The following is a 183,038-nucleotide window of genomic DNA, read 5'->3' on the forward strand; positions in this document are numbered from 1 at the left end:
CATAGTGTTTCGGTGGTCATAGCGTGAGGGAAACGCCCGGTTACATTCCGAACCCGGAAGCTAAGCCTTACAGCGCCGATGGTACTGCAGGGGGGACCCTGTGGGAGAGTAGGACGCCGCCGAACAATCATTCAAAGGGTTGGGCCCGGAACTTCGGTTCCGGGCCCAACCCTTTTCTTTTTTCCGTCACTTGACGTTCACGTTGCGCACGCAGCATCAGCGCCATGGGTGCTGCTGCAATACTCAGGGCCGCCGGAGTCGGCATCGGTGACGAGGTCGTGGTGCCGGCCTTCGGCAACCAGGACGTCGCCGAAGCGGTGACCCTGGTCGGAGCGCTACCGGTGTTCGCCGACATAGACCCGGTGACGTACTGCCTCGATCCGTTCGCGGTCGAGGCGGCCGTAACTCCGCGCACCGCGGCCGTCGTTGCCGTCCATCGCTTCGGGCGGCCGGCGGACACCGGGCGGCTGCGTGGCGTGGGACGGCGGCACGGGCTGCTGGTCCTGGAACAGGCCGACTCCGAGGCGCCGTACACCGAGGTCGCGCAGCGGCGGCAGCGGGCGGCCTACCTCGACGGCAGACTGCGGGGCGTGCGGACACCGGACGGGGGCGACGGCCACACCTACCAGCAGTACGTCGTACGCGTGCCCGGAAACGGCAGGCCGGACCGGGACGCCTTCGCACTGGCCGTACGGGCCAGGGGAGTCGACTGCAGGGTGCCCGTCAAGACGCCCGTGCATCGCCTGCCGGAGTTCCGCCGCTGCGTGTCCCTGCCCGAGACGGAGCGCGCCGCGGACGAGACCCTCGCACTGCCCGTGGATTCGGCACTGACGAAGCGGGACATGCAGCGGATCGTGGCCGCCTGCAACTCCCTGGGCGGACTGCTCCGGCCGGCCGTCTGAGCCTCCCCCAACAAGCCCCGAACGGGCGCCGGAACGCATTTGGGAACTCGGCTCCGGTCGGGGTACGATCTAATTCGTTGCCGCGAGGGAAGCCTCGAAAAGCGACAAGCCCCTATAGCTCAGTCGGCAGAGCGTCTCCATGGTAAGGAGAAGGTCAACGGTTCGATTCCGTTTGGGGGCTCCATCAGAAAGGCCCCTCGCCCAACGGGCGGGGGGCCTTTCGTGTTCCGGCCTTCGCCGTCTCAGTCCTTGTGCAGCTCGGGCACCCGCATGGCCAGGATCGCCATGTCGTCGGACGGCGCGTCGGAGGCGAAGCGCTCGACCGCGCGCATGATGCGCGCCGCCACGGCACCCGCCGTCAGGCCCGTGCAGGTGGTCAGGACGTCGGCCAGACCGTCGTCGCCGAGCATGCGGGTGCCCTCCCGGCGCTCCGTGACACCGTCCGTCACGCACAGCAGGACATCCCCCGGATCCAGGGTGACCGTCTGCTCGTACAACTCCAGGTCCTCCATGACACCGAGCAGCGGCTGCGGCTCGGCCGCGGCCTCGACCGTGCCGTCCTGACGCAGACGGAGCGGCAGCGGATGACCGGCGCAGACCACCTTCAGCTCCGCACCGCCGTCCTCCTGCGGGCGCATCTCCCCGTACAGGAGCGTCAGGAAGCGGCTGCGGGCGCCCTCGTCGAGAATGGCCGAGTTCAGCCGCTCCAGGACGGCCGGACCGCTCAGACCCTCGCGGGCGAGCAGACGCAGGGCATGCCGGGCCAGGCCCGTCACCGCCGCCGCGTTCGGGCCCGTACCGCAGACGTCGCCGATGGCGAAGCCGTATGCCCCGTCGCTGATGGGGAAGAGGTCGTAGAAGTCACCGCCGACCTCGTTGCCCTCGCCCGCGGCGCGGTAGATGACCTCGACCTCGACGCCGTCGATCTCGGGCAGTTCGGGCGGGAGGAGACTGCGCTGGAGGGACTGGCTGATGGCCGTGCGCTCCGAGTACAGCCGGGCGTTGTCCAGGGCCAGGGCGGCCCGTCGGCTGAGGTCCTCGGCCAGCTCCAGGATCTCCTGGCGGAAGTGCTCCTCCGTCGGCTTGCCCAGCGTGAGCATGCCGATGACGCGGTTGCGGGCGACCAGGGGCAGCACCACCGTCTCCCCGCCCACCGCCGAGGCCACGGCGAGGGTCGGACCCATGGCGGAGGCGACCTGATGGGTCGGTCCGCCGCTGAGGCCCAGGCTCCGCATCGAGCTGCGCAGCGCGGACTGGTGGGCCGTTTCGCCGGGAAGACCCCACACACGGGCACCGGGAGTGGGCACCGGGTCCGGCGGGGGGATCTTCGACAGCAACGACTTGATGCCGTCGATGAGTTCCTCGTCCTCGTGCAGGACGTACGAGAGATAGGGATCGGAGGCCTGGTCGGCGATCGTGTAGACGGCGCACCACGTCGCCAGCGTGGGGACCGTCATCTGGGCCATGAGAGCGAGGGTCTGATCCCGGTCGAGGGTTCCGGCCAGCAGGTCGGAGGCCTCGACGAGGAAGCTCAGCGATCCGCGGCGCAGTCGCTCCAGCTCGCCGAGGCGGGCCGACTCCACGGCGAGCGCGATGCGGTCTGCGGCGAACTGCAGGCGCAGCGCCTCCTCGTTGGAGTACCGGCCCGGTGCCTCGGCGGCGACGCCGAGGGAGCCGGTGAGGCGTCCCTCGACCTTGAGCGGAACGGTGACCACCGAGCGCATGCCGGTGGTGTTGAGCAGCGGCACGGCACCGGGGACGGCGGACAGGTCCTCGTGGACGGCTGGCATGCGGGCCGAGCCGTAGCGGCCGGGGCCCGCCTCGACGGGCACGCGCGCGAAGCGCTGGCGTGCGGAGGGCAGACCGGTGGAGGCACGGACCTCCAGCTCCGTCTCGTCGTCGGTGGCGAGGAGCAGGAAGGCGGAGTCGCCGTCGAGCATGTCGCGGGCGCGTTCGACGGTGCGCTGGAGGAGCCCGTCGAGGTCGTCGGGGGCCGGCGAGCCGATGAACGTCTCGAACGGGTCGGAGTTCTGGCCGTCGCCCGAACCGGCCGCGTCGCCGGCGGGCGCGCGCAGGGGTGTCTGGAGCACGGCGCGTTCGTGCTCGCGCACCAGGAGGCAGACCGTGGACGGTTCGCCGCCGGTGTCGCGGACGCGCAGGTGGGAGGCGTACACGGGAGTCACGCGGCCGTTCGCGTCGCGGATGCCGTAACTGCCCTCCCAGCGGGAGAGCCGGAGTGCCTCCGCGATGCCGGTGCCGGTGCCCGGCGTGTGCGGCCAGGCGGCGAGATCGGTGAGCGGCTTGCCGGTGACCTGGTCGGCGGCGTAGCCGAAGAGCTCCTCCGCGTCCTCGTTCCAGGCGCTGATGGCGGCGGTGCGGTCGATCTGGACGACGGCGACGCGGACCCTGCCGTCGGCCAGCGGCAGCAGTTCCGCGGGCAGGGCCGGGCCGGCGGCGCGCGTGCCCACCGGGCGTTCGGGGAGAGCCAGTTGGAACCACACGTTCTTGTGGGTCGGCGTGTACTCCACACCCCAGCGACCGGCCAGTGCCGCGCACAGCTGGAGGCCGCGTCCGCCCTCGCGGTCCGGGCTGCCCATGTTCACGGCGGCGCCCTGGAGGGGGACCTCGCGCTCCGGGTAGCGGTCCGAGACCTCGATGCGGACGCCGTCGTCGGAGCGCAGGCACAGCAGGTCGGCCTGGGTGCCGGCGTGCACCACGGCGTTGGTGACCAGCTCACTGGTCAGCACCACGGCGTCGTCGACGATGTCGGCGAAGCCCCAGCCCTGCAGGGTGTCGCGGACGAAGGAGCGGGCGGTGGCGACCGAGCGCCCCACGGGCTCGAAGCTGGCAGCCGCGCGCGCGGTGATCACAGAACTCCTCGGCCGGTCGTCGACGTGCTGGGCTGCCCGGTCGCCGGGCCCGCGCCGCTGGTGCGGCGGGCGGGCGCCCGTCGGCCGGGGGTCCGGGGGCTGTCCCCCGGGGATCAGTCCGGTGGTCATGTGTGCGGCCGCCCCTCCGATGCCCGCTCGTACTCGTGCCTCCGCCCATGCCGGACGGACCGGTGCGGCTGGACAGCCGCATGCAAGGTTACTTACCTTCCCCGTCCATGCGGATGCCGGTCACCAGTGTTTCCGCCCGGAGGGCGTGCGGACGATGTGCGAAGCTGCCGAACTGTTATGGCCTGGTTCGGCAAGGGTGAAACACTGGGCAGGCTTCTGGTGAAGGTCCGGGCAGGCCGAGTGTCATCCGCGCACGGAGGGCGGCAACCCTTTCGTGTGACCCGGTGGCGTCGGGCGGACATGGACGACGATGTCTGATACGCCGGGCGAGCGGTACCCGGTACGGCACCACGAGCACAGCAGTGACGGTCGACCCTTGCGGGAGGGACACAGTGGAGTCTGGCGCAGCGGCGCGGGATACGAAGACGCGCGCGAAAGGCGGACACTCCCCAAGCAACCAGCGCAATCCACGCAATGGGACCACGACGGTGGACACGGCCGCGCTGAACCGGCTGCTGGCTGCGCTCGCGGCCATGCGGGACGGAAACTTCCGCAAGCGGCTGACGGTGTCCGGCGACGGCGTGATGTCGGAGATCGCGGCGGTCTTCAACGAGGTGGCCGACCGCAATCTGCACCTGACGGGCGAGCTGTCACGGGTACGGCGCATGGTGGGGCGTGAGGGAAAACTCACGGAACGGCTGGAGACGGGGGCCTGCGAGGGCTCCTGGGCGGCGGCCATCGACCATTCCAACGCCCTGGTCGACGACCTCGTGCGGCCGGTCTCCGAGGTCAGCCGGGTCCTGTCGGCCGTCGCGGAGGGCGAGCTGTCGCCGCGCATGGAGCTGCGGACGCTCGCCCCGGAGGGGTCGGGGCACCCGCTGCGCGGCGAGTTCCTCAAGGTCGCCCGGACGGTCAACAACCTCGTCGACCAGCTGTCGACCTTCACCGACGAGGTCACCCGCGTGGCCAGCGAGGTGGGTACCGAGGGCAAGCTGGGCGGGCAGGCACGCGTGCGTGGCCTGTCGGGCTCGTGGAAGGACCTGACGGACTCCGTCAACACGATGGCGTCCCGGCTCACCGCCCAGGTGCGCGACATCGCGCTGGTGACCACGGCGGTCGCCAAGGGCGATCTGTCACGCAAGGTGACCGTGCATGTCGCCGGCGAGATGCTGGAGCTGAAGAACACCGTCAACACGATGGTCGACCAGCTCTCGGCGTTCTCCTCGGAGGTGACCCGTGTCGCCCGCGAGGTGGGCACCGAGGGCATCCTGGGCGGCCAGGCGCAGGTGCCGGGGGTGGACGGGGTCTGGAAGGAGCTGACCGACTCCGTCAACACCATGGCGGGGAACCTGACGGCCCAGGTGCGGGGGATCTCCGAGGTGACGACGGCGGTCGCCAACGGTGACCTGTCGCGCAAGGTGACCGTCCCGGCGCGCGGCGAGGTCGCGCAGCTCGCCGACACGATCAACCAGATGACCGAGACGCTGCGGATCTTCGCCGACGAGGTCACCCGCGTGGCCAACGAGGTCGGTGCCGAGGGCCGGCTCGGCGGGCAGGCGAACGTGCCGGGCGCGGCGGGGACGTGGAAGGACCTGACGGACTCCGTCAACACGGTCTTCCGGAACCTGACGACCCAGGTGCGGGACATCGCCGCGGTGACGACGGCGGTGGCCAACGGCGACCTGTCGCAGAAGGTCACCGTGGACGTCGCGGGCGAGATGCTGGAGCTGAAGAACACCGTCAACGGGATGGTGGACCAGCTGTCGGCGTTCGGTGCCGAGGTCACGCGCGTGGCGCGGGAGGTCGGGGTCGAGGGCGAGCTGGGCGGCCAGGCCCAGGTGTCCGGCGCGGCGGGGACGTGGAAGGACCTGACGGACTCCGTCAACACGGCGTTCCGCAACCTGACCGGCCAGGTGAGGAACATCGCGCAGGTGACGACGGCGGTGGCCAACGGCGACCTGTCGCAGAAGGTCACCGTGGACGTCTCCGGCGAGATGCTCCAGCTGAAGAACACCGTGAACACGATGGTGGACCAGCTGTCGTCCTTCGCCGACCAGGTCACGCGGATGGCCCGGGACGTGGGGACGGAGGGCCGGCTGGGCGGCCAGGCCCGTGTGGACGGGGTGTCGGGCACCTGGAAGGAGCTCACCGACTCCGTCAACTTCATGGCCGGCAACCTCACCTCCCAGGTGCGGCAGATCGCCCAGGTGACGACCGCGGTGGCCCGCGGCGACCTCTCGCAGAAGATCGACGTCGACGCGCGCGGCGAGATCCTCGAACTGAAGAACACCATCAACACGATGGTCGACCAGCTCTCCGCCTTCGCCGACCAGGTGACCCGTGTGGCCCGCGAGGTGGGCACCGACGGACGCCTCGGCGGCCAGGCCCAGGTGCCCGGCGTGGCGGGCGTGTGGCGTGACCTGACCGACTCCGTGAACGGGATGGCGGGAAACCTCACCGCGCAGGTCCGCAACATCGCGCAGGTCGCCACCGCGGTGGCACGCGGCGACCTGTCCCAGAAGATCACCGTGGACGCGCGCGGGGAGATCCTGGAGCTGAAGAACACGCTGAACACGATGGTGGACCAGCTGTCGTCGTTCGCCCAGGAGGTCACGCGCGTGGCCCGTGAGGTGGGCACCGAGGGCATCCTGGGCGGTCAGGCCGAGGTGCAGGGGGTCTCCGGCACCTGGAAGGACCTCACGCAGTCCGTGAACGGCATGGCCAACAACCTGACCCTCCAGGTGCGCTCCATCGCCGAGGTCACCACCGCGGTCGCCAAGGGCGACCTGTCGAAGAAGATCACCGTCGACGCCAAGGGCGAGATCCTCGAACTCGTCACCACGGTGAACACGATGGTGGACCAGCTCTCGTCGTTCGCCGAGCAGGTCACGCGTGTGGCCCGTGAGGTGGGCACCGAGGGCATCCTGGGTGGCCAGGCGCACGTGCCGGGCGTCACCGGCATCTGGAAGGACCTCAGCGACAACGTCAACCTGATGGCCAAGAACCTGACCACGCAGGTGCGCAACATCTCCCAGGTGTCGGCCGCGGTCGCCAACGGTGACCTGACCCGCCAGGTCACCATCGAGGCGCGCGGCGAGGTCGCGCAGCTCGCCGACACCATCAACACGATGGTCAAGACGCTGAGCTCGTTCGCCGAGCAGGTCACCAAGGTGGCCCGCGAGGTGGGCACGGACGGCATTCTCGGCGGTCAGGCCCAGGTCCCGGGCGTGGCAGGCACGTGGAAGGACCTCACCGAGTCGGTGAACCAGATGGCGTCCAACCTGACCGGTCAGGTGCGCAACATCGCCATGGTCACCACGGCCATCGCCAAGGGCGACCTGACGAAGAAGATCGACATCGATGCCCGGGGCGAGATCCTGGAACTGAAGACGACGATCAACACGATGGTCGACCAGCTGTCGTCGTTCGCCGAGGAGGTCACGCGCGTCGCCCGCGAGGTGGGCACGGAGGGCCAGCTCGGCGGCCAGGCACGCGTGCGTGACGTCGACGGAACGTGGCGCGACCTCACCGAGTCGGTGAACGAGATGGCGGGGAACCTGACGCGTCAGGTGCGTGCCATCGCGCGCGTGGCGACCGCGGTGACCCGCGGCGACCTGAACCTGAAGATCGACGTCGACGCCTCCGGCGAGATCCAGGAGCTTCAGGACTACATCAACAAGATGATCGCCAACCTGCGCGACACCACGGTCGCCAACCAGGAGCAGGACTGGCTGAAGGGCAACCTGGCCCGCATCTCGGGTCTCATGCAGGGTCGCCGGGACCTCCAGGACGTGGCCTCGCTGATCATGAGTGAACTGACGCCGGTGGTCTCCGCCCAGCACGGCGCGTTCTTCGTGGCCGTGCCGCGCGTCGACGGGTCTGAGGTGGCCGAGGACCAGGACGACCTCTACGAGCTGCGGATGCTGGGCTCCTACGGCTACTCGATGGGCTCGATGCCGACGTCGTTCCGGCCCGGCGAGGCGCTCGTCGGCACGGCCGCCCAGGAGAAGCGCACGATCCTGGTCGAGAACGCGCCCAGCGGCTACCTGAAGATCTCCTCCGGGCTGGGCGAGGCGCCGCCCGCGCAGGTGATCGTGCTGCCGGTGCTGTTCGAGGGCAAGGTGCTCGGGGTGATCGAGCTGGCCTCCTTCACCCCGTTCACGCAGATCCAGAAGGACTTCCTCAACCAGCTCGCGGAGATGATCGCGACCAGCGTCAACACCATCTCCGTCAACACCAAGACCGAGCAGTTGCTGAAGCAGTCGCAGGAGCTGACCGAGCAGCTGCGCGAGCGGTCGGAGGAGTTGGAGCAGCGGCAGAAGGCACTGCAGGCCTCCAACGCCGAACTGGAGGAGAAGGCCGAGCTGCTGGCCCAGCAGAACCGGGACATCGAGGTGAAGAACACCGAGATCGAGGAGGCGCGGCAGGTTCTGGAGGAGCGTGCCGAGCAGCTCGCGGTGTCCATGCGCTACAAGAGCGAGTTCCTCGCCAACATGTCGCACGAGCTGCGCACTCCGCTGAACTCGCTGCTGATCCTGGCCAAGTTGCTCGCCGACAACGCGGAGGGCAACCTGTCCCCGAAGCAGGTCGAGTTCGCCGAGACCATCCACGGAGCCGGCTCGGACCTGCTGCAGCTGATCAACGACATCCTCGACCTGTCGAAGGTCGAGGCGGGCAAGATGGACGTCTCCCCGACGCGTATCGCGCTGGTCCAGCTCGTGGACTACGTGGAGGCCACCTTCCGGCCGCTGACCGCGGAGAAGGGGCTGGACCTGGCGGTCCGCATCTCCCCGGAGCTGCCCGCCACGCTCCACACCGACGAGCAGCGGCTGCTGCAGGTGCTGCGCAACCTGCTGTCCAACGCGGTGAAGTTCACCGACTCCGGTTCGGTGGAGCTGGTGATCCGCCCGGCCGGTGCTGACGTGCCGCCGTCGATCCGGGAGCAGTTGCTGGAGGCGGGCTCGCTCGGGGACCCGGCGGAGCCGCTGATCGCCTTCTCGGTGACCGACACCGGGATCGGTATCGCGGCGAGCAAGATGCGGGTCATCTTCGAGGCGTTCAAGCAGGCCGACGGCACCACCAGCCGCAAGTACGGCGGCACCGGCCTGGGCCTGTCGATCTCGCGGGAGATCGCGCAGTTGCTGGGCGGCGAGATCCATGCGCAGAGCGAGCCGGGCCGCGGCTCGACCTTCACGCTCTACCTGCCGCTGCATCCCAACGAACTGCCCCCGCACGGCTACCAGCAGCCCGTGCCCGTGTTGGAGGCGGGCGACCTGGTGGCGTCCCAGGAGCACCTGTCGGAGCTGGCCGGGGTCGAGATCGAGACACCGGCCGAGGTGAAGTCGTACCGGGAGACGCAGAACGGGCCGGCCGCCCTGTTCCGGCGGCGCCGCCGGGCCATGGGCGCCCTGGAGGCCGGACCCGCCCAGGGGGAGCGCTGGCCGGGGCCGGAGCAGGAGACGGCACCGGAGCTGTACCGCGGGATCCGCTTCGGCGGGCAGAAGGTGCTGATCGTCGACGACGACATCCGCAACGTGTTCGCGCTCACCAGCGTCCTGGAGCAGCACGGGCTGTCCGTGCTCTACGCGGAGAACGGCCGCGAGGGCATCGAGGTGCTGGAGCAGCACGACGACGTGGCGGTCGTCCTGATGGACATCATGATGCCCGAGATGGACGGGTACGCGACGACGACCGCGATCCGCAGAATGCCGCAGTTCTCCGGTCTGCCGATCATCGCGCTGACCGCGAAGGCGATGAAGGGCGACCGGGAGAAGGCGATCGAGTCGGGCGCCTCCGACTACGTGACCAAGCCGGTGGACCCCGATCACCTGCTGTCGGTGATGGAGCAGTGGATGAGGGGGGAGTGAACGGAGGATGTTCACGCGGAGTCGCTGACACAGGGTGCTCGTAGCCGTGTAGAAGTGCGGGAATCGGGGAACCTTCTGGTCTCCTGCTGCGTTTTTGCTACGTGCACAGTGACATCGCGGTGACAGGGTGTGGCGACAGGCGGGGTGCGGCTACGATGACCGGCACGAGGACGGGCGGCGCAAGGGAGTCGTCCCCGGGGGCGGCACCCGCCGGTGCCACCCCCGGTCCTGTGGACAGGGGAGGCCCCATGCCGGGGCGAGGAGGGCGGGCCATGGTGCAGAAGGCCAAGATCCTCCTGGTCGATGACCGGCCGGAGAATCTGCTGGCGCTGGAGGCGATCCTCTCTGCGCTCGATCAGACGCTGGTGCGGGCATCGTCCGGGGAGGAAGCACTCAAAGCACTGCTCACGGACGATTTCGCGGTCATTCTGCTGGACGTCCAGATGCCGGGGATGGACGGATTCGAGACGGCCGCGCACATCAAGCGGCGGGAACGGACCCGGGACATCCCGATCATCTTCCTCACCGCGATCAACCATGGCCCTCACCACACCTTCCGCGGATACGCGGCCGGCGCGGTGGACTACATCTCCAAGCCGTTCGACCCGTGGGTGCTGCGCGCCAAGGTCTCGGTCTTCGTCGAGCTGTACATGAAGAACTGCCAGCTGCGGGAGCAGGCCGCGCTGCTGCGGCTCCAGCTGGAGGGCGGCGGCAAGAGCGGCAGCGTCGCGACCAAGGAGCCTGCCGGGCTGCTGGCCGAGCTGTCCGCCCGGCTCGCGGCCGTCGAGGAGCAGGCCGAGGCGCTGTCGAAGCAGCTCGACGACGAGTCCGCGGATGCAGCGGCGGTGGCCACCGCCGCCCACCTGGAGCGGAAACTCACCGGCCTGCGCCGTGCGCTGGACGCCCTGGAGCCGGGATCGGGGAACGGCAGCGCCTCGGTGCCCTCGCAGAACTGACCCGTGCCGCCCCGTCCGTTGCGGGTGAGCGCGCGTCAGGTCCGCCTGCCCCCAAGGGCGACACGAACGGGTGAAGCCGTGGGCACGCGTGTCCGCTGTCGTCTCCACCGGTAACCTCACACCCATGGCCTCACGTCCCTCCGCAGCCAAGAAGCAGCCCGCGAAGAAGCCGGCCGCTCCCGCGAAGGCTCCGGCGAAGAAGGCCGCTGCGAAAAAGGCCCCCGCGAAGAAGGCGCCCGCCAAGAAGGCCGCGGCGAAGAAGCCGGCGCCCAAGCCTGCGCCCAGTCCCACGGGGGGCGTCTACCGGCTGGTGCGGGCGGTGTGGCTGGGCCTGGCCCACGCCGTCGGTGCGATGTTCCGCGGGATAGGGCGGGGCGCGAAGAACCTCGACCCGGCGCACCGCAAGGACGGCGTCGCCCTGCTGCTCCTCGGTCTCGCCCTCGTCGTCGCGGCCGGCACCTGGGCCGATCTGAGGGGCCCCGTCGGCGGGCTGGTCGAGATCCTGGTGACCGGTGCCTTCGGCCGGCTGGACCTGCTCGTCCCGATCGTCCTCGCGGCCATCGCCGCGCGCTTCATCCGGCACCCCGAGAAACCCGAGGCCAACGGCCGGATCGTGATCGGTCTGTCCGCCCTGCTCATCGGAGTGCTCGGGCAGGTCCACATCGCCTGCGGCTCGCCGGCCCGGAGCGACGGCATGCAGGCCATACGGGATGCCGGCGGACTCATCGGCTGGGCCGCGGCGACCCCGCTGACCTTCGCCACGACCGAGGTCCTCGCCGTCCCGCTGCTGGTGCTGCTGACGGTCTTCGGTCTGCTCGTCGTCACGGCCACGCCCGTCAACGCCGTCCCGCAGCGTCTCCGGGCGCTGGGCGTGCGGCTCGGCATCGTGCACGACCCGGAGACCGACGCGTTCGGCGACGACGAGGAGCGCTACGACAACCAGTGGCGCGAGGCCCTGCCCGATCGGCCCCGCAGGCGTTCGGCCGCGCCCGCGGAGTACGACCCCGAGACCGCCGAGCAGGAGGCCCTCGCCCGGCGCCGCGGCCGCTCCCGCCGCCCGGCCGTCCCGCAGCCCGCGACGGACCGGGAGCCCGACGCCGTGGACATCGCCGCAGCCGCCGCGGCCGACCTCGACGGCGCCGTGCTGCACGGCATGCCGCCCTCGCCGATCGTCGCCGACCTCACCCACGGGGTGCGTGCCGGTGACCGGGAGCAGACCACGCCGACGCCGGTGCCGGCCGCGCGGCCGAAGCAGGAGGACCCGAAGGTCCAGTCGGTCCCCGACCTCACCAAGTCGTCCCCCCAGGAGATGCGCGACCTGCCGCCGCGCGCCGAGCAGCTCCAGCTCTCCGGCGACATCACCTATTCGCTGCCCGCCCTGGACCTCCTCACCCGCGGCGGCCCCGGCAAGGCCCGCAGCGCCGCCAACGACGCGATCGTCGACGCCCTGCGCAACGTCTTCACCGAGTTCAAGGTGGACGCCGACGTCACCGGCTTCACCCGGGGTCCCACGGTCACCCGCTACGAGGTGCAACTGGGCCCGGCCGTCAAGGTCGAGCGCATCACGGCGCTGACGAAGAACATCGCCTACGCCGTCGCCAGCCCCGACGTGCGGATCATCAGCCCGATCCCCGGAAAGTCGGCGGTCGGCATCGAGATCCCGAACACCGACCGGGAGATGGTCAACCTCGGCGACGTGCTCCGCCTCGCGGAGTCGGCCGAGGACGACGAGCCGATGCTCGTCGCCTTCGGCAAGGACGTCGAGGGAGGCTACGTCATGCACTCGCTGGCGAAGATGCCGCACATGCTGGTCGCCGGCGCGACCGGGTCCGGCAAGTCGTCCTGCATCAACTGCCTGATCACGTCGATCATGATGCGGGCGACCCCGGAGGACGTCCGGATGATCCTCGTCGACCCCAAGCGGGTCGAGCTGACGGCCTATGAGGGCATCCCGCACCTGATCACCCCGATCATCACCAACCCCAAGCGGGCCGCCGAGGCGCTCCAGTGGGTCGTGCGCGAGATGGACCTGCGCTACGACGACCTCGCCGCGTACGGCTACCGGCACATCGACGACTTCAACCGCGCGGTGCGCGAGGGCAAGGTCAAGCCGCCCGAGGGCAGCGAGCGCGAGCTCCAGCCGTACCCGTACCTGCTGGTGATCGTCGACGAGCTGGCGGACCTGATGATGGTCGCGCCGCGCGACGTGGAGGACGCCATCGTCCGCATCACCCAGCTCGCGCGGGCCGCCGGTATCCACCTGGTGCTCGCCACCCAGCGGCCCTCGGTCGACGTGGTCACCGGCCTGATCAAGGCGAACGTGCCCTCGCGGCTGGCCTTCGCCACCTCCTCCCTCGCCGACTCCCGGGTCATCCTCGACCAGCCCGGCGCCGAGAAACTGATCGGCAAGGGCGACGGCCTGTTCCTGCCGATGGGGGCGAACAAGCCGGTCCGCATGCAGGGCGCGTTCGTGACGGAGGAGGAGGTCGCCGTCGTCGTCCAGCACTGCAAGGACCAGATGGCGCCGGTCTTCCGGGACGACGTGGTCGTGGGGACCAAGCAGAAGAAGGAGATCGACGAGGACATCGGCGACGACCTCGACCTGCTGTGCCAGGCCGCCGAACTGGTCGTCTCCACCCAGTTCGGGTCCACCTCGATGCTCCAGCGCAAGCTGCGGGTCGGTTTCGCCAAGGCCGGACGGCTGATGGACCTGATGGAGTCACGGAACATCGTCGGCCCCAGCGAGGGCTCCAAGGCCCGCGACGTCCTGGTGAAGCCCGACGAACTGGACGGCGCGCTCGCGCTGATCCGGGGGGAGTCCCACGAGTGAAGGCCGTCCCGTGGTCCCTGGTGGATCACGCGCGGTGTCGGATGCGCTGCATCGCACGGCGGAGGGGCGTCGCGTCCTCGTACGGGGCGTGTGCGGGCGCCCCGGCGAGGCGCCGTGGCCGTCGTCGTGCGCTCGCCGGGGATCACGGGACAGCCCACAGGCGTTCGGGAGGCCGACTCGGGGTACCAGGGCAGGACGGAGCGCGGCACGAGACCCGGGAGGGGGGAGCGTTTCGTGACTCACCCGTTAGGGAACCCTGGGCAACCGTTTCCCCTCGGCGCACGTCAAGTTGAGCGAGAGAACAGGTACGAGCCCCACCACGGGGTCCGTACCTGTCCCGTCATCGGCGTGTCCGGCCATTCCGATGGCGTAAAGAGGTCCACCGCCCGGTTGCCCCACCCTTTCGCACCACCCCTAAACTGAACCTCCAGCACAGGTGGCTACACGCTCGAAAGGCGCCCCCGTGTCCATCGGCAACTCCCCTGAAGACGAGCGTCCGTTCGAAGACGATCGCGAGGAATCCCACCTCTCCGTCGGCCGTGCACTCCAGCAGGCACGCATAGCCGCCGGTCTGACCGTCGACGACGTCAGCAACGCCACCCGGGTCCGTATCGCGATCGTGCATGCGATCGAGGCGGACAACTTCGCCCCCTGCGGCGGAGACGTCTACGCCCGCGGTCACATCCGGACCCTGGCCAAGGCCGTCCACGTCGATCCCGCACCCCTCATCACCCGGTTCGACGCCGAGCACGGCGGGCGCCCGGCGCCCACGCCGGCGGCGCCGCTGTTCGAGGCGGAACGTATCCGCCCCGAGCGGCGGGGTCCGAACTGGACGGCCGCCATGGTCGCCGCGATCGTCGCCGTCGTCGGCTTCGTCGGGTTCACCGCCGTCAAGGGCGGCGACGACGGCGGTACGAAGGACCAGGTCGCCGGCGGGTCCACGCCCACGACCAGCACCTCCGCCTCGCCCACGCCCTCCGGCCGGAAGAACGCCGACCAGAAGCCCGAGCCCTCCGACAGCGCGATCGCCGCGGCGCCCCAGGACAAGGTCACGGTCCAGGTCAGCGCCACCGACGGGCGCAGCTGGATCTCGGCCAAGGATCACAACGGCCGCCTGCTCTTCGACGGGCTCCTCAAGCAGGGCCAGTCCAAGACCTTCCAGGACAGCTCCAAGATCAACCTCGTGCTCGGCGACGCCGGCGCGATCCAGCTCTACGTCAACGGCAAGAAGATCGAGGACGACTTCCAGCCGGGCGCCGTCGAACGGCTGACCTACACCAAGGGCGACCCGCAGATCGGGTAGCCGAGGCATACGAACGGACGGGGTTGGCCAAGATCGCCAACCCCGTCGACGTTCGGGGCCGGTGGGACAAAGTACTCTTGAGCCCATGCCTGAACGCCGTACCGTCGCACTCGTCACCCTTGGCTGCGCCCGTAACGAGGTGGACTCGGAGGAGCTCGCAGGCCGTTTGGAGGCGGACGGCTGGCAGCTCGTCGAGGACGCCGGGGACGCCGAGGTCGCCGTCGTCAACACCTGTGGCTTCGTCGACGCCGCCAAGAAGGACTCCGTCGACGCACTCCTGGAGGCGAACGACCTCAAGGGGCACGGCAGAACCCAGGCCGTCGTGGCCGTGGGCTGCATGGCCGAGCGGTACGGCAAGGAGCTCGCGGAGGCCCTTCCCGAGGCCGACGGCGTGCTCGGCTTCGACGACTACGCGAACATCTCCGACCGCCTGCAGACCATTCTGTCCGGCGGCGTCCACGCCTCCCACACCCCGCGCGACCGGCGCAAGCTGCTCCCGATCAGCCCCGCCGAGCGTCAGGAGTCGGCGACCGCGGTCGCGCTGCCGGGGCACGCCCCGGCCGACCTCCCGCAGGGACTCGCCCCGGCCTCCGGCCCGCGTGCGCCCCTGCGTCGCCGGCTGGACGGGGCCCCCGTCGCCTCGGTGAAGCTCGCTTCCGGCTGCGACCGGCGCTGCACGTTCTGCGCCATCCCCTCCTTCCGCGGCTCGTTCATCTCGCGCCGCCCGAGCGACGTCCTGAACGAGACGCGATGGCTGGCCGAGCAGGGGGTGAAGGAGATCATGCTGGTCTCCGAGAACAACACCTCCTACGGCAAGGACCTCGGCGACATCCGCCTGCTGGAGTCCCTGCTGCCCGAGCTGGCCGAGGTCGACGGCATCGAGCGGGTGCGGGTGAGCTACCTCCAGCCCGCCGAGATGCGCCCCGGCCTGATCGATGTGCTGACGTCGACGCCGAACGTCGCGCCCTACTTCGATCTGTCCTTCCAGCACTCCGCTCCCGACGTACTGCGGGCGATGCGCCGTTTCGGCGACACCGACCGCTTCCTGGAACTGCTCGACACCATCCGGAACAAGGCCCCCGAGGCGGGCGTCCGTTCCAACTTCATCGTCGGCTTCCCCGGCGAGAGCGAGGCCGACCTGGCCGAGCTGGAGCGTTTCCTCAACGGTGCGCGGCTGGATGCGATCGGTGTCTTCGGCTACTCCGACGAGGAGGGCACGGAAGCGGCGACCTACGACGACAAGCTCGACGAGGACGTCGTCGCCGAGCGGCTGGCGCGCGTGTCCCGCCTTGCCGAGGAACTCGTCTCGCAGCGCGCCGAGGAGCGCGTGGGCGAGACGGTCCGCGTGCTGGTGGAGTCCGTGGACACCGAGGAGGGCGTATACGGCCGTGCCGCCCATCAGGCGCCGGAGACGGACGGCCAGGTGCTGCTCACGAGCGGCGCGGGCCTGAGGGTCGGCCGCGTGGTGGAGGCGAAGGTGGTCGGCACCGAGGGCGTCGACCTGGTCGCCGAGCCCCTGCAGGTCGGGTTCCGGACCGGCGAGGAGGCAGGCAGATGACCGGCGTACCGGCGTCCGCGGCGGGCGGTTCCTCCCAGGCGCAGGGAGCCGGGCGGGCCCCGGGCGGTGCGACGGCCCACAGCGCGACGGGTGCTTCCGCGGACACTCCGGACGCCGCGGGCACGCCCGGACCGACGGGGCGCATGGTTGCGGCGGAGGGCGCGAAGCCCGCGCGCGGCGGGAAGATCGCTGCCGCCGCCGTGAACCAGGCCAGCGTGTGGAACATCGCCAACCTGCTCACCATGCTCCGGCTCGTCCTCGTGCCGGGCTTCGTGGCGCTGATGCTGGCCGACGGCGGATACGACCCCGCGTGGCGCTCGCTCGCCTGGGCGGCGTTCGCCATCGCCATGATCACCGACCTGTTCGACGGGCACCTGGCCCGCACGTACAACCTCGTCACCGACTTCGGGAAGATCGCCGACCCCATCGCCGACAAGGCGATCATGGGGGCGGCGCTGATCTGCCTGTCGGCGCTCGGCGACCTGCCGTGGTGGGTGACGATCGTGATCCTCGGCCGGGAACTCGGGATCACGCTGATGCGTTTCCTCGTCATCCGGTACGGCGTGATCCCGGCGAGCCGCGGCGGCAAGCTCAAGACGCTCACGCAGGGCGTGGCCGTGGGGATGTACGTCCTGGCACTGACGGGGTGGTTGGCCACCCTGAGGTTCTGGGTGATGGCCGCAGCCGTCGTCCTGACCGTGGTGACCGGGCTCGACTACGTGAGACAGGCCATTGTGCTGCGCAGGCAGGGAAGGGCCGAGCGAGGGGAAACGTTGGAGGAGACCGAAGAGTGACGTCCCCCGCCGCCGACGTGGTGCGACTACTGAGCGTGAGAGGCGAGACGGTCGCCGTCGCCGAGTCGCTGACCGGCGGACTGGTCGCCGCGGAGATCACCGCGGTTCCGGGTGCCTCCAGGGTGTTCCGGGGCTCGGTGACCGCGTACGCCACCGCGCTCAAGCACGAGCTGCTCGGGGTCGACGCCGGTCTGCTCGCCGCACGCGGAGCGGTGGACGCGCAGGTCGCGGCGGAGATGGCGGCCGGGGTGCGCACGGCACTCGGCGCCGACTGGGGCGTCGCGACGACCGGCGTGGCCGGCCCCGAGCCGCAGGACGGGCAACCCGTCGGGACGGTCTTCGTGGCCGTGGACGGGCCTTTCCCGCCGGATTCCGGTTCCGCCGGTGGCGGAAAAGTGCAGCCGCTGCGGTTGAACGGCGACCGTGCGGAAATCCGTATGGAGAGTGTACGGAGCGTACTCGCACTGCTCCTCCAGGAGCTTGCGGGCGAACAGACCGGGAATGAGCGGGCACAGGATACGGAACAGAACGGGGGGTTTTGATGTTTGCAGCCCTGAGTGAACACGACATCGCTCCCCGCACGGCCGCGGCGCAAGGCGGTACGGTGGGGCGAGAAGGATGCGGCTACTCGGTCCGAGGAGGGAGCCACCGATGATTCTGCTCCGTCGCCTGCTGGGTGACGTGCTGCGTCGGCAGCGCCAGCGCCAGGGCCGTACTCTGCGCGAAGTCTCCTCGTCCGCCCGAGTGTCACTCGGCTATCTCTCCGAGGTGGAGCGGGGGCAGAAGGAGGCTTCCTCCGAGCTGCTCTCCGCCATCTGCGACGCGCTGGACGTACGGATGTCCGAGCTCATGCGGGAAGTGAGTGACGAACTCGCCCTCGCCGAGCTGGCCCGGTCTGCTGCGGCGACCCCGAGCGAGCCTGTGTCCGCACCGGTTCGCCCGATGCTGGGCTCCGTGTCGGTGACGGGTGTGCCACCGGAACGGGTGACCATCAAGGCGCCCGCCGAAGCGGTGGACGTCGTCGCTGCCTGAGGCACGTCTGTGAGGCCCCGGCCAAGGCTTCTCCGGAACACCGGAGGGGTACGGTCGGGGTTTTCGCGTTTCCGGGGGCACCGCGGTCCTGGGCACCCTTCGCGTCCTTCGGCGGCCCCGGTGCCGGCGCGGCCTCCGCTTCCGGATGTTCAAGCGTCGGCGGGTGGCGTCGTCGGGTGCTTCTCGGCGCGTTTGCCGGAGTTCTGTTCGGCGGTCATCGTGGAACGGCACGACCGGTGACCGATGGAGGCGTGGATGTACGTCGTGAAGAGTCCCCTGTCCGACGCGGACCTGAAGACCGTCGCCGAGGCGCTGCAGGGCGCGCTCGTCGACCTGATCGATCTCGCGCTCGTCGCGAAGCAGGTGCACTGGAACGTCGTCGGACCGCGGTTCAGGTCCGTCCACCTCCAACTCGACGAGGTCGTGGACACCGCCCGCACGCACTCCGACACCGTCGCGGAGCGCGCCTCCGCGCTCGGCGTCTCGCCCGACGGGCGGGCGGCGACCGTGGCGGCGGGCAGCGGCATCGCCACGGTGGACGAGGGCTGGGTCAAGGACTCCGCCGCGGTGGGCGCGCTCGTGGACGCGCTGGGTGCCGTCATCACCCGGATGCGGGAACGCGTGGCGGCGACCGGTGACGCGGACCCGGTCAGCCAGGACCTCTTCATCGGCATCACGGCCGATCTGGAGAAGCACCACTGGATGTTCCAGGCCGAGAACAGCTGACAGTGCGAGGCGGGGCCGTTCGCCCTGCGGGGTGTGTACGTGGCCTCGTCACCGCTGTGCACCCTTGCCGTCTGCAAGGGTGGAGTCCTGGCGTCCGGCTGGAGGTGACCGCCATGGCGGGTCGGGCAGCGCGCCGGGTGGCCGTTCTGGGGCTCGGGGCGGTGTGGTGGTGGGCTGTGCTGCGACTCGCCCTGGTGCCGGGAGCGGGCGCCCTGGAGGGGGCAGTCGCGATCGGTGGCTGGGGGTTGAGCGTGCTGCCCGTGCACTGCGTGCCTCGGGCGTGCGCCGCGGGAGCCCTGCGCGAGGGACGGTGGCGGGACGCCTGGCGAGCGGGTGCGCGGGGCGGGGACGCCGACGCGGGCGGCAACCCGGCACCGCAGCCGCACCGTTCGGACGGAGGGCCCGACCCGCTGTGAACGAGACATTCGGCTCACCGGCGGGACGCGGTGGGGATACACCAGGCCGCACCGTCGAGAGGGGTTCGGCGCCTGCGCGCCCGCATGCCGACCGGGACCCGCACGCCACGGCGCCGGGAGGCACGGCGCGGGGACCGTCAGCGGGACCCGAGGCGTGCTGACCGTCCGGTGCCGGCACCGGGGGCGGGTGCCGGTCCCGTCTGGCAGCTCGGGCACCAGTACGTCGGGCGCTCGCGCGAACCGTCCCCCTGGTTGGCGAGCCGGATGGGGGTGGTGCAGCGCAGGCAAGGGCGCGGCGCGCGGCCGTACACGAACAGGTCCTGGCCGCGGCGGCCCGTCGTGCTGCGGACCGGACGGTCCCGGTTGGCTTCCAGCATCCGCTGGGCGAGCGTCGGCAGATGCGCGACGCGGTCGGCCGGCAGGGCGCCGATCGGGAGCCAGGGTGTCGCGCCCAGCACGAAGCACAGCTCACTCTTGTAGATGTTGCCGATGCCGGCCAGGTTGCGCTGGTCCAGCAAGGCCTCGCCCAGGGAGCGGGCGGGGTCCTGCAGAAGACGGGCGAGGGCGCGTTCGGCGTCCCAGTCCGGACCCAGCAGGTCCGGTCCCAGATGGCCCACGACGCGGTCCTCGTCGGCCGTGCGCAGCAGGTCGAGCACGGTGAGGCGGTAGCCGACGGCCGTGCGGTCGCCGGTGCCGAGGACGGCGCGGATCTGGTGGGCCGGGCCGCCCCTGAAGCGCTGGCCGGGGGCGTACACCTTCCACGCCCCGTCCATCATCAGGTGCGAGTGCAGGGTCAGGCCGCCCTCGACGCGGGTCAGCAGGTGCTTCCCGCGCGGGACGACGCCCAGGACGGTGCGGCCGCTGAGGTCGGCCGTCGCGTACCGGGGCACCCGCAGGTCGCTGCGGATCAGCACCTTGCCTGCCAGGGCCTCGTGCAGCCGCCTCGCGGCCTGCCAGACGGTGTCTCCTTCGGGCATGGGTCAAGGGTGGCACGCGAGCGGGGCGGGCGGGGTGCCGGAGGCGCTTCCCGGTCACGCCCGCAGTCGCAGGCCCCTCGGCGTGGCGATGAAGCCGGCCTCCTCCAGCAGGGTGCCGAGGGGGGACGTCAGGGCCGGGGCGCCGTTGACCCGCTCGACGGTGACCGTCCCGAGCACCCCGGCGCGGGCGGCCGCGGCGAGGGCCTCCGCGGCGGCCGGCAGACGCGGATCGTCCGTGACCGTGGCGTCCGGATCCTCGGGCCAGGCCAGCAGGGTCTTGCCACCGCGTTCCATGTACAGCGCGGGCTCGCCGTCCACCAGCACCACGAGGGCGCCCGCCTTGCGGCCCGGCTTGTGCCCGGCACCGGTCGGGGGCTCCGGCCAGGGCAGGGCGGCGCCGTAGGCGTTGGCGGGGTCGGCGGCGGCCAGCACGACGGCCCGGGACGCGGCGGACGGGGAGCGCCGGAGACGGTCCGCGAAACCCGCGCCGTACGGGAAGCCGGAGCCGCCGCCCCGGGGGCCTCCCGCACCCGGCGCGACCCGGTCGCGTGGAGAGACGTACTCGTCGCGGGCGGTGCGCCGCCCGGCATCCGGACCATCGGGGAGGTCCGGCAGGTCGGGGAATGCGGGGAAGCCGGACTCTGCGTCCACGTCGCCGAAGGGTGAGCCGAAAACGTCCGCGGCGGGGGTGCCGCCGTCTGCGGCGGTGCCCGGGAACGCCGTTGCCGGACCCCCGTCGCCGCGTTCACGGGCGTTGGCGACCGCGCGCAGGCGGTCCACCGCGCCGTCCATCGCGAACTGGGCGGCCCCCAGGCCTTCCACGACGTAGCCGCGCCGGGCCTGACCGCTCTCCTCGAAGGCGGACAGGATGCGGTACGTCGCCGAGAACCCACCCTCGACGCCCTCGGCGGCCACGGCGCCCCGGGTCACCACGCCGTGCCGGTCGAGGAGGGCTCGGGCCAGGGCGTGGGCGCGCACGGTCGGGTCCTGCTCGCGTGCCGGGAGCAGGGACCAGCGGCCGGCGACCGTGGGCGGGCCGCTGCGGGACGCGGTGCGGGCGGCGGCGGTGAGCGCACCGTAACGTCCGCGCGGGACGGCGCGCCTGGCGCGATGGGCCGTGGAACCGGCGGTGCGGCCGGAGCCGAGCAGGGCCCGCATCGGCGCGAGTGTGTCGTTGGTGAGCCGGCCGGACCAGGCCAGGTCCCACAGGACGTCGGCCAGTTGCGGGTCGGTCGCCTCGGGGTGGGTGGTCGCGCGGACCTGGTCGGCGATCTGCCGGAAGAACAGGCCGTAGCCGCCGGACAGGGCGTCCAGGACGGACTGGTGCAGGGCCGTCGGCTCCAGCGGGTGCGGCGGCGGGAGGAGCAGCGGGGCCGCGTCCGCGAGATACAGCGACACCCAGCCGTCCTTGCCGGGCAGTGAGCCCGCGCCGGCCCACACCAACTCGCCGGCGGCGGTGAGTTCGTCGAGCATCGCCGGGGTGTAGTCCCTCACCCGGGACGGCAGGACGAGCTTCTCCAAGGCGGAGGCCGGCACGGACGCTCCCTGCAACTGCTCCACGGCGCGCACCAGTCCGTCGATGCCCCGCAGCGAGTGGCCCGTGCCGATGTGCTGCCACTGGGGGAGGAACTGGGCCAGCGCGGGCGGCGGTACGGGCTCCAGCTCGTGCCGCAACGCGGCGAGGGACCGCCGGCGCAGACGCCGCAGCACCGCCGCGTCGCACCACTCCTGCCCGATGCCGGCCGGGTGGAACTCGCCCTGGACGACCCGGCCCGCCGCGGCGAGCCGTTGCAGGGCGCCCTCGGTGACGGCCACGCCCAGACCGAACCGGGCGGCGGCCGTCGCGGAGGTGAACGGGCCGTGCGAGCGGGCGTGCCGGGCGAGAAGGTCGCCCAGGGGGTCCTTGACGGGTTCGGTGAAGGCCTCCGGCACGCCGACCGGCAGAGCCGTGCCGAGCGCGTCGCGCAGGCGGCCCGCGTCCTCGATCGCCGCCCAGTGGTCGGCGCCGGCGATCCGCACCCGGATGGCGCGCCGGGCAGCGGCCAGTTCCCCCGCCCAGTGCGGGTCGGCTCCCCGCTCGGCGAGTTCGGCGTCGGTGAGGGGGCCGAGCAGGCGCAGCACGTCGGCGACACCCTCGGCGTCCTTGACGCGGCGGTCCTCGGTGAGCCACTGCAACTCCCGCTCCAGTTCGGCGAGCACGTCCGCGTCGAGCAGTTCGCGCAGTTCGGCCTGGCCCAGCAGTTCGGCCAGAAGCCGGGAGTCCAGCGACAGCGCGGCGGCGCGGCGTTCGGCGAGCGGCGAGTCGCCCTCGTACAGGAACTGGGCGACGTAGCCGAAGAGCAGCGAGCGGGCGAAGGGGGAGGGCTCCGGCGTGGTGACCTCCACCAGGCGCACCCTGCGGGCCTCCAGATCCCCCATCAGCTCGACCAGCCCGGGGACGTCGAAGACGTCCTGGAGACATTCGCGGACCGCCTCCAGGACGATCGGGAACGAACCGAACTCGCTCGCCACCTCCAGCAGCTGGGCGGCACGCTGGCGCTGCTGCCACAGCGGGGTGCGCCGGCCGGGGTTGCGGCGCGGCAGCAGCAGCGCGCGGGCGGCGCACTCGCGGAACCGGGAGGCGAACAGCGCCGAGCCGCCGACCTGGTCGGTGACGATCCCGTCGACCTCGCCCTTGTCGAAGACGACGTCCGCCGCGCCGACGGGCGCCTGTTCGGCGTCGTACTCGGTGCCGGTGCGCGTCGGTTCCTGGTCCAGCAGGTCAAGGCCCATCAGGTCGGCGTCCGGCAGGCGCAGCACGATGCCGTCGTCGGCGTGCATGACCTGGGCGTCCATGCCGTACCGCTCGGACAGGCGCGCGCCGAGCGCGAGCGCCCAGGGCGCGTGGACCTGGGCGCCGAAGGGTGAGTGGACCACGACCCGCCAGTCGCCGAGCTCGTCGCGGAAACGCTCCACGACGATGGTGCGGTCGTCCGGGACGTGGCCGCAGGCCGTGCGCTGCTCCTCCAGGTAGGACAGCACGTTGTCCGCGGCCCAGGCGTCGAGGCCCGCGGTCAGCAGGCGCAGCCGTGCGTCCTCCCGGGGCAGCGAGCCGACCTCGCGCAGGAACGCGCCCACCGCGCGGCCCAGTTCGAGAGGGCGGCCCAGCTGGTCGCCCTTCCAGAAGGGCAGGCGGCCCGGGACGCCGGGGGCGGGGGAGACCAGGACGCGGTCGCGGGTGATGTCCTCGATGCGCCACGAGCTGGTGCCGAGCGTGAAGACGTCGCCCACGCGGGACTCGTAGACCATCTCCTCGTCCAGCTCGCCGACTCGGCCGCCGCCCTTCTTCGGGTCGGCGCCTGCCAGGAACACCCCGAACAGGCCCCGGTCGGGGATCGTGCCACCGGAGGTGACGGCCAGGCGCTGGGCGCCGGGGCGGCCGGTGATCGCGCCGGTCACCCGGTCCCACACCACGCGTGGACGCAGCTCGGCGAAGGCATCGGACGGATACCGGCCGGCGAGCATGTCCACGACGGCCGTGAAGGCCGACTCGGGCAGGGAGGCGAACGGTGCCGCGCGGCGTACCGCCGCCAGCAGGTCGTCGAACTGCCAGCTGTCCATGGACGTCATCGCGACGAGCTGCTGGGCGAGCACGTCGAGCGGGTTGGCGGGCACCCTCAGGGACTCGATGGAGCCCGTGCGCATCCGTTCGGTGACGACGGCGGCCTGCACCAGGTCTCCGCGGTACTTCGGGAAGACGACACCCGTGGAGACCGCGCCCACCTGGTGGCCGGCGCGGCCCACGCGCTGGAGGCCGGAGGCCACGGAGGGCGGGGACTCGACCTGGACGACGAGGTCGACGGCCCCCATGTCGATGCCGAGTTCGAGGCTGGAGGTGGCGACGACAGCGGGCAGGCGGCCGGCCTTGAGGTCCTCCTCGACCAGGGCGCGCTGCTCCTTGGAGACCGAGCCGTGGTGGGCGCGCGCGACGACGGCGGGCGCCCCCTGTGCCGCGCCCGAACCGCCCATGAGCTCGGCCGGCGCGTGGTGCTCGTCCAGGGACTCCCCGGTGGCCCGTTCGTACGCGATCTCGTTGAGCCGGTTGCACAGGCGCTCGGCGAGTCGGCGGGAGTTGGCGAACACGATGGTCGAGCGGTGCGCCTGGACCAGATCGGTGATCCGCTCCTCGACGTGCGGCCAGATCGACGGGCGCTCGGCGCCCTCGCCGCCGTCGGCGACCGGGGAACCGCCCAGTTCGCCCAGGTCCTCCACCGGGACGACCACGGAGAGGTCGAACTCCTTGCCGGACGCCGGTTGGACGATCTCCACCTTGCGGCGCGGCGAGAGGTAGCGCGCGACCTCGTCCACCGGGCGGACCGTGGCCGACAGGCCGACGCGTCGGGCCGGCGTCGGCAGCAGCTCGTCCAGCCGCTCCAGGGACAGGGCGAGATGCGCGCCCCGCTTGGTGCCCGCGACCGCGTGCACCTCGTCCAGGATCACCGTCTCCACGCCGGTCAGCGCGTCGCGCGTGGCCGACGTCAGCATCAGGAACAGCGACTCCGGGGTGGTGATCAGGATGTCGGGCGGGCGGCTGGACAGGGCCCGGCGCTCGGCGGGCGGGGTGTCGCCGGAGCGGATGCCGACCTTCACCTCCGGCTCGGGCAGCCCCAGGCGGACCGACTCCTGGCGGATGCCGGTCAGCGGGCTGCGCAGATTGCGCTCGACATCGACGGCCAGGGCCTTGAGCGGGGAGACGTACAGGACGCGGCAGCGCTTCTTCGGGTCGGCCGGCGGGGGTGTCGAGGCCAGCTGGTCCAGGGCGGCCAGGAAGGCCGCCAGGGTCTTCCCCGACCCGGTCGGCGCGACGACCAGCACGTCCGATCCCGCGCGGATGGCCTGCCACGCACCCGCCTGCGCGGCGGTGGGCGCGGAGAACGCCCCCGCGAACCAGCCGCGGGTCGCGGGGGAGAAGCCGCCGAGGGCTCGGTGGGCGGAGCTGACCATGCGTCCATCCTGCACCCCTCCACTGACAATCCCGCCGACCTGGGGGAACGCGGCACCGGCAGCCCTCAGGTACCGGCAGCCGCCGGGCACCGGCGGCGGGCGGAGCGGGGGCGGACCGGGCGGGCGGCCCGCGTGGCGCCCGCGGTCCGGGGCGAGGCCGCGGGCCGGCGGGTGCGGCGGCGGCCCGGCGCCGCGGCCCGGGCGGCGGGCGGGGCCGCGGTGGGGCCGGCCGGTGTGGCGGACAATGAGGGGATGGCGGGTTCGGGAGAGCAGGCGCGGCACTGGCGGTACGCGGAGCTGCCCGGCGTCGACCTGCTGCGGGCCCGCTACGTCCGCAAGACCTTCGTGCGGCACACGCACGAGCACTTCGTGATCGCCGCCGTCGCCGAAGGGGTGGAGGTCTTCCACCACGGCGACGGCGACCAGTACGCGGCGGCCGGCTCCCTCGCGCTGGTCAACCCGGACACGCCGCACACCGGCCGGGCCGGAGTGCCCGAGGGGTGGCGGTACGGGGCCGTGTATCCGTCGCCCGAGGTCGTGGCGGAGATCGCCGCGGAGACGACGCTTCTGCGCGGCACACCGGGATTCGTCAGCCCGGTGCTGGACGATCCCTACGCCGTCGGTCTGGTCCACCAGGTCCTGCGGGCTGCCGACGAGGGCAACGCCCTGGCCGCCGACACCCTGCTGCGGATGGCCGTGACCCGCCTGCTGCGGCTGAACGGCGGGCGGCTGCCGGCACGGGAGGTGCGGACGGCGGGAGCTCGCACGGCCGCACGCGCGCGTGCGGTGCTGGAGGAGCGCATGGCCGCGCCGCCGACGCTGGAGCGGCTCGCCGCGGACCTCGGAACGAGCCCCTTCTCGCTGCTGCGGTCCTTCCGGGACGCCTACGGCATGCCGCCGCACACCTGGTTGACGGACGCCCGGGTGCGGCGTGCCCGGCGGCTGCTGGACGCGGGGACGACGCCCGCGGAGGCCGCCGTGGCGGTGGGGTTCACCGACCAGCCGCACCTCAACCGGCACTTCTCGCGGATCGTGGGGGTTCCTCCGGGCGCGTACCGGCGCGAGCGCAACGGGGGCCGCAAGAACGTACAAGACGTGCGGGGGCGGCTGCTCGTACCGTCCGAGGCGTGGCAGAACGGACAGCAGTCGAGGACACGCCGAACGCAGGGGCAGGGGCAGGGGCAGGGGCAGGGGACACGGGGAGAACGGGAGGAACCGGGGGAGCGGCGGGGGCAGCGGGAGCGGTACGAGGAGCGGGAGCGGCCGGGGAGCGGCCGGACAGGGTCGTCGTACGCGACGCCCTCGGCGTCGGGGTCGCCGTAGGCCTGTCCGGGTTCGCCTTCGGGGTGACCTCGGCCGGCAGCGGGCTCACGGTGTGGCAGAGCTGCGCGCTGAGCCTCCTGGTGTTCACCGGAGCCTCGCAGTTCGCGCTGGTGGGCGCTCTCGCGGCGGGCGGCGGCGCCGTCACCGCCGCGGCGGGCGCACTCTTCCTCGGTGTGCGCAACGCGTTCTACGGGCTGCGCCTGTCGCAGCTGCTGGCGCTGCCGAGGGCGGTGCGCCCGTTCGCCGCGCAGTGGGTCATCGACGAGACGACGGCCGTGTCACTGGCCCAGCCGACGCGGCGCAACGCGCGCATGGGGTTCGCCGTCACCGGGCTCAGCCTCTACCTGCTGTGGAACCTGACGACGCTGCTCGGCGCGCTCGGCGCGGAGGCGATCGGGGACACCGCGCTGTGGGGCCTGGACGCGGCCGGTCCCGCGGTCTTCCTCGCACTGCTGGCGCCCATGCTGAGAACGACCACCGAGCGGGCGGTCGCCGTGCTCGCCGTGCTGCTGGGCCTGGGGCTGCTGCCCGTGCTGCCGGCCGGAGTGCCGGTGCTGGTGGCCGCCCTCGCCGCTCCGGCCGTGCTGTACGTGGTGGGCCGACGCGAGAGGACGGTCCGCCCTGGGGCGCCGGGAGGAACGCGATGAACATCTGGATCGCCGTCGCCGTCACCGCCGTCGGCTGCTACGCGGTCAAACTCGCCGGTCTGCTCGTGCCCGCGGGGGTGCTGGAGCGGCCCCTCGTCAGGCGGCTCGCCGCGCTGCTCCCGGTGGCCCTCCTCGCCGCCCTCACCGCGCAGCAGGCCTTCGCCGACGGGCACGCGCTCGTACTCGACGCCAGAGCGGCGGGGCTGGGCGCGGCGGGAGTGGCCCTCCTGCTGCGCGCGCCCTTCCTGCTGGTCGTGGCGGCTGCCGTGGTGGTGACCGCGGGGGTGCGGGCCGTCGCGGGCTGAGGGAGGGAGAGGCCCGTGCGGCCCGGACACGGCGCCCACACGCTCCCGCACCGCTCCGTCCCGCATCCACGGCAGCGCCGGCCGGGGCACCCTTCCCGTACGAAGCAGCCGCACCGTGCGGCGCCGCGCCCCGCCCCGCGGGCACGCGCCGGCGGGCAGCCGCCGTGCCCCGCCCCGCGCGCGTGCCGTCGTCCACGCCGGGGCCGGGGTCACCCCACGGGGCGGCCGTAGGCCCGCAGGGTGCGCAGTGCCTCGATCGTCACGATCGGGCGCGCCTCCAGCGCGGGGGCGGGGGCCCACCGGCGCCAGCGCACCGGCCAGCCGCCGTCGTCCTGCTGCTCCGCGGCGAGGAAGTCCAGGGAGCGGGCCATCTCCTCCTCGGTGAACCACGCGCGGGCGAGGGAGTCCGGGGTCCGGGCGTAGTCGTGTGCGAAATGGTGCTCGCCGGGGGCGTAGCCGGGCGCGACCGGCCAGGCGTCCAGGTCGCCCGGGTCCAGGGCGGCGAGCCGCTGGTCACGCACCAGGCGGCCGAGACGGTCGGCCGCGGCCTCGGCGCGCGGCCGGTCGGGCGCCGAATCCAGGAAGGACACGGCGGCCCGTACCTCGTAGGGGTGGGACCTTTCCAGCATCTCGATGCGCTGCCAGCAGAAGTCCGTGGCGCGGAAGAGCCAGGCGTGCCACACCGCGTTGCGGTGGAGCAGCCCCACGACCGGTCCGGTGGCCAGCAGGTCGCTCGGCGGGGTCTCGACGACCGGGACGAACGGCGCCGTGGGATAGCCGCGCTGGCTGGGATGGACCGCCGGCAGGGCCCCGTCCGCGGTGGAGACCGACGTCAGATAGCGGCAGGCGCGCTCCACCCGCTGCCCGCCGCACCGTCCGATGGCGTCCAGGACGTGCAGGGCGCGGGCGGTGTGCAGGGGCTGGCTGACCGGTCCGCGCAGATCAGGCTCCAGCGCATGGCCGTATCCGCCGTCGTCGTTGCGGTGGGCGTCGAGGGCGGTCTCCACCGGGTCGGCGCTCCCGTTCAGGAAGTGGTGGGCGAAGAGCCGCTGCTCCAGCACGCGCGCGGTGAGCCAGACGAACTGTTCGGCGCGGACGAGCGGGGAGCGCGCCGGGGGCGTAGGGGGGAGTGGGGACACTCCGTTTTCGGCCATGGTTCAGACCGTAGGACGGAAAGCGGTCTCGGCAAGCGCCCCTGGCTCGGGCCCACCCCGGGGGCGGGATACTGGAGTCATGCGGTTGACGGTCTTCTGGCAGCGGATGGCGGAGCACTTCGGCACGGGGTACGCCGACACCTTCGCGCGCGACCACGTGATGGCGGAGCTCGGCGGGCGTACGGTGCACGAGGCGCTGGCGGCCGGCTGGGACGCCAAGGACGTGTGGCGCGTGGTGTGCACGGTGATGAACGTCCCCCACGAGCGGCGCTGACCGTCCGAGGACCGCGCGCCGCCTCCGCCGGCGTGCGGGCAGCCGGACCGGGGGAGGGAAGAGCGCGGGACGGCGACCGATCACCGGCGGCGTGCGCGAGACTTGCCCCGTGGCATCCACTGACGAGTCCGGGCAGCTCACCCGGCAGGCACCCCCGCTCGGCACGACTCCGCCCGCCCGGTCACCGGCCGAAGGCGGCAGGCCGGGCGCGCGCATGCCGCGCTGGCTGCCGCGCGCCATGGTGCTCGCCCTGGCACTCATCGCCGTGTTCCAGCTGGGCAGCTGGGCCTTCCACCAGCTGACCGGTCTGCTGATCAACATCCTCATCGCGTTCTTCCTGGCGCTCGCCATCGAGCCCGCGGTGAGCTGGATGGCCGGTCGCGGTCTGCGGCGCGGGCTCGCCGCGTTCCTGGTCTTCCTCGGGCTGCTGGTCGTCTCCGCGGGGTTCGTCACCCTGCTCGGCTCGATGCTCGCGGGCCAGATCGTGAAGATGGTCGAGGGTTTCCCGGACTATCTCGACTCGGTCATCAACTGGATCAACTCCACCTTCCGCACCGAGCTGCGGCGGGTGGACGTCCAGGAGGGCCTGCTCCACTCCGACTGGCTGCGCAAGTACGTCCAGAACAGCGCCACCGGCGTCCTGGACGTGTCCGCGCAGGTTCTCGGAGGGCTCTTCCGGCTGCTGACGATCGGGCTGTTCTCGTTCTACTTCGCGGCGGACGGCCCCCGCCTGCGCCGTACGATCTGCTCGCTGCTGCCGCCCGCACGGCAGGCCGAGGTGCTGCGCGCCTGGGAGATCGCCGTCGACAAGACCGGCGGCTATCTGTACTCGCGCGGCCTGATGGCGCTGATCTCGGGCATCGCGCACTACGTCCTGCTGGAGGCCCTGGGCATCCCGTACGCGCCCGTGCTCGGCGTCTGGGTCGGCGTGGTCTCCCAGTTCATCCCCACCATCGGCACCTACCTCGCGGGCGCGCTGCCGATGCTGATCGCCTTCACGGTCGATCCCTGGTACGCGGTGTGGGTGCTGGTCTTCGTCGTGGTCTACCAGCAGTTCGAGAACTACATGCTGCAGCCGAAGCTGACCTCCAAGACCGTCGACATCCATCCCGCCGTGGCCTTCGGCTCGGTCATCGCCGGTACCGCCCTGCTGGGGGCGGTGGGTGCACTGATCGCCATTCCGGCGGTCGCCACGCTCCAGGCCTTCCTGGGCGCGTACGTGAGGCGGTACGACGTCACGGACGACCCCCGCGTCCACGGGCACCGCGCCCGGGGCGGGGGCCAGGGCCTGCTCACTCGCGCGCGCGCCGCGTGGGGCCGTACGCGGGAGGGGACCACCGGGACCACCCGGGCCGCGGAGGACGCCGACGGCGGCGTCACCGGGGGCGACCGCGTCGGCGATTCGCCCCGCAGCGGCTCGTGAGCGCGCCGGCAGCGGAGGCCGAGCCGTCCCGCAGCGGTGGGTGAGCCGGCCCCGGAGGTGTCCCGCACCGGTGCGGGGCGGGACACGGCTGGACGGGCCCGCTTCCGCCGGGACGCCGGACCGCGTGCGTGGCCGTCCCGCGCCGACGAGAGCCGAGCGTGCGCCATCCGGGTCCGCGCGGCCCGGGTCCACGTGCCCGGGTCCGCCTCGTCCTCGCGTCGCCCGGCCACCGGCGGCGGGCTTCGGAGGCCGCACTTCCGGACGGTGGCTCGGCTTCGGGGACACGAACGCGCATCCCGCAAGGTTCGCCGGCGCGGACAGTAGCCTCGGAAGTGCCGGGCGGTGCGCTTGACACAAAAATCGAACATCCATTCTCATGGAAGCTCCGGCGAGGCGCTCGGCAGTATGTTTTATGCCGTTTTCGAGGTGGATGCACCCCGGTAGTCCACAGGCCGGACCGGCGTCGGGGCGCATTGTCAGTGGCAGGCGTTAGCGTCTTTGACGTGAAGCGATCGACTCAAGCAAACCGGGTGGAACCCATGGCAGGAACCGACCGCGAGAAGGCCCTGGATGCCGCGCTCGCACAGATTGAACGGCAGTTCGGCAAGGGCGCGGTCATGCGCATGGGCGAGCGCTCCAAGGAGCCCATCGAGGTCATCCCGACCGGGTCGACCGCGCTCGACGTGGCTCTCGGCGTCGGCGGCCTGCCGCGCGGCCGTGTCGTCGAGATCTACGGACCGGAGTCGTCCGGCAAGACCACGCTGACCCTGCACGCGGTGGCGAACGCGCAGAAGGCCGGCGGCCAGGTCGCGTTCGTGGACGCGGAGCACGCCCTCGACCCCGAGTACGCCAAGAAGCTCGGCGTCGACATCGACAACCTGATCCTCTCCCAGCCGGACAACGGCGAGCAGGCCCTGGAGATCGTGGACATGCTGGTCCGCTCCGGCGCCCTCGACCTCATCGTCATCGACTCCGTCGCCGCGCTCGTCCCGCGTGCGGAGATCGAGGGCGAGATGGGCGACAGCCACGTCGGTCTGCAGGCCCGCCTCATGAGCCAGGCCCTACGGAAGATCACCAGCGCGCTCAACCAGTCCAAGACCACGGCGATCTTCATCAACCAGCTCCGCGAGAAGATCGGCGTGATGTTCGGCTCCCCGGAGACCACGACCGGCGGCCGGGCGCTGAAGTTCTACGCGTCGGTGCGCATCGACATCCGCCGCATCGAGACCCTGAAGGACGGCACGGAGGCCGTCGGCAACCGCACCCGCTGCAAGGTCGTCAAGAACAAGGTCGCCCCACCCTTCAAGCAGGCCGAGTTCGACATCCTCTACGGCCAGGGCATCAGCCGCGAGGGCGGCCTGATCGACATGGGCGTGGAGCACGGCTTCGTCCGCAAGGCCGGCGCCTGGTACACGTACGAGGGCGACCAGCTCGGCCAGGGCAAGGAGAACGCGCGCAACTTCCTCAAGGACAACCCCGACCTGGCCAACGAGATCGAGAAGAAGATCAAGGAGAAGCTGGGCGTCGGTGTCCGCCCCGAGGAGCCTGCCGCCGAGCCGGGCACGGACGCGGCGGTGTCCACGACCGGGGCCGCGGCCGAGGCCGCCAAGACGGTGCCCGCGCCGACGGCTGCCAAGGCCACCAAGTCCAAGGCCGCGGCTGCCAAGAGCTGACCCGTGACACGGCGAACCGACTGGGCCGCATACACCCGCCCCGACGCCCCGGGGGAGCGGGGGACAAGCGGTCCCGGCAGGAGGCACGAGGACGGTCACGACGGCACGGAGGCGGTGGGCGACCGCGATGCCCATCCGCCCCGCGGCGGACGTGGTCGGCGGCGGCGGGGGACCGCCGGGCCGGCCGGTGAGGACGGAGGTGCTTCTCTCTCGTCGAGGGCCGAGGAGGGGCAGCCCCCGGGGGACCCGGTGGAGCGGGCACGGGCGATCTGCCTGCGCCTGCTCACCGGGACCCCACGCACGCGCAAGCAGCTGGCCGATGCCCTGCGCAAGCGACAGATCCCGGACGCCGCCGCCGACGAGGTGCTGTCGCGGTTCGAGGAGGTCGGACTGATCGACGACGGGGCGTTCGCGGACGCCTGGGTCGAGTCGCGGCACCACGGCCGCGGTCTGGCACGGCGGGCGCTCGCCCGGGAGCTGCGCACCAAGGGCGTCGACTCCGCCCTGATCGACGAGGCCGTCTCCCAGCTCGACACCGAGCAGGAGGAGGCGACCGCACGAGAGCTGGTCGCCCGCAAGCTGCGTGCCACCCGCGGCCTCGATCGCGACAAGCGCCTGCGCCGACTCGCCGGGATGCTCGCCCGCAAGGGCTACCCGGAGGGCCTGGCGCTCCGAGTCGTCCGGCAGGCGCTGGAGACGGAGGGCGAGGAGACGGAGCTCTGGGACGACACGGGGTGCTGACCCCGGCCCGCCCTGACCGTTGCCCCCGCCTCACCCGGCGTCCCCGGAAGGGCCCTGGGCGCAGGCAGCCGAACCGTCCGTTGCCACCGCGCCGCTCGGAGCAGCACGGCAGGAGGTCGGGACCCAGCACGGTGCACCGGCTGCCCGGCCCCGACGGGGCCCACCCCGGCGCGCCACCGCCCGGCCACTTGAGCCGACGGCGCCCTGACGCCGCTCGCCCGCGCTCCGGCAACTGCACCCCGCGCCGGCACGCGCCCCGGAGCCGGCGCGCCCGTCACACCGTGCCGGACCCTGCCGTCGTCTCGGCGCCGGCCACGGCCTCCTCCTTCACCGGGCCGCCCAGCGCGGCCTCGGCCGCTGCGTACAGGTCCGCCGGCCGCACCCCGCCCAGCGCGGTCACCAGATGGCCGTCGGGCCGTACCAGCAGCACGGTGTGGGCCGCGGCTCCCGGGTACTCCTCGGCGACGAGCAGCTCCGCCGGATGCGGCAGCGCCGTGACAGCCGCCGCCAGCCGGGGCATGACCCCGGCCGTCATCCAGTGCTTGCGCTCCCACACGCCCGTGCCCGGAGCGATCAGGACGACGAGCAGCGCGCCCCGTCCCAGCCGCTCGCGCAACTGTACGAAAGAGCCGTCCTCCGCCGTGACGCGCACATCGGTGACCGCGGCGCCCACCGGCGTGTCGACGGGCACCTCCGCCTCCAGGTGCCGGGCGGCGAGCGGCGAGTCGGCGTAGGTGCCCGGTTCGCCCAGCGGGCCCCGGCCGAGGTGGCCGTCGGAGAGCAGGGCATCGTGGCCGCGGGCCGCACCGGGAACGTAGGCCCGCAGTCCCCCGCCCCCGCGCAGCAGCGGCAGCACCTGGTCGGCGGCGCGCAGCCGGGCGGCGACGGCGGCGCGCCGCTCGGCCTGGTAGCTGTCGAGCAGGGCCTCGTTCGGCCCGTGGTGCCAGACCCGGGCCAGCTTCCAGGCGAGGTTGTCGGCGTCCCGCAACCCCTCGTCGAGGCCCTGGGTACCCAGCGTGCCGAGCAGGTGCGCCGCGTCCCCGGCGAGGAGGACCCGGTCGGAGCGCCAGCGGCGGGCCAGCCGGTGGTGGACGGTGTGAACACCGGTGTCGAGGAGTTCGTACGGCGGAGTCGTGCCGTCGTTCCAGCCCGCCAGCGTCTCCCTGATCCGGGTCACCAGCAGTTCGGGTGTGACGAGGTCCTTGCCGGGCGGCAGCAGCCAGTCCAGGCGCCAGACCCCGTCCGGGAGGGGGCGTGCGGTGATCTCTCCGGCGGTCGGGCCGGAGGTCCGCCACGGCGGCATGCGGTGCAGCAGCGCGTCCCCGGGCCGGGGAAGTTCGGTGCGCAGGGCGGCGACGGCATGCCGTTCCACCGCCGTACGACCGGGGAAGCGGATGTCGGACAACTTGCGCACGGTGGAGCGCGGCCCGTCGCAGCCGACCAGGTAACTGCCGCGCCACCAGGTCCCCCGGGGGCCGCGGGTGTGGGCGGTCACCCCGGACGGCTCCTGCTCGATGGTGTCCAGGCGGCTGTCCACGGCGACCTCGGCCAGCCGCTCGCCCGCCAGGGCGGAGCGCAGGGCGCCGGTGACCACGTGCTGCGCGATGTGCAGCGGGGCGGCCCGGGCGTCGTCGAAAGTGATCTCACGCATCACCTGCTTGCGCCGCATCGACCGCCATCCGGCCCAGCGCACTCCGGCCTCGGCGAGCGGCCGGCCGGTCAGCCGCTCCAGCAGCGCGGCGGTGTCCTCGCGCAGCACGAGGGTGCGGGCGAGGCGGGGCTCGTCCTTGCCGGGGCCCTCGTCGAGGACGACGGTCGGCACCTCCTGGCGTGCCAGAGCCAGCGCGAGCGTGAGCCCGACGGGCCCCGCCCCGACGATGATCACCGGGTCCACGGCGTGGCGCCCCCTGCCCGCAGCGGTGTCCGGAGGGACGCGTGTGAACAGAAGGGGGGAGCAGGGTGCACGATCACAGAACGTATGCAACCCAGAGCGGCTGCTTGCGTCAAGTGACGTCGGCCGCCGCGTGGCTGAGTGTTGGTCAGCCACGCGGCGGCCGGGCCCCGGTGACGGTCATCAGGCCGGCAGTGCGGTGACCCCTGCCTGCCACGCGATCCGGGCGGCGTGGATCCGGCTGGTCGCACGCAGTTTCACGCACAGGGTGCGGACGTGGTTCTTGACCGTCTCCGGGCTGATGTGGAGGGCCTGGGCGATCGCCCGGTTGGGGAGACCCTCGCCGAGCAGGGCGAGCACCTCGCGCTCCCGGCTGCTCAGGCCGGCGACCCGCTCCAGCGCCCCCTCGCAGGCCAGGACCGGAGCTGGATGCCCCCTGACGATCGCGTCGGCGATCTCGGGGGAGAGCGCGCGGCTGCCCTCGGCGACCGCGGTCAGGGCCCAGGCCAGGTGCTGTGGCGCCGAGCGGTGCAGCAGGACGCCGGCCGCGCCCCGGGCGAGCAGCGTGCGGGCGTCCTCCTCCGTGATCCGCTCCGCGATCACCAGGACGGCCGGTGGAGTGGGGAGCCGGGCGACGGTCTCCACCAGCGGCAGCGAGTCCCGGCCGGCCGCGTCACCGCTGATCAGCAGGTCGAGGCGCGTCGTCCTCACCAGCGCGGCAGCCTGGGCGCGCTTCCCCTCGGCGACGACGCTGGTCAGTACTTTCCGGTGTGCGATCGGAGCGAGGACACGCAGCATCTCCCGCAGTCCTGCACGGCACAGCGATCTGTCATCAATGATTCCCACCCGTAGCATGCGGTCCCCGTGTGGTGTTGTGCGTACGCAACGGTACGTGTGGACAAGGCCCTCGTCCGGTCATGACGACAGCCGGTCGCAGCGATCCTCCGACTGTCACGCGTGCACGTCAAGCGGGGTTCGACCCAGGCGAAACCGGCCTTGCGGGCCGGTTCTCGCGCGGGCCGTGAACGGGTGCCACTGACCTGTGCGGATGTGACTCCCCACCGATATCGGGTGGCGGGAATCACCGGCCGTGAGGGCGGTCCGTGAAGGAACGGGCAAGGAATCCGGGAGGAACTCGGAAGGAATCCGGGAGAAGGGGAAGAGGAAGCCCGAGGGAGCCGGAGGGGAGCCCGGAGGGATCCCGGGTGGGAGATGGGGGAAGGGCGGCAGGGGACGTGCGTGCGGGATTTCCGGTACCGCGGGAATCCGGTGCGTGCATGCCGTTCTGGGTGCTGCTCCCTCCCCCGGCGTGCGCCAGCCACAAAGAGCGCGTTGCCGCAATCAGATTTTCGCCTCGCACTTCGGATCGTTGGTGCCGCCGGGCGGTATGTCAATCCCCTTTCCAGGGGGGTGTGTGCCCCATGCCCCCGAGGGGGGATCCGTATATCGCCGCCGCGGTCGGACGATGGTGGTCACCAGGTGGGACCCGGACGAGAGGAATGTCATTCTGATGGCGAACAGGTTGTGCCGCGGCGCGGTGTTCGGGGCGGCTGCCGCCGCATCTCTGCTGACCATGGGGGCGAGCACCGCGACCGCGCAGACGGCCCCCACCGTCGCGTCTGCCGCGGCGGTCCACTGCGGCAAGCCGATTCTCAAGGTGTGGTACGACTCGGACCAGTTCGGCACCTATCTCAAGGCGTGGTTCGAAACGGACAAGGGCTGTCCGAAGGGCCGGGGTGTGGCCAGCCTCAGCGGAACGATCCACTGTTTCAAGCCGAAGTCCAAGGTGGTCTACCGCGACAGCATCGCGGGCAAGAAGGCCCCGGCGTCGACCCTGATCAAGGCGCTGCCGCCGAAGAGCAAGTGCAAGTCGTTCTACGCCGAGGCGACCATCGTCTACCAGTACGCCGGGCGGGTGCCTTTCAAGGACACGTGGCGCTGGAACTGGGGCGACTACCCGGCGTGAGGCGACTTTCGTCGCGAGGCTCGGTCTTTCCTCAAGCGCGGATGCAACGCGCGGATTTCTCCTGGAGGCGATTCATCATGCGGCAACACATGAAGGCCGGGACGCGGCGTCGCGCCGCTGTTCTTCTCGGCACCGCGGTGCTGGCTTCCGCTCTGGCGGCGCCTTCCGCCTCGGCGGACGGTCCTTCCGAGATCTACCTCGGCAAGCGCTCCGGCACCATCAGGGTCGGCGGCCTTCCGCACACGTACAAGTGGGAGGACAAGCAGTACCGGAGCACGTCGCTGCCCAACCTGCGCAAGCACTCGATCCGCATCACCTACAACGCCTGCGCCACCTGGCGGGCCCGAGCCTCCGTGAAGTGGGGCAGGACGTACGACACCGTCGAGTCGACGGCCAAGGGCTGCCGGAAGTCCGTGCTGCTGACGCCCATGGGCGACATGAAGGCGAACGTCACGCTGACGATCCATCAGGAGCCCACCGACATGTCGGCCAGCATCGTCATCAAGCCCGTCCACTGAGCCCGGACGAGACCGCGTCCCCTTCCCCGTCCCGGGCGGACGGAGAAGGGGACGCAGTTCGTGGTCGTCCGGAGGTCACCCGTCGGACTTCCCGTCGGTCACCGGCTCGGGCCCGACGGACTCCAGCTCTTCGAGCTGCTCCGCCGTCAGCACTTTGCCGGAGCTCCTCCTGCCCCGCTGGACCCTGCCGCCCAGCCAGGCGGCGAAACTGGTCAGCAGGAAGTTGAGCACGACGTACATCACCGCGACGACGATGAAGCTGGGGATGATGTTCGCGTAGAACCCGCTCATCGTCCGCACCGAGCGGAGCAGTTCGGCGTATCCCACCATCGCGCCGCCCAGGGCGGTGTCCTTCACGATGACGACGAGCTGGCTCACGATCGCCGGCAGCATCGCGGTGACGGCCTGCGGCAGCAGGATGTTCGTCATCGTCTGGCCCTTGCGCAGGCCGATGGCCTGGGCCGCTTCGGTCTGCCCCTTGGGCAGGGACAGGATGCCGGCTCGGACCACTTCGGCGAGCACCGAGGCGTTGTAGAGGACGAGACCGGTGACCACCGCGTACAGGGGCCGCACATCGCTGCTGATGTCGGTGAACGTCGCGTAGAACTCGTTCGAGAACAGCATCAGGATCAGCACCGGGATGGCGCGGAAGAACTCCACGACCGCGGCGGCCGGGCCCCGGACCCACCGGTGGTCGGAGAGCCGGGCGACACCGAACACGGCGCCCAGCGGCAGCGCGAGGACCAGTGCGAGGGCCGCGGCCTTGAGCGTGTTCCCCAGGGCCGGCAGCAGATAGGTGGTCCACACCCGGGAGTCGCTGACGAACGGCTTCCACTTCGCGGCGTCCAGCTGGCCCTTGTCCGCCATGACGGCGATCGCCCACCAGCCGACCGCGATCAGCGCGGCCAGGAACACCACGGTGTAGACGATGTTGCGGGCCTTGGCGCGGGGGCCCGGGGTGTCGTACAGGACGGAGGTCATCGCTTCACCGCCACTCGCTTGCTGACCCATCCGAGGATCAGGCCGGTCGGCAACGTCAGGCACACGAATCCGAACGCGAAGATCGCGGAGATGAGCAGCAGCTCGGCCTCGTTCTCGATCATCTCGCTCATCAGCAGGGCCGCCTCGGACACACCGATCACGGCCGCGACGGTGGTGTTCTTGGTCAGGGCGATCAGTACGTTCGCCATGGGGCCCACGACGGAGCGGAACGCCTGCGGAAGGATCACCAGCGTCAGCACCTGAGTGAACCGCAGACCGAGCGACCGGGCCGCCTCGGCCTGGCCGACGGGCACGGTGTTGATGCCGGACCGCAGCGCCTCGCAGACGAAGGCCGCGTGGTACGCCACCAGACCGAGGACGGCCAGCCGGAAGACCCGCGTCTTGACGTCGTCGGCGGCACCCATGGTCACACCGAAGGTGTCGGCCAGCCCCATCGCGGTGAACAGGATGATGATCGTGAGGGGGATGTTCCGCACCACGTTCACGTACGCGGAGCCGAACCCCCGCATCAGCGGGACCGGGCTGACGCGCATCCCGGCCAGCAACGTGCCCCAGATCAGGGAGCCTACGGCGGAGTAGACGGTGAGCTGCACCGTCACCCAGAAAGCCCCCAGCAGGTCATAGCCTTCAAGAAAGTCGAACACGATATTCCGTGCTTCCGCCTCGGTGGTTGGCGTGGCACGCCGCACCGAGGCGGTGCGGCGTGCCACCGAGCCGTAGTCCCGGGGTCACCGGGAGTCGTCAGCCCTGCTCGGTGATCTGCGGAGCGGGCTCGAAGTCGTAGTTGGCCGGACCGAAGTTGGCCTTGACCGCCTTCTCCCAGGAGCCGTCGTCCACCATCTTCTTCAGGGCCGCGTTGATCTTGCCCTGGAGCTCGGTGTCGCCCTTCTTGATGCCGATGCCGTAGTGCTCGTCGCTCAGGTTGAGCCCGGCGAGCTTGAACTTGCCCTGGTACTGCTGCTGGGCGGCGTATCCGGCGAGGATCGAGTCGTCCGTGGTGAGGGCGTCGACCGCGCCGCTCTCCAGGCCGCTGAGGCACTCCGAGTAGCCGCCGTACTCCTGCAGCTGCGCGTCGGGCGCGAACTTCTTCTTCACGTTCTGCGCGGAGGTGGAGCCGGTGACCGAGCAGAGCTTCTTCTTGTTCAGGTCGTCGCCGGACTTGATGTTGTCCTTCGTCCGGATCAGCAGGTCCTGGTGGGCCAGGAAGTACGGGCCGGCGAAGGACACCTTCTCCTTGCGCTGGTCCGTGATCGAGTACGTGGCGACGATGAAGTCCACGTCACCGCGCCGGAGCAGGTTCTCGCGCTCCTTGCTCGGGGCTTCCTTCCAGGTGATGTCGCTCTCGCCGTAGCCGAGCTGCTTGGCCACGTACTTCGCGACGTCGATGTCGAAGCCCTTGTAGCCGTCAGGGGTCTCCTGGCCCAGACCGGGCTGGTCGACCTTGATGCCGATGGTGACCTTGCCTCCGCCGCCGCTTCCGCTGCCGCTGTCGGAGTCGCCGCCGCAGGCGGTGGCGGTGAGGGCGAGGGTGAGCGCGACGGCCGAGGCCGCAGTGACCTTGCGGAGGTTCATGCTGGACATCCTTTGTGTGATGGGAGAGGCAGACCGGGCTCTCGGGGCGGGAGCCCGGCCGGTCAGTGGTGGAGGATCTTCGACAGGAAGTCCTTCGCGCGGTCGCTGCGCGGATTGCTGAAGAACTGGTCGGGCGTGGCCTGTTCGACGATGCGGCCGTCCGCCATGAACACCACGCGATTGGCCGCCGAGCGCGCGAAGCCCATCTCGTGGGTGACGACGATCATCGTCATCCCCTCACGCGCGAGCTGCTGCATGACTTCCAGGACCTCGTTGATCATCTCGGGGTCGAGGGCCGACGTCGGCTCGTCGAAGAGCATCACCTTCGGGCCCATCGCCAGTGCCCGCGCGATCGCCACGCGCTGCTGCTGGCCACCGGAGAGCTGTGCGGGGTACTTGTCGGCCTGGGTGCCCACGCCGACTCGGTCGAGGAGGGCCCGCGCCTTCTCCTCGGCCTGCTTCTTCTCGGTCCTGCGAACCTTGACCTGACCCAGCATCACGTTCTCGAGCACGGTCTTGTGCGCGAAGAGGTTGAAGGACTGGAAGACCATGCCGACATCGGCACGCAGCCGGGCGAGCTCCCTGCCCTCCTGCGGCAGCGGCCTGCCGTCGATCGTGATCGTGCCCGTGTCGATGGTCTCCAGGCGGTTGATGGTGCGGCACAGGGTGGACTTGCCGGACCCGGAGGGCCCGATCACCACCACCACCTCACCGCGGTCGATCGTGAGATCGATGTCCTGGAGCACGTGCAACGCGCCGAAGTGCTTGTTGACGCTCTTCAGGACGACCAGTTCGTCGGTCGCGGCCGAGTCCTTCTTGGCCACCGATACTTCGGTCATCGCTTCTGGGCTCCGTCCTCCTCGGTTTCGGAGGACAGTAGAGGGCCTTCCCGACCAGCGTCATTACATCTGAGGGGAATCTGAGCATCACGATCCGATAGCAATCGGACACGTGTCGTAGCACTTGTCACCTGCGGACGTATCGTCCGGATAACGGAAGCCGTGTGCAACCGGAACCCTCTTGACGGCGTCGTCGTCCATCAGCGTGACTGCGATGGTCACGCGCGCGTGCACGCGTGATCCGAGCGATCGAGACCGTACGGACGATGAACCGAAGGAGGCCGGGATGAGACTTCTGCTCGTCGAGGACGACAACCACGTCGCGGCGGCGCTGTCCGCGGTCCTGGCGCGGCACGGCTTCGACGTCACGCACGCGCGCAACGGCGAGGAGGCCCTGCAGGCGCTGGTCCCCGAGGGCCCCGGATTCGGGGTCGTCCTGCTCGACCTGGGACTGCCCGACCAGGACGGCTACGAGGTGTGCAGCAGGATCCGCAAGCGCGCGAGCACCCCGGTGATCATGGTCACCGCCCGTTCCGACGTGCGCTCGCGCATCCACGGCCTCAACCTCGGCGCGGACGACTACGTGGTCAAGCCGTACGACACCGGGGAACTGCTCGCCCGCATCCACGCCGTCAGCCGGCGCACGGCGCCCGAGGACGCCACGGGCAGCACGGAGGTCGCGCTGCGGCTCGGCTCCATGCACATAGAGCTGCCCACCCGCCAGGTCACCGTGGACGGGTCGGTCGTCCAGCTGACCCGCAAGGAGTTCGACCTGCTCGCGCTGCTCGCCCAGCGCCCGGGCGTCGTCTTCCGCCGGGAGCAGATCATCAGCGAGGTCTGGCGCACCAGCTGGGAGGGCACGGGCCGCACCCTGGAGGTGCACGTGGCGTCACTGCGCGCCAAGCTGCGCATGCCCGCCCTGATCGAGACCGTACGCGGCGTCGGCTACCGCCTCGTCGCCCCGGGCGCCTAGCGGGGACCGGTTGCGCACACGCCTGCTGCCGCTGCTGATCGTCCTGATGGCGGCCGTGCTGCTCGCCCTCGGGATCCCGCTCGCGATCAGCCGCGCCGCGGCCGAGCAGCAGCAGGTCGTCGTCGACCGGATCGACGACACCGCCCGCTTCGCCGCCCTCGCCCAGTACGTGGCCGAGGCGCCCAGCGCCGCAGGCCGGAACATCCAGGACGACCGTCTGGAGACCCTGAGCCGCGAACTCACCAGCTACTACGACGTCTACGGCATCCGGGCCGGGGTCTTCTACCGTACCGACAGCCCGATGGCCCACGCCCCGGCCGGCTTCTTCCTCCCCGAGGAGGGCGAGGTCCGCAGCGCCTTCTCCGAGTCGTTGCTCAGCCGGCGCAGCCACGACCCGGCGCAGGTGTGGCCCTGGCAGCGGGGACGGCTGGTGGTGGCCTCCCCGGTGATCAGGGACGGGGACGTCGTCGCGGTCGTGGTCACCGACTCGCCCACCGGGCAGATGCGGTCGCGGATCCTGCGCGGCTGGCTGGTGATCGCCGCCGGTCTGATCGCCGCCATGCTGCTCGCCGTCGGTGCCGCGCTGCGGCTGACCGGGTGGGTGCTGCGCCCCGTGCGCATCCTGGACGCCACCGCGCACGACATCTCCACCGGCCGGCTGAAGTCACGCGTCGCGGCGGCCAGCGGACCGCCCGAACTCAGGCGGCTGGCGAAGTCGTTCAACGAGATGGCCGACAACGTCGAGGACGTGCTGGAGCAGCAGCGCGCCTTCGTCGCCGACGCCTCGCACCAGCTGCGCAATCCGCTCTCGGCCCTGCTGCTGCGCATCGAACTGCTCGGCATGGAACTGCCGGAGGGCAACGAGGAGATCGCCTCCGTCCAGGCCGAAGGGAAACGTCTGGCCCGGGTCCTGGACGACCTGCTCGACCTCGCCCTGGCCGAGCACGCCGAGGCGGACCTGAGGACCACAGACATCGGCGCCCTCGCCGCCGAGCGCGTCGCGGCCTGGTCCCCGGCCGCCGAGGCCAAGGGCGTCCGGCTGGCCGGCGACTGCCCGCCGACCACCGCCTGGGCCGACCCGGTCACCCTGTCGTCCGCGCTGGACGCGGTGATCGACAACGCGGTCAAGTTCACGCCCGAGGGGCAGAGCGTGGAGGTCACGGTGCTGGCCGACGGAGCCACCTCCTCCGTCGTCGTCTCCGACCACGGCCCCGGCCTGACCGACGAGGAGCTCGCCCGCATCGGCGACCGCTTCTGGCGCAGCGGTCGGCACCAGAACATCAAGGGCTCCGGCCTCGGCCTCTCCATCTCCCGGGCTCTGCTCGCGGCGGGCGGCGGTTCGATCGCGTACGACCGCCACGAGCCCCACGGGCTGACCGTGACCGTCAGCGTTCCCCGCAGCGGGCCCACGACCTGACCGGCGCACACCCCGACGGCCCGGCTGCGGCCGCCATCCGACGGCCTGCCTGCCCGATGCCTGCAAGGGCCTGACGCGGCGGCGGGGCCGCGTGCGCGGGGGCCGGAGGCGGTGCATCCGGCTGGGCGTGGCGTGGGGTGCGGTGGGAGGAGCCAGGGACAGGGCCCGGAGGCGGGCGCGGACGAGGACACCGAACTGTCCCGGCCCGCGGGCCGCGCGGCGCTCCGTGGAGCCGGGAGCCGGGAGCCGGGAGCGGTGCGGGCGCGGGCTGCCGGAGCCGGGGCGGGGCGCGGGACGGGCTACGGCTTGACCGACCTGTAGTAGTGCCGTGCGCCCTGGTGCAGCGGAAGGGGGTCCGTGTATATGGCGGTGCGTACGTCGACCAGCTGGGCGGAGTGCACGTGCGCGCCGATGTGGTCGCGGCTCTTGATCACCGTGCGGGTCAGCCACTCGGTCAGCCGGGGATCCACGTCCGTGCGGGTGATCAGCAGGTTGGAGACCGCCATCGTGGCGACGGGGGCACCGTTCTGCATAGTGGGGTAGGCCGACTCGGGCATGTTCGTCGCGCGGTAGTAGCGCGTGGCACCGCCGTCGCGGTGCAGCGTGGCCACCAGGTCCGCGTCGATCGGCACGAACCGCACCGGGAAGGACTCCGCGAGCTGCCGCACCCCGTTCGTCGGCAGACCGCCCGACCAGAAGAACGCGTCGATCGCACCGTGCTCCAGCCGCCCGGGCGCGCGGGCGATGCCGTCCGCCTCCGGCTCGATGTCCCTGCCCGGGTCGATGCCCGCCGCCTGCAGCAGCCGGTCGGCGATCAGCCGCACACCGGACTCCGGCGGGCCGATCGCCACCCGCTTGCCCCGCAGGTCGGCGATCGACCTGATGCCGGAGTCGCGCGGGACGACGAGCTGCACGTAGTCGTCGTACAGGCGGGCCACGCCGCGCAGCCGCTCCGCACCGGGCCCGTGGCGCAGTTCGTACGTGCTCACCGCGTCCGCCGCGGCGATGGTGAAGTCGGCCTCACCGGTCGCGACCCGGGTGACGTTCTCCTGCGATCCCTCGCTGCTCAGCAGCCGCACCGTCAGGTCCGGCATGTCCTTGGCGAGCGCGGTGCGCAGTCGCCGTCCGTAGTCCTGGTAGACCCCGCTCGCCGTGCCGGTGCTGATCGTGATCCGGCCGCGCGGCGGCTGCTCGCCCAGGGGCAGCAGCCACCACAGCAGCAGGCCGAGCGTCACGACGCCGACGGCGGCGCCCTGGAGGGCCCGGCGCCTGCCGATGCGCGGGAGGTGTGCGGACATGCGGGCGATCCTGCCAGGCCGGCGCCGCTCTGACCAGGGCCGGAGCCGGGAGGGGCGCCCCCGGTGACGGTCGTTACAGTTCGGCTGCATGAGTTCTTCGCCCGCCGAACTGGTCCGTGAGTTCCACCGTGCCTTCGGGCTCGCCGCCCGCACCACGCCGACGGAGGTGTCCCCCGAGCTGGCGGCCCACCGCGGCGAGCTGCTCGCCGAGGAGGTCGCCGAGGTCGCCGAGGTCGAGGTGGCCGGTCCGCTCGACAGACTCGCGCACGAGCTGGCCGACGTCGTCTACATCGCGTACGGCACCGCCCTCGTCCACGGCATCGACCTCGACCAGGTGATCGCCGAGATCCACCGTTCGAACATGACCAAGTTGGGCCCCGGCGGCCAGGTGTCCCGCCGCGCCGACGGGAAGGTCCTCAAGGGGGAGCACTACGAGGCCCCGGACGTGGCGGCGGTGCTGCGGCGGCAGGGGTGGGCACCGCGCGACGGGGACTGAGTGAGGGGGCGCCGACGCGGTCACCTGGCGGCGCGGGGGCCGGGCAGGGGTCGAGCCGTTCTTTCACCTCGGCCCAACTCCGCGCGCTGCAGCGCTGGTTGGTGCGTCTCCGGACGGGTCGGCCCCTTCGTGCCCGCTGTACGATCCGTGCGGGTGGGGGGCGCGGCGCGTGTCTGCGGAGGGGGCATGAGGCACTTGGCCGAACGTGGGGACAGGGCCGGGAACGGCAGCGCCGGGGGGACCGGGAACACCGGCGCCGCCGCAGACATCGCGCGTACCGGCGGTACGGGCAGTGCTGAAGCAACTGGGGCGGGTGGGGCAGACGAGGGCTCGGGGGAGTCCGGGGGTGGGGGAGACGGCTCGGGGGCGGGTGTCGGCTCGGGCTTACAGCGGGCCCAGACGTTCGTCGCCCTGGCCACCCTCCTCTACCGCGCCAGCCATCTCGTCGTCGGCCTCGCCGCCGTCGTCCAGCACCACAGGGGCCGGCCCGCCGCCTGGGCCCTCCTCACCACCGCCCTGGCGTGCAGCGTCCTGGTGCACGGCACCGCGCGGGCACGCGGCTGGTTCGACCGCCGGACCGTCGCCGTGGACGTCCTGGTCACCGGCTGCGCCCTGCCCTTCGCCGCGTACGCCTGGGCGGGCATACGCGACGCCCCGTCCATCGCGTGGGTCATGCTGCTCGGCGGCTCGGCGAGTGCGGTGGCCGCGGTGGCCCTGCGCCGCCGGACCGCCCTCGCCGCCGTGCCGGCCATCGCCGTGGCCCATGTCGTCGGCTACCGGATCGCCGACGCCCGCATCCCCGTGATCGTCGGCCATCTCAACTCCGTGGTCTCGTCGGCCGTCATCACCCTGGTGTTCTGGTGGTACCTGCGACGCCAGGGCCGGCTCCTGGACTCCGCCACCACCCAGGCGGTGCGCGCCGAGGCCCGCCGCGCCCGCTACGCCGAGCGGATCGCCCACCACCGCGCCCTCCACGACACGGTGCTGGCCACGCTCACGACCATCGCCCACGGCACCGTCGACGCCAACGCACCGGAGGTGCGTCGGCGTTGCGCCCGCGAGGCCGCCTATCTGCGGCGGCTCATCCAGCGCAGCCCCGACGAGGATGCCGGAGCCCGCCCCGGCCCGGGTGCCGCGCTGGAGCGCGCGGTGCGCGACGCGGAGGCCCTGGGGCTCCGGGTCACCGCCCAGTACCACGCCCTGCCCGCCGTACCTCCCGACGTCGTCACCGCGTTCGGCGACGCGGTCCGCGAGGCGCTCCACAACGTCCTGCGCCACTCGGGGACCGGCCGTGCCTACCTCACCGCCACCGGCGACGACGGCCATCTCCTGGTGACCGTCGTGGACCGGGGCGGCGGCTTCGACCCCACCCGCACCGCCGCGGGCGGTGGGCTCGGGCTACGCCGGTCCGTCCACGCGCGGCTGCGTGAGACCGGAGGATCCGCCGAGGTCGACAGCGCCCCGGGCGAGGGCACCCGCGTCGCACTGCGCTGGCCGGGATGATCACCGTCGCCGTGGTCGACGACGACCGGATGCTCCTCGACGGCCTGCGGTCCTGGCTGGCGAGCGCCTCCCGGCTGCGCCTGGTGGCCGCCGTGACCACCGTCGACGACCTGCTCGCGGCCGGGGGCGAGGCGAGGACGGCGGAGCCTCGGCCGCCCGCCGACGTCGTCCTCCTCGACCTCCTCCTCAAGGACGCCTCGGAACCGGCCGCCAACATCCGCCGCCTCCGGGCCGCCGGCAGCCGCGTCCTGATCATCAGCACCGTCGCGGACCGCGCCCATGTCGTCGCGGCGGTCTCCGCGGGCGCGGACGGCTACCTCACCAAGGACAACGACCTGGAGACCCTCGTCGAGGCCGTCGAGACCGTCGCCGCGGGGGAGACCGCGCACTCGCCGGAACTCGCCTTCGCCTGGGCCCACGACAGCGGCCCGCACCGACCCCGGCTCTCGCCGAAGGAACTGGAGGTGCTGCGCGGCTACGCCTCCGGGTTGACGCTCAAGGCCACCGCCCGGCGGGCCGGCATCAGCCCGCACACCGCGAAGTACTACCTCGACCGTGTGAAGGACAAGTACCAGCGGGTCGGACGTCCCGCGTACACGAAGATCGACCTCGCCGACCGGGTGCGGGAGGACGGGCTCGGCGCCGCCGACGGCTGACCCGGGCACCCCGCGGCCGTGCCGCAGCCGCGCCCCGCACGGCATCAACAGCCGCCGGCCCACGGCCGCCCGCGGCCCACGCGTGCGACCGCTGACCACGGGCCCCCGACCCTCCGCGCCGTCCCGAGCGGGGCGACGGGCCACCGCATCGACCGACGGACCACCGGCCGACACACCGTCAGCCGATCCGCCGGCGGCCAGGACGTCCCGAAGGCGGACGCCCGGTGCCGTCCGCCGGCCCCTGCCATGGTCCGCCACAGGCCATCGCCGGTTCAGGACAGCCGAAGAGCATTGTCCGCCCTTCTCGCCCCTTCCTACGTTGGGTTGGCCCGTTCCACAGCCCCGACGAGCGGGGAGAGGAGGTGTCCCATGCTGCGGATCATCGAGAAGGTGGAGGAGAAGTACTTCTCCTCCGACGCCACGGTCGCGCCGGGCGGCTGGTGCTGCCACTGCCACTGCACCATCGCGACGAAGCAGCTGTAACACCCCAGCCGGGCCCGGTGCCGCGCGTGCCGGGCCCGGCGTCCGCGCCGCCCCCTGGAGGAGAACCCGTGACACCATCACCCGACGCCTCGGCCGCGGCCGAGGTGTCCGCCCCGGCGGACGGTTCCGCCCCGCGGCTCGTACGGAACCCGTACCTCACCGTCGTGCAGTGCACCGATGACGAGGTGCTGCTGCGGCACGGAGCGCGCTCCCGCTACTCGCGCGTGCTGCGCGACGACGGACGGCACCGGGTCCTCGGCCCCCTCCTGAGTTCCTTCACCGAGCCCCAGCCGCGCGACGACGTCGTGGCCCGGTTCGCGGACCGTGCGGACAAGGACCAGGTCGCCGGGCTCGTCGACCAGTTGGCCGGGGACGGGGTCCTCGTGCCCGAGGGCTCCGGACTGCTCGCGATGCACCGGAGCCTGATGGGGGGCCGTCCCGTCCGCGACCTCGCGGAGACCACCGTGGGACTCGTGGGAAGCGGGTCCGTCGGCAGGCAACTCGCCGTCCAGCTCGCCGAACTCGGCGTCGGCAGTGTCCCCGGACTGGCGGCCGGCACCGACGGGCTGGGGGCCGCCGACGGCGACGAGACGCTCGCGGCGCTGCTCGACGACACCGACCTCGTCGTTCTCGCCCTCGACGGCTTCCGCCCGTCCCTGCTGCACCGGCTCAACCGGGCCGCCGTGGCCGCCGGACGCCCCTGGCTGCCCGTCTACGCCGACGGCAGCGAACTGCTCGTCGGACCGCTCGTCGTCCCCGGCGAGTCGGCCTGCTACAACGAGCACGAGATCCAGCACGAGTCGTCCCGGGCGCTGCGCCACGAGTACCAGCTCTACAGCGAGGAACTCGCCCGCCGCACCGCCGACGACCTGCCGCCGCTGCTCGCCCCGTACGCCGCGCTCGCCGCGTCCTGGGCGTCGATCGGCATCGCCCCCTACCTCGTCGACGGCGCCAGCTTCCTCGTGGGCCGGGCGATCCGGATCGACCTGGAACGGCTGGAGATCACCCAGGAGCACGTCCTGCGGCTTCCGCGCTGTCCGGTCTGCACCGAGCAGCGGCCCTCGTTCCGGCACCCCTTCCTGTAGGAGACCCACGTGTCCTCGCGCGCCGAGACCAAGCCCCACACCCCCGGCCTCGACCACCTGCTGCGCCGCACCCTCGAACAGACCCTCGTCCCGTCCCCCAACGTCGTGGAGCTGGCCCCCGGGAAGGGCGGGGGTTTCGTCAACCGTGTCGCCCCCTCCCAGGACGACGTCGCCGAGGTGTTCCACCTCAACACCCGGCTGTCCCGGCACCGGCCCGACGACCGGCTCACCGCCGCCGAACGCGAGGGCGTGCGCCGCTGGTTCTTCACCACCTGCGGTCGGCACCGCCCGGAGGACTTCACCGCAGAGGCGAACCCCGTACGCCGTCCGCACTCCACCCTCCCGGCCCCGCTCGGCACCCTGTGCGGCCCCTTCGGCGAGGACGGCCCACTGACCGGCCTGCTGTACAGCTGCGACCTGATGGTCGTGGACGCGGACGCCCTGTGCCGCCAGCAGCCCGGCGAGAACGCGCTCTGGGTGGAACGCCGTCTCGACGAGGGCCCCGCCGCGCTCGCCCCGACGATGGCCGACGCCGGGGCCGCCGACGCCCTGCGCTCCGCGCAGGCCGCCCTCGTCCTCACCGGAGTGCCGTGGCGCAGCATGCTCGAAGCGGGCCCGCGCGGCTACCGGCACATGCTCATGGACGCGGGCGTCCTCCTCGACGTCGTCTGCGGTCTGGCCGGCCGGGCGGGCTACGAGGCCTTCCCCGTGCGGGAGTTCTACGACGACGAACTCGACACGCTGCTGCACTGCGACGGCCTGGAGCGGTCCGCGCTGGCGGTGGTCGCCCTGCGCGCCCCGGCGCGCACCACCGACGAGGAGGGGAGTACGGCATGACGACGTTCACGGACGCGACCGTTGCGGGGGACGCCCCCGACGCCTCCGACCCGGTCGCCGACGACGGCCCGACGGCCGCCGCCCGCGCCGCGCAGGCACCGGACGCCCGGGACGCCACCGACGCGCAGTTGGCCCGGGCGCTCGGGGTGCGCGTGTGCGACCTGCCCGCGGTGCGCAGCCTCACCGCAGGGGCCGCGACCGCCCCCGACGCACCGCCGCTGCGTCTGCGCGACCTGCTGCACCGGCGGCTGCGCTCCTCGGTGTGCGACGACATGATCGACCCGCGGGCACTGATGGCCGCCCGCCCCCGTCCGGCCGAGCGCGCGGCGGCCGGGTGGCCCGCGGTCCCCCTGCCCGTGCGGCGGCCCCGTGCGGACATGACCCTGGCGGACGCGATCGAGCAGCGGTGCTCGTCCACCACGTACGCCGCCCGGCCGCTCCCGCTGGGCGACCTCGCCGCGCTGCTGGAGGATGCGGCCGGCATCCGCGGCCACCGCCCCGGCTACAACGTGCGCGACTTCCCCGTGCGCCGGGCCCCCTCGGCGGGCGGGCTGGCCCCGGTCGACGTCCACGTCGTCGCCAACGACGTGTCGGGCCTGGACCAGGGCCTGTACTACTACCGGCCGTCCGGGCCGGAACTGACGGTCGTCGACTCCGGCAACATGCGCGGCAAGATCGCCGAGGCCGGCATCGCCGCCGACTGGCTGTTCCACGCACCGGCCGTGCTGTGCCTCGCCGTCGACATGGACCGGGTGGAGTGGAAGTACGGCGTCCGCTCCTACCGGTACGTCCACGTGGACCTGGGCGTGCTGACCCAGAACCTGTACCTGGTGGCCACCGGACTGGGACTGGCCTGCTGCGCGGTGGCCGCGTTCGACGACGACACCGCCAACGACCTGTTGCGGCTGGACGGGCGCAACTCCTTCGTGTCGCTGCTGTTCGCGTGCGGCCTGCCGGGCGGGCGGTGACCGGATGGACCGGCTGCTGCTGGTCGTGGCGGTGGCCCCGGTGTTCGCCCTGCTGCTCGGCACGGTGATCGCCGTCGCGCTGCGGTTCCGTGTGGGCGCCGGACGGAGCTCCGTCGAGCGTCTGGCCCCGGTTCTCTACGCGGCCACGGTGACCTCCGCCGCGCTGCTGGCCGCGGCCCTCACCGGCTTCGACCCGCTACGCCTCGGCCTGACCGGCCGGTCGTCCCCGGCCGGCTGGCCGGTGGCCGCTGCCACGGCGGCCGGTGCGCTGGCCGGCGCGGCCGGGTACCTCGCCGAACTGTTCCTGGCCCACCGCGCGGTGACCCGCCCGGCCCGAGCGCCGCGCGGAGGACGCGGCGCGCCGACGGGCACCGGCCCCGTCCGGGGAGCCGGCGTCGACACCCTGGCCGCACGCGACGGGAACGGCCCCGCACCCGCGGAGCACGGGCGGACCCCCGCGCGGGAGGGCGACGTCCAGCCTGCGGGCCGGGGATCCCCCGTGCCGGAGGGTGACACCCCCGCTGGCGGCCGGGCATCCCCCGCACCGGACGGCAACGACAGCGCAGCGTATGGCAACGGCAGCGCGCCGTACGGGAGTTGTCCCGCACGGGACGGAATCGGCCCGGTGTGGCACGTGGACCCCCCACTACAGGGTGCTCCCGTGTGGCACGCGGAGCCCCCCGAACACCCCCCGTCGCCCCGCCCGTCCTCCCGTGCCGTCTCCGCCGGGGAGCGGTCGGTCGGAGCCTGGACCGCCCGGCCCGCTGGGCTGCTCGCCCTCGGGCTGCTCACCGCGCTCGCGGAGGAAGTGCTGTTCCGCGGCTATCTGCTGGCCGGGCTGCGCCACTCGCTGGCGCTGTGGGCCGCCCTGATCGTGCAGGCGGCGGTGTTCGCGGTGCACCACGCATCCTTCGGGCTGCGCGCGGTGCCTGCCAAGGCCGCGCACGGCCTGGTGTGGGGAGCGCTGACCGCCGCGGCCGGGACGCTGCTCCCGGCGGTGGCCGCCCATGTCGTGTTCCAGGTCCTCGTGTGCCGGCGCCTGACCCGCACGCAGGTCCGCCCGCAGGAAGGAGGTGCCGCCGATGACCGTGCACACGGCCCCGTTGCTGTGCGACGGCCGCCAGTGGCGCGCTGACGGCTGGGTCCGCGTCACCGGCGGGCGCGTCACCGCCTGGGCCACCGGTTCGCCCCCGCCGGTCGGCGAACCGGTGGAGCGCCACGGCGCGCTGCTGCCCGGACTGGTGGACGGCTCCGCGAGGATCACCGGCTACTTCAACCGGATGGTCGAGGGCGACGCCCTGGCCCCGCACCGGGCCTGCCTCGCGCTGTGCGCGGAGGCGGGCGTCACCGTCGTCCTCGGCGCGGCCGGGCACGCCGAGCCCTGCCTCGCTCTGGCCGAGACTCCCGCCCCCGGCGATCCGCGCCTGCTGTGGACCGGCCCCGTGCTCGACGGCCCGCCGGCCGCGACGACCGCGACCCGGCTGGTCCACGACGTCGCCTCGGCCCACCGGGCGGTCGCCCGCGTGGCGGGCGACGGCGCCCGCGTCGTGCGCACGGGACCGTCCCTGGCACCGGGGCCGCTCGCCCAGGTCGTGGCGGCGGCCCGCGAGCACGGGCTGCGGGTGCTGCACCAGCCGGGGCGCACCGGTGCCGGCGAGGCGTCCGCCGCGGGCGTCCGCCTCGTCCAGGACCTGCCCCGCTGCCTGCTGCCTCCGGCGGTGGCCCCCCGCGGCGCCGCCGGAGCCGTCCGGGCGTTCGCCGACGCCTCCGTGCGGCGCCGGGCCGCCGAGACGCTGCGGACCCTGGCCGGTGAGGGCACTGCCCTGGTGCCGCTGCTGCACTCCTGGCGCCGGTCGGCCCTGCTGGACGAGGCGGTCGCGGAACCGCTGCTGGACCGCTTGGTGCCGATGGCGCCGTTCCACCAGTACCTGCTCGACATGCGCGGACCCGCCCTGGTCTTCGGCCGCAGGTACGCCCGTGAGCACTTCGGCTACGAGCACCTCAAGGGCCCGGCGCGCCGGGAGTTCGACGACGGCTGGGCCTTCCTGCTCGACGCGCTGGCCACCGCGCACGACAGCGGGGTGGCGCTGGCGGCCGGCAGCGACGCGCTCGGCCTGTCGCTGGTGCCGGGCTACGCCCTGTACGACGAACTGGCCTGGTGGGAGCAGGCGGGACTGTCCCGGCGCACGGTCCTGGCCGCGGCGACCGGCGGCACCCTGGAGGCGCTGACCGGCGCCGGCTCCCCCTGGGCGAGCGGTCTATTGGCCCTTCCGGACGCCCCGGACGCGCTCCCCGACCCGGCCGCCCTGCCCGGTGTCCTCCGGGTCCTGGCTCGCGCGCCCGTGCCACCGCCCCCCACCCGGAGCACCACCCCCGCAGGCCCCCAGGAGGCTCGTTCATGACCGTGACCAGGAAGGGGAGTCACCCGGCGCGCACGGGCGCACCCGTCGTGCTGGAGGCCGCCGCCCTGCGGAAGAACTACGGTGACAGGGCCGTGCTCACCGGGGTGTCGGTGCGCGTGCACGAGGGCGAGATCGTCGGGCTCGTGGGGCCCAACGGCGCCGGGAAGACGACCTTCCTGGAGTGCGTCGAGGGCATCCGGCGGCCGGACGGGGGCACGGTGTCCGTCGCGGGACTGAGCCGGTCCGACGGGCCCGCCGCCTACCATCTGGCCTTCGGCGCCCAGCTCCAGGAGTCGAGCCTGGCCGAGCGGCTCCGTGTCGCCGAGGCGATGGAGTTGTTCGCGGGCTTCTACGACGACCCGTGGGACCCCGAGGACCTCCTGGAGCGCATCGGGCTGACCGAGCACCGGCGGGTGTTCTACCGGCGGCTGTCCGGCGGCCAGAAGCGCCGCCTCACCCTCGCCCTCGCGCTCCTCGGCAGGCCGCCCGTGCTGCTCCTGGACGAGCCGACGACCGGCCTCGACCCGCACGCCCGGCTGGAGTTGTGGGGCGTCCTGGAGCAGCTCACCGGGACCCGCACCGCCGTTCTGCTCGCCACCCACGACCTGCACGAGGCGCAGAGCCGCTGCCACCGCGTGTACGTGCTCGACGGCGGCCGGATCGCCGCCGAGGGCCCGGTCACCGAGCTGCTCGACGCGGCCGGCCTCACCACCCGGCTGCGCCTCCCGGACCGCCCCTGGACCCAGGGTCTGCTGAGCGGCGTCCCCGGCTGGACCACGTCCCGGGTGGTGGCCGGCACGCACTACGCCTATGGCGAGGACGGTTTCGCCGAGAAGGCGCTGGCGGCCCTGCGGGCCGGCGCCGGGGCCGTCCACGGCGATCCGGTGGACCTCCGGCATGTGCTGGCCGCCGCCTCGACGGGCCCCACGGACCTCGAGGACCTCTACCTGACAAGGACGGGAACGCCCTATGAACCGCCCCACGCGCCCCACCGGCGCCGCGAGTCCGCCGAACCGCCCGCCGCGGGTGACTGAGCCCCCGGCCCCCGTCGCCCCGCGCGGCCGCCGCGGCCCGCGCGGCCTCGGCCGGCTGTGCCGCGTCGAACTGCTGCTGTTCCTGCGGGAACCGGCCGCCGTGTTCTTCACCCTGGTCTTTCCCATGGCCATGCTGCTGTTCCTGGGCGTGGCGTACGGCACGGAGTCCGACGGGGGCGTGCGCTACATCGACGAATACGTGGCGCAGATCGTCGTCACCATCGCCATCAACCTCGGCGTCCTCGGCGTCGCCGTCAACATCGCGGAGTGCCGGACCAGCGGGGTGCTCCGCCGCTACCGGTTGGCGCCGGTGCCGATGTGGTGGTTCTGGTTCTCGCAGGTGGCCGTCGGGCTGCTGATGTTCGCCCTGGCGATCGGCGCCCTGCTGGCCGTGGTGGCGGTGGCGTACGGGGTGGTGCTTGCCTCGCCCGCGCAGTTCGGGCTGGCGGTCGTGACCGGTCTCGCCTTCACGTTCGCCGCCGGGGTGCTGCTGGGCAGCCTCGACCTGCCGGCCCGCAGCGTCCAGATCACCGGGACGGGCCTGTTCTTCGTGCTGTTCCTGGGCTCGGGCGCGGCGGTCCCGCGCGACTCGTTCCCCGGCTGGCTGGAGAAGCTGACCGCGGTCAACCCGATGACGCCGGTCGTCGACGCGGCCGTGGACGCCTACCTCGGCCGCTCCATGGTCGCCGAACTGCCCTGGCTGGCCCTGGTCCTGGCCGGTGCCGGGGTCCTCGTCCTGATCGCCCGCTCCAAGTCCACCTGGGAGGGAAACCGATGAGCATGCTGTCCAGCGAGTGGCTCAACCACCGGGACCGGCTGCTGAAGCCCGTGCTGAACGACACGGAGTTCGGCGCCATCAGGGAGGTGCTCGACTACTACCATCCGCACGGTCCGCTGCGGACGTTCACCACGTACTTCCGTTCCGGCCTCGGCAAGCCCATGTACGTGGCGCACGGCCAGTACTTCGACCTCGACCACGCGATGGGCCGCCTGCTCGGACTGCCCGGCCTGAGCACCGGATTCGGCGGCCAGGTGTACGGCGGAGGCAAGGGCCACGACCTGTTCGGCACGACCGCGTCGTCGGTGGGCGAGGCGGTGGAGCGGGTGCTGGGCTCCCTGGCCTACCTCACCCACATGGACCGGATCCTGCACGGCTCGTACCGGACGCTCGCCGGGAAGGGCGTGCCCTGCCTGCATCCGGAGGAGTTCCCGGTGTTCGCGCCCGAGCAGCTGGCGCGGGACCCGCTGTACGAGCCGTGGACGGAGGACTCGGAGCTCGGCTGGATCGCCGGGCGCCGGTTGCGGTCGGGCGAGGAGGTCTACGTTCCGGCGCAGTTGGTGATGCTCTTCTATCTGCACGGCCCCGACGAGCCGTTGATCGGCCTGGCCCCCAGCGGCGGCCTGGCCAGCCACATCAGCCGCCGCGAGGCACTGTGGCACGGGGTGCTGGAGCTGTTCGAACGCGACGCGGTGAACCTGCGCTGGTACGGGGGCGTGCCACTGGACCGGATCGTCGTGGACCGGCCGGTGCGCAACCGTGTCCTGCGGCGGCTGCTCGACACCGTCGGCGAGCAGCCCGGCGAGATCACCTTCCACCTCCACAACCTCGACCTGCACGAGTATCCGGTGATCACCGCGGTCGAGCGGGACGGATGGCTGCGCCGCTACAGCTACTTCGCGGGCGGAGGCGTCTCCGACGACGCCGAGGAGGCGATGCTGTCGGCGCTGACGGAGTACGCCCAGGCGGAACGGAGCCTGCGGATCTCGCTGGCGACGCCGGACTGGGAGTTCACCGAGGCGTTCGGCCGCCAGTTCGCCATCGACAAGGACGCCGAGGCCGCCGACTTCTCCAACTACATCCAGGTGATCCCGTACTACGGTTTCGAGGAGAACCGGGGTCGGGTGTCCTGGTTCTACGACGGGGGAGCGGAGACGCCCCTGTCGGAGCTTCCCCGCCGCCCGGCCGGCGTCGGTCCGCACGCGCGCTGGGACCGGCTGACGGGGCTGCTGTCGGAGCGCGGATGGGACCCCGTCACCTTCGACTTCTCACTGCCGCAGTTCCGGCACACCAGCCTGATGAAGGTGGTCATGCCGGAACTGAGCCCGCCCTACCCGCCGCAGGCGCCCGGCCTGGGAAATCCGCGCTACGGGAGCGTCCCCCACACCTCGGGGCGGCGCGAGCGGCCCCTGGCCTACGGCGACCTGAACGTGCAGCCGCTGCCCTACCCGTGACCGAGGGGCGTCTCGGGCGCCGCCGCGGTGGTCTCCCGGGCGGCGCGGCCGATCAGCACGCCCAGCTGGAGACGCGAGGTGGCGCCGAACCGGGCGGAGACGGCGGCGACATGGCGCCGTACGGTGCGCGGGGTCACGCCGACCCGGCGGGCGACGGTCTCGTCGGTGAGCCCCTGGGCGAGTGCGGCCATCACGGCGGCCTCGGTCGCCGACTCGGCCGGGACGGCGAACGGGGCGTAGGGGTGGGCGCGCGGCCACCAGTCGTCCATGAAGCGGGCCGCGAACCCGGCGGCGGCGTCGGAACGGGGGTCCGACAGCAGATAGCCGGAGTCGTCCGTCACCCCCACCGCGAGGGCCAGCGCCTCCCGGTCGGCGACCAGGGCCCGTACGGCGAACAGTCCCGCGGTCCTGATCTCCGTGCCCCGTCCGGCCGTTGCGGCGGCGGCGTCGGCCGACCGGGGGTCGGCGATCAGCCGGTGGCGCACCCCCGAGGGCGGCGCGGGGGGCGGCGCGGGGGGCGGCGTGCTGCGGCCGGAGGCCACCGGCCGCACTTCGAGGACTTCGAGGCGGGCCCCGCGGGTGAGGGCGGTGAAGGCGTCCTCGATGCAGTGGGCGGGGACGAGGGACGGTACGTCGCGGCCGGCGGACACGGGGGTGTCGCCGAGGGCCTGCGCCAGTCCCGACAGCCGGTCCACGGTCGACCGGATCTGCTCGAACAACGCGTTCATGGAGTGGTTCCCCCTTGTGCGGCACGTCCGGCGCGACGCTGGGGCACCTCGGTCACAGGGCCCCGACGCCGGATCGAGCACGAGTGATCACGGGCGGGCATCGCTCATATCACGGGTCGTAGGAGTATGTGCGGGTTTTGCCTCATGTGTGGGTCATGTGAATATTCGCGAGAGGTGGGGTGCCAGTCAAGAAGGAGGCGGGTGCCTCCGGCACCCCCTGTTCGGGCGGGTTGACAGTGCGGCGGCCGGCTGCCGACGGGGCGTGGACCCGGAGCCGGGGGCGCCCGCGGACCGGTCGGCTCGGGCCGGAACGGCGGGTCCCTCGGGGCGCACGCGGGGTGCGTCGTCCGGCGGGCGGTCCGGGATGGCCCGATCGGTAGGACCGAAATAGCATGATTTCCGGACGTCGTGGTCTCTCTGCGCGGGACTCCCAGGTCGGGCTCCGAAAACGGTCACCAGCGGAAGACCCCTACCGGAGGAGAAGCAGTCATGTCGGGACGCGTCGTGGTGGGAGTGGACGGCTCCGAGGAGAGCGTGGCGGCGGTGGACTGGGCTGCGGACGAAGCCGCGTCGCGGGGTGCCGAACTCCGTCTGGTGAACGCCTCGCTCTGGCAGGAGCACCCCGTCGTGGTGGCGGTCCAACCGGCCCGCGACGTGCTGGCCGAGCGCGCACAGGACCTGTTGGGCGCCATGACGGAGCGGGCCCGCTCCCGCCGGAGCACCCTCACCACCAGCACCGAGGAGATCGAGGACGCGCCCGGCACCGTGCTGCTGTCCGCCTCCGCCCACGCCGACCTCGTGGTGCTCGGCTCGCACGGCTTCAGCGTCGGAACGGGTTTCACGGCCGGTTCCGTGGGCCAGGCGGTGGCGGCGGAGTCGGACTGCCCCGTCGTCCTGGTGCGCGAGAGCACACCGGGGGAGGACGGCCCTGTCGTCGTGGGCCTGGACATCCTGTCGCCCGGCGAGGAACTCCTGGACTTCGCCTTCGCCTTCGCGGCCCGGCACTCCGTGCCCGTCCGCGTCGTCCACACCTGGCACCTGGGCCCCCTGCACCCGCACGGCGGAAGCACGGGCGAACAGGCGGGCATGGCGGCACTGAGCGAGGCGGTGCGGTCCTTCCGCGAGCGCTTCCCCGAGGTCAAGGTGGAGCTGGTGGCCACCGCCGGACGCGCGGCCGGCCACCTGATCCAGGCCGCGACCGGATCGACGATGGTGGTCGTCGGTCGCCGCCGCCGGCACGAGTTGCGCGGCCACATGGGGGCCGTCACCCACGCCGTCATCCACCACGCCGCCGGCCCGGTGGCCGTCGTCCCGCACACCTGACCCGCCGGCCCTCGGGCCACGGACATGCGGGCACCGGCGAAAGCGCGTGTACTGGAAGGGCAGGACGCCCCGAGGAGATCGGACCGCTGCCCATGACCGACTCGGCCGCAGGGGCGCGGCGGACCGGACGCGGACCTCCCCTCCCCACCGCAGCGGGAGCGACCGGGAGCCCCCGCCCGCCCGCGCATCCGTGACGCCCCGGCGCCTTTCCGCCCACGGACGCCCCCACACCGCGGCACGCGGAAGCGGACACGGCCCCCGGACCGTGCCGCGACCACCTCGACCCGGCGTCACCACGGCGCCTCGCACCACGGGGAGGCAGACATGACCACCGACACCCCCATGCAACTCGGCATGGTCGGACTCGGACGCATGGGCGCGAACCTCGTGCGCCGGCTCATGCGCGACGGCCACAGCTGCGTGGCGTACGACCTCGACGCGGACGCCGTCGGAGAATTGGCACGCGAGGGCGCCACCGCCGCGTCCTCGCTGAAGGACCTCGTCGGCAGGCTCGGCCGGCCGCGCACCCTCTGGCTCATGGTGCCCGCGGGCGTAGTGCAGCCCACCGTCGACGAACTGGCCGGGATGCTCGACCCCGAGGACATCGTCATCGACGGCGGCAACTCCTACTACCGGGACGACATCACCCGCGCGGAGCAACTGCGCCCACACGGCGTCCACTACGTGGACTGCGGCACCTCCGGGGGCGTATGGGGCCTGGAACGCGGATACTGCCTGATGGTCGGCGGGGACCGGGAGGCGGTCCTGCGCCTCGACCCGCTCCTGCGCACCATCGCCCCGGGTGCGGGCAGCGCGGAACCCACGCCCGGCCGGACCGCGACGACCGGCACCGCCCCCGACGGCTACCTGCACTGCGGGCCCAACGGCGCCGGCCACTTCGTGAAGATGGTCCACAACGGAGTGGAGTACGGGATGATGGCCGCCATCGCCGAAGGGCTGAGCATCATCGAGCACGCCGACGCGGGACTGCGCGACCGCACGGTCGACGCCGAGACCGCCCCGCTGCGCGACCCCGACGCCTACGCCTACGACATCGACGTCGCCGAGGTCGCCGAGGTGTGGCGGCGCGGCTCCGTCGTCGGCTCCTGGCTCGTCGACCTGGTCGCCGACGCGCTGGCCCGGTCGCCGGAGCTCGGCGGATTCGCGGGCCGGGTCTCCGACTCCGGGGAGGGCCGCTGGACGGTGCAGGCGGCGGTCGACGAGAGCGTGCCCGCACCGGTGATCACCGCGGCGCTCTACGAGCGCTACGCCTCGCGCGGACTGGGCGAGTTCACCGGCAAACTGCTGTCGGCGATGCGCGGCGAGTTCGGCGGGCACGCCGAGAAGGCGGGCTGAACCGTGACGCAGCCGGACCCGACCCGCACCGCGCCCCCGGAGGAGCGACCGGACCCCCATGTGATCGTGCTCTTCGGCGCGACCGGCGACCTCGCCCGCCGCAAACTGCTGCCGGGACTGTTCCACCTGGCGGTCGCCGGGCTGATGCCCGAGCACTACCGGGTGGTCGGCTCCGCGCCCGCCGCCGTCGCCCTCGGCGACGACGAGTTCCGCGAGCACGCCCGCGACGCGGTGGCCGAGTTCGGCCGCTCGAAGCCGCAGGGCGAGGCGTGGGAGGCGTTCGAGGCGACCCTCGGCTTCGGCGCCGCGGACCCCGAGGATCCGCAGCCGCTGCTGGACGCCGTGCGCCGGGCGGAACAGGCCCTCGGCGGCCGTCCGCGCAGGCTCTTCCACCTGGCCGTGCCCCCGGCCGCCTTCTCCTCCGTCGTCGGCCTGCTCGGCGACACGGGACTCGCGCAGGACGCGCGCGTGATCGTGGAGAAGCCGTTCGGCACCGACCTGCCGTCCGCCCGGGCCCTGAACGCCACCGTCCACGCCGTCTTCGACGAGTCGCGGGTCTTCCGCATCGACCACTTCCTCGGTAAGGAGTCGGTCGACAACATCCTGGCGCTGCGGTTCGCCAACGGCCTGGTCGAGCCCGTCTGGAACCGCAACCACATCAGCCACGTCGTGATCGACGTGCCGGAGAGCATCGGCATCGAGGGCCGGTCCCGCTTCTTCGAGGGCACCGGCACCTTCCGGGACATGATCGTCACTCATCTCTTCCAGCTCATGGGCTTCGTGGCGATGGAACCGCCGACCTCTTTGAGGGCCCAGGCGCTGCGGGACGAGAAGGAGAAGGTCTTCCAGTCCCTGCGGGCGCTGGACCCCGCCCACGTCGTCCGCGGCCAGTACACCGGCTACCGCGACGAACCGGGGGTGGACCCCCACTCCGACACCGAGACCTTCGTGGCCCTGCGGGCCGAACTGGACAACTGGCGGTGGGCCGGCGTGCCCTTCTTCCTGCGGTCCGGCAAGTCCCTCGCCGAGGGCCGGCACCTGGTGACCCTGGGCTTCCACGAGCCGGTGCTGCGCATGTTCCCGCTGGACGCGGGCCACGGCTCCGGTCGGCGCGCCAACGAATTGGTGATCGACTTCGACGATCCCGGCGGCATCACGGCCCGCTTCCTCGCCAAGGAACCCGGGCCCGCACTGCGGCTGGAGAACGCCGAGATGGTCTTCCGGTACGCGGGTTCGTACGACCAGCAGTTCGCGCTGGAGGGGTACGAGCGGCTGATCCTCGACGCCATGCTGGGCGACCAGTCGCTGTTCACCCGCGCGGACGGCATCGAGCGGCTCTGGGAGGCGGCCACCCCCCTGCTGGACGACCCGCCGCCCGTCGAGCCCTACGCGCCCGGCTCCTGGGGGCCGGACTCGATCCGACGGCTCATCGCTCCGTACCGGTGGAGTCCTCAGGATCCCCGCTGACCACCGGGTCCGGCTCCAGCTCGCCCCGGCTCTCCAGCCGGTAGAGCAGCACCAGCGCCGGGCCCACCAGCACCACCGCGACCAGGGAGACGATCACCAGCCACCCCATCGTGGCTCGGGCGCCCGCCCCCTCGGCCACGGTCAGCGACGTCGGAAGCAGGTACGGACGCTGGGCCAGACCCCAGGCGACGACCACCGCGCCGACCGAGCCCACGGCCGCCGCCCGGGTGAACTGGGTGGGGGCGCCGCGCACCAGGAGCCAGGCGGCGGCCAGCGCGCAGACCCCGGCCACGCACACCAGGGCCAGCCCCGGCCCGCCCGTCAACCGCTCGTGCACGTACGGCGCGTCGTCCCGGGTCAGCGCGATCCCGATACCGGCCAGCACCGCGAGCGCCAGCAGCGTGACCAGGGCACGCCGCCGGAAGTAGTCGACCAGGTCCGGGGTACCGTAGGTGCGGGCGTCCCCGGACAGGAAGACCGCCCCGAGGAAGGCCGCGGCGGCCACCGTCATCAACCCCGTCAGCACCGAGGTGGGGTTGGTCCAGGCCGAGACCGAGGCGGAACCGCCCGGCGCGACCCGGCCCGAGGCGACGCCCCCCACCGCGGCGCCGAAGAAGTACGGCGTCAGGACCGAGGCGACGGCGAAGGCGGCACCGAACAGGCGCCGTTCGGCCAGCCGCCGGGTCGGCTTGCGGAGGGCGAAGCCCGCGCCGCGCAGCACCAGCCCCATGGCGGCCAGCGTCAACGGCAGCCAGAGCACGCTGAACACCGCCTGGAACATGACCGGGAAACCGGTCCACATGACCACCAGGACGAAGACCAGCCAGACGTTGTTGACCTCCCACACCGGCGCGACCGCATGGTCGATCAGCGCGCGCGGACGGTCCCCGCGCCGTGCCCCGCCGGCGAGCAGGTCCCAGAATCCGGCGCCGTAGTCGGCGCCGCCCCCGCAGGCGTAGGCGGCCACGGCCAGTACCAGCACCCAGGCGACGGCGTCGGCGATCACCGGCGGCCTCCCGGGAGGTGCCGCGGGCGGGGCCCGTAGGGGGCGGCGTGTTCCGGTGCCTCGCCGGCGGCCGGCCGGGCACCCTGCCGGACCCCGGTGCGCTCGTCCCTCAGACGCCAGCGGGCGCGCATCCGCAGCAGGACGGCGACGAACACCGCCAGCAGGGCGACGTAGCCGAGGACGACCACCCCCATCACCGCCCACAGGGTGCCGGCGGACGTGGTGGTGACCGCCTCCGACACCCGCATGTACCCGTAGACGATCCAGGGCTGGCGGCCGACCTCGGTGGTGATCCAGCCCGCCTCGACGGCGATCAGGCAGGCGGCGCCGGCTCCGGCGGCGGCCCGCAGGAACCAGCGGGACCGCGACGGATCGCGGTGCCGCCACCGGGCCCAGGCGTACCAGAGCGCGAGGAGCATCAGCACGCTGCCGATCAGGACCATCACGTCGAAGGCCGTGTGCACGAGGGTCGCCTGACCCGTGGTCGGCCGGTCCTCCGCCGGTACCGACGTCAGTCCGGTCACCTCGGTGCTGGGGCTGAAACCGGCGAGCACGGAGTCGAGTTGGGGGATTCTGATGCCTCCGGACACCGAGCCGTCCGGGTTCAGCCGCCCGAAGATGTACTCGGGGACGTGCGTGCCGGTCCGCCAGACCAGCTCCGTCGCCGCGAACTTCACCGCCTGCTGGTGGAAGACGGACCGCGCGATGAAGTCGCCGAGGAAGAGCTGCACCGGGGTGAGCACCGCGGCGGCCGTGAACGGAACCGTGAAGCCCAGCCGGTGGTAGCGGTCCCGGCGCCCCCGCAGCATCCCGGTCGCGTAGACGCCCGCCACGACGAACCCGGCGGTCATGAACATTCCCACCACGAAATGCCAGTACTCGGGCCCGAACATCGGGGTGAACACCGCCGCGCGCACGTCGACGCCGACGGGGTCGCCGTTCGCGTCGAGCCGGAAGCCGCGGGGGGTGTTCATCCAGGAGTTCGCCGCCAGGATCCCGAACGCCCCCAGCAGCGCGACGAAGGGCAGCGGCACACCGAGCGCGAAATGGGTCCACGGCCGCAGCCGGCGCCACCCGTAGAGGTAGACCGAGATCAGCACGGCCTCCAGGAAGAACGCCCACGCCTCGACGCCGAACCCGAGCCCGAAGACGTCCCCCCAGCGCCCCATCAGCCCGGGCCACAGCAGCCCGAACTCGAAGGACAGCACGGTCCCGGTCACCACACCCACCGCGAACTGCACGGCCATCACCGCCGACCAGCGGCGGGCCAGCAGCATGGCCACCGGGTCGTCACCGCGCAGGGCCCGGTAGTGCATCAGCAGGGTGACGAAGGGCAGGGCGACGCCGAACGGCACCAGCAGAATGTGGGTGCCGAGGCTGAAGGCCATCAGCTCCCGGGCCGGCAGCAGCTGCGCCGGGTCCGCTGCCAGCAGCAGTACGGCCCCTGTCACCGGTGCCGCCCCGTACCGCGCACGGCCCCGCGGCGCGCGGGGCGTGGCGACGGGACACCTGCGTGCTCCGCGCGATCGTCCACCGTGAGGTCCTCCCGTGAGGTGAGCCGTCGCCCTCACCCAAACACTGGACGGCCCGAGGAGGGGCGCTCACGCGGCGGCATTGCTCCGGATGCCGCTGAGACCTCGATCGAGCGGGTTCCTCCCGGCCCGCCCGGCGGCGCCCGGGCGGCGCGGTCCGCCGCGCGCTTCTAGCCTGGGAGACATGTTGGGGCTTCCTGATCACGTACGGGCCTGTCTGTTCGACCTCGACGGCGTCCTCACCCGGACCGCGAAGGTGCACGCCGCCGCCTGGAAGGAGATGTTCGACGGATATCTCCGCGACCGCGCGGAGCGCGAGGGCACCGCGTTCGTGCCCTTCGACGCGGTCGACGACTACGACGCGTACGTGGACGGGCGACCCCGCGCGGACGGGGTGCGCACCTTCCTCGCGTCGCGCGGGGTGCAACTGCCCGAGGGGACGCCGGACGACCCGCCGGAGGCCGAGACCGTGACCGGTCTGGGCACCCGGAAGAACATCCTGGTGCTGCGCCGGATCCGCGAGGAGGGCGTGGAGCCGTACGAGGGCTCGGTCGCCTTCGTCCACGCGGTGCGGAAGGCCGGTCTGGCCTGCGCGGTGGTGTCGTCGAGCGCGAACTGCCGGGACGTCCTGGTGGCGGCCGGTATCGAGGACCTGTTCGACGAGCGGATCGACGGCATCACGGCGCGCGACCGCGACCTGCGCGGGAAACCCGACCCGGACACCTATCTGGAGGCGGCCCGGGACCTGGGCGTGGAGCCGGGCGCCGCCGCCGTGTTCGAGGACGCCCTGGCCGGCGTCGAGGCCGGGCGGGCGGGACGTTTCGGGGTGGTCGTCGGGGTCGACCGGGTGGGCCAGGCGGAGCAGCTGACGGCGCACGGAGCGGACGTCGTCGTCCGTGACCTGGCCGAACTCCTGGACGCACGATGATCACCCACTCCTGCTTCACGGTCGAGCCGTGGTGTCTGCGCGAGACGGAACTCAACCTGGACCTGCTCGCCCAGAGCGAGTCGGTGTTCGCGCTGTCGAACGGGCACGTCGGGTGGCGCGGGAACCTCGACGAGGGCGAGCCCCACGGGCTGCCAGGCGCCTACCTCAACGGCGTGTACGAGCGGCACCCGCTGCCGTACGCGGAAGCCGGCTACGGCTATCCGGAGTCCGGCGAGACCATGATCAACGTCACCGACGGCAAGGTCGTCCGGCTGCTGGTCAACGACCACCCGTGCGACCTGCGCTACGGGCGGCTGCTGGAGCACGAGCGGGTGCTGGACTTCCGCACCGGTGTGCTCAGCCGCACCGCGCGGTGGACCACGCCCGGAGGCCAGACCGTCCGCATCCGCTCGCGCCGGCTGGTGTCCTTCACCCAGCGGGCGGTGGCCGCCGTGGTCTACGAGGTCGAGCCGGTCCACGGCACGGTCACGGTCGCGGTCCAGTCCGAACTCGTCGCCAACGAGCAACTGCCGCACGTCGAGGGGGACCCGCGGGTCGCGGCGGTGACCGGCTCCCCGCTCGTGGCCGAGGAGCACTTCGCGCAGGAGACCCGGATGCGGCTGGTGCACCGCACCGGCGTCAGCGGGCTGCGGGTGGGAGCGGCGGCCGACCACCTCGTCGAAGGCCCCGAGAGCACACGTTGGACGTCGCAGAGCGAGCCCGACGTCGTCCGTCTGACGGTGACCGCGGACCTGAAGCCCGGGCAGCGGCTGCGGCTCGTCAAGTTCGTCGCCCACGGCTGGTCCGGGCAGCGCTCCCTGCCGGCCGTGCGCGATCAGGTCGAAGGGGCGGTGGCGGCCGCGGTCAGCGCCGGCTGGGAGGGACTCGCCGCCGAACAGCGCCACTTCCTGGATCGGTTCTGGGCCGGGGCCGACGTCGAGGTGGAGGGGGACGCGCAGATCCAGCAGGCGGTGCGGTTCGCCCTGTTCCACGTCCTGCAGGCGGCGGCCCGCGGGGAGCAGCGGGCGATCCCCGCGAAGGGCCTGACCGGAACCGGGTACGACGGTCACTCCTTCTGGGACACCGAGTCCTATGTGCTGCCGGTGCTCTCCCTCACCGCGCCGCAGGCCGTCGGCCCGGTGCTGAAGTGGCGGCACCGGACCCTGCCGGCGGCCCGGGAACGCGCGCGCCTGCTCGGGCTGGAGGGGGCGGCCTTCCCCTGGCGGACGATCAACGGAGCGGAGTGCTCGGCCTACTGGCCCGCCGGAACCGCGGCCTTCCACGTGAACGCCGACATCGCCCGGGCCGCGGTCCGGTACGTCATGGTCAGCGGCGACGAGGAGTTCGAGCGCGCCGAGGGGCTGGACCTGCTCGTGGACACGGCCCGGCTGTGGCGTTCCCTCGGCCACCACGACCCGGAAGGCGTCTTCCACATCGACGGGGTCACCGGACCCGACGAGTACAGCGCCGTCGCCCGGGACAACCTGTACACCAACGTCATGGCCCGGCAGAACCTGCTGGCCGCGGCGGACGCGGCCACGCGCCATCCGGACCGGGCCGAGGAACTCGGCGTCGACGACGAGGAGACGGCCGCCTGGCGGGACGCCGCGGCCCGCATGGCGATCCCGTACAACGAGACCCTGGGCGTGCACGAGCAGTCGGCGGGATTCACCCGCCTCCAGCACTGGGACTTCGAGCAGACCCCGTCCGACCACTACCCGCTCCTGCTGCACTACCCCTACTTCGACCTGTACCGCAAGCAGGTGGTGAAGCAGGCCGACCTCGTGCTGGCGATGCTGGAGTGCCCGGACGCCTTCACCGACGAGCAGAAGGCACGCAACTTCGCGTACTACGAGGCGCTGACCGTCCGCGACTCCTCCCTGTCCGCGTGCTGCCAGGCGGTCCTCGCCGCCGAGACCGGACACCTGCGGCTGGCCTACGCGTACCTCCGCGAGGCGGCGCTGATGGACCTGGAGGACCTGGAGCACAACACCCGCGACGGGCTGCACATCGCCTCACTGGCCGGTACGTGGATCGCCGTCGTCGTCGGCCTGGGCGGCCTGCGCCGGCACGCCGGCGAGGAGGGGAACCCCGACCGACTGGGCTTCGCCCCCCGCCTGCCCGAGGCGCTGTCCCGGGTGGTGTTCACCGTGACGGTGCGCGGGCGCAGGCTGAAGGTGGACATCGGCCCCGACGAGGTGCGCTACGTCCTGGTGGAGGGCGAACCCCTGGTGGTGCTGCACCACGGGGAGCCGGTGACGGTGGCCGCCGGCGCACCGGTGCAGCGCCCGGTGCCCCACCTCCCCGCCGGCCCCGAGCCGCAGCAGCCCCGTGGCCGCCGCCCCATCGGCCTGACCGACGGACAGGAACCCGGGGGAGAGCCGCAGGACTGACGCCCTCTCCTGCCCGCGGGAAGGAGACTCCGGTCCGTACCGCTGCGCGGTACGCCCTCGGGCTACGCGCCGGCGCGGGCCAGCGTCTCCAGAGGACCGACCAGCATCTCGGAGAAGGCGAGTTCGGCGGCTCCGATCAGCACCGCGTCGTCGCCGAGTTCCCCCACACGCAGCCGCAGGTTCTCCCGGGAGGCCGCGAGGGCATGGCGGTTGATGCGGCTGCGGATCTGGGCGGCGGAGCCGAGGAACACCTCGCGGAGCGTCCCCCCGAAGACGACGGTGCGTGGGTTGAACACGTTGACCAGGTTGGCGACACCGATGCCGAGCCAGTCGCCGACGTCGTGCAGGGCGGCCCGGGCGGCGACGTCGCCCCGGTCGGCCGCTTCGACGACGGCGCGTACGGCGTCCCTGCCGGTGGCCGCGGGGTCGCGTTGCGCGGCCTCCAGCAGGGCGCGCTCACCGGCCTCGGCCTCGAGGCAGCCCCGCGCTCCGCAGCCACAGGGCCTGCCCTCGTACGGGTTGACGACCATGTGCCCGATCTCGCCGCCGTATCCCTGGTCGCCGCCCAGCAGCCGGCCGCCCGTGACGATCCCGCCACCGATGCCGATGTCGCCGTGCAGGTACACGAGGTCCTGGCAGCCGGTCGCGACTCCCCGCAGATGCTCCGCGAGCGCACCGAGGCTGGCCTCGTTCTCGACCGAGACGGGCAGACCGAGGTCCAGCCGGCGCACGAGGTCCTCGCCGAACTCCTCGTCCTCCCAACCGCTGTAGGGGGCGGTACGGACGAGGCCGTCGGGCCGCCGCACCATCCCGCGGACCGCTGCGGCCACGCCGACGCAGGACGTTCCCTTCGGCGCGGTGCCCACCATCTCCAGCGCGGAGGCGGCGAGGGCCTCGGCCACCTTGCCCGCGTCGTGACCGCCGGGAGGCACGGGGATCTCCCTGCGGTCGAGGAAGACACCGCCCAGTCCGATGCGTGCGACGGCCAGCCGGTCCACGCCCACGTCGAAGGCGAGGACGTACGCGCGGTCGGACTCGGTCCGTACGACCAGGGACGGCCGGCCCGCCCTGCCGGTCTCGCGGGGCAGTCCCTCACGGACCAGGCCGACCGAGGCCAGCTCGCTGACCAGACCCAGGATCGTGCTGCGGTTGAGACCCATGCGCTCGGCCAGGGCGGTCCGTGACAGGGAGCCGCCGATGTGCACGTGACGGAGCAAGGTGCCGAGATTGTGCCGGCGGATCTCTTCCTGCGAGGGACCGGCTTTCATGGAGCCCCAGACCTCATCGTTGTACGGCCCGGCGACGGGACAGGGCATCCACGCCTGCGGCCACCAGCAGAACCGAACCCGTGACAGCGTACTTGACCCCGGAGCTGTACCCCATCAGGCCCATACCGTTCTGGATGACCGCGACGACCATGCCGCCGAGCACGGCGTCCACCACTCGCCCGCGTCCGCCGAACAGGCTCGTCCCACCGATCACCGCGGCGCCGACCGCCAGCAGCAGCACGTTGCTGCCACCGGTGTTGGGGTCGACCGAGTTGCCCCGCGAGGCGGCGATGATGCCGCCGACCGCGGCCAGGGACGAGCAGATGACGAACGCGGAGACACGGATGGCGGCCACGTCGATGCCGGCCCGGCGGGCCGCCTCGGCGTTGCCGCCCACCGCGTACATGTGCAGGCCGAACGAGGTGCGCTGGAGCAGGAAGGTGCCGGCGACGAGCAGAACGGCGATGACCGGCACCACGATCGGCACGCCCCTGAGCGAGTCGACGATGACGTTGCGGCTGCGCTCCTGGTTGAGCAGGTGGACGGCGATCGCGCCGAGCACCGCCAGACCCCCGATCCTGACGGCGAGCAGGGCGAGCGGGGCGGTGGTGAGCCCGCGATGCCGGCGGTTGCGGTTCTGCCGCAGTTGTATGGCCGCGTACACCGCCACGCCGACGGCGAGCAGCAGCCAGCCCAGCGCGGGCGAGAGGTTGTCGTTGGCGACGGCCAGGATCGTCCGGTCCCGGATGGAGATGTTGGTGCCTTCCTTGAGGAGCATCAGCACGATGCCCTGGAACCCGAGGAAGGCGGCCAGGGTGACCACGAACGAGGGGATGCCGACCTTCGCCACCAGCAGGCCGAGCAGCAGGCCGATCACCGTGCCGGTGAGGATCGCCGCACCGACGGCGCCGTACCAGGGCCAGCCCTGGTCGGTGAGCAGGATGGCCAGGACGGCGGCGCAGACCCCGCTGGCGTACCCCGCGGACAGGTCGATCTCGCCGAGGAGGAGGACGAAGACCAGGCCCATGGCGATGGCGATGCTGCCCGCGCCCTGGGTGAGCAGGTTGGCGAAGTTCAGCTCGGACAGGAAGACCGGGCGCAGGGCGGCGAAGAACACGCACAGGACGATCAGGCCGAGCACGGCGGGAAGGGCGCCCAACTCGCCTCCGCGTACCCGTTCGGCGTAGGTACGGGCGACGGAGCGCAGGCTCGCGGTCCCGGCCTCCTCGTTCTTCTTCGACGCGCCGGAAACACCCGGCAGCTCCGGCTTCTCGGGGGTGACGGCGGCGGTCATGCGGTGGCTCCGTTGCTGTGGGCGAGGCCGAGGTCCCCGCTGCGGCCTGAGGTGATGAGTTCGACGACCTGGGAGTGTGTGACGTCCGAGGTGCTGACCTGGGCGGCCATCCGGCCCAGGTAGAGGGCGGCGATCCGGTCGGACACCGCGAAGACGTCGTTCATGTTGTGCGAGATCAGGACCACGGCGAGGCCGTTGTCGGCCAGTCGCCGGACCAGTTCGAGGACCTGTGCCGTCTGGGCGACACCGAGCGCGGCGGTCGGCTCGTCCAGGATGACGACCTTGCTGTTCCACAGCACGGCCTTGGCGATGGCCACCGTCTGCCGTTGGCCGCCGGAGAGGCTGGAGACCTGCTGGCGGATGGACTTGACGGTGCGGACCGACAGCCCTTCGAGGGTCTTGGCGGCCATCTCCTCCATCGTCGCGTCGTCCAGCACGAGGCCCCGGCGTCGCTCGCGGCCGAGGAACATGTTCTGCACGATGTCGAGGTTGTCGCAGAGCGCCAGGTCCTGGTAGACGATCTCGACCCCCAGGGCCGCCGCGTCACGCGGGCTGTGCACCTGCACCTGCCGGCCTTCGCACCAGTACTCGCCCCCGTCGATCGGGTGGATCCCGCCGATGCACTTGACCAGGGTCGACTTGCCGGCGCCGTTGTCGCCGACGAGGGCGGTCACCTCCCCCGGGTGGACGGTGAAGGACACGTCGTGCAGGACCCGCACGGATCCGAAACTCTTGTCGATTCCGCGCAGTTCGAGGATCGGGGTCGCTGTCATGGAGGACGGCTCCTTGTTGTCGTGAGGTCGCGGGGCCCGGGAAGGTGGGAGCCCGGGGCCCGCGGTCGGGCCGGCCGGCCGGACGCGGGGAATCGGTCCGGCCGGTCGGTCGGGGGCTACTTGATGCCGGCCTCGGCGCACAGGGCGGCGTACTTGCCCGTGCACAGCTCTTCCGCGGTGACGAAGCCGTCGTCCACGACGTCCTTGACGTTGTCCTTGTAGATGGCCACCGGCGTCTCCAGCACGGCCGCCACCTCGCGCTTGCCCTCGGGGTCCTCGACGGTCGCGTTCGTCTCGCCCTTCTCGCCCTTGGCCAGCGAGATGGCGAGCTTCGCGGTGGCGTCCGCCTCCTTCTTGACCGCCTTGTAGACGGTCATGCACTGGTCGCCCGCGAGGATGTTCTGCAGGCCCTGCACGGTGGCGTCCTGGCCGGTGACCGGGACCTGGCCGTTGCGGTTCTGCTTGCGCAGGACGGCGATGGCCGCGTTGCCGAGACCGTCGTTGGCGGCGAGCACGCCGCCTGTCCTGGGCTCGCTGGTGAGCATCTGCTCGAAGATGGTGCCGGCCTGGGCGTTGTCCCAGTCCGGGACGGACTGGTCGGGGCCCTTCACGTAGTCGCCCGACTTGTACTTGGGGTCGAGGACGCTGTTGTAGCCCTGGGCGAAGAGGGTGGCGTTGTTGTCGGTGGGAGAGCCGTTGAGCGTGGCGACGATCGGCTTCTCGGCCTTCATGTCGCTCAGGCACTTGCCGAGGCCCTCGCCCTGCAGCTTGCCGACCTGGGTGTTGTCGAAGCTCACGTAGTACTGGGCGGACCCGCCGAGGGTGAGCCGGTCGTAGTCGATGGTGGCCACGCCCTGCGCCTTGGCCTTGTCCAGAACGGCCTTGCCGGTGCCGCTGTCCAGGTTCACGATCACCAGGACGTTCACGCCGTTGGTGATCATCTGGTCCGCGATGGTCTGGAACTCCTGCTTGTCGCCCTGCGCGTTCTGGATGTCGTAGTCGACGCCCGCGGCCTTGAACGCCTCGGAGAGGTACTTGCGGTCCGCGGTCTCCCAGCGGGCCGAGGACTTGCTGTCCGGGAGGATCACGCCGATCTTCGGCCCGGCATCGGAGTTGCTGCTGTTCGAGGACGAACCGCCACAGGCGGTGAGTGAGCTGACCAGCGCCGCCGAGGCAGCGGTGAGGAGGAGTCCCTTGCGCATGGGCAGGGTCCTTTCTGGTGTGACGACCGGACGAGCGGACGCACGGGGGCGGTGAGGAGGAAGGAGGAGAGCGCGCACTCGGGAGATCCGCCGGTACTCGGGTGACCCCCCCCGGCTGAATGTTGTGAGCGGGAACTTACGGCGCTCCTCGGCTCGGGCGCCAGAGGGTGGCGGCACCTTTTTGTCATCCCCCATTACAATTAGGTGACGCCGCCGAAACACGGCGGACGCGCGGCCTCTTGCGTGCCGTTCACCCGCGGACGGTGTGCGCTCGCGCGGTGGCCGTGTCCGCGCAGATGACCGAGCGCCGCACGCACCCGGCCGCCTCTCGGCAGACAGAGGGGCGACGACAACCCCCGCTCGGCTCCGGCAGCCGGCGACCCGGTGACGCGCAGGCGCGCGTCCGCGGGGGAACGACGCCTCTCCGGCGGACCCTGCGCAGGAGCGCTTGGACGGGCGCCTCCACGGACCGCCTACCCTTGAGCCATGACCAGCAGCAGTGACCGGAGCGCGGCAGTGGACGTTCGATCATCCAAGACGTACGAAGTCCGGACCTACGGGTGCCAGATGAACGTCCACGACTCCGAGCGATTGGCCGGGCTGCTGGAGGACGCCGGCTACGTCCGCGCCCCGGAGGGCTCGGACGGCGACGCGGACGTCGTCGTCTTCAACACCTGCGCCGTGCGGGAGAACGCCGACAACCGCCTGTACGGAAACCTGGGCCGCCTCGCGCCGAGGAAGGCGTCGCGCCCCGGGATGCAGATCGCGGTCGGCGGCTGCCTCGCGCAGAAGGACCGCGACACCATCGTGAAGAGGGCGCCCTGGGTGGACGTCGTCTTCGGCACGCACAACATCGGCAAGCTGCCCGTCCTGCTGGAGCGCGCCCGCCTCCAGGAGGAGGCGCAGGTCGAGATCGCCGAGTCGCTGGAGGCCTTCCCCTCGACGCTGCCGACCCGGCGCGAGAGCGCCTACGCGGCCTGGGTCTCCATCTCCGTCGGCTGCAACAACACCTGCACGTTCTGCATCGTCCCCGCGCTGCGCGGCAAGGAGAAGGACCGGCGGCCCGGCGACATCCTCGCCGAGATCGAGGCGCTGGTCGCCGAGGGTGTCAGCGAGATCACCCTCCTCGGGCAGAACGTCAACGCCTACGGCTCCGACATCGGCGACCGGGAGGCGTTCAGCAAGCTGCTGCGGGCCTGCGGGAACGTCGAGGGCCTGGAGCGCGTCCGCTTCACCTCCCCGCACCCGCGCGACTTCACCGACGACGTGATCGCCGCCATGGCCGAGACGCCGAACGTGATGCCGCAGCTGCACATGCCGCTGCAGTCCGGTTCGGACACGGTCCTGAAGGCGATGCGCCGCTCCTACCGGCAGGAGCGCTACCTCGGCATCATCGAGAAGGTCCGCGCCGCCATCCCGCACGCCGCGATCACCACCGACATCATCGTGGGCTTCCCCGGCGAGACCGAGGAGGACTTCGAGCAGACCCTGCACGTGGTCCGCGAGGCCCGGTTCGCGCAGGCGTTCACCTTCCAGTACTCCAAGCGGCCCGGCACCCCCGCCGCCACCATGGAGGACCAGATCCCCAAGGAGGTCGTGCAGGCGCGCTACGAGCGCCTCGTCGCCCTTCAGGAGGAGATCTCCTGGGACGAGAACAAGAAGCAGGTCGGCCGGACCCTGGAGCTGATGGTCGCCGAGGGCGAGGGCCGCAAGGACGACGCCACCCGCCGCCTGTCCGGGCGGGCCCCCGACAACCGCCTGGTCCACTTCACCCGGCCCGAGCAGGAGGTCCGCCCCGGCGACGTCGTCACCGTCGAGGTGACCTACGCCGCTCCGCACCACCTGCTCGCCGAGGGCCCGGTGCTGGACGTCCGCCGGACGGCTGCGGGTGACGCCTGGGAGAAGCGCAACGCGGCCGAGACGGCGAAGCCCGCGGGCGTGATGCTGGGCCTGCCGCGGGTCGGCGCGCCCGAGCCGCTGCCGGTCGCGTCCAGCGGCTGCGGCTGCGACTGACGGGCCGCCGTACCCCGGTCGTGCGACGGCGGAGGACCGCCGCGCGACCCGTCGGTCCGCGTGCGTCGGTCCGAGAACGCCGCGGCGCACACCCCCGTCCGGACCGGCGGCCCGGCGGCGCCCGGCCCCACGGACCCGCCCGTCGCCGGGTGACGGACGCCCGCCGTGGGGCGTTACCCTGCCGATCATGCTTGTCGCCGCCGCCGTCTGCCCTTGTCCGCCCCTGCTCGTGCCCGACGTGGCCGCGGGTGCAGCGCCCGAGCTCGACGCCGCCCGCACCGCCTGTGCGGACGCACTGGGCGTGCTGGCCGCCGCCCGGCCCGACCGGCTCGTGGTCGTCGGACCGGCCGAGGAGGGCGGCACGTACGGCGAGGGGGTGCCCGGGTCGTTCCGGAGCTTCGGCGTGGCCCTCGACGTGACGCTGGGGCGGGACACCGGGCAGCGTGGCGGGCCTGCGCTGCCCGCGTCGCTCGCCGTCGCCGCCTGGTTGCTGCGGCGGGTCGACTGGACCGCCGCCCCGGTCGAGGCCCTCGCCGTGGCGCAGACCCTGCCGCCCGCCCGGTGCGCCCGCACGGGCCGGGAGATCGCCGAGGCCTCCGAGCGGGTCGCGCTGCTGGTGATGGGCGATGCCAGCGCGCGCCGCACGCTCAAGGCACCGGGTTACCTGGACGAGCGTGCCGCGCCCTTCGACGCCCTCGCCGCCCGGGCGCTGGGCTCGGCGGACGGGGCGGCCCTCCGGGCGATGGACGTGGGCCTGGCCCGTGAGCTGAAGGTGTCCGGCCGCGCCCCGTGGCAGGTGCTCGCCGGTGCCGCGGAGGAAGCGGGGCTCTCCGGAGCGCTGCTCCACGAGGGCGCCCCGTACGGTGTGGGCTACCTCGTGGCGACCTGGTCGTAGCGCCGATCAGCCGCCACGCCGCGGACAGGCCGGAGCGCTCGGAGCGGGTCTTGGGCGCCGAACCGGTCGATGCACCCGCGGGGCCGCACGGGCCCGCGGGGCCTCAAGAGGTCGGCGGGGGTCCCTCCGGGGGTGTGAAGGTGTCGTCCCCCGCTCCAGGGCCGGGCTTGTGCGCGAGCCGGTCCATGGCGTGCTTCGCCTTCCCGGTGCCCGACTCGATCCTGTCGCTGTGCTTGCCCCCGGTCTTCTCGTCGGCGGCCTTCGCAGCCCGGTCCAGACCCTGGTCGATCTTGTCCCCGTGCTGCTGCGCGAGGTCGGAGACCTTGTCCCTGGCCGGGTTCAGCCTGGCCTTCAGGTTGTGCAGCAGACCCATGGGTCACCTTCCCTGTTCCCGGACCCCTGTCTGGGGCGGTGCGGCGGTGCGGGGCGGGTCCGCCTCCGTCGCCCGCCCGCCGTCGGCACCCACGTCTCCGCCGCCCGGTGCCGGACCGCGGTCACCGCCCGCTCCGAGGCGCCCGGCGCCCCTCTACGGCCGACGACGTGCGAAGAGAAGTGGCGAAAGTGCCCGTAACACCTTCATACGGTACTCGCGCGGCGGGCTTCCCGCCCCTCCCGCACCCACCCGCCCCCGGGCCTTCGGTCCGCGGCCCGCAGGGGCGGCGCGCGCACGCCGCACCGGGCGGCGAAGCGGCGCCGGCCACGGCACGCGACCCGTTCGAGGGCACCCCGCCGGGTTTGCGAGACTGGTCCGGTGACCAGCGCAGCTCTCGCCCCCCGCGTCATCGCCGTCGTCGGCCCCACCGCAGCCGGAAAGTCCGATCTCGGCGTCTTCCTGGCCCAGCAGCTCGGCGGCGAGGTCGTCAACGCCGACTCCATGCAGCTGTACCGCGGGATGGACATCGGCACCGCCAAACTGACGCCCGAGGAACGGGGCGGCGTCCCGCACCATCTGCTCGACGTCTGGGACGTCACCGTCACGGCGTCCGTCGCCGAGTACCAGCGCCTGGCCCGGGCCCGCATCGACGCGCTCCTCGCCGAGGGGCGCTGGCCGGTCCTCGTCGGCGGCTCCGGCCTGTACGTCCGCGGTGCCGTGGACAACCTCGAGTTCCCCGGCACGGACCCCGAGGTGCGCGCCCGACTGGAGGGCGAGCTCGCCCGGCACGGCTCCGGCGCCCTGCACGCCCGGCTGGCCGCCGCCGACCCCGAGGCCGCACGCGCGATCCTGCCCGGCAACGGCCGCCGCGTCGTCCGGGCGCTGGAAGTGATCGAGATCACCGGCAAGCCGTTCACGGCGAACCTGCCCGGACACGAGTCCGTCTACGACACCGTCCAGATCGGCGTCGACGTGGCGCGCCCCGAACTCGACGAGCGCATCGCCCACCGCGTCGACCGGATGTGGGAGGCCGGGCTCGTCGACGAGGTGCGCGCCCTGGAGGCGCGGGGGCTGCGTGAGGGACGCACGGCGTCGCGCGCACTCGGCTACCAGCAGGTGCTCGCGGCGCTCGCCGGCGGATGCACGCTCCAGGAGGCGCGGGACGAGACCGTCCGTGCCACCAAGCGCTTCGCGCGCCGTCAGGATTCGTGGTTCAGGCGCGATCCGCGGGTGCACTGGTTGAGTGGGGCCGCCGCGGACCGCCGGGAACTTCCGAAGTCGGCGCTGGCGTTGATCGAACGACCGGTTACAGCCTGATCACGTCATGGCATCGGGACGCCCAGGCCGTCATCCGGGCCTCCTGGACCATGCCATCATCGACCTTCGATCGACCAAGTGGAGTCCGAGTTGGGAGGGCGCGTGGCGATGGAGGCCGGCCCTCGCGACACCGCACAAGACACCGAGCCCGTCACCACCGACAGCGGTGAACCGGAGCGGGACGGCGGTTCGCTGGGCCCCGACGGGCTCGACGAGACCGAGGGCGGCATGACCGCCGACGGCCCCGAGCCGGAGGAGATGTTCTCCTCCGGTCCCGAGGTCGAGGTCGAACTGCGCCCGCAGCGCCGGCTGCGGATCTGGCAGCTCGCCCCCATCGTGGCCCTCGCGGCGACCGGCTCCCTGATGTTCGCCTTCCCGCTCGCCTTCGACTTCGGCGACAGCGGGGCCGTGATCGCCATGCTGGGGCTGCTGATCTGCTCCTGCGCGGCCGGCTGGGGCATGATGGCCGCCCGCAGGGTCGGCTACACCTGGCCGGGCCTGCCGCAGCGGGGCTCCGGCCGCCGCCCGGACTGGCGGGTCGTCCTCGCCTACGTCGTCGTCCTCGCCGCGGTCGTCGTCCTCGCCGTGTGGCGGGTCGCACGGCTGCGCTGACCGCGGACGTCCTCCCCGCGCACGCCGGGACGCCGTGCCCACGGCTTACGATCGACGCATGAGCACGCGGATCGCCTTCCTCAAGGGTCACGGCACCGAGAACGACTTCGTGATCGTCCCGGACCCGGAGAACGCCGTCGACCTGCCCCCCGCCGTCGTCGCCGCCCTGTGCGACCGCCGCGCCGGCATCGGCGGCGACGGCCTGCTGCACGTGGTGCGCTCCGCCGCGCATCCCGAGGCGCGCCACATGGCGGCCGACGCGGAGTGGTTCATGGACTACCGCAACGGCGACGGCTCGATCGCCGAGATGTGCGGCAACGGCGTCCGCGTCTTCGCCCGCTACCTCCTGCACGCCGGACACGCCACCGAGGGCGACCTCTCCGTCGCCACCCGCGGCGGTGTGAAGACCGTGCACATCGCCAAGGACGGTGACATCACCGTCGGCATGGGCAAGGCCCGGCTCCCCGAGGGCGAGGTCACGGTCAGCGTCGGCGAGCGCAGCTGGCCCGCGCGGAACGTGAACATGGGCAACCCGCACGCCGTCGCGTTCGTCGACGACCTGGCACACGCCGGGACCCTCTACGACGCGCCGCCCTTCAGCCCCGCCTTCGCCTACCCGGACGGGGTCAACGTCGAGTTCGTGGTCGACCGCGGTCCCGCCCACGTCGCCATGCGCGTCCACGAGCGCGGCGTCGGCGAGACCCGCTCCTGCGGCACGGGGGCGTGCGCGGTCGCCGTCGCCACCGCCCGCCGCGACGGCGCCGACCCCGCGGTCACCGGCAGCCCGGCCACCTACACGGTCGACGTGCCCGGCGGGCGCCTGGTGATCACCGAGCGCCCGGACGGCGAGATCGAGATGACCGGCCCCGCGGTGATCGTCGCCGAGGGCGAACTCGACCCGGAGTGGCTGGAGAACGCGCAGCGCCGCTGACGCTCCGAGAGACGTCGCCGCGTGCACGTCGCCCCGTGCGGCGTCGTCCGTCCGCGGCACCGCCGGGGCCGGGTGCGCACGCGATTCCCGCACCCCACCCAGGGCGGCGTCGCTCCGCGGCGGACCTCATCCGGCCGGCCCAGCCCCTCACCCCGCCCGGAGCGACACGGGGCAGCGGACGTCCGGCCGGGGCCCTCCGTTCCGCGGAGTCCCGGGCCGTGCCGCCTCCGCGCGGCGGCCTCAGCGCCCCAAGCGGCCCATCGCGCTCGTTCCCTTCCGCCCGGGCAGCCGGCCCGCCGTGTCGGGGTCGCCGTCCGGGCCTGGCCGCCCGCAGCGCGCGACGCCACCGTGCGCCGAGGCGCCTCGCGGGCGGGGGTGCCCCGGGCGCCGGCGCGCCGCCTCGGCGGCGCTGCACCCGGGAGGGCGACCGCCCCGACGGCCCTTCGCGTCGCAAACCGCTCAAGTGGCGGTCGCGCTCAAACCGCAAACGCCCTCACCGTCGCTCGAATGGGTGATCCGTTTCACGCTCGGCGAGAGGCGGTCGGTTGCAGGTGATGGGCTCGGTAGCATCAAGCACCGGCTCGGACGGGGGACCCGCCATCCCCTGAGCCGTGTCCGCCATGGGGCACCCCGTCCGCCGGTCCACGCAGCCGGAGGTGCTCATGAGTGCGGAGGCCACGAACCCCGCCACCCCGGGTCCGGTCACCGGCCCGACAGCACGCTGGCGGTCGCGGATCGATCTGCGCCGCCTCGGCCGGGCGGCACTGCTCGGTCCCACCGCACGCGACCGGCTGCCCGATGCCATCAGCCACGTCGTCGACGCCCACCGCGCCCATCACCCCGACGCGGACCTCGAACCGCTGCGCCGCGCCTACCTGCTGGCCGAGTCCTCGCACCGCGGCCAGATGCGCAAGAGCGGCGAGCCGTACATCACGCACCCGCTCGCCGTGACCCTGATCCTCGCCGAACTCGGCGCCGAGACCACCACGTTGACGGCGTCCCTGCTCCACGACACCGTCGAGGACACCGAGGTGACGCTGGATCAGGTGGGCGAGCAGTTCGGCGAGGAGGTGCGGTACCTCGTCGACGGAGTCACCAAGCTGGAGAAGGTCGACTACGGCGCCGCCGCCGAGCCCGAGACGTTCCGCAAGATGCTCGTCGCCACCGGCAGCGACGTCCGGGTGATGTCGATCAAGCTCGCCGACCGGCTGCACAACATGCGCACCCTCGGCGTCATGCGCCCCGAGAAACAGGCCCGCATCGCCAAGGTGACCCGGGACGTCCTCATCCCCCTCGCCGAACGCCTCGGTGTGCAGGCCCTCAAGACCGAACTCGAGGACCTCGTCTTCGCGATCCTGCACCCCGAGGAGTACCAGCACACCCGGGACCTGATCGTCGAGAACGCCTCCCGCACCGACGACCCTCTCGCGGAGATCGCCGACGAGATGCGCGACGTCCTGCGCGAGGCCGACATCCCCGCCGAAGTCGTCATCAGGCCCCGCCACTTCGTCTCCGTCCACCGCGTCGCACGCAGACGCGGACAACTGCGCGGCGCCGACTTCGGCCGCCTGCTGGTGCTGGTGAACGAGGACGCGGACTGCTACGCCGTCCTCGGTGAACTGCACACCTGCATGACGCCCGTCGTCTCGGAGTTCAAGGACTTCATCGCCGTACCCAAGTTCAACCTCTACCAGTCGCTGCACACCGCCCTCGCCCGCACGGACGGGCAGATCGCCGAGACACTGATCCGCACCCACCAGATGCACAAGGTGGCCGAGGCCGGTGTCGTCGCCCTCGGCAACCCGTACGCGCCCGCGTCCGACGATCCCGCCGAGGGCGAACGCGTCGACCCCACCCGGCCCGGCTGGCTGTCCCGCCTGCTGGACTGGCAGGAGGCGGCGCCCGACCCCGACACCTTCTGGTCCACGCTGCGCGCGGACCTCGCCCAGGACCGCGAGATCGCCGTCTTCCGGCCCCAGGGCGGGGCCCTGGGCCTGCCCGAGGGGGCGACCTGCGTGGACGCCGCGTACGCCCAGTACGGCGATGACGCGCACGCGTGCCTCGGCGCCCGGGTGAACGGCCGCCTGGCGACCCTGAGCACCGTGCTGCGCGACGGCGACACCGTCGAACTCCTCATGGGTCAGGACCCGGCCGCCGAGCCCTCCCGGGAGTGGCTGGAGCACGCCCACACACCCGCCGCGCGCATCGCCATCCAGCGGTGGCTGGCGGCGCACCCGGCCCCCGACAGACCCGAGGACCCGCCCGGGGACGCCGCCGAAGTGCCCCGGCCCACCGCCGAGCCGCCCGCCGCCCGCCCAGGGAGCGGCCCGCTCGCCGCCCGGCCCGGGGCCAACGCCGTCGTCGAACGGCCGGGGGCGGCCGTTCGCCTCGCCGGCTGCTGCACTCCCGTACCGCCGGACCAGGTCACCGGCTTCGCCGTGCGCGGCGGAGTGGTCACCGTGCACCGCGTCGGGTGCCCCGCCGTGGTGCGGATGAAGAGCGCCGGGCGGGCGGAGATCGGTGTGCGCTGGGGCGACGCCACCGAGTGCCGCGTCACGCTGGTCGCCGAATCGTTCGGCCGTCCGCACCTGCTCGCCGACCTCACCGAGGCCATCGCCCTGGAAGGCGCCGAGATCGTCTCCGCCACCGTCGAATCCCCCACCCAGCAGCGGGTACGCCACACCTACACCCTCCAACTCCCCGACGCCGCCCACCTCCCCGTGCTCATGCGCGCCATGCGGAACGTCCCCGGCGTGTACGACGTGAACCGCAGCCAGCACCGCCTGTCCGCACCCTGAGCACCCGGCGCCGCACACCCGCCCCGCACACCGGCACTCGTTCGGGTGGGCCGGGCGCGCGCCGCCGCAACCGGTGGGGCGCGCGCTGGTAGCCGTGGTGCATGCTGCTCACCCTCCGTGATCTCCGCGCCACCCGGCGTCGCCCCGGCCCCCGCCGGGTGAAGGCGGTCCTGCTCGCCGCCGCTCTCAGCACCTGCCTCGTCGCCGCCGACGCACCCCCGGCCCCGCTGGGCGTCGGCGACCGCCTCTTCCCCCAGCTGGGCAACCCCGGCTACGACGTGGCGTCCTACGACCTGTCCTTCACCTACTCCGGCGACAACAGCGAGCCGCTGAAGGCGGTCACCACGATCGACGCGTGGACGACGGCCCCGCTGGAACGGGTCAACCTCGACTTCGCGCACGGCGACGTCGAGTCCGTCGAGGTCGACGGCGAGCCCGCCGCGTTCGCCGGCGCCGGCGAGGACCTCGTCGTCACCCCCGCCCGGCGCCTGCCCGGCGGCCGCTGGATGCGGATCACCGTGCGCCACACCAGCGACCCCACACCGGACACCGGCCGGGACGGCGGCTGGGTGCGCACCGCGGACGGCCTCGCCATGGCCAACCAGGCCGACGCCGCCCACCTGGTCTTCCCGTGCAACGACCACCCCTCCGACAAGGCGATGTTCACCATCCGGGTCACGGCACCCGAGGGCTACACCGCCGTCGCCAACGGACTGCCCGCCGGCGCGGAGCGGGTCGGCCGCACGACGACCTGGACCTACCGCACCCAGCACCCCATGGCGACCGAGCTCGCCCAGGTCTCCATCGGCCGCTCCAGCATCCCTCGCCGCACCGGCCCGCACCGCCTGCCCCTGCGCGACGTGGTGCCCGTCAAGGACCGGGCGAGGCTCGAACGCTGGCTGAAGAAGACGCCCGACCAGATCGCCTGGATGGAGAGCAAGGTAGGACGCTACCCCTTCGAGACGTACGGCCTGCTCATGGCCGAGGCGGACACCGGCTTCGAACTGGAGACCCAGACGCTCTCCCTCTTCGAGAGCGACCTGTTCACCGAGCCGGCCTACCCCGAGTGGTACGTCGACTCGATCATGGTGCACGAGCTGTCCCACCAGTGGTTCGGCGACAGCGTCAGCCCCCGCACCTGGTCCGACCTGTGGCTCAACGAAGGACATGCCACCTGGTACGAGGCCCTGTACGCCGAGGAGCACGCCGACCGGCCCCTGCAGGCCCGCATGAAGGCCGCCTACTCCGTCTCCGACCGCTGGCGGGCGGCCGGCGGCCCCCCGGCCGCGCCCGAGCCCCCCGCCGCGGGCCAGAAGATCGGCATCTTCCGCGCGAACGTCTACGACGGCGCCGCACTCGTCCTGTACGCGCTGCGCCAGACGATCGGCCGGCCCGCCTTCGAACGCCTGGAGCGGGTGTGGGTCCGGGAGCACCGGGACTCCACCGCCTCCACATCCGACTTCGTCCAGCTCGCCTCCGACATCTCGGGCCGCGACCTGAGCAGCTTCTTCCGCGCCTGGCTGTACGGCGCGACCACCCCGCCGATGCCGGGGCACCCGGACTGGACGTCCACGGGGCCCGGCAAGGCCGCCGGAGCCCGGCGATAAGGCGGTGACGGGACGGGGCGCGCCGTGCGACCATCATCAGGTCGGCGCCGCACGGCCACGGGAATCCCACGGGACGCTCGTGCGTTGTGCACCATGAACGCCACACACGGAATCCATCGACGTAAGGACCCAATGACCTCCACTTCTTCCCCTTCCCAGGACAGCAAGCGCCTCGCGCAGGACTACCCCGAGGGCCTTCGGGCCGATGCCCTGATGGAAGAGGACGTCGCCTGGAGCCACGCGATCGACGGTGAGCGGGACGGCGACCAGTTCGACCGCTCCGAGCGCGCGGCACTCCGCCGCGTGGCGGGTCTGTCCACCGAGCTCCAGGACGTCACCGAGGTCGAGTACCGCCAGCTGCGGCTGGAGCGGGTCGTGCTCGTCGGCGTATGGACATCTGGCACCGCGCAGGACGCCGACAACTCCCTCGCCGAACTGGCCGCCCTCGCGGAGACCGCGGGCGCCCTCGTCCTCGACGGCGTGATCCAGCGCCGCGACAAGCCGGACGCCGCCACGTACATCGGCTCCGGCAAGGCCGACGAGCTGCGCGACATCGTCCTCGAATCGGGCGCCGACACCGTCATCTGCGACGGTGAGCTCAGCCCCGGCCAGCTGATCCACCTGGAGGACATCGTCAAGGTCAAGGTCATCGACCGGACGGCCCTGATCCTGGACATCTTCGCCCAGCACGCCAAGTCCCGCGAGGGCAAGGCGCAGGTCGCGCTCGCGCAGATGCAGTACATGCTGCCGCGACTGCGCGGCTGGGGTCAGTCGATGTCCCGGCAGATGGGCGGCGGCAAGGGCGGCGGCCTCGCCACCCGAGGCCCCGGTGAGACCAAGATCGAGACGGACCGGCGCAGGATCCGCGAGAAGATGGCGAAGCTGCGCCGGGAGATCGCGGACATGAAGACCGGCCGCGACGTCAAGCGCAAGGAGCGCAAGCGCCACAAGGTGCCGTCCGTGGCCATCGCGGGCTACACCAACGCGGGCAAGTCCTCCCTGCTCAACCGGCTCACCGGCGCGGGCGTGCTGGTCGAGAACGCCCTGTTCGCGACCCTCGACCCGACCGTGCGCCGGGCCGAGACGCCGAGCGGCCGGCTGTACACCCTGGCCGACACCGTCGGCTTCGTGCGGCACCTGCCGCACCACCTGGTCGAGGCGTTCCGCTCCACCATGGAGGAGGTCGGCGAGTCCGACCTGATCCTGCACGTGGTGGACGGCTCCCACCCCGACCCGGAGGAGCAGCTGGCGGCCGTGCGCGAGGTGATCAGGGACGTCGGCGCCACCGACGTGCCCGAGATCGTCGTGATCAACAAGGCGGACGCGGCCGACCCGCTGGTGCTCCAGCGACTGATGCGGATCGAGAAGCGGTCCCTCGCCGTCTCGGCCCGCACCGGCCAGGGCATCGCCGAACTGCTCGCGCTGATCGACAGCGAGCTGCCCCGCCCGGCCGTCGAGATCGAGGCACTCGTGCCGTACACGCACGGCAGGCTGGTCGCCCGAGCCCACGACGAGGGCGAGGTGATCTCCGCGGAGCACACGGCGGAGGGCACGCTCCTCAAGGCCCGGGTCCACGAGGAACTGGCGGCGGAACTGGCGCCCTACGTGCCGGCCCCGCTCGCCTGACGCACCACCGGCAAGGGCCCGCCCCCGCTTCACCGCGGGGGCGGGCCCTCGTCATGCCGTCACTTCGCCCTTCCGACGCCGACCACCGCGCGCCCTGCGGGGCGGCACCGCGCGCGGTGCGTCCGCGCGGCGGGCGGGGAGGCCCGCGTGAGACGCCCCGGCCGCCCGGGCGCCGCCGTCACCGGTCGGCGAACTTCCCGCTCACCTCGTCGTACACGGCCTTGGCCACCTCGCCCAGTCGCGGGCCGGCCAGCCAGCCCGAACTCACCGGACCGATCGACGTGTTGGAGACCAGGGCCGGCTTGCCGCCGGCGCCCGTCGCGACCCAGCCGCCGCCGGAGGAACCGCCGGTCATGGTGCAGCCGATGCGGTACATCGTCGGATCAGCGGTGTCGACCGACAGCCGGCCGGGCCGGTCCTGGCACTGGTAGAGCGTCTGCCCGTCGTACGGGGGCGCAGCCGGGTAGCCGGTCGCGGTGATGTTCCGGATCTTGCCCGCCGCCGGGGCCTGGAAGTCCACCGGCAGCGCCGAACCCACCGTCTCCTCCAGCGACTTGCCGCCGTTGCCCTCCTCCGGCGTCACATGGATCACCGCGAAGTCGTACGACGCCCCGTCACCACCGCTCTCGCCGCCCTGGCTGATCCACTGGTCGGAGGTCTGCGCCCAGTCACCCCACCAGACGCCGTACGGGGCGGCCTGCTCCCGCGTGGCGTTCCGCAGCTGGTCGACCGACCGGCCCGCGTCGTTGTACGACGGCACGAACGCGATGTTGCGGTACCAGCCGCCCTTCTTGCCGGCGTGCACGCAGTGGCCCGCCGTCCACACCAGGTTGGACTTGCCGGGGTGCGCGGGGTCCTTCACCACCGTCGCCGAGCACACCATCGTGCCCTTGGGGGAGTCGAAGAACACCTTGCCGGCCTCGGCGGAGTGGGCGTGGTACGTCGGCGGCACGGCCTTCGCCCGCACCGGAGCGGGCTCCGGGTCCGTCACCCCCTGGTCGCCCGCGAGGTCACCGTCGTCGACCCCCTGGTCCGGGTCGTCGGCGTCGCGCATCCGGTCCGGGTCCCACAGGCCCTTGATGATCGGGTTGACGAAGTCCTTGGCCTCGCGCAGCCAGTCGTCCTTGTCCCAGTCCTTCCAGGCGCCGTTCTTCCACTTGTCGAGATCGATCCCGTGCTCCTTGAGCCGGTCCTTGATGTCGTCCGGGATCGTGATCTTTCCGTCGCCCCCCGCGACGGCCGGTGCGGAGGCCTGGTCGTCCGCGTTCGCGCCGTCGCCCGACTCGCAGGCGGTCGCGGTGAGGGCGAGCGCCGAGACGAGCGCAACTGCCGCCATCCGGGATGGGGTTGCGCGACGCACCTCCCGTTCCCGGCGGGCGGTGAACGGCGGACGTATGGATCGCATGGTCTGGACTCCCCCTGGGACGAACGACGTTGGAACGGCAGTACACACTATGCGGTGGCCGTGGGAGGCCGCCGACCGAACGGCAACGGTTCGGCTACAAGCCGCCCGGCCGGGCAACGCCCGGGGAGTGGTCCGCCGGGGAAGCCTGTCACCAGGGGAGACGGCCGGGTTCGGACTCCCGGTGCCGGCTGTCGGTGGTGGGCAGGCGGGGCCGGCGCGGTGCGGCGTGCGCGTCGCCCGGGCGGGCCGGCGGGTGCGGACCGGGCCGCTCGGTCCCCTGGCCGGGGCGGACCGTCCTCCCGCGGCCGCCGCCGAGGCGCTGCGACTGCGAGGACGGCTCCGGCGAGTGCCGGGACCAGGTGACAGGTCCGGGGTCCTCCCGGCGGCCCGCCCGGGGCGAGGGCAGATCTCCCGTGCGACGGGAGGCGTTTCCCGGTCTCGGTGCGGTGGGGGGCACATCCCCCGGCGCCGCGTTCCGAAAGGGTGCGTCCCCCGGTGTCCGCGCGGTGTGGCGCATCGCCGGTCCCCGCTCAAGGGGGGCGTGGCGCTCCGTCCGGTCGCGGCGGGGCGCGCTTCCCCGGGCTCCCGCGCCGAGGCGCGGGCGCGACACGCGGGCGTGAGACGCGGGGCGCACCCCCGCCGTGACGCACCTGTCCCACGGCAACCCGTAACCCGAACGGCCGTGCGTGGTTGGTAGGGGTGGGGTCCGCGGACGGCGCGGGCGGGGTGGGGAGCCGTTTCGTACGGCGGGAGGAGAGGGAGTCGTGGTCGTGACCGAGGGGATCCCGCGGCGCCAACCGGTGCGCGAGGCGGCGGCACGCACCTATGCGCGCTCCCTGCCGATCGTGCCGGTGCGGGCGCGGGGACTGACCATCGAGGGCGCGGACGGCCGCCGCTACCTGGACTGCCTCTCCGGAGCCGGCACGCTCGCCCTCGGGCACAACCACCCCGTCGTCCTGGAAGCCGTCCGCAAGGTCCTGGACTCCGGCGCGCCCCTGCACGTACTCGACGTCGTGACCCCGGTCGAGGACGCGTTCGTCACCGAACTGAGCCGCACCCTTCCCCCCGACCTCGCCCGCCACGCGCGCGTGCAGTTCTGCGGCCCGGCCGGACGGGACGCCGTCGCCGCCGCGCTCCGGCTCGTCCGCGCCGCCACCGGCCGCCCCGGCATCCTCGCCTTCACCGGTGCCCGGCACGGGACGGCCGCCGACGCCGGGCGGACGGTGCCCGAGGCGGACGTGACCCGGCTGCCGTACCCGCAGGACTACCGCTGCCCGTTCGGGGTCGGCGGGCCCCACGGCGCTGAACTCGCCGCCCGCTGGACCGAGTCGCTCCTCGACGACCCGCTGTCCGGTCTGCCCGAGCCGGCCGGACTCATCGTCGAGGCCGTGCAGGGCCCGGGCGGTGTCGTCCCCGCGCCCGATCCCTGGTTGCGGCGCATCCGACAGATCACCGCCGACCGCTCCCTGCCGCTGATCGCCGACGAGATCCGGACGGGTGTCGGCCGCACCGGAGCCTTCTGGGCCGTGCAGCACAGCGGAGTCACCCCTGACGTCATGGTCATGTCGAAGGCCATCGGCGGCAGCCTCCCGCTGTCCGTCGTCGTCCACCGTGACGACCTCGACCCGGGGCCGTCCGACGAGGCCGCCGGTCACGTCCGCGGCAACCAGCTCGCCATGGCAGCGGGCACGGCGACCCTGGCCTACGTCCGCGAACACCGCCTGCCCGAGCGGGCGGCGGCACTCGGCGCCCGCATGCTGTCCCGGCTCCGCGGCGTCGCCGCCGAGATCCCCTGTGTCGGGGAGGTACGGGGGAGGGGCCTGATGATCGGGCTGGAACTGGTGCGACCGGACGATGCCGGCGGAGCTCGGGGCGCAGCGGAGGCGGGACGGACAGGGGAGAACGACGGCGCCGACCCGACGGGGTCGGCCACGCGGGCGGGCGCCGCTCCCGCGCCCCCACCCGCCGCACCCGGGCTCGCCGCCGCCGTGCAGCGCGAGTGCCTGCGCCGCGGCCTGATCGTGGGCGTGGGGGGTCGGCACGGCGGCGTCGTGCGCCTCCTCCCACCCCTGACGATCACCGACGAGCAGGCCACAGCCGTCCTGGACCGCCTGGCAGACGCGCTCCAGGCCGTGGCCCGGACGTCCGTCGACGGCACCGGGTCCGCCCAACCCGCCGGGCGGAGGGTCCCCACCGGCCTCACCCCGGCGCCACGCATCCCCGCCCCGCGCCCCACCGCTCAGGAATCGCCGTGAACACCATCCCCCACACCGCCGACGGCCCGCGCCCCGAGGCGCCCGTCCCCACCCCTGAGGCCGGCTCGGCGCAGACCCCGCAGCGCCCGTCGGCCCCCGGAGCCCCGCAGACCCGAGCCCCCGAGCCCTCCCCGGTGCCGCCGATCCCGCAGACCGGTGCGGGGCAGGATCCGCCCGGTGCCGACGGGACCACCGTGCCCCGGCAGCGGCAGGCCGTCGCACCCCGGCACGAGGAGCCGTACGAGCCTCTTCCCTCCGCCCCGGAACACGGGGGTGTCGCACAACCCTCCGGCTCCCCGGCACCCCCCGGCCCGTCCGCCCGATCCGGCCCGCCGGCGCTCCCCGGCAGGCCGCCGCACCCGGGCCGGTCCGCGGAGCGGGACCCGCTGGTGCACCCGGACCCCCGCACCACGGCCGACGCAGCCGCCGTGGAGAACCTGCTCCGCTGCTGGGCGCGTGAGGCCCGCCTGCCCGCCCCGGACGACGGCGTGCTGCGCGTCCCGCTGCCCGCCAGCGGCGTGACCCTGGTGGTCCCGGTCCGCCACTGGTCCCCGACCGGATGGCACCGCTTCGGTCCCGCCGCCCTCGCCGACGCCCCCGGCCACCGGGCGCCGCTCGACGCGGTCACCGTGGCCGCCCTGCTGGGCCGGGAGACCGCCGGGACCGCGCAGTCCGCCCCCGGATCCGGGGCCGCCGGGGGTGTCGGGATCGCCGGGGGTGCCGTCCTCCACACGACCGAGCTCGTCGCACGGGTGGCCGACTCCGTCCGCCGGACCGCCGCCTTCCTCCACGACCGCCGGCAGCACCCGGCCGACGGTCCGGACCGCTTCCTCTCCGCCGAGCAGGCCCTCCTCCTCGGACACCCCCTGCACCCGGCCCCGAAGAGCCGCGAAGGCCTCACGGAGGCCGAGGAGCGGCCGTTCTCCCCGGAACTGCGCGGATCCTTCCCCCTGCACTGGGTCGCCGTGGCCCCTTCCGTGTGCGCCGCCGAGTCCGCGTGGACCGAACGCGGCCGGCACGTCCCGGCCGAACAGCTCACGGCCCGACTCGCCGGCGCCGGACTGGCGCTGCGGGACAGCTGCGCCGCTCTGCCACTGCACCCCTGGCAGTGGCGCGAGGTCCGTCACCGCCCCGAGACCGCCGCTCTCCTCGACGCCGGACTGCTGCGCGATCTCGGCCCGTTCGGCGCGCCGTGGCACCCCACCTCCTCGGTGCGCACCGTCTACCGGTCCGACGCACCGGCCATGCTCAAGCTGTCCCTCGGCCTGCGCATCACCAACTCCCGGCGCGAGAACCTCCGCAAGGAACTGCACCGCGGCACGGAGGTGCACCGGCTGCTGCGCACCGGCCTGGCCCGCGCGTGGCACGCCGCCCATCCGGGCTTCGACATCGTCCGCGACCCGGCCTGGCTCGCCGTCGACGATCAGGACGGCGCCCCCGTACCCGGCCTGGACGTGGTGATCCGCCACAACCCCTTCGCCCCGGCGGACGACGTCACCTGTCTCGCCGGCCTCGTCTCCCCGGGCCGGCCGGGGGCGGGATCCCGCCTGGCCGAGGTCGTCACCGAGCTGGCCGCCCGCACCGGGCGCCCGCGGCAAGCCGTCGCCGCCGAGTGGTTCCTGCGCTACCTGGAACAGGTCGTCCGTCCCGTGCTGTGGCTGGACGGCGAGGCGGGAATCGCCCTGGAGGCGCACCAGCAGAACACCCTGCTCCTGCTCGACGCCGACGGCTGGCCCGCGGGCGGACGCTTCCGCGACAACCAGGGCTACTACTTCCGCGAGTCACGGCGCGCCGACCTGGACGCGCGGCTGCCCGGCATCGGCGCGCGGAGCGACACCTTCGTCCCCGACGCCGTCACCGACGAGCGCTTCACCTACTACCTCGCGATCAACAACGTGTTCGGACTCGTCGGTGCCCTCGGGTCGCAGGGCATCGCCGACGAGCGGCTGCTGCTCGTGGCGTTCCGCCGCTTCCTCGCCACCGCCGCCGCGGACCCCGGCCGGCCGCGCAGCACCCTGCCCGCCCTGCTCCTGGATTCGCCCGTGCTGCGCTGCAAGGCCAACCTGCTCACCCGGCTGCAGGGGCTGGACGAGCTCGTCGGCCCGGTGGACACCCAGTCCGTCTACGTGACGATCGCCAACCCCCTGCACGCGTGAGCGCGACGACGCCCGTGCTCGGTCCGGCCGTCACCTGCGCCGGTGAGTTCCACGTCGTCGCCGTCCGGATCGAGCGGGATCTGCCGCTGCTGGTCCGCTGGATGAACGACCCCGCGGTCGCCGCGTACTGGGAGCTGTCCGGGCCGGAAGCCGTGACGGAGGCGCACCTGCGAGCCCAACTCGCCGGCCCCGGACACTGTGTCCCGTACCTCGGGCTCCTGGACGGGACGCCGATGAGCTACTGGGAGATCTACCGGGCCGACCTGGACCCGCTGGCCCGGTACTATCCCGCCCGCCCCCAGGACACCGGCATCCACCTCCTGCTCGGCGAGACAGGCGACCGGGGGCGCGGCCTCGGGCGCGTCCTGCTGCGGGCCGTCGCCGACCTCGTCCTCGACGGCCACCCCGCCTGCACCCGCGTGGTCGCCGAGCCCGACCTGCGCAACACGCCCTCCGTCGCCGCCTTCCTCGGCGCCGGCTTCCGGTACGCGGCCGAGGTCGACCTGCCCGCCAAGCGGGCGGCGCTGATGGTGCGCGACCGGTGCCTGCGGAACGTGCTGTGACCCCGGCCGGGTACCGCGCCCCCACCGCCCGACTCACGGCCCCCGTCCCGCCCGCGGGGCGGCCCTCCTCGGGCCCTCCCCGGTGCCGTCGCGGCCTCCTCCGCAGCTCCGGCTGCCCGCCCGGCTCGCCCCCGGATGCCCTGTGTCCCGGCACGGCCCTGCCCACCCGGCCCTCACCGCACCCCGGTCCGTTCCGGACGGAGGTCGATCACCGGCATACGCCCGGCGGGCAGGTCCGGTCCCATCCGAAAGCTCGATGTCCGGACCGTGCTCCCGTCACCCGCCGTCCTCACCCGTTTGTCAGTGCGGGGCCGTAGGGTGGTCGCGCTATGACGAAGCCCTCACTCACCGAACTCCTGCATGCCGCCGTCACAGCCGTCGGCGGTGCGGAGCGCCCCGGCCAGGTGACCATGGCCCAAGCCGTCGCGGAGGCGATCGACGACGGCTCGCACCTGCTGGTCCAGGCCGGCACCGGCACCGGCAAGTCACTGGGCTACCTGGTGCCCGCGCTGGCGCACGGCGAGCGCGTCGTCGTCGCGACGGCCACCCTCGCGTTGCAGCGCCAGCTCGTGGAACGCGACCTGCCGCGCACCGTGGACGCCCTCCACCCGCTGCTGCGCCGGCGCCCGGAGTTCGCGATGCTCAAGGGCCGGTCCAACTACCTGTGTCTGCACCGGCTGCACGAGGGCGTCCCGCAGGACGAGGAGGAGGGCCTGTTCGACCAGTTCGAGGCTGCTGCCCCCACCAGCAGGCTGGGCCAGGACCTGCTGCGGCTGCGTGACTGGGCGGACGAGACCGAGTCCGGTGACCGCGACGACCTGACCCCCGGTGTCTCCGACCGCGCCTGGTCCCAGGTGTCGGTGTCCTCACGGGAGTGCCTGGGGGCCTCGAAGTGCGCATACGGCGCGGAGTGCTTCGCCGAGACGGCCCGCGAGCGCGCCAAGCTCGCCGAGGTCGTCGTCACCAACCACGCCCTGCTGGCGATCGACGCGATCGAGGGCGCCCCGGTCCTTCCGCAACACGAGGTCCTGATCGTCGACGAGGCACACGAGCTGGTGTCCCGGGTCACCGGCGTCGCGACCGGTGAGCTCACGCCCGGCCAGGTCAACCGCGCGGTGCGCCGCGCAGCCAAGCTCGTCGACGAGAAGGCCGCCGATCAGCTCCAGACCGCCGCCGAGGGCTTCGAGAAGCTGATGGAGCTGGCTCTGCCGGGCCGCCTGGAGGAGATCCCCGAGGATCTCGGCTACGCCCTGATGGCGCTGCGGGACGCCGCCCGCACGGTCGTCTCGGCGATCGGCGCGACCCGCGACAAGTCCGTCCAGGACGAGGACGCGGTCCGCAAGCAGGCCCTGGCATCGGTGGAGACCGTGCACGACGTGGCCGAGCGGATCGTGAACGGCTCCGAGTGGGACGTCGTGTGGTACGAGCGTCACGACCGCTTCGGCGCCTCCCTGCGGGTGGCCCCCATGTCGGTCTCCGGGCTGCTGCGGGAGAAGCTCTTCGCGGACCGCTCCGTGACCCTCACCTCCGCCACATTGAAGCTGGGCGGCGATTTCAACGGCGTCGGCGCGTCCCTGGGCCTGGCCCCCGAGGGCACCGAGGGGGACGACCTCCCGCAGTGGAAGGGCGTCGATGTCGGCTCCCCGTTCGACTACCGTAAACAGGGCATTCTCTACGTCGCCAAGCATCTGGCGCGCCCCGCGCGCGACGGCGACCGCACCGACATGCTGGAGGAGCTCACCGAGCTGATCCAGGCGGCCGGAGGCCGCACGCTCGGCCTCTTCTCCTCCATGCGGGCCGCCCAGCTCGCCGCAGAGGAACTGCGTACCCGCATCCCCGAGTTCCCGATCCTGCTGCAGGGCGAGGAGACGCTCGGCGAACTGATCAAGAGCTTCGGGGCCGACCCGAGGACCTGCCTCTTCGGCACGCTCTCCCTCTGGCAGGGCGTGGACGTCCCCGGCCCCAGCTGCCAGCTGGTCGTGATGGACAAGATCCCCTTCCCGCGGCCGGACGACCCGCTGATGAGCGCCCGGCAGAAGGCGGTGGAGGACGCCGGCGGCAACGGCTTCATGGCGGTCGCCGCGACGCACGCGGCACTGCTGATGGCCCAGGGCGCCGGACGCCTCGTCCGGGCCACGGGCGACCGGGGTGTGGTCGCCGTACTGGACCAGCGTCTGGCCACGGCCCGCTACGGCAGCTACCTGAAGGCCTCGCTGCCCGACTTCTGGTTCACCACCGACCGCAATCAGGTCCGTCGGTCGCTGGCCGCGATCGACGTGGCGGCCCGGCAGACGGAGGCCGACGCGGCGGCGGACTGACCGTCGCCGCGCGGTGCACGGGGCCCGGGACAGCCCAGGGCCCCGGAACCGGCGCAGGGGTCCCGGGGCCCAGTCAGGGAGCGGGGCGGGGTGGCCGCCCGTTGCGGTGTCGGTGACGCGCTGTGCCGCCGTCTCAGACGCGGCGCAGGACGGCCACCACCTTGCCGAGGATGGTCGCGTCGTCACCGGGGATGGGCTCGTATGCGGAGTTGTGCGGCAACAGCCATACATGGCCGTCCTCGCGCTTGAAGCGCTTCACGGTGGCCTCGCCGTCCAGCATGGCGGCGACGATGTCGCCGTTCTCGGCGACCGGCTGACGGCGGACGGTGACCCAGTCGCCGTCGCAGATCGCGGCCTCGATCATCGAGTCGCCGACGACCTTCAGGACGAACAGCTCGCCGTCGCCCACCAACTGCCGGGGCAGCGGGAAGACGTCCTCGACCGACTCCTCGGCGAGGATGGGGCCACCGGCCGCGATCCGGCCGACCAGCGGGACGTAGGAGGCGGCGGGCTTCCCGGCGGTGTCCGTGGGCTGCACGGGAGCCGCCTGGTCGGAGCCGCGCACCTCGTAGGCGCGCGGACGGTGCGGGTCACGGCGCAGGAAGCCCTTGCGCTCCAGTGCCATCAGCTGGTGGGCCACGGAGGACGTGCTGGACAGTCCGACCGCCTGGCCGATCTCCCGCATCGACGGCGGGTATCCGCGCCGCTGGACGGAATCCCTGATGACCTCGATCACCCGGCGCTGCCGGTCGGTCAGCCCCGAGCTGTCCGCCCGGATGCCTGGAGGTCGGCCCGGCAGGGAGCGCTTGGGGCCTTCGGGACTCGCGGCGTCGTTCATCGCGTGCACCGGCTCGACTCGGCCCTGGGAGCGCTCCTGGGCGGTGATGGTGGCACTGTCTGCGGTGGTGGTCACGTCAGCCCCTCTCGATGGTCTCCCTGCCAGCACAACGGTAGTTGCTTTCGAAAGGTTGCGCCAAACACACGTTCGAGTGAAAAAAACTGATTCGCCTGACGTGATCAAGCGTTTGGGTGTATGGCTGACCCGGCCCGTGCCGGTCGAAAGTGCCCATTGTTGTACTGTTCACCGCCTGGCGCGCGCCGCGCGAGCGCCGCTCCAGTCTGTCACCCGGGTCGCCGCAGGCCCGGCACCCGGACCGGGCTCGGCGAGGGAGTCCCGCGCGGTCCCCCTCGAACGCCCACGGACTCCGCGCGATGTGCCGGAACGATACGGCTTTCCGCGGCGCGGCGATACGGCCGTGCGGCTCTCGTGCCCCTTTCGCGGCACCGGTTCAGCCCCGTCGCAGCCCCGCCGCAGCCACGGCGCGGCCTCCGTGCCGCCGGGTGCCGCACTTGTGTGCGGGGCGCCGCGCGCCGGCGTCCGGGGTTCTCGCGCGCCGTCTGCGCGGGATGTGTGTGTACGTCCTCGTCCGACACGCGCGCGTGGCGTGCGTGTATGAGCCAATCCCCACATCTAGTGGTTGGATGGCTACAGCAGCCCACAAGTTGTGGTCCCCCGGGTCTGAGGACCCCTCGCGATCGCCTATGCTGGTGCCTGCTTCGGGGGGCCGGTGAGTCCCGGTGAGGCTATCGAGTCTGCTGTGAGGAGGGTTGGAGTTCCATGCACTGCCCCTTCTGCAGGCACCCCGACAGCCGTGTGGTCGACAGCCGTACGACCGACGACGGCACGTCGATCCGCAGGCGCCGCCAGTGCCCCGACTGCTCCCGTCGCTTCACGACGGTGGAGACGTGCTCGCTGATGGTGGTCAAGCGGTCGGGCGTCACCGAACCGTTCAGCCGCACCAAGGTCATCAACGGCGTGCGCAAAGCGTGCCAGGGGCGGCCCGTGACCGAGGACGCCCTCGCCCAGCTCGGCCAGCGGGTCGAGGAGGCGGTACGGGCCACCGGAAGCGCCGAACTGACCACCCATGACGTGGGGCTGGCCATACTCGGCCCGCTGCAGGAGCTCGACCTCGTCGCCTATCTGCGATTCGCCTCGGTCTACCGGGCGTTCGAGTCGCTGGAGGACTTCGAGGCGGCCATCGCGGAACTCAGGGAACAGCCGGCGCGCCCCGCCGCGGACGAGGGCGACCGCGCGGACGAAGGCGCTGTCGCGGGGGGCCGGGAGGACGAGCGCGGGCCCGGGGGGACCGTCCAGGTGCCCGAGCCCGCCCGCACCGCCGACTGACCGGCGGGCCGGAACCGGATCGGCGGTCCGGGTCCGGCCGGGCGGCGGCGATGAGAAGACCTGTTGCGGGCCGCAGCGAGAGGGTGCCCGCAGCACCAGACAGAACACCGTGCCACGGGAACAATCGGGGCACTTCAGGGCGTTTTTGCCCGTAGAGGGAGGCGGCATGACAGAGACGGCGAGCGGTCCGGCACGAGGTTCCCGAGCCAAGGGCACCAAGGCGGGTAACAAGGGACTGCACATCGAGCGCATCCACACCACCCCCGGCGTACACCCGTACGACGAGGTGGAGTGGGAGCGCCGGGACGTCGTCATGACCAACTGGCGCGACGGCTCGGTCAACTTCGAGCAGCGTGGCGTCGAGTTCCCCGGCTTCTGGTCGGTGAACGCGGTCAACATCGTCACCAGCAAGTACTTCCGGGGTGCCGTCGGCACCCCGCAGCGCGAGACCAGCCTCAAGCAGCTGATCGACCGCATCGTGAAGACCTACCGGAAGGCCGGCGAGGACAACAAGTACTTCGCCTCGCCCGCCGACGCAGAGATCTTCGAGCACGAACTGGCCCACGCCCTCCTGCACCAGATCTTCAGCTTCAACAGCCCTGTCTGGTTCAACGTCGGCACCCCGCAGCCCCAGCAGGTCTCCGCCTGCTTCATCCTGTCCGTCGACGACTCCATGGAGTCGATCCTCGACTGGTACAAGGAAGAGGGCATGATCTTCAAGGGCGGCTCCGGCGCCGGCCTGAACCTGTCCCGCATCCGCTCCTCGAAGGAACTGCTGTCCTCCGGCGGCAACGCCTCGGGCCCGGTGTCCTTCATGCGCGGTGCCGACGCCTCCGCCGGCACCATCAAGTCCGGCGGCGCCACCCGCCGCGCCGCGAAGATGGTCGTGCTCGACGTCGACCACCCCGACATCGAGGACTTCATCCAGACGAAGGTCAGCGAGGAGGAGAAGATCCGCGTCCTGCGCGACGCGGGCTTCGACATGGACCTGGGCGGCGACGACATCACGTCCGTCCAGTACCAGAACGCCAACAACTCGGTCCGCGTGAACGACGAGTTCATGAAGGCGGTCGAGAACGGCGGCCAGTTCGGCCTGCGCGCCCGCATGACCGGCGAGGTCATCGAGGAGGTCGACGCCAAGGCGCTGTTCCGCAGGATCGCCGAGGCGGCCTGGGCCTGCGCCGACCCGGGCATCCAGTACGACGACGTCATCAACAACTGGCACACCTGCCCCGAGTCCGGCCGGATCACCGCGTCGAACCCGTGCAGCGAGTACATGCACCTGGACAACACGTCCTGCAACCTGGCCTCGCTGAACCTGATGAAGTTCCTCAAGGACGACGGCAAGGGCCACCAGTCGTTCGAGACGGAGCGGTTCCAGAAGGTCGTCGAGCTGGTCATCACCGCGATGGACATCTCGATCTGCTTCGCCGACTTCCCGACCCAGAAGATCGGCGAGAACACCCGCGCGTTCCGCCAGCTCGGCATCGGCTACGCCAACCTGGGCGCCCTGCTGATGGCCACCGGCCACGCCTACGACTCCGACGGCGGCCGCGCCCTGGCCGGCGCCATCACCTCCCTGATGACGGGCACGGCCTACCGGCGCTCCGCCGAACTCGCCGCGGTCGTCGGCCCCTACGACGGCTACGCCCGCAACGCCGACGCCCACAAGCGCGTCATGAAGCAGCACGCCGACGCCAACACCGAGGCCGTCCGCATGGACGACCTGGACACCCCGGTGTGGGCCGCCGCCACCGAGGCCTGGCAGGACGTCCAGCGCATCGGCACGAAGAACGGCTTCCGCAACTCCCAGGCGTCCGTGCTCGCCCCGACCGGCACCATCGGCCTGGCGATGTCCTGCGACACCACCGGTGTCGAGCCGGACCTGGCGCTGGTGAAGTTCAAGAAGCTGGTCGGCGGCGGCTCGATGCAGATCGTCAACGGCACGGTCCCGCAGGCCCTGCGCCGCCTGGGCTACCAGGAGGAGCAGATCGAGGCGATCGTCGCCCACATCGCCGAGCACGGCAACGTGATCGACGCGCCCGGCCTCAAGACCGAGCACTACGAGGTGTTCGACTGCGCCATGGGCGAGCGCGCCATCTCCCCGATGGGCCACGTCCGCATGATGGCCGCGATCCAGCCGTGGATCTCGGGCGCCATCTCCAAGACGGTCAACATGCCGGAGACGGCGACCGTCGAGGAGGTCGAGGAGATCTACTTCGAGGCCTGGAAGCTCGGCGTCAAGGCGCTCGCGATCTACCGCGACAACTGCAAGGTCGGCCAGCCGCTCTCCGCGAAGAAGAAGGAGGCCGAGAAGGCCGAGATCACCGAGAAGGCCGAGGACGCGATCCGCGCCGCGGTCGAGAAGGTCGTCGAGTACCGTCCCGTCCGCAAGCGCCTGCCCAAGGGCCGGCCCGGCATCACCACGTCCTTCACGGTCGGCGGCGCCGAGGGCTACATGACCGCCAACTCCTACCCGGACGACGGTCTCGGCGAGGTCTTCCTGAAGATGTCCAAGCAGGGCTCCACCCTCGCGGGCATGATGGACGCCTTCTCCATCGCCGTCTCGGTCGGCCTCCAGTACGGCGTGCCGCTGGAGACGTACGTCTCGAAGTTCACCAACATGCGCTTCGAGCCGGCCGGCATGACCGACGACCCGGACGTGCGGATGGCCCAGTCGATCGTCGACTACATCTTCCGCCGTCTGGCGCTGGACTTCCTGCCGTTCGAGACCCGCTCCGCGCTCGGCATCCACTCCGCCGAGGAGCGCCAGCGCCACCTGGAGACCGGCTCCTACGAGCCGGCCGACGACGAGGTCGACGTCGAGGGCCTCGCCCAGTCGGCGCCGCGTGCCCAGGAACTGAAGGCCGTGGCCGCGCCGAAGACGGACGCCGGCGCGACCCAGCCCGCTCCGCAGCAGGCCCACACCAACGCGGAACTGGTGGAGATGCAGCTGGGCATCCAGGCCGACGCCCCGCTGTGCTTCTCCTGCGGCACCAAGATGCAGCGCGCCGGCTCCTGCTACATCTGCGAGGGCTGCGGCTCGACCAGCGGTTGCAGCTGACCCGTGGGCGGCCCGACGGGCCGCCTCCGCGGCCGCCGGTAGGCTCCGGCGGCCGCTGACGGTCCCGGGTGGCAGGGGCGCCGACCTCGTGTCGGCGCCCCTGCCACCCTTCTCGTCCTCCCGCCGTCCCTCCTCCCGCCCACCCGTCTTCTGCCCACCCGCCGACCCGTAGGCTCCGCCCGTGACGACTCCGCTGCCGTACGCCGCCGACATCCGCGACCGCACCGGGCAGGACCGCGCCGGTGCGCTCGACGCGCTGGTCGCGGACCTGGGCTCACCGGAACCCGCCGTTCGCGACGACGGCGCCTACTGCCTGGCCGTCCGCTGGATACCGGCCCTCGACCCCGGCGAGCGGGTCCGGCTCGGCGACCGCATGGCCGAGCGCTTCACCGATCAGCGCGTGCAGGCGCGGACCTTCGCCCCGCTGATCCTTGCGAGGATCGTGGAGGCGGGGGAGTGGCGGCGGGAGTGGTGGCGGGCCTTCGCCGACTGGTACCCCGCCGAACACGATCTGCGCGGGTACGACCCGGAGCGGGGCTGGCTGCACGCCGCCGCCCACGGCGCCGACCTGCTGGCCGTCCTCGCCCGCCGACCCGGCCAGGACCCGATGCCGCTGGCGGCACTGGCCGCCGCCCGGCTGCTCGCCGCCACGGACCACGTCTTCGACGCTCAGGAGGACGACCGCATCGCCTATGCCCTCGCCCGGATCCTGAGCCACCCGGCGCTCACCGAAGCCGGGTCCGTGCGATGGCTGACGCCCGTCGCGGAGGCCTTCCGGCAAGGGACCCCGGGGCCCGTCCCCGCGTGGGCGTCCAACACCATGCGGACCCTGCGCATGCTCTACCTGCTGGCCGACCGGGGCGTCAGCACCCGCCACACCGACGAGCCCGCGCGCCCGCTCACCCACCGGCAGGCCGTCCTCGACGCACTCGCCCGGACCCTGGCGATCGTCGCGCCCTACACCGGCTGAGCGTCGCGCGACGCCGAGCCGGTCAGGACCGGTGCATGCGCCCCATCTGCCGGACGAACACCGCCGGGTCGCCGTCGGAGCCGAACACCCCGGCGCGCAGGCGCCAGCCGCCGGAGGCGTCGCGGGTGAACTCCGCGACCGCCGCCGCGGTCGCCCCGAGCACGCCGCCGAAGTCGTTCTCGAACAGGACGGTGTACCCCTCGCGGATCCTCAGCCCCGGCCGCTGCACGTCCACGAACGTCCGGTTCACGGCACGCTGCTGGATGACGACGCCGACCACCACGCGCGCGTACCGGCCGTCGAGCCGGTCCAGCTCCAGTGTCATGACCTCGTCCCAGCCGAAGCCCCTGCCGTCCGTGCTGTCCCGGTTCAGCGTGATCGTGCCGTCCGGGGAGCGGCTGTCGAAGTGCACCGCGTAGGCGGGCTCACCGTACGGGTCGTCCAGCCCGTAGGTCGCGGCGACGAGGTCGAGGTCGGTGGGCGGTTGCCCCGCCGGGCTCGGGTCCCACCTCAAAGAGACCTCGACCTTCTCGATTCCCTTGCTGAGGCCGTTCACCGGACTCCCCCTTCCCCGCGCACGCCAGTGCCCTCGTGCGAACTGCCCGTTCGCCAGGGCCGGTTGTCCATCCTGCCACGCGTACGTGCCGCTTCGCCCGGGCCGACTGCGGCGGAGGCCACCACGGCCACGGCCCGTGGCCGTACGATGGCGCGGTGCTGGTCAAGTGGATTCGCTGCACCGTGGTGGACCGCCGAGGCTTCGAGCGGGGGCAGCGGAAATGGGCGGGGCTTCCGGGGGAGCCGGGTTTTCGGGGGCAGGGCGGGGGCTGGAGCCGGGAGCGGCCCTCGGTGGCGAACATCTTCGCCTTCTGGGAGAGCCGCGCCTTCTACGACTCGTTCATGGCCCGTTCCCACGACCGGCTGGCCGCGGCCCAGGCGGGCACGTTCAAGGACGCCCAGGTCAGGCTCTTCGACTACCGCTTCGACGTGAAGACGGGCTTCGAGCCCCGGTTCACCGACGCCGACCTGGTCCGGGTCGCCCTGTGCCGCGTGCACGAGGCGCGCGTGGAGCACTTCACGCTGATGCAGGAGAAGGTCTGGAACCCCGCGATGGCCGGCTCGCCCGGCATGATCCGCGGATTGTTCGCGGAGGCGCCGGGCCACGAGTTCCTGGTGCTGTCGATGTGGCGTTCGGCGGCCGAGCACGGCAAGTACCGCACCGAGCGCATCGAGCGCCTGGCGCTGCGCGCCCAGACGGAGGCGGACGTGGCGTCGCTGTCCGGCGACATGGTGGAGCTCGAACCGAGCTGGATCGTGTGAGCGGTGTCACCGGTGCGAGTGGTGTCAGCGATGTGAGCGGTGCGAGTGGTGCCGGTAGGGCGGGTGACATTGGCGGTGTGACGTGGGGCGCGAGTCGTGTGAGGTACGCCTTATGGTGGCCGTACGAATGCTCTGTTCCGCGTCATCCGATCTAGGGTCTTGGCATGGCACGACCACGGCGCATCGTCCTTGTCCGTCACGGGGAGTCAACGGGCAATGTTGATGACACCGTCTACGAACGCCAGCCCGACCACGCTCTGGCCCTGACCGAGCGGGGCCGGCGGCAGGCCGAGGGGACCGGTGAGAGGCTGCGCGAGCTCTTCGGCCGGGAGCGAGTCAGCGTGTACGTCTCCCCGTACCGGCGCACGCACGAGACCCTGCGCGCCTTCCACCTCGACGCGGGGCTCATACGGGTGCGCGAGGAGCCCCGGCTGCGCGAGCAGGACTGGGGCAACTGGCAGGAGCGCGACGACGTACGTCTGCAGAAGGCCTACCGCGACGCCTACGGCCACTTCTTCTACCGCTTCGCCCAGGGCGAGTCCGGAGCCGACGTCTACGACCGGGTCGGAGGCTTCCTGGAGAGCCTCTTCCGCAGCTTCGAGGCCCCGGACCACCCACCGAACGTCCTTCTGGTGACCCACGGGCTCGCCATGCGCCTGTTCTGCATGCGCTGGTTCCACTGGACCGTCGCCGAGTTCGAGTCCCTGTCCAACCCGGGGAACGCCGAGATGCGTGTGCTCGTTCTCGGGGACGACGGCAAGTACACGCTGGACCGGCCCTTCGAACGCTGGCGTGATCCGGAGCCGTACGGAATCACCGGATAGAGTGGCAGAGCGATGACCGCTGACTCCTCCTTCGAAGGGCGCCTGGAGCGCGCCCTGGCCAGCCTGCGCGGCCTGGCGGTGGGAGACGCCCTGGGCTCCCAGTTCTTCGTCCCCGCGCACTATCCGCTGCTGAAGCGCCGCGAGCTGCCCCCGGGGCAGTGGCAGTGGACGGACGACACCGAGATGGCCGCCTCGGTGGTCCTGGTGCTGGCCACCCACCACCGCGTCGACCAGGACGCCCTGGCCCGCTCGTTCGCCGACCGCCACGACTTCGACCGCGGGTACGGCCCCGCGGTCAACCGCCTGCTGCGGCTGGTCCGCGAAGGCGGCGACTGGCGGGAGCTGGCCTCCGCCCTCTTCAACGGTCAGGGCTCCTGGGGCAACGGCGCGGCGATGCGGATCGCCCCGCTGGGGGCCTGGTACGCCGACGACCCGGAGCAGGCCACCCACCAGGCGGAGATCTCCGCCTACCCCACTCACCAGCACCGCGAGGCCGTCGTCGGCGCCATGGCGGTGGCCGCGGCGGCCGCCCTGGCCGGCGCTCCCGGCGGCCCGCCCGCCCCGGAGGCACTCCTCGACGGCGTGATCGCGCTCATCCCGAAGAGCGCCGTCAGGGCGGGCCTGCGGCGCGCCCGGGACATGCTCGACTACGGAGACCCGGGCACCGTGGCGGCCGTGCTGGGCTGCGGCCGCCGCACGACCGCCCATGACACGGTGCCCTTCGCCCTCTGGTCGGCGGCGCGCTCCCTCGGCGACTACGAGACGGCCTTCTGGACGACCGCGCAGGTCGGCGGGGACGTCGACACCACCTGTGCCGTCGTGGGCGGTGTCCTGGCCGCGGGCAAGGCGGGGACGCCGCCCGTCGACTGGGCGGAGCGCACGGAGGACGTTCCCCGGTGGGTGCCGGGGACGGACTGAACAGCCTGGGGACCGGCGACTCCTCGGCTCCCTCAGGGGCCCCGGAGGGCCCCGGAAGTACCCGGCGGCGGCCCGGAAGTGCCCGACGGCCGGCAGGGCGGGCCCGGTGGCGGCCCGTGCAACGGCTCGCCGGCCCGGACGGGAGGCCCGGCGGCCGCAGGCGGCGCGGTGGCCCGCACAGCGCCCCGACGGCTCTGCGTGGTCTCCGGGCACCCTGCGTGAGCGCCGCCCGTTGTCAGGAGGCCGACCCCACGGAGCAGCGCGGTCGTGCGGACCGCGGCGGAGCGGTGCTCGCGCCGCCCCGGTCCGGCGCCGCCCCGGCCGGCCTGGAACGGCCCGCTGAGGCGGCGGGAGGTCACACGGCCGGCCTCAGCCCACCATGGGGCCCGTCGCACCCGACAGGGCCTCCAGGTCGCTCTTGCGGACCCGGATCACCAGTCCCGCGGTCAGCAGCGCGAGGACGGCCATGGCGGCGGCTGCGACGAAGCCCGTGGAGATCCCCTGGGCGAGCACCGCGTGTCCCCAGGGCGCGGGCAGCTGATGCGTCTTGGCGAAATCGGCCTGCTGCGCGGCGGTGGCATCGGTGAGGAAATGCGGCAGCTGCCGCTCCGCCTCGTTCTTGCTGGCCGTCCCGAACACCGTCGTCAGGATGGACAGGCCGAGCGAGCCGCCCACCTGCTGCATGGCGTTGAGCAGGCCGGAGGCAGCGCCTGCCTCGTGCTGGGCCACCCCCGACACCGCGGTGACGGTGAGGGTCACGAAGTTCAGGCCCATGCCGAGGCCGAACACCAGCATCGGCCCGAGCACCCCGCCGACGTAGGAGCTGTCGGAGCTGATGAGGGTCTGCCACGCCAGGCCGATCACCGCGAGGGTCGAGCCCGCGACCATGAACGGCTTGGGGCCGAGCACCGGCAGGAACCGCTGCGACAGCCCCGCGCCGATCGCGATCACGACCGTGACCGGCAGGAAGGCGAGGCCTGCCTGGATGGGGCTGTAGCCGAGCACGTTCTGCACGAACAGGACGATGTAGAAGAACATGCCGAACATCGCCGCGGCGAGGCTGAGCATGATCACGTAGGTGCCGGAGCGATTGCGGTCGGCGAACATCCGCAGCGGGGTGATGGGCTCCTTGGCCCGCGACTCGACGAACGCGAAGGCGAGCAGCAGCACCACGGCCACGCCGAACGACCCGATGGTCAGGCTGTCCCGCCAGCCCTCGTCGGCCGCCCGGATGAAGCCGTAGACGAGCAGGGCCATGCCGCCCGTCGACGTGACGGCGCCCGCGATGTCGAACCGGCCGGTGTGCCGTTCGGACTCGCTGATGTACAGCGGTGCGAGCACCGCGATCAGAACGCCGATGGGCACGTTGACGAAGAACACCCACCGCCAGTCCAGCCACTCGGTGAGCATGCCGCCGGCGAGCAGGCCGATCGCGCCGCCGCCTGCGGACACCGCGGCGAAGACGCCGAAGGCCCGGTTCCGTTCGGGGCCCTCGGGGAAGGTGGTCGTGATCAGCGCCAGCGACGTGGGCGAGGCGATCGCGCCGCCCATGCCCTGCAGGACCCGTGCGGCCAGCAGCTGCCAGGGCTCCTGCGCGAGCCCGCCGAGCAGGGAGGCGAGGGTGAACAGCAGGATGCCGGTCATGAAGACCCGGCGGCGCCCGAGGATGTCGCCGGCCCGGCCGCCGAGCAGCAGCAGGCCGCCGAAGGTGAGCGTGTAGGCGCTGACGACCCAGGTGAGGTCCGTCGTGCTGAAGGCGAGCGCGTCTTGAATGTGCGGCAGCGCGATGTTCACAATCGTCGCATCGAGTACCACCATGAGTTGGCAGGCTGCGATGACCGTGAGCGCGATGCCGGGACGCCCCTCCCGGCGGGCCGCACCCGGTTTCCTGTCCTGAACGAGCTGAGAGGTTGTCACTATGGGTCCCCCACGAGTTGCTTAGTGAACGCTCGCGTTCACTGTTGCGCCCACGGTAGGTGAGCCTCGTTAGTGAACGCAAGCGTTCACTTACGGTCGGCCGCCAGGCGTGTCCCCCGCCGCCGTTCGCGCGTCCTGTTCCCCCGGAAATGTCCGCTCTCTGTCCGCTGGAGACACTCAGATGGTTACCCCGCGCTGGACGGCCGCCCCCGCTCAGGCGGCTTCCCCTCGCCGGCGCGGCGTCGTCCTCGAACGCGCGATCCTGGATGCCGCCCTGGAGCAGCTCAGTACCGTCGGCTGGAAGGGCCTGACGATGGAGGGCGTCGCCGCCGGCGCCCAGACCGGCAAGGCCGCGGTCTACCGGCGCTGGCCCTCGAAGGAGGACCTGGTCGCCGACGCCCTGCAGTCCGGGCTGCCCCCCTTCGACGCCGCCCCCGATCTCGGGACCGTGCGTGCCGACCTGGTGGCGCTGTGCCGCAGGGCGCGCGACGCCATGTACTCACGCCTCGGTTCAGCGCTCCGATCGGTTATTCACGAATGCGATCCGCTGCAGGTCGAGCGCTTTCACGGGGTGATCGTGGACGGCGTCGTGGAGCCGGTCGTCAAACTGCTGCGAGAAGTCGTCGAACGGGGAATCGACCGTGGGGAGGTGCGCCCCGATGCGCTGAACAGCTATGTGCTGGACGTCCTTCCGGCCATGATGATGTACCGCTCCAAGATGTGCGGAAGCGAATGGGCCGACCAGGAACTCGACGAGATGGTCGACCGGCTGATGATGCCGCTCCTGCGCCCGCGCGACTCCTGAGGCTCCCGTCACCGGGGGGCGGTGCCGTCTGCGGGAACCAGGGTGTCGCGCAGGGATCACGGAGGCGTACGCTGAGGGCGCCATGCCGTACGAAGCACCCACCCATACCGTCGAGCGCTCTCTTCGCGCCACGACCGGAGCCAAGGTCGTCGCGGGCGTCGACGAGGTGGGGCGGGGCGCCTGGGCCGGACCCGTCACCGTCTGCGCGGCGGTCACCGGACTGCGCCGGCCCCCCGACGGGCTCACCGACTCCAAACTGCTCACCGTCAAGCGGCGTGGGGAGTTGGCCGAGTTGCTTTCGACGTGGGTGACCTCGTACGCCCTCGGGCACGCCTCGCCCGAGGAGATCGACACCATGGGGATGACGGCCGCGCTGCGGCTGGCGGCCGTCCGCGCCCTGGGGGCGTTGCCGGTCCGCCCGGACGCCGTGATCCTCGACGGCAAGCACGACTACCTCGGGGCTCCGTGGCAGGTCCGCACGGTCGTCAAGGGTGACCGGTCCTGCGTCGCGGTGGCTGCGGCCTCGGTGATCGCCAAGGTCCAGCGCGACAAAATGATGGCCGAACTGGGTAGCGAACATGCACACTTCGGTTTCGCGGACAATGCCGGATACCCGTCGCCGGTGCACAAGGCCGCGCTGGCGGAGTGGGGCCCCACCCCCTACCACCGTCTGTCGTGGGCGTATCTTGATGCGCTGCCCCAGTGGCGGCATCTCAAGAAGGCCCGCAGCTGGGCGGACGGAGGGGTTCCGGAGATCGAGGGCCAGCTCGGCTTCGATTTCTGACCGTTCCGCCCGCACTCACGTGCCACCCGTTCACGTGAGCCCCACCAACGTTTGATAAAAGTCAGGTCATGCCTCTCATTCCCGAGGAGCCTCAGATTCACGAGAGTGCCCAGGGTCCCCGCGCCACTCCGGCCAGCGGCCGCAGCGCGCCGACCCCTCGCCCCGTACCCGGCCCCCGCCCCGCGGCCCCGCCGCGTCCCGGCCGTCCCGGACCCCTCCGCCCCGCCCCGCCGGTGCAGCGCACGCCCCGCGACGCGGCTCCGGCCAAGCCCGGTCCCACGGGCCCCGCTGCCCCTGCCGCCGACTCGGCGACCGCGCAGATCCAGCTGATCCCGGCCTCGGCCGAGGGGGCGCTGGATGCGGCCGAGGAAGCCGTGGACCTGCTCCTGGACTCCGGTCGCACCCCTGGTGACGTGCTGGTGGTCACCACCGGCGAACCGCATCCCTGGGTCGCCCACGAACTGTCCTTCGGAGAGACCTCCTACTGGGCGCAGCACGACGCGCGCGAGGACGTCTTCTACGCCGACGCCGGCCTGGTCGGCCGTGCGAGCTCGCGCGCCGTGGTCGTCGTCGCCGTCAACGGCGGCGGTGACGCGGCGGCTGCCTCCGCCCTGTCGCTCGCCCACTCCAAGGCCGACGCGCTGCTGATCGTCTGCGGCGACCCGCAGCAGATCAACTCGGTGCTGGGCGCGGGCGTCTGAGCGGCTCGGCGCTGCGCGGGGGCACCCCGCGACGGCCTCGGAGGTACCGTGTGCGGCGCTGCGCCGCTCCCGCCGCACGGCGGGAGCCGGCGTGACGCATGCTCCGCGGTCCTGCCGCCGGGCAGCAGCCGGGTGTTCGCGCGCCCCGGAGCGCCGTGCGGCCTGCCGTGCCGCACACTGCGTGGACGCGGGCCGCCGTGCCGCGGCGGTTTCCCCGCACGGGACTCCGGCAGGCCCGGTCCGGTCGCCGTACTGGCCCGCAGCCGCGTCACCCGTGCCGGAGGGCACCGTACGGGTGCCGGCCGGTGCGGACGCGTCGGCGTGGACGTGGGTGGGGACGCCTGGCCCGGGGGTCCGGGACGACCGTGCGGAGAGCGTTGCGCCGTCGGGGCCCGGGAGGCGGATCGCTTCGTCGGCACAGTCCCACCGCTCCGTCCCGGGGAGCTGGCGAATCGTTACTTCGGTGGAGGCCCACCGCTTCGTCCCGTGCGCCTCGCGAACCGTTGCCTCGCCGGGAGACGGGCGGGCCCTGCCGCGGAGGCGGCAGGGGACACGACGAGCCGTGCCGCCGACCCGCGGCGGCCTCCGGCCGCGCTCAGCGGGCGGCTGCGCGGCGCAGGAGCTCCGACGCGGCACCGCCGGTGCGGGGCAGCGGGGGTGGCACCTCCGAGGCACCGAAGGGCTCGGGGGAGGAGTCCGCGTTCGGGTGACGTCCCCCGCGGCCCTCGCCGAGCACCTGCCAGCCGTCACGGGTCAGCGTGATGTACGCCCCGCACCGCAGCCCGTGCAGCGTGCACGCGTCGCGCAGTCCCCACATCCACGCGCCGTCCTCCTCCGTCCAGCGCGCGTCGCCGTCCCGGCAGTACAGCAGCACGGCGGTGCGGACCGGGGTGCGGCGCCGCAGGTCGTGCGGGACGACCCGGCGCAGCTGGGCGAGCAGCGCGTTGCGGAACATCCAGCCGTCGGCGGGCGCGGGACGCCGCACGAAGGACGCGCTCGCCAGCAGCCGTTCCTCCGGGTCGAGGACGGCCACCACGGCGGTCGACGGTCTCGGACGGTGCCGCGTGTGCAACCCGCTGACGACCTCACGCGGACTGCGCAGCAGAGGGATTCCCGCGGAGGCCCATTCTGCGGGCTCCAGCAGACGGCTGGCGGAAGCGGCGGACGTGGACGTCGACAACGAGCCCGCCGAGGACGGAGCGAATCCGAAGGTCACGTTCCTCCCTTCGGCTACGCGCCCACACTGCGGGCGAGTCGGATTCGGGGGAGCGCACACCGCAACAGAGCCCTACCTGATCACGGGCGGGCCGTGCGGGGAGCGGACCTCAATTCTTCCTGCCGAACTTGGATGCGGCAACGAGCAATTGGGGCCGGAGACCGGTATGCGGTGATCAGTGTCTTATATCACTGCCCCGTGAGGCGCCCGTCGATGCATGGGACGACGGCGCACCGCACGTTCTACCCCGCCGGGCCGCGCCGGTCCAGAGGGCGACGACGTCCGAAGCACCGGGCGCGAAATCGTCGTCACACCGAGTGAAGTGGTCGGCGGAGCCCGGCATCGGGTTGCATGGGGGCATGGACAACGCTGAGCTCCGTGCCGAAGCCGATGCCGTGCTCGCCGAACTCGTCGGTGCGCCGGGCGGTCCGGCACGCCTGCGCGAGGACCAGTGGCAGGCCGTGGCGGCCCTGGTGGAGGAGCGCCGGCGCGCCCTGGTGGTGCAGCGCACCGGCTGGGGCAAGTCCGCGGTGTACTTCGTCGCCACCGCGCTGCTCCGGCGGCGCGGAGCGGGTCCCACGGTCATCGTGTCCCCGCTCCTCGCGCTGATGCGCAACCAGGTGGAGGCCGCGGAGCGGGCCGGCATCCGCGCACGCACCATCAACTCCGCCAACCCGGAGGAGTGGAGCACCGTCCACGGGGAGATCGACCGCGGCGAGACCGACGTGCTCCTCATCAGCCCCGAACGCCTCAACTCGGTGGACTTCCGCGAAAACGTGCTGCCCGGCCTCGCGGCCACCACCGGCCTGCTGGTCGTCGACGAGGCGCACTGCATCTCCGACTGGGGCCACGACTTCCGCCCCGACTACCGCCGGCTGCGCACGATGCTGGCGGAGTTGCCGGCAGGCGTGCCGGTGCTCGCCACGACGGCCACGGCCAACGCGCGCGTGACGGCGGACGTGGCCGAGCAACTCGGCACCGGCGCCGGTGAGGCGCTCGTGCTGCGCGGCCCGCTGGAGCGCGAGAGCCTGCGGCTCGGCGTCCTGGAACTGCCGGACGCGGCACACCGGCTGGCCTGGCTCGCCGAGCAGCTGGACCGGCTGCCGGGCTCGGGCATCGTCTACACCCTGACGGTGGCCGCAGCGGAGGAGGCCACCGCCTACCTGCGGCAGCGTGGCCACCAGGTGGCCTCCTACACGGGCAGGACGGAGAACGCGGATCGGGTGCAGGCCGAGGCGGACCTGCTGGGGAACCGGGTCAAGGCGCTCGTGGCGACCTCGGCGCTGGGCATGGGCTTCGACAAGCCCGACCTCGGTTTCGTGGTGCACCTCGGTTCGCCGTCCTCGCCGATCGCGTACTACCAGCAGGTGGGGCGGGCCGGCCGCGGCGTCGAGCACGCGGACGTCCTGCTGCTCCCGGGCAGGGAGGACGAGGCCATCTGGCGCTATTTCGCCGATACGGCGTTCCCGCCCGAGGAGCAGGTGCGCCAGACCCTGTCGGCGCTCGCCGGGGCGGGGCGACCGCTGTCCGTTCCCGCCCTGGAGGCGGTGGTGGACCTGCGCCGCAACCGACTGGAGACCATGCTGAAGGTGCTCGACGTGGACGGCGCGGTCCAACGGGTGAAGGGCGGCTGGACTGCCACCGGTGCCCCGTGGGCGTACGACGCCGAGCGCTACGCCTGGGTGGCGCGGCAGCGCGCCGCCGAGCAGCAGGCCATGCGCGACTACATCGGCACCCCGCGATGCCGGATGGAGTTCCTGCGCCGGCAGCTCGACGACGAAGGGGCGGCCCCGTGCGGCCGCTGCGACAACTGTGCGGGCGCCTGGATCGACGGGTCCGTCCCGACCGAGGCCCTGGCGGGCGCGGTGAAGGAACTCGACCGCCCCGGGGTGGAAGTCGAGCCGCGCCGTATGTGGCCGACCGGGATGCCCGCCCTGGGCATCGACCTCAAGGGGCGCATCCCGGCAGGCGAGCAGTGCGCCACCGGGCGCGCCCTGGGTCGGCTCTCCGACATCGGCTGGGGCAACCGGCTGCGTCCGCTGCTCGCCGACGGGGCCCCGGACGGCCCGGTCCCCGACGACGTCCTGCGGGCCGCGGTGGCGGTCCTCGCCGACTGGGCGCGCTCCCCGGGCGGCTGGGCGTCCGACGCCCCCGACGCCACCACCCGGCCGGTCGGCGTCGTCGCCCTCCCGTCCCGCACCCGCCCGCAGCTGGTCGCCTCCCTGGCCGAGGGCGTCGCGACCATCGGCCGCCTGCCCCTGCTGGGCACGCTGGCGCACACCGTTCCCGACGGCGCGCACACGGCACGGCGCCACAACTCCGCCCAGCGGCTCGCCACACTCTCCGGGGCCTTCTCCGTCCCCGGCGAGCTGGCCGAGGCCCTGACGCGGACCCCCGGCCCGGTGCTGCTCGTCGACGACTGCACCGACTCCGGCTGGACCCTCGCGGTCGCCGCCCGCCTGCTGCGCCGGGCAGGCAGCGGCCCGGTCCTTCCGCTGGTGCTCGCTGCGGCGGGGTGACGGCGCGCCGACCCGGTGACGGCGGGCGGAGGGGCGGCGCGGCCTGCCGGAGCGGCTCCCTGCGGCGGGGCCCCGTGGCGAGGCACTGGGGTGTGGCCTCGCGCGTGGCGTGACGGCGTCGCCTGCCGAGGCGTCTTTTGACGTGTCCTGGATCGGACTTGTCCACAGGCCCAAGCGGAACATTTGAATCCGCGAGATCGTCGGCGCATGACGAATCACGGCGAAACGACCGGGTCCTTCGAGAACGGCGCACATTCCGTTTCCTCCGGAAAGGGTGAGACGACGGCCTCCCGCCAGCACGGCGACGAGCACGGCTCCTTCCGGGGCGATGCGGGGACCACGGATACACGCGGAGGTGAGGCGGCAGGGCTCCGCCGGGACGACGGAGCGACCGGTCGCCTCCAGCAGGGCGTCGGGAGGGGCTTGCGCCCGGGTGACCCCGGGACCGGCTTCCTCCAGGGTCCGGGAGCCGACCCCCTCCCGGACGGTGAGGGCGCCGGCCTTGCCGAGGGCGACGCGCCGCTCCCTTCCCCCGGGGACGGTGGCATCATCGCCCCCCTCGGCGACGACGGCACCGGCGGTCCTCTCGGGAGCGGCGGCCGCACCGCTCCCGCTCACGTCACGGTGCGCGACGGATCCCCGGGGCACGGCAGCCCGACCGACCCCCACGAGGTCACCCTGCGCACACCCTCCGAGCTGGCCGACGCCCTGCCGTATCTCCTCGGCTACCGCCCCGAGCACAGCATCGTCCTGGTCGCCGTGCACGGCAGCGGTGGGCGCGGCAGGTTCGGCGGCCGGGCCCGGCTCGGCATCCCCGCGTGCCAGGACGACTGGACGGCCGCGGCCCGCCAACTGGCCCACGGACTGGTGACCGGGTGCGAACGCCGTGGCGCCCGCCCCGAGCAACTGGTGGCCTATCTGTGCCAGGAACCGGCGAAGGGCGAGACCGGCCGGCAGGTCATGGAGCGGCTGGAACCCCTCGCCCGTGCCCTGCGCATCCAGTGCGGACTGCTGGACGTGCCGGTCGTCGAGGCCCTGTGCGTCTCCGACGGCCGGTTCTGGTCGTACTGCTGCGCCGGCGAGGCCTGCTGCCCTCCGGCAGGCCTCGCGATGGGCCTGCCCGGCACATCCGTACTGGCCGCCGCTGCCGCCTACGCGGGCATCCAGGTGCGCGGCACCCTCCGCGAGCTGCGGGCCCGGCTGCTGCCCCGGGAGAGCGCCGGCGTTTTCGAACAGCAGAGCGCGCTGGACGCCGCGGGTGCGGCACTGGTCCCACGGATCCTCGACGACGCCGAGCGAGCGAGGGTCGCCGAGGACACGGTGGAGCTGGCCGGGCGGATCATCGAGCGCTACGCGGACGCTCCGCCCGTCTCCGGCACGCTCACGGCGGACCGCCGCGACGACGACCTGCTCGACCACGGCGAGGCGGCCCAGCTGATTCTCGGCCTCCAGGACCGCACCACCCGTGACCGCGCCGCCCGGTGGATGGAGGGCGACGAGGCCGGCCCGGCGTTGCGCCTGTGGCGGGCCCTCGCGCGGCGTTGCGTCGGCCCCCACGGGGAGCACGCCGCCGCGCCGCTGACCCTCGCCGGCTGGGTCGCCTGGTCGATGGGCGACGACATCGAGGCCAGGGAGGCATTCGCGATGGCGCTGGGCGCGGATCCCGACTACCTCTTCGCCCGTCTGCTGCACCAGGCCGTCAACGAGGGCCTGGACCCGGAGTCCGTCCGCTGCTGCCTGCGCGCCGGGCGCCGGGCCTCCGAAACGGAGCCGGACGCCGAACGGTCCTCCGGCACACCCTCGGACCGCGGGGGTTCCGGTGCCGCCCCGTCGGCCGACGGCGACGGCGACGGCGACGGCGGCGGAGGAGGCGGAGGGCGGCAGGAAGCGGCAGCAGGCGCCGGGCCGGCCGCGGCACAGGCACCGGGGGCCGGTTCCGTTGCCGCGCCGGGGGGTCCCACGGGGACCCCGAACCGCCACCGGCGCCGCGTCGTCCCGGGGTCTTCGGGCAGGACGTCGCGTCCTGCCGTGGCCGACGCGAGTACGGCGTCGACGCCCGGTGCGCCCGCCCGCGACCGGTCCGGCGGACGTCGTCCCCCGGTCGCGCCGGTGGGCGGGACACGGCCGCGTACCGCAGGCCGGGACGCCGCACCGCGCCGCGCGCCCCGCGTGCACAGTGCCCGCCCCGTGAGCACGGACGGTCCGCTCGCCGGTGACAGGGGCGGCGGGGGAGAGCAGGCCTGAGCGGCGGGGGCGGGACAGCGCCCGAGGGTGCCGGACCGATACCCGGGAGGCGGCGGCGAGGCCGCCGTCGGTGATGCGGTGCGACCAGGGGGTGCGCGGTGACGGACACGGCGGGCTGAACGGTAGGTCCGTCGCGACGGGCGGATCGAGGTGGACGGCCGAGTGCGCGCACCGGGGAGCGAGACGGCACATGCGTCCTGGTGGGCGTGGGGGAGCGGCAGGCCCGAGCGGCACGGCAGGGTGCCCGGACGGGCGGGGAGCGGTGGCTGAGCACGCCCCGCGAGGTGGGCGGCACCGGCGCCCCGCCGCGTCGCCGGCCGGCCGGGCCGCCGACGGGCGTGACCCGTAGGTCCCCCTCCCCGTCTCCGTACGGGGCAGCCGCCTCGGGCTCGCCATGGTCGAGGAGGCGGCACAGGGGCTGCAACTGCGCGCGTGACCTCGGACAATGCCGTAGGGCCCGCGGTGACGGCGACGCACCGGCATCCATATGTCCGAGCGAGCCGGATCAGCCGGCGAAGCGGCCGACGAGGGGAGTGTTTATCGTCAGGCAGACGACTATGATCGCCGCATGCCCTACGACCCGTCAGCCTTTCCGCCCGTCGCCGTCACCGTGGACCTGGTCGTGCTGACCGTGCGCCGCCATGCCCTGTGCGCGCTGGCGGTACGCAGGGGGGAACCGCCCTTCCAGGGACGCTGGGCGCTCCCCGGTGGTTTCGTACGGGCCGACGAGGACCTGGCCCAGGCCGCGGCGCGCGAGTTGGCCGAGGAGACGGGGCTGCGCGCGCACGAGCCGTCCGTGCCGGCCCAGGACCACGGTGCCCACCTGGAGCAGCTCGCCACGTACGGCGACCCCAAGCGGGACCCGCGGATGCGCGTCGTGAGCGTCGCCCACCTCGCCCTCGCCCCCGACCTGCCTGCGCCCCGCGCCGGCGGCGACGCCAGCAACGCCCGCTGGGCGCCGGTCGACGAACTGCTTCAGCAGAGCGGCTACGGCCGGGACGGGGAGTCGGTCGCACCCCTCGCGTTCGACCATGCGCAGATCCTGGCCGACGGCGTGGAGCGCGCCCGCTCGAAGATCGAGTACTCGTCGCTGGCCACCGCGTTCTGCCCACCCGAGTTCACCGTCGGGGAACTGCGTCGCGTCTACGAGGCGGTGTGGGGCGTCGCCCTCGATCCGCGCAACTTCCACCGGAAGGTCACCGGTACCCCTGGCTTCCTGGTGCCCACCGGTGGCACCACCACCCGCCAGGGCGGACGCCCCGCCCAGCTCTTCCGGGCGGGCGGCGCCACCCTGCTCAACCCGCCGATGCTGCGCCCCGAGGTGTGAGCGCGGCTCTCCCGCCACAGCAGGGCGAAAACACTGAAAGGGGACATCCCGCGCTATCTTGCTTCGGGTGATCCAGGCCTTCGGACTGACCAGCATCCCCCGCAAGGACCTTCCGCCCGCCGTCGACGACGTCTCGTTCGAGGCGGGCGCGGGTCGCATCACCACGTTGCTCGGCGCGCCGGGCGCGGGCAAGACCACAGCCCTCGGACTCATGCTCGAACTCCGGCAAGGGCGTGGCGTCACCCACTTCAGAGGCCGTCCCCTGCACCGCATCGCCCATCCCTCCCGCGAGGTGGGCGTTCTGCTCGGCGATGTGCCGGGACATCCGGCCCGCACCGTCCGCGGTCACCTGCGGATGCTCTGCGCCGCAGCGGGCGTACCGGTGCGCAGGGCCGACGAAGTCCTCGAAAGCGTCGGCCTGGTCGGCCTGCACGACGAGCGGCTCGGCACCCTCTCGCGCGGCATGGACCGCCGCCTCGGCCTGGCCTGCGCCCTGCTGGCCGATCCCCACACCCTGGTTCTCGACGCGCCCTCCGAGGGCCTGTCCGTCCGTGAGAGCCGCTGGCTGCACGACATGCTGCGCGCGCACGCGACCCAGGGCGGCACCGTCCTGCTCACCACAGACGACCCCAAGGAGGCTGCCCGCACCGCCGACCGGGTCGTGACGCTGGAGCGGGGTCGTCTCGTCGCCGACCAGGACGCGGCCCACTTCGCCCGCACCCGGCTCCGTCCCCGGATCGCCGTCCGCACCCCCCACGCCGCACGCCTCGCGGCCGTCCTCACCAAGGAGGCCCGCACGGCCCGCCGCTCCGTCGAGGTCGTCCAGGACAGCGGCAACCGTCTCTCCGTGTACGGCACCACCTGCGCGGATGTCGGGGAAGCCGCGTTCCGGCACGGCATCCTCGTCCATCAACTCGCCGACGAGGTCGGAGACATGGGTCCCGGAGCGGGCATGGCCCCGCCCCCGGCCGCCACGGGCGACGGCGCCGCTCAGGACGCCCCCACCGGTCGGGCGGAGCCCGCCGCGCGGCATGCGGCACATACGGCGCCCCAACCCGACCGGGCCGCCCTCGCGGCTCCTGCGCCTGGCATTGCGCACCTGCCGGGAACTCCGCCGCGTACCGCCCCGGAGCCTCCGGCCGGGCCCGGCCCGCACCCGACCGCTCCGTCTCCCGGCACCGGCGCGGACATCGACCCGCGCGCCGGCGCGGGCGCCGACGCGCCCTCCGGTGCCGACGCGCACCGGGATGCCGACGCACGCCCCGGTGCCGGTGCCGGGGCCGGTGCTGATGTCGGTGCCGGGGGTCGCCCCGGTCCTGTCACGGATGCGGCCCCGCCTCGGGCCGGCAGCCCCTCGGCGGATCGACCGGCCGCCGCGGCAGCCCCGACCACTCCGCCCGCGGCGGCCGCCACTCCCGCACCGGCCGCCGCAGTGACCGTCCACCCCGGCGGCACCGCGCAGGATCCGGACGGGCGCCGCGCCGCGGTCCCCGCCTCCCCGCTGCCTCCTCTCCCGCCCCCCATCTCCGTGCGCCCCGCCCCCAGCCCGCTGCGGCCCCTGCGCTATGAGCTCCGGCGGGCCACGGGGGTCGGCACCGGGTTCGTCACGGCCGCCGTCGTGCTCGTCGTGTCCGCGTCGACGGCCGCGCTGCTGGCCGGCGTCGGCCACACCCCGCAGGCCCGGTTGCTCGCCGCCTGGCCGCAGCAGGTCCCCCTGCCGCCGGCGGCGCTCGGCGCCGGACTGCTCGGCGCGCTCGCCTTCGGCGACGAGTTCCGCCACCCCGCGCTGGCGGCCGACCGGGGCACCGTCCCCCGTCGTCTGGGGCTGCTCACGGCCAAGCTGCTCGTCTCCGCGGCCGCCGCGCTGCTGCTCGCCTTCCTCACCGTCGGCTGCGACGCCGAAGTGCTCCATCTCCTCTACGGACGCGAGCTTGCCCGAGTTCCCGCGGACTGGTTCCCACTGGCCGCGAGTTGGGTCGGGCTCGTCGTCGGCTGCGCCTGGGCCGGTGTCCTGGCCGCGGGCGTCTTCCGCTCCACGACGGCCGGACTCGCGGCCGTGGTCGCGGTGCCCGTCGCCGTCGTACCCCTCGTACACAAGGTGGTCGAGGGAGCGGACGTGCGAGCCGCGGCCGGGCTGCCGGTTCGGGTGCGTGAGGTGTTCCTGCTGCGGTGGCCCTTCGGCGGGGAGCGCCGTCTCGCCGCCGCAGCCCACATGATCGCCCAACCCGTCGGAAGCGCGCTGATGTTGTCGCTGACCGCCCTGCTCTGCGCGTATGTGCTCACGACTCTGCGCAGCCGGGTCCGGTGACGACCGACCGTGTCCGCATGATCCCGGACTGTGTGCAACTCCCCTGCGGGAAGCTCATTTCTTTCCGATAAGGCGTCAATTGCGACGAGGTGAGCGATCACCCTTTCGTGTGCTTTTCACCAAAGCCCTCAAGGGAGTTGGAGACAGCGCCGACAACAGACTCCGTGAGTACCCTTGCGCACACCATGATGACCGCCGCCCGCTCCGCCGACTCCGGTCTGGCCGGCCCGGGCGAACTCGACCGCTATCCCTACGCCGAGGCCCCCGCCGCCGAGCGCGTCGGCCCGCCCGCCTGGGAGACCGCGGACCCCGAGCTCGGGCGCGTGGGCCGGCGTGCCGCGGGCAGCCGCGGGCGCGGGCTGCACGGCCAACTCGTCCAGCAGCTGGGGCAGATGATCGTCTCCGGTGACCTGGGGGCCGACCGTCCACTGGTGCCCGAGGAGATCGGCCAGCGCTTCGAGGTCTCCCGCACCGTCGTCCGCGAGTCGCTCCGCGTCCTGGAGGCCAAGGGGCTCGTCAGCGCCCGCCCGAACGTGGGCACGCGCGTGCGTCCCGTCAGCGACTGGAACCTGCTCGACCCGGACATCATCGAGTGGCGCGCCTTCGGGCCGCAGCGCGACGACCAGCGCCGCGAGCTGGCCGAGCTGCGCTGGACGATCGAGCCGCTCGCCGCGCGCCTGGCCGCCGGGCACGGGCGGGAGGAGGTGCAGCAGCGGCTGGTCGACATGGTCGAGATCATGAGGCACGCCTTCGCGCAGGGCGACGCGCTCACCTTCTCCCGGGCGGACGCCGAATTCCACACGCTGCTGATCCAGGTCGCGGGCAACCGCATGCTGGAACACCTCTCCGGGATCGTGTCCTCCGCCCTCCAGGTGTCCGGCGGGCCCGTCACGGGCTGCGACCGGCCCAGCGAGGCGTGCCTGTCCCACCACGGCAGGATCGTCGACGCCCTGGCGGCGGGCGACGGCGCGGCGGCCGAGGCGGCCATGCGTCAGCTCCTGACGGTCCACCCCGAGGTCGAGCGCGTGGTCCCGGCGCCGCGCGAGCACTGACCGCACCCCGCGGGCGGTGCGGCCCGGCGATGTCGCCCCCCTCCTGCGGCATCGCCGGCCGGTCGGCCGCCCCCTCGCCGGACCCTGCAGGGACGATCCCCGGCGCCCCGGGCGACCGCGGGCCTGTGGGGTCCGGCGCCGTGGCGACGGGCGGTCCGGGTCGGGGTCGGGCGATGTCCGACCCCGACCGAAAGCACTCGGTGACCCCGTCTGTCCATATCTGATCGTTTTTAGATGCTTACGGGGTGTGACTCGGGCCACGCAGATTGGGCGTAACGCTCGTGGAAACAACGCGATGACCTAATAGGTGACAGCCGTGGAGGGAATACGGACGCCGGTGACGGCGCTGTGCATCTTCCCGGCCCCCGCCCGCGCCGTCGGCCCATCCCCAAGCCGGCGGTCGGCTCCTGTCCGTCGTGGACGGGGCCGGAAGCCGTTTTCCAACGTTCCGAGAGGTTGTTCGTGTCGGCCAGCACATCCCGTACGCTCCCGCCGGAGATTGCCGAGTCCGTCTCTGTCATGGCGCTCATCGAGCGGGGAAAGGCTGAGGGGCAGATTGCCGGCGACGACGTGCGTCGGGCCTTCGAAGCCGACCAGATCCCGGCCACTCAGTGGAAGAACGTACTGCGCAGCCTCAACCAGATCCTCGAGGAAGAGGGTGTGACGCTGATGGTCAGTGCCGCGGAGCCCAAGCGCACCCGAAAGAGCGTCGCAGCGAAGAGTCCGGCCAAGCGCACCGCCACCAGGACGGTCGCGGCGAAGACGGTGACCACGAGGAAGGCCACCGCCAGCACCGCCTCTGCCCCGGCCGCGCCGGCAGCGCCCGCCGACCCCGCCGAGGAGGCCGCCCCGGTCAAGAAGGCCGCAGCCAAGAAGACGGCGACGGCCAAGAAGACCGCGGCGAAGAAGACGACCGCCAAGAAGACGGCGGCCAAGAAGACCAGCGCCAAGAAGGACGACGCCGAGGCCCTCGAGGACGAGGCCGTCGAGGAGACCAAGACCGCCGACGAGCCCGAGGGCACCGAGCAGGCCGGCTTCGTACTCTCGGACGAGGACGAGGACGACGCGCCCGCGCAGCAGGTCGCCGCGGCCGGCGCCACCGCCGACCCGGTCAAGGACTACCTCAAGCAGATCGGCAAGGTCCCCCTGCTCAACGCCGAGCAGGAGGTGGAGCTCGCCAAGCGCATCGAGGCGGGTCTGTTCGCCGAGGACAAGCTCGCCAACTCCGACAAGCTGGCGCCGAAGCTCAAGCGTGAGCTGGAGATCATCGCCGAGGACGGCCGCCGCGCCAAGAACCACCTGCTGGAGGCCAACCTCCGTCTGGTGGTCTCCCTGGCCAAGCGCTACACCGGCCGCGGCATGCTCTTCCTGGACCTCATCCAGGAAGGCAACCTGGGTCTGATCCGCGCGGTCGAGAAGTTCGACTACACCAAGGGCTACAAGTTCTCCACGTACGCCACCTGGTGGATCCGTCAGGCGATCACCCGTGCCATGGCCGACCAGGCCCGCACCATCCGTATCCCGGTGCACATGGTCGAGGTCATCAACAAGCTGGCCCGTGTGCAGCGCCAGATGCTCCAGGACCTGGGTCGCGAGCCCACCCCGGAGGAGCTGGCCAAGGAGCTCGACATGACCCCGGAGAAGGTCATCGAGGTCCAGAAGTACGGTCGCGAGCCGATCTCCCTGCACACTCCGCTGGGCGAGGACGGCGACAGCGAGTTCGGTGACCTCATCGAGGACTCCGAGGCCGTCGTCCCGGCCGACGCGGTCAGCTTCACGCTCCTCCAGGAGCAGCTGCACTCCGTCCTGGACACCCTGTCCGAGCGCGAGGCGGGTGTCGTGTCCATGCGCTTCGGTCTCACCGACGGTCAGCCGAAGACCCTGGACGAGATCGGCAAGGTCTACGGCGTCACGCGTGAGCGCATCCGCCAGATCGAGTCCAAGACCATGTCGAAGCTGCGCCATCCGTCGCGCTCGCAGGTCCTGCGCGACTACCTCGACTAGACCCCGTCGCCCGGCGGCGGCAGGTCGCGGCCGTACGACACCGAAGACCCGGTTCCCGAGGGGGCCGGGTCTTCGCGCTGTCTCCGGTAGCGCGGCGTCGGGCGCACTCCCGAGTGCGGCGTCGGGCGCACTGGATCACTCTGGGTGTCTCATGAACACCCCAGAGTGAGGAGTGCGTATGCGTCGTCACCTTGTCCGGGCGCTGATCGGTTCGCTGGCGCTGGCGGCCACCACCGCCGTCATACCGTTGGCGTCCCCCGCTCCCGCCGCAGCGGACAGCGTTGTCGTCGGGGGCTTCCCGGTCGATGTGTCGCAGGGGCCGTGGACCGTTGCGCTGTCCAGCCGTGACCGGTTCGGCGGTACGCGTGCCGGACAGTTCTGCGGCGGGGTGCTGGTCGGTCCGGCCACCGTGCTCACCGCCGCCCACTGCATGGCCGCGGAGGTCCTGGGCGGGCCGCCCGAGCGGGTGCGCGACCTCAAGGTCATCGCTGGGCGCACCCATCTGCTGTCAGCCGCGGGGCGAGAGGTCGCTGTGCGTGAGGTGCGGGTGAATCCCGGCTACGACGCCGTCAGCAATGCCGGGGACTTCGCGGTGCTCACGCTGGCCGAGTCGCTCCCGCAGCAGGATGTCATCGCGATGGCCGCTGCGGGTGACCCGGCGTATGCGCCGGGGACGTCTGCCCTGGTCTATGGCTGGGGTGACACGACGGGGGCCGGCGACTACGCCACCAGTCTGCATGCGGCCCCGGTCCACGTGCTGTCGGATGCGCAGTGCGAGCTGGCGTATCCGGGTGGTGTCGAGGGGACCTTCCGCGCGGAGAGCATGCTGTGTGCGGGCGAGGTGCTGGGTGGCAGGGACGCCTGCCAAGGGGACAGCGGAGGCCCCCTGGTCGCGCAGGGCCGGCTGATCGGCCTGGTGTCGTGGGGGAGCGGCTGCGGGCGGCCGGGCAGTCCCGGTGTCTACACCCGTGTGTCCGACGTGGTGCGGGCGCTGGGCCCGGGAGCCTGACACGTCAGGGGCTCCTGAGCCGCCGTACGACGCGTGCGGGCGGCCGTCCCGCGAAAGGGGACGACCGCCCGTACACCGGCCTGTGCCGGAGCTGGCTCGTCGTGGACGCGAGGGATCAGCGCTCTTCGTCGGACGCAGTGCCGGGAGCGGACGTGAGCCGCTCCGTCTCGTCCTGTATCTCGGCGGCGATCTTCTTGAGTTCCGGCTCGAACTTGCGGCCGTGGTGGGCGCAGAAGAGCAGTTCTCCGCCGCTCAGCAGGACGACGCGCAGGTACGCCTGGGCGCCGCAGCGGTCGCATCGATCAGCGGCCGTCAGCGGGCTCGCGGGGGTCAGAACAGTAGTCACGTCGCCTCTTCTCTAGCTCGACGAGCTGTCGTACCAGGGTCAACATCCAACCAGCCCCAAAACGTTCCCGCTCGCGGCTTCTCCTCGAAAGATTCTTCCGAGGAGGCTGGCTGCTGCCGGTTTGGCGGCGAATGTGCCGTATTGCGTGTCTGTCGTGCCTTACGGTTTCGCGCTGTCGGTCATGGTCGGCCCTCCCGGCCGGGTTGCCGGTTCGTTCTTGAGGACGTGCCCGGAGCCTAAATGGTTCATGCCTCCAAGGGAACGTGATGTGCACTTCACCCCATCGAGGGATCGAACACCCATGCGACTCTCGACTAGTCTGTAGGGAGCACGAGGGTGGCGTTACAACGGCTCTACCAGGCCTCGGTACCCTCTGAGCGGTGACCGAAGCCGTGCCCTTACCCTTCAGGGCCCCATCTGAAATTCAGCGAGGAGCGAACCGCGTGACCGCCGAGACGTCCGTGTCGTCCACAGCGCTGCTGGCAGGAGCCGAGCGGGACGGGTCCAACTACACCGCGCGGCACCTTCTCGTCCTCGAGGGGCTCGAGGCCGTGCGCAAGCGCCCAGGTATGTACATCGGCTCCACCGACAGCCGGGGCCTGATGCACTGTCTGTGGGAGATCATCGACAATTCCGTGGACGAGGCCCTGGGGGGGTACTGCGACCACATCGAGGTGATCCTGCACGACGACGGGTCGGTCGAGGTCCGGGACAACGGCCGCGGCATCCCGGTCGACGTCGAGCCCAAGACCGGCCTGTCCGGTGTCGAGGTCGTCATGACCAAGCTGCACGCCGGAGGCAAGTTCGGCGGCGGCTCCTACGCCGCGTCCGGCGGTCTGCACGGCGTCGGCGCCTCTGTCGTCAACGCCCTGTCCGCCCGGCTCGACGTCGAGGTCGACCGCGCGGGCAACACCCACGCGATCAGCTTCCGGCGCGGCGTCCCCGGCGCGTTCGCCGCCGACGGCCCGGACGCCCGGTTCGAGACCAAGGGACTGCGCCGGGGGAAGAAGATCCCCAAGACCCGGACCGGCACGCGCGTGCGCTACTGGGCCGACCGCCAGATCTTCCTCAAGGACGCCAAGCTCTCCCTGGAGACGCTGCACCAGCGCGCCCGCCAGACGGCCTTCCTGGTCCCGGGACTGACCATCGTCGTCCGGGACGAGTTCGGCCTCGGCGAGGGCGGAAGCAAAGGTGAGGAGTCCTTCCGCTTCGATGGCGGCATCAGCGAGTTCTGTGAGTACCTGGCGCGTGACAGGGCCGTCTGCGACATCCTCCGTTTCACCGGGCAGGGCACCTTCAAGGAGACGGTCCCGGTCCTCGACGAGCACGGCCAGATGACTCCGACCGAGGTCACGCGCGAACTCGGCGTCGACGTCGCCCTGCGCTGGGGCACCGGCTACGACACCACGCTCCGGTCGTTCGTCAACATCATCGCCACTCCCAAGGGCGGCACCCACGTCGCCGGCTTCGAGCAGGCCGTCGCCAAGACGCTCAACGAGGTGCTGCGCGCCAAGAAGCTGCTGCGCGTCGCCGAGGACGACATCGTCAAGGACGACGCCCTGGAGGGGCTCACCGCCGTCGTGACCGTACGGCTGGCCGAGCCGCAGTTCGAGGGGCAGACCAAGGAGGTCCTCGGCACCTCCGCGGCCCGCCGCATCGTGAACAACGTGGTCTCCAAGGAGCTCAAGGGGTTCCTGACCTCCACCAAGCGCGACGCCGCCGCCCAGGCCCGGGCGATCCTGGAGAAGGCCGTCGCGGCCGCCCGCACCCGCATCGCCGCCCGTCAGCACAAGGACGCGCAGCGCCGCAAGACGGCTCTGGAGTCCTCCTCGCTCCCCGCCAAGCTGGCCGACTGCCGCAGCGACGACGTGGAGCGCAGCGAGCTGTTCATCGTCGAGGGCGACTCCGCGCTCGGCACGGCGAAGCTCGCCCGGAACTCCGAGTTCCAGGCGCTGCTGCCGATTCGCGGCAAGATCCTCAACGTCCAGAAGTCGTCCGTCACGGACATGCTCAAGAACGCCGAGTGCGGTGCGATCATCCAGGTCATAGGGGCCGGCTCGGGCCGCACCTTCGACCTGGACGCAGCCCGCTACGGCAAGATCATCATGATGACCGACGCCGACGTGGACGGCTCCCACATCCGCTGTCTGCTGCTCACGCTGTTCCAGCGCTACATGCGGCCCATGGTCGAGGCCGGCCGTGTCTTCGCCGCGGTGCCCCCGCTGCACCGCATCGAACTGGTCCAGCCGAAGAAGGGCATGGACAAGTACGTGTACACCTACTCGGACCGCGAGCTGCGCGACAAGCTCATGGAGTTCCAGAGCAAGGGCATCCGCCACAAGGACTCCATCCAGCGCTACAAGGGTCTCGGCGAGATGGACGCCGACCAGCTGGCCGAGACCACGATGGACCCCCGCCACCGCACCCTGCGCCGCATCAACCTGTCCGACCTGGAGGCCGCCGAGCAGGTCTTCGACCTGCTCATGGGCAACGACGTGGCGCCGCGCAAGGAGTTCATCTCCGGATCCGCGGCGACGCTGGACCGCTCCCGCATCGACGCCTGACCACGGCGGCCGGACACGGCGCCCACCCCGGTCGCCCACACCCGAGCACCGGTGCCCGGCCACGGCGCCGGGCACCGGTGCTCGGCCGGCGGAGGTGTTGTCCGGACCGCGTCGCCCCGCCCCGGGCCGGCCCCGGTGCGGTCGACGGCCCGGCGCCAGGCGCACCCACCCGGCGCCCGGGACGTGCCGGACGTCCCCGGCCCCTCCGGCTCGGGCCACCTCGCCCGGGGCCGTGTCCACCCTCGGGCGGAGACCGAGCACCCCGGAGATCGCCCGCAGGCTGCAGGTCTCCGCCGTCACGGTGAAGACGCACATCGACACCCTGTCCGCCGGGGCGGGAATCAAGGACCCTGCCCGGGCGATGCTTTGCGCGTACGCGAAGGGGCCGTCGAGACTTGGGTGAGCTGAGTCACCTGATGGGGTGAAGAGCGCGGAGAGAAGAGTCAGGGATCTTCCCGTTCTGTCCATCCTTGGGCATGCAGTCAAGCAACGGTCGTCCGCGCGGGGGCGGTACCGAGAATCCCGCCGACAGCCAGGAACGCCACACTCCGTCCGCCTTCGGAGCCCCCGAGGGCACACGGTACGACGACCCGTGGTACGACGCCCTCGCCTCCGGGTGGGGCGAGTCGGCCGGGGACGTCACAGTCGCCGCGGTCCCGCCCGCGCGCCCGGTGCCGGACGAGGTCGCCACGGCCGACGTCTACCTCTCGGTGCAGCGCAGCGCGGCCTTCCAAGAAGTGCGCAGCCGGTACCGGAGGTTCGTGATCCCGGCGGTCGCCGGCTTCTTGACCTGGTACTTCGGGTACGTCGTGGCCGCGACGACCGCGCCCGGGATCATGGCGCGCCGGGTGGTCGGCGCGGTGAACGTGGCGATGCTCGCCGGACTCGGACAGTTCCTCAGCACCTTCCTGCTCACCTGGGCCTACGTCCGCCACGCCCGGCTGCGCCGGGACCGGGCCGCCCTGGAACTGCGCTGGGACACCCAGGAACTGGCCCGCGGCGCCCGAGGCGGTGTGTCGTGACGGGAAACCACCAGTCCCTGGCCCTGCTGCTGTTCAGCGCCTTCGTGGCCGTCACCCTGGGGATCACGACCTGGGTGAGCCGCAACCGGCGCGGCTCGGCCGAGGAGTTCTACGCGGGCGGGCGGCTCTTCTCGCCCATGGAGAATGGATTTGCCATCGCCGGCGACTACATGTCGGCCGCCTCCTTCCTCGGCATCTCCGGGCTCATCGCCCTGTACGGCTACGACGGTCTGCTGTACTCCGTGGGCTTCCTCGTGGCGTGGCTCGTGGTGCTGTTCCTCGTCGCCGAACTCGTGCGCAACTGCGGCCGGTTCACGCTCGCCGACGTGGTCGCGGCCCGGATGCGCGAGCGGCCGGTGCGGATCGCGGCGGGAACCTCCTCGGTCACGGTGTCCGTTCTCTACCTGGTGGCGCAGATGGTGGGCGCCGGCAGCCTGGTCGCCCTGCTCCTCGGACGCACGGGCGAGGCGGCGCAGGCCTGGACCGTCATCGGCGTCGGCGCGCTCATGGTCGTCTACGTGTCGTTGGGCGGGATGCGGGCCACCACATGGATCCAGATCGTCAAGGCGGTCCTGCTGCTCGGCGGCACCGTCGCCCTGACCGTGCTGGTCCTGGTGCGCTTCCACGGCGACTTCGACCGGCTCCTCCTGGCCGCGGCCGACCGCAGCGGCCACGGCGCCGCGTTCCTGGCGCCGGGGCTGAAGTACGGCGGGGACTGGACCGCGCGGTTCGACTTCATCAGCCTGGGACTCGCCCTGGTACTGGGCACCGCGGGGCTGCCGCACATCCTGTCCCGCTTCTACACCGTGCCGACCGCGCGGGCCGCCCGGCGCTCGGTGGTCTGGTCGATCGGGCTCATCGGCGGCTTCTACCTGATGACGATCGTGCTCGGTTTCGGCGCTGCCGCCATCGTCGGGCCGGACACGGTACGGCAGTCGAACGCGGCCGGGAACACGGCGGTTCCACTGCTGGCCCTCGATCTCGGCGGCGGTGCGAACTCCACCGGTGGAACCGTCCTGTTCGCCGTGGTCGCCGCCGTCGCCTTCGCCACGATCCTCGCGGTGGTCGCCGGCATCACCCTCGCCTCCTCCGCGTCCGTGGCGCACGACCTGTACGCCTCGCTGCGGCGCCGCCGCCGCACACCGCGCAGCGAGGTGGCCGTGGCCCGGGTCGCCGCGATCGGCATCGGTGTCGTCGCGATCGCGCTCGGCCTGCTCGCGCGCGACCTCAACGTCGCCTTCCTCGTGGGCCTCGCCTTCGCCGTGGCGGCCTCCGCCAACCTGCCCGTGCTGCTCTACTCGCTGTTCTGGCGCGGCTTCACCACCCGGGGCGCCGTGTGGGCCGTGTACGGCGGGCTGGTGCCGGCGCTCCTGCTCGTCGCCCTGTCACCGGTGGTGTCCGGCAGCCCGGAATCCCTGTTCCCGGGTGTCGACTTCCAGTACTTCCCCCTGCGCAACCCCGGCCTGCTCTCCATCCCCCTCGGCTTCCTCGCGGGCTGGCTCGGCACGGTCACCTCCGCCGAGATCCCCGACGAGGCCAAACACGCGGAGACGGAGGTCCGCTCGCTGACGGGCGCGGGGGCCGTCTGAGACGCCGCCGCGCACGGCAACCTGGCCACCCGCAAGGCGCCGCGTCCGGCACCGTCGTGCACGGTGCCGCGGCACCTGCGGGAGCCCGGTCCCCCGACCGCCAGGGGCGTACGGCCACAAGGACACCCTCCAGCAGCTGGCCAGTGCATTCGTCAAGACACTCAACCGGATGTCCACCCACAGCGCCACAGAGTCCGCCAGCGAGATGCCCGCCGACCAATCCCAGGGGCGACAAGGCGCTCTACGCGGAGGCCGTCAAGAACAACCTGCCGATGTTCGCCGGGGACGGTGTCATGCCCGAGGACGGTCCCGAGACCGTCGAGAAGGTCCACCTCGGCGTTCGACCCCACCGTCAGGAATGCCGAGGTGGACCTGAGGCGGACGGACACGACCGAGTCCGTCGAGAAGGCGGCCGGCTGACCCGCCGGCCGTGCCCTCAGTGGCGGGTCGCCCACACGTAACGGTGTTCCGGGCGGCCCGCGTCGCCGTATCTGAGGGTCAGCTCGACCTGCCCCGTGCGCTCCAGGAGCTTCAGATAGCGCTGCGCGGTCTGCCGGCTCACGCCGGTCCGTTCGGCCACCTCGTGGGCGGACAGCGAGCCGTCGGCGCCCCTCAGGCACCGGCGCACGAGGTCGGCGGTGGCCGGGGAGTGCCCCTTCGGCAGCGTCGGCTCCGACGGCGCGGACAGTGCGCCGAAGAAGCGGTCGACGTCGGCCTGCTCCGCCTCTCCGCCGGCGTCCAGGGCGCGGCGCAGCTGCGCGTACGACTCCAGTTTCGCGCGCAGCCGGGGCCAGGTGAACGGCTTCACCAGGTACTGCAGGGCCCCCTGCCGCATAGCTGCCTGCACCACGGCGACGTCCCGTGCCGCCGTCACCATGATCACGTCCGTACCGTGGTCGCGTCGGCGCATCTCGCGGACGACCTCCAGGCCGGTCCCGTCCGGCAGGTAGTGGTCCATCAGCACCAGGTCCGGACGGACCAGCTCCGTCAGGCGCAGCGCCTCGGCCGCGCAGTGCGCCCGACCGGCGACGCGGAAGCCCGGCACCCTCTCCACGTACGCGGCGTTGACCTGGGCCACCCTGATGTCGTCGTCCACGACCAGGACCTCGATCACCGTGCCCCCTCCTCGGCAACCGCACCCAGGGACGCGGCCGGAGCGGGATCGGGGCCCGGCTCGGCCAGAGCCTCGGGCAGGACGACGGTGAACCGCGCGCCCCCGCCGTCCGCCTCGACCACGGTCGCCCTGCCGCCCTGCCGCTCGGCCAGCCGCCGCACCAGCGACAGTCCGATGCCGCGTTTGCCGTGGGCCGGAGGCCTCTTCGTGGACCATCCCTCGGTGAAGACCAGCTCCCGCTGCTCCGCGGGGATCCCCGGCCCCGTGTCGCGCACCGTCAGCACGACCGTACGGCCCTCGGCCCGCAACTCGATCTCCACGCGCGCGTGCCGGGTGCCCGCCACGGCGTCGAGCGCGTTGTCGACCAGGTTGCCGACCACGGTGACCAGCCCCCGGGGATCGACCAGCCGGTCGGGCAGTTGTGTGCGGTCGCAGATCCGCAGAGCGGCCCCACGCTCGGCCGCGACGGTCGCCTTGCCCACCAGCAGGGCGGCCAGCAGCGGGTCCTGGATCTTCTCGGTGACCTGTTCCGCGGTGGTCCGGTGGTCGCCGACCACCTCGCCGACGAACGCCACGGCGTCGTCGTACATCTCCAGTTCGAGCAGCCCGAGCAGGGTGTGCATGCGGTTGGCGTGCTCGTGGTCCTGGGCGCGCAGGGCGTCGATCAGGCCGTGCGTGGAGTCCAGCTCCCGCGCGAGCTCCTCCAACTCGGTACGGTCGCGCAGGGTGGCGACGGCGCCGCCGTCCCCGGTGGGCATCCGGTTGGCCACCAGGACGCGCTGCCCGCGCACCGTGAGCAGATCGGTTCCCGTGACCCGGCCGGCCAGCACGTCCGCCGTACGGCCCTTGCCCAGCGCGTCGTCGGGCGACCGTCCGACCGTCTCCTCGCCGACGCCCAGCAGGCGCTGTGCCTCGTCGTTGAGGAGGCGGACGCGGCCGGAGCGGTCCAGGGCCACCACGCCCTCGCGGATGCCGTGCAGCATCGCCTCACGCTCGGCGAGCAGCGCCGAGATGTCCGAGAAGGCCAGATCCCGCGTCTGTCGCTGAACCCGCCGAGAGACGAGCCAGGCGGCCAGCGCGCCGACGGCCAGGGCCCCACCGGCCAGCGCGAGCAGACCCGGGATCGCACTGATCAGGCGCGCCCTGACGCTGTCGTAGGCGATGCCCACCGAGACGGCCCCGACGATGCGTCCCTCGGCGTCGCGCAACGGCACCTTGCCGCGGGCCGAACGTCCGAGGGTGCCCTCGTCGATCCCCACGACTTCCTTGCCGCCCAGGGCCTGGCTGGGATCGGTCGACACATGGCCGCCGATCCGCGCCGGGTCGGTGTGCGACCAGCGCGTGCCGTCGAGGTTCATGATCACGACGTACTCGGCGCCCGTGGCGAGCCGGATCCGCTCCGCCTGCTGCTGCACGGGTCCGTCGGGGCGGGGTGCCGTGCGCTGGAGGTCCGTCGCGATCTGCGGCTGCTGCGCGGTGGTCTGCGCGATGGCGAGCGCCCGGTGCATGGCCTGGTCGTCCAGCTGGTGGCTGAGCGGAGCCAGGAACAGGCCGGCGGCCAGGACGGCGACTCCCGCGGCGATGGCCACCTGCATCAGCAGCACCTGGGAGAACACGCGTCGCGGCAGGCCCAGGCGCAGGCGGCGTGGGGGAGTCGGACTCATGCCCAAGACGGTACGCGGGGGTCCGTTTCCAGCCGAAGGGGTGCGGCCAGGATCACCGGGTCGACTTGATCAACATGGACGCGGCAGTCCGGACCGTGTGGCGGGCCGACCGATCGGCAGGTGGTACCTGATCCGGTCAATGCCTGCCGGCCGGCGCCAGCTCCCGCACGGACTCCACGTCCATCCGCGCGGGCGTCCCCAGGACCGCCGCCGCGCAACTCTCCGGCCGGGGCGGCAGTGCGGCACTCCGGGTCACCACGACGCGCCAGCGCCGTCCGTCGGCGTGCGCGACGACCACCTCCCGGCGCGGGGCCGGCCCGTCCGTGGACACGACGCTCAGCACGTCCGCGGCGTACACGCCGGCCGCCCGGCGCACCGCCAGCTCCGCCGCCTGCCCGGGCCGCTCCCAGGCCGAGCTGCCCCGGCACCCCTCGACGACGATCCGGCCCTCCCGGACACCCCGCAGGACTTCCTTGACGCCGTGGGCCTCGGCGCGGCCGTAGGCGTAGCCGTACGGCAGGACGAGCACCGTCGGTGCGAAGCGATGACCACCCAGATGGGTGACCTCCCAGATGCCGTGCACGCCGGACGCGGTCAGCTCGGCCGCCAGCGGTCGGCCCAGCAGGGCGCAGCAGCGATCGCGCTTGCCGTTGGTGCACACCAGGGCGAGCGGGGCGCCGGTGTGCGGGCCGGCGCCCAGCACCGCGTCGAAGCCCCCGTGATCGCCACGGCCGAGCGCTCCGAGGTCCAGGCCGAGCAGCTCCCTCGGATCGTCCACGGCGGCTGTGCGCAGCCAGGCGTTGCCCGGCATGGTGTGCGCCGCGAACACCCGGCGCGGAGCGGGGGTGCGGAGGTCGGCGTGACGGCCCGGCCGCCGGATGAGCGCGATGCGCACGCCGGTGCCCTGCGCGGCGTTCTCCAGGGCGCGTCCCAGCACGGGGTCGAGATGGCTCGAAGTGAGCGCTCCGGCGCCCCAGGGGCCGGGCTGCTCCAGCAGGAGCCAGGTCCTGGCGGTGGCCGCGGTCCCGGAAACGGGCTCGTCGAGGTCCCGCGAGACGGTCGCGCACGTACTCACACAGGTGAGCCTAACCTGGGCCGCCACGGGGTGACTTCCGGCCGTGTCCGTGCGTCTGCCGTCCCGGCTCCTCCCGCCCTACTCCGGGAGCGGCTGGGGCACCGGGGGACCGACGTACCGGCCGCTGGGACGCATGCGCAGCGGGCGCTCGCCGTACTCCTCCAGGGCGTGCGCGATCCAGCCCGCCGTGCGTGCCACCGCGAAGATCGTCTCGCCTGCCGTGGAAGCCATGCCGGAGGAGGCGGTGAGCACCGCGAGGGCCAGGTCCACGTTGGCGTGCAGGGGTGCGTGGCGCGCGGTGGTGGCCACGATGTCGCGGGCCGCGAGGAGGGCGGGCTCCGCGCGCGGGATCTGCTCCAGCAGGGCGAAGAGGGCACGCGCGCGAGGGTCCTCGCCGGAGTAGAGGCGGTGACCCAGTCCGGGGATGCGGCGGCCTGCCCGCAGCTCCTCCGCGATCACCGGGCCGGCGGAGCCCTGGTCGAGCACCTCCAGCAGCAGCCGGTGGGCCAGCCCGCTGGCGGCGCCGTGCAGAGGGCCCTCCAGCACTCCGAGGCCCGCCGAGACGGCCGCGTAGGCGTGGGCGCGGGCCGAGGCGGCGACGCGCACCGCGAGGGTGGAGGCGGCGAGGTCGTGGTCGACGAGCAGGCCCAGTGCGGTGTCCAGGACGCGCAGGGAGGCGTCGTCGGCCTCCCGGCCGGAGAGCCGGCTCCACAGGCGCCGGGCCAGCGGGCCTTCGTCGGGGTGGGCCTCCAGCATCGGCGGCAGCGCGGCGACGAGCGTCGGGATGAGGACCCGTGCGGTGCCGAGCACGGCCTGCTCGGACAGGTCGAAGCGCAGCGGGTCGGCGGCTGCGGCGGCGATCGCGGCGACCCGCAGCCGGTCGGTCGGGCCGGTGTGCTCGGGCAGCGCGTCCACCACGTCGCGGGCGGCGGCGACCGTGGCCTCGGGCGCGGTGAAGGCGGTGCCGGGGCGCAGGCGACCGGTCCACAGCCACTCGGCGATCTCCTCGTAGGAGTGCCGCGCGGCCAGCTCGGTCGCGTCGACACCCCGGAAGTAGTACCGGTCCTCCTCGATCAGCGTGATGCGGGTGCGCACGGCCAGCTCCGCGCCGGAGCCCGGACTCGCGCCGCTGTCGCGCCGGTTGCGGCGGGCCAGTGCCTCCACCTCCTCGGCGGCGAAGGTGCTGCCCCGTCCGCCGGGCGTGCGCCGGCTGCTGAGCTGGCCGCGGCTGACGTAGGCGTACACCGTCTCGGGCTTCACGCCGAGCAGGTCGGCGGCCTCCTTGGTGCTCAGCCGCCGTCCCGGGTGGCCGGGGCCGGGTTCTTGATCGCGCATGGAGGTCACCGTAGCCGCCTCATCGGACATGGATCCATGGGTTGATTCAATCAATATTGACAATAAATCTGTCAATCATCGACAGTCGAATCAAGTCCAGGGAGGAAGACATGTCCGTCAACAGGTCCGTAGCCGCCCGCGTCGACGTACCGCGAGGCCTCGCCGGTGTCGTCGTCACCGACACCGAGGTCGGTGACGTCCGGGGCCTCGAGGGCTTCTACCACTACCGCCAGTACTCAGCCGTCGAGCTCGCCCGGGCACGCGGCTTCGAGGACGTATGGCACCTGCTGGTCCACGGCGCACTGCCGGGCGCCCGGCAGAGTGCCGCGTTCGCCGCGCGAACGGCGGCGCTGCGGCGCCTGCCCGACGAGGTCCGCGCAGCGCTGCCCGCCGTCGCGGCGACATCCGGATCCTCCGGCCCGCTCGCCGGCATGCGCACCGCCCTGTCCCTGCTGGGCGCGGCCAAGGGCTTCCGGCCCGTCTACGACACCGACGCCGAACAGCGCCGGGAGGACACCGTCCTGGCCGCCGCGGCCGTGCCGACGCTGCTGACCGCGCTGTACCGGCTGGGCCGGGGGCTCGCACCGGTGGAGCCGCGCGAGGATCTGTCGTATGCGGCCAACTACCTCTACATGCTGACCGGCGCGGAACCGGAACCGGAGCGGGCCCGCGCGGTCGAGCAGTACCTGATCTCGACGATCGACCATGGATTCAACGCGTCCACCTTCACCGCCCGTGTCGTCGCCTCGACCGGCGCCGATGTCGCCGCGTGCCTCGTCGCCGCGGTGGGAGCCCTTTCCGGGCCCCTGCACGGCGGTGCGCCGAGCCGCGCCCTGGACACCCTGGACGCCATCGGCACGCCCGACCGCATCGACGCCTGGATCCGTGCACGGGTCATGGCGGGCGAGCGCATCATGGGCTTCGGCCACGCGATCTACCGCACCGAGGATCCCCGTTCGCGCATGCTCCGTGAGATCGCCCAGCGATTCGGCGGACCTCGTGTGGAGTTCGCCGTCGAGGTCGAGCGCCGGGTGGAGGCGATCCTGGCGGAGCTGAAGCCGGGCCGCGAACTCCACACGAACGTAGAATTCTACGCCGGGGTCGTCATGGAACTGTGCGGTCTGCCCCGCGAGATGTTCACGCCGACGTTCGCGGCGGCCCGCGTGGTGGGCTGGAGCGCCAACATCCTGGAGCAGGCCCGGGACTCGAAGATCATCCGACCGGTGGCGCGCTACGTGGGTCCGGTGCCGCCGGTGCGGGTTCCCCAGGGTGCCTGAGACATGCGTGTGGCCTGGTGCCGTTCTGGCGCCAGGCCTCATCGATGAAGGTCGAGCAGGGACGGGGTGCCGAGCTGCTCGCCGGACGACTTTCCGGCGTGGAGCGATCGTGTGCTGCCGGAAGATGAGGGAACACGCCGGTGGGATGCGTGCTCGTCCGGGCAGCTCAGGCGTCGGGGATGTCCGCCTTGGCGCGGATCAGCGTCTCACGGCTCACGATGACGATGCGTTCGTAGCTGGCGCGGGAGGCGTCGGTGGGCAGTTCACGGTCCAGCGCCTCTGTGGCCTCGGTGCCGATCACTGCAAAGTTACCGTCGCTCAGCTCGAACACGTCCGGGCAGTTCGCTCCTGAGTTACTGCCTCGGGCGCTCGGGGGCACACCGATGCGGCGCACGATCTTCAAAGGGGCACCAGTCTTTCGGGCAAGATTTGATCTTGAAGCAGCAAGGGTATGGCCTTTCTGGCGCCCGTGAGTGCAGAAGTGAAAAAGACACCCTGACGTGTCGTCCGTGAAGACGCGTTGACGGTGCGACAGGTCAAAGGTCATTCGGCCGGCGGGCTGCCCACCACCCACCACTCGTCCGTGTCCGCCTCATCCAGTTCCTGTACGAGGCCGTCCACCATGCGTCCTATGTCAGCCTCGGCCGATGTCTGCTTGAGAGTGGCTCGCTGGGCCCGTGAAGCCTCCCAGTACTCCCGGAAGAGCGGACTCTGGAAGAACTCCCGCAAGTGTTTGTAGAGCTCCTCCTTGTCCAGGACGTCTGCGCGGTACAGGTGGAACAGATAGGCGTACCAGGCATTGGCGTAGAAGAACTGACGGCGTTTCTCCGCCGGGATCCTCGCGTCATATGTGTCGATCACGGCCGCGAGAGAGGGATCGTCGATTGCCCTGGCCAGCAGCTCCCAGTGCATGCGCTGTTGATGTGCGTAGGCCCTGCGCCGGACCGCCAGTTCGTCGAGTTCCAGCTGCCTCTCTCGCAGCCGTGCCTCTTCGAGGCGGCGTTGACGCTGCGCCAGCGTCAACGCCGCCGTGGAGGCGAGAAGGGCTAGTGCGGCGGAGCTGAGCCTCCCCGTGAAGAGCTTCCGTGTGACCATGTCAACCCCCGAATCATGCGGCCGTCCGCCGGTCGTCGGAATGCGGGTCGACTGTGGGGGACCGGCGAGCTGTGGGCGGCGCTTGCCACCTCCAGGGTGCCGAGCGGCTCTGATCGGCGGGGAGGCGGAGAGGAGGCGCACGGAGGGATGCGAGGGTCGCGCGAACCAGCGCCTCGCCCAACGTCTGCCCCGCATGCACTGCTAACAATCGTTCACTTCGCGGCGATTCTCACGACTCGTATCCTGGGGCGGCATTCAATCCTCATACGTACGCCCGGTTGCGAGCCGGTGTACGCGTCGGCGTGAGAGAGGTCGTACACGTGCCTTCGCCCCTGAGTCCGCAGCAGGTTCCGGTGCAGCTCCCGGCGCAGGTCCCGGTCGTCGTCCTCGCCGGATTCCTGGGTTCCGGCAAGACCACGCTGCTCAATCACCTTCTGCACCGCAGCGGCGGCAGCCGGATCGGGGCGATCGTCAACGACTTCGGGGCCATCGAGATCGACGCGATGGCCGTCGCGGGCGCCCTGGGCGACTCGACCGTGTCCCTCGGCAACGGCTGTCTGTGCTGCGCCGTCGACGCCGGCGAGCTCGATCGGTATCTCGACCGGTTGGCCGACCCGTCCCTCGGCATCGACGTCGTCGTCATCGAGGCCAGCGGACTCGCCGAACCGCAGGAACTGGTGCGGATGGTGCTGGCCACCGAGAACCCGCGCGTCGTCTACGGCGGGCTCGTCGAGGTGGTCGACGCGGCGGAGATCGACGACACCCGGGCCGTGCACCCCGAACTCGACCGGCACCTCGGCCTCGCCGACCTCGTCGTGGTCAACAAACTCGACCGGACCGCCGACGGCGCGCGCGTCCTGGAACTCGTCCGGTCGCTCAACGACCGTGCCGCCGTCGTCCCGGCCACCTACGGCCGCATCGACCCCGCCTTCCTCTTCGACTGCCGGCCCGGCGAGGAGCGCATCGGGCAACTGTCGTTCGACGACCTCCACGACCACGCCGACGGCGCGGACGAGCACGCGGGGCACCTGCACACCGCGTACGACAGCCTGTCCTTCTCCTCCGACGCGCCCATCGACCCCCGCCGTCTGATGGAGTTCCTCGACGGCCGGTCCGAGGGGCTGTACCGGATCAAGGGCTACATCGACCTCGGGCCGTACGACGTCCGCAACCGGTACGCCGTCCATGCCGTCGGACGCTTCCTGCGCTTCTACCCGGAGCCGTGGCCGCCCGGCGAGGACCGGCTCACCCAGCTCGTGCTCATCGGCTCCGGTATCGACGCCGAGTGCCTCGCCAAGGCCCTGGAGGCGTGCCGGAGCGACGCTCCGCACACCGCCGACGAGCACGGAATGTGGGGTGTCCTGCGCTACGTGCAGCACCCTGACGGACCGGGGCCGGAGGAGGCGCCGGACCTGGCCGGCTAGTGGCGCACCAGGCGACGTTCGCCCCGTCGCGACGCCCGGCACGCACTCTCGCCGCACCGGACGAAAGCCCGAGTACATCCAGTACGAGGGCTTCAGGCCGGCACCGAGAGCACGCACCGGACGCCGCTCCTTGACGGGCAGAGGTTGCCTGCCGCGGCACAAGGGGTGGTGCCCGTCGTGCAGAGTGGATCTTGTTCCGAGGGTGGCCGAGCTCTGCGAGGCGTGGAGATCCGGCCCGGTCGGCCCGTCTTGAGCGGGTGCCGCGTCGTGCGCTTCCGGGCAGGTCGCAGCCGTCAAGAGGGGGCTGTACCCGGCACGTGACGGTGTCTCAAGCCCACACCGCCTTGACCACCGCGTGGCCCGCCGCGGCCGCCCGCGTGCAGAACGCTCGGAGGTGCCCGTGAAGGCCGAGGAATTCCTGCTCGGCCTGCGGCTCGTCCTGACCGGGGCCGACGAGTTCGGCACCGGTGACGTTCCACAGCTCGTCGAAAGAGACACGCGCGAGGAAGTCTGCCGCCCGGGACACACCCTGCGGCTCAAGAATCATCAAGGGTGGATCGGGGAGGGCGGCGTCCGCACTGTGCGCCACGGGGCGGCCACCGTAGATCGGCAGCGTCCAGGGCTTGCCGGCGTCTGCTTCGAGGACGCGGGCCGCGGCGTAGAGGCGATCGACGGAGTTCCAGATCTTGTCGATCGATGCGGCGGAACCCGCCGCGTATGCGTCCGGGTGGTTGTCCCAAGCCTCGGACGTGAACGCCGCGAGCCAGGTGTGGTCGTCCCGGATCTCGGACTCCGCGACGGCGCGAAGGTGCAGCCGGATGCTCATGGCTCGGTGCCTCACGTCGGCGGCCCGTCTGTCGGGCCGAACGGACGGAACGTGTCCGTCGGCACCGAGCGCGGCGGCCCGTCCCTCGCCGAGGCCCAGGCCGAGAACGCACTCCGGCACCGGAGCCTTACAGGTCGCCGGGGTCGACCGCTGCGGCCGGGCGATCCGGCGGACCCTGCACGACAGACCCGGGCGGCGCGACCGGAGAACGGCACCGTCAGGCCTGCCCGGTGACCGAAACGGCCGGGTCACCGGGCAGGCCCGCCACCTGACCAGCCCGGCCACCGGGCAGGCCCTCCTCCATGGCCAGGCCCCGCCACGAGCCAGGCCCGCCCCCTACACCGGCCCGGCCACCACCGACACCGGCTTCGCCAGGGACACGCCGGAGCCGTCGCGGCGCGGGTCGATCTCCGGCAGTTCGGCCGGGGCCCCGTTCTTCTGCGCCGCTCGGGCCGGGGCCGCGCCGGCCCAGCCCAGGGACAGGCAGTCCTCGCCCTTCAGGAAGCGCTGGCAGCGCACGCCGCCCGTGGCCCGGCCCTTGCGCGGGTACTGGTCGAACGGGGTCAGCTTGGCGGTCGTCTGGACGGAGTCGTCCAGGGTGCCGCGGGAGCCGGCCACCGTGAACACCACCGCGTCCGCCGCCGGGTCGACGGCCGTGAAGGAGATGACCTTCGCACCCTCGGTGAGCTTGACGCCCGCCATGCCGCCGGCCGGCCGGCCCTGCGGGCGGACCTGGGAGGCCTGATAGCGCAGCAGCTGTGCGTCGTCCGTGATGAAGACCAGGTCCTCCTCGCCGGTCCGCAGTTCGACCGCGCCGACGATCCGGTCGCCCTCCTTGAGGGTGATGACCTCCAGCTCGTCCTTGTTGGCCGGGTAGTCGGGCACGACGCGCTTGACCACGCCCTGCTCCGTGCCGAGCGCCAGGCCCGGTGCCGACTCGTCGAGCGTGGTCAGGCAGACCACCCGCTCGTCGTCGGCCAGCGAGATGAACTCCGACGGCGGGGCACCGCCCGAGAGGTTCGGTGAGGGCATGCGCTCCGGCAGCTGCGGAAGGTCGATCACGTTGATCCGGAGCAGGCGGCCCGCCGATGTGACGACGCCGATCTCGCCGCGCGCCGTCGCCGGAACCGCCGAGACGATCACGTCGTGCTTGACCCGGCGGCCGTGCGCGTCCTCGAAGGGGTCGCCGTCGGCGGTGCGCGCGAGCAGCCCCGTGGAGGACAGCAGTACCCGGCACGGGGCGTCGGCGACCTGGAGCGGCACCGCGGCCGCCGGGACACCGGCCGACTCCAGCAGCTCCGTGCGCCGGTCGGTACCGAACTTCTTCGCCACCGCGGCCAGTTCCGAGGAGACCAGCTTGCGCAGCTCCGCGTCCGACTCCAGGATCCGGGTCAGCTCCGCGATCTCCGCCGTGAGCTTGTCCCGCTCCGCCTCCAGCTCGATCCGGTCGTACTTGGTCAGGCGGCGCAGCGGCGTGTCGAGGATGTACTGCGTCTGCACCTCGCTGAGCGCGAAGCGCTCCATCAGGCGCTGCTTGGCCTGGGCGGAGTTGTCGCTGGAGCGGATGAGGCGGATGACCTCGTCGATGTCGACCAGGGCCGTGAGCAGGCCCTCGACCAGGTGCAGGCGGTCGCGCCGCTTGCCGCGGCGGAACTCCGACCGGCGCCGCACGACCTCGAAGCGGTGGTCGAGGTAGACCTCCAGCAACTCCTTCAGCCCGAGCGTGAGCGGCTGGCCGTCGACCAGGGCGACGTTGTTGATCCCGAAGGACTCCTCCATCGGGGTCAGCTTGTACAGCTGCTCCAGGACCGCCTCGGGCACGAAGCCGTTCTTGATCTCGATCACCAGGCGAAGGCCGTGCTCGCGGTCGGTGAGGTCCTTGACGTCGGCGATGCCCTGGAGCTTCTTCGCGCCGACCAGGTCCTTGATCTTGCCGATCACCTTCTCCGGGCCGACGGCGAACGGCAGCTCGGTGACGACCAGGCCCTTGCGGCGCGCCGTCACGGTGTCCACGGAGACCGTCGCGCGGATCTTGAAGGTGCCGCGGCCCGTCTCGTACGCGTCGCGGATGCCGGACAGCCCGACGATCTTGCCGCCGGTGGGCAGGTCCGGGCCCGGGATGTGCCGCATCAGGGCGTCGAGGTCGGCGTTCGGGTGCCTGATGAGGTGGCGCGCGGCGGCGATCACTTCGCGCAGGTTGTGCGGCGGCATGTTGGTGGCCATGCCGACGGCGATCCCGGAGGTGCCGTTGACCAGGAGGTTCGGGAAGGCGGCGGGCAGGGCGACCGGCTCCTGCTCCTGGCCGTCGTAGTTGGGCGCGAAGTCGACCGTGTCCTCGTCGATCGACTCCGTCATCAGGCTGGTGGCCTCGGTCATCCGGGACTCGGTGTACCGCATGGCGGCCGGCGGGTCGTCGTTGCCGAGCGAGCCGAAGTTCCCGTGGCCGTCGACCAGCGGCACGCGCATGGAGAAGGGCTGCGCCATGCGCACCAGGGCGTCGTAGATCGACGCGTCTCCGTGCGGGTGCAGCTTGCCCATCACCTCGCCGACGACGCGGGCGCACTTCACGTAGCCGCGGTCGGGGCGCAGGCCCATCTCGTTCATCTGGTAGACGATGCGGCGGTGCACCGGCTTCAGGCCGTCCCGGGCGTCCGGCAGGGCGCGGGAGTAGATGACCGAGTACGCGTACTCGAGGTACGAACCCTTCATCTCGTCCACGACGTCGATGTCGAGGATCTTCTCCTCGTACGCATCGTCGGGCGGCGGGGTCTTCGTGCTGCGGCGGGCCATCGCTGCCGGCTCCTTGCTGAAGCGTGAACGGGACTGACGCGGACCATTGTGGACCGCGCGACTGACAACGCGGGCCGGGACCCGGCGTGAGGCGGTATCGCGGACCCGGCACGACGGGGACCGGAGGCCGGACATGACGTGACCGGGGGGTGGACGGCAGCCGGCGCGGCCCGTGGCCGGGAACAACCGCCGAGGCTACGCGATCTCGCTCTCGGCGTACGCCCAGCGGGAACTTCGCCGGTCGTCCGCACGCTTGCATACAGTGGCACGACCGGCAGGAAAAGCGCGGTTCTCGATGACCGCCTCCGCGATCGAAGGGACGTACATGCCCATGGGTCACACGGCTGCAGCCGAGGCAGGCTCCGGCGGCCTGACAGCGACCGAGCACCGCCTGGCCAACGGCCTGCGCGTGGTGCTCTCCGAGGACCACCTGACCCCGGTCGCGGCGGTGTGCCTCTGGTACGACGTCGGCTCCCGGCACGAAGTCAAGGGGCGTACCGGCCTGGCTCACCTCTTCGAGCACCTGATGTTCCAGGGCTCCGCCCAGGTCAAGGGCAACGGCCACTTCGAGCTGGTGCAGGGCGCCGGCGGCTCCCTCAACGGCACCACCAGCTTCGAGCGCACCAACTATTTCGAGACCATGCCCGCGCACCAGCTGGAGCTCGCCCTCTGGCTGGAGGCCGACCGCATGGGCTCCCTGCTGGCCGCCCTCGACGACGAGTCGATGGAGAACCAGCGCGACGTCGTCAAGAACGAGCGCCGCCAGCGCTACGACAACGTCCCCTACGGCACCGCCTTCGAGCGGCTGACCGCTCTCGCCTACCCCGAGGGCCACCCCTACCACCACACGCCCATCGGTTCGATGGCGGACCTCGACGCGGCCACCCTGGAGGACGCCCGCCGGTTCTTCCGCACCTACTACGCGCCCAACAACGCGGTCCTGTCGGTCGTCGGCGACATCGACCCGGAGCAGACGCTCGCCTGGGTCGAGAGGTACTTCGGCTCCATCCCGTCCCACGACGGCAAACCGGAGCCCCGTGACGGCAGCCTGCCCGAGGTCATCGGCCGCGAGCTGCGCGAGGTCGTCCAGGAGGAGGTGCCGGCGCGTGCCCTGATGGCCTCCTACCGCCTCCCGCACGACGGCACGCGCGCGTGCGACGCCGCCGACCTCGCCCTGACCGTTCTCGGCGGGGGCGAGTCCTCCCGCCTGTACAACCGGCTCGTCCGCCGCGACCGGACGGCCGTCGCGGCCGGCTTCGGTCTCCTGCGGCTGGCCGGGGCGCCCTCCCTGGGCTGGCTGGACGTCAAGACCTCCGGCGACGTCGAGGTGCCGGTCATCGAGACCGCCATCGACGAGGAGCTCGCCCGGTTCGCGGAGGAGGGCCCCACGCCCGGGGAGATGGAGCGCGCGCAGGCCCAGCTGGAGCGTGAGTGGCTGGACCGGCTCGGCACGGTCGCCGGCCGCGCCGACGAACTGTGCCGGTACGCCGTCCTGTTCGGTGACCCGCAGCTCGCCCTCACGGCCGTCCAGCGCGTGCTGGAGGTGACGCCGGAGGAGGTCCGCGCGGTCGCCGCGGCCCGCCTGCGGCCCGACAACCGGGCGGTCCTCGTCTACGAGCCGCTCGCCCCGGAGCACGCCGAGGACGTGGAAGGCACCGAGGACCCGGAGTCCGCGGCCACCGTGGAAGCCACCGACGACAACGAGGAGGCGGCCAAGTGACCGAGCTCGCCCAGATGGAGTTCCGCCCCCGGCCCGAGGCGGGCGAGCCCAGGCCGTGGGCCTTTCCGGCCCCGGAGCGCGCCGGCCTCGGCAACGGACTGACCGTGCTGCGCTGCCACCGCCCCGGCCAGCAGGTGGTCGCCGTGGAGGTACTGCTCGACGCGCCCCTGGACGCGGAGCCGGCCGGCCTCGACGGCGTCGCCACGATCATGGCGCGGGCCTTCTCCGAAGGAACCGACAAGCACACCGCCGAGGAGTTCGCCGCCGAGCTGGAGCGGTGCGGCGCGACCCTCGACGCGCACGCCGACCACCCGGGTGTCCGCATCAGCCTGGAGGTGCCCGCCTCCCGGCTGGCCAAGGCGCTCGGCCTGGTCGCCGACGCCCTGAGAGCACCCGCCTTCGCCGACAGCGAGGTCGAGCGACTGGTCCGCAACCGCCTCGACGAGATCCCGCACGAGCTGGCCAACCCCGCCCGGCGCGCCGCCAAGGAGCTGTCCAGGCAGCTGTTCCCGGCGACCTCGCGCATGTCGCGCCCCCGCCAGGGGACCGAGGAGACCGTCGCCGGCATCGACGCCGCGGCCGTGCGCGCCTTCTACGAACGGCATGTGCGGCCGGCCACCGCCACCGCCGTGGTCGTCGGCGACCTCTCCGGCATCGACCTCGACGCGCTGCTCGGCGACACACTCGGCTCCTGGACGGGCTCGTCGGTCGCGCCGCGGCCCGTGCCGCCGGTGACCGCCGACGACACCGGCCGTGTCGTCGTCGTGGACCGTCCCGGGGCCGTCCAGACGCAGCTGCTGATCGGCCGGATCGGCCCCGACCGCCACGACCGGGTCTGGCCCGCCCAGGTCCTCGGGACTTACTGCCTCGGCGGCACCCTCACCTCCCGTCTGGACCGCGTCCTGCGGGAGGAGAAGGGCTACACCTACGGCGTCCGCGCGTTCGGGCAGGTCCTGCGGTCCGCCCCGGACGGCACGGGTGCCGCGATGCTCGCGATCAGCGGCTCGGTCGACACCCCGAACACCGGCCCCGCCCTGCAGGACCTGTGGACGGTGCTGCGCACGCTGGCCGCCGAGGGGCTGACCGACGCCGAGCGTGACGTCGCCGTGCAGAACCTCGTGGGCGTGGCGCCGCTGAAGTACGAGACCGCGGCAGCCGTCGCGGGCACGCTGGCCGACCAGGTCGAGCAGCACCTGCCCGACGACTACCAGGCCACCCTGTACCGGCAGCTGGCCACCACCGGCACCGTGGAGGCCACCGCCGCAGCCGTGAGCGCCTTCCCGGTGGACCGGCTGGTGACCGTCCTCGTGGGCGATGCCGCGCAGATCAAGGAGCCCGTGGAGGCCCTCGGTATCGGCGAAGTCACCGTCGTCGCGGCCGAGTAGGCACGCGTACGTGGGGCCCTGGTGGACGACGGACCACCAGGGCCCTTTTGCGAGCGAAGGCCAGGAGGCCTCCGAATGTCCGTATTGATGCGGAGGTTGCCTGTCTGCCCTGTGGGATGCGCTACAAAAACGCTGTTCCGTTTGGGTATTGAAAGTCCGCCCCCTTAGCGTCGTGCGGGCTGTCCGTCCGGCAGTGCGCCGCGCCCGCGGCACCGGGCAGTCATCGCCGAGTCCCCGTACGGTGCGAGCCAGGGGAGCCGGGGACCCACCGCAGTCCCCAGGGGTGAATCGGGTGCCCGCGCCAGGCGCGAGGGGGCCCGTAGGAGACCTTCCTGCTCCGAACCCGTCAGCTAACCCGGTAGGCGAGAGGGAAGGAAAGGACCAGCCACTACATGGCGTTCAGCTGCGCCACCGGGAAGCACCGCCGTCCGAGCAGGATGAAGCGGACCACCGCGCAGGCGGCCGGCATCGCCGCCCTCACCACGACCGGCGTCGCGGGCACCCTGGCGGCACCCGCGCTCGCCGCGGAGCCGGCGGCCGAGCAGACCGGGCTCCTCCCGGTGATCAGCATCGACGACTCGGTCGCCGAGGAGATCGACGCTCAGGCGAAGGCCCAGAAGGAGGCCGCCGACCAGAAGGCGGCCGAGGAGGCCGCCCGCAAGCGGGCCGCCGAGCAGGCCGAGAGGGTGCGCGAGGCCCGGGAGCGCGCCGCCCGCGAGGCCGAGCGCAAGCGCCTCAACACCTTCGTGGCGCCGATCGCCGGGTCCTACGTCTCCACCGGCTACCGCACCGGCGGCACTCTGTGGTCCTCCGGCAGCCACACCGGCATCGACTTCCACGCGGCGAGCGGCACCACCGTCCACGCGGTCGGCTACGGCACCGTCGTCGAGGCCGGCTGGGGCGGTGCCTACGGCAACCAGGTCGTCATCCGGATGCACGACGGCTCGTACACCCAGTACGGCCACCTGTCGTCCCTGTCCGTCTCGGTCGGCCAGCAGGTGGTCACCGGCCAGCAGATCGGCCGGTCGGGCGCGACGGGCAACGTCACCGGCCCGCACCTGCACTTCGAGGCGCGGACGACGGCGGAGTACGGGTCCGACATGGACCCCGTCGCCTACCTCCGCGCGCACGGCGTCACCGTCTGACGACGCACCCCGAGACCGACCGCTCGAAGCCCCGGCGTCCGCGCCGGGGCTTCCGGCGTCCCACGGGCCCCTCCGCCCGTGCCCGACGGCGGCGCCGGCCCGCCCGCGCCGTCACGCACGCGCGTGCCCGCTTCCGCGTCCCTTCTCACGCTGTCCCGCCCGGCGTCCCGTTCTCGTCCTGCTGTCCAAAAAATATCCATGGATTCCGGCCCGCCGTCGGAAATTCGGCCGCATTGCAATAGAGTCGCTGAACACACGTCAATCGTCGACGTTTCACGGGGATTAAGGCGGAGGTCGGTCATGCGTATTCCGGCGCACTCGGTGTGCACGGCTATCCGGGACGACATCGTCGCCGGTGTCTACGAGCGCGGCAGCCGGCTCACCGAGGAACTGCTGGCGCGCCGCTACGGCGTTTCCCGCGTCCCCGTCCGTGAGGCGCTGCGCACGCTGGAGGCGGAGGGCTTCGTGGTGACCCGGCGGCACGCGGGCGCGTGCGTGGCCGAACCCACCGAGCAGGAGGCCGCCGACCTGCTGGAGATGCGCACCCTGCTGGAGCCGCTCGGCGCCTCCCGGGCCGCCCAGCGGCGCACCGAGGCCCATCTGAAGGTGCTGCGCGGGCTCGTCCGGCTGGGCCAGGAGCGGGCCAGGAACGGCGGCAGTGAGGATCTGCGCGCCCTGGACACGTGGTTCCACGAGACGCTCGCCCAGGCCTCCGGCAGCCAGGCGCTGACCGCCACGCTCACCCAGATCCGGCACAAGATCGCGTGGATGTACGCCGTGGAGGCGCCCGCCCAGCCCGCCGACGTCTGGGCCCAGCACGGGGCGATCGTGGACGCCGTGGCGCGCGGCGACAGCGAACGCGCGCGTGCCCTGACCGCCCAGCACACCGAGCACTCCAGCGCCGCGCACCGGCTGCGCTTCTCCGGCGGCGCAGAACGCGCCGACCGTGTGAGGACTTCGCAACATGCCGTAAACATCTCGGCGCTGCGGCATTAACACGGGCGCCGTATACAAAGAGGGGGTATTCGGTGGGGGTTGTTTCCCCTGCCCTTTTTGTGTATCCCGGGAATTATTCGTGTTGCGTCCGGCGTGTGCTTCAGTTGTGAGGGAACTGTCCGGGTGAACGCCCGGCGTTTCCGGGTATGCCTCCGGTAATTCCGCGCGCAGCGTCCGGTGCGGAAGCGCGGGTGCGGGAGCCGGGCGGCGCCGGAGAGCGCCCGGGGTTCGGGGCGCGACCGTGGCGCCCTGCTGTCACCGGGCCCGGCGGGCGGCAGTGACGGGTGGCGAGCAGCGACGGAGGGTCGCCGGGAGCGGTGAGCGGCCGAGGGGGTCGTGGCGGGGCGAAGGGGGTGCGCAGGGCCAGGGCGTGGGGCCGGGCCGCGGAGGGTGGTGCGGAACGCCGGAGCCGCGCCTCCCGGTGGGGGCGGCGCGGCTCCGGCGCGTGCTGCGACAGCTCAGACGGTCTCGGGGAGCTCCTCCATTCCCTCGGAGACCAGCTTCGCCAGACGGTCCAGGGCGCCGTCCGCGCCTTCGGCCTCGGTGGCGAGGACGATCTCCTCGCCGCCCTGGGCGCCCAGGCTCAGGACGGCCAGCATGGAGGCCGCGTTGACGGGGGTACCGCCGGCCTTGGCGATCGTCACCGGGACGCCTGCGGACGTGGCGGCTCGGACGAAGATGGAGGCGGGGCGGGCGTGGAGACCCTCGGCCCAGCCGACGTTGACGCGGCGCTCAGCCATGTGTTGCTGCCCTTCAGGTGTTCAGGGTTGTCTAGACCAGTTTCCCACATCGTGGGGCATGCCCGGGAAGGTCCCCCGGAATCTCCCGGCCGTCACCGCCCCCACCGGTCCCGCCCGGCTGCCGTCCGTCCCCGCACTGCCCCGCGCCGTCGCCGGGCGCGAGCCTTACTCTGGGGCCCATGCAGAGCGCCTCGGACCGGCAGGAGTACCCCGCCCACTGGGAGGCCGACGTGGTGCTGCGCGACGGCGGCACCGCGCGTGTCCGACCCATCACCGCCGAGGACGCGGACCGCCTCGTCAGCTTCTACGAGCAGGTCTCGGACGAGTCGAAGTACTACCGCTTCTTCGCGCCGTACCCCCGCCTGTCCGCCAAGGACGTCCACCGCTTCACCCACCACGACTTCGTGGACAGGGTGGGACTCGCGGCCACGGTGGGCGGCGAGTTCATCGCCACGGTGCGCTACGACCGGATCGGCGCGGACGGCATGCCCGCCTCGGCGCCCGCCGACGAGGCCGAGGTCGCCTTCCTGGTCCAGGACGCCCACCAGGGCCGCGGCGTCGCCTCCGCCCTCCTGGAGCACGTCGCCGCCGTCGCCCGCGAGCGCGGCATCCGCCGCTTCGCCGCCGAGGTGCTGCCCGCCAACACCAAGATGATCAAGGTCTTCACGGACGCCGGGTACACCCAGAAGCGCAGCTTCGAGGACGGCGTCGTACGCCTGGAGTTCGACCTCGAGCCGACCGAGCGGTCGCTGGCCGTGCAGTACGCGCGCGAGCAGCGCGCCGAGGCCCGGTCCGTGCAGCGCCTGCTGATGCCCGGCGCGGTCGCGGTCGTCGGCGCCGGCCGCACTCCCGGCGGCGTCGGCCGCAGCATCCTCGACAACCTCCGCGAGGCCGGCTACACCGGCCGCCTGTACGCCGTGAACCGCGCCTTCCCCGAGGACCTCGCCGAACTCGACGGCGTGCCCGCCCACCGCTCGGTCCGCGACATCGACGGTCCCGTCGACCTCGCGGTCGTCGCCGTCCCCGCCGACCACGTCCCCCACGCCGTGGCCGAGTGCGGCGAGCACGGCGTCCAGGGGCTCGTCGTCATCTCCGCCGGGTACGCGGAGAGCGGCCCCGAAGGGCGCGAACGCCAGCGCGAACTCGTCCGGCAGGCGCGCGCCCACGGCATGCGGATCATCGGCCCGAACGCCTTCGGCCTGATCAACACCTCGGCCGACGTCCGGCTGAACGCGTCCTTGGCCCCCGAGATGCCGCGGCCCGGCCGGATCGGCCTGTTCGCGCAGTCCGGGGCCATCGGCATCGCCCTGCTGTCCCGGCTCCACCGGCGCGGCGGAGGCGTCACCGGCGTCACCGGCGTGTCCACCTTCGTCTCATCCGGCAACCGGGCCGACGTCTCCGGCAACGACGTCCTGCAGTACTGGTACGACGACCCGGACACCGATGTCGTCCTCATGTACCTGGAGTCCATCGGCAACCCGCGCAAGTTCACCCGTCTCGCCCGGCGCACGGCCGCGGCGAAGCCGCTGGTGGTGGTGCAGGGTGCCGGGTCCGCTCCGCAGGGGCACGCCGTACGGGCCACCCGGCTGCCGCACGCCACGGTGTCCGCGCTGCTCAGGCAGGCCGGCGTGCTCCGCGTGGACACCATCACCGAACTGGTCGACACCGGTCTGCTCCTCGCCCGCCAGCCGCTGCCGTCCGGTCCGCATGTGGCCATCCTCGGCAACTCGGAGTCGCTGGGGCTGCTCACCTACGACCAGTGCCTCGCCTCCGGCCTCCGGCCGCACCGCCCGCTGGACCTGACCACGGCCGCGTCCGCCGAGGACTTCCGGGCGGCCCTGGCGCGGGCGCTCGCCGACGACACCTGCGACGCGGTCGTCGTCACGGCGATCCCTGCGATCGGGGAGGGCTCGCCGGACGACGCGGAGCTGGCGGAGGCCCTGCGGTCGGCGGCCGAAGCGGTCCCCGGCAAGCCGGTGCTGGTCGTCCACGTAGAGCTGGGCGGCCTCGCCGAGGCCCTGTCGGCCGCAGCGAGCACGGCACCGCAGGCCGGCGACCGGGCACCGGACGGGGCGGACGGCTCCCGTCGGCCCCGCCCCTCGGAACAGCCGCCCGCCGTGACGCCCCCGGACGCCCCGTCCTCGGCGGCGCCCCGCCTGATCCCCGCCTACCCCGCCGCCGAGCGCGCCGTACGCGCCCTCGCCGAGGCCGTGCAGTACGCGCAGTGGCGCCGGGAGGCCGCCGAGCCCGGCCGCGTGCCCGAGTACGACGACATCGACGAGAAGGGCGCCGCCCGGCTGATCGACGGGCTCCTCACGCGCGGCCAGGGCCTCACGCTCAGCACGGAGGCGACGAGCGAACTCCTCGGGCGGTACGGCATCCCGGTGCGCGTCGCCCTCCAGGCCCCGACGCCCGACGCCGCCGCCGAGGCCGCCCGCGCCCTGGGCTACCCCGTCGCCCTGAAGGCCACCGCACCGCACCTCAGGCACCGCGCCGACCTGGGCGGCGTGCGCCTGGACCTGGCGGACGAGGAGCAGCTGCGGCGGGCGTACGCCGAGCTGACCGGGCTGTTCGGCAAGCCGGACGAGGTGCGGCCGGTGGTGCAGGGCATGGCACCGCGCGGCGTCGACACCGTCGTCCGCGCGGTGATCGACCCGGCGGCCGGGGCCGTCCTGTCGTTCGGGCTCGCCGGGGCGGCCTCCCAACTGCTCGGCGACACGGCGCACCGGCTGGTTCCGGTCACCGACCGGGACGCCGGCTCGCTGGTGCGTTCGATCCGTACGGCGCCGTTGCTGTTCGGCTGGCGCGGCTCGACCCCGGTCGACACGCCCGCCCTGGAGGAACTGCTGCTCCGGGTGTCCCGGCTGGTCGACGACCACCCCGAGGTCGTCGCGGTCACCCTGGAGCCGGTCGTCGTCGCCCGCCGCGGCCTGACCGTCCTCGGCGCCTCCGTGCGCCTGGCGCCCCCTCCCGCCCGCGACGACCTCGGCCCGCGCACGCTGCCCGCTTACTGAACCGGGGACGCCGGGTCCCGCGCGGCCGCCGTCCCGGAGCCGGCCCCCGGCTGCCGACGCCGGCCCGGAGACAGCGCGGGCGGCCGACACGTTCGCCGACCGCCGACCGCCGACCGCCGTCTGCCCTCCGCTCCCGGCGCTCCCCGGGACGGACCCGTGGCCGGGACGGAGGACGGCAAGAGGGCCCTGCCGTGCGAACGGCCCGGGATGCTCCTGACTGGCCCTGACCGGCCCTGCACGGGGATTAGGATGGACGCCATGGCCAAGACCAGTACGACGACCCAGGGGCTGCGTGCGGCGATCGAGCGCAGCGGCTACTACCCGGCCCTCGTGGCCGAGGCGGTGGAGGCCGCCGTGGGCGGCGAGCCCGTGCGGTCGTACCTGGTCCACCAGGAGACGACGTTCGACCAGAACGAGGTCCGGCGGCACGTGACCGTGCTCGTCCTCACCGACACGCGCTTCATCGTCAGCCACACCGACGAGCAGGCCGCCGACACCACCTCCCCGACGCCGTACGCCACGACGTCCACCGAGTCCGTGAAGCTCGGCCGGATCTCCTCCGTGGTGGTCAGCCGCGTCGTCGCCAACCCCGAGTCGTACACGCCGGGCGCGCTGCCGCGCGAGGTGGTGCTCACCATCGGCTGGGGCGCCGTCTCCCGCATCGACCTGGAACCCGCCGCGTGCGGCGACCCCAACTGCGACGCCGACCACGGCTACACCGGCAACTCGACGGCCGACGACCTCAGCCTGCGCGTCAGCGAGGCCGGGGACGGCCCGGAGACGGTGCGCCAGGCGCTCGCCTTCGCGCAGGCCATCTCCGAGGCGACCGCGGACACCTCCCGCTGATGGCGCAGCCCACCGTCTGGGACCAGCATCCGGAGCCCCTCGCACTCGCCTCGGCGCCCGTTCCCGAGTACGGTGCCGGCTCGCTCGCCGACCTGCTGCCTACCCTCGCCGCGGGCATGGGCGTACCCGGTACCGCGGCCGCCATCCGCGAACTGACCCCCGCCGACCGCAACTGCGTCTTCCTGATCGACGGGCTCGGCTGGGAGCAGCTGACGGCGCACCCCGAGGAGGCGCCGTTCCTGGCCTCGCTGCTGGCGAGTTCGCGCGGGGGCACCGGGCGCCCGATCACCGCCGGGTATCCGGCCACCACCGCCACCTCCCTCGCCTCGGTCGGCACCGGCCTGCCGCCCGGTGCGCACGGCCTGCCCGGCTACACCGTCCGCAATCCGGCCACCGGCGGGCTGATGAACCAGCTGCGCTGGCAGCCCTGGACCGCGCCGCGCCCCTGGCAGCCGTACCCGACGGTCTTCCAGCTCGCCCACGACGCCGGCGTGCACGCGGCGCAGGTGTCGTCCCCGACCTTCGAGAACACCCCGCTCACCAAGGTCGCGCTCAGCGGCGGAAGGTTCTTCGGCCGGCTCACCGGCGAGGAACGCATGGACCTCGCGGCCGAGCAGCTCGCCGCCGGCGACCGTGCGCTCGTCTACACGTACTACGCCGAACTCGACGGCGCAGGCCACCGCTTCGGCGTCGCCTCCGACACCTGGCGAGGCCAGCTGATGTACGTCGACCGGCTCGTGCAGCGGCTCGCCGAGCAGCTCCCGCCGCGCACCGCGCTCTACGTCACCGCCGACCACGGCATGATCGACGTGCCGTTCGATGATCAGCACCGCATCGACTTCGACGAGGACTGGGAGCTGCGGGCGGGCGTCGCCCTGCTCGGCGGCGAGGGCCGCGCGCGGCACGTGTACGCGGTGCCCGGCGCCGAGAACGACGTCCTGACCTGCTGGCGCGAGGTCCTCGGCGAGCAGTTCTGGGTGGCCTCGCGGGACGAGGCGATCACCGCGGGCTGGTTCGGCCCGCACGTCGACGAGCGGGTGTACGCGCGCATCGGGGACGTGGTGGCCGCGGCCCACGACGACGTCCTGATCATCGCTTCGGAGCGGGAGCCGAAGGAGTCGGCCATGGTCGGCAACCACGGTTCGATGACCCCGACGGAGCAGCTGGTCCCCCTCCTCGAAGTACGCTCCTGACACCTCCGCCCCACCACCGAAGCCCCGCGAACCACCCCACCGGACGTCTCGCCGGTCCCGTTGCCGAAAGGTGCTCATTCCCCCATGCCCGAGCTGGTGTTCTTCTCCGGAACGATGGACTGCGGGAAGTCGACGCTGGCTCTCCAGATCGAGCACAACCGCTCCGCACGCGGCCTCCAGGGCATGATCCTCACGCGTGACGACCGTGCGGGCGAGGGCAAGCTGTCCTCCCGGCTCGGCCTGGTCACCGACGCGGTGGAGGTCGAGGACGGCATGGACCTGTACACGTTTCTCGTCGACCACCTCTCCCAGGGCCGGCGCGCCGACTACGTCATCGCGGACGAGGCCCAGTTCCTCGCGCCGGAGCAGATCGACCAGCTGGCCCGTGTCGTCGACGACCTGGAGGTGGACGTCTACGCCTTCGGCATCACCACCGACTTCCGCTCCAAGCTGTTCCCGGGCTCGCAGCGGCTGGTGGAGCTGGCCGACCGGGTCGAGGTGCTCCAGGTCGAGGCCCTGTGCTGGTGCGGCGCCCGCGCCACACACAACGCCCGTACGGTGGGCGGGGCCATGGTCGTCGAGGGCGCGCAGGTCGTCGTCGGCGACGTCAACCAGTCCGCGGACGAGGTCGGGTACGAGGTCCTGTGCCGCCGGCACCATCGCCGCCGCATGACGGCCGCGTCGGCCCGCGCCGCGGCACTGTCACCGGACGTGCTGCCGGTCCAGTCGGACTGAGCCGCGCGGTCCGGACCGCGTGCTGCCCGGCCGACTCGGCCGGGCAGGACGTCCGAGGTCGTCCGGGAGTCGGCGCAGCCACCGTCCTCGCGCGTCAGCGCGGGCTCTGCAGGAGCGAGAAGCGCGCTCCCTCCGGGTCGGACACCGTCGCCACACGTCCGCGGGCGCTGTCCCTCGGAGGGGTCAGGACATGGCCGCCGAGGCCGGCGAGCCGCTCGACCGCCTCATCCGTGTCGGCCACCTGGAAGTACGTCATCCAGTGCGGCCCCCGGTCCCGGGGCAGCGCCTGCCCCACGCCGTGGATGCCGGCGACGGGGCGGCCCTCCACGCGCAGGGTGACGTAGTCGATGTCGCCCGAGTCGGCCGGCTCCAGCTCGTAGCCGAAGACCGTCCCGTAGAACTTGGCCACGCCCGCCGACTCGAACGTCACCAGTTCGTTCCAGGCGGGGGTGCCGGGCACCCCGGTGACGGCCGTGCCGCGGTGCGACGCGGCCTGCCACAGACCGAAGACCGCACCGCTGGGGTCGGAGCCGATCGCCAGCCGTCCGGCATCGGCGGCGTCCAGCGGGCCGACACCGAGGGTCCCGCCGCACAGCCGCACCGTCTCGGCCGCGTGGTCGACGTCGTCCGAGGCGAGGTAGGGCGTCCAGGCGATGGGCAGTTGACGGTCCGGGGGCAACTGGCCGACACCGGCCACCTGGTGCCCGTCCAGCAGCGCCCGCGCGTACGGGCCCAGCTGCTGAGGGCCGGGCTGGAACTCCCAGCCGAACAAACGGCGGTAGAAGTCCTCGGTCGTGTCCAGCCCGTGCACCATCAGACTCACCCAGCAGGGCGTGCCGGGCGCGTACCGCGTGTGCGCCTCGCCGTTACGGCCGGCCGTCCCCGGTGCCTCGGTCATCGTCACTCTCTTCTCGGCCCCTCGCGGCGGCCGTCGTCGCTTCCGCTCTCCGGACCCCCGTGCCGATGCTCGCACCACCGTGGCGCCGCGCGCTCCGGGCGCGCCGCCGGGGGTGAGGCGCTGCCCGCACGGCGACCGTGGTGCGGTGTCCCGTCCGCTTCCGCGCGCGTGCCGACGGATGGTGATCGGCTGTACAGCATGTGCCCGATCCCGTACGCCCGGTGATCGAGCCTGTCCGGCCGAGCAGAGTAGTCGGACATGGACGTGGCGGCCACCCCGTGCGCAAGGATGGTGACCATGAAGGCCATCATCTCCGCATCCGAACTCGCCGACGAGCTGGCCGGGGGCGACCCGCCGGTACTGCTCGACGTCCGCTGGCAGCTCAGCCTCGCCAAGGCGGCGGGGGAGCCGCCGTTCGACGGCCGCGCCACCTACGCCGCCGGGCACCTTCCCGGTGCCGTCTACGTCGACCTGGACGCCGAGCTGGCGTCCGCGCCCTCCTCGGCAGGTCGGCATCCGCTGCCCGATCCGGAGGTGTTCGGGGCCGCGATGCGCCGGGCGGGCGTGTCGGCGGCCCGGCCGGTCGTCGTGTACGACGGCGGGCAGGGCTGGGGCGCGGCACGCGCGTGGTGGCTGCTGCGCTGGACGGGTCACCCGGACGTGCGGGTCCTCGACGGCGGGTTGCCGGTGTGGGAGGGCGAGTTGTCGACGGACGTCCCCGAGCCCGCGGAGGGCGACTTCCGGCCCGCGCCGGCGCACAACGGGCTGCTGGACGCCGACGGTGCCGCCGCGCTGGCCCGCTCCGGGGTGCTGCTCGACGCCCGCGCGGGGGAGCGGTACCGGGGCGAGGTCGAGCCCGTCGACCGGGTCGGCGGCCACATCCCGGGCGCGGTCTCGGCGCCCACCACCGACAACGTGGCTCCGGACGGCCGCTTCCTGCCCGCCGAGGAACTCAGGGGCCGCTTCAAGGGCCTGGGAGCCCTTGACGGTACGGAGGTCGGTGTCTACTGCGGTTCGGGCGTCTCGGGGGCGCACGAGGTGCTCGCGCTGGCCGTGGCCGGCGTCCCTGCGGCCCTCTATGTCGGCTCGTGGTCGCAGTGGTCGTCGGACCCGTCCCGCCCCGTCGCCGTGGGGCCGGATCCGCAGTAGGCACCGGGCCGGTGGGCGCGCGCCCCGGGTGGCACGGGCCCCGCCCCCATGCGAGGGGCGGGTCCGCCACCCGTCGTACCGCCGGCCGGCCGCCGCGGTCCGGGCTCGACCACGGAGGTGGAGGGCTCGGGCTCCTCCGCCGATCGAGCAGCGGCCCACGTCCCGGAGGCAGCCGCCGAGCCGATCCGCCGGTCGCCACCGGGCCGGCCCGCGGCCCGGCCTGCCGACCTGCCGGTGCTCCGCCGACGCACGGTCACCGGAGCCCACGCCAACCCCTTCCGGTACACCCGGAAGGGGTTGGCGTGGTGCGGCCGTTCTACTCCTGCTTCTTGCGGCGCGTCCCGAAGACGATCTCGTCCCAGCTGGGCACCGCGGCACGGCGGCCGGGGCGGACCCCGTCGGCCTCGGCCTGGCGGTCGGTCGCCCCGATGAGGCGATCGCGATGGCTGCCGATGGAGCGCGGCATCAGGACGTCCGCGTAGGCGGATCCGGCCGAGGCGGCCGGTGCCGGAGGTTCCTCCGCGACGACCTCCTCCTCGGACTCGTCCTCGGACTCCACGGGGCGCTCCGGCACCACCAGGTCGCCCCGGAAGCTCGGCACCGCCTCCAGGAGGCTGGTCAGCGAGTCCCGGTCGCCCGCGCTCTCCTCCTCCGGTTCGGCCGGCGGGGCGGGCAGGGCCTGCCTCTCCCGGTCCAGGGAACGGTCCAGGGGCCGATCGCGCGGCAGCCGGGCGATCCGGGGCACGAAGGGGAAGCTGGGTTCCGGCGCGGCGAGGTCGTCGGACTCGCCGATCAGCGAGCGCGCCTCGTCGTCGACGGCCTGGACGAGCCGCCGGGGCGGGTCGTACGTCCAGCTCGCCGAGTGCGGTTCGCCCGCCACCCGGTAGACCAGCAGAACCTCCCAGGTGCCGTCGTCGCGGCGCCAGGAGTCCCACTGGACGGTGTCCTTGTCGGCACCGCGCAGCAGCAGCCGCTCCTGCACCGTTTCTCCGAGCTGGGGTCCGGTGTTCTCGCCGGGCCTGCGCACGGGTGTCTTGCGGGCCCGCTCGGCCATGAAGGCGCGCTCGGCGAGCACGGGGCCCTCGAAGCGCCGCACCCGGTCGACGGAGATGCCGGCCATCTGCGCGACCTCTTCCGCGGTCGCGCCGGCGCGTATCCGCGCCTGGATGTCACGCGGGCGGAGATGGCTCTCCACCTCGATCTCGATCTGACCGAGCCGAGGGCGGTCGCCGCGCACGGCGGCGCGGAGTCGTTCGTCAATCGGAAGCGTGTACTCCGTTGAGTCCGCAGCCTTCAGCACCAGCCGTGTGCCGTCATTCGAGACGGCCACGACACGCAGTTCGGGCATGGGGACCTCCCGGGTGGTGCCTGCCGACGTCACGTGCGTCGCTGCTTCCGCTAGTCGAGTGTGGCCTGCCCGGGTGCAGCCTGCCACAACCTTGCCGAGTTGCCCGGCGTGTCGGGCGCGGGCCCTGGATCGCCGTTATGGCACGGTTACCGGTTCGCCACGCTGAGTGACCAACCCCGTCACCTTGTGCGACTAGCCCCCTCCTGGCGGTCCAGCGAGGCTCCGGGCACCCTGACGGGAGACCGGACCCAGGGCTCGCAACAGTACTCCATTTGGGCCACGTGCGTGGATTGGCGCGCCGCCCAACTTCCCGCAAGAGGGCGGACTTGGCCGCCCCTCGCGATTTCGCTTGATCTTGAGCGCGGCGTACTTCACGCAATCACCCGAATCGGGACTGTCGGTTTCGTCCGTACGTCCCTTTCTCGTGCAGTTGGTCGACCAAGTGCTGATAGTTGTGATAGTTGATCAAGTAGTGGGTCACGTACGGGAAGGGCGGGCAAGGTTCGGGAATGCGTGAAAAGCCCGATGGTGGCGACGAGTTCGCCGCAGCAGGTGCCGCGGAGGAGGCAGAGGCCCGGAAGCGGCGCATCGACCTGAGCGTCCCGCGGGTGGCCGGCAGCGCCGTGGCCGCGGTGGTGGCCGCCGAGCTCGCCTCCTCCTTCGGTGTCTACGGCACGATCCTCGGCGCCGGTGTCGTCAGCCTCGTCGCCACCTGTGGGGAAGGCTCGGTCTTCCAGCACGTCTTCACCCGGACCGGCGAGCAGATCCGCGGGACCTCGGGTGCGGCCGGGGTGGGAGAGCGGGGACCCGGGGCGCCGGGCGCGTACACCGGGGCGACGGAGCCTCGCGCACCGGACGCCTACGGCGAGGCGACGGTCCACCGCGCGCGGGCCGGGCGACGTCGCCGGTCCGTGGTCGCCGCCGCCGTCGTCTTCGCCGTGACCATGTCCGGCATCACCGCCTACGAGCTGCTGTCCGGCGGCAGATTCAGCGGCGGTGGGGGAACGACCGTGAGCGACGCCCTCATCGGGGGGAAGCCCTCGCCCTCCCGCTCCGGGGACACCCCGGGAACCCCGGACCCCTCGGATCCGTTGCGCCGCTCGGGCTCCTCGGCCGAGCCGGGCGGACCCGACTCCGGCTCATCCGCGACCCGTTCACCCTCCTCCTCCCCGTCCTCGGAGCCCGACGGCGGGTCGCCGTCCCCGGACCCGGCCCCGCCGGACGCCGGCGACGGCGGCAGCGCGGCCGGTGGCGGCACCCCGGCCCCGGACCCGTCCGGTCACAGCTCCTCGGGCGGCCCCGCAGCCGCGGCTACTCCCCCAGCACCCGGCGCAGATAGCCGTTCTGGAACAGCCGCTCCGGATCCAGCCGGTCCCGCAGGGCAGTGAACTCCCCGAAGCGCGGATAGACCCGGGAGAGGTACTCCGCGTCCCGCGTGTGCACCTTGCCCCAGTGCGGCCGTCCCTCGTGCGCGGTGAAGATGTGCTCGGCGGCGGTGAAGTACCGCTGGTAGGGCGTGCCCCGGAACATGTGGACGGCGATGTAGGCGCTGTCCCGGCCCGACGCCGTGGAGAGGGTGATGTCGTCGGCCGGCGCGGTGCGCACCTCGACGGGGAAGCTGACGCGCAGACCGGAGCGGTCCACCATCGCCTTCAGCTCGCGCAGCGTCTCCGCGACGGCCGCCCGCGGTACGGCGTACTCCATCTCCACGAAACGCACCCGGCGCGGCGAGGTGAAGACCTTGTACGGGATGTCGGTGTAGGTCCGCGCGGACAGGGCCCTGCTGGAGACCCGGGCGATCGCCGGGATGGCGGAGGGCGCCGCCCGGCCGATCCAGTTGGCCACCTGGAAGACGCCGTTGGAGAGGAACTCGTCCTCGAACCAGCCCGCCATCCGCCCCACGGGCTCGGCCGGACCGGCACTGCGGTTGTTGCGCTTGGTGTTGGTGCTCCCGGTGTGCGGGAACCAGTAGAACTCGAAGTGCTCGTTCTCGGCCCACAACTGGTCGAAGTCGGCGAGCACCCTGTCGAGGGGCATCGGTTCCTCGCGGGCCGTGAGGAGGAAGACCGGCTCCACGGCGAAGGTGATCGCGGTGACGATGCCGAGGGCGCCGAGACCTGTGCGGGCGGCGGCGAAGACCTCGGGGTTCTCCTTCTCGGAACAGGTGAGCACCGAGCCGTCGGCGGTGACCAGCTCCAGGGCCCTGATCTGGGCGGCGATCGAGGCGGACTCGCGGCCGGTGCCGTGCGTTCCCGTGCTGGTGGCACCGGAGACCGTCTGCTCCATGATGTCGCCCATGTTGGTCATCGACAGCCCCTCGCGGGCCAGCGCCGCGTTGAGTCTCTTGAGCGGAGTGCCGGCCTCGACCGTGACGGTCATGGCATCCCGGTCGATGTTGCGGATGCCCGTCAACAGGTGGGGCCGGATCAGGACTCCGTCGGTGGCCGCGATCGAGGTGAAGGAGTGGCCCGTCCCGACGGCCTTCACCTTCAGGCCGTCCTCGGCCGCCTGCCGCACGGCGGCGGCCAGTTCGTCCACGGAGGCCGGTTCCACCTCCCGCGCCGGGCGGGCCGAGACATTCCCGCCCCAGTTACGCCACGTGCCGTTCTTCCCGCTCGCTGTGCTGCTCAAGGGTGCCTCCCCGACGCGGAACCGGCCTGCTCAGCCGGCGGTACCCGAGGAAACCGACCGCGACCGCGACGGCCCCGGACAGCGCCGGAACCCCGTACCCGGCCCGTGCACCGGCCGCGTCGATCACCCAGCCGGCCACGGAGGAGCCGAGCGCGACGCCGACCGCGAGCCCGGTGCTCACCCAGGTCATCCCCTCGGTCAGTTGCGCGCGTGGTACGTGCTCTTCGACGAGGGACATCGTCGTGATCATCGTGGGTGCGACGGACAGGCCCGCGACGAAGAGCGCCACGGCCAGAAACGGCAGGTTTCCGACCAGTAGGAGGGGGATCATACTCACGGCCGTCGTACACACGCCCAGCAGCCAGCGGAGTGCGGGCTCCCCGGTGAAGCGCAGCAGGCCGAACACGATGCCCGCCGCACAGGATCCGGCCGCGTACAGCGCCAGCACCACGCTCGCCGCACCCTTGTGGCCCTGCTCGTCGGCGAAGGCCACGGTGACGACGTCGACCGCCCCGAAGATCGCACCGGTCGCGGCGAACGTGGCCACCAGCACCTGGAGCCCGGCCGAACGCAGCGCCGTCCCGCCGCCGTGACGCGCGCGTGGGTGCGGCGCGGGCTCGGTGGCCCGTTGCGCGGTCAGCAGGAACACGCCCGCCGCCAGGAAGCACGCCGCGAGCAGCGGTCCGGCCTCCGGGAACCAGGCGGTGGACAGCCCGATGGAGACGATGGGCCCGAAGATGAAGCAGACCTCGTCGACCACGGACTCGAACGAGTAGGCGGTGTGCAACTGCGGCGTGCCCCGGTACAGGGCCGCCCAGCGGGCGCGGACCATCGCCCCGAGGCTCGGCACCGTGCCGATCCCGGCGGCGCACAGGAACAGCAGTCCGTCCGGCCCGCCGCGGTGCGCGGTCAGCAGCAGCCCGGCCGCCGAGGTCAGCGCCACCGAGGTCGCCGGGCGCAGCACGCGGCGCTGCCCGTGCCGGTCCACCAGCCGGGAGATCTGCGGCCCGATCACCGCGGCGGACAGCGCGATGGTCGCCGACAGCGCTCCCGCGAGGCCGTAGCGCCCGGTGAGCTGGGAGATCATCGTGACCACGCCGATCCCCATCATCGACAGCGGCATACGGCCGAGGAACCCGGCGGCGGAGAAGCCCTTGGAGCCGGGAGCGGCGAACAGGGCGCGGTAGGGGCTGGGCACGGGGTCTCCGAGGGGTCCGGTACGGCGGCCGGCCGTCGCGTAAGGCGCGAACGCGGCCGATACAGCTTACGGCCGGGTGGCCCGCACGCACCCGCGTTTTCCGCCGCCGCCACCCGTCCCGACGGGCCGCTCCGGCAAGGCCCGAGCGGCCGCGCCCCGGCCGGCCCCACCGCGCCGGCCGGCGTCCGGACACGCTCGTTCCGGTGTTCCGGTGTTCCGGTGTTCCGGTGCGCGTGCCCCGACGCCGCCCGGCCGGCTCCGCCGCAGCGCGCTGCGTGGCGCCGCGCCGCCCGCCGCCCCGCCGTTTCCCGACCGTCGGTCCCGGGTGGCAGGATCGAGTCATGCCAGACGCGCTCGATGCCACTCCCTACGACGCCCTGCTCCTGCTCTCCTTCGGCGGCCCGGAGGGCCCGGACGACGTGGTCCCGTTCCTGGAGAACGTGACGCGGGGGCGCGGCATCCCCAAGGAACGCCTGAAGGAAGTCGGTCAGCACTACTTCCTCTTCGGCGGAGTCAGCCCGATCAACGACCAGAACCGCGCCCTGCTGGACGCCCTCAGCAAGGACTTCGCCGACCACGGACTGGACCTGCCGGTCTACTGGGGCAACCGCAACTGGGCGCCCTACCTCACCGACACGCTGCGTGAGATGGTCCGCGACGGCCGTCGCCGCATCCTGGTGCTGGCCACCAGCGCCTACGCCTCCTACTCGGGCTGCCGCCAGTACCGCGAGAACCTCGCCGACGCGCTCGCGACGCTGGAGGCCGAGGGCCTCGAACTGCCCCGGATCGACAAGCTGCGGCACTATTTCAACCACCCGGGCTTCGTCGAGCCGATGATCGACGGTGTGCTCCGGTCCCTGGCCGACCTCCCCGACGCCGTCCGCGCCGGCGCCCACATCGCGTTCACCACCCACTCCGTCCCGACCGCCGCCGCGGACGCCTCCGGCCCGGCCGAGCGCCACGGGGACGGCGGTGCCTACGTGGAGCAGCACCTCGACGTCGCCCGACTGATCGCCGACGCCGTCCGCGAGCGCACCGGCGTCGGCCACCCCTGGCAGCTCGTCTACCAGTCCCGTTCCGGTGCCCCGCACATCCCGTGGCTGGAACCGGACATCTGCGACCACCTCCAGGAGCAGCACGCCGCCGGGGTTCCGGCCGTCGTGATGGCCCCCATCGGCTTCGTCTCCGACCACATGGAGGTCCTGTACGACCTGGACACCGAGGCCGACGCCAAGGCCGCGGAACTGGGCCTGCCGGTGCGCCGCTCGGCCACCGTGGGCGCCGACCCGCGCTTCGCCGCCGCGATCCGCGAGCTGGTCCTGGAACGCTCCTCGATCGAGCGCGGGCAGGACGTCACCCCCTGCGTCCTCGGTGCGCTGGGCCCCAGCCACGACGTCTGCCCCGTGGGCTGCTGCCCGGCCCGCGCCCCTCGCCCCGCCGCTGCCGGCGCCGACAGCCCCTACGCGTGAGGAGACCCGTGACCGACCCCCTGCACACGGACCTGCTGCGGCTCGCCCGGGAGGCCGCCCACCGGGCCGGCGAACTGCTGCGGGACGGCCGTCCGGCGGACCTCGCGGTGGCCGACACCAAGTCGAGTCCCGTCGACGTCGTCACCGAGATGGACATCGCGGCGGAGAAGCTGATCACGGGCCTGATCTCCGAACGGCGCCCCGATGACGGCATGCTCGGCGAGGAGGGTGCCTCCACCGAGGGCAGCACCGGCATCCGCTGGGTGATCGACCCGCTCGACGGCACCGTCAACTATCTCTACAACCTGCCCACCTGGGCCGTCTCGATCGCGGCCGAACAGGACGGCGAGACCGTCGTCGGGGTCGTCGCCGCCCCGATGCGGGGCGAGACGTACCACGCGGTCCGCGGCGGCGGCGCCTGGGCCACCGGTGCCCGGGACGGCGAGCGCCGGCTGGTCTGCCGCCCCACCGCACCCCTCGATCAGGCCCTGGTCTCGACCGGCTTCAACTACGTCGCCGACGTCCGGGTCCACCAGGCCGAGGTGGCCCGGCGTCTGATCCCGCTCGTGCGGGACATCCGGCGCGGCGGCTCCGCCGCGATCGACCTGTGCGACGTGGCCGCGGGCCGCCTCGACGGCTACTACGAACGGGGGCTGAACCCCTGGGACCTGGCGGCCGGGGATCTGATCGCCCGGGAGGCGGGGGCGCTGACGGGCGGACGCCCCGCAGAGCGCCCGGGAGGCGAGCTGACGATCGCGGCCACCCCGGCCGTCTTCGAGCCCCTCCAGCGACTGCTGGAGGAATTCGGCGCCTGGCACGACTGACGGCGCCCGGCGTCCCCCGACCGGCCGGACGCCCACCGGTCGCCCGCCGACCGGGGGACGCCGTCTCGCCGGAGGACGCAGCAGACCCCCGGCGCTGGATTCACCGGGGGTCTGCTGTCGTGCTGCGGGTCGATCAGGCGCTGTACGTGCCGACTTCCACACCGTGTTCGGCGGCGAGGCGGCGCAGGTCGTCCAATTCCGACTGCTCCACCTCGACAAGGAAGTCGTCGCCTTCGTCGCGCGCCCGCGTCAGGTCGGACTCGGTAGCCCTTATGCGCTGCAGAAGTCCTGCCGTGAATGCGTCCATGCTGCGCCCCCTCGTCCTGGGTCGTGGGTCGGTGGCACGGGGGTGTGCCCTTGGGAAGGGGCGATCACGTCTCCGTAGGTGCCCAGCGCTGCCCGGCCGGGCGGCGACGGTGCCGGACACCCACGCCCACTCTGCGGAAGTGGATCGCGGCGTACCACATGGTGCTGCGGCACAAGCAGAGCGTGATCGCGGGGTGTAAAGCCGTCCTCCCCCCGCGGACGTACGGGGAAACCTGGGCGGGCCGAGAAATCTTCCCGTGCCCGCATCCGGCCCGCATGTGCCGCCGGCGGTGGCCGGAACCCGTCGGGCGGGCTCGGGGACGGCCGTGCGCGACCGCCTTACAACCGGTTTATGGGCGAACGCGGCAGGATGGAGGCGTAGACCCCCGGTACGAATTCCGCCAGTGCGCGCCCACGCGGCGCGCTCGGCGGCTTTGAGGAAGGACTAGCGACGTGCGCGTACTCGTCGTCGAGGACGAGCAACTGCTCGCCGATGCGGTGGCCACCGGACTGCGCCGGGAGGCCATGGCGGTCGACGTCGTGTACGACGGTGCGGCTGCCCTGGAGCGCATCGGCGTCAACGACTACGACGTGGTCGTCCTCGACCGCGATCTCCCGCTGGTGCACGGCGACGACGTCTGCCGCAAGATCGTCGAACTCGGCATGCCCACGCGCGTGCTGATGCTGACGGCGTCCGGTGACGTCAGCGACCGTGTCGAGGGCCTGGAGATCGGCGCCGACGACTACCTCCCCAAGCCCTTCGCGTTCAGCGAGCTCATCGCACGCGTCCGTGCCCTGGGGCGGCGCACCAGCGTGCCGCTGCCGCCGGTCCTGGAGCGCGCAGGGATCAAGCTCGACCCCAACCGCCGCGAGGTCTTCCGCGACGGCAAGGAGGTCCAGCTCGCGCCCAAGGAGTTCGCCGTCCTGGAGGTGCTGATGCGCAGCGAGGGCGCCGTGGTCTCCGCCGAGCAGCTGCTGGAGAAGGCCTGGGACGAGAACACGGACCCGTTCACCAACGTGGTGCGCGTGACGGTGATGACCCTGCGCCGCAAGCTGGGGGAGCCGCCCGTCATCGTGACCGTTCCCGGCTCCGGCTACCGGATCTGACGCGTGATGGCCGCGACACCCGCACCGCCCCCGCCCACGGCGCCCCCCAAGCCCACCTGGGACCCGAGGAAGCCGGACCTGCCCTTCCCCTGGCTGCGCCCCACCATCCGCATACGGCTCACGCTGCTCTACGGCGGCATGTTCCTGATCGCCGGCATCCTGCTGCTGTCGATCATCTACCTGCTCGCCGCGCAGGCCCTCCACGAGGGCGTCGGCCAGTCCCTCCGGGTGACCGGCACCTTCGACATCACCAGCACGACGTGCCCGGCGCTGAACACGGCGCCCAACAACGAGCTCAACGACGTCCTCGAGCACTGCCAGGCGGCCCAGCGCCAGCACGCTCTGGACGACCTGCTCAGTCGGTCCCTGCTGGCGCTGCTGGGGCTCGCCGTGATCGCCTTCGCCTTCGGCTACGCCATGGCCGGCCGGGTGCTGTCCCCGCTCGGCCGGATCACCCGCACGGCACGTGCGGTGGCCGGTTCGGACCTGTCCCGCCGCATCGAGCTGGACGGTCCGGACGACGAGCTGAAGGAGCTGGCCGACACCTTCGACGACATGCTGGAGCGCCTGCAGCGGGCCTTCACCGCCCAGCAGCGCTTCGTCGGCAACGCCTCGCACGAGCTGCGGACGCCGCTGGCGATCAACCGCACGCTGCTCGAAGTGCATCTGTCCGATCCGAACGCGCCGGTGGAGCTTCAGCAGCTCGGCAAGACGCTGCTGGCCACCAACGAGCGCAGCGAGCAGCTCGTGGAAGGGCTGCTGCTGCTCGCCCGCAGCGACAACCAGATCGTGGAGCGCAAACCGGTCGACCTCGCCGAGGTGGCGGGGCAGGCCATCGACCAGGTGCACGCCGAGGCGGAGGAGAAGGGCGTCAAGTTCCGCGGCAAGCGCGATCCCGCGGTCGTCCAGGGCAACGGCGTCCTGCTGGAGCGGATCGCCCTGAACCTCGTGCAGAACGCCGTCCGCTACAACATCTCCGAGGGAGGCTGGGTCGAGGTGACCACCCAGGTCCAGCACGGCCAGGCGGTCCTGGTCGTCTCGAACACCGGGCCGGTGGTGCCGGCGTACGAGATCGACAATCTCTTCGAGCCGTTCCGGCGGCTGCGCACGGAGCGCACGGGGAGCGACAAGGGCGTCGGGCTCGGTCTCTCCATCGCGCGGTCCGTGGCGCGGGCGCACGGCGGCCACATCTCGGCCACGCCGCGCGAGGGTGGAGGGCTCGTGATGCGCGTCACCCTGCCTCTCTGAGATCATGCCTCCGACACGCGGGATGTTCGCTTTGCGCGGAATTTTCGGGGCGCGGACCCGGCACCCCTGTGTGTGATCGATCACAAGGAAGATTTTCCGGCCATCCACTCTCCGTGATCATGAGTGGGGGTGAGATGCCGGAAAAGTCCGGGTTTTCGGGGGTCTTGATCACGGGAAGTACACGGTGAGACGCCTTTGAAGTGCGGCGTCCGGACCGTGTACGGTCCCGTTCGCCATCCAACTCGATCACTCTTGAGGAGTCCGGTTGGGTGTCGATTGAGTAACAGACCTTGATGTGAGGCAAAATCTCCGCCTCGGGTCGGGCACAAGTCCGGCCTCTCACGCGTTACGTGCGCTGGAGACACCGCAGACACCCAGAGGGGGAGAGCGACATGGCAACCGACTACGACACCCCACGCAAGACCGACGACGACGTCGACTCGGACAGCCTTGAAGAACTGAAGGCTCGCCGGAACGACAAGTCGGCGTCCTCGGTCGACGTCGACGAGTTCGAGGCCGCCGAAGGCCTGGAGCTTCCCGGCGCCGACCTGTCCAACGAGGAGCTGGCCGTCCGTGTGCTGCCGAAGCAGCAGGACGAGTTCACGTGCATGAGCTGCTTCCTCGTGCACCACCGCAGCCAGCTGGCGCGGGAGAGGAACGGCCAGCCGATCTGCCGCGACTGCGACTGAGGCGGGGTCGGCCGTGACTGGCTCGACCCCTTCCCGGAAGCGACGCTTCCCCCGGTGGGGAGCGGACTCGGGGCCGCCCGACGGTCCCCACGGCGTGCGTGACGACGAGCGAGGCTCACCCGGTACGTCCGGTGCGACGGGACCGGCATCCGACGCGACGGATCCGGCACCCGGCAGGACGCGGGCGGCCTCGCTCGACTCGGCCGGTGGTCGGGAGGGCATCCCGGCGCCGACCCGTTCCGAGGGACACGCGCCCGAGCCCAGCGCGCCCTCGGCCCGGGCGACGGTGCCCCCGGCGCGCGCGCGAGCGGCGGCGATCCGGCGCAGAGCCGGCGAACTCGGTCGGGAAGGCGCCCGCAGGAGCGGCAGCCGCGCCCGGGCGGGCCTGTCCTACCTCGCCGACCGCATCATCGACATCGCCCCGCGTGTGCCCGTACGGGACCTCGCGACCCTCCGCCGGCAGTTCCCCGGCCTCGGGCCCGAACAGCTCGCGGACAAACTCGTGGCGGGCGCCGCACGCGCCACATCCACGGTCGGCGCGGGCATCGGCGCCGCCGCCATGCTTCCCGTGCCGCCGGCCATGCCGACCGAGCTGGCCACGGAGATCACCGGCGTCGCGGCGATCGAGCTGAAACTCATCGCCGAACTCCACGAGGTCTACGGCCTGCGGCCGCCCGGCGGGCTCAAGGAGCGCAGCACCCTGTACCTGCGTTCCTGGTCCGGTGAGCGCGGCGTCGAGGTGCTCAGACCGTCGACGATCGACGCGGCCCTCGGAGGCCGCATGAAGCGCGAACTGCGCCAGCAGATCATGAAGCGGCTGGTGCGCGATCTGCCGAACCTGATGCCGTTCATGATCGGAGCCGCAGTCGGTGCCGTCATGAACCGCCGCGAGACCAGAAGGCTCGCCGGACGCGTCCGGGCCGACCTTCGCAAGGCCCAGGTCCCGTGGGACGCCCTGCCCGAACAGCCGCCGCTGGAGCAGCCCGACAGGCCGCTGGCGCTGGGCGAGATCGCCGAGGAGCTCGGTCGCTGACCCGAGCGCACCGCCGGACCCCTCAGGCGGCTGCCTTCGCGGCTTCCAGTGCCTGGGCCAGCCGCTCCGGCTCCCGGGTCGAGAGGTACAGGTACGGCGTCGGGTCCCCGGAATCGGTGACCTCCACCCGCAGTGCCGTGGGGATGTAGGACCGCAGGAGCATGAACGCGCGCGTGTCCGCCTTGTGGGTGCGCCAGGCACGCGCCTCCTCGGCGTCCAGGACCTCCGCCGCACCGAGCGCCGCCACCGGGATCTTCGCCTCGCCCGCGACGAGCAGGTCCCCGACCACACGGATGCGGACGGAGCCGTACGCGCTGGCCGTCACGGCCGCGGCGGCGGTGCCGCCGACCAGGCCGCCCAGCATCGGAAGGGTGCCGAACGGGACCAGGATCAGCGCCAGGGCGACGCCCACGAGGACGGAGACGAGCCACCACGAGCGGGGGGCGGTGAGGCGTTCTTCGTACGGGGTGGCGGAGAGCTGCATGGGGCCAAGCTTGGCACGATGACCGGAATCCGCCCGGAGCAGGGTGGGCGGGGCGCCCGGTGCCGCGGGCACGGCGACGGCGGGCCGCGGACGGGCGGGTAAGGTCTGCGCCTGTGAGTGGTACTTCCGCATCCCTTCAGCCCCCGGCCGACGCCGTGAAACCGGTGCGCCATCCCGAGGCTCCCGCACCCGGCGAGCTCCTCGGTGCCCACTACGAACACTGTTTCGGATGCGGCGGCGGGCAGCCGCACGGCCTGCACCTGGAGGCACGGGCGGGCGACGGCGTGAGCCTCACCGCCGAGTTCACCGTCCGGTCCGCGCACCAGGGCGCTCCCGGCCTCGCGCACGGCGGGGTCCTTGCCACGGCCCTCGACGAGACACTCGGCTCGCTGAACTGGCTGCTGCGCACCATCGCCGTCACCGGACGGCTGGAGACCGACTTCGTGCGGCCGGTGCCCGTCGGCACCACGCTCCACCTCCAGGCCGAGGTGACCGCCGTGGCCGGAAGGAAGATCTATTCGAAGGCCACCGGGCGCATCGGCGGACCCGAGGGTCCCGTCGCCGTCCGGGCCGAGGCGCTGTTCATCGAGGTCAAGGTCGACCACTTCATCGACCACGGCCGCGAGGAGGAGATCCAGGCCGCGATGAGCGACCCCGACCAGGTCCGGCGCACCCGCGCCTTCGAGGTGAACCCGTGAGCCGTGGGCACCGCCGCGAGCTGGGCGTGCTGATCCGGCGCGTCGAGCCGGACGTACCGCTTCCGACGTACGAGCATCCCGGCGACGCGGGAGCCGACCTGCGCACCACCGAGGCCTGCGAACTGGCCCCCGGCGAGCGGGCCGTGCTCCCCACCGGGGTGTCTGTCGCCCTCCCGGAGGGGTACGCGGCCTTCGTGCACCCCCGATCGGGGCTCGCCGCCCGCTGCGGTGTCGCCCTCGTGAATGCCCCGGGGACGGTTGATGCCGGGTACCGTGGGGAGATCAAGGTGATCGTGGTGAATCTCGACCCGCGCGAGTCCGTGCGGTTCGAGCGCTTCGACCGGATTGCCCAACTGGTCGTCCAGCAGGTCGAGAGGGTCCGCTTCCAGGAGGTCGCGGAGCTTCCCGATTCGGCGCGGGCCGAGGGGGGCTTCGGGTCCACCGGTGGCCATGCCGCGGTGGGCGGCGTGAGCGGCACAAGCGGTCGGGCCGCCGAGGGCGGCCGGACGGGTGGGAATCGATACGCTTCGGTCGTATCCGACCGGGAAGGACAGTGACGTGTTCGGACGTCGCAAGAAGAAGGATGCCGCCGAGGGCGCGGCCGGCGAGGCCGAGCAGGTCGTCGACAGCGTCGACACCGAGGCGGACGACGAGGGCGCGCGCGAGCGCGTGCGCCTGGAGCCCGAGCCGCGGCCCGACGGGCCCTGGGACAGCACCGAGGTGCGCGAGCCGGGCGAGGGCCGGGTGGACCTCGGCGGTCTGTTCGTGCCCGGTGTTGACGGCATGGAACTCAGGGTCGAGGTCGCCGGCGACGCGATCGTCGCGGCGACGGTCGTACTGCGCGACAGTGCCGTCCAGCTGCAGGCCTTCGCCGCGCCGAAGCGCGAGGGCATCTGGGGCGAGGTGCGCGAGGAGATCGGCTCCGGCATCACCCAGCAGGGCGGCATCGTCGACGAGGTCGAGGGTCCCCTCGGCTGGGAACTGCGGGCGCAGGTGCCGGTGCAGCTGCCGGACGGCACGGGCGGATTCCAGGTGGTCAGGTTCGTCGGCGTGGACGGCCCGCGCTGGTTCCTGCGCGGTGTGATCTCGGGCCAGGGCGCGGTGCAGCCGCAGGCCGCCGGCCTGCTGGAGCAGATCTTCCGGGACACCGTGGTCGCCCGCGGCGACGGCCCGATGGCGCCCCGTGACCCGATCGTCCTGAAGCTCCCCAACGACGCCCAGATGGTTCCCGAGGGCGTCCAGCAGGAGGAGGGCTCCCGCTTCTCCGGAGGTATGGGACAGCTGCAGCGCGGGCCGGAGATCACCGAGGTCCGCTGATCCGTCCACGACGAGGGCCGCATCCTGGTACGGGGTGCGGCCCTCGTCGCCTCCGGGATCCGCCCGCCGCCGTCCCGGCAGTCGACGGACCATCCGGGGCGTGCGGCCGAACCGATACGGAGGAGACCCGGCGTGAACCGATCCGGGGGCCCCGTCCGATGAAGAGGTGAGGGGCGGCGGGACACGTTGAGGGGCCCGGCGTCCCACGGCCATAATGACGCCCGGTCGCCGGGTGACACCGGTGACCGCGGGCACACACGGGGGAAACGGGGAAAGCGCATGAGCCAGGTCGGCACCAGGACGATGGTCCGCGTCGAGGACGTCCACAGGTCCCACGGGCGGGGGGCCGCCGCCGTCCATGCCCTGCGCGGCGTCTCCTTCGAGATCGGGCGCGGGGAGCTCGTCGCCCTCAAGGGGCGCTCGGGATCCGGCAAGACCACCCTGCTCAACATCATCGGCGGGCTCGACGAACCGGACCGGGGACGGGTCACCGTGGACGGCAGCGATCTGTCGGACCTCGGCGAGGAGGGGCTGCTCGCCCTGCGCCGGGACCGCATCGGCTTCGTCTTCCAGTCCTTCGGGCTCATCCCGATCCTCACGGCCGCGGAGAACGTCGGCGTGCCGCTGCGGATGCGCCGTGCCGACCCGCGCGAACGCGAGGAGCGCGTCGCACTGCTGCTGTCGCTGGTCGGCCTCGCCGAGCACGCCGCCCAGCGGCCCACGGAGCTCTCCGGCGGCCAGCAGCAGCGCGTCGCCATAGCCCGCGCCCTTGCGAACGCACCGGCCCTGCTCATAGCCGACGAGCCCACCGGTCAGCTGGACGCCGACACCGGGCGCGCGGTCATGGAGCTGTTGCGGGCCGTCGTTCGCAGCGAGCAGGTCACCGCCTTGGTGGCGACCCATGACACGACTCTCCTGGGCCTGGCCGACCGGGTCCTGGAGCTGCGGGACGGGGAGATCGCCGAACACTGACCCACGGGCCGCGGATCACGACTCCCCGGCGACTGCCCACTGCCACCCCGCGCCCCGGTTCGTTCCTGAGCCCCCGGCCCCACCAGGGCGTCGGCGCGGCCCTCGAAGCGCCCGCACCGACTTGCCCCGTCGGTCGTCGGGGGTCGGCCGCGAGCCACCGGTTCGTGTGACGGAGCCGGGGGTACGGTGCTCTCAGCGCACCCCGGTACGCTTCAGACATGAGTGCTGTTCCTCGTTCCGAAAAGCAGGCGGGCCGGTTCCGGCGCATGCTCGACCGGCTTTCCTCGTCCCAGGCGGACCTGGAGTCCGAGGAGCTGCGGGAGGACGCCGCGACCGCCGGCTGCACCAGGATCGGAGACTGCCAGGACCGACAGATCGTCACGGTTACTGGTACCTTGCGCACGGTCACGCTGCGCCCGCGGGCCGGAGTCCCGGCTCTGGAGGCCGAGCTGTTCGACGGCTCGGGCGCCTTGGACGTGGTGTGGCTGGGCCGGCGCTCCATCGTGGGGATAGAACCGGGGCGCAAGCTGATCGCATCGGGCCGGATCTCGATGAGCCGGGGCCGCCGGGTGCTGTTCAACCCGAAATACGAACTGAGACCGCTCGGACGGGAGTAGCCGGTGACGTCCCTCGACAAGCCGACCGAAGACACTGCGGCGGACGACGCCCGGACCGTGACGGAGGCCGCGCTCTTCGAGGCGTTCGGCGGGCTGCGGGGCATGGTCGAGACCGTGCTTCCCGGCCTGCTCTTCGTCACGATCTTCACGATCAACAAGGATCTGCACTGGTCGGCGATCGCCGCCCTGGCGGTTTCCGTGGTCCTGGTCGTGGTGCGGCTGGCCATGAAGGACACCGTCAAGCACGCCTTCAGCGGTGTCTTCGGTGTGGCCTTCGGTGTCGTCTTCGCGATGATGACCGGCAACGCCAAGGACTTCTATCTGCCGGGCATGATCTACACGTTGGGCCTGGCGCTGGCGTACATCATCACCACACTGGTCGGCGTGCCGCTGATCGGGCTGATCCTCGGCCCGGTCTTCAAGGAGAACCTCTCCTGGCGGACCCGTAACCCCGGCCGCAAGAAGGCCTATGCCAAGGCCAGTTGGGCCTGGGGCCTGATCCTGCTCGCCAAGTGCGCGATCCTGTTCCCGCTGTACTGGTGGGCGGACACCACCCAGCTGGGATGGGTCCTGGTCGCCCTGAAGATCCCGCCGTTCCTGCTGGCCGTCTGGCTGACCTGGGTGTTCCTGGCCAAGGCCCCGGCGCCCATCGACGTGTTCGCCGAGATGGAGGCCGCGGAGAAGGCCGAGCGGGAGGCCGAGCGCGAGGCAGCCCTCCGCCCCGGGGAGTAGACACGCACCCGCAGCCACCCGTGAGCGCCACAGGACGCGGGGCCCGACTCCGCGGCCTCAGGTGCTCTCCGCGGCCCCTGGGCCGCTGGAACCGCCGTCCCGCCCGTCTCACCCGCCTCTCCGGCCCCACCGCACCACCCGGTGCGCTGACGGTTCGGCGGCGGGACCACACGAAAGAGGGGCGCCCCCGGGCAACGGGGCGCCCCTCATCACGTCGGCCCCGGACGTCAGCCGATGTCCCGGCGCACCGACAGCAGGTCCTCCAGCTGCTGCTCCCGGGCCTGCGCGGCCACGAACAGCAACTCGTCGCCCGGCTCCAGAGAGTCGTCACGGGACGGGGTGAGCACGCGAGTGCCGCGAATGATCGTGACCAGGGAGGTGTCCTGCGGCCACTCCACGTCCCCGACCTGCGTGCCGGCCAGGGCCGACTCCTCGGGCAGGGTCAGCTCGACCAGGTTGGCGTCCCCGTGGCTGAACCGCAGCAGCCGCACCAGGTCGCCGACGCTCACCGCCTCCTCGACCAGGGCCGACATCAGCCGCGGGGTGGACACGGCGACGTCCACGCCCCAGGACTCGTTGAACAGCCACTCGTTCTTGGGGTTGTTCACGCGGGCCACCACACGCGGCACGCCGTACTCCGTCTTCGCCAGCAGGGAGACGACCAGGTTGACCTTGTCGTCGCCGGTCGCGGCGATCACGACGTTGCAGCGTTGCAGCGCCGCCTCGTCCAGGGACGTGATCTCGCAGGCGTCGGCGAGCAGCCACTCCGCCTGCGGAACGCGCTCGACCGAGATCGCGGTCGGCGCCTTGTCGATCAGCAGGACCTCGTGGCCGTTCTCCAGCAGTTCGCCCGCGATCGAGCGGCCGACCGCGCCGGCACCGGCAATGGCGACCCTCATCAGTGACCGCCCTCCTCTTCAGGACCCTGGGCGAACGCCGCCTCCACCTTCTCGACCTCGTCCGCACGCATCATCACGTGCACCAGGTCGCCCTCCTGCAACACCGTCTGCGAGGTGGGCAGGATCGCCTCGCCGAGGCGGGTGAGGAAGGCGACGCGAACGCCCGTCTCCTCCTGCAGCCGGCTGATCTTGTGGCCGACCCAGGCGGTCGAGGTGTGCACCTCGGCCAGCTGCACCCCGCCGGTGGGGTCCCGCCACAGCGGCTCGGCGCCCGACGGCAGCAGGCGGCGCAGCATCTGGTCGGCCGTCCAGCGCACGGTGGCCACCGTCGGGATGCCCAGCCGCTGGTAGACCTCGGCGCGCCGGGGGTCGTAGATCCGGGCGGCGACGTTCTCGATGCCGAACATCTCTCGGGCCACGCGGGCGGCGATGATGTTGGAGTTGTCGCCGCTGGAGACCGCGGCGAAGGCGCCGGCCTCCTCGATGCCGGCCTCGCGCAGGGTGTCCTGGTCGAAGCCGACCCCGGTCACCCGGCGACCGCCGAAGGAGGAACCCAGGCGTCGGAAGGCGGTGGGGTCCTGGTCGATCACTGCGACCGTGTGCCCCTGTTGCTCCAGGGTCTGGGCGAGAGCGGACCCCACTCTGCCGCAGCCCATGATGACGATGTGCACGACCGTCCTTCCGATGTCAAGAGTCTCTGACGTGGTGGTAACAGGTTCTCAGACCGGCGACCAAGCTACACAGGGGTGGTCCGGGGTGTGCACCCCCGTGCAGGGTTACCGGGGGTGCGCGGCCCGGCGGCGCGTGATGCTCCGCACGCTGCGCAGCGTGAGGAATCCGAGGCCGAGGAGTGCGACGGCGGCGCCGATCAACTCTGCGAGGGCGGGCACGGGGCCTCCAGGGGGCGGTGGCGGAGGGGGTCCAGACATCTAGGCACGGGGGCGGCACCGCCTGCGGAATCCGTCGCCCGCAGGGCCTCCGTTTCCACTCGTGCGGCAGATCGGCGTGGGCGTGTGGGCGAGCCCGTGTTCGAAGGCTTACGATCCTCTGTTGTGTCCAAACTGACCGACGTGCCCAAGCGGATTCTGATCGGGCGCGCACTGCGCAGTGATCGGCTGGGGGAGACCCTCCTGCCGAAGCGCATCGCACTCCCCGTCTTCGCCTCCGACCCGCTGTCCTCCGTGGCGTACGCGCCAGGGGAGGTGTTGCTGGTCCTGTCCATCGCGGGCGTGTCGGCATACCACTTCAGCCCCTGGATCGCGGTCGCGGTCGTCGTGCTGATGTTCACGGTGGTCGCGTCCTACCGGCAGAACGTGCACGCCTACCCCAGCGGCGGAGGCGACTACGAGGTCGCCACCACCAACCTGGGCCCGAGGGCCGGCCTGACGGTCGCGAGTGCCCTGCTCGTCGACTACGTCCTCACCGTCGCCGTCTCCATCGCGTCCGGCATCGAGAACCTGGGTTCCGCGATCCCCTTCGTCGTCGAGCACAAGACGCCCTGCGCCGTCGCCGTGATCGTCCTGCTCACGCTGATGAACCTGCGCGGCGTGAAGGAGTCCGGCAAGCTCTTCGCCATCCCGACGTACGTCTTCGTCGCAGGCGTCTTCATCATGATCGCCTGGGGCGCCTTCCGCGGGCTGCTCCTCGGCGACACCATGCGGGCGCCGACGGCCGGCTTCCACATCGAGGCCGAGCACCAGGGCCTGGCCGGCTTCGCGCTGATCTTCCTGCTGTTGCGGGCCTTCTCCTCCGGCTGCGCCGCCCTGACCGGCGTCGAGGCGATCTCCAACGGCGTGCCCGCCTTCCGCAAGCCGAAGTCGAGGAACGCGGCGACCACGCTCGCGATGATGGGCCTGCTCGCCGTCACCATGTTCTGCGGCATCATCGCGCTCGCCCTGGCCGCCAAGGTCCGCATGGCCGAGAACCCGGCGTCCGACCTGCTCAGGAACGGTGTCCCGGTCGGGCCCGACTACGTCCAGAACCCGGTCATCACCCAGGTCGCCGAGGCCGTCTTCGGCAAGGGCAGCTTCTTCTTCGTCATCCTGGCGGCGGCCACCGCCCTCGTGCTGTTCCTCGCCGCCAACACCGCCTACAACGGTTTCCCCGTCCTCGGCTCGATCCTCGCCCAGGACCGCTACCTCCCGCGCCAGTTGCACACCCGCGGCGACCGGCTCGCCTTCTCCAACGGCATCGTGCTCCTCGCCGGCGCGGCCACCCTCCTGGTGTGGATCTACGGCGCCGACTCCACGCGGCTGATCCAGCTGTACATCGTCGGCGTGTTCGTGTCCTTCACACTCAGCCAGATCGGAATGGTCCGGCACTGGAACCGCCACCTGGCCGAGGAACGGGACGCCGGCAAGCGCCGGCACATGGTCCGCTCCCGCGCGATCAACGCCTTCGGCGCCTTCTTCACCGGACTGGTCCTGGTCGTCGTCCTGGTCACGAAGTTCACCCACGGAGCCTGGGTCGCCCTGCTCGGCATGGTCATCTTCTTCGTGACGATGACCGCCATCCGCCGCCACTACGACCGCGTGTCCGCGGAGCTGGTCGCCCCGGAGAGCCCCGGAGACGACACCGTGCGCCCTTCCCGGGTCCACTCGGTGGTCCTCATCTCCAAGATCCACCGGCCGACCCTGCGCGCCCTCGCGTACGCCAAGCTGATGCGCTCCGACACCCTGGAGGCGCTCACCGTCAACGTCGACCCGGCGGAGACCAAGGCGCTGCGCGACGAGTGGGAGCGGCGCGCCATCGACGTACCCCTGAAGGTCCTGGACTCGCCCTACCGCGAGATCACGCGACCGGTCATCGAGTACGTCAAGAGCCTGCGCAGGGAGTCCCCGCGGGACGCGGTCTCGGTCATCATCCCCGAGTACGTGGTCGGCCACTGGTACGAGCACCTCCTGCACAACCAGAGCGCGCTCCGGCTCAAAGGCCGCCTGCTGTTCACGCCCGGCATCATGGTCACCTCGGTGCCCTATCAGCTGCAGTCCTCCGAGGCGGCCAAGAAGCGCGCCCGCAAGCGGCAGGACTGGAACGCGCCCGGCGCGGTGCGTCGCGGTCCGGCCCAGGAGCGGCCGAAGGACTCGTCTCCGTCCAAGTAGACTGGTGGGCTGTTGTCGTCGGGCCCCCGGAACCCGCCGGGCCGGCCCGGCCCGTACGCCGTCCCTCTCTCGATCTGGAGTCACCCCGCCATGCAGGCAGAACCGAAGAAGTCGCAGGCGGTTTCGCTCGTGGGGGAGGAGTACGAGGTCGAGATCGGCCCCGTCGCGCACGGCGGTCACTGCGTCGCCCGCACCTCCGCCGGACAGGTGCTGTTCGTCCGCCACGCGCTGCCCGGTGAGCGGGTCGTGGCCCGGGTCACCGAGGGCGAGGAGGGTGCCCGCTTCCTGCGCGCGGACGCCGTCGAGATCCTCGACGCCTCCAAGGACCGCATCGAGGCCCCCTGCCCCTTCGCCGGCCCCGGTCGCTGCGGCGGCTGCGACTGGCAGCACGCCAAGCCGGGCGCCCAGCGACGGCTGAAGGGCGAGGTCATCGCCGAGCAGCTCGAGCGGCTGGCGGGCCTCACTCCCGAGGAGGCCGGCTGGGACGGCACCGTCATGCCGGTCGAGGGCGACAAGCTCCCCGCGGGCCAGGTCCCGCAGTGGCGCACGCGCGTGCAGTACGCGGTCGACGCCGAGGGGCACGCGGGACTGCGCCGGCACCGCTCGCACGCGGTCGAGCGCATCGACCACTGCATGATCGCGGCCGAGGGTGTCAGCGAGCTGGGCGTCGTCCGGCGCGACTGGACCGGCATGGCCCAGGTCGAGGCGATCGCGGCCACGGGGTCCCAGGACCGCCAGGTGATCCTCACCCCGCGGCCGGGCGCCCGCCTGCCGCTGGTCGAGCTGGACCGGCCGGTGTCCGTGCTGCGGGTGGACGAGAACGACGGCGGCATCCACCGCGTCCACGGCCGCGGCTTCGTCCGCGAGCGCGCGGACGGCCGCACCTACCGCGTCGGCAGCGGCGGATTCTGGCAGGTCCACCCGAAGGCCGCCGACACCCTCGTGACCGCCGTCATGCAGGGCCTGCTGCCCCGCAAGGGCGAGACCGCCCTCGACCTGTACTGCGGCGTCGGCCTCTTCGCGGGCGCCCTCGCCGACCGCCTCGGCGAGCAGGGCGCGGTCCTCGGCATCGAGTCCGGCAAGCGAGCCGTCGAGGACGCCCGGCACAACCTGGCGGACTTCCCGCGGGTCCGCATCGAGCAGGGCAAGGTCGAGTCGGTGCTGCCGCGCACGGGCATCACGGAGGCCGACCTCATCGTCCTCGACCCACCGCGCGCCGGCGCCGGCCGGAGGACGGTCGAGCACCTGTCCTCCCTGGGCGCCCGCAGGATCGCCTACGTCGCCTGCGACCCGGCGGCCCTGGCGCGCGACATCGCGTACTTCCGCGAGGGCGGGTACCGGGTGCGGACGCTGCGGGCGTTCGATCTGTTCCCGATGACCTCGCACGTGGAGTGCGTGGCGATTCTCGAGCCCGTCCAGAAGGGCTCCTGACCTGCTTTCTTGCGGATGAGGTCGGTCTTGGCGGGTTGGGTCGACCTGTTTGCCTGCGGACAAGGGGTGGAGCACGCCGCATGCCGTACGACCGCCTCTGACCTGCTGTTCCGGTCATTGCCGGGAAGACGGGCGTGTGGTGCCCCCGGTCGTCGCCGGGGCCGCGCAGGGCAGCCCTGACGCTCACGTGACGCTCGCACTGATGAGACGTCAGGTCCTGGCGCGGGCCCTGGGACACAGCCATGTCCGCGGAGGCGCTCCTCCCTGCCTTCAAGTCGGGTTGCCGGGCAAGGTCGTGGTGCGCCTCGGGCGGCGCCACCGGCATCGGTGCCGCCCGTCCGTAAGCCTCATGTGTCTTTCCTGCTTGTTGACCAGGGCCGGGTTGTAGAGACCGTCCATGGGCGTGCAGCTACCCCAGCGCGGGCATGAAACCGCAGGTCAGGGCCCTCTTCCCTCTCCTCTGGGATGATCCGCACAGGTCGTGACAGCTGTGCCGTAGCGGGTGACACGGCGAACCCGTCGGGGAACGTCTGACGGGACATCCGTGCGGAGCCGTGAGACGACGAAGCCGCACCGGAGCGCTCCGGTGCGGCTTCGGGCCGTGAGATCGGCTGCACCGGCACGCACCATGCGGTCGGCGGCCTTACGCGGTCCTTGGTCCTGTGCTGCTCTCGGAGGAGCGCCTGATCTGTGAGCGCACCCGTCCACCCGTCATGCCCGGGAGCGATCGGTGGTCGTGTCGGCTGCCGCCTCATCACCTACCGGGCGAGTCGGAGATCTGAACCAGTACCGGGAATCAGGCCGCGACGAGCTCCTGCTCGCGGTCCGGCGTTCTGACCTCGGCCTTCTTGTTCGGCAGCGAGAGCCGGAAGACCTTGCGCCACGCGGAGAACACCTGCTTGGGCAGCGGTCCGGTGACGTACTCCAGTTCGTACTTCTCGAACAGCGCACGCACCTTCACCGCGACCTCGGCGTACCGGTTGCTCGGCAGGTCCGGGAACAGGTGGTGCTCGATCTGGTGCGACAGGTTGCCCGTCATGAAGTGCATGGCCCTGCTGCCGCTGATGTTCGCCGAGCCCATCATCTGGCGCAGGTACCACTGGCCGCGGGTCTCGCCCTTGATCGACCGGCGCTCGAAGACCTGCACGCCCTCGGGGAAGTGCCCGCACATGATCACCGAGTGGGACCAGATGTTGCGGACCAGGTTCGCGGTGAACGTGGCGGCGAGCGTGGGGAGGAACGACGGGCCCGACAGCAGCGGGTGGATCACGTAGTCCTTGAGTACCTGCTTGCGGATCTTGCGGCCCACGGCCTTGGCCCGCGCGCGGAACTCCGGGTTCTTGCGGCGGCGCTTGTTCAGGTTCCTGCCGAGCTCCAGGTCGTACGCCGCGATGCCGTACTCGAAGAAGCAGGCGTTGATGAAGTTCCACAGCGGCTGGCCGAGGTGGAACGGGTGCCACTTCTGGTCCTCGTCGACGCGCATGATGCCGTAGCCGAGGTCGTTGTCCTTGCCGATCACGTTGGTGTACGTGTGGTGCAGCTCGTTGTGCGAGTGCTTCCACTGGTCGGCCGGCGAGACGTGATCCCATTCCCAGGTGGTGGAGTGGATCTTCGGGTCCCGCATCCAGTCCCACTGGCCGTGCAGGATGTTGTGGCCGATCTCCATGTTGTCCATGATCTTCGCCACGGACAGACCGGCGGTGCCGAGCAGCCACGCCGGCGGGAAGATCGAGAACAGCAGCACGCCCCTGCTGACCAGCTCCAGCTTGCGCTGCGCCGAGATGACCCTACGGATGTAGGCGGCGTCTTTCTCCCCGCGGTCGGCGATCACCTCGTCGCGGATCGCGTCCAGCTCACGGCCGAGGTCCTCGATCTGCTCAGCGGTCAGGTGGTCGGTGGGGTCGATGGCGGTCAAGATGCTCCTACCGTTCGATGTCGCAGGGGCCCGCTGGGGCGGACACGCAGGTCTGGATGAGGACGCCCGGCTCGGCCTCGGTGACCTCGCCGGTGCGCAGGTCGCGGACGGCGCCCGCCTTGAGCGGCGTGACGCAGCCGAAGCAGATGCCCATACGGCACCCGGAGGGCATGAGCACGCCGGCCTCCTCGCCGATGTCCAGCAACGGAGTGGCGCCGTCCGCGTCGACGGTCTTGCCGGTGGCGCTGAACGTGACCTCGCCTCCGTCGCCGGCGACGACGATGCCGGGGCGGAAGCGTTCGGTGTGGAGGAGCTCTTGTACGCCGTGCTCGCTCCAGTGCTTTTCGGCGGCGTCGATCAGGCCCGCCGGCCCGCAAGCCCAGGTCTCGCGCTCGGCCCAGTCGGGCACGAGTTCGTCGAGACGGGCGATGTCGAGCATGCCGTCTGTGGCGGTGTGCACCTCGGTGAGCCGCAGCTTCCCGGCCGCGACCAGGTCGTGCAGTTCGCTGCGGAAGATCACGTCTTGCGGCTGGGGTGCGCAGTGGACCATGACGACGTCGTCGAACTCGATGTCGCGCAGCATGCCCATCACGGGCGTGATGCCGCTTCCGGCCGTCAGGTAGAGCACCTTGGCGGGCTTGGCCTGCGGCAGCACGAAGTCACCGGTCGCCTGGTCGAGCTCGATCAGCATGCCCGGTTTCACCCTGCGGACCAGGTGGTTGCTGACCTTGCCGTCCGGGATCGCCTTCACGGTGATCGTGACGCGGCCGTCCTGGCGGTTTGTCGGCGAGGTGATGGAGTAGGCGCGCCACAGGCGCACCCCGTCGACGTCGACCCCGATCCGCACGTACTGACCGGCCGTGTGGCCGCGCCAGCCCCGTCCCGGCCTGATCACGACAGTCGCGGCGTCACCCGTCTCGGGGTACACGGCCTCGATGCGCCCACGCAGGTCAGCGCCCGCACGCAGTGGGCTGACCAGGTCGAGGTAGTCCGACGGCAGCAGCGGCGTCGTGACCATCTCCAGCAGTTTCCACGCCCTGCTGCGGAGGGTTGCACTCGTCATGACTCCAGCTTGCTGCGCCTCAAGGCGTAAAGTCCTGACCACAGGACGCAAATCTGGTCGGCTGAATTGTTCGCAGGGAACAAAGACGTGAGCCATGCAATCCGGAGGGCCAGCGAACTGGCCCTGGACGAGACGACGGTCACCGCACTGAGGGCCGCGCTGAAGACCACCGCCGACGAGGTCGTCCAGGCGATCATCGACGAAGTCCCCTCCTACGCCAACGCCCTGTCGGGCCACATGGGCGCCACCATCCGCCGAGCCGTCCGCACCGCCCTGGGGCACTACCTGGACCTCGCGAGCGGGAACGCCACGGGCGGCGACGCCGGTGACGCAGCCTACGAGCTGGGCCGCGGCGAGGTGCGCGACGGCCGTTCGATGGACGCCCTGCTCAGCGCCTACCGCGTCGGCGCCCGCGTGGCCTGGCGATGCCTGGCAGCGGGTGCCGTACCCGCAGGTCTGCCCGCCGCCGAGGTGGCCAAGTTCGCCGAGCTGACCTTCGCCTACATCGACGAGCTCTCCGCCGCGAGCGCCGCGGGCCACGCCGACGAACTGGCCGCCCGGGGCAGGGCCCACGAGCGCCACCTGGAACACCTGGCCCGCGACCTCCTCGCCGGCGCGAGCCCGGACGTGTTGCTGGCCTCTGCTCAACGGGCCGGGTGGCAGCCTCCGGTTTCGGTGACCGCGGTCCTGCTGCCCGCCGCCCAGGCCCGGCCTGCCTACCGCGTGCTCGACCCGGGCACCCTCGTCCTCGACGATCTGCCGGACGCCACCGGCGTGCTGCTCGTCCCCGATGCCGACCGATCACATCTCTTGCGGCAGCTGACCGACCGCACCGCAGTGGTCGGCCCGGCCCGGCCATGGACTCGTGCGTCCGCCTCGTACGCACGAGCCGTACGCGCGCGCTCCCTCTCCTCTGATATTCGCGACACCGAGGACCACCTGCCCGAGCTGGTGCTGAGCGCCGACGTGGACGCGTTGGCAGACCTGCGCGCCCGAGCCCTCGCACCGTTGCACACCTTGCCTGTCGCGACCGCACGGCGGCTGGAGGAGACGTTGCGGGCGTGGCTGCTGCACCAGGGCAGACGGGACGAGGTGGCGGCAGCGTTGTACGTCCATCCCCAGACGGTCCGGTACCGGATGTCGCAGCTGCGGGAGCTGTTTCCGGATCTCGCGTCGCCACACCGGGTCCTTGAACTGACGCTGGCGGTCGGCCTTCGGGTCAGCTGACGCGTACTTCGACCTTCTGACGCGTAAATAGATGCAGGTCAGGGGCTGTTTGGGCAGGGCTGGGTGCCCGGTGGTCGTCGAGGCCGCCGGGCATTTGGTCTGTGAGCGGTCAGGCTGCGCCTTCGATCGGGTTGAGGGTGACGGTGTAGCCGAGCTGGTTGAGGGCGGTGATCGCGCGGCGGGTGGCGCGTTCCGGGTCGCGCTGGACGAAGTAGGTGCCGCCGAGTTCGCGGTGGGGGACGTTGTAGGTGAGCATGTGCCAGATCGCGGTGATGATCGAGTGCTCCACGGCGACCAGGGCCTTCATCGGTCCGCGGCGGGCGGTCAGCCGCTTGTAGCGGGCTTGTAGGTAGGTGTTGTTGGTTCTGGCTGCGCCGAAGGCGGCGAGTCCGAGGGCGCCTTTGAGGTACGGGTTGCCGGGGCGGACCTTGGTGGTCTCGGTGCGGCCGGCGGACTCGTGGTGGCCTGGGCAGACCCCGGCCCAGGACGCCAGGTGCCCGGCCGAGGCGAACCGGGTCATGTCCCCGCCGGTCTCCGCGATGATCACTTCGGCGACAGCCTGGTTGATCCCGGGGACGGTGTCGAGCAGGTCGAGGGCGCCTCGAAAGGGGGCCATCGCCTCCTCGATCCGCGTATCCGGCTGTCCGATGGCATCATCGACTTCGACGGCAAGCGCAGGGACGGATTGCCGCACATCAAGGTCCGGGACGCCGTGTCGCCCGATGAGGTCGGACGGATTTACCTCGCCTTCGACTCCGAAAGGAAGCGGCTGATCGTGAACCACGTGGGTCTGCACCTGTAGTTGGCCATGGCGGCCCACACCCACCTGCGACTCGCGCGTCCTGGTGGGAGTCTCGGCTCTCTGGGGTCGACATCCTCCCGATGACCTCACACGTCCTCGGAGCTGGAGATCAAGAAGGAGCAGTGCCGCCAGCATGATCTTCACCCTTGGTCGCACGGTGCGGCCGGGCACTGGCGCAGGTCGGGCGCCAAAGGCGGCGTGCCCTCACCCGGCGGGCGAAGGAAAGCGCCTCCCGGCAGGTCGGCCGACCGCCGGATGCCGCGTACGGGTATCCGGTGGCGCACGGCGCGCTGACCTGCTCACGCCAGCTTCCCGACGCCCGAGGACATGGAGGCCAGCGTAGAGGGACACACCAGGGGTCGGCTCCAATTGATCACCATGCCGATGGGGCCGTCCGCATTCCTGCCCGGTGGCCGGGTCGGACACGGTGAATCGGGCGGACAACGGGGCAGTTTCCAGCGCGTGCACCTTCCAGCCGCGGGCTTCCAGGCCGGCGCGGAGCGTGGTGGCGATGTCGGCCATGGGCGCTGGGTTCTCGGTGGCGACGTCGAGATCCTGGCTCGGGCGGTTCACGAGGCGGTGCGCCCGCACGGCATACCCGCCGGTGGGGACCAAGGGATACGGGGAGCCGAGCGCGATCACATCCGCCAGGAGCCGCGTGTGCAGCCCCGGCATGTCCGTCACGCGGCTGCCCGGGTGCGGGAGGCGAGCTGGGGGAAGTCGTCCTCCCACACGGTGCGCACGGTGCGACCGACGAGTGTGCGCAGCACCGGCCACAGCTGGAGAAGCAGGTCCCGGTTGAGGTAGCGGGGCAGGTCGTCACGCAGGCCCTCGTGCAGGACGGTGCGGTACAAGCCCATGCGCTGGCGAGGCTTGCCCAGGTCGTACGACGTCATCCCGGACCAGGCCATGTGCAGCGATAGCTCCACGACACCATGAGTCGGCCCTTGCAGCTGGTCCAGCGACTCCGGCAGACGGAGCCGGAACTTCTCCCGGCACAGCGCGAGGTCCTCGGCATCCGCGCCCGAGAGTTCCCCCGGCGCGGGTGCGCGATGCTGTGAGCTGGAGGCCATGAGCCCATTATGGCGTCCGGAGAAGTGGCGCGGGGCATGATGAGCGAGTCGGCGGCTGGAGTGAGCGGGACGGAACCTGCCGGGGGAGCCGGTCGTGGCAGCTCGGCTGCCCCGAGTAGGCGGGACGGGCCGACAGCCGTGACGCTCGTTTGACGCTCTGTCGTCCGCATGCTGTCTTCTCCGCCGAGGGCTGTCGACGGGTGTCCTCGGCCTTTCCAATGTAGTCATGGGGGCGGAGATCCACGCTTCCGGGCCCGTCCGGACCGGGCCGCCTTGCTCACCGTGCAGCACCGGAGTCGGCGCCGCCGAACCGGGCCGGGAGGCTGGGACGGGCTTCCCGGCTGACCCGATCGTCTGGCTTCCGCGCGTGTTGGAACGGGCGGGCCGGGCCGTCCGCTGCCATCGGGCTAGCGTCGACCGGCATGGGACGTGGAAGCAGCGGAGGTGGTGCCGTGCCGGCGGTCGGGTCGCCTGCCGGGGGAATGCCTCTGGCGATGGTCCTCGGGCTCTCCCTCGCCTTCACGGTCACGGTGGTCGACCCGTTGGTCCTCAGCCTGAACCTGGCCCAGGTGGACCGGGCCCTGCAGGTGCCGCCCCAGGCCGTCGGGCTGCTGAGCGGCGCCGCGACGTTGGTGATGGCCGCTTCCGTCCTCGCCGCGGGCAGCCTCGCGGACACCGTGGGGCTCAAGCGGCTGCTGATACGGGGACTGGTAGCCGTCACGGTCGTCAACGTGCTCTCCGCGTTCTCCCCCGGCTACGGATTCCTGCTGGCGATGCGGTTCCTGGACGGGCTGGGGATGACCGCTCTGCTGGGGGTGTCACTGGCCCTGCTGAAAGTGTCGGTGACCGAGGAGCAACGGCCGGCGGCCATCGGTGTCCTGATGGGCGTCGAGATGGTCCTGTGCGGGGTGATCCCCGCGTTCACGGGCTGGGCGGTGGCGGCCGTCGGCTGGCGGTTCCTGTTTCTGATCACCCCTGCGCTCGCCCTGGTCTCGCTGTGGTTGACGGCCCGGTACGTGCCGTCGACCCCCGCCCAGCAGGGCCGTCCCGTGGACGTGACCGGTGTCAGCCTGATCGGAGCGGCCCTGTTGACCTTGGTCGTCGGTCTTGCTGCGGCGCAGAACGGCGTCTCCCGGCCCCAGACCTGGGTACCGCTGGTGATCAGTGCGGTCGCCGTCGTGCTCTACGTGCTGCATGCCCGCCGCACCGCCCAACCCGCCCTGGACCTGTCGCTGTTCCGCAGCGCACCGTTCAGTGTGGCCCTGGCGGCGGCGCTCACGCTGAACTTCCTGGGGGTCGGGCTCAGCTTTGTTCTGGGGCAGTTCGGCAGCGTGGTGCTGAGGCTGTCCCCCGAGAAGATCGGCCTGTTGTACCTGCCCGGCACGCTTCTCGTCGCCGGCGCCGTGATCCTGGCCGGGCGCCTGGTCGGGAAGTACAGTCCCCGGCCGGTGATGGTCACCGGTCTGCTCGTGATGGCGGCGAGCGGTCTGCTGCTGGCCGGCACCGTCAGTCCCACGATGGCGCTGTGGCTGCTCGTGCTGGCCACATGGCTGACCAACCTGGGAGCGCTGGTCACCTCCACAGCGGTGTCCGAGACGGTCCTCGCCCAGGCACCGCCGGGGCGGTCCGGCACGGTGGCCTCCGTGCAGATGGCCTTCGGGATGACCGGCTCGGCACTCGGGCCCACCGTCTATCTCCTGCTCTTCGACTTCTTCTTCCAGCGGAGCTGGCTGGCGGACGCGCAGTCACGCGATCTGTCCGTGGACGAGGCCCAGCAGTCCGTGGATGCCGTGCGCAGTGCGATGGCACAGAACGTCGGCGGCGTCTACGATCCGAACCTGCTCCGCCAGGCTTCCGGACTCAGCCTCGGGCTGGACTTCACCCAGGCGCTGCAACTCACCATGCTGCTGGTCAGCTTCCTGCCGCTCATGGTGGCGGGACTGGCTTTCGTGCCGCCGCCACGCCGCAGGGCACCCCGGTAGAGGGGCCTGTTGAGTCGGCACGGAGCGCGGTGCCGGTGTTGCCACCGGTCCGTTTCTCCGTGCCGCTCGCCGAACCCGGCGTACCCGTCTCCGAGTACCGGGCTCTCCACGGACTGTGCCGTTCAGGCGTGGTTGGGGCGGGTCCAGGGGTTGGGGATCGTGTTGCCTCTGTAGCGGTAGCGGGTGACCGTCACCGCCTGGAGGTCGAACAGTTCGACCCCGTCTGCCGAGAGCTTTTGCCACCGTCCGTTGCGGTCGGTGAAGCGTCGGCGGACGTCCTTCCACTTCCAGCGGTGCAGCGCCATCCACCAGCTGATCACCCGGTGCCACGTGAAACTGGCCAGGGAGCTCAGGGCGGCTTTGCAGACCGCGTGCTTGAAGTAGTTGGCCCAGCCGCGCATGATCTGGTTGAGCCTGATCAGCACGTCCCTGGGGTTCTGCTGCGATGTTCTGTTCGTCAGGGCACGGATCTTGTCCTTTAGCTGCCGGATGGGCCGGTCAGCGATGAAGGTGTAGACGTGCCACTTGTCCGTTCCTCGCTTGCGGCGCCACTGGATGCGGAACCCCAAGAAGTCGAACCCGTCGGACATGTGCACCACCTGCGTCTTCGCCTCGGAGAGACGAAGACCGAGCGGTTGCAGCACGTCGGCGATGTCCTCGCGCAGCGCCTCAACGTCGTCATGTGTGCCGTCGACCAGAACCACGAGATCGTCCGCGTAGCGGACGATTCGCCAGTTCGGACGTCCAGCGGAACGGCGACGCCTGCGCAGGTGGCTGGTGGCCATCTCCCCGCCCGGCTCCCAGGGCCCGGTCAGGCGCTCGTCGAGCGCCGACAGGGCGATGTTCGCCAGCAGCGGGGAGAGGATGCCGCCCTGCGGGGTGCCGGTGAGAGTGTCCTCGCGGCTGTTGTCCTCGGTGAGGACGCCGGCCTTGAGGAACGCCTTGATCAGCCGCAACACGCGCTTGTCCTTGACCCGCTCGCGCACCCGGTCCATCAGGGCCGTGTGGTCGATCGAGTCGAAGCACGCCTCGATGTCCGCGTCCAGGACCCAGCGGTAGCCGTGGGTGCCGTAGAAGTGGATCTCAGCGATCGCGTCGTGTGCCCGCCGCAGGGGCCGGAAGCCGTAGGAGACCGGCTTGAACTCGGCCTCGAAGATCGGCTCCAGCACCAGCTTGAGGGCCGCCTGGACCACGCGGTCGGTGATGGTCGGAATGCCAAGGCTTCTGACCTTGCCCGAACCGCCCGGCTTGGGGATCTTGCGCTCGCGCACCGGCAGCGGGCGGAACTCACCCGATTTAAGTACGTGCCGAAGATCCTCCAGGAACCCGTAGGAGCCAATCTCTTGCTCGACGTTGACGGCCGTGAGGCCGTCCACTCCGGGCGTTTTGGCCCCCTTGTTTCCCGCGACCCGTTCGAACGCCACCAGGAGCGTCGCCGGGTCGCACAACACCGGTAGGCCGCTGGCGAGGTGTCGCGTTTCCACGGTCCTTTTCCAGCGGCCCCCGGTCCGAACCACGCGGGCACCTTTCGGTGCACGTAGCTCTCCAGTGACTACTCCGTTAATAGCGCGG

At 72.4% G+C, this 183,038-nt stretch carries 143 protein-coding genes, 1 tRNA gene, 1 rRNA gene, 3 pseudogenes and 1 riboswitch; of the genes and pseudogenes, 100 read left to right on the forward strand and 48 right to left on the reverse strand.

Features of this window, described 5'->3' with window-relative positions:
* The first annotated feature begins 8 nt into the window (after positions 1–8).
* From rrf to JS756_RS20330, 3 genes are all read left to right on the forward strand, one after another.
* Positions 9–125, forward strand: a 5S ribosomal RNA gene (gene rrf, locus JS756_RS20320).
* Positions 126–239: 114 nt separating this feature from the next.
* Positions 240–902: a DegT/DnrJ/EryC1/StrS family aminotransferase gene (locus tag JS756_RS20325; protein WP_205384688.1), complete on the forward strand. Its 663-nt coding sequence runs from the start codon at positions 240–242 to the stop codon at positions 900–902.
* A gap of 108 nt (positions 903–1,010) precedes the next feature.
* Positions 1,011–1,086, forward strand: a tRNA-Thr gene (locus tag JS756_RS20330).
* Between the two features lie 58 nt (positions 1,087–1,144).
* Here the strand turns inward: JS756_RS20330 and JS756_RS20335 are convergent.
* Positions 1,145–3,901 (reverse strand): SpoIIE family protein phosphatase, encoded by a 2,757-nt coding sequence (locus tag JS756_RS20335; RefSeq protein WP_205384561.1) that lies wholly within the window; start codon positions 3,899–3,901, stop codon positions 1,145–1,147.
* Positions 3,902–4,293: 392 nt separating this feature from the next.
* Here JS756_RS20335 and JS756_RS20340 point away from each other — a divergent pair, with 392 nt between their 5' ends.
* From JS756_RS20340 to JS756_RS20385, 10 genes are all read left to right on the forward strand, one after another.
* Positions 4,294–9,768, forward strand: coding sequence for a HAMP domain-containing protein (locus JS756_RS20340; protein ID WP_205384562.1), 5,475 nt, complete (start codon positions 4,294–4,296; stop codon positions 9,766–9,768).
* Positions 9,769–10,040: 272 nt separating this feature from the next.
* Complete coding sequence (locus tag JS756_RS20345; protein WP_205384563.1) at positions 10,041–10,724, forward strand: response regulator; 684 nt, start codon at positions 10,041–10,043, stop codon at positions 10,722–10,724.
* A 124-nt stretch (positions 10,725–10,848) separates the two neighbouring features.
* Complete coding sequence (locus tag JS756_RS20350) at positions 10,849–13,554, forward strand: DNA translocase FtsK (RefSeq protein WP_205384564.1); 2,706 nt, start codon at positions 10,849–10,851, stop codon at positions 13,552–13,554.
* Positions 13,555–14,017: 463 nt separating this feature from the next.
* On the forward strand, positions 14,018–14,857 hold the full coding sequence (locus tag JS756_RS20355) for a helix-turn-helix domain-containing protein (RefSeq protein WP_205384565.1): 840 nt from the start codon (positions 14,018–14,020) through the stop codon (positions 14,855–14,857).
* 85 nt (positions 14,858–14,942) lie between these two features.
* Positions 14,943–16,415 carry a 30S ribosomal protein S12 methylthiotransferase RimO gene (gene rimO, locus JS756_RS20360; RefSeq protein WP_205384566.1) on the forward strand — a complete coding sequence of 491 codons (1,473 nt, stop codon included), beginning with the start codon at positions 14,943–14,945 and terminating at the stop codon, positions 16,413–16,415.
* The gene (gene pgsA, locus JS756_RS20365) at positions 16,412–17,209 is read left to right on the forward strand and encodes a CDP-diacylglycerol--glycerol-3-phosphate 3-phosphatidyltransferase (protein ID WP_205384567.1); all 798 of its coding nucleotides are present in this window, start codon (positions 16,412–16,414) and stop codon (positions 17,207–17,209) included. Before rimO ends, pgsA begins: the two co-directional genes overlap by 4 nt.
* Entirely contained in the window at positions 17,206–17,751 is a 546-nt protein-coding gene (locus JS756_RS20370) for a CinA family protein (protein ID WP_205384568.1), read from the forward strand. The genes pgsA and JS756_RS20370 overlap by 4 nt, the downstream gene beginning before the upstream one ends.
* A 109-nt stretch (positions 17,752–17,860) precedes the next feature.
* Positions 17,861–18,241 (forward strand): helix-turn-helix domain-containing protein, encoded by a 381-nt coding sequence (locus JS756_RS20375; RefSeq protein WP_205384569.1) that lies wholly within the window; start codon positions 17,861–17,863, stop codon positions 18,239–18,241.
* A gap of 255 nt (positions 18,242–18,496) precedes the next feature.
* On the forward strand, positions 18,497–18,967 hold the full coding sequence (locus JS756_RS20380; RefSeq protein WP_205384570.1) for a Dps family protein: 471 nt from the start codon (positions 18,497–18,499) through the stop codon (positions 18,965–18,967).
* A 113-nt stretch (positions 18,968–19,080) separates the two neighbouring features.
* Complete coding sequence (locus tag JS756_RS20385) at positions 19,081–19,383, forward strand: hypothetical protein (protein ID WP_240204079.1); 303 nt, start codon at positions 19,081–19,083, stop codon at positions 19,381–19,383.
* A gap of 137 nt (positions 19,384–19,520) precedes the next feature.
* On the opposite strand, the gene JS756_RS20390 is transcribed toward JS756_RS20385, so the two are convergent.
* Positions 19,521–20,360 (reverse strand): Fpg/Nei family DNA glycosylase, encoded by an 840-nt coding sequence (locus JS756_RS20390; RefSeq protein WP_205384571.1) that lies wholly within the window; start codon positions 20,358–20,360, stop codon positions 19,521–19,523.
* Between the two features lie 54 nt (positions 20,361–20,414).
* Entirely contained in the window at positions 20,415–25,343 is a 4,929-nt protein-coding gene (locus JS756_RS20395) for an ATP-dependent helicase (protein WP_205384572.1), read from the reverse strand.
* 252 nt (positions 25,344–25,595) lie between these two features.
* Here JS756_RS20395 and JS756_RS20400 point away from each other — a divergent pair.
* From JS756_RS20400 to JS756_RS20410, 3 genes and pseudogenes are all read left to right on the forward strand, one after another.
* A pseudogene (locus JS756_RS20400) lies at positions 25,596–26,345 on the forward strand (AraC family transcriptional regulator); the annotation flags it as partial.
* Positions 26,346–26,470: 125 nt separating this feature from the next.
* Entirely contained in the window at positions 26,471–27,313 is an 843-nt protein-coding gene (locus tag JS756_RS20405) for an AzlC family ABC transporter permease (RefSeq protein WP_205384573.1), read from the forward strand.
* Positions 27,310–27,618: an AzlD domain-containing protein gene (locus JS756_RS20410; RefSeq protein WP_205384574.1), complete on the forward strand. Its 309-nt coding sequence runs from the start codon at positions 27,310–27,312 to the stop codon at positions 27,616–27,618. Before JS756_RS20405 ends, JS756_RS20410 begins: the two co-directional genes overlap by 4 nt.
* Before the next feature lie 209 nt (positions 27,619–27,827).
* On the opposite strand, the gene JS756_RS20415 is transcribed toward JS756_RS20410, so the two are convergent.
* On the reverse strand, positions 27,828–28,772 hold the full coding sequence (locus JS756_RS20415; protein ID WP_205384575.1) for a hypothetical protein: 945 nt from the start codon (positions 28,770–28,772) through the stop codon (positions 27,828–27,830).
* 79 nt (positions 28,773–28,851) lie between these two features.
* On the opposite strand from JS756_RS20415, the gene JS756_RS20420 reads away from it, so the two are divergent.
* The 4 genes from JS756_RS20420 (at position 28,852) to recX (ending at position 32,883) form a co-directional block, all read left to right on the forward strand.
* Positions 28,852–29,046, forward strand: a complete 195-nt coding sequence (locus tag JS756_RS20420; RefSeq protein WP_205384576.1) for a DUF3046 domain-containing protein — start codon at positions 28,852–28,854, stop codon at positions 29,044–29,046.
* A gap of 109 nt (positions 29,047–29,155) precedes the next feature.
* The gene (locus JS756_RS20425; RefSeq protein WP_205384577.1) at positions 29,156–30,469 is read left to right on the forward strand and encodes an AI-2E family transporter; all 1,314 of its coding nucleotides are present in this window, start codon (positions 29,156–29,158) and stop codon (positions 30,467–30,469) included.
* Positions 30,470–31,008: 539 nt separating this feature from the next.
* On the forward strand, positions 31,009–32,142 hold the full coding sequence (gene recA, locus JS756_RS20430; protein ID WP_205384578.1) for a recombinase RecA: 1,134 nt from the start codon (positions 31,009–31,011) through the stop codon (positions 32,140–32,142).
* A gap of 3 nt (positions 32,143–32,145) precedes the next feature.
* On the forward strand, positions 32,146–32,883 hold the full coding sequence (gene recX / locus JS756_RS20435; RefSeq protein WP_205384579.1) for a recombination regulator RecX: 738 nt from the start codon (positions 32,146–32,148) through the stop codon (positions 32,881–32,883).
* Between the two features lie 274 nt (positions 32,884–33,157).
* Here the strand turns inward: recX and JS756_RS20440 are convergent, their stop codons facing one another.
* Positions 33,158–34,777 carry an FAD-dependent monooxygenase gene (locus JS756_RS20440; protein ID WP_205384580.1) on the reverse strand — a complete coding sequence of 540 codons (1,620 nt, stop codon included), beginning with the start codon at positions 34,775–34,777 and terminating at the stop codon, positions 33,158–33,160.
* Positions 34,778–34,957: 180 nt separating this feature from the next.
* Positions 34,958–35,572 carry a response regulator transcription factor gene (locus JS756_RS20445; protein WP_205384581.1) on the reverse strand — a complete coding sequence of 205 codons (615 nt, stop codon included), beginning with the start codon at positions 35,570–35,572 and terminating at the stop codon, positions 34,958–34,960.
* 712 nt (positions 35,573–36,284) lie between these two features.
* Here JS756_RS20445 and JS756_RS20450 point away from each other — a divergent pair.
* Positions 36,285–36,740 carry a hypothetical protein gene (locus tag JS756_RS20450; protein ID WP_205384582.1) on the forward strand — a complete coding sequence of 152 codons (456 nt, stop codon included), beginning with the start codon at positions 36,285–36,287 and terminating at the stop codon, positions 36,738–36,740.
* Between the two features lie 77 nt (positions 36,741–36,817).
* The gene (locus JS756_RS20455; protein ID WP_205384583.1) at positions 36,818–37,258 is read left to right on the forward strand and encodes a hypothetical protein; all 441 of its coding nucleotides are present in this window, start codon (positions 36,818–36,820) and stop codon (positions 37,256–37,258) included.
* Positions 37,259–37,333: 75 nt separating this feature from the next.
* Here the strand turns inward: JS756_RS20455 and JS756_RS20460 are convergent, their stop codons facing one another.
* From JS756_RS20460 to JS756_RS20475, 4 genes are all read right to left on the reverse strand, one after another.
* Complete coding sequence (locus JS756_RS20460; protein WP_205384584.1) at positions 37,334–38,239, reverse strand: amino acid ABC transporter permease; 906 nt, start codon at positions 38,237–38,239, stop codon at positions 37,334–37,336.
* A complete protein-coding gene (locus JS756_RS20465) occupies positions 38,236–38,904 on the reverse strand; it encodes an amino acid ABC transporter permease (protein ID WP_205384585.1) in 669 nt (222 codons plus the stop codon). Before JS756_RS20465 ends, JS756_RS20460 begins: the two co-directional genes overlap by 4 nt.
* Positions 38,905–39,001: 97 nt before the next feature.
* Positions 39,002–39,832, reverse strand: coding sequence for a glutamate ABC transporter substrate-binding protein (locus JS756_RS20470; RefSeq protein ID WP_205384586.1), 831 nt, complete (start codon positions 39,830–39,832; stop codon positions 39,002–39,004).
* A gap of 62 nt (positions 39,833–39,894) precedes the next feature.
* Entirely contained in the window at positions 39,895–40,671 is a 777-nt protein-coding gene (locus JS756_RS20475) for an amino acid ABC transporter ATP-binding protein (RefSeq protein ID WP_205384587.1), read from the reverse strand.
* A gap of 286 nt (positions 40,672–40,957) precedes the next feature.
* Between JS756_RS20475 and JS756_RS20480 the strand changes: the two genes are divergently transcribed.
* Positions 40,958–41,644, forward strand: a complete 687-nt coding sequence (locus JS756_RS20480) for a response regulator transcription factor (RefSeq protein ID WP_205384588.1) — start codon at positions 40,958–40,960, stop codon at positions 41,642–41,644.
* Between the two features lie 10 nt (positions 41,645–41,654).
* A complete protein-coding gene (locus JS756_RS20485) occupies positions 41,655–43,061 on the forward strand; it encodes a sensor histidine kinase (protein ID WP_205384589.1) in 1,407 nt (468 codons plus the stop codon).
* Between the two features lie 299 nt (positions 43,062–43,360).
* Here JS756_RS20485 and JS756_RS20490 read toward each other — a convergent pair whose 3' ends face one another.
* Positions 43,361–44,359, reverse strand: a complete 999-nt coding sequence (locus JS756_RS20490; RefSeq protein WP_205384590.1) for a TAXI family TRAP transporter solute-binding subunit — start codon at positions 44,357–44,359, stop codon at positions 43,361–43,363.
* An 88-nt stretch (positions 44,360–44,447) separates the two neighbouring features.
* On the opposite strand from JS756_RS20490, the gene JS756_RS20495 reads away from it, so the two are divergent.
* The 11 genes from JS756_RS20495 to JS756_RS20545 all read left to right on the forward strand — a co-directional run bounded on the left by JS756_RS20495 (position 44,448) and on the right by JS756_RS20545 (position 56,055).
* Positions 44,448–44,855 (forward strand): pyrophosphohydrolase domain-containing protein, encoded by a 408-nt coding sequence (locus JS756_RS20495; protein ID WP_205384591.1) that lies wholly within the window; start codon positions 44,448–44,450, stop codon positions 44,853–44,855.
* Positions 44,856–45,041: 186 nt separating this feature from the next.
* Entirely contained in the window at positions 45,042–46,358 is a 1,317-nt protein-coding gene (locus JS756_RS20500) for a sensor histidine kinase (RefSeq protein WP_205384592.1), read from the forward strand.
* Positions 46,355–47,014, forward strand: coding sequence for a response regulator (locus JS756_RS20505; RefSeq protein WP_240204081.1), 660 nt, complete (start codon positions 46,355–46,357; stop codon positions 47,012–47,014). Before JS756_RS20500 ends, JS756_RS20505 begins: the two co-directional genes overlap by 4 nt.
* Positions 47,015–47,565: 551 nt before the next feature.
* The gene (locus JS756_RS37825) at positions 47,566–48,582 is read left to right on the forward strand and encodes a TOMM precursor leader peptide-binding protein (RefSeq protein WP_205384593.1); all 1,017 of its coding nucleotides are present in this window, start codon (positions 47,566–47,568) and stop codon (positions 48,580–48,582) included.
* 9 nt (positions 48,583–48,591) lie between these two features.
* Positions 48,592–49,419 carry a nitroreductase family protein gene (locus tag JS756_RS20515; RefSeq protein ID WP_205384594.1) on the forward strand — a complete coding sequence of 276 codons (828 nt, stop codon included), beginning with the start codon at positions 48,592–48,594 and terminating at the stop codon, positions 49,417–49,419.
* Positions 49,416–50,387, forward strand: a complete 972-nt coding sequence (locus tag JS756_RS20520; protein WP_205384595.1) for a SagB/ThcOx family dehydrogenase — start codon at positions 49,416–49,418, stop codon at positions 50,385–50,387. Before JS756_RS20515 ends, JS756_RS20520 begins: the two co-directional genes overlap by 4 nt.
* Before the next feature lie 4 nt (positions 50,388–50,391).
* Positions 50,392–51,522, forward strand: a complete 1,131-nt coding sequence (locus tag JS756_RS20525) for a CPBP family intramembrane glutamic endopeptidase (protein ID WP_205384596.1) — start codon at positions 50,392–50,394, stop codon at positions 51,520–51,522.
* Complete coding sequence (locus JS756_RS20530) at positions 51,470–52,789, forward strand: amidohydrolase family protein (protein ID WP_205384597.1); 1,320 nt, start codon at positions 51,470–51,472, stop codon at positions 52,787–52,789. The genes JS756_RS20525 and JS756_RS20530 overlap by 53 nt, the downstream gene beginning before the upstream one ends.
* Entirely contained in the window at positions 52,786–53,823 is a 1,038-nt protein-coding gene (locus tag JS756_RS20535; protein ID WP_205384598.1) for an ABC transporter ATP-binding protein, read from the forward strand. Before JS756_RS20530 ends, JS756_RS20535 begins: the two co-directional genes overlap by 4 nt.
* Entirely contained in the window at positions 53,816–54,601 is a 786-nt protein-coding gene (locus tag JS756_RS20540) for an ABC transporter permease (protein ID WP_205384599.1), read from the forward strand. Before JS756_RS20535 ends, JS756_RS20540 begins: the two co-directional genes overlap by 8 nt.
* A complete protein-coding gene (locus JS756_RS20545; RefSeq protein ID WP_205384600.1) occupies positions 54,598–56,055 on the forward strand; it encodes a YcaO-like family protein in 1,458 nt (485 codons plus the stop codon). Before JS756_RS20540 ends, JS756_RS20545 begins: the two co-directional genes overlap by 4 nt.
* Here the strand turns inward: JS756_RS20545 and JS756_RS20550 are convergent.
* A complete protein-coding gene (locus JS756_RS20550; protein WP_205384601.1) occupies positions 56,046–56,783 on the reverse strand; it encodes a helix-turn-helix transcriptional regulator in 738 nt (245 codons plus the stop codon). The two genes, JS756_RS20545 and JS756_RS20550, sit on opposite strands and share 10 nt — an antisense overlap.
* A 489-nt stretch (positions 56,784–57,272) precedes the next feature.
* Between JS756_RS20550 and JS756_RS20555 the strand changes: the two genes are divergently transcribed.
* The 3 genes from JS756_RS20555 (at position 57,273) to zwf (ending at position 60,929) form a co-directional block, all read left to right on the forward strand.
* Complete coding sequence (locus JS756_RS20555) at positions 57,273–58,106, forward strand: universal stress protein (protein WP_205384602.1); 834 nt, start codon at positions 57,273–57,275, stop codon at positions 58,104–58,106.
* 324 nt (positions 58,107–58,430) lie between these two features.
* The gene (gene gnd / locus JS756_RS20560) at positions 58,431–59,462 is read left to right on the forward strand and encodes a phosphogluconate dehydrogenase (NAD(+)-dependent, decarboxylating) (RefSeq protein ID WP_438817334.1); all 1,032 of its coding nucleotides are present in this window, start codon (positions 58,431–58,433) and stop codon (positions 59,460–59,462) included.
* Positions 59,463–59,465: 3 nt separating this feature from the next.
* A complete protein-coding gene (gene zwf, locus JS756_RS20565; RefSeq protein WP_307790841.1) occupies positions 59,466–60,929 on the forward strand; it encodes a glucose-6-phosphate dehydrogenase in 1,464 nt (487 codons plus the stop codon).
* On the opposite strand, the gene JS756_RS20570 is transcribed toward zwf, so the two are convergent.
* Positions 60,889–61,935, reverse strand: a complete 1,047-nt coding sequence (locus JS756_RS20570) for a cytochrome d ubiquinol oxidase subunit II (protein ID WP_205384603.1) — start codon at positions 61,933–61,935, stop codon at positions 60,889–60,891. The genes zwf and JS756_RS20570 overlap by 41 nt on opposite strands.
* A complete protein-coding gene (locus JS756_RS20575) occupies positions 61,932–63,323 on the reverse strand; it encodes a cytochrome ubiquinol oxidase subunit I (RefSeq protein ID WP_205384692.1) in 1,392 nt (463 codons plus the stop codon). Before JS756_RS20575 ends, JS756_RS20570 begins: the two co-directional genes overlap by 4 nt.
* A 328-nt stretch (positions 63,324–63,651) precedes the next feature.
* Here JS756_RS20575 and JS756_RS20580 point away from each other — a divergent pair, with 328 nt between their 5' ends.
* Positions 63,652–64,395, forward strand: coding sequence for an HAD family hydrolase (locus JS756_RS20580; RefSeq protein ID WP_205384604.1), 744 nt, complete (start codon positions 63,652–63,654; stop codon positions 64,393–64,395).
* A complete protein-coding gene (locus JS756_RS20585; protein WP_205384605.1) occupies positions 64,392–66,788 on the forward strand; it encodes a glycoside hydrolase family 65 protein in 2,397 nt (798 codons plus the stop codon). Before JS756_RS20580 ends, JS756_RS20585 begins: the two co-directional genes overlap by 4 nt.
* Positions 66,789–66,850: 62 nt before the next feature.
* Here JS756_RS20585 and JS756_RS20590 read toward each other — a convergent pair whose 3' ends face one another.
* The 4 genes from JS756_RS20590 to JS756_RS20605 all read right to left on the reverse strand — a co-directional run bounded on the left by JS756_RS20590 (position 66,851) and on the right by JS756_RS20605 (position 71,325).
* On the reverse strand, positions 66,851–68,056 hold the full coding sequence (locus tag JS756_RS20590; RefSeq protein WP_205384606.1) for an ROK family protein: 1,206 nt from the start codon (positions 68,054–68,056) through the stop codon (positions 66,851–66,853).
* Between the two features lie 13 nt (positions 68,057–68,069).
* Positions 68,070–69,350, reverse strand: a complete 1,281-nt coding sequence (locus tag JS756_RS20595; protein ID WP_205384607.1) for a sugar ABC transporter permease — start codon at positions 69,348–69,350, stop codon at positions 68,070–68,072.
* On the reverse strand, positions 69,347–70,123 hold the full coding sequence (locus JS756_RS20600; protein ID WP_205384608.1) for an ATP-binding cassette domain-containing protein: 777 nt from the start codon (positions 70,121–70,123) through the stop codon (positions 69,347–69,349). Before JS756_RS20600 ends, JS756_RS20595 begins: the two co-directional genes overlap by 4 nt.
* A 116-nt stretch (positions 70,124–70,239) precedes the next feature.
* On the reverse strand, positions 70,240–71,325 hold the full coding sequence (locus tag JS756_RS20605; protein WP_205384609.1) for a sugar ABC transporter substrate-binding protein: 1,086 nt from the start codon (positions 71,323–71,325) through the stop codon (positions 70,240–70,242).
* Positions 71,326–71,811: 486 nt separating this feature from the next.
* Between JS756_RS20605 and miaB the strand changes: the two genes are divergently transcribed.
* Together miaB and JS756_RS20615 are read left to right on the forward strand one after the other, a co-directional pair.
* Positions 71,812–73,338, forward strand: coding sequence for a tRNA (N6-isopentenyl adenosine(37)-C2)-methylthiotransferase MiaB (gene miaB / locus JS756_RS20610; protein ID WP_205384610.1), 1,527 nt, complete (start codon positions 71,812–71,814; stop codon positions 73,336–73,338).
* A gap of 187 nt (positions 73,339–73,525) precedes the next feature.
* Positions 73,526–74,233 (forward strand): class III extradiol dioxygenase subunit B-like domain-containing protein, encoded by a 708-nt coding sequence (locus tag JS756_RS20615; protein ID WP_205384611.1) that lies wholly within the window; start codon positions 73,526–73,528, stop codon positions 74,231–74,233.
* A 103-nt stretch (positions 74,234–74,336) separates the two neighbouring features.
* Here JS756_RS20615 and JS756_RS20620 read toward each other — a convergent pair whose 3' ends face one another.
* Complete coding sequence (locus JS756_RS20620; RefSeq protein ID WP_205384612.1) at positions 74,337–74,606, reverse strand: antitoxin; 270 nt, start codon at positions 74,604–74,606, stop codon at positions 74,337–74,339.
* Between the two features lie 378 nt (positions 74,607–74,984).
* Between JS756_RS20620 and miaA the strand changes: the two genes are divergently transcribed.
* From miaA to hflX, 6 genes are all read left to right on the forward strand, one after another.
* The gene (gene miaA, locus JS756_RS20625) at positions 74,985–75,923 is read left to right on the forward strand and encodes a tRNA (adenosine(37)-N6)-dimethylallyltransferase MiaA (RefSeq protein WP_205384613.1); all 939 of its coding nucleotides are present in this window, start codon (positions 74,985–74,987) and stop codon (positions 75,921–75,923) included.
* A gap of 108 nt (positions 75,924–76,031) precedes the next feature.
* Complete coding sequence (locus JS756_RS20630) at positions 76,032–76,535, forward strand: hypothetical protein (protein ID WP_205384693.1); 504 nt, start codon at positions 76,032–76,034, stop codon at positions 76,533–76,535.
* Positions 76,536–76,593: 58 nt separating this feature from the next.
* Positions 76,594–77,466, forward strand: coding sequence for a diaminopimelate epimerase (gene dapF / locus JS756_RS20635; RefSeq protein WP_205384614.1), 873 nt, complete (start codon positions 76,594–76,596; stop codon positions 77,464–77,466).
* 662 nt (positions 77,467–78,128) lie between these two features.
* Positions 78,129–80,264 carry a RelA/SpoT family protein gene (locus JS756_RS20640; protein WP_205384615.1) on the forward strand — a complete coding sequence of 712 codons (2,136 nt, stop codon included), beginning with the start codon at positions 78,129–78,131 and terminating at the stop codon, positions 80,262–80,264.
* Positions 80,265–80,365: 101 nt separating this feature from the next.
* Positions 80,366–81,871: a M1 family metallopeptidase gene (locus tag JS756_RS20645; RefSeq protein WP_205384616.1), complete on the forward strand. Its 1,506-nt coding sequence runs from the start codon at positions 80,366–80,368 to the stop codon at positions 81,869–81,871.
* Between the two features lie 132 nt (positions 81,872–82,003).
* Positions 82,004–83,497, forward strand: coding sequence for a GTPase HflX (hflX, locus tag JS756_RS20650; protein WP_205384617.1), 1,494 nt, complete (start codon positions 82,004–82,006; stop codon positions 83,495–83,497).
* 178 nt (positions 83,498–83,675) lie between these two features.
* Here hflX and JS756_RS20655 read toward each other — a convergent pair whose 3' ends face one another.
* Positions 83,676–84,902, reverse strand: coding sequence for a trypsin-like serine peptidase (locus JS756_RS20655; RefSeq protein WP_205384618.1), 1,227 nt, complete (start codon positions 84,900–84,902; stop codon positions 83,676–83,678).
* Positions 84,903–85,672: 770 nt separating this feature from the next.
* Here JS756_RS20655 and JS756_RS20660 point away from each other — a divergent pair.
* The 4 genes from JS756_RS20660 (at position 85,673) to JS756_RS20675 (ending at position 92,194) form a co-directional block, all read left to right on the forward strand.
* Complete coding sequence (locus tag JS756_RS20660) at positions 85,673–87,157, forward strand: aminotransferase class III-fold pyridoxal phosphate-dependent enzyme (protein WP_307790846.1); 1,485 nt, start codon at positions 85,673–85,675, stop codon at positions 87,155–87,157.
* A gap of 194 nt (positions 87,158–87,351) precedes the next feature.
* On the forward strand, positions 87,352–89,313 hold the full coding sequence (locus JS756_RS20665) for an IucA/IucC family protein (protein ID WP_438817335.1): 1,962 nt from the start codon (positions 87,352–87,354) through the stop codon (positions 89,311–89,313).
* Entirely contained in the window at positions 89,208–89,876 is a 669-nt protein-coding gene (locus tag JS756_RS20670) for a GNAT family N-acetyltransferase (RefSeq protein ID WP_205384695.1), read from the forward strand. The genes JS756_RS20665 and JS756_RS20670 overlap by 106 nt, the downstream gene beginning before the upstream one ends.
* Positions 89,877–90,205: 329 nt before the next feature.
* A complete protein-coding gene (locus JS756_RS20675) occupies positions 90,206–92,194 on the forward strand; it encodes an ATP-dependent DNA helicase (RefSeq protein WP_205384620.1) in 1,989 nt (662 codons plus the stop codon).
* Positions 92,195–92,327: 133 nt separating this feature from the next.
* Here the strand turns inward: JS756_RS20675 and lexA are convergent, their stop codons facing one another.
* Positions 92,328–93,107 carry a transcriptional repressor LexA gene (lexA, locus tag JS756_RS20680; protein WP_205384621.1) on the reverse strand — a complete coding sequence of 260 codons (780 nt, stop codon included), beginning with the start codon at positions 93,105–93,107 and terminating at the stop codon, positions 92,328–92,330.
* Positions 93,108–93,812: 705 nt separating this feature from the next.
* On the opposite strand from lexA, the gene nrdR reads away from it, so the two are divergent.
* The 3 genes from nrdR to JS756_RS20695 all read left to right on the forward strand — a co-directional run bounded on the left by nrdR (position 93,813) and on the right by JS756_RS20695 (position 98,413).
* Positions 93,813–94,379 carry a transcriptional regulator NrdR gene (gene nrdR, locus JS756_RS20685; protein WP_205384622.1) on the forward strand — a complete coding sequence of 189 codons (567 nt, stop codon included), beginning with the start codon at positions 93,813–93,815 and terminating at the stop codon, positions 94,377–94,379.
* 166 nt (positions 94,380–94,545) lie between these two features.
* Complete coding sequence (locus JS756_RS20690) at positions 94,546–97,443, forward strand: vitamin B12-dependent ribonucleotide reductase (RefSeq protein WP_205384623.1); 2,898 nt, start codon at positions 94,546–94,548, stop codon at positions 97,441–97,443.
* Between the two features lie 181 nt (positions 97,444–97,624).
* The gene (locus JS756_RS20695; RefSeq protein WP_205384624.1) at positions 97,625–98,413 is read left to right on the forward strand and encodes a DUF2785 domain-containing protein; all 789 of its coding nucleotides are present in this window, start codon (positions 97,625–97,627) and stop codon (positions 98,411–98,413) included.
* A gap of 22 nt (positions 98,414–98,435) precedes the next feature.
* Here the strand turns inward: JS756_RS20695 and JS756_RS20700 are convergent, their stop codons facing one another.
* Positions 98,436–98,969: a TerD family protein gene (locus tag JS756_RS20700; RefSeq protein ID WP_205384625.1), complete on the reverse strand. Its 534-nt coding sequence runs from the start codon at positions 98,967–98,969 to the stop codon at positions 98,436–98,438.
* A 155-nt stretch (positions 98,970–99,124) separates the two neighbouring features.
* Between JS756_RS20700 and JS756_RS20705 the strand changes: the two genes are divergently transcribed.
* From JS756_RS20705 to JS756_RS20715, 3 genes are all read left to right on the forward strand, one after another.
* On the forward strand, positions 99,125–99,730 hold the full coding sequence (locus JS756_RS20705; protein WP_205384626.1) for a YdbC family protein: 606 nt from the start codon (positions 99,125–99,127) through the stop codon (positions 99,728–99,730).
* A gap of 164 nt (positions 99,731–99,894) precedes the next feature.
* A complete protein-coding gene (locus JS756_RS20710) occupies positions 99,895–100,554 on the forward strand; it encodes a histidine phosphatase family protein (protein WP_205384627.1) in 660 nt (219 codons plus the stop codon).
* Positions 100,555–100,566: 12 nt separating this feature from the next.
* Positions 100,567–101,472, forward strand: a complete 906-nt coding sequence (locus JS756_RS20715; RefSeq protein WP_205384628.1) for an ADP-ribosylglycohydrolase family protein — start codon at positions 100,567–100,569, stop codon at positions 101,470–101,472.
* 369 nt (positions 101,473–101,841) lie between these two features.
* Here the strand turns inward: JS756_RS20715 and JS756_RS20720 are convergent, their stop codons facing one another.
* On the reverse strand, positions 101,842–103,389 hold the full coding sequence (locus JS756_RS20720) for an MFS transporter (protein ID WP_205384629.1): 1,548 nt from the start codon (positions 103,387–103,389) through the stop codon (positions 101,842–101,844).
* A 181-nt stretch (positions 103,390–103,570) separates the two neighbouring features.
* Between JS756_RS20720 and JS756_RS20725 the strand changes: the two genes are divergently transcribed.
* The 3 genes from JS756_RS20725 to JS756_RS20735 all read left to right on the forward strand — a co-directional run bounded on the left by JS756_RS20725 (position 103,571) and on the right by JS756_RS20735 (position 105,679).
* Entirely contained in the window at positions 103,571–104,194 is a 624-nt protein-coding gene (locus JS756_RS20725) for a TetR/AcrR family transcriptional regulator (RefSeq protein WP_205384630.1), read from the forward strand.
* Positions 104,195–104,276: 82 nt separating this feature from the next.
* On the forward strand, positions 104,277–104,978 hold the full coding sequence (gene rnhB / locus JS756_RS20730; RefSeq protein ID WP_205384631.1) for a ribonuclease HII: 702 nt from the start codon (positions 104,277–104,279) through the stop codon (positions 104,976–104,978).
* 68 nt (positions 104,979–105,046) lie between these two features.
* On the forward strand, positions 105,047–105,679 hold the full coding sequence (locus tag JS756_RS20735; RefSeq protein WP_205384632.1) for a hypothetical protein: 633 nt from the start codon (positions 105,047–105,049) through the stop codon (positions 105,677–105,679).
* A gap of 595 nt (positions 105,680–106,274) precedes the next feature.
* Here the strand turns inward: JS756_RS20735 and JS756_RS20740 are convergent.
* A complete protein-coding gene (locus tag JS756_RS20740) occupies positions 106,275–106,895 on the reverse strand; it encodes a hypothetical protein (protein ID WP_205384633.1) in 621 nt (206 codons plus the stop codon).
* Between the two features lie 359 nt (positions 106,896–107,254).
* Here JS756_RS20740 and JS756_RS20745 point away from each other — a divergent pair, with 359 nt between their 5' ends.
* The 7 genes from JS756_RS20745 to JS756_RS20775 all read left to right on the forward strand — a co-directional run bounded on the left by JS756_RS20745 (position 107,255) and on the right by JS756_RS20775 (position 119,358).
* Positions 107,255–109,414, forward strand: a complete 2,160-nt coding sequence (locus JS756_RS20745; RefSeq protein ID WP_205384634.1) for a RecQ family ATP-dependent DNA helicase — start codon at positions 107,255–107,257, stop codon at positions 109,412–109,414.
* A gap of 423 nt (positions 109,415–109,837) precedes the next feature.
* Positions 109,838–111,658, forward strand: coding sequence for a DUF4192 domain-containing protein (locus JS756_RS20750; RefSeq protein ID WP_240204084.1), 1,821 nt, complete (start codon positions 109,838–109,840; stop codon positions 111,656–111,658).
* A gap of 568 nt (positions 111,659–112,226) precedes the next feature.
* Positions 112,227–112,985, forward strand: coding sequence for an NUDIX hydrolase (locus JS756_RS20755; RefSeq protein ID WP_205384635.1), 759 nt, complete (start codon positions 112,227–112,229; stop codon positions 112,983–112,985).
* Positions 112,986–113,052: 67 nt separating this feature from the next.
* Positions 113,053–115,293: an ATP-binding cassette domain-containing protein gene (locus JS756_RS20760; protein ID WP_205384636.1), complete on the forward strand. Its 2,241-nt coding sequence runs from the start codon at positions 113,053–113,055 to the stop codon at positions 115,291–115,293.
* Positions 115,294–115,457: 164 nt separating this feature from the next.
* Positions 115,458–116,345 (forward strand): FadR/GntR family transcriptional regulator, encoded by an 888-nt coding sequence (locus JS756_RS20765; protein WP_205384637.1) that lies wholly within the window; start codon positions 115,458–115,460, stop codon positions 116,343–116,345.
* A gap of 462 nt (positions 116,346–116,807) precedes the next feature.
* Complete coding sequence (locus tag JS756_RS20770; RefSeq protein ID WP_205384638.1) at positions 116,808–118,349, forward strand: RNA polymerase sigma factor; 1,542 nt, start codon at positions 116,808–116,810, stop codon at positions 118,347–118,349.
* Between the two features lie 178 nt (positions 118,350–118,527).
* Positions 118,528–119,358 (forward strand): serine protease, encoded by an 831-nt coding sequence (locus JS756_RS20775; RefSeq protein WP_205384639.1) that lies wholly within the window; start codon positions 118,528–118,530, stop codon positions 119,356–119,358.
* A gap of 115 nt (positions 119,359–119,473) precedes the next feature.
* On the opposite strand, the gene JS756_RS20780 is transcribed toward JS756_RS20775, so the two are convergent.
* Complete coding sequence (locus JS756_RS20780; protein ID WP_205384640.1) at positions 119,474–119,704, reverse strand: DUF7455 domain-containing protein; 231 nt, start codon at positions 119,702–119,704, stop codon at positions 119,474–119,476.
* Between the two features lie 443 nt (positions 119,705–120,147).
* Here JS756_RS20780 and JS756_RS20785 point away from each other — a divergent pair, with 443 nt between their 5' ends.
* From JS756_RS20785 to JS756_RS36880, 4 genes and pseudogenes are all read left to right on the forward strand, one after another.
* Positions 120,148–122,268 carry a DNA gyrase/topoisomerase IV subunit B gene (locus JS756_RS20785; protein WP_205384641.1) on the forward strand — a complete coding sequence of 707 codons (2,121 nt, stop codon included), beginning with the start codon at positions 120,148–120,150 and terminating at the stop codon, positions 122,266–122,268.
* 476 nt (positions 122,269–122,744) lie between these two features.
* Positions 122,745–123,290, forward strand: a complete 546-nt coding sequence (locus JS756_RS20790; protein WP_205384642.1) for a DUF485 domain-containing protein — start codon at positions 122,745–122,747, stop codon at positions 123,288–123,290.
* Entirely contained in the window at positions 123,287–124,879 is a 1,593-nt protein-coding gene (locus tag JS756_RS20795; protein WP_205384643.1) for a monocarboxylic acid transporter, read from the forward strand. The genes JS756_RS20790 and JS756_RS20795 overlap by 4 nt, the downstream gene beginning before the upstream one ends.
* Before the next feature lie 112 nt (positions 124,880–124,991).
* Positions 124,992–125,299: pseudogene (locus JS756_RS36880) on the forward strand (ABC transporter substrate-binding protein); the annotation flags it as partial.
* A 16-nt stretch (positions 125,300–125,315) separates the two neighbouring features.
* Here the strand turns inward: JS756_RS36880 and JS756_RS20800 are convergent.
* From JS756_RS20800 to JS756_RS20815, 4 genes are all read right to left on the reverse strand, one after another.
* Entirely contained in the window at positions 125,316–125,993 is a 678-nt protein-coding gene (locus JS756_RS20800) for a response regulator (RefSeq protein ID WP_205384644.1), read from the reverse strand.
* Positions 125,990–127,657 carry an ATP-binding protein gene (locus JS756_RS20805; RefSeq protein WP_205384645.1) on the reverse strand — a complete coding sequence of 556 codons (1,668 nt, stop codon included), beginning with the start codon at positions 127,655–127,657 and terminating at the stop codon, positions 125,990–125,992. The genes JS756_RS20800 and JS756_RS20805 overlap by 4 nt, the downstream gene beginning before the upstream one ends.
* A gap of 136 nt (positions 127,658–127,793) precedes the next feature.
* Complete coding sequence (locus JS756_RS20810) at positions 127,794–128,732, reverse strand: ferredoxin family protein (protein ID WP_205384646.1); 939 nt, start codon at positions 128,730–128,732, stop codon at positions 127,794–127,796.
* A 78-nt stretch (positions 128,733–128,810) separates the two neighbouring features.
* Entirely contained in the window at positions 128,811–130,067 is a 1,257-nt protein-coding gene (locus JS756_RS20815) for a citrate synthase (RefSeq protein WP_205384647.1), read from the reverse strand.
* Positions 130,068–130,177: 110 nt separating this feature from the next.
* Between JS756_RS20815 and JS756_RS20820 the strand changes: the two genes are divergently transcribed.
* Positions 130,178–131,344 carry a citrate synthase/methylcitrate synthase gene (locus tag JS756_RS20820; RefSeq protein WP_205384648.1) on the forward strand — a complete coding sequence of 389 codons (1,167 nt, stop codon included), beginning with the start codon at positions 130,178–130,180 and terminating at the stop codon, positions 131,342–131,344.
* Between the two features lie 166 nt (positions 131,345–131,510).
* Here JS756_RS20820 and JS756_RS20825 read toward each other — a convergent pair whose 3' ends face one another.
* Together JS756_RS20825 and JS756_RS20830 are read right to left on the reverse strand one after the other, a co-directional pair.
* Entirely contained in the window at positions 131,511–131,747 is a 237-nt protein-coding gene (locus tag JS756_RS20825) for a hypothetical protein (protein ID WP_205384649.1), read from the reverse strand.
* 140 nt (positions 131,748–131,887) lie between these two features.
* Positions 131,888–132,439, reverse strand: a complete 552-nt coding sequence (locus JS756_RS20830) for a DUF6082 family protein (protein ID WP_205384650.1) — start codon at positions 132,437–132,439, stop codon at positions 131,888–131,890.
* A gap of 320 nt (positions 132,440–132,759) precedes the next feature.
* On the opposite strand from JS756_RS20830, the gene JS756_RS20835 reads away from it, so the two are divergent.
* Entirely contained in the window at positions 132,760–133,863 is a 1,104-nt protein-coding gene (locus JS756_RS20835) for a CobW family GTP-binding protein (RefSeq protein WP_307790851.1), read from the forward strand.
* Positions 133,864–134,191: 328 nt separating this feature from the next.
* Here the strand turns inward: JS756_RS20835 and JS756_RS20840 are convergent, their stop codons facing one another.
* Positions 134,192–134,689 carry a DUF1877 family protein gene (locus JS756_RS20840; protein ID WP_205384651.1) on the reverse strand — a complete coding sequence of 166 codons (498 nt, stop codon included), beginning with the start codon at positions 134,687–134,689 and terminating at the stop codon, positions 134,192–134,194.
* 336 nt (positions 134,690–135,025) lie between these two features.
* Entirely contained in the window at positions 135,026–137,479 is a 2,454-nt protein-coding gene (locus JS756_RS20845; RefSeq protein WP_205384652.1) for a DNA gyrase/topoisomerase IV subunit A, read from the reverse strand.
* A 295-nt stretch (positions 137,480–137,774) separates the two neighbouring features.
* Here JS756_RS20845 and JS756_RS20850 point away from each other — a divergent pair, with 295 nt between their 5' ends.
* The 4 genes from JS756_RS20850 to JS756_RS20870 all read left to right on the forward strand — a co-directional run bounded on the left by JS756_RS20850 (position 137,775) and on the right by JS756_RS20870 (position 142,725).
* Positions 137,775–139,199, forward strand: coding sequence for a M16 family metallopeptidase (locus JS756_RS20850; protein ID WP_240204087.1), 1,425 nt, complete (start codon positions 137,775–137,777; stop codon positions 139,197–139,199).
* Positions 139,196–140,584, forward strand: coding sequence for a M16 family metallopeptidase (locus JS756_RS20855; protein ID WP_205384653.1), 1,389 nt, complete (start codon positions 139,196–139,198; stop codon positions 140,582–140,584). Before JS756_RS20850 ends, JS756_RS20855 begins: the two co-directional genes overlap by 4 nt.
* Before the next feature lie 214 nt (positions 140,585–140,798).
* Positions 140,799–140,964: riboswitch (cyclic di-AMP (ydaO/yuaA leader) on the forward strand.
* A 12-nt stretch (positions 140,965–140,976) separates the two neighbouring features.
* Positions 140,977–141,729 carry a M23 family metallopeptidase gene (locus JS756_RS20860; RefSeq protein WP_205384654.1) on the forward strand — a complete coding sequence of 251 codons (753 nt, stop codon included), beginning with the start codon at positions 140,977–140,979 and terminating at the stop codon, positions 141,727–141,729.
* A gap of 300 nt (positions 141,730–142,029) precedes the next feature.
* Entirely contained in the window at positions 142,030–142,725 is a 696-nt protein-coding gene (locus JS756_RS20870; protein WP_205384655.1) for a GntR family transcriptional regulator, read from the forward strand.
* Positions 142,726–143,183: 458 nt separating this feature from the next.
* Here the strand turns inward: JS756_RS20870 and JS756_RS20875 are convergent, their stop codons facing one another.
* Complete coding sequence (locus JS756_RS20875; RefSeq protein WP_205384656.1) at positions 143,184–143,465, reverse strand: HPr family phosphocarrier protein; 282 nt, start codon at positions 143,463–143,465, stop codon at positions 143,184–143,186.
* Positions 143,466–143,644: 179 nt separating this feature from the next.
* Between JS756_RS20875 and JS756_RS20880 the strand changes: the two genes are divergently transcribed.
* The 4 genes from JS756_RS20880 to JS756_RS20895 all read left to right on the forward strand — a co-directional run bounded on the left by JS756_RS20880 (position 143,645) and on the right by JS756_RS20895 (position 149,253).
* The gene (locus JS756_RS20880; RefSeq protein WP_205384657.1) at positions 143,645–146,479 is read left to right on the forward strand and encodes a bifunctional acetate--CoA ligase family protein/GNAT family N-acetyltransferase; all 2,835 of its coding nucleotides are present in this window, start codon (positions 143,645–143,647) and stop codon (positions 146,477–146,479) included.
* A gap of 249 nt (positions 146,480–146,728) precedes the next feature.
* The gene (locus JS756_RS20885; RefSeq protein ID WP_205384658.1) at positions 146,729–147,325 is read left to right on the forward strand and encodes a DUF5998 family protein; all 597 of its coding nucleotides are present in this window, start codon (positions 146,729–146,731) and stop codon (positions 147,323–147,325) included.
* A complete protein-coding gene (locus JS756_RS20890; protein ID WP_205384659.1) occupies positions 147,325–148,518 on the forward strand; it encodes an alkaline phosphatase family protein in 1,194 nt (397 codons plus the stop codon). Before JS756_RS20885 ends, JS756_RS20890 begins: the two co-directional genes overlap by 1 nt.
* A gap of 84 nt (positions 148,519–148,602) precedes the next feature.
* A complete protein-coding gene (locus JS756_RS20895; protein WP_205384660.1) occupies positions 148,603–149,253 on the forward strand; it encodes a thymidine kinase in 651 nt (216 codons plus the stop codon).
* Positions 149,254–149,347: 94 nt separating this feature from the next.
* Here JS756_RS20895 and JS756_RS20900 read toward each other — a convergent pair whose 3' ends face one another.
* Positions 149,348–150,151, reverse strand: a complete 804-nt coding sequence (locus JS756_RS20900; protein WP_205384661.1) for a VOC family protein — start codon at positions 150,149–150,151, stop codon at positions 149,348–149,350.
* A gap of 297 nt (positions 150,152–150,448) precedes the next feature.
* Between JS756_RS20900 and JS756_RS20905 the strand changes: the two genes are divergently transcribed.
* Positions 150,449–151,300: a sulfurtransferase gene (locus tag JS756_RS20905; protein ID WP_205384662.1), complete on the forward strand. Its 852-nt coding sequence runs from the start codon at positions 150,449–150,451 to the stop codon at positions 151,298–151,300.
* A gap of 316 nt (positions 151,301–151,616) precedes the next feature.
* On the opposite strand, the gene sepH is transcribed toward JS756_RS20905, so the two are convergent.
* A complete protein-coding gene (gene sepH / locus JS756_RS20910; protein ID WP_205384663.1) occupies positions 151,617–152,648 on the reverse strand; it encodes a septation protein SepH in 1,032 nt (343 codons plus the stop codon).
* A 509-nt stretch (positions 152,649–153,157) separates the two neighbouring features.
* Between sepH and JS756_RS20915 the strand changes: the two genes are divergently transcribed.
* Positions 153,158–154,036: a hypothetical protein gene (locus tag JS756_RS20915; RefSeq protein WP_240204088.1), complete on the forward strand. Its 879-nt coding sequence runs from the start codon at positions 153,158–153,160 to the stop codon at positions 154,034–154,036.
* On the opposite strand, the gene JS756_RS20920 is transcribed toward JS756_RS20915, so the two are convergent.
* Positions 153,960–155,279 (reverse strand): D-arabinono-1,4-lactone oxidase, encoded by a 1,320-nt coding sequence (locus JS756_RS20920; RefSeq protein ID WP_205384664.1) that lies wholly within the window; start codon positions 155,277–155,279, stop codon positions 153,960–153,962. The two genes, JS756_RS20915 and JS756_RS20920, sit on opposite strands and share 77 nt — an antisense overlap.
* Positions 155,239–156,477, reverse strand: a complete 1,239-nt coding sequence (locus JS756_RS20925; RefSeq protein ID WP_205384665.1) for an MFS transporter — start codon at positions 156,475–156,477, stop codon at positions 155,239–155,241. Before JS756_RS20925 ends, JS756_RS20920 begins: the two co-directional genes overlap by 41 nt.
* A gap of 341 nt (positions 156,478–156,818) precedes the next feature.
* Between JS756_RS20925 and JS756_RS20930 the strand changes: the two genes are divergently transcribed.
* Both JS756_RS20930 and JS756_RS20935 read left to right on the forward strand, forming a co-directional pair.
* The gene (locus JS756_RS20930) at positions 156,819–157,946 is read left to right on the forward strand and encodes a ferrochelatase (protein ID WP_205384666.1); all 1,128 of its coding nucleotides are present in this window, start codon (positions 156,819–156,821) and stop codon (positions 157,944–157,946) included.
* Positions 157,947–157,954: 8 nt separating this feature from the next.
* Positions 157,955–158,770, forward strand: a complete 816-nt coding sequence (locus tag JS756_RS20935; protein WP_205384667.1) for an inositol monophosphatase family protein — start codon at positions 157,955–157,957, stop codon at positions 158,768–158,770.
* A gap of 133 nt (positions 158,771–158,903) precedes the next feature.
* On the opposite strand, the gene JS756_RS20940 is transcribed toward JS756_RS20935, so the two are convergent.
* Complete coding sequence (locus JS756_RS20940) at positions 158,904–159,077, reverse strand: hypothetical protein (protein WP_205384668.1); 174 nt, start codon at positions 159,075–159,077, stop codon at positions 158,904–158,906.
* Between the two features lie 452 nt (positions 159,078–159,529).
* Between JS756_RS20940 and JS756_RS20945 the strand changes: the two genes are divergently transcribed.
* The 4 genes from JS756_RS20945 to JS756_RS20960 all read left to right on the forward strand — a co-directional run bounded on the left by JS756_RS20945 (position 159,530) and on the right by JS756_RS20960 (position 163,153).
* Positions 159,530–160,183, forward strand: coding sequence for a response regulator transcription factor (locus JS756_RS20945; protein WP_003993508.1), 654 nt, complete (start codon positions 159,530–159,532; stop codon positions 160,181–160,183).
* A 6-nt stretch (positions 160,184–160,189) separates the two neighbouring features.
* The gene (locus JS756_RS20950) at positions 160,190–161,431 is read left to right on the forward strand and encodes a sensor histidine kinase (RefSeq protein ID WP_205384669.1); all 1,242 of its coding nucleotides are present in this window, start codon (positions 160,190–160,192) and stop codon (positions 161,429–161,431) included.
* 392 nt (positions 161,432–161,823) lie between these two features.
* A complete protein-coding gene (locus JS756_RS20955) occupies positions 161,824–162,120 on the forward strand; it encodes a DUF4193 domain-containing protein (RefSeq protein ID WP_205384670.1) in 297 nt (98 codons plus the stop codon).
* Positions 162,121–162,133: 13 nt separating this feature from the next.
* Positions 162,134–163,153 (forward strand): hypothetical protein, encoded by a 1,020-nt coding sequence (locus JS756_RS20960; RefSeq protein WP_205384671.1) that lies wholly within the window; start codon positions 162,134–162,136, stop codon positions 163,151–163,153.
* Positions 163,154–163,175: 22 nt separating this feature from the next.
* On the opposite strand, the gene JS756_RS20965 is transcribed toward JS756_RS20960, so the two are convergent.
* A complete protein-coding gene (locus JS756_RS20965) occupies positions 163,176–163,637 on the reverse strand; it encodes a DUF3093 domain-containing protein (protein WP_205384672.1) in 462 nt (153 codons plus the stop codon).
* A gap of 113 nt (positions 163,638–163,750) precedes the next feature.
* Here JS756_RS20965 and JS756_RS20970 point away from each other — a divergent pair, with 113 nt between their 5' ends.
* From JS756_RS20970 to JS756_RS20995, 6 genes are all read left to right on the forward strand, one after another.
* Positions 163,751–164,335: a PaaI family thioesterase gene (locus JS756_RS20970; protein WP_205384673.1), complete on the forward strand. Its 585-nt coding sequence runs from the start codon at positions 163,751–163,753 to the stop codon at positions 164,333–164,335.
* The gene (dut, locus tag JS756_RS20975) at positions 164,332–164,892 is read left to right on the forward strand and encodes a dUTP diphosphatase (RefSeq protein ID WP_205384674.1); all 561 of its coding nucleotides are present in this window, start codon (positions 164,332–164,334) and stop codon (positions 164,890–164,892) included. The genes JS756_RS20970 and dut overlap by 4 nt, the downstream gene beginning before the upstream one ends.
* Position 164,893: 1 nt before the next feature.
* Positions 164,894–165,652 (forward strand): DUF3710 domain-containing protein, encoded by a 759-nt coding sequence (locus tag JS756_RS20980; RefSeq protein ID WP_205384675.1) that lies wholly within the window; start codon positions 164,894–164,896, stop codon positions 165,650–165,652.
* A 279-nt stretch (positions 165,653–165,931) separates the two neighbouring features.
* The gene (locus JS756_RS20985) at positions 165,932–166,624 is read left to right on the forward strand and encodes an ABC transporter ATP-binding protein (RefSeq protein ID WP_205384676.1); all 693 of its coding nucleotides are present in this window, start codon (positions 165,932–165,934) and stop codon (positions 166,622–166,624) included.
* A gap of 218 nt (positions 166,625–166,842) precedes the next feature.
* Positions 166,843–167,241 carry an OB-fold nucleic acid binding domain-containing protein gene (locus tag JS756_RS20990; protein ID WP_205384677.1) on the forward strand — a complete coding sequence of 133 codons (399 nt, stop codon included), beginning with the start codon at positions 166,843–166,845 and terminating at the stop codon, positions 167,239–167,241.
* Between the two features lie 3 nt (positions 167,242–167,244).
* Entirely contained in the window at positions 167,245–167,973 is a 729-nt protein-coding gene (locus JS756_RS20995) for a DUF3159 domain-containing protein (RefSeq protein WP_205384678.1), read from the forward strand.
* Positions 167,974–168,200: 227 nt separating this feature from the next.
* On the opposite strand, the gene JS756_RS21000 is transcribed toward JS756_RS20995, so the two are convergent.
* Entirely contained in the window at positions 168,201–168,872 is a 672-nt protein-coding gene (locus tag JS756_RS21000; RefSeq protein WP_205384679.1) for a potassium channel family protein, read from the reverse strand.
* Positions 168,872–169,543, reverse strand: coding sequence for a potassium channel family protein (locus tag JS756_RS21005; protein ID WP_205384680.1), 672 nt, complete (start codon positions 169,541–169,543; stop codon positions 168,872–168,874). Before JS756_RS21005 ends, JS756_RS21000 begins: the two co-directional genes overlap by 1 nt.
* 381 nt (positions 169,544–169,924) lie before the next feature.
* Here JS756_RS21005 and JS756_RS21010 point away from each other — a divergent pair, with 381 nt between their 5' ends.
* A complete protein-coding gene (locus JS756_RS21010) occupies positions 169,925–171,973 on the forward strand; it encodes an APC family permease (RefSeq protein WP_205384681.1) in 2,049 nt (682 codons plus the stop codon).
* A 90-nt stretch (positions 171,974–172,063) separates the two neighbouring features.
* Positions 172,064–173,404, forward strand: a complete 1,341-nt coding sequence (locus tag JS756_RS21015) for a class I SAM-dependent RNA methyltransferase (protein ID WP_205384682.1) — start codon at positions 172,064–172,066, stop codon at positions 173,402–173,404.
* A gap of 796 nt (positions 173,405–174,200) precedes the next feature.
* Here the strand turns inward: JS756_RS21015 and JS756_RS21020 are convergent.
* On the reverse strand, positions 174,201–175,319 hold the full coding sequence (locus JS756_RS21020) for a fatty acid desaturase family protein (RefSeq protein ID WP_205384683.1): 1,119 nt from the start codon (positions 175,317–175,319) through the stop codon (positions 174,201–174,203).
* A 7-nt stretch (positions 175,320–175,326) separates the two neighbouring features.
* Entirely contained in the window at positions 175,327–176,337 is a 1,011-nt protein-coding gene (locus tag JS756_RS21025; RefSeq protein WP_205384701.1) for a ferredoxin reductase, read from the reverse strand.
* Between the two features lie 132 nt (positions 176,338–176,469).
* On the opposite strand from JS756_RS21025, the gene JS756_RS21030 reads away from it, so the two are divergent.
* Complete coding sequence (locus JS756_RS21030; RefSeq protein ID WP_205384684.1) at positions 176,470–177,609, forward strand: PucR family transcriptional regulator; 1,140 nt, start codon at positions 176,470–176,472, stop codon at positions 177,607–177,609.
* A gap of 109 nt (positions 177,610–177,718) precedes the next feature.
* Here JS756_RS21030 and JS756_RS21035 read toward each other — a convergent pair whose 3' ends face one another.
* The 3 genes and pseudogenes from JS756_RS21035 to JS756_RS21040 form a co-directional block, all read right to left on the reverse strand.
* A complete protein-coding gene (locus JS756_RS21035) occupies positions 177,719–178,225 on the reverse strand; it encodes a transposase (RefSeq protein ID WP_240204090.1) in 507 nt (168 codons plus the stop codon).
* A gap of 582 nt (positions 178,226–178,807) precedes the next feature.
* Positions 178,808–179,086, reverse strand: a pseudogene (locus JS756_RS36885) (hypothetical protein); the annotation flags it as partial.
* A gap of 5 nt (positions 179,087–179,091) precedes the next feature.
* Entirely contained in the window at positions 179,092–179,484 is a 393-nt protein-coding gene (locus JS756_RS21040) for a hypothetical protein (RefSeq protein WP_205384685.1), read from the reverse strand.
* Between the two features lie 422 nt (positions 179,485–179,906).
* On the opposite strand from JS756_RS21040, the gene JS756_RS21045 reads away from it, so the two are divergent.
* On the forward strand, positions 179,907–181,466 hold the full coding sequence (locus JS756_RS21045) for an MFS transporter (RefSeq protein ID WP_205384686.1): 1,560 nt from the start codon (positions 179,907–179,909) through the stop codon (positions 181,464–181,466).
* Positions 181,467–181,588: 122 nt separating this feature from the next.
* On the opposite strand, the gene ltrA is transcribed toward JS756_RS21045, so the two are convergent.
* Entirely contained in the window at positions 181,589–182,950 is a 1,362-nt protein-coding gene (ltrA, locus tag JS756_RS21050; protein ID WP_205384687.1) for a group II intron reverse transcriptase/maturase, read from the reverse strand.
* Between the last annotated feature and the right edge of the window lie 88 nt (positions 182,951–183,038).

It is taken from the genome of Streptomyces actuosus (assembly GCF_016921115.1).
Taxonomy (GTDB): domain Bacteria; phylum Actinomycetota; class Actinomycetes; order Streptomycetales; family Streptomycetaceae; genus Streptomyces; species Streptomyces actuosus_A.

Bases quoted from the DNA above. Each gene is read 5' to 3' on its own strand.
- JS756_RS20335 (WP_205384561.1), bottom strand. From the start codon at position 3,901: ATGACCACCGGACTGATCCCCGGGGGACAGCCCCCGGACCCCCGGCCG.
- JS756_RS20345 (WP_205384563.1), top strand. From the start codon at position 10,041: ATGGTGCAGAAGGCCAAGATCCTCCTGGTCGATGACCGGCCGGAGAAT.
- JS756_RS20350 (WP_205384564.1), top strand. From the start codon at position 10,849: ATGGCCTCACGTCCCTCCGCAGCCAAGAAGCAGCCCGCGAAGAAGCCG.
- rimO (WP_205384566.1), top strand. From the start codon at position 14,943: ATGCCTGAACGCCGTACCGTCGCACTCGTCACCCTTGGCTGCGCCCGT.
- pgsA (WP_205384567.1), top strand. From the start codon at position 16,412: ATGACCGGCGTACCGGCGTCCGCGGCGGGCGGTTCCTCCCAGGCGCAG.
- JS756_RS20375 (WP_205384569.1), top strand. From the start codon at position 17,861: ATGATTCTGCTCCGTCGCCTGCTGGGTGACGTGCTGCGTCGGCAGCGC.
- JS756_RS20380 (WP_205384570.1), top strand. From the start codon at position 18,497: ATGTACGTCGTGAAGAGTCCCCTGTCCGACGCGGACCTGAAGACCGTC.
- JS756_RS20385 (WP_240204079.1), top strand. From the start codon at position 19,081: ATGGCGGGTCGGGCAGCGCGCCGGGTGGCCGTTCTGGGGCTCGGGGCG.
- JS756_RS20390 (WP_205384571.1), bottom strand. From the start codon at position 20,360: ATGCCCGAAGGAGACACCGTCTGGCAGGCCGCGAGGCGGCTGCACGAG.
- JS756_RS20395 (WP_205384572.1), bottom strand. From the start codon at position 25,343: ATGGTCAGCTCCGCCCACCGAGCCCTCGGCGGCTTCTCCCCCGCGACC.
- JS756_RS20410 (WP_205384574.1), top strand. From the start codon at position 27,310: ATGAACATCTGGATCGCCGTCGCCGTCACCGCCGTCGGCTGCTACGCG.
- JS756_RS20415 (WP_205384575.1), bottom strand. From the start codon at position 28,772: ATGGCCGAAAACGGAGTGTCCCCACTCCCCCCTACGCCCCCGGCGCGC.
- JS756_RS20420 (WP_205384576.1), top strand. From the start codon at position 28,852: ATGCGGTTGACGGTCTTCTGGCAGCGGATGGCGGAGCACTTCGGCACG.
- recA (WP_205384578.1), top strand. From the start codon at position 31,009: ATGGCAGGAACCGACCGCGAGAAGGCCCTGGATGCCGCGCTCGCACAG.
- JS756_RS20445 (WP_205384581.1), bottom strand. From the start codon at position 35,572: ATGCTGCGTGTCCTCGCTCCGATCGCACACCGGAAAGTACTGACCAGC.
- JS756_RS20450 (WP_205384582.1), top strand. From the start codon at position 36,285: ATGGCGAACAGGTTGTGCCGCGGCGCGGTGTTCGGGGCGGCTGCCGCC.
- JS756_RS20455 (WP_205384583.1), top strand. From the start codon at position 36,818: ATGCGGCAACACATGAAGGCCGGGACGCGGCGTCGCGCCGCTGTTCTT.
- JS756_RS20460 (WP_205384584.1), bottom strand. From the start codon at position 38,239: ATGACCTCCGTCCTGTACGACACCCCGGGCCCCCGCGCCAAGGCCCGC.
- JS756_RS20470 (WP_205384586.1), bottom strand. From the start codon at position 39,832: ATGAACCTCCGCAAGGTCACTGCGGCCTCGGCCGTCGCGCTCACCCTC.
- JS756_RS20475 (WP_205384587.1), bottom strand. From the start codon at position 40,671: ATGACCGAAGTATCGGTGGCCAAGAAGGACTCGGCCGCGACCGACGAA.
- JS756_RS20480 (WP_205384588.1), top strand. From the start codon at position 40,958: ATGAGACTTCTGCTCGTCGAGGACGACAACCACGTCGCGGCGGCGCTG.
- JS756_RS20490 (WP_205384590.1), bottom strand. From the start codon at position 44,359: ATGTCCGCACACCTCCCGCGCATCGGCAGGCGCCGGGCCCTCCAGGGC.
- JS756_RS20495 (WP_205384591.1), top strand. From the start codon at position 44,448: ATGAGTTCTTCGCCCGCCGAACTGGTCCGTGAGTTCCACCGTGCCTTC.
- JS756_RS20500 (WP_205384592.1), top strand. From the start codon at position 45,042: ATGAGGCACTTGGCCGAACGTGGGGACAGGGCCGGGAACGGCAGCGCC.
- JS756_RS20505 (WP_240204081.1), top strand. From the start codon at position 46,355: ATGATCACCGTCGCCGTGGTCGACGACGACCGGATGCTCCTCGACGGC.
- JS756_RS20520 (WP_205384595.1), top strand. From the start codon at position 49,416: ATGACGACGTTCACGGACGCGACCGTTGCGGGGGACGCCCCCGACGCC.
- JS756_RS20525 (WP_205384596.1), top strand. From the start codon at position 50,392: ATGGACCGGCTGCTGCTGGTCGTGGCGGTGGCCCCGGTGTTCGCCCTG.
- JS756_RS20530 (WP_205384597.1), top strand. From the start codon at position 51,470: ATGACCGTGCACACGGCCCCGTTGCTGTGCGACGGCCGCCAGTGGCGC.
- JS756_RS20535 (WP_205384598.1), top strand. From the start codon at position 52,786: ATGACCGTGACCAGGAAGGGGAGTCACCCGGCGCGCACGGGCGCACCC.
- JS756_RS20545 (WP_205384600.1), top strand. From the start codon at position 54,598: ATGAGCATGCTGTCCAGCGAGTGGCTCAACCACCGGGACCGGCTGCTG.
- JS756_RS20550 (WP_205384601.1), bottom strand. From the start codon at position 56,783: ATGAACGCGTTGTTCGAGCAGATCCGGTCGACCGTGGACCGGCTGTCG.
- JS756_RS20555 (WP_205384602.1), top strand. From the start codon at position 57,273: ATGTCGGGACGCGTCGTGGTGGGAGTGGACGGCTCCGAGGAGAGCGTG.
- gnd (WP_438817334.1), top strand. From the start codon at position 58,431: ATGACCACCGACACCCCCATGCAACTCGGCATGGTCGGACTCGGACGC.
- JS756_RS20575 (WP_205384692.1), bottom strand. From the start codon at position 63,323: ATGGCCTTCAGCCTCGGCACCCACATTCTGCTGGTGCCGTTCGGCGTC.
- JS756_RS20580 (WP_205384604.1), top strand. From the start codon at position 63,652: ATGTTGGGGCTTCCTGATCACGTACGGGCCTGTCTGTTCGACCTCGAC.
- JS756_RS20585 (WP_205384605.1), top strand. From the start codon at position 64,392: ATGATCACCCACTCCTGCTTCACGGTCGAGCCGTGGTGTCTGCGCGAG.
- JS756_RS20590 (WP_205384606.1), bottom strand. From the start codon at position 68,056: ATGAAAGCCGGTCCCTCGCAGGAAGAGATCCGCCGGCACAATCTCGGC.
- JS756_RS20595 (WP_205384607.1), bottom strand. From the start codon at position 69,350: ATGACCGCCGCCGTCACCCCCGAGAAGCCGGAGCTGCCGGGTGTTTCC.
- JS756_RS20600 (WP_205384608.1), bottom strand. From the start codon at position 70,123: ATGACAGCGACCCCGATCCTCGAACTGCGCGGAATCGACAAGAGTTTC.
- JS756_RS20605 (WP_205384609.1), bottom strand. From the start codon at position 71,325: ATGCGCAAGGGACTCCTCCTCACCGCTGCCTCGGCGGCGCTGGTCAGC.
- miaB (WP_205384610.1), top strand. From the start codon at position 71,812: ATGACCAGCAGCAGTGACCGGAGCGCGGCAGTGGACGTTCGATCATCC.
- JS756_RS20615 (WP_205384611.1), top strand. From the start codon at position 73,526: ATGCTTGTCGCCGCCGCCGTCTGCCCTTGTCCGCCCCTGCTCGTGCCC.
- JS756_RS20620 (WP_205384612.1), bottom strand. From the start codon at position 74,606: ATGGGTCTGCTGCACAACCTGAAGGCCAGGCTGAACCCGGCCAGGGAC.
- JS756_RS20630 (WP_205384693.1), top strand. From the start codon at position 76,032: ATGGAGGCCGGCCCTCGCGACACCGCACAAGACACCGAGCCCGTCACC.
- dapF (WP_205384614.1), top strand. From the start codon at position 76,594: ATGAGCACGCGGATCGCCTTCCTCAAGGGTCACGGCACCGAGAACGAC.
- JS756_RS20640 (WP_205384615.1), top strand. From the start codon at position 78,129: ATGAGTGCGGAGGCCACGAACCCCGCCACCCCGGGTCCGGTCACCGGC.
- JS756_RS20645 (WP_205384616.1), top strand. From the start codon at position 80,366: ATGCTGCTCACCCTCCGTGATCTCCGCGCCACCCGGCGTCGCCCCGGC.
- hflX (WP_205384617.1), top strand. From the start codon at position 82,004: ATGACCTCCACTTCTTCCCCTTCCCAGGACAGCAAGCGCCTCGCGCAG.
- JS756_RS20655 (WP_205384618.1), bottom strand. From the start codon at position 84,902: ATGCGATCCATACGTCCGCCGTTCACCGCCCGCCGGGAACGGGAGGTG.
- JS756_RS20675 (WP_205384620.1), top strand. From the start codon at position 90,206: ATGACGAAGCCCTCACTCACCGAACTCCTGCATGCCGCCGTCACAGCC.
- nrdR (WP_205384622.1), top strand. From the start codon at position 93,813: ATGCACTGCCCCTTCTGCAGGCACCCCGACAGCCGTGTGGTCGACAGC.
- JS756_RS20690 (WP_205384623.1), top strand. From the start codon at position 94,546: ATGACAGAGACGGCGAGCGGTCCGGCACGAGGTTCCCGAGCCAAGGGC.
- JS756_RS20710 (WP_205384627.1), top strand. From the start codon at position 99,895: ATGGCACGACCACGGCGCATCGTCCTTGTCCGTCACGGGGAGTCAACG.
- JS756_RS20715 (WP_205384628.1), top strand. From the start codon at position 100,567: ATGACCGCTGACTCCTCCTTCGAAGGGCGCCTGGAGCGCGCCCTGGCC.
- JS756_RS20725 (WP_205384630.1), top strand. From the start codon at position 103,571: ATGGTTACCCCGCGCTGGACGGCCGCCCCCGCTCAGGCGGCTTCCCCT.
- rnhB (WP_205384631.1), top strand. From the start codon at position 104,277: ATGCCGTACGAAGCACCCACCCATACCGTCGAGCGCTCTCTTCGCGCC.
- JS756_RS20735 (WP_205384632.1), top strand. From the start codon at position 105,047: ATGCCTCTCATTCCCGAGGAGCCTCAGATTCACGAGAGTGCCCAGGGT.
- JS756_RS20745 (WP_205384634.1), top strand. From the start codon at position 107,255: ATGGACAACGCTGAGCTCCGTGCCGAAGCCGATGCCGTGCTCGCCGAA.
- JS756_RS20755 (WP_205384635.1), top strand. From the start codon at position 112,227: ATGCCCTACGACCCGTCAGCCTTTCCGCCCGTCGCCGTCACCGTGGAC.
- JS756_RS20775 (WP_205384639.1), top strand. From the start codon at position 118,528: ATGCGTCGTCACCTTGTCCGGGCGCTGATCGGTTCGCTGGCGCTGGCG.
- JS756_RS20790 (WP_205384642.1), top strand. From the start codon at position 122,745: ATGCAGTCAAGCAACGGTCGTCCGCGCGGGGGCGGTACCGAGAATCCC.
- JS756_RS20805 (WP_205384645.1), bottom strand. From the start codon at position 127,657: ATGAGTCCGACTCCCCCACGCCGCCTGCGCCTGGGCCTGCCGCGACGC.
- JS756_RS20815 (WP_205384647.1), bottom strand. From the start codon at position 130,067: ATGCGCGATCAAGAACCCGGCCCCGGCCACCCGGGACGGCGGCTGAGC.
- JS756_RS20820 (WP_205384648.1), top strand. From the start codon at position 130,178: ATGTCCGTCAACAGGTCCGTAGCCGCCCGCGTCGACGTACCGCGAGGC.
- JS756_RS20830 (WP_205384650.1), bottom strand. From the start codon at position 132,439: ATGGTCACACGGAAGCTCTTCACGGGGAGGCTCAGCTCCGCCGCACTA.
- JS756_RS20840 (WP_205384651.1), bottom strand. From the start codon at position 134,689: ATGAGCATCCGGCTGCACCTTCGCGCCGTCGCGGAGTCCGAGATCCGG.
- JS756_RS20845 (WP_205384652.1), bottom strand. From the start codon at position 137,479: ATGGCCCGCCGCAGCACGAAGACCCCGCCGCCCGACGATGCGTACGAG.
- JS756_RS20850 (WP_240204087.1), top strand. From the start codon at position 137,775: ATGACCGCCTCCGCGATCGAAGGGACGTACATGCCCATGGGTCACACG.
- JS756_RS20860 (WP_205384654.1), top strand. From the start codon at position 140,977: ATGGCGTTCAGCTGCGCCACCGGGAAGCACCGCCGTCCGAGCAGGATG.
- JS756_RS20870 (WP_205384655.1), top strand. From the start codon at position 142,030: ATGCGTATTCCGGCGCACTCGGTGTGCACGGCTATCCGGGACGACATC.
- JS756_RS20875 (WP_205384656.1), bottom strand. From the start codon at position 143,465: ATGGCTGAGCGCCGCGTCAACGTCGGCTGGGCCGAGGGTCTCCACGCC.
- JS756_RS20880 (WP_205384657.1), top strand. From the start codon at position 143,645: ATGCAGAGCGCCTCGGACCGGCAGGAGTACCCCGCCCACTGGGAGGCC.
- JS756_RS20885 (WP_205384658.1), top strand. From the start codon at position 146,729: ATGGACGCCATGGCCAAGACCAGTACGACGACCCAGGGGCTGCGTGCG.
- JS756_RS20890 (WP_205384659.1), top strand. From the start codon at position 147,325: ATGGCGCAGCCCACCGTCTGGGACCAGCATCCGGAGCCCCTCGCACTC.
- JS756_RS20895 (WP_205384660.1), top strand. From the start codon at position 148,603: ATGCCCGAGCTGGTGTTCTTCTCCGGAACGATGGACTGCGGGAAGTCG.
- JS756_RS20900 (WP_205384661.1), bottom strand. From the start codon at position 150,151: ATGACCGAGGCACCGGGGACGGCCGGCCGTAACGGCGAGGCGCACACG.
- JS756_RS20905 (WP_205384662.1), top strand. From the start codon at position 150,449: ATGAAGGCCATCATCTCCGCATCCGAACTCGCCGACGAGCTGGCCGGG.
- sepH (WP_205384663.1), bottom strand. From the start codon at position 152,648: ATGCCCGAACTGCGTGTCGTGGCCGTCTCGAATGACGGCACACGGCTG.
- JS756_RS20915 (WP_240204088.1), top strand. From the start codon at position 153,158: ATGCGTGAAAAGCCCGATGGTGGCGACGAGTTCGCCGCAGCAGGTGCC.
- JS756_RS20930 (WP_205384666.1), top strand. From the start codon at position 156,819: ATGCCAGACGCGCTCGATGCCACTCCCTACGACGCCCTGCTCCTGCTC.
- JS756_RS20940 (WP_205384668.1), bottom strand. From the start codon at position 159,077: ATGGACGCATTCACGGCAGGACTTCTGCAGCGCATAAGGGCTACCGAG.
- JS756_RS20950 (WP_205384669.1), top strand. From the start codon at position 160,190: ATGGCCGCGACACCCGCACCGCCCCCGCCCACGGCGCCCCCCAAGCCC.
- JS756_RS20955 (WP_205384670.1), top strand. From the start codon at position 161,824: ATGGCAACCGACTACGACACCCCACGCAAGACCGACGACGACGTCGAC.
- JS756_RS20965 (WP_205384672.1), bottom strand. From the start codon at position 163,637: ATGCAGCTCTCCGCCACCCCGTACGAAGAACGCCTCACCGCCCCCCGC.
- JS756_RS20985 (WP_205384676.1), top strand. From the start codon at position 165,932: ATGAGCCAGGTCGGCACCAGGACGATGGTCCGCGTCGAGGACGTCCAC.
- JS756_RS20990 (WP_205384677.1), top strand. From the start codon at position 166,843: ATGAGTGCTGTTCCTCGTTCCGAAAAGCAGGCGGGCCGGTTCCGGCGC.
- JS756_RS21000 (WP_205384679.1), bottom strand. From the start codon at position 168,872: ATGAGGGTCGCCATTGCCGGTGCCGGCGCGGTCGGCCGCTCGATCGCG.
- JS756_RS21015 (WP_205384682.1), top strand. From the start codon at position 172,064: ATGCAGGCAGAACCGAAGAAGTCGCAGGCGGTTTCGCTCGTGGGGGAG.
- JS756_RS21025 (WP_205384701.1), bottom strand. From the start codon at position 176,337: ATGGTCACGACGCCGCTGCTGCCGTCGGACTACCTCGACCTGGTCAGC.
- JS756_RS21035 (WP_240204090.1), bottom strand. From the start codon at position 178,225: ATGGCCCCCTTTCGAGGCGCCCTCGACCTGCTCGACACCGTCCCCGGG.
- JS756_RS21040 (WP_205384685.1), bottom strand. From the start codon at position 179,484: ATGGCCTCCAGCTCACAGCATCGCGCACCCGCGCCGGGGGAACTCTCG.
- JS756_RS21045 (WP_205384686.1), top strand. From the start codon at position 179,907: ATGGGACGTGGAAGCAGCGGAGGTGGTGCCGTGCCGGCGGTCGGGTCG.